Origin of the sequence: Leptospira neocaledonica, from assembly GCF_002812205.1 — a bacterium.
GTDB lineage: Bacteria > Spirochaetota > Leptospiria > Leptospirales > Leptospiraceae > Leptospira_B > Leptospira_B neocaledonica.
This window is the reverse complement of the sequence record NZ_NPEA01000003.1, coordinates 173,015-403,700: the sequence shown is the minus strand read 5'-3', so window position 1 is coordinate 403,700 and position 230,686 is coordinate 173,015. Positions and strand designations below refer to the sequence as shown.

At 39.5% G+C, this 230,686-nt stretch carries 223 protein-coding genes, 5 tRNA genes, 1 rRNA gene and 1 other RNA gene (2 of these 230 cut by a window edge); 129 read left to right on the top strand and 101 right to left on the bottom strand.

The window, feature by feature from the left end; all coding sequences use genetic code 11:
* Positions 1-40, top strand: partial view of an MGMT family protein gene (locus CH365_RS06805; protein ID WP_100767822.1) — the end only. 314 nt of this gene lie to the left of the window's left edge; 40 of the gene's 354 nt are visible here — the last part of the coding sequence; its start codon lies beyond the left edge, outside the window; its stop codon occupies positions 38-40.
* A 19-nt stretch (positions 41-59) separates the two neighbouring features.
* Positions 60-863: a bifunctional hydroxymethylpyrimidine kinase/phosphomethylpyrimidine kinase gene (thiD, locus tag CH365_RS06800; protein WP_100767821.1), complete on the top strand. Its 804-nt coding sequence runs from the start codon at positions 60-62 to the stop codon at positions 861-863.
* Here the strand turns inward: thiD and CH365_RS06795 are convergent.
* The 6 genes from CH365_RS06795 to hisB all read right to left on the bottom strand — a co-directional run bounded on the left by CH365_RS06795 (position 860) and on the right by hisB (position 6,503).
* Positions 860-2,695 (bottom strand): DUF885 domain-containing protein, encoded by a 1,836-nt coding sequence (locus tag CH365_RS06795; RefSeq protein ID WP_425268543.1) that lies wholly within the window; start codon positions 2,693-2,695, stop codon positions 860-862. The two genes, thiD and CH365_RS06795, sit on opposite strands and share 4 nt — an antisense overlap.
* Positions 2,696-2,697: 2 nt before the next feature.
* Positions 2,698-3,240: a hypothetical protein gene (locus CH365_RS06790; RefSeq protein WP_100767819.1), complete on the bottom strand. Its 543-nt coding sequence runs from the start codon at positions 3,238-3,240 to the stop codon at positions 2,698-2,700.
* An 8-nt stretch (positions 3,241-3,248) separates the two neighbouring features.
* Complete coding sequence (locus CH365_RS06785; protein WP_100767818.1) at positions 3,249-4,466, bottom strand: vitamin K epoxide reductase/DsbA family protein; 1,218 nt, start codon at positions 4,464-4,466, stop codon at positions 3,249-3,251.
* A gap of 95 nt (positions 4,467-4,561) precedes the next feature.
* Positions 4,562-5,296, bottom strand: a complete 735-nt coding sequence (gene hisA, locus CH365_RS06780) for a 1-(5-phosphoribosyl)-5-[(5-phosphoribosylamino)methylideneamino]imidazole-4-carboxamide isomerase (protein ID WP_100767817.1) — start codon at positions 5,294-5,296, stop codon at positions 4,562-4,564.
* Positions 5,293-5,925, bottom strand: coding sequence for an imidazole glycerol phosphate synthase subunit HisH (gene hisH, locus CH365_RS06775; protein ID WP_100767816.1), 633 nt, complete (start codon positions 5,923-5,925; stop codon positions 5,293-5,295). The genes hisA and hisH overlap by 4 nt, the downstream gene beginning before the upstream one ends.
* The gene (gene hisB, locus CH365_RS06770; RefSeq protein WP_100767815.1) at positions 5,922-6,503 is read right to left on the bottom strand and encodes an imidazoleglycerol-phosphate dehydratase HisB; all 582 of its coding nucleotides are present in this window, start codon (positions 6,501-6,503) and stop codon (positions 5,922-5,924) included. Before hisB ends, hisH begins: the two co-directional genes overlap by 4 nt.
* Positions 6,504-6,619: 116 nt before the next feature.
* Between hisB and CH365_RS06765 the strand changes: the two genes are divergently transcribed.
* From CH365_RS06765 to CH365_RS06740, 6 genes are all read left to right on the top strand, one after another.
* Positions 6,620-6,701, top strand: a tRNA-Leu gene (locus CH365_RS06765).
* Between the two features lie 346 nt (positions 6,702-7,047).
* Positions 7,048-7,755: a DUF433 domain-containing protein gene (locus CH365_RS06760; protein ID WP_100767814.1), complete on the top strand. Its 708-nt coding sequence runs from the start codon at positions 7,048-7,050 to the stop codon at positions 7,753-7,755.
* A 2-nt stretch (positions 7,756-7,757) separates the two neighbouring features.
* Positions 7,758-8,150 carry a PIN-like domain-containing protein gene (locus tag CH365_RS06755; RefSeq protein WP_100767813.1) on the top strand — a complete coding sequence of 131 codons (393 nt, stop codon included), beginning with the start codon at positions 7,758-7,760 and terminating at the stop codon, positions 8,148-8,150.
* 6 nt (positions 8,151-8,156) lie between these two features.
* On the top strand, positions 8,157-8,885 hold the full coding sequence (locus tag CH365_RS06750) for a hypothetical protein (RefSeq protein ID WP_244283015.1): 729 nt from the start codon (positions 8,157-8,159) through the stop codon (positions 8,883-8,885).
* Between the two features lie 129 nt (positions 8,886-9,014).
* Positions 9,015-10,628 (top strand): long-chain fatty acid--CoA ligase, encoded by a 1,614-nt coding sequence (locus tag CH365_RS06745; RefSeq protein ID WP_100767812.1) that lies wholly within the window; start codon positions 9,015-9,017, stop codon positions 10,626-10,628.
* Positions 10,629-10,659: 31 nt separating this feature from the next.
* Entirely contained in the window at positions 10,660-11,853 is a 1,194-nt protein-coding gene (locus CH365_RS06740; protein ID WP_279627748.1) for a multidrug effflux MFS transporter, read from the top strand.
* 416 nt (positions 11,854-12,269) lie between these two features.
* Here CH365_RS06740 and lpxD read toward each other — a convergent pair whose 3' ends face one another.
* Positions 12,270-13,322, bottom strand: a complete 1,053-nt coding sequence (gene lpxD / locus CH365_RS06735; RefSeq protein WP_100767884.1) for a UDP-3-O-(3-hydroxymyristoyl)glucosamine N-acyltransferase — start codon at positions 13,320-13,322, stop codon at positions 12,270-12,272.
* 255 nt (positions 13,323-13,577) lie between these two features.
* Between lpxD and CH365_RS06730 the strand changes: the two genes are divergently transcribed.
* Both CH365_RS06730 and CH365_RS06725 read left to right on the top strand, forming a co-directional pair.
* Positions 13,578-14,510 carry a ferredoxin reductase domain-containing protein gene (locus tag CH365_RS06730; protein ID WP_100767811.1) on the top strand — a complete coding sequence of 311 codons (933 nt, stop codon included), beginning with the start codon at positions 13,578-13,580 and terminating at the stop codon, positions 14,508-14,510.
* Between the two features lie 116 nt (positions 14,511-14,626).
* A complete protein-coding gene (locus CH365_RS06725) occupies positions 14,627-14,839 on the top strand; it encodes a transcriptional coactivator p15/PC4 family protein (protein ID WP_165782577.1) in 213 nt (70 codons plus the stop codon).
* Here CH365_RS06725 and CH365_RS06720 read toward each other — a convergent pair.
* Positions 14,836-16,440: an anti-sigma factor antagonist gene (locus tag CH365_RS06720; protein WP_100767809.1), complete on the bottom strand. Its 1,605-nt coding sequence runs from the start codon at positions 16,438-16,440 to the stop codon at positions 14,836-14,838. The genes CH365_RS06725 and CH365_RS06720 overlap by 4 nt on opposite strands.
* Positions 16,441-16,513: 73 nt before the next feature.
* Here CH365_RS06720 and CH365_RS06715 point away from each other — a divergent pair, with 73 nt between their 5' ends.
* Genes CH365_RS06715 through recR form a run of 4 tightly spaced genes read left to right on the top strand, consistent with a single transcriptional unit; the run spans position 16,514 to position 19,425 of the window.
* On the top strand, positions 16,514-16,972 hold the full coding sequence (locus tag CH365_RS06715) for a nucleoside deaminase (RefSeq protein ID WP_100767808.1): 459 nt from the start codon (positions 16,514-16,516) through the stop codon (positions 16,970-16,972).
* A gap of 60 nt (positions 16,973-17,032) precedes the next feature.
* Positions 17,033-18,481, top strand: coding sequence for a DNA polymerase III subunit gamma/tau (gene dnaX / locus CH365_RS06710; RefSeq protein WP_100767807.1), 1,449 nt, complete (start codon positions 17,033-17,035; stop codon positions 18,479-18,481).
* Positions 18,482-18,491: 10 nt separating this feature from the next.
* Complete coding sequence (locus CH365_RS06705) at positions 18,492-18,839, top strand: YbaB/EbfC family nucleoid-associated protein (RefSeq protein ID WP_100767806.1); 348 nt, start codon at positions 18,492-18,494, stop codon at positions 18,837-18,839.
* Positions 18,832-19,425 (top strand): recombination mediator RecR, encoded by a 594-nt coding sequence (recR, locus tag CH365_RS06700; RefSeq protein ID WP_100767805.1) that lies wholly within the window; start codon positions 18,832-18,834, stop codon positions 19,423-19,425. Before CH365_RS06705 ends, recR begins: the two co-directional genes overlap by 8 nt.
* On the opposite strand, the gene CH365_RS06695 is transcribed toward recR, so the two are convergent.
* From CH365_RS06695 to CH365_RS06675, 5 genes are all read right to left on the bottom strand, one after another.
* Positions 19,422-20,993, bottom strand: a complete 1,572-nt coding sequence (locus CH365_RS06695; RefSeq protein ID WP_100767804.1) for a hypothetical protein — start codon at positions 20,991-20,993, stop codon at positions 19,422-19,424. The genes recR and CH365_RS06695 overlap by 4 nt on opposite strands.
* A 3-nt stretch (positions 20,994-20,996) precedes the next feature.
* The gene (locus tag CH365_RS06690) at positions 20,997-21,767 is read right to left on the bottom strand and encodes a substrate-binding periplasmic protein (RefSeq protein ID WP_100767883.1); all 771 of its coding nucleotides are present in this window, start codon (positions 21,765-21,767) and stop codon (positions 20,997-20,999) included.
* A gap of 134 nt (positions 21,768-21,901) precedes the next feature.
* Complete coding sequence (locus CH365_RS06685; RefSeq protein WP_100767803.1) at positions 21,902-23,179, bottom strand: OmpA family protein; 1,278 nt, start codon at positions 23,177-23,179, stop codon at positions 21,902-21,904.
* 53 nt (positions 23,180-23,232) lie between these two features.
* Complete coding sequence (serS, locus tag CH365_RS06680) at positions 23,233-24,486, bottom strand: serine--tRNA ligase (RefSeq protein WP_100767802.1); 1,254 nt, start codon at positions 24,484-24,486, stop codon at positions 23,233-23,235.
* Positions 24,479-25,285 (bottom strand): TatD family hydrolase, encoded by an 807-nt coding sequence (locus CH365_RS06675; RefSeq protein ID WP_100767801.1) that lies wholly within the window; start codon positions 25,283-25,285, stop codon positions 24,479-24,481. Before CH365_RS06675 ends, serS begins: the two co-directional genes overlap by 8 nt.
* 119 nt (positions 25,286-25,404) lie before the next feature.
* On the opposite strand from CH365_RS06675, the gene CH365_RS06670 reads away from it, so the two are divergent.
* The 3 genes from CH365_RS06670 to CH365_RS06660 are packed head-to-tail and all read left to right on the top strand — an operon-like array spanning position 25,405 to position 27,235.
* The gene (locus tag CH365_RS06670; protein ID WP_100767800.1) at positions 25,405-26,388 is read left to right on the top strand and encodes a M23 family metallopeptidase; all 984 of its coding nucleotides are present in this window, start codon (positions 25,405-25,407) and stop codon (positions 26,386-26,388) included.
* Positions 26,388-26,735 (top strand): bactofilin family protein, encoded by a 348-nt coding sequence (locus tag CH365_RS06665; RefSeq protein WP_008589609.1) that lies wholly within the window; start codon positions 26,388-26,390, stop codon positions 26,733-26,735. The genes CH365_RS06670 and CH365_RS06665 overlap by 1 nt, the downstream gene beginning before the upstream one ends.
* Positions 26,732-27,235, top strand: coding sequence for a YaaR family protein (locus CH365_RS06660; protein WP_100767799.1), 504 nt, complete (start codon positions 26,732-26,734; stop codon positions 27,233-27,235). The genes CH365_RS06665 and CH365_RS06660 overlap by 4 nt, the downstream gene beginning before the upstream one ends.
* Here CH365_RS06660 and CH365_RS06655 read toward each other — a convergent pair.
* Genes CH365_RS06655 through CH365_RS06635 form a run of 5 tightly spaced genes read right to left on the bottom strand, consistent with a single transcriptional unit; the run spans position 27,232 to position 31,563 of the window.
* Positions 27,232-27,657 (bottom strand): acyl-CoA thioesterase, encoded by a 426-nt coding sequence (locus tag CH365_RS06655; protein WP_100767798.1) that lies wholly within the window; start codon positions 27,655-27,657, stop codon positions 27,232-27,234. The genes CH365_RS06660 and CH365_RS06655 overlap by 4 nt on opposite strands.
* 35 nt (positions 27,658-27,692) lie before the next feature.
* Positions 27,693-28,574, bottom strand: a complete 882-nt coding sequence (locus tag CH365_RS06650; RefSeq protein WP_100767797.1) for a ParB/RepB/Spo0J family partition protein — start codon at positions 28,572-28,574, stop codon at positions 27,693-27,695.
* Entirely contained in the window at positions 28,574-29,335 is a 762-nt protein-coding gene (locus CH365_RS06645; protein WP_100767796.1) for a ParA family protein, read from the bottom strand. The genes CH365_RS06650 and CH365_RS06645 overlap by 1 nt, the downstream gene beginning before the upstream one ends.
* On the bottom strand, positions 29,310-30,101 hold the full coding sequence (locus CH365_RS06640; protein WP_100767795.1) for an RsmG family class I SAM-dependent methyltransferase: 792 nt from the start codon (positions 30,099-30,101) through the stop codon (positions 29,310-29,312). Before CH365_RS06640 ends, CH365_RS06645 begins: the two co-directional genes overlap by 26 nt.
* Position 30,102: 1 nt before the next feature.
* Positions 30,103-31,563 (bottom strand): M20/M25/M40 family metallo-hydrolase, encoded by a 1,461-nt coding sequence (locus CH365_RS06635; protein ID WP_100767794.1) that lies wholly within the window; start codon positions 31,561-31,563, stop codon positions 30,103-30,105.
* A 310-nt stretch (positions 31,564-31,873) separates the two neighbouring features.
* Between CH365_RS06635 and CH365_RS06630 the strand changes: the two genes are divergently transcribed.
* The gene (locus tag CH365_RS06630) at positions 31,874-32,614 is read left to right on the top strand and encodes a hypothetical protein (protein WP_100767793.1); all 741 of its coding nucleotides are present in this window, start codon (positions 31,874-31,876) and stop codon (positions 32,612-32,614) included.
* Positions 32,615-32,748: 134 nt separating this feature from the next.
* Here the strand turns inward: CH365_RS06630 and CH365_RS06625 are convergent, their stop codons facing one another.
* Complete coding sequence (locus CH365_RS06625) at positions 32,749-33,054, bottom strand: hypothetical protein (protein ID WP_125226294.1); 306 nt, start codon at positions 33,052-33,054, stop codon at positions 32,749-32,751.
* A gap of 266 nt (positions 33,055-33,320) precedes the next feature.
* Positions 33,321-35,207 carry a tRNA uridine-5-carboxymethylaminomethyl(34) synthesis enzyme MnmG gene (gene mnmG / locus CH365_RS06620; protein ID WP_100767791.1) on the bottom strand — a complete coding sequence of 629 codons (1,887 nt, stop codon included), beginning with the start codon at positions 35,205-35,207 and terminating at the stop codon, positions 33,321-33,323.
* 110 nt (positions 35,208-35,317) lie between these two features.
* Between mnmG and CH365_RS06615 the strand changes: the two genes are divergently transcribed.
* From CH365_RS06615 to CH365_RS06570, 10 genes are all read left to right on the top strand, one after another.
* Complete coding sequence (locus CH365_RS06615) at positions 35,318-36,241, top strand: branched-chain amino acid transaminase (protein WP_100767790.1); 924 nt, start codon at positions 35,318-35,320, stop codon at positions 36,239-36,241.
* A 17-nt stretch (positions 36,242-36,258) separates the two neighbouring features.
* Positions 36,259-37,206, top strand: a complete 948-nt coding sequence (locus CH365_RS06610; protein WP_100767789.1) for a hypothetical protein — start codon at positions 36,259-36,261, stop codon at positions 37,204-37,206.
* A 314-nt stretch (positions 37,207-37,520) separates the two neighbouring features.
* Positions 37,521-38,828: a chromosomal replication initiator protein DnaA gene (gene dnaA / locus CH365_RS06605; protein ID WP_100767788.1), complete on the top strand. Its 1,308-nt coding sequence runs from the start codon at positions 37,521-37,523 to the stop codon at positions 38,826-38,828.
* A gap of 324 nt (positions 38,829-39,152) precedes the next feature.
* Positions 39,153-40,274, top strand: a complete 1,122-nt coding sequence (gene dnaN / locus CH365_RS06600; protein ID WP_100767787.1) for a DNA polymerase III subunit beta — start codon at positions 39,153-39,155, stop codon at positions 40,272-40,274.
* A gap of 12 nt (positions 40,275-40,286) precedes the next feature.
* Positions 40,287-41,384 carry a DNA replication/repair protein RecF gene (gene recF, locus CH365_RS06595; RefSeq protein WP_100767786.1) on the top strand — a complete coding sequence of 366 codons (1,098 nt, stop codon included), beginning with the start codon at positions 40,287-40,289 and terminating at the stop codon, positions 41,382-41,384.
* Entirely contained in the window at positions 41,381-41,842 is a 462-nt protein-coding gene (locus CH365_RS06590) for a DciA family protein (protein ID WP_100767785.1), read from the top strand. Before recF ends, CH365_RS06590 begins: the two co-directional genes overlap by 4 nt.
* 86 nt (positions 41,843-41,928) lie before the next feature.
* Complete coding sequence (gyrB, locus tag CH365_RS06585) at positions 41,929-43,842, top strand: DNA topoisomerase (ATP-hydrolyzing) subunit B (protein WP_100767784.1); 1,914 nt, start codon at positions 41,929-41,931, stop codon at positions 43,840-43,842.
* Positions 43,843-43,872: 30 nt separating this feature from the next.
* A complete protein-coding gene (gene gyrA / locus CH365_RS06580; RefSeq protein WP_100767783.1) occupies positions 43,873-46,386 on the top strand; it encodes a DNA gyrase subunit A in 2,514 nt (837 codons plus the stop codon).
* A complete protein-coding gene (gene dusB, locus CH365_RS06575) occupies positions 46,383-47,336 on the top strand; it encodes a tRNA dihydrouridine synthase DusB (protein ID WP_100767782.1) in 954 nt (317 codons plus the stop codon). The genes gyrA and dusB overlap by 4 nt, the downstream gene beginning before the upstream one ends.
* The gene (locus tag CH365_RS06570; protein ID WP_100767781.1) at positions 47,336-48,523 is read left to right on the top strand and encodes a multiheme c-type cytochrome; all 1,188 of its coding nucleotides are present in this window, start codon (positions 47,336-47,338) and stop codon (positions 48,521-48,523) included. Before dusB ends, CH365_RS06570 begins: the two co-directional genes overlap by 1 nt.
* A gap of 38 nt (positions 48,524-48,561) precedes the next feature.
* On the opposite strand, the gene CH365_RS06565 is transcribed toward CH365_RS06570, so the two are convergent.
* On the bottom strand, positions 48,562-49,890 hold the full coding sequence (locus tag CH365_RS06565) for an SH3 domain-containing protein (RefSeq protein WP_100767780.1): 1,329 nt from the start codon (positions 49,888-49,890) through the stop codon (positions 48,562-48,564).
* A gap of 112 nt (positions 49,891-50,002) precedes the next feature.
* On the opposite strand from CH365_RS06565, the gene lenA reads away from it, so the two are divergent.
* Positions 50,003-50,755: a lipoprotein LenA gene (gene lenA / locus CH365_RS06560; RefSeq protein ID WP_100767779.1), complete on the top strand. Its 753-nt coding sequence runs from the start codon at positions 50,003-50,005 to the stop codon at positions 50,753-50,755.
* 80 nt (positions 50,756-50,835) lie between these two features.
* On the opposite strand, the gene CH365_RS06555 is transcribed toward lenA, so the two are convergent.
* Complete coding sequence (locus CH365_RS06555) at positions 50,836-51,390, bottom strand: lipoprotein LipL21 (protein ID WP_086447600.1); 555 nt, start codon at positions 51,388-51,390, stop codon at positions 50,836-50,838.
* Positions 51,391-51,524: 134 nt separating this feature from the next.
* On the opposite strand from CH365_RS06555, the gene CH365_RS06550 reads away from it, so the two are divergent.
* On the top strand, positions 51,525-53,099 hold the full coding sequence (locus CH365_RS06550; RefSeq protein ID WP_100767882.1) for an LIC10012 family protein: 1,575 nt from the start codon (positions 51,525-51,527) through the stop codon (positions 53,097-53,099).
* Between the two features lie 7 nt (positions 53,100-53,106).
* Positions 53,107-54,003: an AAA-type ATPase lid domain-containing protein gene (locus CH365_RS06545; protein WP_100767778.1), complete on the top strand. Its 897-nt coding sequence runs from the start codon at positions 53,107-53,109 to the stop codon at positions 54,001-54,003.
* Here CH365_RS06545 and holA read toward each other — a convergent pair.
* Complete coding sequence (gene holA / locus CH365_RS06540) at positions 53,948-55,051, bottom strand: DNA polymerase III subunit delta (RefSeq protein ID WP_100767777.1); 1,104 nt, start codon at positions 55,049-55,051, stop codon at positions 53,948-53,950. The two genes, CH365_RS06545 and holA, sit on opposite strands and share 56 nt — an antisense overlap.
* A gap of 96 nt (positions 55,052-55,147) precedes the next feature.
* Here holA and CH365_RS06535 point away from each other — a divergent pair, with 96 nt between their 5' ends.
* Positions 55,148-55,369 carry a hypothetical protein gene (locus CH365_RS06535; protein WP_100767776.1) on the top strand — a complete coding sequence of 74 codons (222 nt, stop codon included), beginning with the start codon at positions 55,148-55,150 and terminating at the stop codon, positions 55,367-55,369.
* Positions 55,370-55,393: 24 nt separating this feature from the next.
* Here the strand turns inward: CH365_RS06535 and CH365_RS06530 are convergent, their stop codons facing one another.
* Positions 55,394-55,948, bottom strand: a complete 555-nt coding sequence (locus tag CH365_RS06530; protein WP_100767775.1) for a Maf family protein — start codon at positions 55,946-55,948, stop codon at positions 55,394-55,396.
* A gap of 72 nt (positions 55,949-56,020) precedes the next feature.
* Here CH365_RS06530 and CH365_RS06525 point away from each other — a divergent pair, with 72 nt between their 5' ends.
* From CH365_RS06525 to CH365_RS06505, 5 genes are read left to right on the top strand one after another with little or no spacing between them, the layout of a single operon-like run.
* Complete coding sequence (locus tag CH365_RS06525) at positions 56,021-56,899, top strand: hypothetical protein (RefSeq protein ID WP_100767774.1); 879 nt, start codon at positions 56,021-56,023, stop codon at positions 56,897-56,899.
* Positions 56,900-56,938: 39 nt separating this feature from the next.
* Positions 56,939-57,442, top strand: coding sequence for a hypothetical protein (locus CH365_RS06520; RefSeq protein WP_100767773.1), 504 nt, complete (start codon positions 56,939-56,941; stop codon positions 57,440-57,442).
* Positions 57,439-58,182 (top strand): SDR family NAD(P)-dependent oxidoreductase, encoded by a 744-nt coding sequence (locus CH365_RS06515; protein ID WP_100767772.1) that lies wholly within the window; start codon positions 57,439-57,441, stop codon positions 58,180-58,182. The genes CH365_RS06520 and CH365_RS06515 overlap by 4 nt, the downstream gene beginning before the upstream one ends.
* Entirely contained in the window at positions 58,179-58,796 is a 618-nt protein-coding gene (locus tag CH365_RS06510) for an L-threonylcarbamoyladenylate synthase (RefSeq protein ID WP_100767771.1), read from the top strand. Before CH365_RS06515 ends, CH365_RS06510 begins: the two co-directional genes overlap by 4 nt.
* Before the next feature lie 15 nt (positions 58,797-58,811).
* On the top strand, positions 58,812-59,801 hold the full coding sequence (locus CH365_RS06505) for an aldo/keto reductase (RefSeq protein ID WP_100767770.1): 990 nt from the start codon (positions 58,812-58,814) through the stop codon (positions 59,799-59,801).
* A 14-nt stretch (positions 59,802-59,815) separates the two neighbouring features.
* Here the strand turns inward: CH365_RS06505 and CH365_RS06500 are convergent, their stop codons facing one another.
* Complete coding sequence (locus CH365_RS06500; RefSeq protein ID WP_100767881.1) at positions 59,816-60,178, bottom strand: arsenate reductase family protein; 363 nt, start codon at positions 60,176-60,178, stop codon at positions 59,816-59,818.
* A 133-nt stretch (positions 60,179-60,311) separates the two neighbouring features.
* On the opposite strand from CH365_RS06500, the gene fliG reads away from it, so the two are divergent.
* The 6 genes from fliG to CH365_RS06465 all read left to right on the top strand — a co-directional run bounded on the left by fliG (position 60,312) and on the right by CH365_RS06465 (position 66,597).
* The gene (fliG, locus tag CH365_RS06495; RefSeq protein ID WP_008589915.1) at positions 60,312-61,325 is read left to right on the top strand and encodes a flagellar motor switch protein FliG; all 1,014 of its coding nucleotides are present in this window, start codon (positions 60,312-60,314) and stop codon (positions 61,323-61,325) included.
* A gap of 267 nt (positions 61,326-61,592) precedes the next feature.
* Positions 61,593-63,527 carry an adenylate/guanylate cyclase domain-containing protein gene (locus CH365_RS06485; protein ID WP_100767768.1) on the top strand — a complete coding sequence of 645 codons (1,935 nt, stop codon included), beginning with the start codon at positions 61,593-61,595 and terminating at the stop codon, positions 63,525-63,527.
* A 119-nt stretch (positions 63,528-63,646) separates the two neighbouring features.
* A complete protein-coding gene (locus CH365_RS06480) occupies positions 63,647-64,150 on the top strand; it encodes a hypothetical protein (RefSeq protein ID WP_100767767.1) in 504 nt (167 codons plus the stop codon).
* Between the two features lies 1 nt (position 64,151).
* The gene (locus CH365_RS06475) at positions 64,152-65,357 is read left to right on the top strand and encodes an LIC10025 family lipoprotein (protein WP_100767880.1); all 1,206 of its coding nucleotides are present in this window, start codon (positions 64,152-64,154) and stop codon (positions 65,355-65,357) included.
* A gap of 146 nt (positions 65,358-65,503) precedes the next feature.
* On the top strand, positions 65,504-66,220 hold the full coding sequence (locus tag CH365_RS06470) for a urate hydroxylase PuuD (RefSeq protein WP_165782575.1): 717 nt from the start codon (positions 65,504-65,506) through the stop codon (positions 66,218-66,220).
* A gap of 2 nt (positions 66,221-66,222) precedes the next feature.
* Positions 66,223-66,597 carry a c-type cytochrome gene (locus CH365_RS06465; RefSeq protein ID WP_100767765.1) on the top strand — a complete coding sequence of 125 codons (375 nt, stop codon included), beginning with the start codon at positions 66,223-66,225 and terminating at the stop codon, positions 66,595-66,597.
* 34 nt (positions 66,598-66,631) lie between these two features.
* Here the strand turns inward: CH365_RS06465 and CH365_RS06460 are convergent, their stop codons facing one another.
* From CH365_RS06460 to CH365_RS06450, 3 genes are read right to left on the bottom strand one after another with little or no spacing between them, the layout of a single operon-like run.
* Complete coding sequence (locus CH365_RS06460; RefSeq protein ID WP_008589950.1) at positions 66,632-67,477, bottom strand: inositol monophosphatase family protein; 846 nt, start codon at positions 67,475-67,477, stop codon at positions 66,632-66,634.
* A gap of 9 nt (positions 67,478-67,486) precedes the next feature.
* A complete protein-coding gene (locus CH365_RS06455; protein ID WP_100767764.1) occupies positions 67,487-68,437 on the bottom strand; it encodes an LIC_10030 family protein in 951 nt (316 codons plus the stop codon).
* On the bottom strand, positions 68,434-70,413 hold the full coding sequence (locus CH365_RS06450; RefSeq protein ID WP_100767763.1) for a beta-galactosidase: 1,980 nt from the start codon (positions 70,411-70,413) through the stop codon (positions 68,434-68,436). Before CH365_RS06450 ends, CH365_RS06455 begins: the two co-directional genes overlap by 4 nt.
* Positions 70,414-70,585: 172 nt before the next feature.
* Between CH365_RS06450 and CH365_RS06445 the strand changes: the two genes are divergently transcribed.
* The 7 genes from CH365_RS06445 to CH365_RS06415 all read left to right on the top strand — a co-directional run bounded on the left by CH365_RS06445 (position 70,586) and on the right by CH365_RS06415 (position 79,138).
* Positions 70,586-71,446, top strand: coding sequence for an Hsp33 family molecular chaperone HslO (locus CH365_RS06445; protein ID WP_100767762.1), 861 nt, complete (start codon positions 70,586-70,588; stop codon positions 71,444-71,446).
* Between the two features lie 8 nt (positions 71,447-71,454).
* A complete protein-coding gene (gene tsaE, locus CH365_RS06440) occupies positions 71,455-72,015 on the top strand; it encodes a tRNA (adenosine(37)-N6)-threonylcarbamoyltransferase complex ATPase subunit type 1 TsaE (RefSeq protein WP_100767761.1) in 561 nt (186 codons plus the stop codon).
* Positions 72,012-72,701: a tRNA (adenosine(37)-N6)-threonylcarbamoyltransferase complex dimerization subunit type 1 TsaB gene (gene tsaB / locus CH365_RS06435; RefSeq protein ID WP_100767760.1), complete on the top strand. Its 690-nt coding sequence runs from the start codon at positions 72,012-72,014 to the stop codon at positions 72,699-72,701. Before tsaE ends, tsaB begins: the two co-directional genes overlap by 4 nt.
* A 413-nt stretch (positions 72,702-73,114) precedes the next feature.
* Positions 73,115-75,316 carry a ribonuclease R family protein gene (locus CH365_RS06430; protein ID WP_425268542.1) on the top strand — a complete coding sequence of 734 codons (2,202 nt, stop codon included), beginning with the start codon at positions 73,115-73,117 and terminating at the stop codon, positions 75,314-75,316.
* Positions 75,317-75,389: 73 nt separating this feature from the next.
* Positions 75,390-75,893, top strand: a complete 504-nt coding sequence (locus CH365_RS06425; protein WP_100767758.1) for a hypothetical protein — start codon at positions 75,390-75,392, stop codon at positions 75,891-75,893.
* A gap of 5 nt (positions 75,894-75,898) precedes the next feature.
* A complete protein-coding gene (locus CH365_RS06420) occupies positions 75,899-77,512 on the top strand; it encodes a GMC family oxidoreductase (RefSeq protein WP_100767757.1) in 1,614 nt (537 codons plus the stop codon).
* Positions 77,513-77,623: 111 nt separating this feature from the next.
* Positions 77,624-79,138: a tetratricopeptide repeat protein gene (locus tag CH365_RS06415; RefSeq protein WP_100767756.1), complete on the top strand. Its 1,515-nt coding sequence runs from the start codon at positions 77,624-77,626 to the stop codon at positions 79,136-79,138.
* Positions 79,139-79,142: 4 nt separating this feature from the next.
* On the opposite strand, the gene CH365_RS06410 is transcribed toward CH365_RS06415, so the two are convergent.
* The 4 genes from CH365_RS06410 to CH365_RS06395 are packed head-to-tail and all read right to left on the bottom strand — an operon-like array spanning position 79,143 to position 81,833.
* On the bottom strand, positions 79,143-79,868 hold the full coding sequence (locus CH365_RS06410) for a type I 3-dehydroquinate dehydratase (protein WP_100767755.1): 726 nt from the start codon (positions 79,866-79,868) through the stop codon (positions 79,143-79,145).
* Positions 79,869-79,874: 6 nt separating this feature from the next.
* A complete protein-coding gene (locus tag CH365_RS06405; protein ID WP_100767754.1) occupies positions 79,875-80,843 on the bottom strand; it encodes a KpsF/GutQ family sugar-phosphate isomerase in 969 nt (322 codons plus the stop codon).
* Between the two features lie 2 nt (positions 80,844-80,845).
* A complete protein-coding gene (locus tag CH365_RS06400) occupies positions 80,846-81,367 on the bottom strand; it encodes a UpxY family transcription antiterminator (protein ID WP_208861163.1) in 522 nt (173 codons plus the stop codon).
* Positions 81,360-81,833 (bottom strand): LIC_10042 family TonB-like protein, encoded by a 474-nt coding sequence (locus CH365_RS06395; RefSeq protein WP_100767752.1) that lies wholly within the window; start codon positions 81,831-81,833, stop codon positions 81,360-81,362. The genes CH365_RS06400 and CH365_RS06395 overlap by 8 nt, the downstream gene beginning before the upstream one ends.
* Before the next feature lie 80 nt (positions 81,834-81,913).
* Here CH365_RS06395 and CH365_RS06390 point away from each other — a divergent pair, with 80 nt between their 5' ends.
* The 5 genes from CH365_RS06390 (at position 81,914) to CH365_RS06370 (ending at position 88,137) form a co-directional block, all read left to right on the top strand.
* The gene (locus CH365_RS06390) at positions 81,914-83,137 is read left to right on the top strand and encodes a DUF445 domain-containing protein (protein WP_100767751.1); all 1,224 of its coding nucleotides are present in this window, start codon (positions 81,914-81,916) and stop codon (positions 83,135-83,137) included.
* A gap of 171 nt (positions 83,138-83,308) precedes the next feature.
* Entirely contained in the window at positions 83,309-85,003 is a 1,695-nt protein-coding gene (locus tag CH365_RS06385; RefSeq protein ID WP_100767750.1) for a methyl-accepting chemotaxis protein, read from the top strand.
* Positions 85,004-85,088: 85 nt separating this feature from the next.
* On the top strand, positions 85,089-85,961 hold the full coding sequence (locus CH365_RS06380) for a M50 family metallopeptidase (RefSeq protein ID WP_100767749.1): 873 nt from the start codon (positions 85,089-85,091) through the stop codon (positions 85,959-85,961).
* A complete protein-coding gene (locus CH365_RS06375; protein WP_425268539.1) occupies positions 85,954-86,889 on the top strand; it encodes a UDP-glucuronic acid decarboxylase family protein in 936 nt (311 codons plus the stop codon). The genes CH365_RS06380 and CH365_RS06375 overlap by 8 nt, the downstream gene beginning before the upstream one ends.
* Before the next feature lie 78 nt (positions 86,890-86,967).
* Entirely contained in the window at positions 86,968-88,137 is a 1,170-nt protein-coding gene (locus tag CH365_RS06370; protein WP_100767747.1) for a Re/Si-specific NAD(P)(+) transhydrogenase subunit alpha, read from the top strand.
* Here the strand turns inward: CH365_RS06370 and CH365_RS06365 are convergent.
* The 4 genes from CH365_RS06365 to CH365_RS06350 are packed head-to-tail and all read right to left on the bottom strand — an operon-like array spanning position 88,084 to position 93,221.
* Positions 88,084-88,596, bottom strand: a complete 513-nt coding sequence (locus CH365_RS06365; protein ID WP_100767879.1) for a phosphatase PAP2 family protein — start codon at positions 88,594-88,596, stop codon at positions 88,084-88,086. The genes CH365_RS06370 and CH365_RS06365 overlap by 54 nt on opposite strands.
* Positions 88,597-88,648: 52 nt before the next feature.
* Positions 88,649-89,971, bottom strand: coding sequence for a histidine--tRNA ligase (hisS, locus tag CH365_RS06360; protein ID WP_100767746.1), 1,323 nt, complete (start codon positions 89,969-89,971; stop codon positions 88,649-88,651).
* A 5-nt stretch (positions 89,972-89,976) separates the two neighbouring features.
* Complete coding sequence (locus CH365_RS06355) at positions 89,977-91,131, bottom strand: DUF1577 domain-containing protein (protein ID WP_100767745.1); 1,155 nt, start codon at positions 91,129-91,131, stop codon at positions 89,977-89,979.
* Between the two features lie 11 nt (positions 91,132-91,142).
* Entirely contained in the window at positions 91,143-93,221 is a 2,079-nt protein-coding gene (locus tag CH365_RS06350; protein WP_100767744.1) for an OmpA family protein, read from the bottom strand.
* A gap of 51 nt (positions 93,222-93,272) precedes the next feature.
* On the opposite strand from CH365_RS06350, the gene folP reads away from it, so the two are divergent.
* A complete protein-coding gene (gene folP, locus CH365_RS06345; protein ID WP_425268538.1) occupies positions 93,273-94,187 on the top strand; it encodes a dihydropteroate synthase in 915 nt (304 codons plus the stop codon).
* On the opposite strand, the gene CH365_RS06340 is transcribed toward folP, so the two are convergent.
* Both CH365_RS06340 and CH365_RS06335 read right to left on the bottom strand, forming a co-directional pair.
* Entirely contained in the window at positions 94,175-95,065 is an 891-nt protein-coding gene (locus CH365_RS06340; RefSeq protein WP_244283014.1) for a tetratricopeptide repeat protein, read from the bottom strand. The genes folP and CH365_RS06340 overlap by 13 nt on opposite strands.
* Positions 95,066-95,150: 85 nt before the next feature.
* Positions 95,151-96,059: a tetratricopeptide repeat protein gene (locus CH365_RS06335; RefSeq protein WP_100767742.1), complete on the bottom strand. Its 909-nt coding sequence runs from the start codon at positions 96,057-96,059 to the stop codon at positions 95,151-95,153.
* A gap of 103 nt (positions 96,060-96,162) precedes the next feature.
* Between CH365_RS06335 and mpl36 the strand changes: the two genes are divergently transcribed.
* On the top strand, positions 96,163-97,065 hold the full coding sequence (gene mpl36 / locus CH365_RS06330; protein WP_100767741.1) for an RlpA family plasminogen-binding lipoprotein MPL36: 903 nt from the start codon (positions 96,163-96,165) through the stop codon (positions 97,063-97,065).
* A 54-nt stretch (positions 97,066-97,119) separates the two neighbouring features.
* Here the strand turns inward: mpl36 and CH365_RS06325 are convergent, their stop codons facing one another.
* Together CH365_RS06325 and cysE are read right to left on the bottom strand one after the other, a co-directional pair.
* Complete coding sequence (locus tag CH365_RS06325; protein WP_100767740.1) at positions 97,120-97,386, bottom strand: hypothetical protein; 267 nt, start codon at positions 97,384-97,386, stop codon at positions 97,120-97,122.
* A gap of 87 nt (positions 97,387-97,473) precedes the next feature.
* Complete coding sequence (gene cysE / locus CH365_RS06320; protein ID WP_100767739.1) at positions 97,474-98,187, bottom strand: serine O-acetyltransferase; 714 nt, start codon at positions 98,185-98,187, stop codon at positions 97,474-97,476.
* 152 nt (positions 98,188-98,339) lie between these two features.
* On the opposite strand from cysE, the gene CH365_RS06315 reads away from it, so the two are divergent.
* Positions 98,340-99,284 carry a site-2 protease family protein gene (locus CH365_RS06315; protein WP_100767738.1) on the top strand — a complete coding sequence of 315 codons (945 nt, stop codon included), beginning with the start codon at positions 98,340-98,342 and terminating at the stop codon, positions 99,282-99,284.
* Positions 99,281-100,726: a Vgb family protein gene (locus tag CH365_RS06310; RefSeq protein WP_100767737.1), complete on the top strand. Its 1,446-nt coding sequence runs from the start codon at positions 99,281-99,283 to the stop codon at positions 100,724-100,726. Before CH365_RS06315 ends, CH365_RS06310 begins: the two co-directional genes overlap by 4 nt.
* Here the strand turns inward: CH365_RS06310 and CH365_RS06305 are convergent.
* Positions 100,719-102,044: an MATE family efflux transporter gene (locus tag CH365_RS06305; protein WP_100767736.1), complete on the bottom strand. Its 1,326-nt coding sequence runs from the start codon at positions 102,042-102,044 to the stop codon at positions 100,719-100,721. The two genes, CH365_RS06310 and CH365_RS06305, sit on opposite strands and share 8 nt — an antisense overlap.
* A complete protein-coding gene (locus tag CH365_RS06300) occupies positions 102,041-103,351 on the bottom strand; it encodes a dicarboxylate/amino acid:cation symporter (RefSeq protein WP_100767735.1) in 1,311 nt (436 codons plus the stop codon). The genes CH365_RS06305 and CH365_RS06300 overlap by 4 nt, the downstream gene beginning before the upstream one ends.
* A gap of 186 nt (positions 103,352-103,537) precedes the next feature.
* On the opposite strand from CH365_RS06300, the gene CH365_RS06295 reads away from it, so the two are divergent.
* The 3 genes from CH365_RS06295 (at position 103,538) to CH365_RS06285 (ending at position 111,062) form a co-directional block, all read left to right on the top strand.
* Positions 103,538-106,723 carry a SpoIIE family protein phosphatase gene (locus CH365_RS06295; protein WP_100767734.1) on the top strand — a complete coding sequence of 1,062 codons (3,186 nt, stop codon included), beginning with the start codon at positions 103,538-103,540 and terminating at the stop codon, positions 106,721-106,723.
* A 32-nt stretch (positions 106,724-106,755) separates the two neighbouring features.
* Positions 106,756-107,646, top strand: coding sequence for a hypothetical protein (locus CH365_RS06290; protein ID WP_100767877.1), 891 nt, complete (start codon positions 106,756-106,758; stop codon positions 107,644-107,646).
* A gap of 221 nt (positions 107,647-107,867) precedes the next feature.
* Entirely contained in the window at positions 107,868-111,062 is a 3,195-nt protein-coding gene (locus CH365_RS06285) for a SpoIIE family protein phosphatase (protein WP_100767733.1), read from the top strand.
* Positions 111,063-111,069: 7 nt separating this feature from the next.
* On the opposite strand, the gene dcd is transcribed toward CH365_RS06285, so the two are convergent.
* Both dcd and CH365_RS06275 read right to left on the bottom strand, forming a co-directional pair.
* Positions 111,070-111,600, bottom strand: coding sequence for a dCTP deaminase (gene dcd, locus CH365_RS06280; protein WP_100767876.1), 531 nt, complete (start codon positions 111,598-111,600; stop codon positions 111,070-111,072).
* Between the two features lie 70 nt (positions 111,601-111,670).
* On the bottom strand, positions 111,671-112,444 hold the full coding sequence (locus CH365_RS06275) for an enoyl-CoA hydratase/isomerase family protein (protein ID WP_100767732.1): 774 nt from the start codon (positions 112,442-112,444) through the stop codon (positions 111,671-111,673).
* A 124-nt stretch (positions 112,445-112,568) separates the two neighbouring features.
* Here CH365_RS06275 and CH365_RS06270 point away from each other — a divergent pair, with 124 nt between their 5' ends.
* Both CH365_RS06270 and CH365_RS06265 read left to right on the top strand, forming a co-directional pair.
* Complete coding sequence (locus CH365_RS06270) at positions 112,569-113,297, top strand: LIC10067 family putative lipoprotein (protein WP_100767731.1); 729 nt, start codon at positions 112,569-112,571, stop codon at positions 113,295-113,297.
* A 69-nt stretch (positions 113,298-113,366) separates the two neighbouring features.
* The gene (locus CH365_RS06265) at positions 113,367-113,567 is read left to right on the top strand and encodes a hypothetical protein (protein WP_100704842.1); all 201 of its coding nucleotides are present in this window, start codon (positions 113,367-113,369) and stop codon (positions 113,565-113,567) included.
* 82 nt (positions 113,568-113,649) lie between these two features.
* Here CH365_RS06265 and CH365_RS06260 read toward each other — a convergent pair whose 3' ends face one another.
* From CH365_RS06260 to CH365_RS06250, 3 genes are all read right to left on the bottom strand, one after another.
* Complete coding sequence (locus CH365_RS06260) at positions 113,650-114,021, bottom strand: VOC family protein (RefSeq protein WP_008589759.1); 372 nt, start codon at positions 114,019-114,021, stop codon at positions 113,650-113,652.
* A gap of 120 nt (positions 114,022-114,141) precedes the next feature.
* A complete protein-coding gene (locus CH365_RS06255; protein WP_100767730.1) occupies positions 114,142-115,266 on the bottom strand; it encodes a hypothetical protein in 1,125 nt (374 codons plus the stop codon).
* Positions 115,266-116,870 carry an FAD-dependent oxidoreductase gene (locus CH365_RS06250; protein ID WP_100767729.1) on the bottom strand — a complete coding sequence of 535 codons (1,605 nt, stop codon included), beginning with the start codon at positions 116,868-116,870 and terminating at the stop codon, positions 115,266-115,268. The genes CH365_RS06255 and CH365_RS06250 overlap by 1 nt, the downstream gene beginning before the upstream one ends.
* Positions 116,871-116,985: 115 nt before the next feature.
* Here CH365_RS06250 and CH365_RS06245 point away from each other — a divergent pair, with 115 nt between their 5' ends.
* Entirely contained in the window at positions 116,986-117,738 is a 753-nt protein-coding gene (locus tag CH365_RS06245) for an HAD family hydrolase (protein WP_100767728.1), read from the top strand.
* A gap of 11 nt (positions 117,739-117,749) precedes the next feature.
* Here the strand turns inward: CH365_RS06245 and CH365_RS06240 are convergent, their stop codons facing one another.
* A complete protein-coding gene (locus tag CH365_RS06240) occupies positions 117,750-118,280 on the bottom strand; it encodes a TetR/AcrR family transcriptional regulator (protein WP_279627749.1) in 531 nt (176 codons plus the stop codon).
* Between the two features lie 153 nt (positions 118,281-118,433).
* On the opposite strand from CH365_RS06240, the gene CH365_RS06235 reads away from it, so the two are divergent.
* Positions 118,434-119,591: an FAD-dependent oxidoreductase gene (locus CH365_RS06235; protein WP_100767726.1), complete on the top strand. Its 1,158-nt coding sequence runs from the start codon at positions 118,434-118,436 to the stop codon at positions 119,589-119,591.
* A gap of 16 nt (positions 119,592-119,607) precedes the next feature.
* Here the strand turns inward: CH365_RS06235 and CH365_RS06230 are convergent, their stop codons facing one another.
* Positions 119,608-120,468: a class I SAM-dependent methyltransferase gene (locus CH365_RS06230; RefSeq protein ID WP_100767725.1), complete on the bottom strand. Its 861-nt coding sequence runs from the start codon at positions 120,466-120,468 to the stop codon at positions 119,608-119,610.
* Between the two features lie 152 nt (positions 120,469-120,620).
* Here CH365_RS06230 and dapF point away from each other — a divergent pair, with 152 nt between their 5' ends.
* Positions 120,621-121,490, top strand: coding sequence for a diaminopimelate epimerase (gene dapF, locus CH365_RS06225; RefSeq protein ID WP_100767724.1), 870 nt, complete (start codon positions 120,621-120,623; stop codon positions 121,488-121,490).
* Here the strand turns inward: dapF and CH365_RS06220 are convergent.
* A complete protein-coding gene (locus CH365_RS06220) occupies positions 121,487-122,197 on the bottom strand; it encodes a lysophospholipid acyltransferase family protein (protein WP_100767723.1) in 711 nt (236 codons plus the stop codon). The genes dapF and CH365_RS06220 overlap by 4 nt on opposite strands.
* Positions 122,198-122,215: 18 nt before the next feature.
* A complete protein-coding gene (locus CH365_RS06215; protein ID WP_100767722.1) occupies positions 122,216-122,494 on the bottom strand; it encodes a hypothetical protein in 279 nt (92 codons plus the stop codon).
* A 209-nt stretch (positions 122,495-122,703) separates the two neighbouring features.
* Here CH365_RS06215 and CH365_RS19965 point away from each other — a divergent pair, with 209 nt between their 5' ends.
* Complete coding sequence (locus CH365_RS19965) at positions 122,704-122,880, top strand: hypothetical protein (RefSeq protein ID WP_165782574.1); 177 nt, start codon at positions 122,704-122,706, stop codon at positions 122,878-122,880.
* Positions 122,881-122,935: 55 nt separating this feature from the next.
* On the opposite strand, the gene CH365_RS06210 is transcribed toward CH365_RS19965, so the two are convergent.
* From CH365_RS06210 to CH365_RS06180, 7 genes are all read right to left on the bottom strand, one after another.
* Complete coding sequence (locus CH365_RS06210) at positions 122,936-123,433, bottom strand: WbuC family cupin fold metalloprotein (RefSeq protein WP_341865137.1); 498 nt, start codon at positions 123,431-123,433, stop codon at positions 122,936-122,938.
* Positions 123,396-123,575, bottom strand: a complete 180-nt coding sequence (locus CH365_RS06205) for a hypothetical protein (RefSeq protein WP_100767720.1) — start codon at positions 123,573-123,575, stop codon at positions 123,396-123,398. The genes CH365_RS06210 and CH365_RS06205 overlap by 38 nt, the downstream gene beginning before the upstream one ends.
* A 138-nt stretch (positions 123,576-123,713) precedes the next feature.
* Positions 123,714-123,790: transfer RNA gene (locus CH365_RS06200), tRNA-Arg, on the bottom strand.
* A 6-nt stretch (positions 123,791-123,796) separates the two neighbouring features.
* Complete coding sequence (locus tag CH365_RS06195) at positions 123,797-124,228, bottom strand: hypothetical protein (protein WP_100767719.1); 432 nt, start codon at positions 124,226-124,228, stop codon at positions 123,797-123,799.
* Positions 124,182-124,628 (bottom strand): magnetosome magnetite crystal formation protein family, encoded by a 447-nt coding sequence (locus CH365_RS06190; protein WP_100704831.1) that lies wholly within the window; start codon positions 124,626-124,628, stop codon positions 124,182-124,184. Before CH365_RS06190 ends, CH365_RS06195 begins: the two co-directional genes overlap by 47 nt.
* Before the next feature lie 40 nt (positions 124,629-124,668).
* Positions 124,669-124,757, bottom strand: a tRNA-Ser gene (locus CH365_RS06185).
* A 13-nt stretch (positions 124,758-124,770) separates the two neighbouring features.
* A tRNA-Ser gene (locus CH365_RS06180) sits at positions 124,771-124,856 on the bottom strand.
* Positions 124,857-124,910: 54 nt separating this feature from the next.
* On the opposite strand from CH365_RS06180, the gene CH365_RS06175 reads away from it, so the two are divergent.
* From CH365_RS06175 to CH365_RS06155, 5 genes are all read left to right on the top strand, one after another.
* Positions 124,911-126,098: a class I SAM-dependent RNA methyltransferase gene (locus tag CH365_RS06175; RefSeq protein WP_100767718.1), complete on the top strand. Its 1,188-nt coding sequence runs from the start codon at positions 124,911-124,913 to the stop codon at positions 126,096-126,098.
* 70 nt (positions 126,099-126,168) lie between these two features.
* Positions 126,169-127,170, top strand: coding sequence for a patatin-like phospholipase family protein (locus tag CH365_RS06170; RefSeq protein WP_100767717.1), 1,002 nt, complete (start codon positions 126,169-126,171; stop codon positions 127,168-127,170).
* A gap of 9 nt (positions 127,171-127,179) precedes the next feature.
* Entirely contained in the window at positions 127,180-128,118 is a 939-nt protein-coding gene (locus tag CH365_RS06165; RefSeq protein ID WP_100767716.1) for an ABC transporter ATP-binding protein, read from the top strand.
* Positions 128,115-129,182 (top strand): ABC transporter permease, encoded by a 1,068-nt coding sequence (locus tag CH365_RS06160; RefSeq protein ID WP_100767715.1) that lies wholly within the window; start codon positions 128,115-128,117, stop codon positions 129,180-129,182. The genes CH365_RS06165 and CH365_RS06160 overlap by 4 nt, the downstream gene beginning before the upstream one ends.
* A gap of 25 nt (positions 129,183-129,207) precedes the next feature.
* On the top strand, positions 129,208-130,305 hold the full coding sequence (locus CH365_RS06155; protein ID WP_100767714.1) for a quinone-dependent dihydroorotate dehydrogenase: 1,098 nt from the start codon (positions 129,208-129,210) through the stop codon (positions 130,303-130,305).
* 2 nt (positions 130,306-130,307) lie between these two features.
* Here the strand turns inward: CH365_RS06155 and CH365_RS06150 are convergent, their stop codons facing one another.
* Positions 130,308-130,970, bottom strand: a complete 663-nt coding sequence (locus CH365_RS06150) for a hypothetical protein (protein WP_100767713.1) — start codon at positions 130,968-130,970, stop codon at positions 130,308-130,310.
* 88 nt (positions 130,971-131,058) lie between these two features.
* On the opposite strand from CH365_RS06150, the gene CH365_RS06145 reads away from it, so the two are divergent.
* Together CH365_RS06145 and hpt are read left to right on the top strand one after the other, a co-directional pair.
* Positions 131,059-131,553, top strand: a complete 495-nt coding sequence (locus CH365_RS06145) for a SixA phosphatase family protein (protein ID WP_100767712.1) — start codon at positions 131,059-131,061, stop codon at positions 131,551-131,553.
* Complete coding sequence (gene hpt, locus CH365_RS06140) at positions 131,550-132,095, top strand: hypoxanthine phosphoribosyltransferase (RefSeq protein WP_100767711.1); 546 nt, start codon at positions 131,550-131,552, stop codon at positions 132,093-132,095. The genes CH365_RS06145 and hpt overlap by 4 nt, the downstream gene beginning before the upstream one ends.
* Here the strand turns inward: hpt and CH365_RS06135 are convergent.
* The gene (locus tag CH365_RS06135; RefSeq protein ID WP_100767710.1) at positions 132,080-132,694 is read right to left on the bottom strand and encodes a hypothetical protein; all 615 of its coding nucleotides are present in this window, start codon (positions 132,692-132,694) and stop codon (positions 132,080-132,082) included. The two genes, hpt and CH365_RS06135, sit on opposite strands and share 16 nt — an antisense overlap.
* On the opposite strand from CH365_RS06135, the gene CH365_RS06130 reads away from it, so the two are divergent.
* On the top strand, positions 132,693-133,781 hold the full coding sequence (locus CH365_RS06130) for a hypothetical protein (protein WP_208861168.1): 1,089 nt from the start codon (positions 132,693-132,695) through the stop codon (positions 133,779-133,781). The genes CH365_RS06135 and CH365_RS06130 overlap by 2 nt on opposite strands.
* A 5-nt stretch (positions 133,782-133,786) precedes the next feature.
* On the opposite strand, the gene CH365_RS06125 is transcribed toward CH365_RS06130, so the two are convergent.
* A complete protein-coding gene (locus CH365_RS06125; protein ID WP_100767708.1) occupies positions 133,787-134,356 on the bottom strand; it encodes a DUF1569 domain-containing protein in 570 nt (189 codons plus the stop codon).
* Between the two features lie 73 nt (positions 134,357-134,429).
* Positions 134,430-135,677, bottom strand: coding sequence for a citrate synthase family protein (locus tag CH365_RS06120; protein ID WP_100767707.1), 1,248 nt, complete (start codon positions 135,675-135,677; stop codon positions 134,430-134,432).
* Between the two features lie 75 nt (positions 135,678-135,752).
* Between CH365_RS06120 and CH365_RS06115 the strand changes: the two genes are divergently transcribed.
* A complete protein-coding gene (locus CH365_RS06115) occupies positions 135,753-136,886 on the top strand; it encodes a citrate synthase/methylcitrate synthase (protein ID WP_100767706.1) in 1,134 nt (377 codons plus the stop codon).
* Between the two features lie 50 nt (positions 136,887-136,936).
* Here the strand turns inward: CH365_RS06115 and CH365_RS06110 are convergent, their stop codons facing one another.
* From CH365_RS06110 to CH365_RS06095, 4 genes are all read right to left on the bottom strand, one after another.
* Positions 136,937-138,043 (bottom strand): M23 family metallopeptidase, encoded by a 1,107-nt coding sequence (locus CH365_RS06110; protein ID WP_100767705.1) that lies wholly within the window; start codon positions 138,041-138,043, stop codon positions 136,937-136,939.
* 89 nt (positions 138,044-138,132) lie between these two features.
* The gene (locus CH365_RS06105) at positions 138,133-139,086 is read right to left on the bottom strand and encodes an alpha/beta fold hydrolase (protein ID WP_244283005.1); all 954 of its coding nucleotides are present in this window, start codon (positions 139,084-139,086) and stop codon (positions 138,133-138,135) included.
* Positions 139,087-139,201: 115 nt separating this feature from the next.
* A complete protein-coding gene (locus CH365_RS06100) occupies positions 139,202-139,657 on the bottom strand; it encodes a hypothetical protein (RefSeq protein WP_100767703.1) in 456 nt (151 codons plus the stop codon).
* A 52-nt stretch (positions 139,658-139,709) separates the two neighbouring features.
* Positions 139,710-140,426, bottom strand: a complete 717-nt coding sequence (locus tag CH365_RS06095; RefSeq protein WP_100767875.1) for a glycoside hydrolase family 25 protein — start codon at positions 140,424-140,426, stop codon at positions 139,710-139,712.
* 254 nt (positions 140,427-140,680) lie between these two features.
* Between CH365_RS06095 and CH365_RS06090 the strand changes: the two genes are divergently transcribed.
* The 6 genes from CH365_RS06090 (at position 140,681) to CH365_RS06065 (ending at position 146,091) form a co-directional block, all read left to right on the top strand.
* Positions 140,681-141,217, top strand: a complete 537-nt coding sequence (locus tag CH365_RS06090; protein WP_100767702.1) for a flagellar protein FlgN — start codon at positions 140,681-140,683, stop codon at positions 141,215-141,217.
* 23 nt (positions 141,218-141,240) lie between these two features.
* Complete coding sequence (flgK, locus tag CH365_RS06085) at positions 141,241-143,151, top strand: flagellar hook-associated protein FlgK (protein WP_100767701.1); 1,911 nt, start codon at positions 141,241-141,243, stop codon at positions 143,149-143,151.
* 32 nt (positions 143,152-143,183) lie between these two features.
* Positions 143,184-144,449, top strand: coding sequence for a flagellar hook-associated protein 3 (locus tag CH365_RS06080; protein ID WP_100767700.1), 1,266 nt, complete (start codon positions 143,184-143,186; stop codon positions 144,447-144,449).
* A 96-nt stretch (positions 144,450-144,545) separates the two neighbouring features.
* Entirely contained in the window at positions 144,546-144,995 is a 450-nt protein-coding gene (fliW, locus tag CH365_RS06075) for a flagellar assembly protein FliW (protein WP_100767699.1), read from the top strand.
* Positions 144,996-145,256: a carbon storage regulator CsrA gene (csrA, locus tag CH365_RS06070; RefSeq protein WP_020769544.1), complete on the top strand. Its 261-nt coding sequence runs from the start codon at positions 144,996-144,998 to the stop codon at positions 145,254-145,256. It abuts the gene before it with no gap.
* The gene (locus CH365_RS06065; RefSeq protein ID WP_425268537.1) at positions 145,174-146,091 is read left to right on the top strand and encodes an SHOCT domain-containing protein; all 918 of its coding nucleotides are present in this window, start codon (positions 145,174-145,176) and stop codon (positions 146,089-146,091) included. Before csrA ends, CH365_RS06065 begins: the two co-directional genes overlap by 83 nt.
* A gap of 102 nt (positions 146,092-146,193) precedes the next feature.
* Here the strand turns inward: CH365_RS06065 and CH365_RS06060 are convergent, their stop codons facing one another.
* The 4 genes from CH365_RS06060 to CH365_RS06045 all read right to left on the bottom strand — a co-directional run bounded on the left by CH365_RS06060 (position 146,194) and on the right by CH365_RS06045 (position 152,295).
* Positions 146,194-147,342, bottom strand: a complete 1,149-nt coding sequence (locus CH365_RS06060) for a hypothetical protein (protein WP_165782573.1) — start codon at positions 147,340-147,342, stop codon at positions 146,194-146,196.
* A 238-nt stretch (positions 147,343-147,580) separates the two neighbouring features.
* Entirely contained in the window at positions 147,581-148,264 is a 684-nt protein-coding gene (locus CH365_RS06055) for an SIMPL domain-containing protein (RefSeq protein WP_100767696.1), read from the bottom strand.
* A gap of 163 nt (positions 148,265-148,427) precedes the next feature.
* Complete coding sequence (locus CH365_RS06050; RefSeq protein WP_100767695.1) at positions 148,428-149,312, bottom strand: M48 family metallopeptidase; 885 nt, start codon at positions 149,310-149,312, stop codon at positions 148,428-148,430.
* Positions 149,302-152,295, bottom strand: coding sequence for a DUF2339 domain-containing protein (locus tag CH365_RS06045; RefSeq protein WP_100767694.1), 2,994 nt, complete (start codon positions 152,293-152,295; stop codon positions 149,302-149,304). Before CH365_RS06045 ends, CH365_RS06050 begins: the two co-directional genes overlap by 11 nt.
* Positions 152,296-152,440: 145 nt before the next feature.
* On the opposite strand from CH365_RS06045, the gene CH365_RS06040 reads away from it, so the two are divergent.
* The gene (locus tag CH365_RS06040) at positions 152,441-156,370 is read left to right on the top strand and encodes a PAS domain S-box protein (RefSeq protein WP_100767874.1); all 3,930 of its coding nucleotides are present in this window, start codon (positions 152,441-152,443) and stop codon (positions 156,368-156,370) included.
* A gap of 1 nt (position 156,371) precedes the next feature.
* Here CH365_RS06040 and CH365_RS06035 read toward each other — a convergent pair whose 3' ends face one another.
* Positions 156,372-158,174 (bottom strand): methyl-accepting chemotaxis protein, encoded by a 1,803-nt coding sequence (locus CH365_RS06035; RefSeq protein ID WP_100767693.1) that lies wholly within the window; start codon positions 158,172-158,174, stop codon positions 156,372-156,374.
* 60 nt (positions 158,175-158,234) lie between these two features.
* Here CH365_RS06035 and CH365_RS06030 point away from each other — a divergent pair, with 60 nt between their 5' ends.
* Both CH365_RS06030 and CH365_RS06025 read left to right on the top strand, forming a co-directional pair.
* Entirely contained in the window at positions 158,235-159,596 is a 1,362-nt protein-coding gene (locus tag CH365_RS06030; protein ID WP_425268536.1) for an alkaline phosphatase D family protein, read from the top strand.
* The gene (locus CH365_RS06025) at positions 159,593-160,450 is read left to right on the top strand and encodes an alpha/beta hydrolase (protein ID WP_100767691.1); all 858 of its coding nucleotides are present in this window, start codon (positions 159,593-159,595) and stop codon (positions 160,448-160,450) included. The genes CH365_RS06030 and CH365_RS06025 overlap by 4 nt, the downstream gene beginning before the upstream one ends.
* Here the strand turns inward: CH365_RS06025 and mtnP are convergent.
* From mtnP to acs, 5 genes are all read right to left on the bottom strand, one after another.
* A complete protein-coding gene (gene mtnP, locus CH365_RS06020) occupies positions 160,441-161,304 on the bottom strand; it encodes an S-methyl-5'-thioadenosine phosphorylase (RefSeq protein WP_100767690.1) in 864 nt (287 codons plus the stop codon). The genes CH365_RS06025 and mtnP overlap by 10 nt on opposite strands.
* An 80-nt stretch (positions 161,305-161,384) precedes the next feature.
* Positions 161,385-162,974 carry a methyl-accepting chemotaxis protein gene (locus tag CH365_RS06015; protein ID WP_100767873.1) on the bottom strand — a complete coding sequence of 530 codons (1,590 nt, stop codon included), beginning with the start codon at positions 162,972-162,974 and terminating at the stop codon, positions 161,385-161,387.
* 127 nt (positions 162,975-163,101) lie between these two features.
* On the bottom strand, positions 163,102-164,697 hold the full coding sequence (locus CH365_RS06010) for a methyl-accepting chemotaxis protein (protein ID WP_208861167.1): 1,596 nt from the start codon (positions 164,695-164,697) through the stop codon (positions 163,102-163,104).
* Positions 164,698-164,768: 71 nt separating this feature from the next.
* On the bottom strand, positions 164,769-165,566 hold the full coding sequence (locus tag CH365_RS06005) for a cobalamin-binding protein (RefSeq protein ID WP_100767688.1): 798 nt from the start codon (positions 165,564-165,566) through the stop codon (positions 164,769-164,771).
* Positions 165,563-167,530, bottom strand: coding sequence for an acetate--CoA ligase (acs, locus tag CH365_RS06000; RefSeq protein WP_100767687.1), 1,968 nt, complete (start codon positions 167,528-167,530; stop codon positions 165,563-165,565). The genes CH365_RS06005 and acs overlap by 4 nt, the downstream gene beginning before the upstream one ends.
* Before the next feature lie 240 nt (positions 167,531-167,770).
* Here acs and CH365_RS05995 point away from each other — a divergent pair, with 240 nt between their 5' ends.
* Positions 167,771-168,514: a lysophospholipid acyltransferase family protein gene (locus CH365_RS05995; RefSeq protein WP_100767686.1), complete on the top strand. Its 744-nt coding sequence runs from the start codon at positions 167,771-167,773 to the stop codon at positions 168,512-168,514.
* Here CH365_RS05995 and folE read toward each other — a convergent pair.
* Positions 168,471-169,022 (bottom strand): GTP cyclohydrolase I FolE, encoded by a 552-nt coding sequence (gene folE, locus CH365_RS05990; protein WP_008591026.1) that lies wholly within the window; start codon positions 169,020-169,022, stop codon positions 168,471-168,473. The genes CH365_RS05995 and folE overlap by 44 nt on opposite strands.
* A gap of 144 nt (positions 169,023-169,166) precedes the next feature.
* Here folE and CH365_RS05985 point away from each other — a divergent pair, with 144 nt between their 5' ends.
* On the top strand, positions 169,167-170,291 hold the full coding sequence (locus CH365_RS05985; protein ID WP_100767684.1) for a glycosyltransferase family 4 protein: 1,125 nt from the start codon (positions 169,167-169,169) through the stop codon (positions 170,289-170,291).
* Position 170,292: 1 nt separating this feature from the next.
* On the opposite strand, the gene CH365_RS05980 is transcribed toward CH365_RS05985, so the two are convergent.
* The 4 genes from CH365_RS05980 to rocD form a co-directional block, all read right to left on the bottom strand.
* Positions 170,293-170,484 (bottom strand): DUF1289 domain-containing protein, encoded by a 192-nt coding sequence (locus tag CH365_RS05980; RefSeq protein WP_100767683.1) that lies wholly within the window; start codon positions 170,482-170,484, stop codon positions 170,293-170,295.
* Positions 170,485-170,492: 8 nt separating this feature from the next.
* Complete coding sequence (locus tag CH365_RS05975; protein ID WP_100767682.1) at positions 170,493-172,271, bottom strand: cation:proton antiporter; 1,779 nt, start codon at positions 172,269-172,271, stop codon at positions 170,493-170,495.
* Positions 172,272-172,412: 141 nt separating this feature from the next.
* Positions 172,413-172,742, bottom strand: coding sequence for a hypothetical protein (locus CH365_RS05970; protein WP_008591045.1), 330 nt, complete (start codon positions 172,740-172,742; stop codon positions 172,413-172,415).
* A gap of 26 nt (positions 172,743-172,768) precedes the next feature.
* Positions 172,769-174,004, bottom strand: coding sequence for an ornithine--oxo-acid transaminase (gene rocD, locus CH365_RS05965; RefSeq protein WP_100767681.1), 1,236 nt, complete (start codon positions 174,002-174,004; stop codon positions 172,769-172,771).
* A 145-nt stretch (positions 174,005-174,149) separates the two neighbouring features.
* Between rocD and CH365_RS05960 the strand changes: the two genes are divergently transcribed.
* Genes CH365_RS05960 through CH365_RS05950 form a run of 3 tightly spaced genes read left to right on the top strand, consistent with a single transcriptional unit; the run spans position 174,150 to position 175,433 of the window.
* Positions 174,150-174,476 (top strand): TRL-like family protein, encoded by a 327-nt coding sequence (locus CH365_RS05960; RefSeq protein WP_175284896.1) that lies wholly within the window; start codon positions 174,150-174,152, stop codon positions 174,474-174,476.
* Positions 174,473-175,063: a hypothetical protein gene (locus CH365_RS05955; protein ID WP_100767680.1), complete on the top strand. Its 591-nt coding sequence runs from the start codon at positions 174,473-174,475 to the stop codon at positions 175,061-175,063. The genes CH365_RS05960 and CH365_RS05955 overlap by 4 nt, the downstream gene beginning before the upstream one ends.
* Positions 175,044-175,433, top strand: coding sequence for a DUF423 domain-containing protein (locus tag CH365_RS05950; RefSeq protein ID WP_100767679.1), 390 nt, complete (start codon positions 175,044-175,046; stop codon positions 175,431-175,433). The genes CH365_RS05955 and CH365_RS05950 overlap by 20 nt, the downstream gene beginning before the upstream one ends.
* Positions 175,434-175,437: 4 nt before the next feature.
* On the opposite strand, the gene CH365_RS05945 is transcribed toward CH365_RS05950, so the two are convergent.
* Positions 175,438-176,085, bottom strand: a complete 648-nt coding sequence (locus tag CH365_RS05945) for an NADPH-dependent F420 reductase (protein ID WP_100767678.1) — start codon at positions 176,083-176,085, stop codon at positions 175,438-175,440.
* 163 nt (positions 176,086-176,248) lie between these two features.
* Between CH365_RS05945 and CH365_RS05940 the strand changes: the two genes are divergently transcribed.
* Positions 176,249-177,064 carry a PhzF family phenazine biosynthesis protein gene (locus CH365_RS05940; protein ID WP_100767677.1) on the top strand — a complete coding sequence of 272 codons (816 nt, stop codon included), beginning with the start codon at positions 176,249-176,251 and terminating at the stop codon, positions 177,062-177,064.
* 5 nt (positions 177,065-177,069) lie between these two features.
* Here CH365_RS05940 and CH365_RS05935 read toward each other — a convergent pair whose 3' ends face one another.
* Complete coding sequence (locus CH365_RS05935; protein WP_100767676.1) at positions 177,070-177,720, bottom strand: TetR/AcrR family transcriptional regulator; 651 nt, start codon at positions 177,718-177,720, stop codon at positions 177,070-177,072.
* A 123-nt stretch (positions 177,721-177,843) separates the two neighbouring features.
* On the opposite strand from CH365_RS05935, the gene CH365_RS05930 reads away from it, so the two are divergent.
* The 4 genes from CH365_RS05930 (at position 177,844) to CH365_RS05915 (ending at position 179,977) form a co-directional block, all read left to right on the top strand.
* Positions 177,844-178,269, top strand: coding sequence for an ABA4-like family protein (locus CH365_RS05930; protein WP_100767675.1), 426 nt, complete (start codon positions 177,844-177,846; stop codon positions 178,267-178,269).
* Positions 178,256-179,065: a hypothetical protein gene (locus CH365_RS05925; protein WP_100767674.1), complete on the top strand. Its 810-nt coding sequence runs from the start codon at positions 178,256-178,258 to the stop codon at positions 179,063-179,065. Before CH365_RS05930 ends, CH365_RS05925 begins: the two co-directional genes overlap by 14 nt.
* A 124-nt stretch (positions 179,066-179,189) precedes the next feature.
* A complete protein-coding gene (locus CH365_RS05920; protein WP_100767673.1) occupies positions 179,190-179,651 on the top strand; it encodes a DUF1801 domain-containing protein in 462 nt (153 codons plus the stop codon).
* Entirely contained in the window at positions 179,651-179,977 is a 327-nt protein-coding gene (locus tag CH365_RS05915; protein ID WP_100767672.1) for a YnfA family protein, read from the top strand. The genes CH365_RS05920 and CH365_RS05915 overlap by 1 nt, the downstream gene beginning before the upstream one ends.
* Positions 179,978-179,998: 21 nt before the next feature.
* On the opposite strand, the gene CH365_RS05910 is transcribed toward CH365_RS05915, so the two are convergent.
* Positions 179,999-180,337 carry a hypothetical protein gene (locus CH365_RS05910; RefSeq protein WP_100767671.1) on the bottom strand — a complete coding sequence of 113 codons (339 nt, stop codon included), beginning with the start codon at positions 180,335-180,337 and terminating at the stop codon, positions 179,999-180,001.
* Positions 180,334-181,866 carry a carboxypeptidase M32 gene (locus CH365_RS05905; protein ID WP_100767670.1) on the bottom strand — a complete coding sequence of 511 codons (1,533 nt, stop codon included), beginning with the start codon at positions 181,864-181,866 and terminating at the stop codon, positions 180,334-180,336. The genes CH365_RS05910 and CH365_RS05905 overlap by 4 nt, the downstream gene beginning before the upstream one ends.
* Positions 181,867-181,928: 62 nt before the next feature.
* On the opposite strand from CH365_RS05905, the gene CH365_RS05900 reads away from it, so the two are divergent.
* From CH365_RS05900 to CH365_RS05885, 4 genes are all read left to right on the top strand, one after another.
* Positions 181,929-182,000, top strand: a tRNA-Gly gene (locus CH365_RS05900).
* A 25-nt stretch (positions 182,001-182,025) separates the two neighbouring features.
* Positions 182,026-182,943 carry an SH3 domain-containing protein gene (locus CH365_RS20195; RefSeq protein WP_125226293.1) on the top strand — a complete coding sequence of 306 codons (918 nt, stop codon included), beginning with the start codon at positions 182,026-182,028 and terminating at the stop codon, positions 182,941-182,943.
* A 147-nt stretch (positions 182,944-183,090) separates the two neighbouring features.
* On the top strand, positions 183,091-183,711 hold the full coding sequence (locus CH365_RS05890; RefSeq protein WP_100767668.1) for a DUF6935 domain-containing protein: 621 nt from the start codon (positions 183,091-183,093) through the stop codon (positions 183,709-183,711).
* A gap of 87 nt (positions 183,712-183,798) precedes the next feature.
* Complete coding sequence (locus CH365_RS05885; RefSeq protein WP_100767667.1) at positions 183,799-184,635, top strand: endo alpha-1,4 polygalactosaminidase; 837 nt, start codon at positions 183,799-183,801, stop codon at positions 184,633-184,635.
* Here the strand turns inward: CH365_RS05885 and CH365_RS05880 are convergent.
* A complete protein-coding gene (locus CH365_RS05880) occupies positions 184,632-186,425 on the bottom strand; it encodes a monovalent cation:proton antiporter-2 (CPA2) family protein (protein WP_100767666.1) in 1,794 nt (597 codons plus the stop codon). The two genes, CH365_RS05885 and CH365_RS05880, sit on opposite strands and share 4 nt — an antisense overlap.
* A 224-nt stretch (positions 186,426-186,649) precedes the next feature.
* Here CH365_RS05880 and CH365_RS05875 point away from each other — a divergent pair, with 224 nt between their 5' ends.
* A complete protein-coding gene (locus CH365_RS05875) occupies positions 186,650-187,954 on the top strand; it encodes a porin (protein WP_100767665.1) in 1,305 nt (434 codons plus the stop codon).
* Here CH365_RS05875 and CH365_RS05870 read toward each other — a convergent pair.
* A complete protein-coding gene (locus tag CH365_RS05870) occupies positions 187,944-188,303 on the bottom strand; it encodes a hypothetical protein (RefSeq protein WP_100767664.1) in 360 nt (119 codons plus the stop codon). The two genes, CH365_RS05875 and CH365_RS05870, sit on opposite strands and share 11 nt — an antisense overlap.
* A gap of 207 nt (positions 188,304-188,510) precedes the next feature.
* On the opposite strand from CH365_RS05870, the gene CH365_RS05865 reads away from it, so the two are divergent.
* From CH365_RS05865 to CH365_RS05855, 3 genes are all read left to right on the top strand, one after another.
* Complete coding sequence (locus CH365_RS05865; RefSeq protein ID WP_100767663.1) at positions 188,511-188,996, top strand: glutathione peroxidase; 486 nt, start codon at positions 188,511-188,513, stop codon at positions 188,994-188,996.
* Positions 188,993-189,442, top strand: coding sequence for a MarR family winged helix-turn-helix transcriptional regulator (locus tag CH365_RS05860; protein ID WP_100767662.1), 450 nt, complete (start codon positions 188,993-188,995; stop codon positions 189,440-189,442). The genes CH365_RS05865 and CH365_RS05860 overlap by 4 nt, the downstream gene beginning before the upstream one ends.
* 68 nt (positions 189,443-189,510) lie before the next feature.
* On the top strand, positions 189,511-189,873 hold the full coding sequence (locus tag CH365_RS05855) for an LIC13410 family lipoprotein (protein ID WP_100767661.1): 363 nt from the start codon (positions 189,511-189,513) through the stop codon (positions 189,871-189,873).
* A 57-nt stretch (positions 189,874-189,930) separates the two neighbouring features.
* Here the strand turns inward: CH365_RS05855 and CH365_RS05850 are convergent, their stop codons facing one another.
* A complete protein-coding gene (locus tag CH365_RS05850; RefSeq protein ID WP_244283004.1) occupies positions 189,931-190,704 on the bottom strand; it encodes an LIC13411 family adhesin in 774 nt (257 codons plus the stop codon).
* Positions 190,705-190,866: 162 nt separating this feature from the next.
* Between CH365_RS05850 and CH365_RS05845 the strand changes: the two genes are divergently transcribed.
* Positions 190,867-193,287: a 1-acyl-sn-glycerol-3-phosphate acyltransferase gene (locus CH365_RS05845; RefSeq protein ID WP_100767659.1), complete on the top strand. Its 2,421-nt coding sequence runs from the start codon at positions 190,867-190,869 to the stop codon at positions 193,285-193,287.
* 16 nt (positions 193,288-193,303) lie between these two features.
* On the opposite strand, the gene purT is transcribed toward CH365_RS05845, so the two are convergent.
* On the bottom strand, positions 193,304-194,467 hold the full coding sequence (gene purT, locus CH365_RS05840; RefSeq protein WP_100767658.1) for a formate-dependent phosphoribosylglycinamide formyltransferase: 1,164 nt from the start codon (positions 194,465-194,467) through the stop codon (positions 193,304-193,306).
* Between the two features lie 107 nt (positions 194,468-194,574).
* Positions 194,575-195,684: a FecR family protein gene (locus CH365_RS05835; RefSeq protein ID WP_100767657.1), complete on the bottom strand. Its 1,110-nt coding sequence runs from the start codon at positions 195,682-195,684 to the stop codon at positions 194,575-194,577.
* A 161-nt stretch (positions 195,685-195,845) separates the two neighbouring features.
* On the opposite strand from CH365_RS05835, the gene CH365_RS05830 reads away from it, so the two are divergent.
* Positions 195,846-196,562, top strand: a complete 717-nt coding sequence (locus CH365_RS05830) for a hypothetical protein (protein ID WP_100767656.1) — start codon at positions 195,846-195,848, stop codon at positions 196,560-196,562.
* A 4-nt stretch (positions 196,563-196,566) separates the two neighbouring features.
* On the opposite strand, the gene CH365_RS05825 is transcribed toward CH365_RS05830, so the two are convergent.
* The gene (locus tag CH365_RS05825) at positions 196,567-197,499 is read right to left on the bottom strand and encodes a glycosyl hydrolase family 18 protein (protein WP_100767655.1); all 933 of its coding nucleotides are present in this window, start codon (positions 197,497-197,499) and stop codon (positions 196,567-196,569) included.
* 115 nt (positions 197,500-197,614) lie between these two features.
* On the opposite strand from CH365_RS05825, the gene CH365_RS05820 reads away from it, so the two are divergent.
* From CH365_RS05820 to CH365_RS05795, 6 genes are all read left to right on the top strand, one after another.
* A complete protein-coding gene (locus tag CH365_RS05820; RefSeq protein ID WP_100767654.1) occupies positions 197,615-198,511 on the top strand; it encodes a fructosamine kinase family protein in 897 nt (298 codons plus the stop codon).
* Positions 198,512-198,577: 66 nt separating this feature from the next.
* Positions 198,578-199,267, top strand: coding sequence for a TetR/AcrR family transcriptional regulator (locus tag CH365_RS05815; RefSeq protein ID WP_100767871.1), 690 nt, complete (start codon positions 198,578-198,580; stop codon positions 199,265-199,267).
* Entirely contained in the window at positions 199,264-199,926 is a 663-nt protein-coding gene (locus tag CH365_RS05810; RefSeq protein ID WP_100767653.1) for a rhomboid family intramembrane serine protease, read from the top strand. Before CH365_RS05815 ends, CH365_RS05810 begins: the two co-directional genes overlap by 4 nt.
* The gene (locus CH365_RS05805) at positions 199,927-201,450 is read left to right on the top strand and encodes an alcohol dehydrogenase catalytic domain-containing protein (RefSeq protein WP_100767652.1); all 1,524 of its coding nucleotides are present in this window, start codon (positions 199,927-199,929) and stop codon (positions 201,448-201,450) included. It abuts the gene before it with no gap.
* Positions 201,451-201,503: 53 nt separating this feature from the next.
* The gene (locus tag CH365_RS05800) at positions 201,504-201,971 is read left to right on the top strand and encodes an NUDIX hydrolase (protein WP_100767651.1); all 468 of its coding nucleotides are present in this window, start codon (positions 201,504-201,506) and stop codon (positions 201,969-201,971) included.
* A complete protein-coding gene (locus CH365_RS05795) occupies positions 201,968-203,008 on the top strand; it encodes a hypothetical protein (protein ID WP_100767650.1) in 1,041 nt (346 codons plus the stop codon). The genes CH365_RS05800 and CH365_RS05795 overlap by 4 nt, the downstream gene beginning before the upstream one ends.
* Before the next feature lie 2 nt (positions 203,009-203,010).
* Here CH365_RS05795 and CH365_RS05790 read toward each other — a convergent pair whose 3' ends face one another.
* Positions 203,011-204,111, bottom strand: coding sequence for a hypothetical protein (locus CH365_RS05790; RefSeq protein WP_100767649.1), 1,101 nt, complete (start codon positions 204,109-204,111; stop codon positions 203,011-203,013).
* 23 nt (positions 204,112-204,134) lie between these two features.
* Positions 204,135-204,758 (bottom strand): hypothetical protein, encoded by a 624-nt coding sequence (locus tag CH365_RS05785; RefSeq protein ID WP_100767648.1) that lies wholly within the window; start codon positions 204,756-204,758, stop codon positions 204,135-204,137.
* A gap of 40 nt (positions 204,759-204,798) precedes the next feature.
* Here CH365_RS05785 and prfA point away from each other — a divergent pair, with 40 nt between their 5' ends.
* Both prfA and CH365_RS05775 read left to right on the top strand, forming a co-directional pair.
* Positions 204,799-205,863 (top strand): peptide chain release factor 1, encoded by a 1,065-nt coding sequence (gene prfA, locus CH365_RS05780; RefSeq protein ID WP_100704773.1) that lies wholly within the window; start codon positions 204,799-204,801, stop codon positions 205,861-205,863.
* Between the two features lie 77 nt (positions 205,864-205,940).
* A complete protein-coding gene (locus CH365_RS05775) occupies positions 205,941-207,443 on the top strand; it encodes an aminotransferase class I/II-fold pyridoxal phosphate-dependent enzyme (RefSeq protein WP_100767647.1) in 1,503 nt (500 codons plus the stop codon).
* Between the two features lie 51 nt (positions 207,444-207,494).
* Here CH365_RS05775 and CH365_RS05770 read toward each other — a convergent pair whose 3' ends face one another.
* The gene (locus tag CH365_RS05770; protein WP_100767646.1) at positions 207,495-208,394 is read right to left on the bottom strand and encodes a hypothetical protein; all 900 of its coding nucleotides are present in this window, start codon (positions 208,392-208,394) and stop codon (positions 207,495-207,497) included.
* 167 nt (positions 208,395-208,561) lie between these two features.
* Between CH365_RS05770 and CH365_RS05765 the strand changes: the two genes are divergently transcribed.
* On the top strand, positions 208,562-209,491 hold the full coding sequence (locus CH365_RS05765) for an alpha/beta fold hydrolase (protein WP_244283003.1): 930 nt from the start codon (positions 208,562-208,564) through the stop codon (positions 209,489-209,491).
* 9 nt (positions 209,492-209,500) lie between these two features.
* Here the strand turns inward: CH365_RS05765 and CH365_RS05760 are convergent, their stop codons facing one another.
* A complete protein-coding gene (locus CH365_RS05760; RefSeq protein ID WP_100767644.1) occupies positions 209,501-210,127 on the bottom strand; it encodes a TetR/AcrR family transcriptional regulator in 627 nt (208 codons plus the stop codon).
* A 45-nt stretch (positions 210,128-210,172) separates the two neighbouring features.
* On the bottom strand, positions 210,173-212,299 hold the full coding sequence (locus CH365_RS05755) for a histidine kinase dimerization/phosphoacceptor domain -containing protein (RefSeq protein WP_244283002.1): 2,127 nt from the start codon (positions 212,297-212,299) through the stop codon (positions 210,173-210,175).
* A gap of 74 nt (positions 212,300-212,373) precedes the next feature.
* Between CH365_RS05755 and pabB the strand changes: the two genes are divergently transcribed.
* The 5 genes from pabB to CH365_RS05730 all read left to right on the top strand — a co-directional run bounded on the left by pabB (position 212,374) and on the right by CH365_RS05730 (position 218,035).
* The gene (gene pabB, locus CH365_RS05750) at positions 212,374-214,185 is read left to right on the top strand and encodes an aminodeoxychorismate synthase component I (protein ID WP_100767642.1); all 1,812 of its coding nucleotides are present in this window, start codon (positions 212,374-212,376) and stop codon (positions 214,183-214,185) included.
* Positions 214,182-214,718, top strand: a complete 537-nt coding sequence (thpR, locus tag CH365_RS05745; RefSeq protein ID WP_100767641.1) for an RNA 2',3'-cyclic phosphodiesterase — start codon at positions 214,182-214,184, stop codon at positions 214,716-214,718. Before pabB ends, thpR begins: the two co-directional genes overlap by 4 nt.
* Before the next feature lie 33 nt (positions 214,719-214,751).
* The gene (gene aat, locus CH365_RS05740; RefSeq protein WP_165782579.1) at positions 214,752-215,411 is read left to right on the top strand and encodes a leucyl/phenylalanyl-tRNA--protein transferase; all 660 of its coding nucleotides are present in this window, start codon (positions 214,752-214,754) and stop codon (positions 215,409-215,411) included.
* Positions 215,412-215,492: 81 nt separating this feature from the next.
* Positions 215,493-215,780 (top strand): hypothetical protein, encoded by a 288-nt coding sequence (locus CH365_RS05735; RefSeq protein WP_100722490.1) that lies wholly within the window; start codon positions 215,493-215,495, stop codon positions 215,778-215,780.
* Positions 215,781-215,977: 197 nt separating this feature from the next.
* Positions 215,978-218,035, top strand: a complete 2,058-nt coding sequence (locus tag CH365_RS05730; protein ID WP_100767639.1) for an AMP-dependent synthetase/ligase — start codon at positions 215,978-215,980, stop codon at positions 218,033-218,035.
* A gap of 61 nt (positions 218,036-218,096) precedes the next feature.
* On the opposite strand, the gene CH365_RS05725 is transcribed toward CH365_RS05730, so the two are convergent.
* The gene (locus CH365_RS05725; protein ID WP_244282999.1) at positions 218,097-218,927 is read right to left on the bottom strand and encodes an MBL fold metallo-hydrolase; all 831 of its coding nucleotides are present in this window, start codon (positions 218,925-218,927) and stop codon (positions 218,097-218,099) included.
* Between the two features lie 97 nt (positions 218,928-219,024).
* Between CH365_RS05725 and ssrA the strand changes: the two genes are divergently transcribed.
* Positions 219,025-219,371, top strand: a transfer-messenger RNA (tmRNA) gene (gene ssrA / locus CH365_RS05720).
* A gap of 3 nt (positions 219,372-219,374) precedes the next feature.
* Here the strand turns inward: ssrA and CH365_RS05715 are convergent.
* From CH365_RS05715 to CH365_RS05700, 4 genes are all read right to left on the bottom strand, one after another.
* Complete coding sequence (locus tag CH365_RS05715) at positions 219,375-220,316, bottom strand: alpha/beta hydrolase (protein ID WP_100767637.1); 942 nt, start codon at positions 220,314-220,316, stop codon at positions 219,375-219,377.
* 63 nt (positions 220,317-220,379) lie between these two features.
* The gene (locus tag CH365_RS05710) at positions 220,380-221,264 is read right to left on the bottom strand and encodes a patatin-like phospholipase family protein (protein WP_100767636.1); all 885 of its coding nucleotides are present in this window, start codon (positions 221,262-221,264) and stop codon (positions 220,380-220,382) included.
* A 10-nt stretch (positions 221,265-221,274) separates the two neighbouring features.
* The gene (locus CH365_RS05705; RefSeq protein WP_100767635.1) at positions 221,275-221,649 is read right to left on the bottom strand and encodes a transmembrane 220 family protein; all 375 of its coding nucleotides are present in this window, start codon (positions 221,647-221,649) and stop codon (positions 221,275-221,277) included.
* A 56-nt stretch (positions 221,650-221,705) separates the two neighbouring features.
* Positions 221,706-223,649, bottom strand: coding sequence for an adenylate/guanylate cyclase domain-containing protein (locus tag CH365_RS05700; protein ID WP_100767634.1), 1,944 nt, complete (start codon positions 223,647-223,649; stop codon positions 221,706-221,708).
* A gap of 100 nt (positions 223,650-223,749) precedes the next feature.
* Between CH365_RS05700 and CH365_RS05695 the strand changes: the two genes are divergently transcribed.
* The 8 genes from CH365_RS05695 to yidC all read left to right on the top strand — a co-directional run.
* Positions 223,750-225,006: a pyridoxal phosphate-dependent aminotransferase gene (locus CH365_RS05695; RefSeq protein WP_100767633.1), complete on the top strand. Its 1,257-nt coding sequence runs from the start codon at positions 223,750-223,752 to the stop codon at positions 225,004-225,006.
* 131 nt (positions 225,007-225,137) lie between these two features.
* Positions 225,138-227,480: a hypothetical protein gene (locus tag CH365_RS05690; RefSeq protein ID WP_100767632.1), complete on the top strand. Its 2,343-nt coding sequence runs from the start codon at positions 225,138-225,140 to the stop codon at positions 227,478-227,480.
* Positions 227,481-227,489: 9 nt separating this feature from the next.
* The gene (locus CH365_RS05685) at positions 227,490-228,323 is read left to right on the top strand and encodes a DNA-formamidopyrimidine glycosylase family protein (protein WP_100767631.1); all 834 of its coding nucleotides are present in this window, start codon (positions 227,490-227,492) and stop codon (positions 228,321-228,323) included.
* Positions 228,324-228,380: 57 nt separating this feature from the next.
* Positions 228,381-228,497, top strand: a 5S ribosomal RNA gene (gene rrf / locus CH365_RS05680).
* Positions 228,498-228,636: 139 nt separating this feature from the next.
* The gene (gene rpmH / locus CH365_RS05675) at positions 228,637-228,798 is read left to right on the top strand and encodes a 50S ribosomal protein L34 (protein WP_020769764.1); all 162 of its coding nucleotides are present in this window, start codon (positions 228,637-228,639) and stop codon (positions 228,796-228,798) included.
* Positions 228,799-228,807: 9 nt separating this feature from the next.
* Complete coding sequence (gene rnpA, locus CH365_RS05670) at positions 228,808-229,128, top strand: ribonuclease P protein component (protein WP_100767630.1); 321 nt, start codon at positions 228,808-228,810, stop codon at positions 229,126-229,128.
* The gene (gene yidD / locus CH365_RS05665; RefSeq protein WP_020769645.1) at positions 229,125-229,352 is read left to right on the top strand and encodes a membrane protein insertion efficiency factor YidD; all 228 of its coding nucleotides are present in this window, start codon (positions 229,125-229,127) and stop codon (positions 229,350-229,352) included. Before rnpA ends, yidD begins: the two co-directional genes overlap by 4 nt.
* 2 nt (positions 229,353-229,354) lie before the next feature.
* A protein-coding gene (gene yidC, locus CH365_RS05660) for a membrane protein insertase YidC (RefSeq protein ID WP_100767629.1) crosses the window boundary here: on the top strand, positions 229,355-230,686 show its 5' portion. It continues 525 nt past the right edge of the window; only the first 1,332 of its 1,857 coding nucleotides appear in the window; the start codon lies at positions 229,355-229,357; the stop codon falls past the right edge of the window.

The window sequence follows — 230,686 nt, the reverse complement described above, 5'->3', positions numbered from 1 at the left end:
AGAGGTCGTAGATTGGAAACGATTTGGCTGGCCTGATTAATTTATTGTAAGGTTTCCAAATGCAAAAGCCGGTAGTATTAACAATTGCAGGTTCAGACTCCGGTGGCGGGGCAGGGATCCAGGCGGACTTGAAAACTTTCAACTCCACAGGATCTTTCGGGACATCCGTAATCACATGTTTGACAGCTCAGAATCCTGACGGCGTCACAGGTATTTTAGAAGTAGATCCAGACTTTTTAGAAAAGCAACTCCTTGCAGTACTTTCATATTTTCCGGTAAAGGCAATCAAGACAGGAATGTTATTTTCGGAAAGCTTGATCCGGAAAATATCCAAAATCTTAAAAGAATATAGAGCAAAAGGGCAAAACTTCGAATTAATTTTAGATCCTGTGATGGTGGCAACCAGCGGAGCCAAACTTTTGCAAGATGAAGCGATCCAATCTTTAATCTCCGAATTGGTTCCTATGGCGAGCCTCATTACTCCAAATCTAGATGAGGCAAAAATTTTAGGCTCGGGAGAAATTTCCAAAATCGAATCCATGGAACCGGAAGCAATTTCCCTTTCTAAAAAACTAGGTGTACCTGTTTTATTGAAAGGTGGTCATATAAAAAATTCGGAAGAGGCATTGGACATATTAGGACTTCCGAATGGAGAGATCTTTAAATACGCAAAACCTTTTGTACAAGATTTCAACCCTCACGGAACAGGATGCACTTACTCTTCTGCGATCGCTTCGTATCTGGCCCAAGGATTTTCTCTTTCCGAATCTGTTTCAAAGGCGAGGGAATTCCTGCATGCAGCTATCCTACAGTCATTTCCCGCAGGAAAGACAAAGACCTTAAATCATAACCCTAAGATTTAGTTTTTAGGAAGAAGTCCTAATTCTTCCTTGGAAGCTTTTTCTAAAATTTCCAGAGGAAGAGAACCTTTACCCAAAACGAAGCCATGATATTCTTTGATATCGAAAGTTTCTCCTTTAACTGACTTCCAATCTTCTCTCATTTTTAAGAAAGAGATCATTCCAATCTTGTAAGAGCAGGCCTGTCCCGGATAAACTATATATCTTTCAATCTCTGCAGACACTTCTTTAGGAGCCATACCGGTATTGTCGGACATATAACGAATCGCATCTTCTCTGCTCCAACGTTTATAATGAATACCAGTATCAACGACCAAACGAACTGCTCTGAATAATTCTGCCTGCAGTCTCCCTAAATCCACATAAGGGTCAGAGTAAAAATTATAATCTTTTGCAAGTCGTTCCGAATACAATGCCCAGCCCTCTACAAATGCAGTAAAATGTGTGGTTCGTAATTTTCTAGGTGCGGAGGTCAATTCTTGAGACCAAGCAATTTGTAAATGATGTCCCGGAATCGTTTCATGATAAGTTAATGTATTCATGCCAAACTTAGGAATTTCTTTTAAATCACGTAGGTTTGCGTAGAATACACCTGGACGTTTTCCATCCAAACTAGGTTCTTCGTAATAGGCTCCAGGAGCTCCAGCTTCTTTGAATTCAGGAATTCTTTCTACCTGAACTTTTGCTCTTGGCCAAGAAGGAAAAATAGGTTTTGATCTTTCGATCGACTCTTTTAGAATTTCCTTATAGACCTCTATAACTTTCTCTTTCCCTTCCGGAGTGTTAGGAAATTGGAACTCAGGCTTTTCTCTCAACTGCTTCATAGTAGTTTGCAGATTTGAAACTTTGATACCCGAATTTTCCAAAATGGACTTCATCTCTGTTTGGATTCTTGCCACTTCTGAAAGTCCGATAGAATGAACTTCCTCAGGAGAAAGATTAGTAGTAGTATGATATTTTAAAGTATGTTCATAAAACTTTTCACCATTTGGAAGTTTCCAAACTCCAGCTTTATTATCCGCAGATTTAAGTTGCTGTTCTAAAAAATTCTGCAGTTTGGAATAAGCGGGATAAACGGAAGTTTCTATGATCCTTTTTACTTCAGCCAAAGAGGAAGTTTTTTGATCGGAAAGGATCTCATCATTTTTCTCTAATTTTTTGCGAAGACTTACATAAAGAATATTCTCTTCAGGGTTTTTGACTCGGAAATTTTTTAATTCATCCAAAACTCTTCTTAAAATATAATCCGGTGGGATCACTCCGTTGGATTGTCTAATCTCCAAACCTCGGATTACTTGGTCCAATTTGTCGGAAATACCTTTCAGTCTGGAGATATAAGATTCAACATCTTCGTAATCTTCTATCATATGAGAAGTCGCCAAAAAAGAAGGAATATGATTCTGAACCCCGAAGAGTTGATTTACCGGGTAAGAATTATAAATATATTTTTCATAATCGGCTGCAAGTTCCAGATCCCATTCCAGAGCCTTATAATAAATCTTATCTTCTCCGCTTAGCTTGGAAGAATCATAAGTTTTAAGAATTTCCAGATCTCTTTTTGCTTTGTCCGCTCTTTCCATTTCCTTTTCCGGTGAAGAATCGGACCATTTGTAATTATGAGAAGTGATTCCCCAGGAATCCAGAATTCTAAGAGAAGTTAAAGTTTCCGGATCATCCAGAACATTCTCCCAAAAGATTTTTTCATAATATAAACCTAATGTGATCGGCCTGAAATTGATCGTATGCCAAACTAAAATTCCAAGAAAAAGTAAAAGTACACAAATGGCAGATAGAGAAATGATTAGAATCTTCTTCAGCATGGATAATGCTCCGATGTTTAGAAAAGTGGAATGAGAATTTTAGATAAAAATACGAGTATTAGTGTCCAAATCGCGGAAGAAGACGCCGCAAAAGAAAAATGATTTTCCCAATTAAGTAAAGGCACACATACGAATAAGAACATTCCGAAATAGGAAAGATAAGGATTGCGAAGATAGAGAATCTTTTGCCATTCAAAAAAACCTTCTCTAAAATCCTTTGCATCTCCTTTGAATTTATTTAAAAAGATCCATTCCGAAACAAATCCAAATATTGAGAATGCAAAAAAGAAAAAGGAAATTAGAAGCACCCAAGACCAATCCAAGAATGGAATGGGGTAAAGTGCAAATGTGATCGGAAGTGCAAATGAAATCAGAGCGGAAAAAGGAAAAAAGAAGGTTGTACGAAATAATCTACTTTCGGATAAAAATTTAAAAAATGGAATTCTTCCTGGTAGCTGGTAGGAACCGCAAAACAAACATTTTTCCGAATCGGAAAGAATGGAAGAGCCGCAGTTCCTACAATAAAAATTCTTTTTGGAGACCTCGGCTGCTTCCGACACTGAAAACCTCAAACCTTCTTAATTAAACTTTCGATCAAAGCTCTTAAGAACGCCTCTTTAGGAGTTCCACTTTGGATCGGTTTATTATTAATAAATAAACTAGGTGTACTGTGGATCTCTACCTTAGCAGCATCATCCACCTCTTTATTGATCTGATTACGAACTGCAGGAGAAGACAAACAAGCGCGGAACTGATTCATATCCAATCCTTCTTGTTGAGCTAAACTTAATACGGAAGCAGGAGAATGAGCAATACGATTTTCAGTATTTCTATAAAGCCCTTCGTAAACCGCAGGGAATTTATTCTGCTTATCAGCACAAATCGCAGCAGAAGCAGCTACACAGGAACTCGCATCCGGACGAGGAGATTGTACCAATCGGTTACAATTCGCATCGAGTGGGAAATTTTTGTAAACGATCTTTACTAGTCCTGGATAATCTCTCAAAACTCTTTTTAAGATATGAGAAGTATCCATACAATGACCACAATTGAAATCAGCAAACTTTACGATTGTGATAGGAGCATTAGGATCTCCTTGTATAGAAGAGCCTTGTAGATCAATGGAAACCGGTTGCGCTTTTTCGTAATCCGACAATTGTTTTTGGATTTGAGCGACACCTGTATGATCTCCATCTACTAAAGAATCATGGAAGGATTTTCCTCCGATCTGACCGGCCGCTAAAAATAATAAGACAACTATATAAGAATTTAAACCTTCTACTTGTAAGATCCCAAATGCTTTTTTCAAGGACTTGTCCTGATAGTCTTTAATTTGGAAGAAGGTCCCTGCAACCAAGATCAAAGTTGAGATCCAAGTGGCTGCACAGAGTCCACAAATCGCATCTATATAGAAGACGGAAGCGGAAAATAATCCGAGGTCTATCACCAATCCAACTAGCAAAATATAGAAGGAAAGAAGAAGGTATCCTTCTTTGTTTTCAGGACTTTTCTCAGATCGGACAAAAAGATATGTAACAAATCCGTAAAATGCAAATCCGAAAAGTGCAATCGGAAGATCTCCTAACCAAGGAACGTCTCTAAGCGCAGAAATGCTACTTTCGGAAACTTTCGAACAAGAACCTGATTCACTAACTGCATCACAAAGAGATTGTGCAAGTCCGTCTGCAGTTTCTCCGCCGAAATATTTTCGAATCAATAAGAACGAGATAAAAGCCGCGATACCGGAAATTACGGCAAGGATAGAGCTAGGGGACAGTTTTTTCATTCGGGACTCCGATTACAAAATACCTTTATACGTACCTGGAAGGCTAAAGGAAAGAAAAAATATGCGAATCTGTGCTTATTAAAGGGAATTAAAAATTAATCGGAGCCCAGGCTAGTGATAGCTTCGGCCAGATCTATTTTACCTTCGTATAAAGCTTTTCCAGTAATCACACCATACATCGGAACAGAAGTCCCCAATGCGGATAATGCCATGATATCTTTCAAAGAAGAAATACCGCCGGAGGCGATTACTTGAAAATTATATCTGCTTAAAATTTCCTTATATGCGTTAAGGTTTGGACCCGCCAAAGTTCCATCTTGGGCGATATCCGTGAAAATAATATTACGGATCCCTGCTTGTTGCATTTTTTCCAGAAGGTCCATATACTTCACACCCGAGTCTACTTCCCAACCTGCAATTTTGACGATACCGTCTCTGGCATCTACTGCTACAACGATTCTATCTTCTCCGTACTTTTTCAAAGCAAAGTCCAGAAGTTCCGGATTATTAACCGCAGCAGTTCCTAGAATAAAACGATCAATACCTATAGAATCGTAATATTCCAACTTCTCCTTATCTCGGATTCCTCCGCCTAGTTGGATCTTCAGTTTAGAAGATTTACGAATTTTTGAAATAGATTCAGTATTGATTCCGATCTGGTTTCTTGCACCGTTTAAATCCACAAGATGTAAAAGGGTGGCACCGTTTCTTTCGAAACCTTCGGCAAGTTTCCAAGGTTCGGTGGAGTAGATTGTTTTTTCTTCGTATTTACCTTTGAATAATCTGACAGCACAATTATCCAACAAATCGATGGCAGGAATTAAAATCATAAGGACCGAATAAAATTCTCCAGAATCTTTAGACCGAAGGAATAGGATTTTTCAGGATGGAATTGTGTTCCGAAAACGTTTCCTTTTTCGACCACTGCGGGGAACTTCTCCCCATAATAATCGCAAAAGCCAGTGATCGCGGAACTCTCCACTCCAACGGGACGGTAGGAGTGTATAAAATATGCGAAGGATTCGTCTTCCAAATTTTTCAATAAATTGCTTTTAGAAGGATTTCTTTTATATAATTTATTCCAACCAATATGAGGGACCTTATAGTTTTTCCCCTTAAACTTTCGGATCTTACCTTTGACATAAGCCAATCCGGGAACGGTTTGGTTCTTATTTCCCGAAACAACCTCGTCAGAATCTTCGAATAAAATTTGGAAACCGATACAAATCCCGAATAAAGGTTTTTCTGCCTTCACGTGATCATCCACGAAGGTCCTTAAACCGGATTCGTTCAGATTTCTCATTGCCTTATCAAAGTGACCGTCGCCAGGAAGAATGATCGCATCCGCCTCTTTCAAAACAGAAGGTTCCTTCGTATAAGAAAAATCTTTAGTAAAGAGGGAGATCGCTTTTAAGCAGGAGTGAATATTCCCCATTCCATAATCAAGAACGGCTATCATTCCAAAACACCCTTGGTGGAAGGAATTGCGCCGCCAGCAGCTGGATCAATCTCGATCGCCATTCTTAAAGCCTTACCGAAGGCTTTAAAAATAGATTCATGGATATGATGACGATTTTCTCCGTAATGAACATGAACGTGAAGGTTCATCTTTGCATTCAAAGCAAACTTCTGTAGGAATTCCAACGAAAGCTCTGCATCGTAAATTCCAAACTTACCCACGAGTTCCGGGCCGGTGTACTTATAATAATACCTACCACCCAAATCCACGGCAACAGTGGTAAGAACTTCGTCCATAGGAAGAGTATAATGACCGTATCTTCTGATCCCTGCTTTGTCTCCCAATTGTTTGTGAAGAGTCCCACCGAGAAGAATGGCGGTGTCCTCAACGCTATGATGACAATCGATTTCTATGTCGCCTCGCAACCAAAGGTCTATATCCAGAAGACCATGTTTAGAAACATGGGAGAGCATATGCTCGAAGAACGGAATTTGAGTATCGAATTTATAATTTCCCGTGCCCCGAATATTCAGGGAGAGCTTTATGTCGGTCTCCGATGTTTTGCGTTCTTCTTTCATTATATCCTGACCCTACTTTCCTCTTAATTATCGTGTCAATGAATTCCAAAAATAAGCTGACGGAAAGTCCCAAAGACCAAAATTATCCCAAGGGATGGAAATCCCTCCAACCACTAGCCGAAGTGGCGGAATTGGTAGACGCACTGGTTTCAGGTACCAGCGGGTAACACCGTGGGGGTTCGAGTCCCTTCTTCGGCAAAAAATTTTATTCATATCAAATTAAGATTTAAGGGACTCGAAGCGAAAACTTGAAAGCATTCGTAGTGACCCATAGGGAACGTAACGAATGCGTCCGAGACACAGGACGTGTAGAGGCAAGTTTGAGACGCCGTGGAGCCCAATCAAACAGGATGTGAGATTGCGAAACGGCGAGTCCCTTTTGACTAATAAAAAACCTTTTCCTAATCCCCGGAATCAATATTCTTAAGGTTATGATTGTTCTTATCTATTAAAGAATAGCCAGATTAGGTAGCTAACGTTATTCTAATACGATCGAAAAAATGCTCGTACGGGCTAAAACTCTAGTCGATAATGGGCTTGAACCATGGCAACTACTGCTAATCAATCTGAGTTCTCATACTTAGGAAAAGGGATATATTCCGTTTCCGAGGCCTCCCGCTTATCTAATGTTAGCCCACAAAGGATTTTTAGATGGGTTCGAGGATATAATTATGGAAGCGCCCTCTTAAAAATTAGAATGGAACCTATTTGGAATCGTGATTATACTGTAATTGAAAAACATTATTCTCTCAGTTTCCAAGATCTGATTGAGATTAGATTTATTAATGCATTTCGTACCTATGGGATTAGTTGGAGAACGATTAGAGCTGCCGCAATTAGAGCCGCACAAATTTTAGAAATCAGTCACCCTTTCTCGACAAAGCGATTTTACACTGATAGAAAAACAATTCTTCTAAGAGTCGCTAAAGAATCGGAAAATATTGAATTAATTGATCTTGCTGAAAATCAATACGCAATAGATGAGATTTTGACTCCTCACTTGTATGAAGGGTTAGATTTTTCGGAACTTGATGTTGCACAAAGATGGTGGCCGATTGGAAGGCAAAAACATGTAGTAATCGATCCAAATAGAAATTTCGGTAAACCGATAGTAGAGAATTATAATATTCCAACTGAAACTATTTTTTCTTTATATAAAAATAATCCTTCTTCAAAATCTATCGCCGATTGGTTCGAGATCGAAGAAGAATACATTAAACATGCAATAGAATTTGAGAAGAGTATCGCTTAAATTTGAAATTCTTTCTCGATAACAATCTTTCTCCAAAGATCGCTAAAGTTTTAGATATTTTGGATTCAAGCAATTCTGTTATTCATCTCCAAGAAAAGTTTAATAGAGATATTTCAGATATTGATTGGATTAGATCATTAGGACAAGATAAAGATTGGATTGTTCTAACAGCCGATAATAAAATTCTAACAAATCCTCATGAAAAAGCTGCTTGGAAAGAAAGTGGTCTTATAATCTTTGCTTTAAAAAAATCTTGGCTGTCATTAAAACTTTGGGATTTTGCTTCTTCGATCGTCCGAAGATGGCCAGATATAATTAAATCCTCGCAAAAAGCTAGTCCCGCGCAATGTTTTATAGTACCAATTAAAGGTGAGAAAATTCAGCTTTTAAAGTAACTAAGAATGAAAATTTCAAGCACTAATTACCTTTCTATTTCTTTCTTGATCATCTTACTCCACTGTGCAACTCCTCCCAAACGACTCCAGGAATCATATCTACATTATTCGAATTTGACCGAAGCTTGTTTGCTGTTTCTATCATCCGAGAACTCGGTACCGGAAAAAGACAAGGTGCTTGTAGATAGCCTGAAAAAAATCACAGAGCAAGTCGGTAAAGACACCTATCTTACCGGCCAGATCGTGTATGTTCCGGAAGCAGGAGAAGGAAAACATTTCCATTTAAACAAAGAAGGAAATCCTGAATATTATCGGATCAAATACGAGACTTTAGGAGCTAAAGATGGGACGGAGTTCTTTTGTGCGGAAAAAATTCGCATTGATTTGGAGAAGAAGTTTCAGGTAACTTCTGCAAAACTAAAAACGAATCCTTTGGACCTGAAAGCAAGGCAAGAACTGGAAACAAATTTAGAATCTTATTTAAAATTTGCAAATGTATTGCAGGGCAAATCTCAGATTGTGAGAAACTTTTTATTCTTCTCTCTTGGTAAATATATGAAAGGGGACCAAGGCATTCCAGTCTCTCCTTGTGAATTCACTCAAAAAATATTAAATCCACTTACGATCGCTACTTCCGGTTTAACTGATTCCGATTCTAAGCTTGCTTGGGCTGCTAATATCCAAATTTTTACGGCCTATGAGTTGGGATTTACGATGGCTGGGTATTGTAAATAAGCTCTCGACTAACTCTGTTTAGCTCAACTGCAGTTTTGAGATAAAACAATTTCAAATTCTTCTGATTCTTCTTGACCTCACGTAATTCAATGAAATAATCTTGGCCCGACATTTTATGCGGAGAAGTTTATGCGTTCTACGATGATGGATTATCCATTGGTTTTACCTTCCATTTTAAAAAGAGCAAAAGAGGTTCATCCTCATAAAGAAATCGTAACTAAATGGCATGATAATTCCATTCAAAGACTGACTTACGGGGAGTTTTACAAAAGGACGATTCGTTTGATGAGCGCATTACGAAAAGCTGGTGTAAAACCTGGAGACGCGATCGCCACTTTCTGCTTAAACCATTCCGTTCACTTGGAATTGTATTTTGCGATCCCGAGTATTCGCGCGGTTCTTCATACGATCAATATTCGATTATTTCCAGAGCAGCTTACATACATCATCAATGAAGCTAAGGACAAATTTATCTTTGTAGATAAATCCTTAGCCCTCGCGATCGAAAAAAATTTAAGCCAAATCCATGGTGTGCAAAAGTTTATCATCATAGATGATAAAGAAAATGTTCCATTTCCGAATCTTCCCAATGCGATCTCCTATGAGGACTTTTTGAAAACAGGAGACGAGATAGAAAATTTCGAGCCTATAGATGAGTTCGAAGCTGCGGGGATTTGTTATACTTCCGGAACAACTGGAAATCCGAAAGGGGTGGTTTATTCTCATAGATCCACTTACTTACACTCCATGTCTATCTGTATGGGAGATGCATTATGTATACGAGAAGCTGAAACTGTTCTTCCTGTCGTTCCTATGTTCCATGTAAATTCTTGGGGGATACCTTTCGCGTCTGTAATGACCGGATGTAAATTAGTATTTCCCGGAAAACATCTCCTAGGGGCCGGACTAGCAGAGTTATTGGAGTCAGAAGAAGTTACACTGACTGCAGGAGTTCCCACCGTTTGGAATGTTCTCTACCAACACTTAAAGAAAACGAAATATAATCTAAAACTTCATACGATGGTAGTAGGAGGTTCCGCGGCACCCCGCGGTCTGATCGAAGGTTTTGAAAAAGATTTTGGGATCTCCATTCTCCATGCATGGGGAATGACGGAAACTTCTCCCGTTGGTACTGTATCTCATCTTCGCGGTTTTATGAAAGATTGGAATGGCAATAAAAGATATTCTTATAGAGCCAAACAAGGTGTACCCGTTCCGGGAGTGGAGATCCGAGCAATCGATGATAACGGTAAAGATGTTCCTAAAGACGGAAAAACTCCCGGAGAACTTCTAGTAAGAGGACCTTGGATTGCCGCTTCTTATAAGAGCGGAGAATCTTCTGAATCTTTTACTTCCGATGGTTGGTTCCGCACTGGAGATGTAGTCGTTCTAGATGAATTCGGTTACATGCAAATCACAGATCGCAAAAAGGATTTGATCAAGACTAGAGGAGAATGGATCTCTTCCGTCGATATGGAAAATTTAGTCATGGCTGATCCTAACGTATTAGAAGCTGCAGTCGTTGGAAGGAAGGATCCTGTCAGAGACGAGGCTCCGGTTATTTTTGTAGTTCCTGTCGAAGGTAAAGAAGTGGATCCAAAAGGAATTCATGATCGACTTAAGGAAAATTTTGCTCACTGGCAATTACCGAAGCTAGATGATATTCGGTCGGTTTCTGCGATCCCAAAAACCAGTGTAGGTAAGTTTGATAAGAAAATTCTAAGAAAAGAATTAGAAGAATAGACCTCTACTATTCGCATCCAATTTTAGGAGAGTGAGCAAATCTAATGGCACTTTAATCCTAATACTCGGGGCATTAACAGCAATTGCACCTTTTTCGATCGATATGTACCTTCCGGGTATGAATGAGATCGCAAAAGATCTTGGGGCTCCCATCTCAGATGTGCAACTAACGTTAACCAGTTTCTTTTTTGGAATTTCTTTCGGGCAATTATTTTACGGGCCGATCATAGATCGTTTCGGTCGCAAGATTCCTCTTTTAGTAGGTCTGGTTCTATACATTACTAGCTCTTTGGCATGCGGATTTTCGAATTCAGTGAATGTATTAATATTCTTCCGCTTTCTTCAATCCTTAGGAGCTTGCGCAGGAATGGTCATCCCAAGAGCAGTTGTAAGAGACGTGTTCTCTCCTCATGAAGGGGCCAAAGTTTTTTCTCAGATCATTTTAGTGATGGGGATCGCACCGATATTAGCGCCAACTGTAGGAGGACTTCTTCTTCAATTCGCTAGTTGGAATTGGATCTTTTTTACTTTGACCGGAATTTCTTCCTTAATGCTTTTTGGATCGATACTGACTTTTCAAGACAGTAAAGGAGGAGATTCATCGATTTCTCTAAAGATAGCTCCGGTGATCAAAGAATATATTGAAGTATTTTCCAATCCGATCTTCAAAACATATGTGCTTAGTTCGGGATTTTCTGCGGCCGTCATGTTTGCTTATATAGCCGGTTCTCCATTTGTATTTATGGTTTTGAACGGGTTATCCCAAACAGATTACAGTTATCTTTTCGGATTTAATGCTTTCGGCTTGATCCTCTCTAGTCAGATCAATCGAATCCTTCTCAAAAAATTGGAAGCAGCAACTATTGTAAAATACGTTGGCTTTTCTTATCTAATACTTTGCTCCTTACTCGTGATCTTCGAAGTTCTAGGTTTAGGATTTATTCCAATGCTCGTCTTGATTTTCTTCCTTGTGAGCGCGTTCGGGCTAATCGTTCCAAATGCTTCTGCACTTGCGATGGCTCCTTTTTCTAAAAACGCAGGAAGTGCATCCGCTTTGATGGGTGCATTACAGATGGTATTCGGAGCGGTTTCCACAGCAGCAGTTAGCATTCTTCATGACGGAACTGCTTATCCAATGATCACAGTGATGTCCATGTCCGGAGTTATGTCTTTGGCTTGTTTGTTCTTCTTGGGAAAAACCCATAAAAGAATTAAGGAATCTTAATATTTTTATGAGTCAATAGAGAGGGTAAGAATGAAGGACCCGAGAATTCGGGTCTTATCCAAAGATCTGTTTTTTTGTTTAATTGCGGGTATATCGTAACTCGCTGATCAACACTACTTTTGGAGAATGTGGCTCCAGCAAATTATCCGCATAAGAATCCAACAACTTTCCTAATCTATTTATTTGAGGAAAGTCCCGCCCGGAAATCAGGGAGTTTGGAATATGGTCCAAGACCTCAGGATTGGGTCGGGTATTCAAGGCTAGCCTCCGAGTTGGGATAAGGCGAAGAATTGAACCTTCTCCGAACTATGTCAAGCTTATTGGACATAATTCGGGAAGATTCTGAAACCTGCGTAAATTCCTTAGCTTAGGCGATCTAAGCGAAGAATGATGGCTGGCTTCTATTGATTAACAGCTCACTCGTCGGAGCTAATACCTAATTTGGATTCCAGAGCCTTTATTCTTCTGGCCCATTTTTGGAAGTTCACAACGTTTTTGATATTCACTCTGAGTTTTTGGAATTCAGGGAAAGTCAGCCCGTAATCCCAGCCCACATAAATATCAGGCTTAGCAAGAGTGTTTCGGACAGAAGTCCCTCCACCCACGATGGTTCCACTTGGAATGCCGATATGATCCGCAACCCCGCAACCTCCACCGATGGTAACGTTATCTCCTATTGTTGTGGAGCCCGCAATACCTGTGTAACCCGCAATAACTACATTTTTTCCTAATACACAATTATGCCCGATATGAACTAGGTTATCAAATTTACATCCATCTCCAATGATGGTATTTTCCAAACCGCCTCTATCGATTGCACTATTCGAACCCATTTCTACATCGTCTCCAACGATCACTGTCCCGACTTGAGGAATCTTATTGTGTTTTCCGTTTGCAAACACGAATCTGAATCCATCTCCACCTACAGTACAATTTCCGAAAGACCTGAATCTTTTTCCAATGATGACTCCGTGGTGGATCACGTTATTCGGTCCTATATGAGAACCTTCTCCGATTCTTGCTCCTCTTCCAATGCGAACTCCGTCTTCTAAGATAGAGTTATCTCCAATCTCAGCAGCTTCGCCTACGGATACAAAATTCCCTATATAACAATTTTTACCGATTTTCGCTTTAGGATGAACAAATGCATTCGGTTCTACTTTGTTTTCAAAGGTATGTGGAGGATAAATCAGATCCAAAACCTGGGCGAGAATCAGATCCGGTTTATCTACAACCAAACAAGGCACTTCTAATTCTTTTGCGAACTCAGAAGTAGTTAGTACAATACTAGAGGCTGTTTTCTTTGCCTCGTTTAACATCTTCTTATTTGCGAGAAAACTAATACTGTTCGTAACTCCCGGATTCACCGGAGAAACAGATTCCACCTGAACTTTTTTGGGGTCCGCGCAATTTTCTATTTTTGCTCCGGAAATTTTGGAAGCCAGTTCTTCCAAGGTATATCTAGCCATTAAGACCCTCTTTTCTAGTCTTTTAGTATCTGCCAACGTATCCGCAGATCGAATTCGGATCTATCCCAAATTTCGGAATGACACTTGAATAAGCCAACAAATATACAAGAGAGGAAGTTATCCGCAGAATAAAGATAAAGAAGACATAATACGGAAGAATAACCCTACTCCCCTTGGAAATATCCCGTTTGACGAATTAGCTTCCGAAAAAAATCTGTAATACATTAGAAATCGACATCAGGATCCAGCCCGCCTATGAAGCCCGTTAGAGAGCCGCAAATCAATATATTCAAAAAATCAAGCCCGCTGAAAGCTAAGGTTATCAGCAATGTACTTCTTACTCCAGAAGCTGGAAAAGGTAAAAGACCTAAAAAAGAAGGCGAGTCCTTAATTCATAGAATCACTCTAGCTATTGATCATAGCCAGTATCCTTATTTAATCGGACAATCCGGTGGTATCATTCCTCCGGGCGAAGATCCCGAGAAAAAAGCAAAAGGTTTAGCGGACGCTGCTTATACAGTGCGCTTATATTCCATCGCTTCTCCTAGTTACTCTTTCGGAATGAAAGAAGATACAATCGAATTCATTATCAAAAGAGATAATGTTTACGATGCAGATGGAAACGTTCAGTTTAAAGGAGTTTGCTCCAACTACGTTTGCGATCTTAAAGAAGGTGACGAAGTCGTAATGACTGGACCTTCCGGAAAAAAATTCCTTCTTCCAAACACTGATTTCTCCGGAGACATCATGTTCCTTGCAACCGGAACAGGTATCGCTCCATTTGTTGGAATGAGCGAAGAACTTCTTGAACACAAACTCATTAACTTCACAGGTAATGTAACTCTTGTATACGGAGCACCTTACTCTGATGAATTAGTAATGATGGATTACCTAAGAGGATTAGAGAAGAAGTTCCCTAATTTCAAATTAGTAACCGCTATCTCCAGAGAGGAAAACAATCCTTTCGACGGAGGAAGAATGTATATCTCTCACAGAGTTAAAATGTTAGAAGCAGAGGTGAAAAAAGTTCTCTCTTCCGGCGGACGTTTCTATATCTGCGGCGGTCCGAAAGGAATGGAAAAAGGAGTGATCGAAGAAATCCAAAAGATCGATGGAAACTCCGGAACTTATGAAGAATTCAAACATCATCTGGAAGGCGCTCACCAACTATTCGTGGAAACCTACTGATCGATTTTCTAATATTTCAAAGTAAAAAGGCTCCCAATCGGGGGCCTTTTTTTATGGAAAACGACTGGAAATCCAAAACCGGGAATTTAGTCTTTTGCCGTCAGGAAGGGAAAACAATGAGCGTAGTTCGAGATATCGATAAAGGTAAAGGCGAGATCATCCGAGTTGAAATTTCAGAATTTAAAGGAAATAAATATCTAAACCTAAGAGTTTGGTACACAGACAGCGAAGGTGAATACAAACCTACCCAAAAAGGGATCGCGATCCCGGTTGGACTGTATTCAGAAGTAAAAGACGCAGTACTTGCGGCGGAAAGCTTATTAAGCTAAACCGCCTTACTTTCTATCCATGCCTTCAATAAACTTTGGGCCTCTTCTTCCGTTTCGGAAGCACGGATATGAGATTCCAATCGAGTAATCGAGAATACTTTTTTAACGGAAGATCTTAGATTACTTACGATCAATTCTCCGCCTCTTTTTCTAAGCCAGCCTGCGACCTGTATTAACATACCGATCGCGGAAGAATCTATGTAAGAGGATTTAGCCAGATTGAATACAATGTATCTGTAACCTTCTTTCATCTTTTCTTGGATAGCGGTTTTGATCTCTGGGCATCTATAAAGATCTATATCTTCATTTGTACGATAGGCAAAAATCTGATCGTGGTATTCCACCCCATCGTCCGGAAAATTTTCCATCGCTCCGTACTGAAGTTCGGAAGCTGAAGCGACCAAATGTTTTGCAGCAGTAGGAGAATTTTCCAAGATCCGATTTTTCAAAGAACTTACTCTAAAACCAAGAGTTTGTAGAACTTCAGGAGCGAGTTCTTCCTTTTCGTTGATTTCTTTGATCAGATCATTTAAGAGAGCGATAGATTCGTCCGTATAACCTTCTTTCAAAAGTGTTCCGGCCTTTCTCAATCCTTTTCCAGTTTTAGCGATTGTAGCTTCTACCACTACGTCTGCATCTTCCTTAGCAGAGTCGTCGTTCCAATCCAAAGGAATATCTATCGTTTTCTGTTCAAGTTTAGCGCCGTCGGTTAATTCGTAGTAACTTGCAGAAATATTAATATTTGGAGGAGTTTCTTTTTTAGTTGGGCGAAGTTGGACTACAAGACTTTTTACGTCGTCGGCTCTCATATCTCCGACTTCTAACACTAATGTTTTGGTGCGTCCTGTCTCTTCCGGGTCAGGTTCTTGGTAAGAAGAAACTTCTGATACTAGATCCAAATAATCTATTCCTTTCGGGAAATTCACCTTCAGTTCTATGGATTGAGCGTATAAGGTCCCGATATCTCCAAACTCTTTGAAGAAGATATCTCCGGTTTCTTCAGGAGTTTCCACATAGTAGAAATTTCCTCCTCCGGATTCTGCGATCTCTTTTAAAAGTATTTCGTTAAAATCATTACCGAAACCGATTACGGTTGTGCTGATCCCTTTTTTATATGCATCAGCTGCGATCTGGATCAACTGCACCGGATCCTTGATCCCCAATGTTGGATTTCCATCGGTAAGAAGAATGACCCTTTTATAACCGTCAGCGATCGGATGTAATTCCAAGGTTCTTAGAACATGAAGCCATCCACCACTTAGGTTGGTAGAAGTACCTACTTGGATAGAATTCAATCTATGAATAACTGAATTTTTTTCGGCCAGAGGAACAAGAGGTTGGATGACCTGTACGTCTTCTGCGTAAGCAACTGCAGTTAAAAAATCACGACGGGTCAACCAATTGACTAACGAAGAAGAAGCCTGGATCACAGAATCCATCTTGCTTCCCTTCATGGACCAACTTCTGTCCAAAGCTAGGCCTAAAACTAAAGGTTGCCTTTGAGCGGAGACGGGTCCCGTAGGAGAATTTAAACGTATAAGTAGAGTGTTGGACTTTGCGGAAGAACCGGCCGGTCTCATCAATTTGGCCGAAAGAATCATGCGCTTGAAAAAACCATTTACATACGCTAAGAGCAAGAAGAATTTAAAAGAGAAACGGAAATAGAAACCGAAAATGAGCCAAGAAATTATAGAGCCATTCCTTAAGGTTTTTTTAGACCGATTTGCGGAAATTCGGACTCAAAATTCGGAAGAGATCCCTAGTTTCACACAAATTTACAAAAACGGAAATCTTATCTGTGAAGCTTTCAACTCAGTGGAAATTTCCGAAGATTCTTCCTTACATAGCGAAGTTCTCGCGATCTCCGAAGCAAAGCGGATCTGCAAGGAAAGATATCTCACCGATTGTATCCTCATTACCACGCTAGAGCCTTGTTTGATGTGTGGAGGTTCCATTCTTCTTTCTAGAATCCCTAAAGTAGCATATCTGGTTCCCGCAAAATTGGGAGAAGGTATTTCATCTCTTCCTTTAGAAACAATCTATAGCAGAAATTTTTTTCCAGAACTTGTACTAATTAAGTCAGAAACGACCAAAGAGTTATTCAAAACTTTCTTCAAAGATAAGAGAAATTAGGCGGACTTTTAGGCTTTTCCTCCTTTCTTGTCTCAGGCTATCTGGTAAAATTACAAGCCTATGGCCGGAAATCACGAAGTTCTCTCCCGCAAATATCGCCCCCAAAGATTCCAAGATGTGATCCATCAAAATCTTGCGATCGGTGCATTACAAAACGCGGTTAAATCCGGAAAGATAGGCCATGCGTATATTTTTTTCGGCCCTCGAGGTGTTGGAAAAACTACAATCGCCAGAATTTTTGCCAAAAGACTCAACTGTCAAAATCCTATCGATAACGAACCTTGTAATCAATGTGATTCTTGCCAAGAAATCACAAAAGGTATTTCGGGAGATGTTCTGGAGATAGATGCTGCGAGTAACCGCGGTATCGAGAATATCAGAGAACTTAGAGATAACGTAAAGTTCACCCCGATGGGTGGTAAATATAAAGTGTACATCATTGATGAGGTGCACATGCTTACGGATCAATCCTTCAACGCACTTTTAAAAACTTTGGAGGAACCTCCGGCCCATGTGGTTTTCGTTCTGGCTACCACTGAGTATCATAAAATTCCGGAAACCATTCTATCTCGTTGCCAAGACTTTATCTTTAAAAAAGTTCCTTTATCCGTTCTACAAGACTATGCGGAGAATTTATGTAAGGAAGAAAAGACCAAATACGATTCGGAAGGATTGTTTTGGGTAGCAAAGAAGGGCGACGGTTCTGTGAGAGATATGCTTTCCTTTATGGAGCAGGCTCTTGTATTCACAGATAATCGACTCTTGGGATCCGAGATCCGAAAAATGATCGGTTATCATGGGATCGATTTCTTATCCGATTTTATCAAAAGTCTGGTAGATGCCGAAAATTCTTCTAAGTCATTGCAGATCATCGAGAACCTATACCAAGAAGGTCAGGACATATTCAAATTCCTCTGGGATTCGATTGAGTTCACTCACACATTATGTTTATTGAAAGACTCCGCGGCGGACTCCGAATCGGTAAACTATCCGAGAGAAGATCTGATCAAGATGAGAAAGGATTTCGAATCCATAGATCCGATCGCGTTAAATAAACTTTCTTTCCGTCTTTTTGAATTATTCGAAAAAGTTAAAACTCTTCGTTTGAGAAACTCTTTTGAGATCAAAATTTTCATAGAAATACAGATCAAAAAACTCACAGAAGATCTGGCAAAACCTAGTCTCGCAGGACTTGTAGATAGGATCAATCATCTCATATTGATGATCCAAGACCAGGATGGGAATACTCCGGCCGCTACATTTGACATTCCTAAAAAACAAGTTCCTACACCGTCTAAAGAAATGCAAACTTCCCCCCCGACTCAGACTCCAGTTGTGTCTAATGAGAAGAAAGAAATTCCCCAAGGACAAAAACCAAGTCCGCTTTCTTCCCTAGAGGATATGGCAAAAGATGTTTCTTCCGAAGACGCAGAATGGGAAAAATCTTTCAAAAACGAATTTTTAGGAACGGATGTAGATCCTTCCAAAGTACCTAAGCTGGGACTCTAGGGTAAAAGCCATGTTTGAAAATCTAAAGAATGCATCCGAAATTTTTTCCAAAATGGGAGAAATGCGCGGCAAAATGGAAGAGATCAAAAAAAGGATCTCCAACCTAAGAGTTATGGGTGATGCGGGTGCCGGAATGGTACAAGTCACATCTACCGGAGATGGATCGATCGTAGATGTAAAGATTAATCGTGCATTATTTGATTCAGAAGATAATAAAATGTTAGAAGATCTAGTCATGGCAGCAACAAACGATGCCATCCAAAAAGCCAAACAAGCCGCAGAATACGAATTAAAATCGATTACGGGCGGACTGGATCTTTCTGAAATTTCTAAATTATTCGGCGGCAACCTTGGCTGAACATTTAATTGAGGGAATGGTAAATGCACTTTCTTCTCTTCCCGGTATCGGAAGAAAGAGTGCATATCGTATCAGTTTTCATTTATTAAGACAGGACCCCGCGGTTTTTAACGGGTTTATCCAAAGTTTGTCGGAAGTAAAAGGAAGGATCCGCTTCTGCTCTCGCTGTGGATCTTATTCAGAAGAAGAGATTTGTGATCTATGCCTCTCCGAAAAAAGGGACAGTCATACAGTTTGTGTGGTAGAACAACCCGAAGATGTATTCTTTATAGAAAACACTGGAGAATTCAAAGGCAGATATCACGTTCTCGACGGTGTCATTTCTCCCTTAGAAGGTGTAGGACCTCAAGATCTACGAATCAGAGAACTTTTAAATAGAATAGAACCCGAAGATCTGAAGGAAGTTTTAGTAGCGACCAATCCCACATTAGAAGGGGACGCAACCGCAGACTATTTAAACCATCAATTAAAAAATTTTAATATATCAGTGACTAGGATCGCTTACGGGATTACGGTGGGTGGTTCCATAGAACTTGCGGACCAATATACTTTGGGAAGAGCTATCCGCTCCAGACTTAAACTTTAGAATCTGTGTTCTGCAGTTACAAATAATTCTCTCAGAATTGTTCCTTGGGTTGTATCCAAATAAGCTTTTAATCCGTTGCCAGCAATAAAGTAACCGGAACGTAAGAGAATCTGCATATCTCTAAATGCGCTCCATCTGAGGTTCAAGTTATATTCCTGACCGAAGTACGCTGAAGTATGATAGAAATTCTCTTCATTATAAAATCTATTATTATCAATGAGTGGAGACTTAGTTCCGTATAATCTATAATAGCCCAAAGTTAAAACCAGAGGACCTGATAGAACTATATCTGTAAAAATTCCATATTCATACAAACCGCTCATATCTCTACCGGAGAATAAAGCGTAACCTCCCGTAAAGTCGTTTGCGATGTTAGAAAGTGAATATCCAGGGAACAAAGTTCGATAACCATTTCCATGCAAATTAGATCTGGTTCCGTCTTTCTCATAGCCTGGTCTTCCAGTAGAACCGGAAATCATTGAGGTAACGCTTACAGATTCATTGTATCTATAAGATAATTGTGTATCAAAGAATCCACCTTTGATATTATACTTATCATACTTTTGTTGGATCTCATTCCCGTTTGCATCCCTGTACGGATTCAAAGACTTAACAGTTCCATGATTATAAATCCCATGGATTGTCCATGTGAAATCTGAAAAATTGAATTCATTGAATAGACCGTGCCAGAACAATTGATTCGCATCACTGGTTCTAGAAACCAAACCATAGACTCCGTTCACATCCTGAACATCTCTTAGATTATCATCCAAGTAAAAACTATACAATTCATGTTTGGCATTATTGAAGAAGCTAGTTTTGATCTTATAAAAATAAACGTTGGAACCTTGGTAATTTTTATCGGCAAATGTATTCTTATCTAAGTCAGTAAGATTATTCTGTTTAGCTACGAACCAACCGCCTTCAATCGTTGTATTCCAATCTCTAATATCTTTAGTTAAATTTACCCCGGTTCCCGGAACAAACACAACTCTACCTTGCGCAGAAGTGAAAAGTTGTAGACCTACTCTCGCAACAAAACTTTTCTCAGGTAACTTGAAGTTTAGATAAAGAAAGTTTGTCTGCATATTCACCGCAGAACTGAAGGTAGCTTCTCCGCCTTGTCCAGGACCCACGTTAGAACTCTGATTAACTCCTCTTCCCCCAAAGATAATATCTCCTATCTGAACACCCACTAATGCTTCGAAATATTTCGAAGTGGAGAAGTTCATATTCAAAGTCATCCTAGTATCATAGTAAGTTGTGTCTTCCTTTTGAGGAGTGAGAGTACTCGGGCTACCTTTTTCTCTAGCAGCTAACTCATTTTGGTACTTAGTAAGAGTGTCCTGATTGTATTGTTGTAAAAATTCAGAGCGGTTATAAGGAGTTACTGGAGTTTGTCTGGAAGTATAAATATCTCTTCCTAAATTAAAACCGCGCACCCTGTAGTTTCCTTGAAAATCTATCTTTGTTTTTTCCTCCACTTCCTGAGCGGAAAGAGAAATTCCTACAAGAACAAAGATAACTAGGGCAAAAATTCTGATCTTTTGAATCGGAGAGTCCAACACGAATTATTTTACCCAACCGTTTCCTAGAAAATATTTAGAACGTAAACCTTCTATCACTCCTGTTCTTTTTAACTCTTTTACGAAGAAATTAAAATTATCCGCAAACACTAGATCGTTCAAAGGTAATGCAGCACTGATATACTCATCCATAACAGGATTTACCAGAGCTACATAGTTAGCCTTCAAACTCGGTTGTTTTTGAAGTAAAGATAGAATGTACAAACTATCCGCAACATAACAAATCACATTACCATTTATTAATGCATCTATTGCAATAGAATCCGAAAGATAACTGTAAATTTGGTTTTTACCAAACCTTCTCAAAAGATAATTATGATTTGTAGTATTGGATCGAACAGAAAATGAAAGTGCATTAAGAACGGCCAAATCTTCCAAAGATTTAAAAGTTCTGGTAGTCACTATACTACCTTCCGGCTCGGGAGGAAGAGAACGTTTTTTAATAAGACCTGCAGGAGTTGTAAGAAGGTACGGATCCGAAAAGGTAACCGTTTTTCCCCGGCTGAGATCGGTCGACATTCCCGCCATCGCGATATCTATTGTGCCTGCAGAGATCTCATCCGAAAATTGGCGGAAAGTTTTGAGAGGTTTTACTTTAAGAGCAACTCCCAAATAGTCAGCATACAGCTTCGCAAGTTCCATATCAAAACCTGGAAAACCCTCTTTCGGATCTTGGATGTAAAAAGGTTCATAAACACGATTGACCCCTACCACCAATTCCTTTTTAGAAAGGATTAGATCCAGTCTAGAAGACATAGCTTTGGTTTGAGAGTATAAGTCTAGGGAGGTAAAAAGGACAATGGCCGAAAGAATTGCCGACTGAAACTGCTTCCGCATTTTCATGATACCTAGGTTATCGGCATCTTCCGGTTGTTAAAGGAGTTTTTAGTCTATTCTACAATTTGAAATTCGGTCCTTCGATTTTTGCGGTCCGTTTCCGGGTTTTTTTCCGCATAAATCGGCTCCTTACTTCCCTTACCGTCCGTCGTAAATCTACCGACAGAAATTCCTTTTTTAACCAGATAATCCTTCACAGCTGCCGCCCGATTGCGACTTAATTCCAGATTATCGTTCGCATCACCGTGTAAATCCGTATGCCCAGTAATTTTCAGCTTTATGGAAGGATTTTCATTTAAGAAAGAAACCAATCTGTCCAAAATTTCAAAGGACTCTTCTTCGATCTCGAAAGAACCGGTTCTGAAATGAATAGATTCCAAAGAAATCTTTTTATTCCTCTTCAACTCCTCCCATTCATTCACGGAAAATTCGTAGATATCGTAATTTCCACCTTCTTTCACAAGCCTACAAAAGTACGCATTTTTGCCGTCAGGAGTCTCAGTGTAGAATGCTTCATCTCCGGGAGAATTAATAACCGGCCCCAGATTGACTGCAGGGGAGAAGGTCCCATCCTCCTTGATCTCTACTTTATAAATATCTAATCCACCATAACCGCCGGGACGATTGGAAGAAAAATATAGATATTTGCTATCTCTACTCAAAGTAGCAGCGATTTCCGCATGTTCCGTATTTACAGGACTTTCCATTCGGATTGCCTTTCTCCAAGAACCATCCTTATATTCAGAAATATAAATATCTGATTCGGCCACTTTTCCGAAAGGATAACGTGTGAAAAATAAGTAACTACCTGCTAGGAAAGGATTTTCTTCTATCGCAGGAGTATTCACTTCTTGAGGAAGTCTTGTTGCTTTATCCCAAGATCCATCTTTCATAGTGGCAAAGTAAAGATCTCTAGAAACCCCGATCTTACCATTTCCCAATTTAAATTCAATACTACCGTCTCGGTTAGAGGAGAAGATGATGGCCTTCTCATTTTCTATAATGAAAGGACTTTGGTCGTCAAACTGAGAATTTAATTCGGAAATTTCTGCACCAGAGCTCCAACCATCTTTCGTTTTTACTGATTTTAAAAGATCGGAGTAGTTAGAATTTTTACGTTTGGAATAATAATATAAAGTATTTCCGTCTTCAGAAAGACTGATCCCAAATTCATTTAAAGAAGTATTAATTTCTCCCTTTAACGGAGCTACCTTTCCTTTTGCAGAATCTTCGGCGCCGGAAACGGAAAATCCTGCAAAGATAAAATAACAAAGTAAGGTGATTATAGTTTTGAAAGATAAAGAAGACTGAGTATGGATTTCGGAAGCCATACTCTAACTATCTGTCTTTTAAGAAAAAACCTGATACTTTTTCGAAGAAAAAATCAGAGATATTTTTTCAAAACTTCAGGAAAGTCTATTGTGCCATCTTCTTTTTGATAAGTTTCAATAACTGCGGCCAAAGTTCGACCGATCGCCAAACCAGAACCGTTTAAAGTATGGACCAATTGATTTTTGCCTTCTTTGGATTTGTAGCGAATCTTACCACGTCTTGCTTGAAAATCTTTAAAATTAGAAACAGATGAAATCTCCATCCAACGATTTAAACCAGGCATCCAAACTTCCAGATCATATGTCTTAGAAGAAGCAGCTGAAATATCTCCACTGCACAATAACATAACTCTATATCGAATCCCTAATTTTTTCAGGATATTCTCCGCATGAGAAAGCATCTTCTTATGTTCTTCTTCGGAATCTTCGGGACGCGCAAATTTCACAAGTTCCACTTTTTGGAATTGGTGAACTCTAACTAGACCTCTAGTATCTTTTCCGTACGAACCGGCTTCTCTTCTGAAACAGGAAGTATGAGCAGTAATAGAGATAGGTAAGGAATTTTCCGAAATGATTTCATCTCTGTACAAATTTGTTAAAGGAACTTCTGCAGTTGGGATTAAATTGAGTTCATCTCTTTCTAATCTATAGTATTCGTCCTTAAACTTTGGATATTGTCCGGTAGTAGTCATACATTCGTCGTTTACCATAATAGGCACCCAAACTTCCGTATAACCATGTTCAGTAGTATGAGTCTCTAACATGAAATTCGCAAGGGCTCTTTCCAATTTAGCGCCTATTCCGAAATAAGTGTAGGCCCTTGCACCCGCTAGTTTTGTTCCCTTTTCAAAATTGAACCAGCCTAATGTTTCTCCCAATTCGAAATGAGGTTTAGGAGTAAATTTATAGTCTCGAACTTCTCCTACTTCGTACAAAACTTTATTATCGTGTTCGTTTTTACCTACAGGAACGTCTTTATCCAGAATATTAGGAAGACCTAAATTGATTTCCAAAAGTTTAGACTCTAGAGATTCAAGATCATCTTCTATCTTTTTGATCTTATCTCCTATCTCTTTTACTGCGGCAGAAGCAGCTGCGATATCTCCGCCTGCCTGTTTCACTTTTCCGATCTCTTTACTTGCTTTATTCCTTTCTTCACGGAATACATCAGCTTCTTTTTGAAGAACTTTTTTCTTTTGGATGATATCCGCAAGTTGGTCTAAAACCGCTAAGTCTTTGAAACCTCTCAGTTCCAGATTGGATTTTAATTCTTCTGTGTTATCGGTAATGTATTTCAGATCAATCATGATGGTACGCCTTCCTTTGCGTGAATTTTAAGGAATTATTATACAAAGTTTTTTCTACCTGAGCATTGGATTCTTTTCTAAGAGAAAACATTTTTTCTAAAACGAATTTAGTATAAGATGGCTCATTTCTTTTTCCACGAAAAGGTGGAGGTGCAAGAAACGGTGCATCCGTCTCAATCAGCATACTTTCCAAAGGAAGTTTTTCGGCGGCCTCTTGGATATCTCTTGCATTCTTAAAGGCAAGGATCCCGGAGAAAGAAATATAATATCCTAGATCCACCAACTTCTTCGCTGTCGGATAATCATAGGTAAAACAATGGATCACTCCAAATGCCTTGTCTCTATGTTCTTTCAAAATAGAAACGGTATCTTCCGCCGCATCTCTAGAATGGATAACAACAGGAAGAGAATACTGAGAAGAAGCTTCTAAGAAAGAATGCAACACGTCCGCCTGATAAGCCTTAGTTGAAGCATCGTGGTAATAATCTAATCCGATCTCTCCAATCGCGGATAACTTTTGGTCCGTCACGTTTTCTTTGACTAGTGTCAAAATTTCCTCTTTTTTAGGAAATTCATGAGTCTCAGTTGGATGGCATCCGATCGAATAAAATATTTCTATCTCTTCATCTGAAAATTTTTCAGATAAACCTTTCGCTCTAATTGAACTCTCAAGGTCGATGCCGATCTGGACGATCTTTTTTATACCAGATTCTTTTGCTTTTTTTACTGATTCTGCAATATCCTGCCCTTGCTCTTGTATTATATCTAAGTGGCAGTGAGTGTCGATGATGGAGTACATATGAAAACGGCTTTTAAAAGGCAGTTTTCATGATTTGTATTGACTGAAAAGAGAATTTTTTAGAATCCTTACAGCATAACAACGGAACGGGGAAACTCGTTGGTTTGGGACATAATAGCTTGAATCTTAAATCCTATCTTGCACTACTTTATTATAGGCTCAGATACAAATACCAAGATCTGAAGCTAAAGCTAGATATCAAAATAGCAAATTGGAATAAGAAGGGGAAAGAACGTCTCACCGTCATGGTGATTCCTCATTCTGAACAAAAGACGATCAACTTTCATATTTCTTACAGAGCGATCACCATCTTCATCGGAACTATTTTAGTTCTTCTTCTTATCAGCTCTATCAACGTTCTTAGCCACTCTGGATCTATTCACCAGCTCACAGAGTTGAACTTATCCAACCAAGACTTCATTCGTCAGTCGGCGAAAATGAAAGAAGAGATTAACGGTCTTCATGAACACGTTGAGTACTACCACAATCACGTGGGTGCCCTATACGGAAGATTAACTGGAGATAATTCCAAGGTTGCGAAAGGGATCGGCGGAGCTGAAAAACTTTCCCTTGGTTCCGACAGAAACTTAGCACCGGGTGCAGAAGTATTCCGACTGAAAGAAGACGTTCATAATCTTAAAGTAGCGAACGAACTTACCCAAGAAATCATAAGTATATTAAAAAAACGTAAAAATCTTATCCGTCAGACTCCGTCGATTTGGCCGGTAAAAGGATATGTTCTCTATCCGTATGGAGAATATCTAAATCCGGTTACTGCTCGTAGGGATTTCAATAACGGATTGGATATCGGTGCTTTTGCCGGATCCGAAGTTGTGGCGACTGCACCTGGTACTGTTTACGAGATTGGATACACTCGTAACACAGGATATTTTGTGAAAGTCGGTCACAAGTTCGGTTGGAAAACGATTTACTCTAATCTGGATCGTGTAAAAGTGAAAGCGAACCAGCAAATTTCCAAAAACGAAGTATTAGGCTTCGTTGGAAAATCGGAAAACAGTCCTCAGTACAGTCTTCATTATGAAATTCATGTGGGTACCAGAGCGATCGATCCTTTTGCATTCTTGAACCAGATCCAAGACTGATGGCCCATACAGAAGAGCAATTAGCAGTAAATAGCATCATCGGCGAAGGCGCCGAATTCAGCGGAGACTTCAAACTTTCCGGACTTCTACGTATTGACGGTATTTTTAGGGGAACTATAAAAACCGACGGAAAAGTCCTAATCGGAAAGACCGGAATCGTCGATACGGATATTAAAGCTCGTATTGTCGTTGCCGGCGGTGAAATTAATGGGAATATATTCGCGTCGGAACGAGTGACTCTACTCGCTAGCTGCCGTATGAAAGGTGATATTATCACTCCAAAGGTAGTTATGGAAGAGGGAGTACAATTCGAGGGAAATTGTAAGATTAACCCGACCACTCATTGAAGATCCAATCCCAAAAAGACCCTCGCACAGAATCACGTAGAAAAAAAGAGTTCGGACTTTCTCTAAGTTCTTCCTTATACCAACCTGTACCAAGTTCCGTATCCGATTCCCAGATCCCGGATTCTAAGAGTGAATTTTTTGATTTGGTAGAACATCTTCTTCCTTATAATCAGGAAAGAACAAGAGATCTAAATTCTTTACTTAGAGATCTTCCTGATGCTGAAAGAAATTTTTTAAAATCTCCTACATATGCAAATCTGGAAGTTTACAAAAGAATCGTTCAAGGTATCTTGAAGGAAGTTCTAGATAGAAATACAAGTTTAGAAACTTTACGCACCAGAGCCAGAGGTGGTTCAGAGAAAGTTTACCAAGTAGTCCAGATTGTAGACGATAAAATCCAAACTCTAGCGGACTTTATCATTCATCCTGAAAATTCTACTTTTGATTTAATGAAAAGAATGGAAGATATTCGCGGTCTATTGGTAGACCTAATGAATTAAGATAGGCTTTTAGAGCCTAAATTCTTAAATACTTCCGGAAGTTTTGCCGGTTTTCTGGATTCTAATAATAAAAACGCCCAGGTTAATTCTCCGTTACAGACCAAACTATCGTCCGATAATTTTCGGACCTGTATATTCCAAAGGATACTAGCAGGTTTGATCTCTCCTGCTTTTACATAAACTTTTAATTCTTCGTCGAATCTTGCAGGCGATTTGTATTCTATCAGTGAGCGAGTAACTACGAAGTCTAGACCATTCTTCTCTAATTCGCCCTTATAGTCATATTTTAGAAATCTCATGTACTCATTCAGAGCAGTATCAAAGTACGTAAGATAATGTGCGTTAAAAACGACAGCTTGTGCATCTATCTCGGAATAACGAACTCTTAGAGTATAATAGAATTCCGGATCATTTGAGCTCATGGATTATTTTTGATAACCAATATTCTTAAACGGCCTTATAAACCTAAGGCGTCTAAAACCTTTTGTAAAGCATCCAAACTTGGATAAGCAATGCTGAGTTTTCCTTTCCCGGAAGAAGAATTATGAGTGATATCCACTTTCATAGAATACTTTTTGCGGAATTTGTTTTCGAGTTCTACAATATCCACTTCTTTACGTTTGGATTTTTTCTTCTCTCGGACTGGAGCTTCTTCCGTTAAATTTGCGACTATATCTTCGACCTGACGGACTGTAAGACCTTTCTCCGCAATTTGATAAGCAAGCTGTTCTGATTTTTTACGATCCGCGATGGAGAGAAGTGGTCTTGCATGACCTTCGGATATTCTTCCATTTTTTACCAGATCCATTACCGAATCAGGCAATTGTAAAAGACGAATTAAGTTCGAAACAGTGGCTCGGTTCTTGCCAACGCGTGATGCAATATCAGTAATCTTTAATCCAGATTTTTCGGAAAGGGTCTTATAAGCTAAAGCCTCTTCGATCGGATTTAGATTTTCTCTTTGGATATTTTCGATAAGAGCCATTTCCAAAGTTTGTTGGACATTTGCTTTTTTAACTACAACCGGGATCTTGATGAAGCCTGCAATTTTACACGCACGGTATCTTCTTTCCCCTGAAATGATTTCATATCCTGAACCGACATCTTTCACTACGATCGGTTGGATCACTCCATGAGCCTTGATAGTCTCAGCAAGTTCACGCAAAGATTCTTCGTTAAAAGTTCTTCTTGGTTGGTCAGGATTTGGACGGATCTCGGAAAGTTTTACTTCTTTGAGCGAACCTTCTCCGCCTGCTTCTTTAAAAGACCTTTCTTCCGAAACAGGAATTAAATTCCCCAGTCCTCTTCCTAATGCTTTCGGTTTTGCGCTAGCACTCATTAATTTTTACCGGCTACTTCTAATGCAAGACTTCTGTAACTTTGAGCGCCAATCCCTTCCGGATCATAGGAAAGAATGGACTTACCAAAAGAAGGGGCTTCGGATAGTTTGATGTTTCTTGGAATAACAGTAGTATATACTTTTTCTTTAAAATAAGACTTAACGTCCTCTGCCACTTGTTGAGCAAGATTAGTTCTCTTGTCGAACATAGTCAGCAGCACGCCCTCGAGCTCCAGAGAAGGATTCAATTTTTCCTGAACCAGAGAGATGATCTTCATAAGCTGAGTCAGTCCTTCCAAAGCGAAATATTCCGTTTGAAGAGTGATCATCACGCTGTCGGCCGCGGACAGAGCATTGATAGTTAGAACACCAAGAGAAGGTGGACAGTCGATCAGGATATAATCGTACTCGGTTCTCAAATGACCGATCGCATCTTTTAAACGAAACTCACGATTCTCTTCTCCTAATAGATCCGCTTCCGCACCAGATAAATTGATATTAGAAGGAATGATATGAAGGTTTTCGATATCAGTTCTTTTGATACATTCTGCAGCCGAAGATTCTCCGATCAAAAGTTCGTAAGAAGTATTTTGGAGAGTGTTGATTTCGAATCCTAAACCGGATCCCGAGTTACCTTGTGGATCAAAATCTACGATCAATACTTTCTTACCGATCGCAGCTAGATTTGCCGCAAGATTGATGGAGGTAGTAGTCTTTCCTACGCCGCCTTTTTGATTACTTATGGATACTATCTTTCCCATAGAATTCTTTGCTCTCCTTCTCGAGGAGCTTCCAAGCTCTAGGGATACCTTGCCTTGCCGATCCGACCTTTTTCAAGAATTTAATATGTCGCATGCCTAAAAAGTCGAGTTCAGGCAAAAAGACAGTTTTCTCAACTTCAAAACCACTATCAGTTAAGATCTTCTTTTCAATTTTTGCATCAAACTCGTCTTTGCCTATGAATGGGACATAATATCCTTCTTTTATAATACATCTACATAAGACTTCTGCACTCCAAGGATAAGGCACAAAGCCTCTAGAAACACCTAAATTCCAGTCGGTTTTCCAGTCCTCTGCCCTTGCAAAAAGGAAATCAACACCAGCAATCTTGTTTTCTTTTACAAAGTTTTCTGTGTGAGAAAGTTTTCTTCTTTGTGAATCTAATAGAACTAACTTAGGCCTTTCCTTCTCCACTAAACAACGAAAGAAGAAGCCCGGTATGCCTGGACCCGTGCCTGCATCTCCCACCTTCATTTTGTTAAACGATCCTATCATGCAATGGATCTTATAAATATGAAAGATAGATTCTAAAACGTGACGATCTAATATTTCGTTTGTATCTCTTTTAGAGAAAAACCCGCCTGCTTGGTTCTTCTCTTTTAGGAAGGATAAGAATAAAGAGACAAGCTCCCAATCGAATAAGGGAAGAATCTGTTCTGCGTTTTTTGGAAATCTATATCTTAACGCTGCTTGGATCCCATCCGAATCATGGCTGAAGTCCGGATGTCTTGTCTCTGTTTCTGTCATTCTACTTTGCGACTTGGTGATTGTATTCGATGATGGACTTGAATAAAATTTCAATTCCCATCTTGAGCTGAGGAACACTCATGCTCTCGTTCTTACCATGAATTCCATCTATCTCCTCTGAGGAAAGTAATGCAGGAATGAGTCCGTAACATTTTAATCCGATCTGTCTAAGATAAGAACTGTCTGTTGTTCCTGGTGATAAGAATGGAGTGGCAATCGATCCTGGTTCCACTGCAGTCACAGTTCCCGCAAGAACTCTAAACAATAATCCATCCATTGGAGAAATACTTCCTGACTCTAAGTGACGAGCGCTAACTTCTACTCCGTATTTTTCCCCGAGTGCTTTTACTTCTTCGAAGATCTTTTTCTCATCTTGTCCTGGAAGAATTCGAATATCTAAAGATCCTGTTGTCTCAGAAGTAATTACATTCATACCGATTGGATGACTATCGATACCTGTTAAACTCACGGTGTTTCTAGTCATCGCTCTAAGATGTCGATTAGAGTTGATCACACCTTTTAAGATCAGAAAGAGTACAGGATTTCTAGATCTCTTTAATACAAATGAGTCGGGAAAATTACTGATGCCGCCTAATGAATAGAAGAATGCAGCAGTCTCATCCTTAATCATAGTTTTGTTTCCGATGTTTTGCACTTCTTGTAAGAAATCTACCATGGACTTTGCAGCATAAGTTACAGGAGGAGTACTTCCGTGCCCCGGAATGGATTTAGCTTTTAAGTCCAACCACACTGCACCTTTTTCTGCAAGCTGTATATTGAATACTTTAGATCCTTTGATTGCTATATCTTTGGATCCAGTTCCGCCCTCGTTCCAAACGTATTCGTATCCGTTGAATATTTCTTTATGTTTATCAACTAAGAATCTAGCTCCGTGTTCCGAGCGACTTTCCTCATCTGCAATCGCGAGAAACATTAAGTTTCTTTCTAACGGGATCTTCTTCTCATGAATAAGTAAGAATGCATATAGTTGCATGATACCAAGGCCCTTAACATCCACTGCACCTCTTCCATGAATTCTATCTCCTTTCCTTACTCCGGAGAATGGTGGAACATCCCAGTCTTTTGCGTCCGCTTCTACAACATCAATATGACTTGTGAGTATTAAACCTTCTTTAGTTGTATCTTTACCTTTCAACTCAGCGAGTAGAGATGCTCTGTCCGGCTTACCAGGATATTCAATGATGCGAGAAGGAATTCCTCTCTTGTCTAGGATAGATTTTAAAAAGACCGCACCTTCTTTCTCTCTACCTCTAATCGTTGCGATCTTGATATAAGCTTGTAGATCTTTTGCGGCCTCTTCACTCAGAGCAGAGTAATCTAAGTTAGGAATAGTTGCTTCCGGTTGGATGGGTTTGATCCCTTTTTCTGTGAATGCGATCGTATAAATTAAAAAGATCGCAATAAGAGCAAGGACCGTGATCCCGAATTTTTTGAGGGACATATTTCCTCTCCACTAATCTTTCTTTATTGGCTTCTAATGTTTTCGGTGTAGAAGCCCGTAAAAAATTATTCCGTCATTGAACCTCTGCAAGGAGTTTTCCTTTGATTCCGAGATGGGAATGTTATAATTTATGTAGGTTTTCCGACTGAAATAAAATGAGATTCCAAGAGTCTTACAGATACCACAAAAAGAAAAGACCTCAATATCTGATCTTGATCCGGTATCATTACAGAAGAAACCCATTCAAATTTCCTAAAAAGACTCTTAACATTTTTCCTAAATAGTCGATGTCTAGAAGGAGGTAATCTCCATGTTAAAAAGAGTATTCTTCTTCGTTCTTATCTTCTGCATCAGCCCGATCCATTCTTTCACTCCGGGAAAATGGTCCCACACTGATAGGATCATTTTAGGTTTCGAAAAGGGCGGACCTACCCAAGAACTAGTAAAAGATTCCAAAGGAAATTTAATCTATACTGCAAAGTACGAGTATGATCCTTCCGGAAAATTGATTAAGGAAAACTATATCGGACAAGATGGAAAGCCAGATGGGTTTACCAAGTTCATATACAAAGATGGAAAAATCTTAAAAGAAGAACTCTATAATAAAGATGGAGTGAATCTTGAATCTAAAAACTTCGGATACAATAAAGCTGGAGTTCTCTCTTCTATCGAGTTATTAGATAAGAATGGAAAAAATATACTTACCTGCACGATCATCTCTTGGGGTGAAAATGGATTGGTGAAAGAAGCTCAAACTGAATGGACAGATGCAAAACTTACTGAAAGATTTGCGATCATTAAGGACCCGAACAAGCCGGGACTATTCCAACAGAATATTTATAATGAAGATAAACAACAAGCTGCATCCACTGTTCTGACTTTCGATTCAAACGGAAAACTTCTGAGTCGAATGAATGTTCAAGGAACGATTGAGAGAATGAACCGATTAATCTGGGACAAAGAGAATCGTTTGCAACAATTCACTTTTTTGATCAAGCAGGGAGATAAATGGGCAGTTGAAAAAACTCACGAGCTTGTTTACGGAAAATAATCACCCGCGTTTCACGTGAAACGGATAGAAGGGAGGGCATCTGCTCTCCCTTTTTTATAGTCCGCTCAAAAATTTAGGTCATCGACAAGTAGTAAAGTCGGGCTTCAAGAACTCGGACTTTTTTCGAGAAGCTCTTATATCTTCCGAAAGACTAGCCTAGTCCAAGTAACATCTTCTTTGTTCTTCATTAAGCTAGGTTGGTTTTCTATAATTAGTAAATTCTTAAGACCTAATTTTGAAGCCTGATCAATACTTCTCTTTCCATCTGTCGGAAACACATAAGTTCCTCTACCGGCTGGACCATTAAGAAATGAAAAAGCAAAGATGCCGATTAGTTTTGAAAGTTTAGCAAGACTTGGTAGCGAATCATCTACCCATTTTATCTTATCAGAAGAATATAAATGAGCTCCAGCTTGTCTGAATTCTTGAAGTGGTTCCACTGCGGCAACTGAATGTCCCATTTTAGAAAAGATAAAAGCATCCCTTCTGCACCTTTTACTTGATCTGGATTCATGTGAATTGATGGAAAGTTAGAAGGGATCATATAGAACGACAGTGTTTTTTAAGAAAAACGTTTCACGTGAAACGTTGGAATTCCAACACGCGGTTTCATATTAATTTACCAAATATAACAATCAGCAAAAGAAAATAAAAAACCCCGAGGCAACCCGGGGTTTTTCGTTTCATCAGTAGACTTCAGAGAAGTTTAAACCGGACTCGGCTTTCTTCCTTTGATATAGAAAAGAAGCATATCAATATCACTCGGATCAACCCCAGAGATCTGAGCAGCTTTTTCTAAATTTAAAGGACGATGTTTTGTAAGTTTCTGGATGGCTTCTTTCTTAATACCAGGCACTAAAGAGTAATCGATCGTCTCAGGTATTAGAGTAGTAAGATATTTATTCTTCCAATCGATAGTATCTTGTTCTCTTTTGATATAACCTTCGTATTTGATTTCCATCTCGATTACCTTTCTGTCTTGAACACTTAACTCTTCAGACTCAGGCACTAGGAACTTAACATCTTCGAAAGCAATCTCTGGTCTTTTTAGAAACGAATCCAACTTCGAACCGTACTTTAAACTTTGAATTCCCTTTCTTTCTAATAAGGCTTCGAATTCAGGTAGAGGTTTGAGTGGAGTAGATTGAATCTTCTCCTTAACTTCAGAGATCTTTTTATATCTGCCAGTCATTTCATTGAAAGTTTCTTCGGATACAAGACCCATCTTGTATCCGTACTTCATAAGTCTTTGATCCGCATTGTCTTGTCTCAGAAGAAGTCTATGCTCCGCGCGAGATGTGAACATTCTATATGGATCTTCTACACCTTTATGAACTAGATCATCCACAAGAACTCCGATATAAGATTCTCCTCTAGAGAATAACATCGGCTCCTCCCCTCTTAAAGAAGAAAGTACACTATAAGCGGCAACCAAACCTTGGGCTGCAGCTTCTTCATAGCCGGTGGTGCCGTTGATCTGTCCTGCATGATAAAGACCCTTGATCTTTTTAGTTTCTAAAGTTGGTTTTAATTCAGTTGGATCTACATAGTCATATTCGATTGCATATCCGGGTCTTAAGATTTCTGCTTCTTCTAGGCCCGCAATGGAACGTACTAGTCTCCATTGCACTTCTTCCGGAAGACTAGTCGAGACTCCATTTAGATAGATCTCTTGTGTATCGTAACCTTCCGGTTCTAAAAAGATTTGATGTCTTTCTCTATCTGCAAAACGAACAACCTTATCTTCTATGGAAGGACAATATCTAGGCCCAGTCGATTTGATCTGACCCGAATACATTGGAGAAAGATGAATGTTCTCGTTGATCAATTGATGAGTTTTTTCATTCGTATAAGTAATATAACAAGGGACCTGTTTACGAGTGATCTTAGTTGTAGAAAAAGAAAAAGGAGAAGGTTCCGGATCACCTTCTTGCACGCTCATCACAGAAAGATCCACGGAATTTTTATGAATCCGCGGAGGAGTTCCAGTCTTTAATCTTCCTAATTTCAAATTGTACTTAGCAAGCGAATGAGAGAGACCTTTGACTGTAGGTTCTCCGAATCTTCCATTTTCTTTTTGGTAAGTTCCTATATGAACGATAGAAGATAAGAATGTTCCGGTAGTTAAGATCACATGATTCGTGAAAATTTCGAAACCTCTTCCCGTCCGAACTCCAACAATACGATCTTCTTCTATCAAAAGATCTTCTACCGTATCTTGTCTGATGGATAAGTTTTGAATAGATTCAAGTGTATGTTTTACCTTGAGTTGGTATTCTTTCTTCTCCGCTTGAGCTCTTGGTGCCCAGACGCTCGGACCTTTTGATGTATTCAACATTTTGAATTGGATACCTGTAGCATCGATGACCTTTCCCATCAAACCACCAAGTGCATCTACTTCTCGAACCATATGTCCTTTTGCAATCCCACCGATGGCAGGGTTACAAGACATTTGTCCGATCGTATCTAAGTTCATTGTGATGAGTAAAGTTCTAGCACCACCAAGAGATGAGACATAGGCAGCCTCGGAGCCTGCGTGACCTGCGCCGACCACAACACAATCAAATTGATTGGGAAAAAAAGAAGAATTCATTCAGACCTAGCACTCCTGCATAAGCTCTTCGCAAGATCGATCATTAGTCGACAGTAGAGCCTATGCTTAGAATCATGTAATCAATAGTATCACTTTCAGGTTCCCTGTACATGCCCGAATCCATCAAGAAACTCTCTTACTTCGAAGGAAAAATAGTCCCGGAGTCAGAAGCAAATATAAACATCAAAACTCACGCCTTACAATATGGAACCACAGTCTTCGGAGGTATCCGAGGATATTATGATTCTAGTTCCGATAACTTATATGTTTTTAGGATCTTAGATCATTATAAACGTCTTGTGAATTCTACAAAGATCATGCAGTTGCAGTTCACAAAAACTCCGGAAGAACTCCGTGACATAACCTTAGATCTGCTGAAACAATCCGGATACAGAAGGAACGTATATCTTAGACCTTTCATCTACACTTCTGCTCTGCAACTTTCTCCTAGGTTCCACGATGTTCCTACTGAACTTGCAATTTATGTTTTGGAGTTAGATGATTACTTAGATACCAAACGTGGACTGACTACTATGGTTTCTAGTTGGAGAAGGTTCGATGATACTGTCATCCCTACTCTCTCCAAAGTTTCCGGTGGATATGTAAACTCTGCTCTTGCAAAATCGGAAGCAGTTCAGAACGGATATGACGAAGCGATCTTCTTAGACGGAAGAGGATTCGTAAGTGAAGGTTCTGCAGAAAATATCTTCTTAGTGAGAGACGGAAAGATCATCACTCCTTCTATCTCTTCTTCTTTGTTAGAAGGAATCACAAGACGTTCCGTTTTACAACTCGCAAAAGATTCAGGATATGAAATCATCGAAAGAGATATCACAAGAAGTGAACTTTATATCGCTGATGAAATATTCTTCTCCGGAACCGGAGTGCAGATCGCTTGGGTCAGCGAAGTAGATAAGAGAAAGATCGGTAACGGTGAAATGGGACCCATTACTAAAAAGTTGCAGTCCACATTTTTCGATCTTGTAGTTGGAAAAAACCAAAACTACAAACACTGGTTGACTCCTGTTTATTAATCCTTAATAAAAGGAACATGTCTTCTGCATTCGGCATCGAGGAAATCCAAGGTCAGGAAAGAGCTTTAGTATTTTTAAAAAAATACTCCTCACAACCTGATCTTCTTCCTCCCTTACTTATCTTTCATGGGCCGGAAGGAACCGGAAAAGAATCCGCAGTCGAAAGATTTATCAGACATATCCTTTGTTTAGAAGGAACATCTTGTGGAAACTGCGTTTCTTGCAGAGCGTTCATGCATCATTCTCATCCGGATATAGTTTGGTTCCCATTAGAGAAAAATAAACAAATCGCTATCGGCAAAGAAGATAATCCTGAAGAGTTCACTATCCGCTGGTTGATCCGCACAAGACTTTACTATAGACCTCACCTCTCCAAGACAAGATTTATCATTATACCTGATGCATCTTTGATAGGTAACGAAGCAGAGACCGCCCTTTTAAAGTCATTGGAAGAAGCCCCCTTCTTCACTCGTTTTATATTTATTGTAAACGACTTGGAACAATTGAAAGAGACAATCGTGAGTAGAGCAGTTTGTATTCCTTTCGGTTACCTTCCTCAACAAGTGATCAAAGAGCTACATAATAAAAATTCTATACCATACTTTCCAGCAAAGGGGGGAAGTATGGTATCCTTTGATTGTCCGCCTAACGTTTTAGAACAAATTTCGCAAAGAATAAGCGGAAATCTAAGACAACCATTGGATTATCTTAGATTAGAAGAGTGGATACTGGAATACAAAGAAGAACATCCTGATTGGAAGGAAGATTTTTCTTTTAAGGACTTCTTAGATCTAATCGGATTATTATTATTACAGGAATTTTCTAAATCAGATTTCGATTCCAATCTTCCAAAGATGGAAGCAGTCTTTCGTTTTAAGGAAAAATTACACGAAAGAGTACATGGGCAGGAAAATATTTCCCTATCATTGCTTATCCACGAACTCACACTGCTTGAACAAAAATAAAGAGTTCTTTATATTTTCTTTAAATTCTCCACTAGTCACTTCGCTTAACAACGGTTAAATGAGCAAAATACTAGTAAATATACTAAGTGACATAATGATTTATTTATCACTAATCCACTGTGTTTTTCCTAATGTTTCTTTTTCGATTTCCGAATTTTCATTTGTATGCGACTGACAGAAGAAAAATAGTGTAATCTCGTCGGATGGTCCTTCGGACCGTTTCCTAATTCAGTTTTTTCTTTTCCGAGACAAATACGAGTTTCGTATACATAAAGTCGTCGGTGCGTTTTGGATTTTTATCTTTGGAGTTTCGTTTGGATCCTAGTTGGAAGCGTGTATTAGAGGAAGTTTCCAAGGAAATTCCCCCCACATACTTTGATAAGTTCATATATACCTTACAATTAGAGAGTTTAACAGACGATCGTTGCATTCTCATAGCTCCATCTTCTAATATAAAAACTCACGTTGAGAAAAAATACCAGAATCATATAGAAGAAGCGATCTTTAGAGCTAGTGGAAATCGAGTCCCTGTCGAGATCGTTCTAGAAGCAGCTTCTAACTTAAACGAAGTTCTTCAGGAAAAATTCAAAGATAAGTCTTATTCTTTTAATCCGGATTACTCTTTTGATAATTTTATCGTAGGAAACACAAACCGTCTCGCTTTCAGCGCTGCCATGGAATGTGTAAAAAATCCTGCAGAGATCAATCCGCTCTATTTATTTGGAAAAGTAGGGGTAGGTAAAACCCATCTTTTACACTCAATAGGTTCTGAAATTCTCAAAAAAGAACCTTGGAAAACAGTACATTATATAGATATAAAATCGTTTATGAGCGAGTTTTTATTCGCTCTGCAATCCAGAGATTCGATCGAATCTTTTAAAATTAAGTACCAATCTTATAACTGTTTATTGATCGATGATATCCAACTTCTAAATACGGGAGCGGAGAAGACCCAAGAAGAGTTCTTCTCTATCTTCAATTTTCTTTTTGAAAGAAAAAGACAGATAGTGATCGCATCGGATCGTCCTAGTTCCGAACTTCCTTTGCATGAAAGATTAAAATCCAGATTTGTAACAGGGGTTCAGGCGGATATCCAACCTCCTGATAGAGATATCAGAGTTGGTATTTTGGAAAAGAACTGTCAAATTTTGAATTTGGGACTTTCCCAAGAACATATACAGTTCATTGCAGATCTGATCGAAGATGATACTCGTGCACTTTTAGGAGCTTTAAACGATTTAGCCCTTCATAAGAGAGCATTCTCTCATCTATTCTTCACCACATCAATGATAGAAGAGATACTGAAAAATCGTATCTTCCGTAAAAAGAATTTCCAACTTAGCCAAGATAAGGTTATCGAACATATTTCTTCTCTTTATAACCTAGATCCGAATGAAGTGATGGGAAAGAGCAGAAAGCCGGAGTATGTGATCCCTCGACATCTCTGTATGTATGTATTGCACAAAGGTTTCCGACTGAATAAAAGTCAGGTTGGAAGAATGTTTTCTGCAGAACATACCACTGTGATTCATGCAGTTCGTAACATCGAAAATAAGATAAAAGATGATAAAGAATTTTCCACTAAAGTGGAAGAAGTCCTAAATCGATTCCGTTTCCAATAAAAAAATAAGTTTCAACTCTTATCTGTAAGCGACATAGACCTATAGATAACATGTAAATAAATAGTTAATATTCTATGTGTAACAAGTAAATAAGACATAACACAAAATTATTGTCCCTTAAGACTTTGGTTTTGAAGGTTATTATAACAGATATGAAGGAGTTTTTTCCGGCTCTTGGAAATTGTACTTTTCAATATATATGCGACATATTTCCCTTATCTAAAGAGTTATGACTCTTATCTACATATGCACAGGTACAAGTACTACAACAGTACATATATAAGAATCTATATATAGATCACCTATATAAATGGAGAATGCAAATTGAAGATCAAAGTGAACACATCCGAATTCCTAAAAGCGATTCACGCTGTAGAGGGAGTAATCTCTGCTAGAGAGATACGTTCTGTTCTCTCCAACTTAAAATTAGAAGCTGAAACTTCTTCCGTATCTATTTCTGCGACTGACTTAGAAATATCTATTAAAACATCATTAAATGCTCAAGTAGACAAATCCGGAGATATTTCATTACCTGCAAAACAGTTATCCAGTATTTTTAAAACCATTCACTTTGAAGAGGCTTTACTCTCAACTGAAGATGGCGATGCTGATTCAAGTATTACTTATATCACCGACGCTACTAAGAAAAATGATTATAAAAACAAACTGAATGGAATGGATGCAGAAGAGATTAAGACCATTCCTAAAGTGGATGCATCTAATATCTCTGATTTTCCAACTGCAATGTTTGCAGAGATGATCCGTAAAACTTCTTATGCAATTGCTCATGAAGACCAAAGATATATCTTCAATGGATTATTTATGGTCCCTAAAGGAGATAAGCTTGTTTTTGCAGTTACTGATGGCAGAAGGTTATGTAAAATAGAAAGGCCTCTTTCTACTACATTGAAATTTAAAGATTCAGTGATCATTCCTTCTAAGGCAATCAGAGAGATCTCTAAAATGATCGCGACTGCAGAAACAGGAAAGATCGGAATTATAGACAATCAAATCTATGTGAATGCAAATCAGATTGAATTACTTTGTAAATTGATCGAAGGTAATTTCCCGAATTATGAGCAAGTAATTCCTAAGTCTTCTAAGTTCAGTGCTGTAATTCCAAAGGAAGGATTCCAAATCTATCTTAGACAAGCATTGATCGCTGCAGAAGAACCTACGCGTCAGATACGTTTAACATTCACTAAAAATAATATTAACTTTTACGCTCAAACACAAGGAGTGAACGAGGTTAGTATTAATATGCCAATCGAATATTCTGGAGATGAGGTTACCGTTGCATTTAAAGGTGAATATCTATCTGACGTATTCAAGTCGATTGATGATAATGAGTTCAGAATAGAATTCAGTGATTCAAGTTCCCCTGTTGTATTTAAGGATCCTTCCGATCCTGATTTTATATCGGTAATCATGCCGATGAAAATTTAAAAGAGAAGATCCGTGTTTTTACGAAGCCTAAGGCTTCTCAATTTCAGAAATCACGAGCAGATAAGCCTGGAGTTCAATTCCAGGCTTATTTTCTTTGTGGGAGAGAACGGAGAAGGAAAAACAAACTTACTCGAAGCGATCTCCATGATATCTTGGCTGAAAAGTTTTAGAGAATCTGAAGAAGGAAATTTAATTCGTTGGAACTCTGACGGATATTATATCAAAGGTGAAGCAGATCGAGATCATAAAAGAGAAATTTATGAATTAGGTTTTTCTAAAAAACCTGTTAGTCGTCGCAAACTTAAATTTAATCAAGAAGAAGTCAAAAAAAGATCCGACTTAGTTGGTAAATTCCTGAGTGTTTTAATGACTCCCTTGGACTTGATCATCGTTGAAGGTGGACCATCCGAAAGAAGAAGGTTTTTGGACAGTCTACTTTCTTCTTTAGATCCTTCTTACTTAAATGATCTGATAGAATATAATCGTATCTTAAAACAGAGAAATGCACTTTTAAAAAGTGGATCTTCTGACCCTGCCCTTTATGAGATTTGGAACCAAAGGCTCATCGAAAAAGGGATCGGTATTTTTAATAAAAGGAAAGAATTCATTTTAGAGTTTGATCCTATTTATAGAGACAATCTGAAAAAGCTCAGCGGTGGAAGAGATAATCTAACTTTGGAATACAAACCCAGCTTTTCTGATCTGGAAGATTTTAAAGAAACCCTACAAAGGAATATCAACAGAGATAGGAAATTAGGTTATACTTCCGTCGGAATTCATAGGGATGACCTGTATATAGGAGAAGATAATCGTGATATCATGGATTTTGCTTCTCAAGGCCAGAAGAGAAGTACAGTAATTTCTCTGAAAGCGGCTGCGTTCGAGTATTATCGTAGGAAATTGGGAAGAACTCCAATTCTTCTGATCGATGATGTGATTCGAGAATTGGATGTAAAAAGAAGAGAATATTTCGTAGATTTAGTTTTGAATTCAGGGCAGGCATTTTTTACCACGACTGACCTAGAAGGTATCTCCGACTATGTGGGAAGATTGGAAGATGAAAAACAGATCTTCCTAGTGAAAAACGGACTAGTCACTCCTTACCAATGAAAGAAGAACCTAAAATACAAAAAATTGATCCTCAAGAGTTCAAAAATATTCTTCAGGATTTAGGCTTAACAGAAGATAGTTTAGCCGAGAAGATTGCGGTTCAAACTTTGGCAAAACGTTGGGTCGACATAATAGGACCGGTGTATGCAAATCATTCGGAACCATTTTCATTAAAGGGCGATGTGTTGGTGATCATAACAGTTCACTCTGCATACAAACAGGAAATCCTTTTTATGAGAAAAAGGATTTTAAGTTATTCTGCTCGCTACTTAGGAAGAGATGTAGTAAAAAAAATTGAAATTAGGATTGGTAATCTCACTCCTAAAAGACAAAAATCCCCCTCATATACCGCGGATAAAACCGGATTGGAGGGCAAACAAGAGCTAGTTTCTTTAGCTGAAAAAGAAACAGATCCTATCGCAAAAAAAAGACTTTTAGAGCTGATTGAATTCCTCTGAGAAGGACATTCTTTCTAAATAATAAGCCGAATTTCCTTGCCTCCTTAGCGAATTCAGGAAAACTATTCCTAGATCCCGGAGGACCGATGAGCCAACCAGAAAGCAGTTATAGCGCAGGCCAGATCAAAATCCTAGAAGGATTAGAGGCCGTACGCAAACGCCCCGGGATGTATATCGGGACCCAAGATGAGACCGGTCTTCATAAGATGGTCTATGAGGTCGTTGATAACTCTGTAGACGAAGCCATGGCAGGCCATTGTACAGAAATTACTATCTCCATTCTTCCTGAAAACATGATAGAAGTAAAAGACAATGGGCGTGGAATTCCTGTAGCCATTCACCCTGAAAAAAATATCTCCACTATCGAAGTCGTTATGACCATTTTGCACGCCGGTGGTAAATTCGAGAACGACGCTTACAAGGTTTCCGGTGGACTTCATGGAGTTGGGGTATCAGTCGTTAATGCACTTTCAGAATCATTGGAAGTGGAAGTTTACCAAAATGGAAAGATTCATCAGCAAAAATATTCAAGAGGCATTCCTCAAGGTCCTGTGAATATAATCGGAGATACTACCGAAAGAGGTACTGTTGTTCGATTCAAACCAGATGCGAGCATCTTCACTACTACTGAATTCCATTTTGATGTGTTAACTTCTCGTTTTAGAGAGCTGGCATTTTTGAATAAGGGTCTAAAACTAATTGTCCAGGACAAAAGAAAACCTGACTCTGAAAAGCATGAATTCATATTTGATGGAGGGATTGTTTCTTTCGTTGAATATTTGAATGAGAACAAACATCCTCTTCACAAAACAATTCACTTCGAAAGAAATAAAGATGATGTGGTCGCAGAAATCGCGATCCAATACTCTGATACATATTCTGAAAATATTTTTTGTTTCACCAATAATATAAACAATAACTTAGGTGGAACTCACTTAGAAGGTTTTCGTGCTGCGTTAACTAGAACTCTTAATGATTTCTTAAAAAAAGATCAGCAGCTCGTAAAAAAACAACCTACTGCACTATCCGGAGAGGATTTAAAAGAAGGGATCACTGCCGTAATTTCGGTAAAAATTCCTCAACCTCAGTTTAACTCTCAGACAAAAGAAAAATTAGTAAACGCAGAGATCAAAGGGATCATGCAAACTCTAACTGGAGAAGGTCTCTCTCTTTTCTTCGAAGAGAATCCTGCTATTACTAAAAAAATATTAGAAAAATGTATATTATCAGCTAAGGCTCGAGAGGCCGCCCGTAAGGCTCGTGATTTAACTCGTCGTAAATCTGTATTAGAAGGTGGTGGTCTTCCGGGAAAATTGGCGGACTGTTCCGAAAAGGATCCTGCTGCTTCTGAACTTTATATAGTAGAGGGAGATTCTGCAGGCGGTTCCGCTAAGCAGGGAAGAGATCGACATTACCAGGCAATTCTTCCTCTAAAAGGAAAAATTCTGAACGTAGAAAAAGCACGTTTAGATAAAATTCTTGGTAACGAAGAAATTCGTACATTGGTTTCTGCTTTAGGAACCGGGATCGGCGAAGATGAATTTAATGTAGATAAAGCCCGTTATCATAAGATTTTTATTATGACGGATGCGGATATTGACGGTTCTCATATTCGCACATTACTTCTTACATTCTTCTTCCGTTATATGAAACCTATTATTGAAAAGGGGTTTCTATATGTCGCACAACCTCCATTGTATTTGATTAAACACGGCAAGACATCCGTTTATCTATTCTCTGATAAAGAGAAGGATGAGTATTTAAAATCTCTAGGAACGGAAAAGGCAGTCATCCAACGATATAAAGGTTTAGGTGAAATGAATCCTGAACAACTTTGGGAGACAACCATGGATCCTGAAAAACGAGTCGTTCTAAAAGTAAAACTCGATGATTATGTAGAAGCAGAAGATACATTTAATATACTTATGGGTGACGAAGTAAATCCGAGACGTCGCTTTATCGAGGTCAACGCGGCAAAAGTTGCGAATCTTGATCTTTAATATATTGGTAATAGGAATTTCTAAATACAAATGAGCGAAGAGCTAGAGAACGAAACAAAAACTTTAGGATTCAGTCTTTCTTCCCGTCCTGATATTGGTGATGCATTGAAGAATGGCGTCAGGGTAATTCCTGTCGAAATCGAAGACCAAATGAAGGAAGCCTATCTTGGTTATGCGATGAGCGTAATTGTAGGTAGGGCTTTACCTGACGTCAGAGACGGTTTAAAACCGGTTCACAGACGTATTCTACATGCAATGAACGAAAGGGCTTGGAGAAGCGACCGCCCTTATGTTAAATGTGCAAAAATTGTCGGGGAAGTATTAGGTAATTATCACCCACACGGAGATAGCTCCGTATACGATGCATTAGTGCGTATGGTCCAAGATTTTTCCCTTAGAGTTCCTCTCATTGATGGGCAAGGAAACTACGGATCTATAGATGGTGACAATCCTGCAGCATACCGATACACGGAAGCAAGACTTGCAAAAGTTGCAGAAGAACTTTTAAGGGACATCGAAAAGGAAACGGTAAACTTTTCTCCTAACTTCGATGATACAAAACAGCAACCCGATGTACTTCCCGCAAATTTTCCTAATCTACTCGTAAACGGTTCTTCTGGAATCGCGGTAGGAATGGCTACGAACATTCCTCCTCATAACTTGAGAGAAACGATTGAAGCCGTTATCACTGTAATTAAAAATCCTGATATAAGTATATCAGAACTTCTTAAAATAATGCCAGGTCCGGATTTCCCTACTGGCGGTACGATCATCGGTGGAGAAGGTTTATTATCTGCCTACCATTCCGGTAAAGGTTCCATTCGGATTCGATCCAAAGTAGAAATCGAAGAGAACAAAAAAGGCAGAGAAGTAATCGTAGTTACTGAGATTCCTTACCAAGTAAATAAAAAGACCCTTCTAGAAAGAATCGGTGAGCTTGTTAATGAAAAACAAGTCGAAGGAATTTCCGAAATCTTAGATCTATCTGATAGAAAAGGTATCAGGGTAGAGATCCATATTAAGAAAGATGCAAATGCTCAGGTAATCCTAAATCAACTTCTGAAACTTACTCAACTTCAAGTAAGTTACGGGATTACAATGCTTGCGATCTTGGATAATAAACCGAAGATCTTTAACATAAAAGAGATCCTGGTTGCTTATTCTATTCATAGAAAAGAAGTAATCGTTCGTAGAACACAATTCGATCTGGATAAGGCTGAAAAGCGTGCTCATATTTTAGAGGGATTGAAGATTGCTCTCGAAAATATCGAAGAAGTGATCAAAGTAATTCGTGCATCTAAAAATGCAGCCGAAGCAAAAGAACAATTGATGGCTCGATTCGTTCTTTCAGATGTCCAAGCTGACGCGATCCTGGAGATGAGACTACAAAGATTAACTTCTTTGGAAGTCCAAAAGGTAATCGATGAATTGGCAGAAGTTCGAGCTTTGATCGTAGATCTGAAAGACATTCTCGCGAAACCGGAAAGGGTTGCGGACATTGTTTGCACAGAGTTAGCCGAAGTTTCCGAAAAATTCGGGAACAAAAGAAAGACAGATATAAGTTTGGAAAGTGTTGAGTCTTCTACCTTTAACGCAGAAGATCTGATTGCAGACGAAGAAGTTGTATTACAAATTACTTATGATCAATTCGTAAAAAGACTTCCTCTGGACACTTTTAAAAGACAGAGACGTGGTGGAAAAGGAATCCAAGGGCTTTCTCAAAAAAGAGAAGACGTGATCAAGATCATGAAAACTGCCATGACCCACGATAATGTAATGTTCTTCTCAAATACCGGTAAAGTTTATATGATGAAGGCCTATGAACTCCCTCAAGCTTCCAAAGAAGCCAGAGGAAAATCCTTAAAAGCGATTATAGGTCTTGGTGAAAATGAAACTATTTCCGCCATCTTCACATTTAAGGAAGAAGATAAAGGAAAAGACCTATTGCTCGTAACTAAAAACGGATTTATCAAACGAGTTGAATTATCCGAATTCGGTAACGTCAAAAAATCAGGCATCATCGCGATCGGCTTAAGAGATGGAGACCAACTCATAGAAGTGATTTCCGTTATTAAAGGCGATAACGTAATGATCTTCTCCGCTAACGGACTTGCACTTAGAATTGAAATGGATACAATCCGAGCCCAAGGGAGAACCGCACAAGGTGTAACTGGGATGAGACTTTCCAAAGAAGATGCGATCGTAGGACTTTCTAAAGTGGTAGAAGGCGATGATCTATTCGTGATATCTGAAAACGGTTACGGAAAACGTTTAGGCTTCGAAGAGTTCGGAACAAAAGGAAGAGGAGGCAAAGGAATGGCCTTCTTGAAAGTGGGAGAGAAAAACGGTGCAGCTGTAGCGGTAAGTTCCGTTGGAGAGGAAGATGAGATCATCTTAGTCACTCAGCAAGGAATGGTTATCCGAACCGAAGCAAACCAAATCTCCAAAATGGGAAGAACTGCAGTAGGAGTCAGAGTCGTTGACATCAAAGACAATGATAGAGTCCAAGATTGTACCGTGATTCGAGAAAATAAAGAAAAATGATCCGCATCGGTTCTGTCGAAATTCCCGGTTGGTTGGCCATGTCGCCGATGGCCGGGATCAGTGATAGCCCGACTAGAACCATGGCTCGCAGATACGGATCTGCATTCTCTTACACCGAATTTGTTTCTACCGATAGCCTCGCAGTCGGATCTAAAAAAGCATTATCTCTATTACGTTTTCGTGAAGAAGAAAGACCAATCACCTTTCAGATCTTCGGTAATAAACTGGAGATCATAGTAGAAGCGGCAAAAAGAATTCGTGAATTAAATCCTGATATCATTGATCTGAATATGGGCTGCCCTGCCCGGAATGTTTCCATGAGAGGGTCTGGAGTTGGCCTCCTACGCAAACCTGTATATGCAGGAAAAATAATAGAGGAAATGAGGAGAGCACTGGATATTCCGGTGACCGCAAAGATTCGCTTAGGTTGGGATGATTCATCCAGGAATTATATGGAAGTATCCAGGATTTTAGAAGAATCCGGTGTGATGGCAATCTCCGTGCACGGTCGAACTCGAGAGATGGGATATTCAGGCAAAGCAGATTGGGATGCGATCGCAGATATCAAATCCGAAAGAAAAGTCCCTATTTTCGGAAACGGAGATGTAAGCAGTTACGAAGAAGCTGTCCGCAGAAAAGAAGAATCTAAGGTGGACGGAGTCCTTATTGGTAGGAATTCAATCGGAAATCCATGGATATTTTCTAATATCAAAAAAGAAGATCTAAGTTTCGAAGAAATCGTATCAACTACTCTGAATCACTTGCAACTGATGAGAGAAACATTTGGAGACAAGTACGGACTGATCCTCCTCAGAAAACATTTGGTGCGTTATATACAATCCAGAAAAGAAACGGAATCGATGAGAATCGAACTTCTCAAAATGGAAGACCCTGAAAAATTAATCTCCACACTACGTGAGGCTCAAAACAGTTTGAGCGTAAGTGTTTAATGAATTTTCAGTTTCGTGTTATTCGTATTAGCAAGATTGTGGCGTTTGTTTTCATTTTAATCTCTTTAGCAAATTTAAAATCCGATAATCTTACGAACGATATTAAAAACGTTTTAGGTTTTGATAAAGGAATCCATCCAGTCGGATTTGATTTAAAAACTGATTCGATTCGAGATAAAAATACCGGTAAACTTTTAGAATCTGCAGCTGACTGCAAATCCTGTCATAAAGAGATTTATGAAAATTGGTTCTCATCAAGGCATCGAGTCGCCCATACAAATAAGCTTTACAGACATAGTTTTTCAGTGGAACCAATGGAATGGTGTGAAAATTGTCATTCACCTCTGAAAACGATTTCCTCGAATTCTTTATATAAACCGGAAGAAGGCATTTCTTGTAATGTTTGTCATGTAAGAAGTGGACACATTATCACGGAAAAACTTCCGAGCGATGCTGCTAAGTTATATCATCAATACAAAGTTGTACCAGATTTCGCTTCTGATAAACTTTGCGGTTCTTGTCATCAATTCAACTTCCCGACCTGGCAAACTTTATCAAACTCTTCTAAAACTATTCAGTATTCCAGTCTAACTATGCAAGGGACTGTAGAAGAATGGGAGAATTCCGGTTTTGCGAAAGACTCGGATTGTTTGGATTGTCATTTATCTCCCGGAACAAAGAAGAGTCATAACTTTCGAGGAGGTCATTCACTTGAAGACCTGAAAAAAAGTTTGATGGTCGAGGCAAAATACGTTTCATCAAAAACAATTATGCTTAAGGTAAAATCCATTGGTATAGGACATGCTTATCCTACTGGAGATTTATTTCGGGCATTGAGATTGAAGGTTTTTTCTAAAGATGGAGTTTCTGTCGGAGAATATATACTTAGAAAACTTTATAAAGTGACCTCTAGAGAAGAAAGAGCCGATTCTTCTAATCCGAAAAAACTTTTATACGATACTAGAATCCCTGCGCCTGACGAGGGCCAGAACTGGGCAGAAAAAGAATTTTATTTAGATCGGTCGGATAGACCTCGTAGTCTTAAGATAGAGTTATGGATAGACTATTTGAATGATGTAGAAAAGATCCTTTCTCCAATCGATAAGAAAGAAAGTATGAAGAATATTATTAGAGAAACGATTATAATTGAAGATAGAAACGAATATACTGAAAAAGAATCCGGATAAGATAAAACCTATCCGAACTCTTTTAGATATTAAGTAAATTAATTTTGTACTAATTTACCTTTCACTAATTTGTAAGTGATTTCTCTGTTCGTCTGCCCTTCGCATAATCCTGTATTTTCGGTTATCGTACCAGAGCCGGAAGAATAAGTTATATAAGAACATTCGTCATTATTCTGAATCAACAGCTCGAATTTAGAACCGTTAAATCTATAAATTTTAGTATATGAATAACCGCTTCTACCTTCCGAATAAGAGGAAACGATTTCCGGGGTTCCATCGTTATCGATGTCCGTAATATCTACGTCTCTGAAATCCCCTTCTAACATGGTGTAATTACCCCCATCTTTTAGAAAGAAATACAGAATATTATATTCTTCATAACTAGACTTTTTCTTTTCTAAATGACTTACTTGATAAATTGATCTTTTACCGAAGGAAGTTTCTTCATAAGTTGTTTTTTCAAAATCCGTATCCTTCGAAATGTTCTTGATGATAGCCTCTGCAAGTTTTTTATCAAAATCAGGTGACAGATGTCTTAAACTTAAAGTAGAATAATCAGGATAAGTTTTTACAAACTCCGAACCAACATATATATTAGATTTTCCGAAACTATAGAAAACTTTACTTTTAGGAGTAATTACTTTGTTTTCGAACGGGAATGCCTGTCCGATTCCTGGGAAATCTGAAGGTTTTTTGGAAAATAGGAATTTACCGTTTTCGAATCTGTAAACTAAGTTCGGAGTCCCGATAACGTCTGCCCAGCCAGAGTCACTTACCACTAAATTTTCGATCGCTTTCAGTTCTTCTGCGGTTGCTGCTCTCATTAAGTAAGCGGAGTATGCGTAACCTGATTTTCCATCTGTAGTTTTGATTTGGAGCCAGCTACCTGACTTTCCATCTAACTTTGACTCCTGTTTTGATTCATTTTGAATCTCTACTAGTGTTTTTGCAGGTAACTTCGCGAGAACTTTTGATTTTAAAGTCGGCTGCTCTCGAAGTTGTAACGGGTTTGCTGTTACCAATGCAAATCGATCATTCTTAGGCGGTAAAAATGTGGCTATATTTGCTTTTACTAATTCTTCGTCGTAAGAAAGATATCCGGAACCTTTAGGGCTACTAATTTTGTACCAAAGTACTTTAGAGCCGTTTTCTTTATCAGGAATCCCTGCTTCTATTACTTCGTAATTTGAAGAAGAACCGATTTGAACTAGCTTCTTGCTCTTCGCAGAGGGTTTTTCATAAAGGGAAACTGCATTTCCAGTTACGTATCCGAACCCTTTACCTCCAGAGGAGGCACAAGACCAGAAAAAAGAAACGACTAGGATTAGAAAAAAAAAGGCTGAATTAAAGGGGTTTAGGTATTTCATAAAGTAGGAAATTCGAACACGTTAGTCACCAGATTCTTGTATTGAGATTGAGATTGACAAGAATTTTTCATAATAGACTGATTATGAATTTCCTTTAGGAGGATACATTTAGATGAAAATAGGCAAAAAGCTTTCGAGTGTAATATTAATGCTCGCAATCTTGTTTTTAGCTGCTTGCAAGAAACAGGAAGAAGCCCCGACTGCTCAAATTATCGGAACCAAATATTCCGGTTGGGATCAGTGGATTTACAAAAAACCTGGAACAACTGAAAAGTCGGAACAGCTAACTATTGTATACGGAAATGAAGAAGTTACCGGTTTGGAAATCGTAAATCACGAATCCACCGATTCCAAAGGTGTAAAGACTACTGCGGAATATATTAAGGTAAGGACCGTAGATGGTAAAGAAGGATACGCCGCGTTGAAAAACTTCTTTGATGCAGTATTATTTGTAATTGCCGACGGTGCACAAGCATTTGCTAAAAACTCACTAACCTCCCCTTCAAAAGGAAAATTGGAGAGAGGAATGTCTTGCTTCGAATTAGAAGCGAGTGGTGACTTTTCAAAAGTTCGTTGCTATGCTGCGATCATAAAAGGCGGTAAATTGAATAATCTTTATGATGTTTGGATCCAACCTGACTCACCAAGTATTTCAAAAGACCCTCTACTTGGAGACAGTATTCGTAACCTAAAAACTGCTAGTAATAAGCTTATTGAAGCAGAAAAGGCGACAGATCCTGCTAAACAAGAAGAGCTAAAGACTGCCGCTGCAAAAGCTTTAAAAGCTGTAGCAGAGAAAGGTGATGCTTATTTGGAAGATGCAAATACTCTTGCTAGTGAGTATGGACTAACAATTACAGAGTAACCTGGAACTAAATAAAAAACCCCACCATAAGGCGGGGTTTTCCATTTCAATTAGAGTAAAAAACTCAAACTGAATTAATATTATTTACCAACTTCTTGAGCTTTAGCTACGAGAGCGTCGCGTCCACCAGGAAATTTAGCGTAAATAACACACTGGCATTCTTCCCAGTTGTCTTTAGAAACATCATTAGGATCGGAACCTGGACCGGTAGCTTTACATTCGTAAACTCCCACTCCTTTTACGATACCTGCAGAAGTACCAACGATAACGGAAGCAGTTGCTTCACCGTCGGAAACTCCGGATGCAGATTCTACAGTCTCACCGACCATTTTCTTAACAACGTCGGAAGCACCTTGTAAGCGAGAAGCTTCGCGGCAAGTAGACTGCATCATCGCGAGACTTTTTTTAGCTACAGCTTTCGCAGAAGCACGAGAAGCGAACTTCATGTAATAATAGTCTTTAGGATTAGTGTCTCTTGGAGTTTTACCGTCGTTTCTTTGCTCAGGTGGTCCACCCCAACCTTCGAAAGACCATCCTCCGTCTCCAACGGAAGTAGCGTCTTTTTGTGCAGTATTAGCTCCGCAATAGGTAAGTAATGCAGCAGACAGTGCAATAACGATTACTTTCTTGATCATCATTTTCTCCTTGATCAGATGGAATTGAGGAATATATCCATTAAACGGATTCCGCAAGCCATTTTTTAATGAATACGTTTAAATTTAAAAGCAGCCAACTTTTTGGTAAAAAAATATTTATTCGCAGCGCACAATTGTCAAAAAATTTCCGAAATTATCTTTTTGTTCTGCTAACTCTGGCGACTAGCGACGCAATAGCGACGACAGTTGTATTTCTTCCCGGAAATTGGGAAGGACAAGCTCCACAATCGTTAGAAGGAACGGGAGAAAAGCCTTACGAGTTAGCTAAATTAGGCCAGTTCTACGCGACCAGAATCTATTCTGTTCAGATAAAGGAGCAACTCTCTCCGAACTCAGATCCGGAAATAAAAGATTTTCTAATTCCTCAGGTCTCAAGAGAAAAATTTAAACAAACTTGTTCCCGACTCAAACCGGATTATGTAGTTCGAGACCAGTTATCAATTGAGGAGAAGATCCGAATCGATCGCTCCGTGTATGATTGTAATCTTTCTAAAATGGAAGAATACTCAATCATAGGTAGAAAAGATTTGTTCGAGATCTTAGAGAAGTTGACCAAGGATTCCTTTCCTTTGGTTCCCAAAAAGAAAGTAAAAGAATATTCGAGAGAACCTGTCCGAGCGGCAAAATCTCAAATCATAGTGCTTGATTCTTCTTATTCTTACGCGCCCGAAAGAAAAGAATTTATGTCGCAATTAGAAGCGATCTCTTGGCAACCCGAAACAAAATTTCGTCTGGTTGTTTTCAGTGAGAACGGGTCCAAAGTTTTTCCTGAATCCACCCGTTCTGAGCTTATCAAACAATGGAAGGATTTTAAATCTGAAGGAAAATCTAATACTCAAGATCTCACGAACGCACTTCTTCGATTAAGAAGGATTCTAAGTTCGGAAGATTCTCCAGGAAAGAAGAAGGAAAGAATGATTAGCATTCTTACAAACGCTAAAGCCTCTAATTCGATTGCCGGCTACGGCGCTGCTATCGAAGGATTAAGCTTGATCGGAGCAAAAGTTTCCATTCTATATTCTTCTTACGCTGGGCCGGAAGCTCGTAGGGAACATAAAGAAGCAGCAAAAAGAGGAGCAGAATTTCGAGAAGTTTCCTATTTTCAGAAAATAGTCACTCCGAGAGATTCTAAAACTCTAGTATTCAAAGAAGGAAAATTATACAGCACTGGTGCTTCTCCCGATTCAAAAATGAAAATTGAGGACTCAGCGCTCGAAAAAGTAGAATTTTCAGGTAAGTATTCCTTGGGAGAATTCTTAAATCCTTGGAGTTTAGGAAGTATTTATGAAGAAGTGAAGAAGGAGAAAATCCTCACTTCTGAGCCGGTCCGCAGTAATTTTGCATTTTTATTTTCTAACTCCGTAAGCGAAGCGTCCAACTCGGAATATTTTGGAAATTTTCCGAAGGTTCTAGTAAAATCGGGGTCTAAGGCATTCTGGATCCGAGTCCCGAACGCTTTGGGATTCTCGGAAGGAAAAAAAGGAGTGTGGGCAGTGACGTTTCTTTCATCCTCTTTTTCTTCGGAGGGGGTCGAAGTAATACCGGATTCGTTAGAACGATATACTTTCTCTACTGCTAAAATTTTGGAATGTGATCCATCCGTTGCTCGAAATTATTTGAGAAACACGGAAAAATTCAAATTCGATTGTTTAGTAAAGGGAGAGATCCTGGAAGTTTCTCAGCCGTAGCAGAGCCATGGAAGAATCTAATTTTATCGCATTATCCCCATCTACTCGTAAAATTCTGGATCGAATGAAACAAGCGGTTTCTTCCGATCTCCCCATCCTATTCTTAGGAGAAGCTGGGACCGGAAAAAGTTATTTAGGTTACTTGTTTCATTCCTTTTGTAAAGATCGGTTTCCTCAATACCAGGTTTTCGATTTTTCCGTTTCCGAATCGGAAGAAGAGACTTCTGACATCTTTTCAAAGTTAGACGGCAAAGCCGGAGTAACGATCTTTTTAGAAGCAATCTCAAATTTGAATCCAAGTTTGCAGGTGCAACTTTTACAAAAGATTCGGACTGAAAAAGGGAAGAATAGATACTTACTTTCAGATGAGCCTGATCTTACGGAAAAAGTGAAATCTGGAAAATTACAAGAATCCTTGATGACGGAAATCCAAACTCTTCAGGTTAAAATTCCTACATTAAGGGATAGAAAGGAAGATATTCCTCCTTTAACTAGATTCTTTTTGGATCTGATTGGTAAAAGGTATAATCGGAAGAATATTAAAATTTCCGAAAAGTTAGGAAAGTTCTTATTAGAGTACGATTATCCAGGTAACCTTCATCAGTTAAAGAACCTGCTAGAAGCAATGGTATCCATGCATAATGTGAAGACCTTGGATACAAAACATCTTCCTCCTGAATTATTCGAAACAGGATACAAACAAAACGATAATCTGTCCGTTCGTACTGGAATTCCTCTCAGAGATTATGAAAGGGAAATTATCAGACGTAATTTGATCCTTGTAAATGGTAATAGAGAAAAGGCTGCGAGAATATTAGGAATATCTGAAAGAACAATTTATAGGAAGATCACCGAGTTCGAACTGTTCGATTCCGAGGATGGAAAAAATCCTCCATCTTCCTGAAGAAATAATACACAGTTTCTTCTTTTTCGGAGCCGGTTTTGATCTTTTGATTCATTTCCAATAAAAACTCATATAGTTCTTTGATTTCCATATCGTTAAATGCAGAACTTTCTCTTCTGAGTCTTTTGAAAGTATGATTTTTCCGAGCTGGAGAATAAGCTCCTATCCCAAGCAAATCTGATTGTTCTTTTTCGCTCAAAACCTTATCGTACATCCTCAGGATAATTTTATAAATTCTTAATTTATCCAAATGATCTTTTAATAAAGATAGAAAGATTAGAAGTGAGTCCTTTCCTATTTTGAATTTGGTAAATTCTCGGGAAAATCTACCGTAATCCTTTTCGAAAAAATAATCCACTATTTCCGAAGAACTGAATTCGGAGCTTTGGAATAATACTTCTTTTAGATCTGCTAGATTAAAACTCTTCTTACCTAAGTATAATTTTAGTTTTTCTAAATTTTTTAAGTACGCGCCTGCACTCGGACTAACTTTGAGTAAAAATTCCTCTTCTGCCTCGTCGTCTAATTTGACTTCCACCTCTTTGGATGCTCTTAGAAAGGCATCTTTTCTTTTATCAGGAAATATTTTAGAAGATTTAAAATGAGAAACTTTGTCACCGAATATAGAGACCAATTCTTTAGGAAGATCCCAATGATCATAATGAATCAGGATTTTTACTGTATCCGGCACTGAAAAAGATTTAGGAGAAATTTTAGATTTTGTTTTTCCTAGCCAAGGTTTAAAGAATGTAACACCTGACTTGATGATGAATAATTTTTGGGCTGCAAACATATCTAAGTTCCCGGCTTCATTCTGAAAATTCTCCAGATCTCCAGGCTCTGCAACAAATACTACGATCTCATAGGGATCGGCGCTTTTTTTGTAAGCTGCTTTGTACAGATCACTGACGACTCCAAATTCGTATGAATCCTGAGAAACCACAAATAGGACCTGCGGCAAAGATTCCAGGCTAGGTTTAGTCTTGTGGAGAAAATCGATCAGATTCTCATAAGAATTTGAAACTTTGGTATCAGCCACGGAAATCATTTTGGAAGGATTTCCAGGGGAGTCAAGCGGATGATCCGATTCTTTTCCTAAAGTAGATCGCGGATTTTTCCGATCTTTTAGATAAGTTCAGGCTCTATGAGAATCAGCGACGGCGTACAGAGAATTTCTTCCCAGGAAGATTATCTTACTTATATCAAACCGATCCTAAATCAGTCTCGGGTTCCTGCAATTGAGCCTATTCGCCAAAGGGATTTTTCTGATATTGGAAAGTCTCTGAAACTTTACGGTCCAGAAGGAAGTACTGCACCTCAAGAATCTTCTGCATCTAAGGGTCGATTCCTCGACCTTTACGTTTAATTCCCTTTCTTCCTAATTCAAAAATTAGAGAAACCTGCTCCAAAGAGTATGGTATAAGAAAAATTTGCGGATCGGAAATCCTAGAATATTAGAATAAGATCCTTGGAAATTTTTGGCAGGTGAGTTTGGATCTTGGATTCCGTAAGATCCAGCTTTATCGTAAGGTTTACAAATTTTAATATATTCTAAAATTTCAGATTTTTCCCAAGCATGGAATTCCACTTCTGAAATATCATACTCGAAAATTTTTTCACGGTCGGTCATGATTCCAAGTCCGGAGTAGACTTGATGAGTTTTTCCGGAAAGTTCAGAGATCATGGAGAATGCTTCCGATACATCTGCAGGTTTTTGTAGGATTTTATTTTGAAAAACTACGATCGTATCGGAGGCTAAGATTACCTCTTCCGGAGTATCTGACTTGGGTCCAAGTTTTGCTAGGGTAACTCTTTCCAAATAACGAACAGGTGTTTCTTCGTGAAGACTAGTTTCATCCGTGGGCAAAGGTTGGATTTGGAAATGTAATCCCAAGGACTGTAAGATCTCTTTTCTTCTAGGAGATTGGGATCTCAGAATAAGCATATATCCATTCTGAAAGAAAAGCCTTGCCAGACACTCCTTTTCCCAGTATCAATGTTCGCACGGATCGAACCAATGAGTTTATTTTTTAGATCATTCTTCTCTATACGTACCCTAGTTTTGGCAATTCTTGTTTCACTTATCACCTTTGCTTCTTCATATTCCCAAGAAGCTAAGAAAACAGCTCCGAGCGATAGTCCGGAGACCAAACCGACTAACTCGAATGTGGATCAAAAATCCAAAGCATATTCTTTGCGTAAAAAATCCTGGGTTGCTTTAAGATATTTAAGAACTAGTCTTTTGAATTTCGGGAAGAAGGCAGACTGGGACTCGAGCCTTGCCGATTACGCGAAGGCAGAATCTTCTTTTCAAAGAGGAGAATGGGAGCTGGCAGGAAATCAATTCCAAACTTTAAAAACTAAATTGGATCAACTTGCAGAGGCTCAGGCAAAAGAAGTATTCAATCGTTCCGACGCATTAGAGAAGGATATCCAACCTAAGATTGTAGATCTAAAGCTGAACACCGAAGCACTCGGCAAACAGTACATTCCTGTAATGGAAAAACATCTTCAGATCTATAGAGATACTTGGCAGGCGGCTAAGTTAGAAAGAGAGATCGGGAACCAAGGGCAAAATTTATATTTTGCTAAACAAGGTCTGTTACAACTTTATAAAGCTAAGATCCTTCTGGAAAAATCGAAGGAAGGAAAACTGGAATCAGAAGAGAAACTCAGTAAGAATAAAGTTTTAGAAACGGATTATCTAACTCCTGAAGAAGTAAAATACTGGGACGATTGTCTGGAAGTATTGAACGAATCAGAAGAGAAGAATCGCCAAAAAGAAAAACAGGCAATTATAAGTGTATATCAATCTAGAACCGGTAAAAAGCCGGGCGAGGCTAAGAATAATTCCGGTTCTGCAAATTCACCTGCAAGCGGCGAAGGTAAAAAGTAAGGTCCTTTCCGGTTTTCTTTCCGAATATAAGAATAGAATATGAAATTATCTAAAGTCATTCTGCTTCTATTTTTTCTTTCGTCCGTATCTTGCCGAGGTTTCAATTTACAAAATTTTAAGAATCATACTTTTGAAAATACCTGCGATTGGTTCGATTTATTCTGCGATAAGATCGTAGTGAATCCGGATCTTTCCGACTGCGATCCATTTCATGAAGAATACGAAGGATATTCTCATTACATAGATCGCGGAGTTTTAAAAAACGATTATAAGATAGAAGAAGAAGCAAAGCTGGAAAAAGAACCACACGATCCGACGGAACCTTTACCTAAGAAGAAAGAAAAGATAAAAGCAACCAACACAGATTACGGAAATAATATGAGAATAGATTCTAAAAAACTATTCGAAAGATATGATATTTCCGCAGGAAGAAGATCAGATAAAGACAGATCCAAACATCCTTGCGGTGTTTTGCAAAATGGCAGCAAGCCTAAAGTGTATTATTCGGAACCTAAAACTACCGACAAGGGAGGAGAATTTTGAAAAACGTATTCGATTTAACTGGCAAATCAGTATTGGTAACAGGAGCAACAAGAGGGATCGGAAGACAGATCGCTCAAGGATTTTTGGACGCAGGTGCAACAGTTTATGGCACTGGATCTTCCGCGGAGTCCATTAAACGTTTAGAAGGATCCGGTATCGAAGCATTCGCAGCCGATATTCGTGAACCTGGAGCAATGGATTCTGTCATTGAAACCCTAAGTAAAAAACACGGGAAGTTGGATGTACTCGTAAATAACGCGGGAGTTGCCACCAATTTACCTGCAGGGTTTTTTAAAGAAGAAGACATACAAAACGTGACACAAACTAATTTTGTGGGAGTGTTTCGCGCGAGTCAGGCATACTATAAAATACATAAGAAAAAAGGCGGGAACATTATCAATATTGCCTCAGTCCTAGGTATGGTCGGCACTAAATTTGCGGCAGTTTACTGCGGAACAAAGGGTGCAGTTATAAATATGACCAGGGCCCTCGCGGTAGAATGGGCAGGTTCCGGATACAGAGTGAACGCGATCTGTCCGGGATTTATTGATACGGACATGACGGACATGATCAAAGAAAGACCAGAAGTATTGGAGCAAATGAAAGCAAGGATTCCATTGTCTAGATTAGGCAAGCCGGAAGATCTTGCGGGGGCAGCAGTTTTCTTAGCTTCCGATGCGGCGGCTTACGTTACTGGTCAGGCAATCGTCGTGGACGGAGGTGTTACTTCCGGTATATGATATTAGAATTACATCCCCAGAATCCTGAGAAGAGGATCCTCGGACAAATTTCCAAAAAATTATCCGAGGGAGGGGTGTATGTATTTCCTACCGATACCGTTTACGGATTGGTTGCAGACTCCCAATCCCATGCGGGAGTCGAAAAATTATACAAATTAAAAAACATCTCTAAGAACCAGCCTCTATCACTTCTTTGTGCAGATATCTCTACAGCATCCAACTATATGGAACAACTTTCCAACGAGGCGTTTCGTTTGATGAAAAGAATTACTCCCGGTCCATATACATTCGTAGTTAAAGCAAATAAACATCTTCCAAGAGTTTCTTTTTCGAATCAGAAAGATAAAAATATTGGAATAAGGATCCCTGCATCTACATATCTACAGGCTTTGATGGAACTTCATCCAAATCCTCTTACTTCTACTTCCGTGTTTTTCAAAGATGAGTTCGTTACCGACGTTGACATGATCGAAAAAGAATACGGTAGCAAGGTAGATGGGATTATAGACGGAGGAATCTTAGAACTAGAATTATCTACCATTCTTGATTGCACAGGAGATGGGATCTCCATCTTAAGAGAGGGCAAGGGAATGGATCGAATTAACTCATTATAATCTCTGGAGGCAATCATGCAAAAAAGACAATTGGGAAAGATAGGTCCACTCGTATCCGAACAAGGATTGGGTTGTATGGGAATGTCTGATTTTTACGGAAAAACAGACGATGTTGAATCTATTGCAACTATACATCGTGCAATTGAGTTGGGCGTCACATTATTCGACACAGCGGATATGTACGGCCCCCATATAAATGAAGAATTATTAGGAAAAGCAATTAAGGGTAAGAGAGACCAACTTGTGATTGCAACTAAGTTTGGTATCATGAGAGATCCAAACGATCCTTATAAAAGAGGATATAATGGAAAACCTGAATATGTAAAAGCTGCCTGCGAAGGAAGTTTGAAACGTTTAGGTGTAGATACGATCGATCTATATTACCAGCACAGAGTAGATCCGGATACTCCCATCGAAGAAACTGTGGGTGCGATGGCGGATCTAGTAAAACAAGGAAAAGTAAAGTATATAGGACTCTCTGAAGCTGGAATTGATACAATCAAAAGAGCTGCCAAGGTTCATCCTATCTCTGCTTTGCAAACCGAATATTCTCTTTGGACCAGAGATCCTGAAGATGGTATTTTACAAACTTGTAGAGAGCTTGGAATTGGATTTGTAGCTTACAGTCCTCTCGGCCGAGGATTTTTAACAGGACAGATCCAAAAATTCGAAGATCTAGACCCTACAGATTTTAGAAGGAATTCTCCTCGTTTTCAAGGAGAGAATTTCCAAAAGAATTTAGAGTTGGTCGCTAAGATCAAAGAGATCGCTAACGAAAAGTCGGTCACTGCGGGACAACTTGCATTAGCTTGGGTTCTTGCTCAGGGACAAGATATTGTTCCAATTGCGGGCACCAAAAGACGTAAATATTTGGAAGAAAATATAGGTGGAAGTTCGGTAAAACTATCTAAAGAAGATTTAGAAAGGATCAATTCAGTAGCTCCTAAAGATGCGGCAGCCGGGCTACGTTACCCGGCTACTAGCATGGGTTCTGTAGGAAGATAGTCGTTCAGGGAGGCCTATTTAGTTTTTAAAGTGGCCTTCCATTCTTCTTCTTTAAAACCAACTAGTCCGAAATTTTCCCCCAAGACAAAAGGTCTTTTGACCAAGTTTCCATTTCCGGAAAGTAATTCGAACTGCTCATCCAGGCTCATCTTTGCAAGTTTGTCCTTGAGTCCGAGTTCCTTATAATCACCGCCAGAAGTATTGAATAATCTTTTGGAATCTCCACCCACATATCCGAGCATTTTTTTGAGTTCTGCCTTGGTCGGTGGGGTTTCCCGGATTGCTTTCTTGTCAAAGTCGATCTTTTTACCTTCCAGGAATTTTAGGGCGTTTCTACACGTACTGCAGTTTTTGTATTCGTAAACTTTTAACTTCACGGTTGGATCTCCCACAAGGCTTTCCCTTCCCAATTTTGGAATTTATGTCGTCTTTGCAAGCCGGAACCTACAAAAAAACTTTACCTTGAAAATGGAGAGTTTTGCCGATAGTATTCCTTAGGACGCGCTCAAAGTGCTGAATAAAAAGACCTCTCTAACCGGAAGACAAAAAGCGGCCATTTTTCTAATCGCCGTAGGGTCCGACGTATCTTCGGAAATTTTCAAACATCTGCGTGAAGACGAGATCGAACAGATCACGTTCGAGATTGCACGTTTAGATAAGATCACTCCGGAAGACAAAGAGAAGGTTTTGGTAGAATTCAACGAGCTTATGATGGCTCAAGAATTCATCTCGAACGGAGGTATCGACTTCGCAAGGGGACTATTAGAGAAAGCTCTTGGTAACCAAAAAGCGATCGATATTATCAACCGACTTACTTCAAGTTTGCAAGTACGTCCTTTCGACTTTATTCGTAGAACTGACCCTCAGCACTTATTAAACTTTATCCAGAACGAGCACCCTCAGACAATCGCATTAATTTTATCTTATTTAGATCCTCAGAAAGCATCCAGCATTCTATCAGGATTACCGCACACGATCCAAGCAGAAGTTGCAAAAAGGATCGCAACCATGGACCGGGTTTCTCCTGACGTTCTTCGAGAAGTGGAAAGGGTTTTGGAAAGAAAACTTTCCACATTGGCGAGTGAGGATTATACCTCTGCCGGTGGTATCGACTCGGTGGTCGAAATTTTGAACCTTGTGGATAGGGGAACTGAGAAAACAATCATCGAAGCCTTGGAAGAAGAAGATCCGGAACTCGCAGAAGAGATCAAAAAAAGAATGTTTGTATTCGAGGATATTGTACTACTCGATGACCGCGCTATCCAAAAGGTATTGAGAGAAGTAGATAACTCGGATCTTGCAAAAGCTCTCAAGTCGGTGGATACTGAGGTGCAAGAAAAGATCTTCAAGAACATGTCCAAACGTGCCGCGAACCTACTCCGAGAGGATATGGACTTCATGGGACCTATTCGTATTAAAGACGTTGAAGACGCTCAGCAAAAGATCGTTAATATCATACGTAAGCTGGAAGAATCCGGAGACATCGTCGTCGCACGTGCTGGCGAAGACGAACTCGTTATGTGAGGTCCGACCCTGGACCATACATTTCACAAACGCTTCTTATTCGGTATCTGTGTAACTTTACTGGTTTCACAGTTTGGTTGTATTACTGATACAAAACCAGTTCGAAAAATAGATTTTTCCGAATTGGAATGGATCGGAAGGCTAATAACCGAAGCTCCAAATGAAAAGAAAACGGAATTAAAAAATAAAAAACAAGAGCCTTCTTCCGAAGATTGGACCCCCCTTCCGGATTTACCTTGGACATTCAATAGTCTTTTCCAGATCCCAATGGATTCAGGTATCCACCAAGTTGAGATAAAAACCGAATTCAATCTAGATAAATCGGACGACTTACTTAAAATTCCTGCAGGACTTTATATTTCGGATATTGGTGAGAATTGGAAAATTTTCCTAAACGGAATTTTAATAAGAGAAGAATGGTACGAGCCTACTGAAGGACAACTTACTAAAAATCGCTCTTTAAAAGGTCTAATTATTCCACTCCATCATGGAACCTTAAAGCCCGGCAAAAACGATCTGAAGATACGTTTTATGGGGATGGCGGATAGCAATCCTATAAAATCGAACGATCATTTCGGTTTCTATCATCCTAAAAATTTCAGAATATCATCTCTCGAAGAAATTTATAATTCAACCTCGGAATATTTTGATATATTTCTCTTCGGAATCTATTTTATATTCGGTTTCTATCATGTATTATTCTTCGTAACAAGAAAGCAGGATATTTATTACCTATATTTCGGGCTGTTCTCCCTATTCTCTTCCGTATATTTCTATTTCACCACATTTCATATATATAATAAATTTATAAATTACCCAGGTGGTCCGGACACTGAATTGTTCTTTAGGGGAGAAATCGGTGCTCTCATTCCGATGGTCCCAGTCTTTATGCTTTTTGCAAAAGACTTCTTTTATCAAAAAGAAGGAAAGTTTTGGATCATTCGAATCTTCTGTGTTTTCAGCGGAATTTTACTCTTAACGAATTGGTTTCTTCCTTTTAAATATGTTCTTCCGAATCTGACGGTTTTCCAAGGGCTTCTATTTTTGATGCTTTTGTATGTGATTTTCTTTTCTGCAAATGCAATCCGTTTGAAAAAACCTGACTCTATTAAACTTGCAGTTGGTATCGGCGTCTGCGGGCTTTTCGGGCTTTGGGATACGATTGATGCGATGACTAAGATCGCAGGATTCCATTATCCTTTCTTTAAGATTTCATTCTCAGTTTTCATTCTTGTCATCATCAGTCTTTTGGTTTCCAGATATGTGAGTTTGTACAAACAATCTCAGGCTTTAAACTTAGAGATCTCAAAACAGAGAGATGCATTTTACAGATTCGTTCCTTCTGAATTTATTTCTATTTTAGATAGAGAAAGTCCCGTTGAGATTAAAATTGGTGACTCTAAAGAAAAGACGATGTCCGTATTTTTCGCAGATTTACGGGGTTATACTTCCGTCTCTGAAAAGTTGAGTCCGGATGAAAATATCAAATATCTGAACAGATACTTCTCCGCATTTGAGGATATCATATTTAAGAATGCAGGTTTCGTAGATAAATACATTGGAGATGCGATCATGGCGCTCTTCTCCGATCATAGCGATAGAGCGGAGAAGGAGAACTTTAACTCTGCCGATAACGCTCTTCAGTCCGCGATAGATATGGTTCGATATGTAGAATCTTTGAACGACGGAATCGGCATTGGCGCGGATCTAGGAATCGGCGTAAACACTGGACCTTTGATCTTAGGCACTGTAGGAAGTGAAAGAAGGATTGATACTACCGTAGTAGGAGATACAGTAAACTTATCTTCGCGAGTCCAAAGTCTTTCCGGTTTTTATAAGAGCAAAATTTTAGTGACTCATCATACGTTCTTACGTTTGAATCTGCTTTCCGATGTAATGGCTCGAGAGATAGATACAGTAATCGTAAAGGGAAAAACGCAACCTGTCATCTTATACGAAGTTTTCCAAGCCGATGAACCCGAATCGGTGGATTGGAAAGAAGGCTCCAAAACAAAACTGAATGAAGGAATTGCTCTCTACAAAGCTGGTCAGTTTAAGAATGCTTTCTCTATCTTTAAGGAATTATACAAAGCAAAACCGACAGACAATATCGTAAAATTGTACGCTAAAAGAACCAAAATGATCCTTGGCCAGGCTCCTCCGGGAGATTGGGACGGGATTTTCAGGCTCCACAGAAAATAATTTCCAATTTCAGCCCATTCTTCTAAAATTTGGGGAACGGATCAATCCTTCTCCTGTCTGATTGTTTGCTCGGTTTTGTAATCCGAATTTAACCTTATTCAAATAGGAAATTCTAAAACATGAAGTATAAGATCCGGGTTATCTCATTTATTTTGCTTCTTTCCGTTTCAGGGTTGAGAGCTGATGAAAAAGAAAAACTCCCGGATTTCAAATTGTCAGATCAAAAAGGAAAAGTTTTTAGCTCAGCCACTGCAAAAGGTAATACATACTTTTTACTAGGTTGCGGTTTTAAAGATGTAATCCTTTGCAGAAAGCATGGACGTAAAATCTATTGGAAAATGCAGACATTATTGAAGGATGAAGATCGTGTGATTTTCTCCGCTTATCTGAATTTGAAAGATGCACCTTCGGCTGTTTTCGATCATATTTTTCGGGAAAGAGAGAAAGATTACGAAAGTATTTTGCTGGATAAGAAAGGGATTTTGTCCAAGGGCCTGGCCGAAGGAAAATCTTTCTTAAGAGTGTATTCTCCAAAAGGTACTCTTATTCACAAAGAATATTTCGAATCAGTAGATGATACAAAAGTTTCGGAGCTATATAGACTGATCCGTAATGGAAAATAAAATGAGCCGAAATTCTTTTTCTTCTTATATTTCACTTTTGCTCCTTCTTCCTTTTATCGGGAATTGTGTAAAAAAGAATCTAGCTGCCGCGGATTATTTCGAAAGATACTTTAAATACCAAGATTTTATCCAAACAGAATTCAAAGATGATCCCGTTCGAGGGATCTTATACGGAAATCCTGAAGCGGATTCAGAGGAGAAGTTTTACAAGAAGGATGGATATCTCGCTCTTTCTTTCCGTTTAAATGAGAATGGCGGCCGTTTCAGAAAGGAATTATCCGATTCTCCTCTCTCCGTTTTTCCGGAAAGTCCATATTCTATTTTTGTAAAGGTGGAACCAACTGAGTTTCATACGAAGCCAACTTACAAGATCACTCGAACAGTCGAGATGCTTTCTCCTGAAGTGAGTGTGTTTGACGTTTTCCCGATGATAGAAGAGACTGTGGAACATCTGCGTAAGTCGGAACAGAATCAAGTATTGGAACATTCTTCTCTTCAAAAATTCTTATGCCATCAATTCGATTGCGAGATCAAAAAAGAAAATGGTGAGATCTTTCTGATGTATACACTTTCGGAAAGAATGAAAGAGCGGTTTCCGATTGCATATAAAAAATGGAATAAACGTTTGGATCAGGTTTCTTTTAGGTTCCAGTTATTCCAGCCCGGAGGTTTTACAAAAGGTTGGGAATTTTATAATGAAGGAAAAAAACTAATTTTAGGAATTCCTAATTCTCCTAAGGGATACTGGTCTTCCCCTAAAACTTTATATCTTCGAACTTATTTGTTCATCAACGTTTTCGGATTAAAAATTGATATTAGAGGATTAGGATATACTCTTAAGTTCAATCGTTCGGGGAACACGGACACAGTTACTGGATACTATAGTAAGATTCCTGAAACTACGATAGGTGGTAGATTTCTTTCCATCTTTCCACCGGGAGCTGTAAACTTCTTCATTCCTGGCAATATGGAAGAATATTTCGAAGGAAGTTTCAAACTTTTGGTAGAAGGTTCGGATGGCAAAGGTGGTACTCGGGTCGAAACTAAAACAAAACGTAACGGAAACAAAACAAAAGTCCTTCTTACTGCGGAGTCTGAGATTTTCAGAGATCGTTTTCTTCCTTTCAAGTCGAGTGACGAAGATGATGAGCCTGCTTTTTTTCCCGAGCTTGGAAAAAATATCGTATTAGATTTAAGAGGTAAATGATTCTCAAAACTTCAAGTAAACTTGAAGTTCGGAAAAGCAATTTAGAAACTTTCCAAAACTGCTTGACTTGGCCTCTTTCGCAAATAATCCTAATCGGATTCGGTTAACGACCGAATAATATTTTTAGAACTGTGTTCGGAGGAATCATGGAATTAACCCTGTTTACCACCACGAACGGGCTTTATTACTTAGTTAAGTACATTCACTTTTTATCCGGGGTAACCTGGATCGGAATGTTGTACTATTTCAACTTTGTACAAGGTCCTTTCTTCAACGAAACTGATGCGGATACAAAGAAGAACGCAACTCAGAAATTAGTTCCACGCGCATTATGGTGGTTCCGTTGGGGCGCAATGTTTACCTTCCTATCCGGTATTGCGATGATCGCTATCGCACTCGGAGCTCAAGGTATTCCGCATAATTCCCAATGGGTAGTTGTAATTCTGGTAGGTGCACTTTTCGGAACGGTTATGTGGGCGAACGTTTGGTTCGTAATCTGGCCGAATCAAAAAGTTGTGATCGCAAAAGCTAAAGGAGAGACCACTGTGGATCCTGCTCCTAACGCAAACCGCGCTTTTGTAGCTTCTAGAACTAACACTTTCTTCTCTATTCCAATGTTATTTGCGATGGGAGCGGCTCGTAACCTTCCATTAAATTATAGCCCTGAGAGATTGAGAATTTTCCTCGGAATTATCGTACTTTTGATTGTGATATTCGAAGTGAATGCTTTAAGAGCGGACCAAAACGGACCTACTGTTAAGCCGATCAAAACCGTAAAAGCTGTAATTACTAGCGGAGTGATCTTTGCTTTAGTTACTTATGTTCTGATGGAACTCCTTTTGGTTAAAACACAAGGGGCTTAAGAATGAACCCATTCCAAATTAATGGGAGTGGAAGCGAGAGGGGCGGTATTCACCGCCTTTCTTTTTTTGGCTTTCTACTCTTACTATTTTTTACGTTAGTATTCTCTTTCTGTAAGGAATCCAAACCACTTTCTCCGGAAGCGGAGGCAGGTAGAGGATTGTATATGGCGAACTGTTTGGCCTGTCATAATGCAAATCCAAAATTGGACGGGGCCGTCGGGCCTTCTGTGGCAAATTCTTCTTATGAATTATTGGAAGCTAGAATGAGAGGAGAATATCCTCCGGGATATGTTCCTAAACGTCAGAGTACCGCAATGACGCGTTTTAACTTTACGGAAGCTCAGATAAAATCTTTAGAAGAGTTTTTAAAACAATAATTCTTTCTAAGCTTTACTGAAAGGAAGTCGAGTTTTAGTTTCTTCCAATGGAGATCCGAACATTTCGGAGAATGTCGATGATCTGCTTATGGATTCTTCCATTGGAAGCTACCACTTCCGCCTGTCCGGATAAGAAATGTTTTCCTTGAAAGTCTGTGAGTTTTCCGCCTGCTTCCGTTAAGATCACGGAACTTGCGACTGTGTCCCAGAGTTTTACACCCTTCTCCCAGATCCCGTCGAGCACACCTTCTGCCACCCAACAAGTATCTAAAACGAAAGATCCAGTCCTTCTCATGGATCTACCGCAGCTAATAAACGCGGTGATATCGGAGATGACTTCGTTCAGAATTTCTTTTCTGTTGGTAGGAAAACTGGATACCAAAAGTGATCTTGCAAGTGCATCAGTATTAGAGACATCGATTCTAAGACCATTCTTGAATGCGCCTTGGCTTAAAATTGCAGAGTAACGTGTGTCCAATTCAGGAGCAAATACAACTCCTGCGACCGGAGTTTCCCTATGCTCGAGTCCTACGGAAACACAATAAAGAGGAATACCTCTTACGAAATTCATGGATCCGTCTATTGGATCCAAAACCCAACGGAAAGAATTGCTTCCGTCGTGTTTAAAATAATCTTCTGAAATGATGGAGTCGTTCGGAAAGTTTTGTCGGATAAAATCGATCAGGAATTTTCCCATCAATTCGTCCGCTTTATGAATACGTTCTTTCTCTTCGGAATCGCTTACGATCCCAAAAACTCGGATCTCTTTTTGGAGCTTGCGAGCGGATTCCAGTATAAGCCCGGATACGGATTGGACTGATTTCACTCTCTTCTTCACTTCTTCAAGAGGGAAATCTATGGGAGGTGCTAAGGATTCCATGTTCGGGTCTTATGTCCTTTCTACCCGCAAAATTTTCCAGGCCATATTTCCGGACGGGGAAATGATCCTCTCTGACTTATGAGATTGGAGCCAAGCGAAGAATGAATTTCGGGCAGATTCTTCTAAGGTCATGCTGCCTGGTCTTAACAAAAGATCAACTACTTGGTGAAAGGAATTAAAATCCTTTGCGATCTTATCTAGGGAAGGGTCCAGAAATCTGGCAGTCAAGGTAAGGTATTCCACAGCTAAAGGAGCGAAAATTTTTCCAAGGGACCAATCCGCAGAGGTGATCCCCAAGGACTCATGGATAAGGTTTACTTGTTTAGAATAATCTATCTCTTCGAAAATTCCGAAATAGGTATGCCGAACTCCTTCACCTGGCTCCCTTGAAATTTGAACCATAAAGTCAGACTCTTGGTATTTTTTAGCTGTGAAGTCAATGACTGCACCTTCTAACACTGTGAGGGAATCCAAAGGGATCACTCGAGTAGAAAAATAAGCCCTTTTGGTATAAACCGACATAGTTTTTCCCTGAGAAGCTTGTGCATAAATATCTTCCTTGGGTGCTCCACCAAGATGCATTACATGAAAACTAGTAACAATCGCGAATGGGGGAAGTTTTTCTCTCCATACTTCGGGAGAATTCTCTCTGAACATTTCTCCTTCCGTATAAAACGGTTTGATTAGGTACAAACGATCAACGTCTCTTTTTGGTCTGGGTTCAGGAAGAACAAGAGAATCTGCAACTAGCTCAGGAGCAAGTTGCAGAACCGATTTTAAAAAGCTTTCGGCTGCGCTAAACTCTACTTCAAAAATAGAAGTGGGAGGTAGAATAAATTTCTCTTCAAATTCGACAAAGGAAGTATGAAGGTTATCCACATAAACGGAATGTTCCTTATTTCTTCCATTCGAATGATTCTGTAAGAGCCTGTTTAATTCTTTAACTTCATTCAGCTTCATTTTTTCGTTTTAGGCAGAATCCTCACCTCATATGGTTTGAGTAGCTTGAAACCGGCTAGAGCCTTCTTACCGGAATGATTGATAAAAATTTCGTAGTCTTTGGACTTTCCCTTTCTAAAACTATGTTCCACTGTTGGGCCGTAAAAAGTAAAGGGGATGCCTGCCATTCTTAAGGTTCTTCTATATAATAGCATAAACGAGATCGGACTCAGACTCGCTCCAACGTATACGACAGATCCTTTTCCAAATCGATTACAAGTTATGACAGGTTTTCCGTTATAAAATTTCTTATTATCAGAATATCTTGCCCAAACCTTGGCCGTTGTAGGTTCAAGGATCTCGCAAATTTTGGAGCAGGTGCCTGGTAAAACCCTGAATCGGAACTTAACGTTTCGATTTCCCACTGCTTCGAACTTTCTCACTTTTACTCCTGCCATTTCGGAGAATGGACCAGGTATCTGAGAATCTAACATCCAGGAATTTTTGTCCTTCAACCCTGCTCTATATCCTAAGACTAAAACACCTCCCTCAATGACGAATTGCTCCAATTTTTTTACAATCCGATCATTAACCATTGCATACAGGGGGAGAACCAAAACTTTATACTTAGAAAAGTCTGTTTTGGAGATCGGCAAAAAGTGAGTATTTACATTCAAAATGTTCAGACCGGCAAACCAAGTCGCCATCTCAATATCGTATCCAACTTGTGCAAATGGAACGGGACTATGTTTTAAACCGGAGGAAATAGGCTGATGTTTGAAGTTCCTGGCATTCTCTATATCATGAAGAACAGCAACATCGGCCGGAAAATGTTCAGAAGCAAAGTCTTTCGCTTCCGGTAAAATTTCAGCGATCCCTTTTCGTAATTCTAAGTATCTGTCTGTAAGAGATTTGTCGTGATCTAAAATTCCGTAACAAAGTTGTTCTTGTCCGTACCTAGCTGTTCTATATCTGAAAAATACAATTTGCTCCGCGCCTTGTACGATAGCTTGTTTCATCCAAAGTTGTACTTGCCCAGGTGCAGGAAGATAGCCCAAGGTATCATGCCCTTGGAAACCTGAAATTTGTTCCATCACGGTAAACGGAAGATCTTTCAAACCTCGATTGTACTGATGCATGGCCGATATAAATGGATGAGGGAAAGGTTCTTCTTGGTCTCCCCAAGTAGGATAATTGTCCCAAGAAACGTAATCTAAATGAGTGAATAATTCGCTCATATCGATCACGGGAAGAAAAGGACTAGGATATAAATTCGTAGTTAGTTTTCGATTTGGAGAAAACTTTCTCACAATATCCGATTGTAATTTTACAAAGTCTACGATCGTATCCGAATGGAATCTATAAAAGTCTTGGATCATAGAAGGATTAAAACCTGCACTAACGTGGGGACCCGGAACTGGGATCTCATTCCAATCATTAAAGATCACTCCCCAAAAAATATTTCCCCAAGTATCATTCAGGTTTTGGAGCGTTTTATATTTAGATTTTAACCAAAGACGAAATGCCTTGAGAGAAGTTTCAGAATGATCTATATCCGATCCCTCATGGCCGATCTCATTATCTATTTGCCAACCGATGACAGCAGGGTGATTTCCTAATGCCTGGGCCATCTTAGTCACGACCTTAATCACTGCTTTTCTATAATTGGGAGAAGAAAAACAAGCCTGTCTTCTTGTGCCTATATTTCTTAAAACTCCATCTCTTACTTGAAGGACGTCAGGATATTTTTTAGAAAGCCAAGGAGGGAATGTGGCCGTTGGAGTTCCTAAGATCACATCCATTTTATGTTTATGAAAGAGATCCAACATCTTCTTCCAAAAAGAAAAATTGAACGACCCTTCTTTAGGTTCGACTAAGGCCCAAGAAAATTCTGCGAGACGGACCCTGGTCAATCCCATGTCCTTCATGATCCGAATATCTTCTTCCCAATCTTTGGGAGTCCATTGTTCAGGATAATAATCCGCTCCGAAAATCATTCGGTCCTCGCATGTTAAAAAGGTAGAGACGATGATTCTCTTGAGGGAAGATCTTTCCAGAAAGAAAACCGGGAAAACCTATCGAAATTCGGAAAAAATACTGTCTTTTCGATACGATTCAGGGAGAATAGATTAGAATCTCGCCTTGAAAGGTCGGGATCCAAAACATTGCATGGAAAATAACGATATATACCATTATGGGATTCTTCCCGACGTTCATTTTCGTTTTTCCTCAGCCGAAATTTCCTACGCAGTAAATGCAGCATCTAACTTGCACGGTTTTGATGATGCGGGGACTGAGCTTCTGGCAAGGACAATGCTTTCCGCATTCTTCTTAGCGGACCTAGTAAAAGAAGATACTAAGGTTAGCGTTCAAATTCGTTTTTACGACGACTCAGAGATCCATTCCGTCTTAGCTTATAGCACTCGTAATGGAAGACTAAAAGCAACCTTAAGACATCGTCCGGAAGAAGATATAGAATCAGGGCAGATCTCAGAGGAAAATTTAGGAATTCTGAAAGTATTCCGTTGGAAAGACGGAGAATGTATTTACCAATCCATCGTTCCTTTTAGAAACCAAAGTTTAGAAACGAATATCGAAAACTATCTGAGAGATTCGGAGCAGGTCCCTTCCTTTTTAGTGGCTTATGTAAAACTAGACGGTCTTCATTGGAGAATCAAGGGCCTATTCTTACAAGCATTACCGGAAGCAAAGTCGGAACATATAGATGCAGTTAGAGAATTAGCCGGAAAACTCGAAGAAGAAAAATCTAAAGTCTACGAAGGAACAACTGTTTCTCAAGCATTAGAGATTTTACAATCTTCTTGGAATACAAAATTCGAAATCCTGGAAACCGGAAGACCGGAATACAGATGCGATTGTTCCGAAGAAAAGATTAAAGAGCTCATTCAAAATTTAGGAAAAGAAGAAGCAATGGATATTGCAGAGGAGCAAGGACAGATCGAAGTCACCTGTGAATTCTGTAATTCCATCTATAGATTTCCAAAGGCACAGGTCTTAGAGTTATTTTAGAAAATCGGATGTTAGGACGATTTGAAAATCTTACCTTAGATTCAATCGATGCCCCTGTCACAAAACTTGCGGGGATTGTAGCAGCGATTTGGACAGAGGGAAAATTTCCCCTACTTCTTCTTTCCGGAAAAATGGGTTCTGGAAAAACCACATTTGTTTCTAAACTTGTAAAAGCTTTGTTAGACCATTTAAAACCTGGATTGGATAAATCCAAACTATTTGTAAATTCCCCCACTTATACTTTGATGAATGAGTATCCATTTCCCGAGATCCGGAACCAATTGGAAGATCCATTAGAGATCTTTCATTTTGATCTGTATCGGATCGGATCTTCCGAAGAGATTCCTGATTTGGGCTTTGAAGAATATTGGAATGGCAAAGGGATTTCTCTGATAGAATGGTGGGAAAAGGCAGAACCGGAATTTAAAGATAGAAAGTTCCGCATCCAGATCGAATTAGAAGAAGCGGATGAGGACACTCGAAATCTTCAGATCGAATTTTTGGGAGAAGAATGGAGAAGGTCCGATCTCAAGATTGAATCCTTTTTGAAGTCGGAGAAAATTTTATGACGAAAATATTATTCTTCGATGCAACCAATTCTTGGATCTTAGTGGGATGTTATCTTAAAACAGAAGATGGCAAACTAGAAAAAGTTTCCGAATACAGGGAATTACATAATAGGGAATCTTCTCTTTTGCTCATTAAGGAAATTTCCAACTGTTTGAAGGTATCTAATTGGGAAAAACCTGATATAATAGTAACAGCAACCGGTCCTGGATCTTTTACCGGAATCAGGATCTCAGTGGCGACTGCACGAAACTTTTCACAGATCTGGAATATTCCGGTTTTGGGAATTGATAGTTTAGAATTATATACCTGCCAATATTATGCGGAATCAGAATCTTCCGTTTGTGTAGGAATCGAAGCGAAACAAGGAAAAATTTATTTCGGTCTGAGGGACTCCCGAGGTTATTGGGGCACCGTGGACATTGCTCCGGATCTGATACCGGAAACCATCCCGGAAGATAGGATAGGCTCTTATCTTACCGGAATTAAGTTCAGCGACTCTCCCGAATTTTTTGCGGGAACAAATATGAAAGAGAATCTTCCTTCGCCGGAAGCGAGTATATTGGAAAAGTCCAGCGAGATCAAAAAGGCATTATCTAAGCCGGAAGATCATTCTTATTTGCAATTGGTTCCGAATTATCTGAGAGGAACTTACGCTGATGATAAGCCTAAGGTATATTATACATGACACAAAAAAAGAAAATGGTTAAACCAATACAAACAAAGAAAACAAAAACCAAAGAGAATAGTGAGAAAAACAAAGAACCAAAAAAAATCAGATCCAAAGAATCCGATGAAAATGATCTAAGAAAGAAGATCAGAGAAGCAAAGGAGAAGGTTTCTAAAAAGAAAAAAGACCATAAGTCTTCTCGGTCTAAAAAGCTCGAAATATTTCCGGTTGAACAAAAAAAATCGGCACCTTCTTTTAAAAAGGAAAGAAAAGATAAAAACAAATCCTTTAAACAAGAAGTAGTAAAAGAAATCAGAGAAGAGATTCCTCCTCCAAAAAAAGAAACGAACTACAAGAAATCTTCTTACGAAAATCAAAATAAGAATTCAGGATATTCACCTAAACCTTCTTACCAAAAAAACGAATCTCATGTGCCCGGATCGAAACCTAAGTTTTATGATAGAAGAAGTGGGAGTCATGATTGGGAAAGAGAGAATGAACCTGGCAGAAAACTTCTAAAATTTTTCCGTTCTAAAGCGGGAAAGGTCCTCCCAATGCAGGAGGTGTATTCTAAGTTTATTGCTCATGCAGGCCAAAAAAAAGGATATAGAAGAGAAAAATGGGAAGCCCAAGAACAAAAACGTTCAGCGGAAGAAGTTTTGATCTTCTTTGAAAAAGAAGGCCTCATAGAGATCCAAAAAAAGAATATCATCGTTCGTCCAAGCCAAACCTTACAAGGAACTATCTCTCTAAGTAAAAAAGGGGACGGTTTTGTAAAACTGACTACAGGAACCGAAGTATTCGTTCCAGGCCAGTATACTTCTTCCGCGATCCAAGGTGATCTTGTGGAAATCCTTCCCACAGGAATTGGTCGTAAAGGAAAATTAGAAGGAGAAGTTGTCTCTGTTCTCAGAAGAGGTCGTGAACTTTATAGAATGAAGATCACGGAGAAAGATTATAAATTTATAGTCGGTACCTTCTTGGATATGGAAGGAGATTTGAAAGAAGGTTTCCTTCCCCGCAAAACATTACTCCAGGATCTGCAAGATGAGATAAACGTCGGGGATGTTTTGGTCGTTACCTTAAAACAAGATTCCGATCACGAAAAGAATCTATACGAAGCTCACTTTGTTCGTTTCGAGTCGGATACCAAAGAAGATACGGATCTGATGAGAATGTTAATGAAGTACAATTATACTATCCTATATCCGGAAGAAGTAAAATTGGAAGAACTTCCTGACGAAGTGGATGAATCTACGGTAGATAATTGGAATTCCAGAGTGGATTTGAGAGAACTCAAATCGATCACAATAGATGGAGAATATTCCAAGGACTTTGATGATGCAATCTCCTTTATAGAAGAAGGTAAGAAGATCCGTTTTTACGTTCATATTGCAGATGTTTCTCATTATGTAAGACCGGGCTCCGATCTGGATGTAGAGGCTTATTCTAGAGCAACTTCCGTTTATTTGGGAAGTAGAGTGGTTCCAATGTTACCTCCTGAACTTTCCGAAAATCTTTGTAGCCTTGTCGCTAAGAAGAATCGACTCGCATTTACAGTGGAGATGGAAGCGGATTGGAGCGGAACCATCTTCCATGCCAAATTTTATAAATCCATAATCCGCGTAGAGGAAAGATACACTTACAATCGAGCGGAAGAAGAGATTAAAGCCGGAGATCCGAATAATTGGATCTTCAAAATGATGAAATTTGCAGACATTCTCAGAAAAAGAAGGCTGAACTCCGGAAGAGTGGATCTGAATTTAAAAGAGACCAAGGTGGTAACTGATTCGGAACACAATGTAGTAGAAATAAAATCGGTCGAAAGATTACAGGCTCATATCCTGATCGAAGAATTCATGCTATCTGCGAATATCAAGGTAGCAGAATATATTCGTAAAAAAGAAAGACCGACTCTGTATCGTGTTCACGAGCCTATGGATGTTGAAAAACTGGAGATGTTGAATTCATTTCTAAGATTGAACGGGGTCAACGCCCAACTCCAAGACACAAATTACGAATCTATTCGACATGTTCTACAGGTGATCGAAGGAAGTCCTTCAGAGCGCCTGTTCAATATTTCTCTTTTAAGAAGTTTTATGCAGGCCTACTATTCAGGAGAATATCTGGGACATTGGGGTTTGGGTTTCAAAGATTATTGTCATTTTACTTCTCCTATTCGTCGTTATCCCGATTTGGTTTGTCATAGAGTTTTAGAAAGTATCCTGCTCTTTGATGAAGAACCTTATTCGGAAGAAGATATAAAAGTCATGGGACTCCATACTTCTCACGAAGAAAGAAAGGCAACCGATTCAGAAAGGGATTATTATAAACTTAAGGCTTGCAGGTTCTTGGAAAAAACGGGGATCAAAGAATTTACTGCGACCCTTGTTGGATTCAAGGCTGCAGTTGCATTTGTAGAATTGAATAATCCACCAGTGGAAGCAATAATCCCTGCAATAGAATTCACAGATGAAGGCGAGTTACAGGCAGAGACAGACTTTACATTCTATTCAAAAAAATATACCAAACAATATTCATTAGGTGAAACCTTTCCTGTTGAATTGGATAGAATTGATTTTGAAGAAATTAAAATTTACGTGAAGCTCAAAAAATTCCAAAAGAAAGGATAGACAAAGTCGAACATATTCCAGAACATTCGTTACGGCAAACTTTGTTTTTTCGAACAAAGTTTAGGAGTTAGAATTGGAATCGTTTCTGGATGAGAAAGTTTCTCGTAGTCGCTTTCTAAAGTTTTTGTTCAAAACGGCCGCCATCTCGGCTATCCTTGTTCCTCAAGCTTCTTGCAAACCCGGATCCATTCCGAAATTGCATGGATTGAGTGATTCTGAATATCTCGCTTTCAAATCCTTGGAAGAAGTTTTCCTAGTTGGAAATCCAATCCAAGGATTCGACTTGGGAGTTGCTGCGGATAAGTACATCTACGGTCATCCTTATCCGATCGATACAGAATCCGTTTTGAAATTATTGGCATTCTTGCCGGGATCTTCTCTCGTTTCTCTTGCTTTAGATTTTTCTTTTACCTCTATGGTTGGGCTTTCTAAAGAAGATAGAGAGAAACGACTTCTTTCCTGGAAAAACTCTTCCTTATCTTTGAAAAGAGGCGCTTACAATATTATGCGCCAGTTGTCCTTCTTCTTAGTTTCTATGGAAAGGGATTTTAACGAACTAGTGGGATATAAAGGTTAAGAACTATGGGAGCGATTCCTGAAGCAAATTATAAGATCATCACTCCGGAAAAACATGAATCTTTGATCAAAGAAAACGGGATCAAAGACGGAGTTTGGAAATTACAAGCAGAAGCAGTTATTATTGGTTCCGGAGCGGGAGGAGCGGTAGTCGCTGCCACTCTTGCAAAAGCAGGATGGAAAGTAGTCCTGATCGAAGAAGGTGGATATTTCACTCCTGCAAAATTCACAGGAGATGAGTTTCTTTCCCAAGCTCGACTCTATAGAGATGCAGGATTTATTATAGCGGAAGAACAAACACTATCCATTCTACAAGGTAGAACTGTAGGTGGTTCTACCACTGTAAACTGGCAAACTTCTCTTTATCCTCCTGATTACGTGACGAATGAATGGGATTCCCGTTTCGGCTGGAAAGGTTACGGAAGACAGGAAATGGACGCTTATATTTCCGAAGTCCACGAAAGAATCGGTGTCCACGAAGTTCCTCCGAATTTGATCAATGCAAACAACAATACTTTGATGAAAGGTGGAAAAGCTCTAGGTCTACATCCAGAAGTATTAAAAAATAATAATAGAGGCTGTATTGGTCTCGGCCGCTGCGGTTTAGGTTGCCCCATTAACGCAAAACAATCTGCATTCTTAACTTGGATCCCTGATGCGATCGAAGCAGGTGCAACTGTAATCTCAAATATGAGAGCACAATACGTCCAAGACGGAGATATTAAAACTGTAGTTGCAGAATTCACTCCTGATCCTTACGAAAAGGCTCCAAGCAATGTTTTGGAAAAAGTAGTGATCGAAGCTCCTGTAGTGATCGTAAGTGCCGGGGCAATCGAAGGCCCTGCGTTATTACAAAGATCCGGACTAGGAAATGATTGGGTGGGAAGAAATCTAAAAGTTCATCCTACAAGTACGAACTTTGCGATCTTTGATGAGACGATCAATATGTTCTCCGGGCCTCCTCAATCTGCAGTGATCAAAGACGGTCATAACCAAGACAATACTGGTTACGGATATTGGTTAGAAGTAGCACCTTTCCGTCCTACATTAGCAAGTTCATTGATTCCTTTTTATGGACAGAGACAATTCGATGCCATGAAGAAGTATCCAAACATGAGCGCAGGGATTGTGCTTGTTCGTGACGGAGCAGATGGCGAAGCAAACGCTTCTGTGAAATGGTCTTTAGGAAGAAGAAAAGTATATTTCGAGATCACTCCAACTGACGGTAAAAATTTACTTAAAGGTCTAAAAGCATTGGCAGAAGTACAAGTTGCCGCAGGTGCAAAGGCGATTATATTCCCATTCCCTGACGTGGAAGACCCAATCCCAGTAGATAAAAATTCCAAGTTCGATTGGATTTTAGATAAGAGTATAGAACCTGGAAAGATCGCGATCGGTTCTGCTCACCCTCATGGTTCTATCCAAGCAGCTAAGTCACCCGACCTAGGTGCGGTGGATCTGGATTTCCAACTCTTCGGTCATAAGAATATTTTCGTAATGGATGCTTCTGTGTATCCTACAGGATTATCCGTAAATCCTCAAATTACGACAATGAGTGTGAATCTGAGAGCTGCAAGAGCCTTAGCACAAAGAAAGGCAGAGGTTTTAGGAAATAAATAATTCCTCTGGGAAGGCGAGAATTCCACTTTATTCATGGCGTTCTCTTCCAAAATTGGATAAATGCCTTCCTTCTTTTGTAGTATTCGGAGGGAAAATATCGGTCTCACTAGTATGGCTAGGCCGTTCTTTTCCTTCTTGATTTGCTTTAGCATACTCTTCTTTTCCAATTCTGTCTTCGCAGATTTGAAAGAAGGTAAAAAAGCCTATTCTAGAAAAGATTATACGGAAGCTCTCAAACAATTCCAAAAGTATAACGATGGAAACCCTTCTTCCGGCGAGGCCTGGATGTACATAGGTTATATCTATGAGAGCAGAAAAGATTATACTAAATCCATCCAAGCATTCAAGAAAGCTGTCGGTTTAAATCTTCCTAAAAAGGATCTGGTTAATTCTCTTACCAAGATTATTCTTTATCATAATTACCAAAGAGATTACGGAGAAGTGATCTCTTACTCCAATCGATTATTGAAAATAGATCCGGACCTTTCTCATATCCAAAAGATCCGAGCTGCCGCAGAAGAAAGATATTCTTCGGGAGGAAGTTATCGCAAACCTGTTTATCATGAAGAAGAACCCGAACAGGAAAGTGTTTCGAGTCTGGAAAAAAAGTTAAAACAGGATCCGAACAATAAAGAGATCCTTTGGAGTCTTGCATTAGCTTACTATAATGAAAAAGAATTTGCTAAGTCAGAATCTATTCTTTCCGGATTAGTAAAGAATGAACCGGAGAATGTAGAGTATGGCTATAAGTACGGCGCCCTGCTCGTGCGAGTGGGAAATTACGATGATGCACTTTCCGTTCTAAATCGTATAGAACCTAAGATCCCTTCCGAAAGGGAAAAATTACTTTATTACACACATCTGACCCAAGCAGCCGCTTATCATAAAAAGAAAAATTTCGAAGAAGCTTCCAAGTATTATCGAAAAGCGCATGCAAATAAACATACAGTTCTTCCTTTGATCGGCTTAACTAAAATTAAGTGGCAGCAAAAGGATTGTGATAACGCGATTAAAACCGCCGAAAAAGCACTCGAATACGGAGAAAAAACCAGAGAGATCCGGATGTATATCGGCCTCTGCAAGATACAGATCGGCAAAAAGGAAGAAGGTTATGATCTTCTGAAAGAGATCGGTGCCGCCATCGAAAAAGAAAATCCGGAACTGAAAGACCTACCGGATGTATATTACGACGGTATCTTAAAACTCGCCAGATATTATACAAATAACGGAAATTACGATAAGGCTCTCAAATATTTTCACGCAGTTCAACCGGACGAAGAAGAAATCAGAGAATATAATTTCTACTTAGGCAAAACTTATCTTTATACTGGCTCCGTAGAAAAAGCGATTAATCATTTGGAAAAGGTAGAGGATTCTGCTGGAGCCTATTATCTTTTAGCAAAATGTTACGCAGAGAAGAATGACCAAGAAAGAACAATGACTTACATTAAGAAATCCGGAAGCATAAAATCTTCTTACTGGGTATCTGCGGAAAAAGATAAGGCATTCAAAAAATTCAGAGCCGATGAAGGTTTCAAAACATTCTTAGAAACTAGAGCTGGAACCAGAGATCATAAAAAATCGGAAGATGATAAAGAAGACGATGATTCCCAAGACAGGGATTAGTCGTTTATTTTCTTTTAGAAAGGACCGTTTCCAAATCCACTTGGCCTGGGGCCTTCGGTTCTCCCAAACAACAATAAGTAAATTGAGATCCTATTTTTTCAGGAAAGATCCTGAATTCTTTTCCGGATTCTCCCATTAAAATCCCGCAGAAGCCGATTGGAATATTCTGTTTAGCACAAAGTTTTGAAAGTTTTAAAGCAGAATGTTGGAATTCCTCAGATTCGTCCTTGTTCTTAGGAAGTGCTGCTATCTTAAAAATCCTTTGGAAAGGAAGATCAGACTTAACAGTCGCTAAAACTTCTTCTGCAACGGGTCGTAAGAAAAATAATAATTCTTCGAAATCGGGAATTCCTGAAAAACTATGTACGGAACGAATGATCCCGAAACGATCTTCGTCAATTCCGTTAAACACAGGATTATCCTTGTCCAGTTCCAGATCTATATAATGTTTTCCTGATTCTAATCCGGAAAGCAAAGGTGCAATGTTTTCCCGATTCCAAACCCCTAGACTTTGCAGACTAGAATCTTCCGGTTGCCTATAAGTGAATACGCAAGATGCGTTTAGTTCTTTTATTTTAACTAGGATTTTTTCCGGGGTATCCTTGCCGGAATGGAATTGGTCCAAACGGATCTCTAAAAAATCGGCCTCCGGAAGAATTTTTAGTCCAAAAAACTCTTCTTCATTCAAGGTAAGAATGATCCGTATTTTTTGAGAGTCGTTTTGGCTCATCTAGAATCAAAGTCCTTTTTGTAAAAGGTCGTGGATAGAAACGATACCAAGCAAGGTTCCATTATTGGAAACAATTGGCGCTACTGAAATAGGCTTTTCTCTTCTTTCCATGGATTGTAAAACATCATAAGCCATGATTCCGCTTTCGAATACGGTCGGTTTTGGGTTCATCAATTCCTTTGCTTTGATGGATTTGTCGAGCTTCCCTGCGTTTAATAATCTTCTAATATCGTAATCTGTTACGAATCCGATCAATTTACCGTTTGGATCTACAACTCCTGTTGCGCCCACGAGTTTAGTTGTGATCTCGGAAAGAACTTCTTCTAAACTTGCATCGGAGTTTACCTTTGCAAGTTTGTCTCCCTTTCTCATTACATCGTCGACTTTCAGGGATAATCTTTTTCCAAGTCTTCCAGCAGGATGATATAATGCAAAATCCTCTTTCTGGAAATTTCTAAGTTCCATCAATGCCATTGCGATCGCATCTCCCAACATCAATGCGATTGTTGTACTGGAAGTTGGTGCAAGTTCAAGAGGACATGCTTCTTTTAATACAGGAGTTAAGATTACAATATCACAGTCCAAGGCCAATCTGGATTGAGGGTTCGCAGTTAATCCTACCAATTTGGCACCTATACTTTTTATGGTAGGAAGAAGGTTGAGTAATTCTTCGCTTTCTCCGCTCTTACCGATTGCGATGACAACGTCGCCTTGTGCTAAAATTCCTGCATCACCATGCGCTGCATCGGATGGATGAAGAAAATAAGAAGGAGTCCCTGTAGAAGATAACGTAGATGCGATCTTTTTACCTACGTCTCCCGACTTTCCAACACCGGTTACGATTACCTTACCTTTGGATTGGAAGATCAGCTCTACCGCTTTTTCAACATTTGGATCTAGGTTCTCTCTAAAATGAAGGATTGCTTCGATCTCGGTGTCCAAAGCTTTTTTAACTTTATCTAATGTATTTCCCACTTCTAATTCTCCTCGTCCGTTTCCAATAGTTCCGAATCCAATTCCAAGGATACCGTAGTATCCATTCCGGAAATAGAAACAAAAATAGACGATTTACTTCCTTTTCGAACTACTCTGGCCTTTCTATCTTTAAAAGGTCCACTTCTGATCAGTACCTTTTTACCCGGAGCCAGCATCTTTTCCCTTTCGATTTTGATCCTATCCGGATACTCGGTTACAAGCTGGCGGATTGTCTCGATATCGTTCTCTTCGATTACAAGAGGAGTTTCCCCAATCGAAACGAATCTTACTACTCCTGAGGTCTCCAGGACTTTTAGCTTTTCTGTTCTTATATCAATTTTTACGAATACATAAGAAGGAAAAACAGGTACCAGAACAGTTTTAATCCGATCAGACCATTGTTTTTTGGTCGAGATAATCGGCAAGTATTGGGTTATTCCCTTTTTCGAAAGTTCTAACGCTACCTTCTTCTCTGTTCTGGAGTTGGTATAAATTGCATACCATGATTTAAAAGATTCACTCATCTGATTCAATACGAAAGGATACCGGAATAATTATGATGTTTCCTTCCGGTAGTTGAAATTTCCAGCTAGAAACCGATCTTTTAAAATGTGTCTCGAAAACCTTATATTTGCATGGTTTGATAGTGGTGATTCGTTTAGCGACTCCGTTGGCTCCGATCATAACTTCCCATGAACAATCGGATTCCAATCTTTGTTCCAAGGCTTCCGGAGGAAAATGGATCTCGTTTTTAAATCTTTCAATCTCTGCCTCCGGTGTTCCTGCAAGGCCGGAGTTAGAAGAAATATCTGGGCCTTCTCCTGGATTTTTAGGGAGTGAAAAATGTAAGCTTGGAATCTGTCCCTTGCTAAGACTGAGTTTAATCTGTTCCGAAAAATTTTCAGGGTTCAGATTTCGGATCAAATAGTAAGATAAAAATAGAACCGCATGAAAAGAGAGAGAAATGAAAAAAGAAACCCTGGACCCCATAGGATTAATACAATTTTACTAGTATAATAAGTATTGAATTTTTCTTGAATCGAATTTTCAAATTCGTAAAACTCTGCCCGATGCAATCTTTCGATTCAGTTCACGGTACAACGATCGAGATCATTTCGATTTTGGTCACCTGCTCATTTGTGGGTTGGATCACAAACTATATCGCTGTTCAAATGATTTTTTACCCGATTAGGTTCAGAGGTTACGGAATATTAGGCTGGCAAGGAATCATTCCAAGGCATTCTCAGAAAATGGCAGGGCTTATTTCGGATGTGATGATGGAAAGATTGATCCGACCTTATGATCTGTATAAAAAGATAGACCCGGTACAAATTTCAGATCTGATCCGAGATAGGATCGGAGAGAAATCATCTTCTATAGTCAAAGAACTATTTTTTGCAGACAATCCAGTGATCTGGTCCATGGTTCCGGAAGAAGCAAAACAAATTTTAGAAAAAGAGATTCGCGAAGATATTCCGAAAAAGATAGAAGAAATTTATACTTCTTTCGGCAAGAACCTGGAAAGTATATTAGGTATTGGTGATTTAATAAAAGAGTCCCTTTCGGGAGAGAATGCAAATGTCCTTTCGGAAATTTTCAGAAGATGTGGAGGTCCTGAATTTAGATTTATCGTTCGTTCCGGAATCTATTTCGGGTTTTTGATTGGATGTATCCAAGTCTTGTTCATCGCATATTTAAACCAATGGTGGACCATGCCCATCATGGGAGTTTTTGTAGGTTATATTACTAACTGGCTGGCGATCCTTATGATCTTCTCTCCATTGCAGCCTAAAAACTTTTTATTTTTCAAATACCAAGGACTTTTCTTAAAAAGACAGATAGATGTTTCCAGAGAATTTGCATCTGTGGTAGCTTCCAAAATTTTAGATCCCGAAAGTTTGATAGGAGTGATCTTCAAAGGGAAAGGAGGAGACTTGATCATTACGGAACTTCTTTCCAAATCCAAAGAATTGATGGATGAGAAATTAAAGAAAAAAATCCCATATGCTTCTTTGATTTTAGGCTCTAAAAAGTTAGAAGAATTGAAGGAGAAGATCGCAAATTCTATTCTAGAACTGGTGCCTGAAACTGCAGACAAAATGAAAGATTATATCGAAGAGAGATTAGAGATCGAAAAATTGGTCTTCGAAAATTTAAGTATACTACCTCCGGAAGAATTCGAACATCTTTTGCATTCAGTCTTTAAAGAAGATGAGCCTACCCTGATTAGTTTAGGCGCATTTCTTGGTGGTATCGCTGGTTGTATCCAAGCATATCTTGTTTTTATAAAGTAGGATTGCGGTCGGTTTTTAAGATAGATTCTTCTATAAAATAAACCGAAAGTATTATATTTTCAGCAAATCTTTTCAGAATTATTTCTCTTTAAAATTCGGATTTATTTAAATCAACGAACGACTTTCCTAAATTCACTATACCAAACTTGACTTCAAAAAATTACTGAAAATATGAGAAAGAACCTACCTATTACAGGCCGGGAAATTCAGTTCGCTGAATCGGCCGTAATTATTTCCAGAACCGATTCAAAAGGTAAGATCACTTATGTTTCCAAAGACTTTGCGGATGTAAGCGGTTTTTCGGAAGAAGAGATGTTGGGCCAACCTCATAATATTGTCCGTCATCCTGATATACCACCTGCAGTTTACGAGGACCTTTGGGACACTGTTCAATCCGGTCGTCCTTGGAATGCGATTGTAAAAAATCGTGCAAAGAATGGAGACCATTATTGGGTGGATGCTACAGTTACTCCTGTTCTAGAAAACGGAGTGATCACTGGGTATATGTCTGTTCGTAAGAAGACATCCAGACAACAAATTGAGAAGGCAGAAAAACTTTTTGCGAGAATGAACGGAGAATCAAAACTCCTTAGAACAATTTTCTCATTTGTAAATTCGATCCGAGTAAAATTCGGATATCTTGGGCTTGTGACATTCACATTCGCATGTATATTTATACCTTCTTCTTATTTAGGTTTGAAATTATTCTTAACGGACCCAGTCGCTTCTACCTTAACCTTTCTTGCCGTGGTGTTGGGATTTTCGCTTTGTTTGAGAACTATCTATAAACTGAAAAAGAAAATGTCCGAAACCTTAGAGATCGTTGGTAAGGTAGTGAATGGAAATCTTGCTTCTGAATTTCCGAGAAAAGAAGGGGTCGAAGACGCTGATAGAATTTATTCGAACTTTAGATGTATGACCATCAGTCTCTGGGGACTTCTGGTACAAATGAAAGAGAACTATCAGAGAAACTTGAGATTGTACGAGGAACTTTTTCAATCGGTAGGTTCTTTCGAAAGGGTTTCCCAAAAGCAGGCGCATGCGGTTCAAGAAACTGCAGCGGCTTCGCATGAACTTTCCAAAACGATCGATGAGATCGTATTAACCATCAGCGAGCAAACTAGAAGTTTATCCAATGTAAACGATAGTATCGGTTCTATTGACGTGTCTTTGGGAGAAACTTCCAAATCGATGCAAAACTTGGAGTCTCAAGCGGGGAATGTAGCGGATAAGGCTGAACAAGCAAAACAGATCTTTAATGAAGCAATCCAATCCATGGACCAGATACGTTCTTATTCCAATGAGATCAACAAGATAGTAGGTATTATCACAAGTATTTCAGAAAGAACAAACATGCTTGCATTAAATGCATCTATAGAATCTGCAAGAGCAGGAGAAGCAGGAAAAGGATTTTCCGTAGTCGCGGATGAGATTTCCAAATTGGCAGAACAAACTAAGTCGAGTATCAAAGATATCACTTACCTTGTAAAAAGTACATCCAACTCAGTGGAAGTCGGTGCTTTGAAAGTGGGACAGTCTGTAGATGTATTCGAGAATCTTCAGAACTATATTGAAGAAGTTCATAATTCTTCATCTAAGGTAAAAAGTCTTTTGCAGGAACAGTCCAAAAGATTAGGAGAAATACGAAGTAGTTCCGATCAGGTCCTGGTTTTGGGAAAGATGATGGCGGGAACTTCCGAACAACAAAAACTTTCTGCTGGAGAAATTTCGGATTCTATGAGTGCTATTTCCAAATCAGCAGAAGATATAGCTGCTACTTCCGAGAATATTAGGCATTCTGTAAAAGATACCTTGGAACATTCCCAAAAATTTGGCGGAATTTTGAGTCATTTTAAAACGGAATAGGTCCTAAAAACCGGCTGATTTTTCATGCGGTTCTTCTTCATTTCACCGTAGGAATTCCTACAAAAAAGCCGATATCTATTTTAGAATGGAGAATCGTTTCCTACGTCTTGCGCTCTTACTTGCAATCATAGTGACTCTTCTTTCCTATTGGAATCATGGATGGGTTTCTTATTTAAAAGACTTCGTGGTTTTTATACATGAAGCTGGACATGCGATCGCAACTCTTATCTCCGGCGGTTCTGTTCAGATGATTGAACTGAACGGTGACGAGGCAGGACAAACTGTTGCATCTCCTACATCCGGAAAAAGTCCTTTTATATTCGTAGTCTCTGCAGGTTATTTGGGTTCTTGTTTGGTCGGAGGATTTTTGATCAATAGGGGATTCAAAGGAAATTTAGTTCGTCCCACATTGTTACTTTTGGGGGGCGCAGTTTTATTACTCACGTTAAACTATACATCTTCCGGAGGGCTTGCTCAAAGGACTGGTTTACTTTGGGGAATTTTTCTTTTGATCTCTTCCTTTCTTCCATTCGGTTGGGATCGATTGATCACGGTGTTTTTAGGAACAAGTGTGAGCTTATATAGTCTGTATGATCTTTTAGATTTTACTGAGAATGTTCAGAATACTGATGCAGGTATTTTAGCGTACTGGGCAACTGGAACATCTCCGGGAGGAGCTGTTCCGAAATCGGTTTTGTTCCTGGGATATTTGATTGCTCTACTCTGGTCTTTTTTTAGCGTATCCATCATATTCTTTTCATTGAAGAGAGCAGTAGCTCCTCGTCCGGTTCCGGATGAGACTCCTGGATTTGATGAAGGGCCGGTAGTTGGTTTAGACAATCCCTTTCCTGGAGAAGTTACTCCTGAAGTATTGGAATGGTTTTTAAGTAGAGGTTTGGATCTGAACGGTAAACCTCTCCCTCCGGAATTTACGAATATAGAGAGAATTGATGGGTAATAGAGTACTAGTGACCGGCGGAGCCGGATTTATCGGATCTCATTTATGTGAAAGGCTGATACAAGAAGGTAACGAAGTTATCTGCGTAGATAATTTTCATACAGGAAGAAAGAAGAATGTTGAAAAACTTCTTTCTAACCCTCGCTTCGAATTAATACGTCATGATATCACTGAGCCGATCCGACTCGAAGTAGATCAGATCTATAACTTTGCTTGTCCTGCGAGCCCTATTCATTATCAATCCAACGCGATCAAAACTATTAAAACCAATGTGCTCGGGACTACGAACATGTTGGGACTTGCTAAAAGAGTAAAGGCAAGAATCTTACAAGCTTCTACTAGCGAAGTTTATGGAAATCCGATCGAACATCCTCAAAAAGAAACTTATTGGGGAAATGTAAACCCGATCGGAATCAGAAGTTGTTATGACGAAGGAAAGAGGGTAGCAGAAACTCTTTGTTTCGATTATCACAGAAATCATAAAGTGGACATAAGAGTTATCCGTATCTTCAACACGTACGGGCCTCGTATGCTTCCGGACGACGGAAGAGTGGTAAGTAATTTTGTGGTCCAAGCACTTGCCGGAAAAGACATCACGGTTTATGGAGATGGATCTCAAACTAGATCCTTCTGTTATGTGGATGATCTTGTAGACGGTATCATTAGAATGATGAACACCCAGGACTTCAATGGTCCTGTGAACTTGGGAAATGACGGAGAGTTTACGGTTAAGGAACTAGCGGAGTTAGTTTTAAAAGAGACTGGCTCTTCTTCCAAGATCATTTATAAAACTCTTCCCCAAGACGATCCTGCCCGTAGAAAGCCGGATCTGACTTTAGCTAGACAAAAACTGGGTTACGAACCTAAGGTTCCTTTATTAGAAGGAATCAGGAAAACAGTCGATTATTTCAAAAATCACTTGGATTAATCGTTCGCCGAGAAAATCTGGACCTACTTTTCCCCTATCAGGGAATTTAACCGAAAAATTGAGTTTCGAGTAGGCTGTATGAATATCGGAGTTTTAAAAGAAGCTAAGGAAGAAACTAGGGTAGCCGTTACCCCGGACGTAGTCGACGCCTTAAAAAAAATCGGTGCTTCTGTTATCATCGAAAAGGGCGCTGGAGAAGGTTCTTATTTCTCTGACGAAGATTATAAAAAAGCCGGCGCGTCCATTCAATCTCGCGCTGATATCCTGAAAAAATCCGACCTAGTTGTGAGCATTCACTTAGCGGATGGAGCAAGTTTATCCAAGATTAAAAAAGGGGCCTTCTATTTAGGAATGTTCCAACCTGCGGTTAATCCTCAGGTAATCAAAAAGCTTGCTTCTGGGAAAGTTACAGTATTGAGTTTGGATGCGATCGCTCGTATCACTCGTGCTCAGTCTATGGACGTTCTTTCGTCCCAAGCAACTGTTGCTGGATATAAAGCTGTTCTCATAGCTTCTACTTATTTGACTAGATTCTTCCCAATGTTAACTACCGCTGCTGGAACAATCACTCCTGCTTCCGTGCTTATCATTGGTGCTGGTGTTGCAGGTTTACAAGCAATTGCAAGCTCCAGAAGATTGGGTGCGGTAGTAGACGTATTCGATACTCGTCCTGAAGTAAAAGAACAAGTTCAATCTCTTGGCGCTAAATTCGTAGAAGTCGAAGGTGCAAGCCACTCTGCAGCTGCAGGCGGTTACGCTGTAGAACAAACCGAAGAATACAAAAAACGCCAGCAAGAAGCGATCGAAAAATTCGCGGCTAAAGCGGATGTGATCATCACTACAGCTTTGATTCCAGGAAGAAAAGCTCCGATCATTATCACTAAAAAGATCGTAGATAGAATGAAAGCCGGCTCTGTAGTAATCGACCTTGCTTCTCCAAACGGAGGAAACTGCGAGTATACTCAACACGGCAAAGTTGTCTTAACTAAAAACGGAGTTTCCGTAGTTGGTCATCAAAACCTTGCAGGTTCTCTTCCTTCAGATGCTTCTAGAATGTTTGCTAAAAACATATTAAATTATCTGAAATTATTGGTTAAAGAGAAGAAGATTAACTTTGATTTAAACGACGAAGTTATCGCTTCTACGACGATCACTCATGAAGGAGAGATCCGTCACAAACTGACTTTGGACGCCTTAGGTGGTTCCAAACAAGACGGGAAGAAGCCAGCGGCCAAGAAAAAGGCCTAAACTTCCGAAACAAGTTCCTATCAACCACCCTCCGAGCACATCGGAGGGAAAATGGTGGAGAGATAATAATCTACCAATCCCCGCCAAAAGACTAAGCACTAAAAACCATTCCGGAAAACCGAACAAGAACACTAAGATTAACGCTGCAGTCATCGAATTAGATGCATGAGCGGAAGGAAAAGAATGTTTCATATCCGGATTTTGATCCACTTTTCCGGCTACAGTGACTAGCGGTCTTTTACGAGCTATTAGCTTCTTTAATACTAAAACAAAACGATCATTTGCATAGGCGACAAGCCCTGCATAAGGAATTACAATCCACCAAGGATAAGGTAGACTTCCTTTCCATGCAGCGTAAGCGAGATACGGTAGAATAAGAACTAACATGATCTCTCCACGATTGATCCTGGAGAGAGTTCTGTTCAGAATTGGAGAATGGATTTTTTCGCGAATAAACATCGCGATTGCATAATCTATTCTTTCGAAAGCGGATAATTTTTCCAATATGTTCTTATCCAAGTAAGGATTTCCGTAAAATGGAGATTAGATCGGATCTGGAAACAGAAGATTGTTCTCCCGAAACGATATCTTTTAACTGAACCTTGTTTTCTGAGAGTTCGGATTCTCCTAAGAAGATCAAGAAACGATATCCTTTTTTTTCCGCCGTCTGGATTTGTTTGCCGAGTTTTGCAGGCTCTAGCATTGTTTCCACTCCGATTCCTTCTTTCCTAAGTTCTTCTGCAAGTTTCAAAACTTCAGGAAAAATTTTATCGTCCATCAAGGGAATTAAAACAGCAGTTTTGGAATTCAGATCCTTCGGAACCAGGCCATGTCCTTCTAAAAAGTTTTTGAAGGTTACATCTCCTAATCCGAAACCGATCCCCGAAAGTTGTTCATTGGAGAATAATCCGATCAGGTTGTCGTATCTTCCTCCGCCGTACAAGGATCTTCTGTTTTCAGGATTGGTATCAAATACTTCGAAAATACAACCTGTATAATAATCAAAACCACGGATGATAGAAGGATCGAATTCGAGTTGGTCTTTGATCCCCAATGATGCCAGATCCGAAAATAGGTTCCGAATAAATTCAACGGAAGAAGGATCTATCCCTTCTAAATCTCCGATTGTTTGGAGATTAGTATCTAGATACTTGTAGATGAGAGTTAATTGTTTTTCTGGATTGGAAAGCAGAGGTTTGATCTCTTCTTCAAAAGCCTCTTTGCTGATCTTGGATTTTTTATCCAAAAGTTTGGAAACTGCGTGTGCCTTTTCGGGAGCTAAAGCCAGAGTTTGGTTCAAGAAGGAATCTAATATCCCTCTATGAGATACCTTGATCTGATAACTTCCTTTTGGAGCTTTAAAATTTTCTAAAATTGCATTTGCGATCAGTATGATCTCTACTTCTGCTCTATAGGAATTTACTCCGAACAGATCCACATTTAGTTGCCAATGTTCTCGTAAACGTCCTTTACCAGGTTGTTCGTATCTCCATAAGTTCGGGATGGAAAACCATCGGATCGGCTTGGCAAGATTTCTAACTTCTCCAGCTACCATTCTTGCCAGAGTAGGAGTCATTTCAGGACGGATCGCAACATGACGATCTCCTTTGTCCGTAAAATCATACAATTGTCTTTGTACGATCTCTTCTCCGCTTTTTGCTAGATATAGTTCGAAAGATTCTAGGATGGGGCCGTCGTATTCTTCGTAGCCGAAAGATTGGACTGTCTTCCTCATTACGGAAAACATCCAATTTCGGAATCTCATTTCATCCGGATAAAAATCTCTCGTCCCCTTGTATGGGGCTGTAGGTAAAAAGGCTTTCTGTTTTTCCAAGTCTCTTAGACGCTCTTAATGAAGCTTAAATTCTTCTTTAATAGAGTCATATTCGTCTTGGCATCATTGGAGCCAACTATTTCTGCACCGACTAGGTAAATTTCCCCGATTTGAGAAATATGTCGGATTTTAAACGCGAATCTCAGTGGAGCTTGCATCTTAAAAGTTATATCCGCAGTAAAGAAAGGTTTATGCAGAAAGGATTCGACTAGCTGGGATTCGGTTACTTCCAAAAGAATTCCACCTTCCGAAGCGTTGATCACGTTTTGGCGGATATCAACGTCAAGAGTGTTGGAGTCTTCTATCCTATCGTTAAACACGTCTTCTAATTCGGCGTATTTTTTCAAGATAGCAGGATCTAAAATTCTATCCTTAGTCTCCGCATAACCTAAAGCAACAAGTTTAGGTCCGGAAGGATCTTTGTAATAGATCGGATAGATTGCAAAAGATTGTATCTTCCCGGAACGATACACTTTGGTCCTATCTTCCAGGATCATCTCCTCTTCTAATTCTTGTTTTAGATCCAGGATATTGAAACCGTTGGATTCTTCTTTAGAAAGAGGATCCATACTAATCGCATCTTTTACAAAGATGGTTTTACCGGTACGTTTGGATAATTCCTGTTCAAAGCTGAGTTCTTTTCCCGAAGGAAATACCAATCTGGAATAAGGGTATTCGGATAAGATATTCTTGTGTAAGTCGGTCAGAAGGATTTGGCCCGAAGTTCCCAGAACTTTCGTAGAATCCTGCTCTTTCTTGAGCATATGAAATCTATGAGCGACCACTTTACCTTGTAGGCCTTCAATTCTTGGAAGAATGCGGCCATCTTTGGCGATCCTTACATATTCAGGAGAACAGATCACTACTCCATCTTCATGATTGATCGAATCTACTCTAAATCCGATTTCCATATGTTTACTTAAGGTCTTGTAAACAGTGATCTCCCCTTCTTCATTCAGAGATTCCGGATCGATCCTAAGGAAAATTTTTCCTTCTGGAGTAGTTTGTAGGATTTGCAATTCTTGTTTTAGGGGATTCTCTTTCAGAAAGAGTCCGTTGTTATGTACGTACTCTTTCAGAATATAACCGACTTTCTGAGGATCCCGGATCGTATCCCATATTCTTGGTGATTGTAGGTAAGATCGGTACTCGACTTCCATCTGCTCTCCTGTTATAGCTTGCGGAAGTCGACCCTCCTGTTTTTAGCTCTTCCGTCTTCGGTAGAGTTATCTTCGTCAGGTCTGGAATACCAATAAGCTCTGGTTTTTAACCTAGAAGCTTGGATTCCTTTGCTACGAACGTAGTCAAAAACTTTCCGCGCTCTGTTCCCGCTTAAGCGAGTATTATATTCTTTGGAAGCTATATTATCAGTATGGCCCCCAATCTCTATTTTATCCGACGGATTCTTCTTGAGATAGTCTACAATCAGATCAAGTTGCTTGCGATGTGCGTCAGTTACTTCGGTCTTATTGAATTCAAAATAGAGTTTAGTACTTAAAACAGCTGGGACTTCCGAATCTTTCCTTAAAGCGATAGAAATTGTGGAACCGGATTTAATATCTTTCTTCAAGATATTAACACTTTCGGAAATATATTTCTCAGCCTTTGCAAAGATCTCAAAATCAGTGTCGGGAATCAACTCGATATGGAAATTTTTTGACAAACTGTTGTATTTTAAGATTTCTCCCTGTCTATTCTTAGGAGTAAAAACTGTAGCGCTCGCTCCAGCGATTGGCTCTTTAGTAGTAGCATCCACAACTACCACATTAAGTCCCTTTCCTTTATCTCCGTCACCTGTGCTAACGATCTTACCTTTTTCTTCATCCTTGATAGGAAGAAGAACATAGGTCTTATAAACTTTTTTATTTCTCTCTACGTTTCCACGTAAGTCGAGCTTGTCCTCAGTGGGATAAAAACCGGGGGAAGAAATTTCTACTTTATACAATCTTCCTGTTTTTAAAACGGTTTTAAAATTAGTAGGATTTCCTTTAGAAAGATCTCCGCCTATTCTTCTGGAGGTAATGGTTCTAGAAGGACCTACACTATCGGAAATTTTGATAGTAGCATCCAAACCTATCATTGTGGCCTCGGAGCCATCCAGAACCAATCCTTGGAAGGATACATCATAGGAATTCCTGAGATTTTCAGGGACCTGGAATCTATAAATATCGTATTGGCCCTGTCCCCCATTTCTATTGGAAGAAATATAGGCCCATAGGCCTTCGTGATCGAAAGAAATTCCTTCCGAGTCTATTCCTTCTGAACCATCTAAATTGAAAGGATGAGGTAGTTTTTCTAAACTTCCTGTTTCAGGAACTGGATGAGGAAGATTCGTTTTAGAAATTGTAAGTTTATCTTCGGCATCTTCCGTATCTGAATTTCCTGGAAGATTTAAGAAGCTGCGATATAAAGAAAACTTTTTGCGATCATTCTCTCTATTAGAAGAGAAGAATAACTGTTCTCCATCCGGATGAATATAAGGAAGAATTTCACTGGCCTTTGAATTGATTTCCGATCCTAAGTTGATTGGACTAGACCAAGCACCAGTAGAGAGATTTCTGTAACTCACCCAAAGATCATATTCTCCATAACCACCAGGACGATCGGAAGAGAAGATAAGATATTTTCCATCCGGAGAAACAGCAGGCATCTTTTCAGTCCAATTGGAATTGATCTCGGAAATCCCGATCAGATCGCTCCAACGTCTTGTTTTTTCATCTCGTTTAGTATAATAAATATCTAATGCGTCAAAACCTTCTCTATCCGCTTTTACATTCCGGATAGAAGTGAGGAAAATTTCCTCGGGATTTCCGAATTCGTCGAAACGAATAGAGATCCCACCTTCGTACTTATCTGTGTTGAATAATTTGGATTTTTTTTCTCCGGAAGGGAGTTCCTTTTTATTCTGCTCCCAGATGTCCTGGTTCAGGTTAACCGGCTTTTTCCAATCAGCTTCTCCGTCCCTTTTTTTGTAATTTGCGTTTTCGGAAAGCCAGATGTCCATCTCTCCTTCTCCGCCAGGACGATTGGATTGGAAGATCAGATATCTTCCGTCAGGACTAATGATCGGATTGTATTCTACGTTCTGTGTATTTAAAGGAGACCCGAAATTTCTTTCCAAGAGTGTGGGAACAGGTTGTGCGGATCCATCCCAGGAAAATAAAAAAAACAGAAGAGCCCCGGCAAGGAGGGAGCTTAGAAAATGATTTCGTTTTATAACGAGTCCTTTTCCTTGATTGTAAAAAAACATCTTGTATTTAGTATCGGAACAAAGTCCCCAAGTATCAAGATGGAAACTAAGATGGAATCCGACCTTCCGAACAGAACCCAGGAAGAAATTTTTCCCCCAAAACCGACGCTATTCGGGGTTTTGAACATAACCAACGACTCTTTTTCGGATGGGGGAAAATACCTACAAGAGGACCTGGCTTTAGCCAAGGCAAAATCTCTAATGGAAGAAGGAGCAGATGTGATCGATATCGGGGCACAGTCTTCCAACGTAAAAGCGGAACCTATTTCCGAAGAATTAGAATGGGATAGAATGAAAGAGATCATTTCCGAGCTAAAAAAAGAGAATGTTGCAATCTCAGTAGATACATTCCGGCCTTACGTCATCCGAAAGGCATTGGAAATAGGTGTAGATTATATCAATAATATCCGAGGTTTCATGGATCCTGAAAGTTTGGATTTGCTAAAAGGCGTAAACAGACAATCCACAAAGTACGTGGCCATGTTCTCTCAAGACCATTCCATCAAGGCATCCGAATTTTCAGATTTGAAACCGGAGACAGTTGTACCTTTAGCTCTGGAATTTTTTAGAGAAAGGACAAAAACTTTCGAAAGATTAGGACTGGCTGATCGGTTAATTTTAGATCCCGGCATGGGATTTTTTTTAAGTCCGGATTATAAGGTAAGTTTTGCTATTCTATCCAAAATCAAGGATATACTTTCGGAATTTCCGAACCTAATGGTTTCGGTTACTAAAAAATCTTTTTTAGGAAATGCTTTAGGCGGTTTGCCGGTTGAAGACAGAGTAGTCCCGACTGCGATCTCAGAGACCTATCTTTGGTCTAAAGGAGTTCCTATGATCAGAACGCATTCTCCAAGATCTTTTTTATTAGCTATGAAAACCTGGGAGATGTCTCACGGAGTTTATAGTCCGCAACGCGGGCTTCAAGAGCCTGGACCTTTTGGGACAAGCTCTTATCGTCCGTAACGAATTCTATCCATCGCTTCTTTTCCTTCCGGAGTGAGAGTAGGAAAAAATTCTTCTTCAGTGAATTGAAGTCCTTTGGATTTTAATTTTCTAAAATAAGGTAGTAAAGGAGAAACATCCGCTTTAGGATTTTTGGAAAGTAGAGAAAGTTTCCATAATTCTAAAAACACCAAAGATTCTTTTTCGGATTCAGGTGCCTTTTGAAGCCAATCTAAAGCTTCCGAATATCTTCTCTTCTCGAAATACGCGTGAGCGATATAATATTCTAATTCGGGTATCCTTTCACCGGTTCCACTCAAACTAAGTCCGAAGACTAGAACATCGTCCCATTTTTCTAAGATATGGGCCATCTTCAACATAAGGCCCCTTGCAGTTTTATGGAATGGACTTTGTTGTAGTACCTTCTCCAAATAATAATAACTTTTGGACCATTCTTGTTTGGAGAAAAAATACTCCGCTAATCCTTCCCATGCGTAAATCTCTTGGCCAGGAATAGTAGAAAGTGCGTCTCTAAAAATGACTAACTCCTCGTCTCTCTGGGCTTCAATTAGAAGGTTTTCGAATTTTTTACGTTCGATCGGAGCTGATTGTTTTAGGAATCTTTCCAGGAATTTTTTGGCTTCTGAAATATCATCTACTAGATAATATAAACGTAATAGATTGAGTGCGGGAGTTGGATTATTCGAAAGAAGTTTTTGTGCATTTAGAAATTCTTCCTCGGCATCATCAATGAGGGAGAATCTTACGAATAAAATTCCCAGATTGTTTTTATCGGGGGCAAGGATTGCTTTTCCTCTATGGGATTTTGCTTCCCAGGGACTTTTTACGGAGTCAACTTTCTCCCTTGTATAATCGGTTGCAGGGAGATACAAAAACATCGGATCGTTTTCGATCTGTTCATTGTTTCGGATTGGATATAAACAAGAAAAGGATAATAGGGAAAGTAAAATGAGAAGAAAGAGATTAACCTGTCTCAGAAGCGGGATTTTCCTGTAAGTTTTTCTGTGCATACAATAAATACTTTAATGCTCGCTCTGTATCTCCATGAAATAGATACATAAGTGAAAGATCAAGCGCGTCCTGTGCCTCTGGTGCCTCGAAATCCTGAGGATTTTCTTTTGAAAGAGTGAGTTTGTCCTTAAATTCGTCCAATTTCTTTCTTGTTAGAACTTCCAGATTATCAAAGAAAACTTTCTCTTCCGGTTTAGGCTTTTGTTTTGCAGCCTTAATTGAGTCGTTAAACTGAACAAATCCTTGTGCGGTTGTAGTTACCTTCTTCAGAGTTTCAAAGGATTGTTTATAATTTCCTAGTTTAACATGGATTTCCGTCATCAGGATTTCCATTCTAGGATCATTCGGGTTTATCTGGATTGCTACGTTTGCAGCTGCTAATGCTTGTTCCCATTTTTCTGTATCGAAATAGATAGTAGCAAGAGCAGCATAAGCGGTTTTATTTTTGGGATCTAATTTGATCGCATTCTTGAGATACAACTCGGACTTGTCCGGGCGATCTAATTGTTTATAACAATAAGCAAGAAGTAGATGAGAGTTTAGATATTTTTTATTCAACTCCAAAGAACTTTTGAGAGCCTTAACTGCGGCATCCAAACTTCCGAGCCTGTAAAGTTCTACTCCAAGGTTATAATAAAGTTCTGTAGTTTTTCCAAGTTCTAAAGCTTTTTGGTAGGTCTTGATCGCCTTCTCTGAGTCGCCGGTCCGAGAGTAGAGGGCCCCTAGATTCAGATAGGCCTTTTGGAACTTAGGGTTCATTCCCAAAATTTCAGAATATACCTTGGCAGCCTGGGAGATTTTCCCTTCTTTTTCGAGTTTTAAAGCCTCGTTGAACTTTCGTTTGATATCGGCCTCGGTCATGTCCGAAATATCGACTAAAATTCACCAGAAAACAACCTGAAAAAAACTTCAGGTAAAAGTCAAAAACCTCCGAAAATAAAACATAGAAAGACAGAGGTCCGAAATGAAACAGATAGCCGCTATCTTCGCATTGATAACTGTTACCGCTTGCGCTTCTTCCGAAACCAGAAGGAGCATCAGCGCGTCCGGAGATCCTTCCGAAATATTTTTTGAAAAAGAAATCGTTCCTATGGACCAAGAGTCCAAAAGAGATTTGGTATTGGCTAAGAATTCTTCCGCTTCCAGAGGATTGGATGATCTTCTCGCGGATAACAAACCAGTAAAAGCCACTACACCTTCCAGACAACAATCGGGTTCTACAGGAGAATTCGACGAGGTCGGATATTCTTCCTGGTACGGTCCTAAATTTCACGGCAAGCCAACTGCGAGCGGAGAAATTTTCGATAAAACAAAACTGACTGCTGCTCACCCTAGCCTTCCTTTAGGTTCAGTGGTTCGAGTCAAAAACCTGGAAAACGATAAAGAAGTTTTAGTAAAAGTAAACGATCGTGGACCTTTCGTTAAAGATAGGATCATAGATCTTTCTGAAAAAGCAGCAGAGAACTTAGAATTCAAAGATGTAGGAATTGCAAGAGTTGGTCTTATTGTAGTTAGTAAAGGTGGAGCAGCAGAGTCCGAAGACATGGAAGGTCTGGAAGATGAAGAAGCTCTTCTGAAAGAGAACAAACCGGAAAGACTTACTCCTAAAAAAGCTGTGACTCCGGCCACTTTAGTAAAGGGAGCCCCGAAAGGGCAAACAGTCCAAGTGGGAGTTTTCAGAAACAGCAGACTCGCTGAGGACTACAGAAAAAATCTTTCTGCCGAATACGGTGAGAAAGTATATCTTTTCGAAAGAGACGGTATGTTCGTTCTTCAAATGGGCGATTTTATGGACCGTGCAAAAGCGGACCTTCTAAAATCCAAATTGAAAGAAGACGGAGTGGATTGTTTTATCCCTAAAAAATAAAACTCTCATTCGGTCTCTGAAAGAGAAAGCCTCCGATATTGGAGGCTTTTTTATTTAATCCCTATGCGCTCTACAACCTTTAGTTTTCATTCTGCTTCCGCAAATTGTTTTAGCCAGCTGAACATAAGCAGGAAGACAAGTGCCTGTTCCTTGCCCGCAGGCAGGATCTGCAACTAATAGGATAGTAAAACAATCATCATAGTTTTTCAAATCATTCGCGCAAACATCTTCATGATCCACTAAAATTCCACAATCGGAAAATGAGTAGAGTAAGATTGTAGAAAAACAAACGAGAAAAAATGTACTTATCTTCGACTTCATAAACCCTCGGCCGCAAAGGCGGCTAACGAATAATAGCCCAAAGGATTTGAAAGAAGGTCAGTTTGTCAAAAAAAATCTTTCCGGAATTTAGATCCCGCCGCCATGGATGAACTCGTTTAGCTCATCGTCTTCATTTTTTGTAGCGGATTTTTTCTCTTCGAGATTGGATTTTGCGTATAGTTCATTCACTTCTTTTTGCAAGGTATCTATCTTTTCTACCAGAATGGAGAAAACTCGGGCAACCGGGTCCGGAAGTTCTCCGTGATCCAGCATTCTTTCTCCTTCTTTTCCGAAATCTACCTTGGAACGAACTACTTTTCCGGGAACGCCTACAACCGTACAATCTGCAGGAACGTCTCTCAGAACTACGGAACCTGCACCGATTCGGACATTATGCTCTATCACTATATTTCCTAAAATTTTTGCTCCGGCTCCGACCACCACATTTTCTTTTAAAGTGGGATGTCGTTTACCGCTTTCTTTACCGGTTCCGCCCAAGGTCACACCTTGTAATATCAAGCAACCTTTTGCTATTTCAGCGGTTTCTCCTATGACGACTCCTTGGCCATGATCTATGAAGATCCCTGGTTCAATTTTTGCGCCCGGGTGAATGTCTATCCCAGTCAAAAATCGAGCGAAAGTATTGATCATTCTGGGAAATAGGGGAACTTTGATCTTATATAAAGAATGAGCCAGAGAATGGAACCAAAGCGCGTGTAAACCCGGATAACAAAGAATGACTTCCAAATAGGACTTGGCTGCAGGGTCGTTTTTTTTAATCGCTTTGATATTCTCGAACAAATGTTTATCCCGGTTCTTCATATAGACGGTCGATAGAAGAATAATGTTATATATAGTTAGGAATAAACCTGAAATCGTACGCCGGTATGTAAAGGAGGAATCATTTTGAGAGATTACTTAAGTCGGAATCCAAAGGAAAACAGTCTAAAAAATTGAACAGACCGACTTACGGATGGAACGTACTTCTTTTCGTTCTAACTTTTTTTACCTTAACCTTTCAGGATGATATATTCAGGATTCCGTATTTAAACTCTGCGACAATTTCAGAGATCTTTCGGATCAGAACTCCTTACTCTTTTTCTCTTCTTGGAATTCTTTTTTGCCATGAGATGGGGCATTACTTCGCTGCCAGATATTATGGAATCAAGGCAACTCTTCCGTATTTTTTGCCGGTTCCATTTTCTCCTGTAGGAACAATGGGTGCTGTGATCCGTATCAAGGAGCCGATTCGAAATAAGATCCAATTATTCGATATCGGGATTTGGGGACCCGCAATGAGTTTGGTACTTTCTATTCCCTGCCTTGTGATCGGATTATATAATTCACAATTAGTTTCTCTCGCAGAAAGAGCCGCAACATTACAAGCTCATCCTGGATTGGTGGATATTCATTTTGGGGATAGCATTCTCACTTATATATTGTCTCAGAAAATTTTAGGTCCCTTTGACTCTTCACTATTTACTGTGGAATACAATCCTTTGGCTTTTGCAGGCTGGGTAGGACTTCTGATCACTGCATTAAATCTTTTACCTTTCGGTCAATTGGATGGAGGACATATTGTATATTCATTGGCAGGAGAAGGTTATAGAAAGTGGATTTACTATTTGTTTTCCGCATTTCTTTTGCTCTCCATTTGGAATTATTCGTGGATCTTATGGGGATTGCTCATCTATTACTTTATCAGAGTAGAACATCCTTTTGTGCCGGATGCTTCTTATCCAATTGGCAAATTTAGAAAGATATTTGGCTGGGGTATGTTATTATCCTTCCTACTGATTTTTCCGATCTCTCCGATCACTGTGGTTTCCTCTTCCGGAGCAAAGAACAGTTTAGGAGAGGACCTCTGGAATATTCTACTCGAAGTATTTTCAAAATGAGAAAACTGATCATAAAAATTTTCATCCTACTTTTTCTGATAATCTCCCTTTCTATCCATTCTCAAGAAGAAGGTGACGTAGATATTCAATTGACCGAGAATCCTTACGGTCTTTCTTACGACGGAACAAATTTCTGGTTCGCTGACAGCAAAAGAAGAGCAATCATTCGTGTGGATCCAAGCGGCAGACAAGAAGCTTTCAATTTAGGGATCCCATTCATTGCGGGATTAAATTTTGATCCGAGAGAAGGAAAACTTTTCGTAGCTAGTAAAAGGATCGTTCTGAAGGTAGAGCCGAATACCGGCGGAGTTACGGAAAGAATACAGGTTCCAATCGACAAAATAGGTGGGATCGCGAATTTTCAAAATTACCTATATATCCTGGATTCGGATACAGGAAAGGTTTCCGTTTATGATAAAGGGACACAAAGTTTTTTCGGCGGTTTCCTAACGGATAGATCGGAACCGAAAGATATTTGTTTTGCAAGAGACAGTCTTTGGATCACGGATTCTTCCGATGGAAACGTATATAGATATGATCCTACCAGCGGAAAGATCACTGGATCTATTCGTTCTCCTTCCAAGGACATTCGGGGAATCGCAATACTTGGCAGTAGAATTTATGTTGTAGATAGAACTACCCGAGAAGTCAAAAAGATCTCCTTTGTAGAAACGGATCGCTTTCTCGCTTCCGGAGAGGCTACTTATCTCATCAACGTAAAGATCAAATATTCTTTGGATGAAGCTACATTAGTAGGTGGGGCTCTTGGATTACTTCCTCCTCCTACGACAGAACACCAAAGGATACGAAATCTAAAAACCAAAGATCCTAAATTTAAAGGGGATATGGTGATGGGAGTTCGGGCTCTGTCTAAAAAATTAGGAATAGACGACCCAAAAGGCCCCCAAACTTTAGAATATCATTTCGAAGCAAGAACTACTAACGTCAGATATTACGTTTTAGACGATTTTTTAAAGAAGAAGGAAGAGATCCCTACTGACCTGGGCGCATTTACCAAAAATCGTGTTTCAGTAAAGGAGAAGGCGGGGAATTTTTTCTTGGATAAAATTTTCGACGCGAGATTATTCCGTTCCGATTGGGATAGTCTGAAAAAATCTCTGCTGGATTCAGGTTTGCCCGTTCGTCCTGTGAGGAGTTTAGTATTTTCCGGATCTTCGAATCCTTCTTTCAAAGATACTTTGGACATTTATATTCCAAGTTTTGGTTGGGTTCCTTTGGCCAGTGTAAAACCTGAGAAGATAGAATCTTCTCGTGCTTACCAAAAGTCAGAAGATATGGTGGACCTATTTCGTAGCGAGGCTTGGGCCGCTTTACCTTCTCCTATTTTATTCAAGGCAAAGGACTCTGAAATTTGGAAACCACTTCCTGCAGAGATAGAAGTTACACTTCTTCCTAAAGGAACTGATCTATCTTCTAACTGAAAGATTCTTGTCGGACCAAAAAATATCTTTTGTAAGCAACAATTCCGAGAGTGATCGCTCTTCCTAACATATAGGAAGAGAGTGAGAACCAGAGAATATGATTGTTGTTTTGGATTTTTCCCCAATAAGCGATCGGAAAGAAAAATACGATAGAACTAACAATCATCGAATTCCTTAGAATTCTTCCTTCAGAGATTCCTAAGAAAAAACCATCGAATATGAATGCAAAAGATCCGAAGAGCAAAACCGGCGCGATCCAATAGCCGTATTCTTTCGCAAGAACTACAACCGGTTTAGATTTACTGAATAGTTCGAATAAAATTTCGGAAGGAAGAAGGATCAAAATGCAAAAGAATAGAGAGATCACAAATCCTGATAGAAGAGCCATCTTTAAGATCTTTTTTAAACCTTCCGAGTTATTATTTCCTTTAAGAGTTCCAGCAACAGTTTCCATTGCAATTGCAGCACCATCTATCCAAAAGGCTCCGACCAAGATCAATTGGTGAAGAATTGCATTTGCAGCTAAAGTTTCAGAACCTAAACCGGAGCTGTAATTTCGGAACAAACTGAACGTGGTGATCAAAAGTAAGGTTCGGATCATTATATCCGAATTCAAAGATAGAAGAGATGTATATCCTTTCAGAGAGAAGATTTGGATCTTATGATAAACTTGAAGAAATCGGTCCTTCTCTTTGAATAATAGAACAAGAAAGAATGCACACATTAAGTATTGGCTGATAGAAGTCGCAATTCCTGCACCATATGCTTTCCAATCCAAAAATAGAATGAACCAAATATTCAGTCCTATATTGACAACGTTTGCGATGACAGTTGCTACTAAAACGGTAGCACTTTTGGATCTTCCTAAAAACCAACCTGTGAGTACAAAGTTACAAAGTGTTGCGGGTGCGCTGATGATCCTGGATTTGAAATATTCTTCGCCTGCGGATTTTACTTCCTTCTCGCCTTCTAAAACGGAAAACCCGAATTTTTCTAAATAGCTGTTAGCAAATAAAATTAGCACACCGATTCCCACGCCGAGAATCAGAGATCTTAAAAGTATTTGAAAGGATTCTTTACTATCTTCGTTTCCTTCTGCCTGGGCAGTAAGACCTGTGGTGCTCATTCTTAAGAAAGAAAATCCCCAGAACAAATAATCGAATAGTACGTTGGCGAGTGCGACTCCAGCTACGAATGTATGAGATTCCAACTGACCGAGGACTGCGACATCCGCAAAGCTCGTCAATGGAACAGTCAGATTTGCGATTATATTAAAGAAAGTAAGTGTGAGAAATTTTTTTTCCAAGAGAAGACTCAATTACTCGGTCGTTTCTTATCTTCTATACTTTGGAAAACATTGCAGGCAACTAAGTCTCCTGTGACATTTACGGTGGTTCTACACATATCCAAAATGCGATCCACTCCCAAAATAATACCGATTCCTTCTGTAGGAATTCCTACGCCGGCTAAAATAGATGCAAGGATCACAATACCAAGTCCTGGAGTACTCGGAGTTCCGATCGAAGCAACTACAGTTGCGATGAGTACGAATGCAAGATTGGTCGCCGTTAATTCTATCCCATACACTTGAGCTAAGAATACTGTGGCGACCGCTTGGTAAAGTGCCGTCCCGTCCATATTCACTGTGGCTCCCAAAGGTAGAATGAATTCTGCGATCTTTCGAGAGACACCCATCTTCTCGATCCCTGTCTTTAATGAAAAAGGGAGAACTGCAGCCGAGCTAGAAGTAGAGAATGCAAGTAGTTGTACTTCGCCCGCTTGTTTAAAAAACCATACTGGGCTTTTCCTTGCGACAAGCACCAGTATGATTGAATACATAATCAGTACTAAAACTAAACCACCGAGTACCGTGAGAAAATAAACTCCCAGGCTGAGTAAAACTTTGAGTCCTATCTTTGCAGTGATTTGTGCGATGAGTCCGAAAACTGCAAAGGGTGCGATCTTCATTGCCCATTGTACGAATATCATACTGGTTTTAAATACAGCTTGGAATACAGGTAGAACATACGCAGCGCTTTGTTGTTCTATAGAAAGAATTGCAATCCCGACTAACAGCGCGAGTAAAACTACTCCTAACATATCTCCATTTGCGAATGTTTGAAACGGGTTTCTAGGAAGAACGGAAAGAATTAATTCAGGGACTTTTTCTATGGAAACATTGCCCGAAGTTTCAGATACTTTGTTAGGGACCTGCACTCTTGGAATTCCCGCAGGATCTACGAAACTTCCTGGCTTGATTGTACTTGCTAATATTATTCCGATCGATACGGCTAATATTGTGGTAAATACGAAGTATAAAAATGCTTTTAATCCGAAACTTTTCAGATTTTCCAGAGTTTCCCCAGCATGAATCCCTAGAACGATGGAACAAAAGACCAAAGGAATCATAATGATCTGCAGTAAGATCAGGAAAAAATGACCTGGAAGCCCTAACCAAGAAACAATAGGCTTGGAATATTCTTGGGCTACCAACGAATTTTCAGGACTCAGATACAGACCTGCTAAAAGTCCGGATACCAAACCTAACAAAACTCTAAACCAGAGTTTTTCTAAAGGAAGAAAACGAATAACATTCGGAAGGTTTCGGTTCGACTCGACGGACATACTCGACAGAATAGGAGTCGTATTCTTATTTTTCTATTGATTTTTCCCTTTTCAAAATGATAGTGAAGGCTTTAGCCGATTTTTTACCGATCCTAAAGATGTATTCTGGAAGCGGTAAACTAAAAATAAAAATTTCGGTTTGAAGGCAGTTTCGATCATCCGGCATCCGAGTGCCTACAGGAGTTTATGGGGTTAAATCCGATTTCTTGGGACCTTGTCCTTTTTAATTATTATTCATTTGGAAGTTTATTGGTCACTTTGACCACCATATTCCTCGGGATTTTCTTTCTTACCCTAAAGAATAGGACAATAGCTACCACTCATCTTGGGATTGGCTTTATGCTATTAGGTGTATTCGAGACTGGATACTTCTTAGCAGCGTTTTTATATCATCCAATCGCAGCATATCACCGTTGGATGACTGGTGGATTCATTCTATTTGCTCTTGCTCACTTTACCCAATTCCTACTTAGGTTTCCTGGGAACAGCAACCAACGTATAGCAAAATGGGTTTTGATGGCTGAACATTCTGTTTCAGTGATCACCGTAAGTTTGTTTGTATACTTCACTTATATTTCAGAGAAGATCTATCACTTCACTGCTCACCATTGGGACTTTAATGCGTTTGATGCAAGCCGCTATCTTGCATTGGTGATTGGAATATTCTCCATCGTAGGTTTTATTATTATACCTACTTGGAGAGTCGTTATCACAAAGGACAAGAGAAGGATCGCTCTTCTCATGTTCACTATTGGATTTTTGATCGCAGCAATTTATCCGAATATCTCGAATATTCTCAGCCGAGACGGAGTGATGGAACGTTCTACGTACATGACTTCGAACGTAATTCTATTCTTGACTGCGTTCTCGTTCTTAGTAATCGCATTCATCAATAATAGTGCCGAACGAACTACCTTCATGGTTAAGATCGTGGGGATTACACTCTTCACGATTTGTTTGATCATGCAGGCTCTGGTTTATATCTCTAGCCAGGAAAAAGACGCAGAATATGATAGTTTGCGTATGGTGAATATTGAAAGGGCTTTGGAGAATGGTGTAAAATCCGGAGATATAGAGTATGCTTTCCATTGGGATGACTCCAAGGAAAGTTTGAATTCTTCCGAATACGATCCTAACAAAGAATTAGACCTCAAACAGATAGAGGCAGACTTACAGAACGTTACAACTTACGAAGAGATCCGCAATTTAAAGGAAGAAGGATTTAGAAAATCCTTAAATTCCATTCTGGACCGAACCCATACATATTTTGGCGGTTATAAACGTTTCATCCAAAAATTATTGGAAGATAAACAAGATCTCTCCGATGCAGAACTCAAAAAACTTATCTTAGCAAGTGCAGAGCAATGGAACAAACGGGCTTTCGTTTCTACGAATAGACTCGAGGCAATTGTAGGAGGATCTTTCTGTAAAAAGGGAAGAGACTTCGTAAATGCTTTAGGAGATTCAGAGTTCGGCTTTAAGGAAGAAATTTTCTCCCATTGGTCCGAAGATTGTCTTTGGGATGGAAAGGATTTAGACCAAGCGCAGATCCGTTCCGAAGTCCTAAAATATTTCAGATATTTTAAACCGAGCGAAACCCGTCACTACAGAAGAAGCAAGGATGGAACAGGGCACTACGTTGCCTTCATGAAATTCCAACCTGAGAAACAACAGATGAGTGAGGTCGGATTCTCTTATAGATTATATAGAGACTTCATGCACCCGACTGCGGTAAAACAAACCGGCATCTTACTCGCGGTAATCTTTATCGTTCTAGCGTTGTTTCCACTCTTCTTCAAAAACAGTTTAGTGGATCCTTTGAATAGCCTACTTTCAGGTGTGGAGAAGGTAAACAAGGGGGATCTGGATGTAGTGGTTCCAGTCAAGGTCCGAGACGAGATCGGATTCTTGGCAGACTCATTTAATGCGATGGTGGCTTCTATCAAGCAAGCCAGACGAGAACTCCAAGATTACGCCGAAAACCTGGAAGAAAAAGTTCGTGAAAGAACTAGAGAAGTTCAGGAAAAAATGGAAGAAGTCCAACGCCTCAAAGTGCAACAAGATGGAGATTATTTCTTAACTTCCTTATTGGCAAAACCTCTCTTCTACAACGCGAACAAATCTAAATTGGTTTCTACAGATTTTATCATTCGCCAAAAGAAACAATTCGAGTTCAGGGGAAAACATTCAGACCTGGGCGGGGACATCTGCGTTACCGGAAATCTTAGATTAGGACGTCCAGATTCATTCAAACGTTATACTCTTTCCATGAACGGGGATGCAATGGGTAAATCCATGCAAGGGGCCGGCGGTGCATTGGTAATGGGGGTTGTGATGAACTCTATTCTTGCTCGCTCTGCAGCTAACAACAGAATTCTGGATGCGACTCCTGAGCAATGGTTAACTGAAATTTATAATGAGATCCATTCCGTATTCAAATCATTCAACGGATCGATGGTCATCTCTGCTTCTCTTTATCTGATAGAAGATGAAACTGGAAAGTGTTGGTACTTTAATGCGGAACACCCTTATTCGGTATTGTATAGAGATGGAAAGGCAAGTTTTATCGAAGATGGACTGACTCTCAGAAAATTAGGTCTGGATTCGGAGTTCGAGTTTAAAGTAAGAAGTTTTCAACTCAAAAAAGGTGATATTATTATCCTTGGCTCGGACGGTAGGGATGATGTGGACCTAACTCCAGAGGAAACTATCCGTACCATCAACGAAGATGAGATGTTATTCCTTCGTCATGTGGAAACAGCAAAAGCGAATCTGGAAGATATAGAGACGGAGATCCGCAAAATAGGAGAGCTTACAGACGACCTTTCTCTTCTAAAAATAGAGTTCCAAGGAGAACCTAAAAGCGACGAGATCGAAGAAATTTTCGAATCCTCGGACCATATCGACAAGGCATTAAATACAGATTCGGTCTACGAGGATGCTAAGAAGATGTACAAAACTGGACGTTTGGACGAAGCGTTAGACCTTCTGAAAACGGGATATATGCACGATAGTGCCAACCTAAGATTGAACAAACTTTTGGGACTTCTAAGCTTTAAAGGCAAAGACTATAACACTGCTGTGGAAGTTTTGAATAACTATCTAGGAACGGATCCGGATCTTCATGAGTATTGGTTCTATCTTTCTATAGCAAACAAGAAGATGGGTAAGTATGATCAGGCCTTAACCGCGAGCTTGAAACTTCTGGAAATCGATCCAAACAATATTTCCAATATGATCAATTTATCAGATATCTATCGGCTCATGGAAATGTATGATAGAGCGGAAGAATATGCTCGAAAAGTATTACAAAAAGAGCCGGGGAACGAAAACGCTCATAAGCTGATCCGTTTGATAGAGAGAGATCGTTGATCAGGGCTTTTCTCCCTAAGTTAACTTTATGGATGCGGATCGGAATAATTTCCGCATTTTTCATTTCCGTCCTTCCGCTTCTTTCTCAAAGTAAGAAGTCCTCTAAAACGAATGAGTCAAACTTCTCCTTTAGATTAAAAGGAGGAGAAATTAAATTAGCAGTCCGAAATGAGACCGAACTGAAAGAATGGGATAAATACGCTTTCGAAAAAACAAAAAAGATCTTGGACGCGTATGAGTCTTATCTCGGAATCCCATTCCATCAGGCTTCTTCTCCTATATTCAAAACTCTTCCTTCCGCTGAAAAAGATAAGATACGATTGGTCTTAAAAGACACAGTGTTTCTGAACGGAACCAGAGTAGGAGGATATAATAATGTGTCCGGGGAGTTGGGAAAAGAACTCGGGATATTTATGGAATTGGGTCTCGTTCCTCCTGGTTACCCTGCTTTACTTTTGCATGAGTTGGGACATTATTATTTTACAGAACCTTCTTGGTTAAGCGAAGGGATCGTTTCATATTTGCCTTACCTTTTGTCCAAAAGAGGTTATTTGAAATTGGATTCGGACGAATTACAATCCATAGTAGAAGAATGGAATCTGACCGAAGCGATTCCTAAAAATGATCTTCCTCTTTCAAAGGATTTTCATCTATCCAATCCTAATTTGGGGCTTTGGTTCTATTCTAAGTCGGTCCGCACTCAGTTTATAATTCACAAAGAATTGGGCTACGAAGGTTATAAATCTTTTCTGAAGCTTGTGGCTTCTTCAGAAATGCTGAATACAGAACTAGTTTTTAAGATTTTAAATAAGATTCAGAGAAAAGATTGGAATAAAATCCTACAGGGTTGGGTGGAACCTGGGCCATACACCGTTTATCCTCCGACTTCCTTTATGAAAATCCAAGACATAGAAAAACTTTAAGCTTGATTTTTATATTGCATTCGTTATACAAAATGGTGAATTCTAAACGGATTTCTTTTTTGATTTGATCTGATCGGTTCCGGCTTTTATATAATCCATTTATAAGAGCATGGCCATTGGCCAAGCTCTTGAAACCCGGCCAAAGGCCGGATTATAAGTATTCTGGACCGGCCGAATTCGATCCACCAAATCGAAGTTAGGATCGATTCTCTTTTGCTCGCATGGAAATTTTTTCAATCTTACAAAACGACGTTCTACTGAACTATTATTCTTTCGGAAGTTTATTATCAATCCTAGCCTTCTTATGTACTTCCTTGTTCTTCCTTTTTTTGAAAGAAAAATCTTCAAGTACAATGCATCTCGCGCTTGGAGCTCTATTTTTCTCCTTCTTCTGCTCCGGATATTTTTTCGCTGCTTTCTTATACAACCCAATCGCTGCCTATCATAGATGGTTGACCGTTGGATTTATTCTGCCTGCTCTAATTCACTTAGGCCAATTTTTAGCACGTTATCCGGGGCATGCAAATCCCAAAGTGAACAGAAATCTTACGATCGGGATGTATGTAGTCGCTGCTATTGGGATCTCATACTTTTATTACGTTACTCTGAGTTCTCCTCGAAAATATCACTTCACCGCTCACCACTGGGACTTTAATGCGGAAAAAGCTTCTTCCATTATCGCAGTTTTGATTGGTCTATTTGTTCTGATCTCCTTTTTGATTATTCCGATCTATAGGATGACCAAAACAAAAGGAAGGATTCGGTTTGCGATCGGCGGTTTTATGGGGGCGCTTCTAGCAGGCGGTGTGGTCCCTGCACTTACGAATATTCTGAGTCGAGACGGGTGGATTGAGCGTTCCACCTATCTAACTTCCATCGTTCTTTTGATGACCTTAGGAATCTTTTTGATCCTAGTAATCTTCTTAAACTTCAGTGAAGAAAAAACCACCTTCATGGTAAAGATCGTAGGGATTACTTTTGTGACCTTGATGTTGATCATGCAGGCATTGGTATTCATTTCCAACCAGGATAAGGAAGCCGAATATGATACCAAAAGTATCGTGAACATGGCAAGGGCTTTAGAAGGTGGAAAACAAATCCCTGAAATGCAATATATCGTTCAGTGGGAAGGTGGATCCAAAAATGTGGATTATTCTCGCTATGATAATCAATACGATCTGAGACTTCCTCAACTAGAGATAGACTTTAAAAATACGATTATCTTCGAACACATGAAACTTTTAGCGGAAGAAGGTTTTAGAAATTCCGCTAAAAAGACCCTGAAAGATACTCATGAATATTTCAGCGGATATAAGGCAGCTATCCTGAAGTTTTTGGATGATAATCCGAATCTGGAAGGAAAAGAATTAAAAACAAAATTATTCGATCACCTAAATACTTTAAACACCGCAGTCTTTGTAACTTCTAACAAACTGGATTATATCTTCCCCAAAGATTTTTGCGTTGATGGAAGAAATTATCTGAAAGGTGTCGGGAATAAAGGGGTCATTCCGTTTAAAGAACATCTTCTTCAAAAATGGAAAGAAAAAGACGGAACTTGCACTTTTGATGAGAAAGATCTGCTGATCGGTCATTTAAAGGCAGAAATACTTTTATATTTCCGTCCATTCCAGCCTGCATTGTACCGCCATTACAGGAAAAGTTTGGATGAACACCAACATTTTGTAACATATATCCATTATGATGTGAAGAAGGATGTGGTTAGTGAGGTAGGTTATTCTTACCGCAAATATAGAGAATTTATGCACCCAACTGCAGCTAAACAGACCCTGATTTTAGGTTTGGTTTTGGTAGTTGTATTTTTCATATTCCCTCTATTCTTCCGACAAAGTTTGATCACTCCGTTAAACAGGCTTTTGTCAGGGGTAGAAAAAGTAAACTTGGGCGCCTTAGACGTTGAGGTAAAAGTGGACTTAAAAGATGAGATCGGGTTTTTATCCGACTCATTCAATAACATGGTGACTTCTATCCGAAAAGCGAGGGGAGAACTCCAAGATTACGCTGAGCACTTGGCTACAAAGGTACGAGAAAGAACGAGAGAACTTTCCGAAAAAATGGAGGAACTCCAACGTCTGAAAGTTCAGCAAGACGGGGACTATTTCTTAACTTCTTTATTAGCAAAACCACTTTTTTATAATGCTAACAAATCTCCAAAGGTAAGCACAGAGTTTATTCTTCGCCAAAAGAAAAAATTCGAGTTCAAAGGCAAACATGCGGACTTGGGTGGGGACCTTTGTGTTACTGGAAATCTTCGTTTGGGAAAGGAGAACGATTATAAACGTTATACTTTCGCGATGAATGGAGATGCAATGGGTAAATCTATGCAGGGAGCAGGAGGCTCTCTTGTTATGGGGGTTGTGGTTAACTCGATCCTTGCAAGGTCCGCTGCGAACGACAGAGTAATGGATACCACTCCTACGGAATGGTTAACCGAAATTTATAAAGAGATGCAATCCGTTTTCAAATCATTCAATGGATCCATGGTAATCTCTGGAACTTTTATCGTGATAGAAGATGAGACAGGTAAGTTCTGGTATTTCAATGCGGAGCACCCATTCTCTGTAATGTATAGAGATGGAAGAGCCGGGTTCTTAGAAACTGGGCTTACTCTTAGAAAAATAGGATTGGATTCAGAATACGAGTTTAAGGTCCATTCCGGAAGATTAGAACCTGGCGATGTATTGATAGTCGGTTCGGACGGTAAGGACGACTTAGATCTCACTCCTGAAAAAGAGGTCCGCACCATCAATGAAGATGAAATGCTCTTCTTACAAATGGTAGAAAAAGGCCAAGGTGATCTGGAAAGAATAGAGGAAGAGCTACTAAAAGTAGGTGAGCTAACGGACGACTTATCTCTTCTCAAGTTGGAATATTCTCCTGTTGTTTCTCCGGAAAAAAACGGAAAAGAAGATGAAATCTCAGATCCTTTCGATTGGAAGTTCATCTACAAAAAAGCAAAAGAAGATTATATGGGCGGCCGTTTGAGCGAGGCTCTCGGTGCCCTTGAAGGCTTGTACAAATCAGATCCTCAAAACACAAAAGTGACCAAATTACTTGGACTTCTTAGCTTTAAAGGTAAGAATTACGGAAAGGCAGTAGAAGTCCTGAATAAGTATTTAGGATCGGACCCTGATTTGGTTGAATACTGGTATTATCTTTCTTTGGCGAATCGCAGGATCGGAAGAATGGACGAAGCTATCTTGGCTGCGAAGAGAATGGAAGAGCTCCAACCGGACAATTCCATGAATCTTATCAATCTTTCCGACTTATACCGTCAGACGGAACAATTCGAATTAGCTTTGGAATATGCTCATTTAGCTCTGGAGAAGGATCCAGAAGACGAGAATGCACAGAAATTAGTTAGATTGATCGAAAGAGATAGAAAAGCTTCTTAATAGAAGTTTAATATTTTCCGTTCTCGAAATCCTTATAAAGCATAGAGGTTTGGATACCTTTATTGCCTTGGTATTTGCCTGATTTGTATTCTGTGATCTCGCCTTCTACAGTATGATAGAAGATCTGGCAAATTTCTACATTCGGATAAATCACTAAAGGCTGGATGACTGAAATTTCAAGGGTCCAGAACCCTTTAAATCCAACGTCTCCGAACCCTGCAGTGACATGCACATACATCCCTAGTCTACCAATAGAAGAACGCCCTTCTAACATCGGGACCAGGTTATGTGTTTCAGTGTATTCTAAGGTCCTGCCTAGATAAAGAACTCCAGGTTGTAAGAGTAGTCCGCTCTCAGGAATGATCAGGTTTTCGGAAGGGTTGGATTTTTTCATATCCAACGGGGTTTCGGTATAACGAACCAATTCGTTATGAAGCCTTAGATTATAAGAGTTTGGATTTAATCTATTGTCGGAGTAAGGATCTATGATGATATCCTTCTCTAATCTTTTTTTAATTTCCTTACCCGTTAGAATCATTCGTATTCCAGCTTCCTTGTTTTGCCTATTTTCGGGTCGGGCTTGTGTCTCGCCTCCCTTTTTCGGAGTTCTATCTTCCTTTAAATTCCGGTTTTCTTTTCTCACGGAAAGCCTTTAGGGCTTCTATCCTGTCTTCCGTTTTTAGGGTTTTATTATAATGTTTCCTTTCTATCTTTAAAGCTGTTCGAATATCTTTTCCTTCTCCTTCCCTTATGGATTCTTTAGCAAGCCTTAAGGAGATGGGAGCCTTTTCGGAAAGTAAGGAAGCTAATTTTTTTCCGGCCATAAATGCAGAATCATGCCAGACTGAATTTGCTAGTTGGATATCCAATGCTGTTTGAGAATCTATCACGGAAGCTGTTAAAATAAGTTCTAATGCTTTTGTTTTCCCAACTCTTCTTGGAAGTCTTTGGGTTCCACCTGCACCTGGGATAATACCAAGTCCGGTTTCGGTAAGGCCTACTTTTGCTTCTGCACTCATCAAGATAAAGTCACAACAGAGAGCCATTTCTAATCCGCCGCCGTAAGCATCTCCATCTAGAGCAGCGATAGTTGGGAAGGGAAGATTTTCCATGGCCAGAAAACATTCTCCTACTTGATCCAGAAATTTATGTACTTCCTTTTCTGACATATCCGCTCTTTCTTTCAGGTCTGCTCCTGCGCAGAATACGGAACCTTCTCCCCTGAGTACTAGAGCCCTGATTTTTGGATCTTTGCTTACTCTTTCTATATGGGACATAAGTTGATGGAGCAATTCTCTAGAAATTGCGTTTCGTTTTTCGGGTCGATTTAAACTGATTATACACGTATAATCTTCGATGGAATAAAGAACAGTTTCGCTCATGTTCACCTTCTAAAAAATCTTTCCCGGATGGGCCGGATCTTTCCGATAATTGGGTAGATTCTGCGGTTTTTTAAAAACGGCAAGCAAAAGCGTTACGTACGAACGGTTCTAGGTTAAAGAAAAAATGCGATTTCAGACTCAGATCTTAGCTTTTATTTTATCCCTATCTATTTTCGGTTTTAGCTGTTCTTCGAGCAAAGACTCGGACCTTGCTACCCAGTTAGGCTTGGGAAATCCTGTGATTACTGAAATAGATCCTCCAAGCGGATCTCCTCCCATTGGAAGTAATCCAGGGACAACGATTACGATCAAGGGACGTTTATTTTCTGCAGATACAAGTTTAACGACAGTTAAATTTAATGGAGTCTCGGCAAGCGTTCTGAGTGCAACAAGCACCGAGATTGTTACAGTAGTTCCGGCTGGGGCTTCTACAGGAACATTATTTGTGACCAAAGATGGTCCTGTTCTTTGCGATGAAAATAATGGAGACGGGGCTACGAACTGTTACGGTCGGACATTCTATGTAGATTGTTATAAGTCCTTTGACAGTCTTTATGGCGAAGAATTAGGAGTATCATATCCTAATTCCAAAACTTTTGAAATTACAGGCCAGACAGGGACTAAAGCACTCAGAATTGATTTAAACCCAGATGGACCTACCAATGTTAAGATCTCATGTGATACGTATCTTATCTATTCTAAGTTTTCTAAGACCTGTGGCCGGACAAACGTTGGGACTTTTTCGGATACAAGCACTTGGATATTTGAGCCTACTTTGACATTCTCCAGTTATTATACAGTTCAGATGTTCGTTACTGCCGGGAAGGGAGATTGTACCGTATCTTTTCCCTGATTTTTAAGACAAAAAAATACTTGGTTTATTATTAGATTTGGATTAGGATCGGAATGGAGGGAATACTGAATGTCAACAATAACCTCTATATATCTCGGACTTGCCGAAAAGGCCTCTTCAGATCCGCGCAAAATGCCTAAGGTGGAAGGAATTCCAAATAAACCTTACGAAAACAAGCAGGCGGATGTTTTTGATCAAAAAGCAATGAATCCTAGTTATGCGGGCGATATTTATAAAACTAAGGGAGCATTTGTAGACAAGATCTCCTAACTTCTTTTGGCCCGATTGTCTAAACACAATAAAAAAGCCCTCAATATGAGGGCTTTTCTTTATTAAGACTGAAGTTTTAGCCTTAATCTTCTTTGTAATTGATCTCTAAAATATTACCGGACGGATCCAAGAAATGAAGGAACTCTCCTCCGTCTCTGGCTTCTGGTCCTCTTACGATTTGAACGGACTTAGACTCGAGTTCTACGATTGCTTCGGTAAAATCATCCACATCCAATACAAAGCTTAGGACAGGGGATTTAACTTCGGTTAAAGAACTTTTAACTCCGTTGGTATTGAGGAGTTTAATGTTCACAGAATCCAAACCGATGATTGCGAATTCGTTTCCTTTTTCCTCGATCGTCTCGAAATCAAATAGTTCGGAATAGAATTTTACAGAGGCTTCTATATCCCCGGTAGGTATTACAATATAATCGATTCCTTCTACGATGATCATTGAGGTAGATCCTGTTTTCCTTTTTCGTCATTATGAGAAGAAAACCGGGCTTGTCTATCGGAAAACCGCAAGGTACTCGATTTTCAAGTCGAATGGCCTTTATGAGCCTAAATTTGGAGGCTAAAGAAAGCCTTCCAGTTCTGAGTTTTTTTTCCCTCCCTTCCAAAGGAACCCATCTAAGATATAATGACTGAATTGGGGAAGGAAGAAGATAGGCACTAAGATTCCTTCGAGGCCGAGTCCTAGCTCTGCCTTTATTACGGAAGAGTTTCCGAATAGATAAGGATGTTCCCTCCATACAAAACTATCCCATAGCCATTCTTCGGAAAAGGCAAAGGCCAATAATACCATTGAGAAGCTGAGGATCGCCAAACCTCCGTTACGAAAACTATTATAAAAGAAGGAAGGAAGCTGTTTCTTTCTAAAATTAGAATATGCGAATACTAAGGCCATATAAGGAATTCCGTGGTTGATCACATTCGTGAGAGTGAAAGCGAAATCATCGTTTAATAATACGATTCCCACATACCAAACCGAGGCCGTGTTGAATAAGAGTAGAAGTTTTCCTACACTAATCCTTTGTCCTTTAAGAAGATGGTAGACTTGGCTCAAGGAGTATACTATCACCCAAGCCCAAAATAGAATATGAATGAAGTCTGAAATAGTACGGTTTGGATACTGATAAAAATCACCTTCCATAAACCATTCGAAATGTCTTCCTCCCGGAACCAAATGCCAATATAGAACCGGCAAACCAGTTATCATATACAAGGTAATCTTATCTAAGAGAAAGGGGATCTTACTTTCAGTCTTGGGTTCCGTTCTCGCATACAAACTTAAAAAACCGTATTGCTGTCTGATAAAATGAAATACCGCAAGATAGGCCATCGCTCCCCAGAAAAATAATTTTCCAAAAGAGTATAGTATCAACGCTGCTATAAAGCATAGAAATGGAATAAGTGTGAGTAGAACTTTTTTTCGATTCCAAACTTCATTATCCCAATAGGCTCTAAATAAAGTAGAATAGACATGTGAAACATCAACGCCCGGAATAAGAAGTAACCAAAGCCAAGGAGGCAGAGCATTGCCACTTGTCCTAGAAGAACCAAGAGAAGAATTTTCCGGAAATCCAAGATAACTCGCAAGAAGCACAATCATCACGGAAATTAATCCAGGTGCAATGAACCAGGTAAGATCGAATCTTTTAGAAATGATCCAAGGACTGAGTGCTTTCTTCTCTTCCATCAACTTCTCTTGGCAACGGTTTGGACTTTTTTAGAAGCTTCAAATCCTCTATACAGTGCTTCTTCAAAAATAGAAATCCCGCTTAGGTCGCAATGAGCAAAATGAATTCCCGATTCTGATTTTGCTAATTTCTCTCTTTCTCCTCCCCAAAGAAATCCAGGAACAGGGCGGACCATTGCGTGGGCATGGGTCATGATATCGATTCGAGAAACCAAACTTTCTATATTGGGATGAGGCCTTTTTAGATCAGAGAGTATCTCTTCTTTCCATAAGTTCCAGGTTTTAGGAAGAATGGACCTTCTTGCTGCGAGAGTATCTTTTTCTCCGAAAGCAAGATAGTAAGTAAGAACGGACCCCGGCCTGAGGGCTCTTAAATCTTGGTGGGTGGAAACTACGTAACCTAGAGATTTACTCTTATAAATTACATTCTCCCAAGCGGGAGGGTGGCCTTTTCCTTGGGGAAGTTCGTCCACAAATAGATTTGCAACCAGCCATGGAGAATATTCCAGTTTTTGCAGAAGTGCTTCCTTCTCCCCTAAGATATATTTTCTGGTGAAAGAAGGTAGAGCATAGATGACTTGTTCTGCTTTGATGAGCAGATCTTTTTTTGTTTTTACATCGTAGGCATTGATTTCCCAACTTCCAGATACCTTGCGAATTCTTTCTACAAGTGTAGAAGTTTTGATCTTATCTTTAGAAGGCTTTTGTAGGAGTTCCAACAGGAATCCGTTTCCTTCCGGCCAGGTTAGAACTGGAGGAGAATCCTCGTCTTCTCTCAGACGGGAACAGAAATAGTGAAGTCCTGCCCAGGCCGAAATATTGTCAAAGTTACCACCATAATCATCTCGAGTGCAATAGTCCGCATACCATAAGATTTCAGGTGATTGGATGCCCGAAAATTTTAGATATTCGGAAAAAGTGATCCGATCTAATTTTAAAATTTCCGGATCTCTGGAAGAACGATCGATCGGAATACAAAATGCTTTTTGTCCATCTCTTCCTCTTTTGTTTTGCCAAGAGTTTATAATTTTACGAAATAATAATTCTTGAGCATCCGGTTCGCCTGTTCTTCTCGGAACTAAACCTGCTTGCCATCTTCCTTGGTAAAAAAGTCTTTCTTCCGGATCGAAGCATAAATACTTTTCGGGATAGATTGGATTTCCATTCGAGTCTTTCCCTTGGACCAGTCCGTTCTCTTCTAAAAATTTACGAACTAATACTGATTCCGGTCCCGGTTGAGGAAGATAATGTGCGCCCCAAGGATATTTTAAGGAATTCGTTTCGGAGTATCTGGAATTGCCTCCCACTTCATTCTCCAGATCCAAGATCAAATAATCTGAGATCCCGAATTGGGATAGGTAATATCCTGAAGAAAGTCCTGAGATCCCTCCTCCGGCGATTAGCACCTTTGTTTTGATCGTACTTGCTGGAGAAAAATCCGTCCTGACTTGTCTGAGTCTATGACCTGTTTCTCTGTCTGGGCCTAAGATACTTCCTTGGATGTTTCTTTTTCTGAATCTGAAATAAGAGCCAATCCCCAAAAGGGCCGTACAGAATGCTAAAGCGTAAAGGAATACTTTTCTGGAAAAACGATCTTCGGACATAAACGAACGGATTGCAGATTAGTTTTGAGGGAAGAAGAAGCAAGGAAAAAGAAATTTCCTAGGCATTTTCCAAAACTCTCCTTGGCTTTCCCATCGGTTCAAGAATTTTAGAGTTATGGCAGTTCTTTTGGATTTGGATAATACGGTTTTCGATTCTTTAGGGATCTATGAGTTTACAATCCGTGAAATGGAGAAAAAAGCAAAGATGCTCGGCTTCTCCTCTTCCAAAGAATTTAAAAAAGCTTATGAGACGGTTCGGGCAGAAGTTAAAAAGGAACTTCCGAACAATCCGGTCAATCGACTCCGCATTCTATATTTTAAGAAGATATCAGAACTTCTTTTCGGAAAATTAGATCCTTCTTTCGTTTTAAAATTGGATTCTGCCTACTTTGGTTTTTTTCTACAAGGGATCAAGGATTGGAAAAAGAAAAATTCTAAAGAGTTCAAAAAGATTTTATCTTTGCTCAGGGTTTTGCAAGAAGCCCAAGATCTGGTCATTATCACGAACGAATCTCTCAGAACTCAATTACTGAAATTATCTGTTTTATTTCCGAAAGACATTCAGTACAAATTAGTAACCTCAGAAGAAAGCGGAGCGGAAAAACCATCCGCCTTGATCTTTAATAAGGCTTTATCTGGTGCGGATCCTAAAAAATCATATATCATCGGAGATTCATTAAAAGACGATATTGGGGGAGGACTTGCTTTCGGGTTAGAAGCATTTTATCTAAAAAGCCCCATCTCTTCTGCTAAAACTAAATCGGTGCTGGAGAAAAAAATATTAGAAGGAAAAGAATATTGGGAATCTCCCGATCTATCTTCTGTATTAAATTATATTTTAAGTTTGGAAAAAGGAATCGTACTGTAACTTTGCGAGCCCTAACCGTTCCAGCCATTCTTCAGCAAAGAAAATAGTGAATCTATACTCGACTTTGGATTCGCGAATTTTAAAGACCTATGAAGAGAATCCAAACAGAAATGTGCGATTGCCTCTGCTTCGATCTTACTGATCTTTTTTTTGGCTTCTTTTTGGATCGTAAGAGCCAATGCCTGCTCGTGACGCATCCACATGGACTTTGCATAATTGCTTAATTCCGGGGTCGAGTCGATCAGATGATTAAAGGTTTTAAAGTTTTTCAATTCTTCAGGCTCAAGAGCCGCATGTTGGATCGTGAATTCGCGAAGTGCGTCCAGGATTGACGTTCCTGGCTTTCTAGAAATCACAGCATCGATCAGTTCTTTTTCTTGTTCTTTGTCTTCATCGAATACTAAAGCTTCTTTCGATGAGAAGTAATTGAACAGAGTTGGCACAGAGACTTGGGCCTTCTCTGCAATTTCGGCCATAGTGACGTTGTGGTAGCCCTTTTCGATGAAAAGTCGGGTCGCAAGGTTTGAGATCGATTTGCGCATTCTATCTTTTTTAAGCTCTCTTAGGCCCATTCTGGCATTATCCCTCTATCCATAGAATAGGTAAATCGGATTAAATTTTTAATTAGAATAAATATTTAAATTAATAAAATATTTGATTAAATTAAATAATTTTATCGTCCAAAAATACTACGTATGAAAGGAAATTTAGAAAACAAACGGGTGGCTATTGTCGGCGGTGGCCCAGGCGGTTTAACTCTTGCAAGGCTTTTGCAGCTAAAAGGTATAGATGTAAAAGTGTATGAAAGGGATATTAATAGAGATGTTCGTGTACAAGGCGCTACCCTTGACCTACATTTTGAATCGGGTTTGAAAGTTATGAATGCAGCCGACTTGATGGACGCTTTTAAAGCCAATTACAGACCGGGAGCAGATAAAGGGCGTATTGTAGATACGCAGGCAAAGATAATCCACGATGATCATGAGAAAGAATCCAACGAAGATTTCGGCGATGAAAGATTCAGACCTGAAATTGACAGAGGACCTTTAAGGAATCTTTTATTAAATTCTCTTCAACCTGATACTGTTGTTTGGGACAGTCAGTTTAAATCTATGTTGCAGGCTGGGGATAAGTGGAAGCTGGAATTTAAAAACGGCACAATAGCTACTGCTGATATTGTGATTGGAGCCGACGGTGCAAATTCTAAAATTCGACCTTATATTACTCCTACCAAACCTTTCTATTCAGGTGTTACAATCATACAAGGAAATGTGCCAGATTCCGAAACGTCAGCTCCCGGAATTCATCAATTATTGAAAGGTGGTAAAATTTATGCGTATGATGGTGAGAAATTTTTGCATGTATCATCTAAAGGTGATGGCAGTTTAGATTTTTATGTTAGTTGTAAAAAGGATGAACACTGGATACAAACTAGCGGAATAAATTTTTCAGATAAAACACAAGTAATTGCTTGGTTCAAAGAAGAATTCTCGAAGTGGGATAGCCTCTGGCTTGAATTACCTGAAAATGTAAGCTTACCTCTTTTACTTCGTCCTCAATATTGTATGCCTTTGGATCAGAGTTGGAACACTTTACCGAATCTTACTATCTTGGGTGATGCAGCACATCCTATGCCTCCTTCCGGCGAAGGTGTAAATTTAGCCATGCTGGACGCTTTGGAATTAAGCGAATGTCTTACAAATGAGAATTTTAAAGACATGCAAACTGCAATTGCTACCTATGAAAAACAAATGCTGGTTAGAGCCGCTAATGAAGCACGAGACTCATTAGAAATGACAGAATGGATGCATTCCGAAGGTGCAGTAGCTAAGCTAGTGCAGATGTTTAATTAAACTCTGTACTAGGGCTCTACTTCTTTTTAAGTAGAGCGAATAAGGTCAGATTTAAATTCACTTGTTTGAACGTTAGATACCAAAGCATTAAGGTTCCGTAATAGAAAGCCTTCTTTAGGAAGATTCCTAATTTTGCTTTTGGGCCGGAAACTCCAGATACGGAAGCAATTGGTTTTAGGATCGAAAATTCCACTGAAGAGAATCCACATTGTTCAGCCAAAAGTCCCAAGGTTTTTTCGGTATAATCGTTTATATGATCTTTTGCTTCTAGGTAATGTCCACCTTCTTGCATACCTTTGACAGCTACTTTCAATTTTGCTTTGAATAGCTGGACCGGGAAATTCGGAGTTTGCACGAATAAGAATCCGCCAGGCTTCAAGAGCCCGAATAGATATTGGATAAGGCTATGTGGTTTAGGGATATGTTCTATCACATCCCAAAGAGTGATGATATCGAAACTTTCTTTTGGAAGTCCGCTGTCCTGAACGATGCCTGGGAATACTTGTTTGAGTCCGTTCTTTTCTCTCGCAAACTTGACTGCTTTTTCGGAGATCTCGTAACCTACAGCTTCCCAACCAGGTCTTGTGGTTCCGATCGTTTTTACGAAGAAGCCAAGTCCACAACCGACATCCAAAATTTTTCCCTTGGGAGCCGAAAGAAATTTGCCTATGAAGTCTTTATAGATATCTCTATGAGCCACATCCCACCAGTCTAAATCATAACCGGTTTCGTCGTCCCAGTATCCTTCGTAATGTTCGTCTTGTTCGTACGTGGAGAATGCGTGGCTGCAATTTAAACAACGCACGATAGGGATTCCGTTTTCGACGAATAAGGTTTTGTTTTTCTGGCTTCCGCAAAGATAACAGGTTTGGTTCAAAGGGAGTTCCGTTTAGGTGATAGTTTTATCCTTTGGGGCGAGTCTGTAAATTCCAGTAAAAAACCAAACTTCTTTGGGGCTTTTTGGATTTTCCGGAGAAGGTCCCATTGGAAGCATGGAAACAACCGCTCAGGTTTGATTAGGAGATTCGTTTGGCTAAAGTACATTTTACGAAGATGGAAGGAATCGGAAACGATTACGTATATGTGGATGCAACCAAAGACGATTTACGTCTGAGCCCGGAGCAGATCCAAAAACTTTCCGACCGTAATTTCGGGATCGGAGGCGATGGAGTGATTTTCATTCGTGCATCCAATAAAGGCGATTTCCAAATGGATATGTACAATGCGGACGGTTCTTCTTCCGAGATGTGTGGGAACGGAATTCGTTGTGTAGGTAAATATGTTTTCGATCACGGTCTTACGAATAAAAAACAACCTAAGATAGAAACCGGTGCTGGAGTTTTAGAGCTCGACCTGAAAGTTAACGGAAGCGGCAAAGTGGAACAGGTTTCCGTAGATATGGGAAAACCGATCTTAGTTCCTTCTTTAATCCCTGTTAAATGGGAAAATGAAAATCCAATCTTAGAACAGCCTCTTTCTTTTTTAAGTGAATTACCAGGTTATTCTTCCTATAACTTGAAATTCAGCGCTGTAAGTATGGGAAATCCTCATTGTATTATCTATGTGGAAGACCCGGATAAATTTCCGGTCCGAGAGATCGGTCCATTGATCGAAAATCATACGGAACTATTTCCACGCAGAGTGAATGTGGAATTTGTTTCCTTAAGAGGAAAAGATCATCTCTACCAAAGAACCTGGGAAAGAGGCGCTGGAGAAACATTGGCATGTGGAACAGGCGCCTGTGCTGTGATGACAGCTTCTCACTTGAATGGTAAAACAGGCAAAGATGTTCGAATCGACCTAAGAGGTGGAACCTTAAGAGTGCAATTATTGGAATCAGGTCATGTCTTGATGACTGGACCTGCTACAGAAGTATTCAGCGGAGTCGTGGAAGTTTAAGCTTCCGCGTACTGACCTTCTTGTAATGCGATCATTCTGGTTCTAACCACATCGGAGAGTTGTTTCATATTTTCCTCCAATGAACCTGAAAGAAATTCTCTATGATCTACTTTTTCTCCGTAGACCACTTTTACTTTTTTATAGATTGCTCTCTTTTTAATATCACAGACTTCTTTAGGCATTCCCATAAAGCTGCGAACGATAGGTGGAATTGGAATATCAGAATAAGATTCTTCAACAGGTATGATTACAGAAGGAAGAATGTCCACTTTGTTGCGGATAGAGAATGCTGCGAATCCTGAATGAAAGTCCACCATTCCGGATTTAAAATCATTTTTGACCATATAGTCATGGCCTTCGGGAAAAATTCCTAAGGTCTCTCCCTTTTTAAAAACCTGTTGGATCATCTTAATTGAACCGATAGAAATATTTCCGTCGATAGACATTGGAATTCCACCGGCAATCTTTGCTAGATCTCTAAAGATAGGGATTCTGAAAGTGTATTCTGCAGCGATCCAGGAAATGAATCTAGGAAAAGTGTAAGAGAGAATAAAAGGATCCATATCGGATCTATGATTGCAGGTAAGAATTACTTTACCGTTAGTTACTATATTTTCGGTTCCGTACGCGCTGATATTCACGGCTAAACCTATAAAAGGTGCCACGAAATTTTTGATCCGAAGATATGTCTTTGCTTCTTTCTCCACGGTCAACCTTCCTAGCGACTATTCTCCTAAGAAAACGCTCCACCATTTTTTATCCTGCCCAGCAGGATTACTAGAGTTCGGATCTCCATCAGAGGATTTTACCTCTTGTCGGGATCTTCCGAAATCCTTTTGTTTTCGTTTCGGTTGAACATTTGAGAGATTTTTTTTGATCTCCTCATATTCCTTCGAAGCGTTGGCATTAGAGCGAATATAATTACGTATATCGTCCCATTGAGGATCGTCTTCATTGCCATAAGCGGCATAGTTGAACAGATCGATTTGATCGAATTCAGGCATACTTTTCCTTTCCGTTAAGGGGAAGTTCGAATAGGATCTGATCGGAATCGTCTTAAAACGAAATCCTTTCAAACCATTCGCATGTTTGCCTGGGAAAATACTATGGCAACAGTTTTCGTAAATTTCAAACCGGATTTTCCGATTTCGTTTTTAAAAAATCTAGCGAATGTCACTGAATTTAGGACTTCGATTTTCCGAAGGGATAAGTTATGGAGAGAGAAAATCTCCCCCCTTTAAACAGACATAATCATAAAGAATCGGAAGATACAGAAGAAACCGGTACGGCGAAAAATCTAGGCAGGATCATTCCATTTCCTTCCCCGCCGGGAAGAAATTTGAAAAAGATCCGTGAATTGTACGAGGATATTTTCGATCAGAAACCTTGATCCGTAGTCCGTTGATAAGGGCTTTCGGAGCCATACAATTATATCGTTTCTGATCTTAGAAAAGCGATCTGAGAAAATCCAGATATTGAGTTTTCCCTTCACTGTTCTCCGGTGGAGCGAAAGTGGCGAACTCTTTGTCGGTCCTCGGGTCGTATGGCCCTGATTTTCCTTCGAAGCAGATGCAGGTTTCCGAAAGGCAGACCAATGTATGGTACACTCCCGGAAGAATATCTATCCCATAGATAGGCCCGTCCGAACTAAGTACATGTTTCTCTCGGACTTTTCCATCTTCTTCGAATAAGATGAAGCCCAGTTTTCCTTTTAACACTAAAAAGGTCTCGGGCTTCGGAGGATTTTTGTGACGATGAGCTTGGACGTAAGTGTCCTTGGTGAGTACGTTCAGAAATCTCTGATACGGTTCTAGTAGTTCGTGAAAATTGTGATTAGTTCTTCCTCTCGCAGAAGAGGAAGCAAGCGGAAGGAGTTTATCGAATAACTCCTGATCAATGAGTAATTTATCCGGCCGAGACAAGTTGTAGATGCTGCTCGCAATACGCGATTAAGTAATCCTTGCAGGCTGTGCAAGTATCCGCAGCTCCGCAAGCTTTTACCACATCACGATAGTCTTGTCCTTGTTGTTTAGCAGTCTCTACGATTTTTTCAAACGTGATTTGAGCACAATGGCACTTTTCCATTCTTGTTCCCGATCTCTCTCTATAACTATCGTTTTTGAGACTCAGTATTAAAGTCAAGTTTTCTGAGCAAAAGTTTAGAATATTTTCTAAACTATATGGGACATAATGTCAGAGTTTATGGGGAAAAGAAGAAGAAGTTGGTGCGCCCAGAAGGATTCAAACCTCCGACCTTCTGATCCGTAGTCAGACGCTCTATTCAGCTGAGCTATGGGCGCGGGTGATTAAAAGAATTTCTTTTCCAAAAGCTCTAAGTGCTCTTGGGGAAGTTTCGGGACCAGTTTTTTTCCCTTGGTGTAATTGTATAGCAGTAAACCGGATAAGCCAAGATAGATAATAACTCCTGCAAAGTGTGCAAGATTAGCTAACCAAGGTCCTGCTATAGGAACAAAGGAGAAGAACCAAGACAATACTAAGAATGCGATAAAGTACAGAACGTTTAAAAAGGAAAGTTTGGAATGTCTATAGACTTCCGCTTCGTTGGAATAGAAAGAAAATCCAATTAGCCAATTTCCGAATAAAGGAAGAGTTACCAAGTAGATACGAAATCTTTCGGTATTAATAAAACTTTTTGTTTGTTTCCAGTACGGAGAGAGAAATTCTAAGGCCTTAGCCTTGAGTTCCTCTAATTTTGCTGAGTATTTTTCGAACTTCATTCTCTATTTCCGGGAATAATGGTAATACGAACAGTTTGCCTTGGTAAGCTTGCAAGGCTCCTAAAATTCCGTAACCTAATAATGCAAGCCATGCGACATAGCTGATAAAATCAGTGACCACTGGATTTGCATGTATCCATTTTAAAATGGTGCTTAGGATTGGAAACTCTCTTAAGAACCAAACTACCAAGTATAAAAATACGAATCCCAGATTCAACTTGATGGCTTGGAGTGCATGGAACTTGCAAATTTCCTGTTTTTTTCTAAAAAACCAAGGAATGACCCATCCTAAAAAAGGAATATAAGAAATGGCAGCAAATAGATTGGGATATTCTTCCCCTTCTAATAATCGCTTTGTCTCTTCCAGGAATTCCCGGGTGTTGAATCTCTGGTCAGACATCTTCTTATTTCTCGGGGTCAGTGTGAGAGTTTGGAACTTTCGGAGACGCAGGGATTCGAACCCTGGGTACAGGTTACCCCATACGACAGTTTAGCAAACTGCTCCTTTCAGCCACTCAGGCACATCTCCAGCAGTGTTCCAACGGAGAAGGTAGGATTCGAACCCACGGTGGGAGTTACCCACGACGGTTTTCAAGACCGCTGCCTTAAACCACTCGGCCACTTCTCCGGTTAAGGATTACTTTACTGACAAGATGGGGGACCCTGTCAAGGTGATTTACCTATGAGTACGGAAAAGAACCGTAGAGAAATTTCAGGGTTGGTCGCGGAGAAATGGGCGAATCTAGGAACTTGTATTTCTCATGCGGAGAATAAAACCGTCTTTGTAAAAGGTGCTGTTCCTGGAGAAACAGTTCGGATCAGAACTGATAAAGAAAATTCTAAACTGATTTGGGGAACTGTTGTATCTATAAACACTTCTTCTCCACTTAGAATCGCTTCCGATTGTTCCGCTTTTCCAGAATGTGGAGGTTGTTCTTATCGCCATATTTCTTATGAGGAAGAACTTCAGATCAAAAAATCTCTTTTACAGGATTCGTTTTTATACGTTTCCAGATTAGATCCTTCTCAAATTCCTGAAATTGAAACTTTGAGCGGGCCTTCTAACGGTTATAGAAATACCGCTCAGATCAAAATTGAATTCAAAAAAGGAAAAACAAACGCCGGATTTTATAAGGAGAATTCCAACTCCTTGGTTTTATTTCCTGAAGAAGGTTGTAAACATCTTCCTTTCGAAATGAACGAGTACATTCGAAAACATAAGGAGAGTCTAAAATCTTTTTCCAAAAATTCGGATTGGAAACTTAGATACTCTTCTGGTGAAATTTTAGAATATGCCAAAAAAGAAGTTAAACTTGGTCCTTATCTTCCTGAAAAAATAGAATGGTCCATTCCTGCTGACGGATTTACCCAAGTGAATCGTTTCCTTTTAGAAGAATGGATGCTCAAGATCCGATCTTGGATTCCTAAAAATTGTGGATCTGTATTAGAATTTTATTCAGGGGCCGGACTCATCAGCCTTGCGATCGGTCATTTAGTGGGCCGTCTTTCCGGTTATGAGTTGTCCAACTCTTCGGTAAAAGCGGCGGAGGAGAATGCTAAGAATATTGGATATTCTCACTTAGAGTTCCATACATTAGATTTGAATTCTTCATTGCCTAAAAAATTGGATTCTTTCGGCACAGAATTAGGTATTTTAAATCCGCCTAGGGCCGGGGCTTCTTCTTCCGTATTAGATTTTTTAGATAGAGCAAGACCTTCTCGCGTTATTTATTCCAGCTGTAATCCGAGCACCTTAGCAAGAGATCTTGGGATCTTAAAAAATTCAGGTTATACGCCAAAGGAAATCGTTCTCACTGATTTTTTTCCAAGAACTAAACATTTCGAGGTTTTGGTTCTTTTAGATCTTTGATTTTTTACTTTTAGAATTCCGATTCGAAATCGGAAAATGGTCATTGGGGCCAGGACTCCGGAGAAAATAAATGCCGATCATAGATGAATATGAACTTCCTTCCAGAAAGTCCGATCCTGGATCCAAATTCGGCGAAGTCCTTCAAGGGATTTGGTTAGAAGACGAAATTTGTTTTGCGATCGCAGGCGGTGGTTGTAAGGCATTCTACGGTTTGGGCTTTGGCCATGAATTGAAAAGTTGGGGATTAAAACTCAGACAAGTGTCCGGAGTTTCGGCTGGAGCAGCAATGGTCCTCTCTCTTGTGTGTGAAACGGAAGAAGAGTCTGTTTCTTTTTTTGAAAGAATAGTCCGGAAGAATCCTCGTAATTTTTATTTTACCAATTTGTTTCGCGGAGAGAAGGCATTTCCTCACGAGGATATGTATCGCAGGACGATCCGATTCGGTATGGATTTCGAAAAAATTATCCGATCCGGAGTGAAAGTTTTTATACACACCATCAAAGCCTTTCCTAAAGATGATGCAAATAAGAACACATTCAGACTTGCAAGATTGATTGCAGAAACAGGAAAAGCATTCTTAGAGGATGAAAGAGATCGTAACAAAGGACTTTATACAGAAAGAACATTTCGTGTTTTAAGAAATTGGAATATGAAAGAAGTTCTTTTTACTGAAGCGGATTTCAGGAACCCGAGTGTGATCGAACAGATTATCATGAATTCTTCTTCTATTCCTCCTATCGTTTCCTTCCAGAATCATGGAAAGGAATATTATTTGGATGGTGGACTTACTAATAATTTACTTTTAGAAACATTTCCTCCCAATGCAAAAATTATCGGGATACATTACGAACCGACCACTATCGTAGGTAAAGATCCTCGTTTGTTAGACCGTTGTTTTTTGGTGACTCCTTCTAAACAACTGCCGATCACTTCTTTCGATTATACAAATGCGAAGGGTGTGAGAGAAACTTACGAAATGGGAAAATCGGACGCATTAAAAAATAAAGAAAAGATCATGGAGTATCTCAAAAAAGATTGGGTGAAAAAAGCAGAAAAGCTACGTAAGAATTAAGGTTGTACTGTGAATAAAATTCAAAACCCGATCATATCGGTATCTAATGTAACTAAAAAATTCAAAGATGTAACCGCTGTTAGCGATCTTTCTCTCGAAATTAAAAAGGGAGAGTTCGTGGGTTTGCTTGGACCGAACGGAGCAGGTAAAACTACTTTGATCGAAATGTTGGAAGGAATCCAATTTCCTGATTCAGGAAAGATCCAAATTTTAGGCACAAGCTGGAAAGAGAGCGAAACATTTTTAAGAAGTAATATAGGTCTCGCTTTGCAAGAGACCAGATTTATGGATAGAGCCACTGTTTGGGAAACTCTGAAATTATTCGGAAGTTTTTACAAGGCCCCGGAATCTAGGCTTCATGAAATATTAGAACTCACAAGACTAACTGAAAAAAATAAATCCTTCGTGAACAGTTTATCCGGGGGCCAGAGGCAAAGGTTGGCTTTGGGCGTTTCTATCATGAACAAACCCGAAATTCTTTTTTTGGATGAGCCAACTACAGGTTTAGATCCGGGAGCTAGAAGAGATATCTGGAAAATCCTAGAGGATCTAAGAGCATATGGAACCACAATGATCCTCACCACTCATTATATGGAAGAAGCAGAAGTTCTCTGCGAGAGGATCATAGTAATGGATAAAGGTAGGATTTTGGACCAAGGATCTTTACCGGATCTTTTGGGAAAACTAGGGGGAGGAGAGATTGTTCGTTTTTCATTGGAGAATGGAACGGATCCAAGCGGGTATCTTCCTGAAAAAGGAAAATTCAAATTCAATTGGAATTCCGACACCAAAGAAGGCAGGATCTATGTGGAAAGAATTACTGATTATCTTCCTTCCATGTTGGATTCATTTTCTAGATCAGGGATCATTTTAAAAGAACTGGAATGTCATAAAAAGACCTTGGACGACTTATTCCTTTCCATGACCGGAAGAGGGTTGGAAGAATGAAACAAATCTATCATTTAGTCACGATTCAATTAAAAGAATTTTATAGAGAGCCTGGAATTCTTTTCTGGGCGTTCGTGTTTCCGATCGCGATCGCAGGTGTGTTAGGACTTGCATTCACTTCTAAAGGAGTTCTTCAAACTAGGGTTGCAATTATTTCTTCTTCTCATGATGCGAGCGGACTTTCTGCAAAAATCGAAAAAGCATTTTTGAATTCTTCCGGTGGAAATTCCAACGGATTAGGAGTGATCATTCCTCAGGTACTTGCAGAAGAAGATGCGATCAAGGCACTCAAAAGAGGAGAAATCAATCTTCTAGTCAAAGAAGATGAAAAAGGAAATTTAGAATTTTCCTTCGATCCAAATAATGCAAATGCTCAAAGAGATTATCTTCTACTTTCTAATGCTCTTTTGACCATGGAAGGAAAACAACAAGGTAGTTCTAGTATTCGAAAACTAGATTCAAAAGGTACAAGGTACATAGATTATCTGGTTCCTGGAATGCTCGCCATGGGAGTGATGAACTCTTGTCTTTGGGGAGTCGGCTGGAATCTCATCGAGATGAGGATGAAAAAACTTTTGAGAAGAATGTCTGCGACTCCGATGAACAAGTTGGCATTCGTAATGTCTTTTTTCTTCACCCGAATTTTTGTCACAACAGTAGAATCGATCATCTTTTTAACGTTTACATTTACTGTTTTTGAAAATGCGTTTTTCGGATCGATTCTCGCAGCACTTCTGATCTTTCTGACTGGAAACTTTGTATTTGCATGTATCGGGATCTTTGTGGGATCCAGGGCACAAAGTGCTCAGGTAGGGAACGGACTCGTGAATGCGTTCACATTTCCGATGATGGTTCTTTCCGGGATCTTCTTCAGTTATAAAAACTTTCCGGATATTGTACTTCCTTTTATAAAACATTTACCTTTAACCTTGATAGCGGATTCTTTAAGAGCCGTATTTATAGAAGGAGCCGGACTTGCGGAAATAGTCTATCCTTGCGTGTTTATGGTCGGGATCGGATTTTTTTTCTTGGGTGTTGGGCTTCGTATATTTCGCTGGTCTTAATAAGTTCTAACTGTAAGGAAACCGGATGAATTCTGAATGGAAACAATGGGTTTATGAAAAAACCGCAAAACCTTTCTTCTTAAGCATTCATCCAGAATCAGCTCACTACTTGGCCCAAAACTTACTTGGGCTTTCTAAAAAACTTCCGTTTGTGTTTCCTGTTTTGGAATCGCTTATGACGTATTCCAGTGATCGTTTGAAAACAAAGGTCGCAGGGATCGAATTTGTAAATCCGGTCGGATTAGGAGCGGGTTTCGATAAGACTGGCGAATTATATCCATTTTTATCTCGATTAGGTTTCGGTTCGATCGAAGTCGGGACGATTACCGGCCAAGCCCAACCTGGAAATCCAAAGCCAAGAATTTTCAGATATTCCGAAGACGAAGCCTTGATCAATCGAATGGGATTTAATAATCCCGGAGCAGACGTCGCGGAAGAAACAATTCGAAAACAGAAAAAAAACTGCATAAGAGGAATCAACGTTGGTAAAACAAAAATTATCTCCGAAGAGAATGCAGTAGATGATTATGTGTACTCGCTAAAAAAACTTATACCGTATGCAGACTATGCAGTCATCAATATCTCTTCTCCGAATACTCCTGGGCTTCGTAATTTTCAGAAGAAGGAAAACTTTACCAAATTGATGGAAGGTATCCGAAGCGGCTTAGGTGGAAAATTTCCAATCCCTACTTTTGTAAAATTTGCTCCAGACATGGAAAAAGAAGAATTGAAGAGTTTATTGGAACTCCTACCGGATTCTAAATTATCAGGCGTAATTCTTACTAACACTACTATAGATAAATCAGTCTTATCCAGATATCCAAACGTAGAAAAAGAAGGTGGAGTTTCCGGAAAACCGCTTCGCCAACGATCCACAGAATTTGTAAGATATGCATACTCTATCTTAAAAGGAAGTCTTCCTATCATTGGAGTTGGTGGGATCAACTCGGGAGAAGCCGCTTTAGAAAAAATTTTAGCGGGTGCGGACCTTGTCCAATTATACACGGGTTACGTATACAACGGGCCATTCTTGCCAGTGAGAATATTAGAATATTTAGATGGAGTTCTGAAAAGAACAGGAGCGAAATCGATTTCAGAATTAGTAGGAAAAAATAAGATTTAATCTTATTCTTCCGATACTTTACATTTTCCTCGTTCGTCCCATTCTGCTTTCCAGGCAGCAGAGTTTTGTTCCTTCACCAATCGAATTACTATATCGGAACAAACCGTTTTGGAACCGTTTTCGGATACTTCAAAATCGCCCTCGTATCTGAACCAAAATTGTTCTTTATTAGGAGTTAGATTTTGTCCGAATTCAGGCTCTGTTAAACGAATGGATTCTACCGATTTGGATTTCCCCTTCTCTTCTAAGATTGCCTCTTCTACAATTTGATAGACTTCGTCTTTTGTAGGAGGTTCTTTTCCTGGTTCAGTGACAACTACCGATCTTGCCATTCCGATATCGGAGAAGATCCAACCTTTCTCTCTTACGAATTGGTAGATCACTCCAACTGGAGTTTTGGTTGTCTGACCTTCTTTTTTTCGACTAGTAACGAAGAAGGAAAATTTGTATCTTAGATCCGGTGGTGCATTCTCTTCAGGAGGTTCTTTCTCGATTAACTTAGGCTTACCTGTAGCTTGTACGGAAAGTATTCTGTCTCCTGGGAATTTTTTGGACCATTGATTTTGTAATTCTTTTTTAGCCTTTTCCTCATCAGGAGTTCCTGCAATTTGTGAAGAAAGGTTTGTAGCAAAGGATATTAATAGGATTATCCCGATAATATACATCCTTGACATAGCTCATGAGTTTTATCGTCAGGAAAGATCCTTGTCAATGAAATTCCAGATTTGAAGCTTTATCGCGGAGGAAAGGGTTTTGAAAGAGATCCATCTCATAAGACATTCTAAATCCGATTGGAGTGATACTCATTTAAAGGATAAAGAACGTCCTTTGTCTAAGAGAGGTCGTAAAAATGCGCGATTTTTAGGAAAATATGTGGAGAAGGTTTCCTTTGTTGCGGATACCGCCCTTGTTTCGCCATCGATCAGAACTTCAGAAACTTGGAAGATATTACAAAGCTTTCAGAATATTACAAAGGACACTAAGATTATAAGTGAAATATATGAAGCGGAATATTCCGATCTACTTAGGATCTTAAGAGGCTTATCTTTTAAAATTAATAATGTTGTTTTGATCGGTCATAATCCAGGAATGGAAGACTTGGCAAATTATTTATTAGTAGGAAATAATCCGGACTCTCTTTTCGAAAAATTTCCGACTTCTTCTTTTATCAGTTTGGTAACAGACCAAAAAGATTGGGCAGATCTGGGAAGACAAAGTTGTAGACTCAAAAGGTTTTGGATCCCATGAGAAATAATACTTCAAATTTTAGTAATATACCTTTCCAGGCCTTGTTTAATGAAGAAACGATCTTATCTCGGGTCAAAGAATTAGGTTTGCAGATCGCAAATGACTACCAAGGCAAGAATCCTGTTTTTGTATGTGTTCTAAGAGGAGGAGTTTACTTCTTCTCTGATTTGACCAAAGCAGTTCCCATCCCTATAGAATTGGATTTTATCCAAGCTAAATCATATACTGGAACTGAATCCTCCGGAAACGTAGAACTGATCAAAGACTTAGATTCAGAGATCACAGGCAGAGATGTTTTAATTGTAGAAGATATTGTAGATACCGGCCGCACCCTGAAATTTTTAATCTCTCATATTCTTTCTAAAAAGCCGAACTCTCTGGAAGTAGCTTCTTTATTATTTAAAGAAGGTGGAGAGGCTGTTGGATATCCAATCAAATATATCGGTTGGAATATAGGAAAAGAATTCGTGATCGGATATGGTTTGGACTATGATGGCAAATTCAGAAATCTACCGGGAGTATTCCTCTATTCGGAAGATTGAGTGCTATTCTCCGGTTTTTTGATCAAAGTTTTTAATCCAGAAATAGAGGTTTCTAAGTCCTGGATCTTAGGTAAAAACTTTTCCCCATCTACAAAACCTTTACCTTCCTTCTTACCAAGCTCTGAATAGATCTCCGCACTCAGATCATGGTAGGCCTTTTGCAAACTGATATAAGAAGATTCCAAATGTCCGGGAGAGAGAGCCTTCTTCTTTATACTATACTTACGGAATAAAGAAAATCCGAACTTAAGCGTTACTAAAAAGTAAGCAGGAAGAAGAAGGGTGAGTGCCGTTTTTGTGACCGCAAAAATTTCCCAAGACTCGGAAATCGTATGACTTAAAAAGGATCTAAGTCCCGAGATAAAAACCACTGAGATCGTATAGTTTACTCTAGGCGTGGAGGGAGATAAGGTATTGATAACGTATAATAAAGGCAGAGAAAGTATTAAAACCAAAACTAAATCGATAGGAAAGAGATTTGAAATCAAATCCAGAAAATGAACGATGGCCTTATAGGTTCTCACCAGGTCGTCCACGGATTGGTTTAACCTGTCAAAGTCCGCCTTTAGATTGGAGAAAAACTGGGTGATCTGGTTCATTAATTCGCTCCGTAAAATTCCAGGATGGGAAAAGAGAACAGCCCTGTCTCGAAAGCTGCAAGAACTTTCCTTAACTAAAAAGTTATTCCTGGTATATTCCGTTTTTGCGTTATATTTTTTATTTTATCACGAGATACATCTTCCATTGCTTTGGATGATCGGTTTGGCTTTGATCGGTTATCTCGTATCCGGAATTCTTTTTTGGGGGATCGTATTCGCATTCCGAAAATTAGAAACTAAGATCGTTTTGCCTGCGATTTTTGCCGAAGTAGGGATTGAAAGACCGACTATTAAATTGGTTCCTTGGGTAGAAGCTTTCTTCTTCGCTTTTTCAGTCTTAGCATGTTTGCTCACCGGATTTTTTGAGAATCGATCGGGCATACTATTCTTTATTGTGTATGCACTCGGAGTTTTATCTGCAAGGCTTATAGACAATAAAACATATTATAAAATCGGATTATTGGGACTATCAATCCTAGCTGCCGGTCTGGTCAGTTTTAAAAGTTTACAGAGGGCCGAAATATTTGTGGCCTATTCCATGTTCAAACCTGATTTTGAACAAAAGGATTTAACTCGTTGGAATTACAATGAAGAGAATCGAACCTTACATAACGAGGATCTGAAACTCAGTGTCCTTCTTCCGGAAGAGTTTTATTTTCATAATCCTCAAAATCTGAATCTAGAAGATAAGACTGGAATTGGACAGATTGCAGGAATTATATCTACCAGTGATTCAGATCCGAATCGTTATCCTGTAATAAGGATCTTTTTTATTCCATTCAGATTCGACGACGAATCCGAATTACTTACCCAATTCAAAAAGTTTTTGGATCTCCAATTACAGAGAGGAGATATCCAAGAATTGAACGAATTAGAAAGGGAAGTTTTCGAAGAAAGATACTACGGAACTTTTTGGACATTCTACGATGTTCTCAGACCGAGATATGCAAAGACTGGAATGTTTTTCTTAGCAAAACATAAACAACCTTATAGTTTGGTCTTTATCATTGACGAAAGCCTGATCAAAGGAAGAAGGCACGAAGAGTCTGTCGAAAAGATCCTGACTAGCGTAAAAATAGAAGATTAGAATTCCTAACCTATCATTACGTAATCTAAATGATTCGCTATATGCATTGCATGAGCGAGCTCGTATTCTTGTTTAGTAAGTTTTCCGTAAGCAAAGTGAGGAGCAAATTCTCCGTTATAATTCGAGAATGTTGAGATCGCTTTCTTTAGTTCGAGAACGCTATCCGAAATTGAAACACTTGATTGTAAAACATCTGCGCCAGGGATCGGAGCATTTAAGTCGTGAGACATTTTTCCTTTTCTGGAAAAATTCCAGAAAGCGATTTTGCCCAAAGTGTTTTGGAAGACTTCTGATTTATTTTCCGGATAACCTTTAATAGAATAATAAATACTTTGAGCGCAGTGGAGAAGTATCTGGCTCGGATTCCATTCTCCGTAAGGAATGATCGTTTTAGAGAGAAGTATCTTTTCTAACTCTGTTTCCACTTCTGAAAAATTAGAAAATTTAAGTCCTCTTTCTTTTATACCTGCCGGAGCATTTGAACAGGATTCTAATACAGTTGCAGAGCTTGTTAGAATTCCAACAGCCACAGTTTTTTGTATAAATTCTTTTCTGGAAAAATTTGGATCCGACATTGGACTCTCCGCAGTTCTTTTATTTCTGTTTTCCTATACCTAACGTAAAAGACCAGAAGAGTCAAGAATTTGATCATTCTTGGGGAAGGTTTCCGATATACTTTGCCCTAGGCCTAATCAAGTTTCCTGAATGATATTGTTCCATCGCGTGAGCTAGCCAGCCTGCAGTTCTACCGATTGCAAAAATTCCAATTCCTGCACCTTTCGGTAATTTTAACGCCTTAGAAACAAGTGCAAGTCCAGCATCAATTGTAGGATAATCTTCTAAAAGTTCTTCTGTCTGTTTTAAGAATTGCAGATAGAGTTGCACATCTCCATCGTCCGGAAAAAATCTTTCGACCATTTGGATTAGTTTTCTGCCTCTGGGATCTCCTTTTTTATAAAGAGGATGACCAAAGCCTGGGATATTTTCTCCACCTCTTAATTTTTCTTCTAAGAGTTGTTTGTCTTTCTTTTTGTTTCCGCTTGTTTGGGAAAGAAGAAGGATCGCTTTCTCTGTGAGTAATCCATGCTTGGGTCCTGACAAAGCGGCAAGTCCTGCTAGCACCACTTGATAAAGAGAAGCTTCACTAGATGCCACACATCTTGCAGTAAAGGATGAAACATTCAATTCATGGTCTGCAGAAAGGATTAAAGCTGCCTCTAAAAGTTTGAGTTTGGATAAATAATTTGGGTCTTCTTTTTTCCGAAAAGGATTCCAACTGCTCAAAAGTGTTTCTGAAATTTTCCCTTCCGATTCTGTTTTGCCGGCAGAAAATAAGGTTAAATATCTTATAATAGAAGAAGAAGTTTTTCTGAATGTTTTAGGATCTTTACGAAATGCCTTTGCATCTTCATATTCTAAAAAAGGAAGTAAGATTCTGGAAACATCTAATATGGGTCTGCCTTCTAATAATTTTAGAATTTTATTACATTCTTCGGATAATATAGGCCAATCCGATTCGAACGGATTTATTTCTTCTGCTTCCCAAAGTAAACAGGCAATATCTTCGAAACTTTCATTCTCCGAAAGTTCTAAAACGTCTTTACCTCTATAAAAGAGGGAATTCTCACCAAGCAATGTGATTGAAGATTCTAATACAGGTTGCCCTAGAGATAAAGCGGCCTTTGCAGTCTTTCCGGGTTGGCTTCTTTCTTCCCTTCGAAGTAATAATTGTTCTATATCTTCTCTTCTATATCGTTTGCTTCTATCCTTATTGCCTCCGGATTCCGAATGTAATAAACCGCGACTAACGTATGCATATATAGTTTGAACTTCTACCCCTAAGGCGGAGGCGGCTTCATCTGCACTCAAGAACGGTTTTTTGAAAGAAAAAGCCATATATTGACAATATAATCAACATTGACTATACTTTGTCAACACGCTAAACTCGAATAGAATCAAAGGAGAAACACTATGCTAGTCTCTGAACAGGAAAAAGAGAAAATTTATAGCCCGGGTTTAGAAGGAATCCCAGCTGCAAGAACCAAACTTTCCCAGGTGGATGGAAAGGGAGGAAGGCTTATCATCGCAGGTTACCCTGTCGAAGAATTTGCAGGTAAAGCTGTCTTCGAAGAAACTATCTTTACACTTTGGAATGATAAGAGGCCAAAGCCTACCGAAACAAGTCTGTTCTCCGAAGAACTTAGATCTTCCAGAAGATTTTCTAAAGTGATACGAACCATCATTGAAGAAGCAGTATATGCAAATCTTCCTCTGATCGACATTTTACGGATTGGATCTGCTGCTCTTTCTTTAGGCTCTCAAAAAGAAGATCCTAAAAAGGATGCGATGGCAGTTCTTTCTACATTTCCTTTAATAGTCGCTTGGGCATTTCGTTTGTTGAAAGGGCAAGCCCCTGTTCTTCCAAGACAGGATCTAGACATTGCAGCTAACTTCTTGTATATGTTGAATGGTAACGATCCGGATCCAAGAAGTGTTCGTGCATTGAATACGTATCTAAATACGGTTTGTGATCATGGATTGAATGCTTCTACATTTGCTGCAAGAGTGATTATCTCTACTCAATCCGATATGATCTCTGCTGTCACCGGAGGACTCGGCGCATTAAAGGGGCCTCTCCATGGAGGAGCTCCTGGACCTGCATTAGACACCGTCTTTGAGATAGGAGCTAAGGAAAATGCGGAGAAGGTACTGAGAGAAAAATTGAAACATAACGAAAGACTAATGGGCTTTGGTCATAGGATTTATAAAGTTAGAGATCCACGCGCAGATGTTCTCGCAAAGGCAGCTAAAATCCTATATGATACGGACGAAAAAAGAGAATTTTATGATCTTGCCATGTTCGTGGAAAAAACTGCTTTAGAATTGCTCAAAGAGTATAAACCGGATAGAGTTCTGCAAACCAATGTGGAATTTTATACTGCATTACTTTTGCATGGACTAGGATTTCCGACCGAGATCTTTACTCCGGTATTTGCGATGGGAAGAGCGGCAGGCTGGACGGCACATTGTTTTGAACAAATGCAAGAAAGGATCCTCCGACCGGATGCGATATATACAGGAGAGGACGGAAAACTTTGGAATTGAAAAAGACATATTATAGGGAGAGAATTTATTCTTCTCTCTCTATAATATGATTATTTTTTAGAAGTTTTCTTTCTAGCTTCTATTAGATCCGTTTGGACAACGGAAAGAGGATCGATCATCGTTCCTAAAACTCTAAGTCCCAAATGTAAATGGGGGCCGGTAGACATTCCTGTGGATCCGATCTTTCCGATCAAATCTCCCTTCTTCACTTTGTCTCCAGGCTTTACTAAAATTTCGGACTGGTGCATGTATAAGGAATACAATTCCAAACCATGATCTATCACTGTAAAATTTCCCTCGTAGTACATAGATCTTGCTAAGATTACGGTGCCGTCATTGATCGCATAAATAGGATCTCCTACACCACCTTTAAAATCGGAACCGCCATGTGGGCGACCTTTCTCTTTATTATAGATCCTACGTTTATAAAAAGGGCTGTTTAATATAGGATTGTGAACAGGATATTCGAAATCTGTTTCAACTTGAAGATCCGACCTGGATTGGAACGCCTTTGCTTTTGCTTCGGAACATTCTTTAATGAATGCCTTTGTTTCTTCCGAAAGTTCATCTGTTGTATATTGTTTATCCATCGTGAGATGGGACACTTTAGAAGTGGCAAAGTATGTCTTTTGGATCGGGATCTCGTATTTCTTAGAATCATTTTTTGTAAAAAGATGTTTCTCAGTTAATTCCAAAACTCCGTACGGTTTTGAAAATTCGGGGGAGATAGGAAGAAATGTGAGGATATAACCTTCTCTTTGAGTGAATGGGATCTCTTGGCCTTCCCAGCTGATCGTAAAATTTCCAAGCTTATCTAAAATTTTAGGCAGAGGTTTTATTTTTAAAAAAAGAAGGTCTCCTTGCGCAAACTTTCTACCGGAAAGAGAGAATGAAAACAGTTCTTCCTGTTTTTCTACGATCTCACCTTTCAGCCTTTTGGATGATTTCTTTTCGGAAACAACCGTCTTAGGTTTTTTCTCTTCCTTTTTCTTTTCCGGTTTAGAGTTTAAGGCGACCTGATTTATCTTAGGAAGTACAGAAGCCTTTTTAGGTTCTTCTTTTTTATTTTTAGGATTTGTGTCTTTTGGATAAGCTCCTGTAAAAGAGACACCGATTACAAAACAAAAAACTGCGGTTTTTTTAAGAGAAATAGACATAAAGGAAAATGGTCCTGAACTAAGGACCTTCTCATCTTAGAATAAGACGTTTATTGGTACAGAAATATTTTTCCTAATTTGTAAAGAATCTATTCTTCAGACAAAAACGAAAGAAGTTCAGGGTTCAATATTTCAGGAATCTCGTGATGGATCCAATGAGTACCTTTAGAAAAGAAATGTACTGAAGCATCCGAAAATAGTTCCAGAGTTTCTTCTGCCATTTCTTTGGCTAAAAATCTATCCTTTTCTCCCCAGAAAATCCGTGTAGGAACCTTGATCTTTCTTGTCCGAATCAATTTAGGGGGATTTTTAACTGCTGCACGATACCAATGAAGCATTGATTTTACGCATCCAGGCATTGCCCAGGCTTCCTTATAAATGGAAATTTCTTCTTCAGAAAAGGCCCCCTTCATTGATGTTTTTGTCAGGGATCTTTCTAATTTTCTGAAATTCAATCTGGAGAGCAAAAATTCAGGTAACCAAGGGATTCGGAAAAAAAGGATATACATGCTCTTCTTCCTTTGGACTTTATCCGAAAGAATTTTTCTTTTCATGATCGTTGGATGAGGAACATTTAAGATACATGCTTTTCTAAAGCGTTCCGGAAACTTAGAAAGGGCCCAGTACGTTACCGCTCCTCCCCAATCGTGAGCAATAATATCCGTTTTGGAAATTTCATACGCATCTAAAATTGAAATAATGTCTTCGGATAAAATATCTAGTCCGTAATCTGAAATGGATTTAGGCTTGGAACTTCTTGCATAACCTCTTTGATCTGGAGCGATCACTAAATATCCGAGTTTTGCAAAGTAGCCGATTTGATTTTTCCAAGCGTAAGAAAATTCGGGAAATCCGTGTAATAGTAATAATGGTTTTCCGTCTTTCGGACCTGACTCTAATAAGAAAAATTTTTGTCCATTTGTATCCAAATATTCGGAACGTACTTCCGGAAAATCGGAAGGAAATGGAAAAGTTTGCGGTTTCTCTTTTAAATCGGAAGGCATGATAGAAGCGAATAATATTCGGATTCGTTTTGGATTCAAGAAAGAATAACATATGGTTATGTAAACGATTGTTTATTTTTTAATTGAGAGAATACCTCAGTTCTTCATATTTTTGGAATGTTATTTACTATTATAAATATTCTCCCAACGTTCCTTAAAGAAACAAAGGTATAGCCATTTTGGAGCGAAAGGCACCTGCGCAAATTCCAAATGTAGCAAATCTATAGTTCTGAGCAGCCTCTGTTTCTCTAGGAGGGCTATCACTGGTCACATCGCATGGATCCAAAAATATTAGTGCAGTACATTGATATACTTCTTTCTCATTTAAATAATGGTATTCAGTACATCCTTTTACTAGCTGAGGTTCCGTGCATGATTCTCCCGTTAAAGCCAAATAACTTACTCCGTAATTAAATCCGGATTGTGCAAAAGTCTCACATCTAAGAGCTAATCCATTCACCGCTGCGATAAGTAGGACTTGAGCATCTTTATAATATATTTTGGATGGATCTGATTTATCTTTCTCTTCGTAGTATTCTTGTTGAACTAAACAATAAGAAGAGACGCTAATTACGAATAATATTGTGAGCTTATGGAGATGTTCTTTCATATAACCCCCAAACAAAATAGCGTTTATTAGTATGCCTAACCTAAGAGAATATCTATAACTTTTTCAGAAAAAGATCGTCTCCCCTCAATACATTCAGATCCACCGGACCTTCTATACCTTCTAATCGCGCCCTGCTATGGTATTGCCAGATAATCCAATTCCTTTTAAAAGAAGAAGATGGGTGTCCGAATATGTCACGGATCCAAACAGGATATTCTAAAAAATCGTCTTTCAAATATAGATCTATAAATTCGTAAGTTAGATATAATATGGGCTTCTTTCCATAATGATTTTCTAATGCGGTTAGAAAGTTTTGTATTTCTTTTTTTACATCCTGTATGGGAGGTCGTTCTTTGCAGTTTCCTACGAATTCTAAATCTGCAACAGGAGGCAAAGATTCAGGATCTTTGGGAACTAATGAAATAAAATTAAAAGCTTGTTCCTTTCCGGAGCGGCAAAGGGTGAAAAAATGATAAGCTCCCACTCGGAATCCGATACGATTTGCAGATTCCCAATTAGCGGAGAATGCTTTGTCTTTCCAATCTCCTCCTTCGGTTGCTTTGATGTAGACGAATTGAATTTTATTTTTAGGGACCTTCTTCCAGTTGATCTCTCCTTGGTGATTAGAGACGTCAATCCCGCGTATTGGATATTCAGTTTGAGAAGGATATACGAACCAAAGAATTCCTTTGTCGAATGCAAAATACAAACCGACAGAACTCAGTAAGAGTAGGAGTAAAACTGGGAGAATTTTTCGTAAGATTTTCATTTGAGTTTTCTGGATAAGAAATCCTTTTGAATACAAGTTTCAGACAATTCTTTATAAAATGTAGTATATCCGACATTCATCCGGAGCGTTGAAAATTATGTCTCTTTTTTGAGTCTTCTTGTTCGGCAAATCCCCGTTCTCTCTTTAGAAAATTCTTCTTACTTCTACTTCTCTGCTTCCTTAGCCGTTGAATTTTCAAAAAAACCCCTCATAAAATTCCGGATTCCGCCGAAACAAAGAACAGGGACCGGACAATGATATTAAATAAAGAGGAATGGTTGGATCGGGTGTCTTCTCTTTTCGAGGAAGAAATCCGACTGTACTCCGAAATCCTGGAGTTAGAGAAAGAAAAGACGGAATCGATCACGAAAGCGGACGGAAGATCTTTGGAAACGATTTCTAAAAAGACTTATGAATTGATCGTTCACGCAAGCGAACTGGAAAGAGTTCGTATGTCCGCTATTCATGATGTTTATACATCAGGTAATTTAGGAATTCCTAAAGAAGGCGAACTGACTCTTACTGATTTTTTAAATAAGATAGACCGTGAATCCGAGCACAAGTTGAAACAACTCGGAACAAGATTGAAGGATACGGTTCATAGGCTTAAAGATAAGATCAAAGCCAATGATAAATTGATCCGAACCAGACAGGAATTTTTGAAGGCCACCATCGACGCGATGCGAACGAACGCAAACAGCGGGGAAGTCGAAGTTTACGAGGATGAAAATCCAAGCACAGTCAGGAACAAGAAGAAACGTTCCTCGGTATTAGTAAACGCTTCCGCGTAAGGATTGGATAGGAGGGAAGAAGTATGGGATCCACATTCTCCGGATTAGAAATAGGTAAAAGAGGTCTCGCTGCTCACCAGCAAGCTCTACAAACTACCGGCCATAATATTTCAAACGCGGATAATAAACATTATTCCCGCCAAAGAGTTGTTTTACAAGCGACAGATCCTCTGTACGAACCTTCTTTGAATCGTGCTCACGTTCCCGGTCAGATTGGACAAGGTGTTGAAATCGGTTCCATCGAACGTGTTAGAGATAATTTTATCGATGATAGAATTATAGAAACTTCTGGTGTAAAAGATTATTGGGCCGCTAAGAACGAATATCTCTACCAAGCTGAGAATATTTTCAACGAGCCTAACGGTACTACTCTTAGAACTTTAATGGATAAATTCTGGTCTTCTTGGGAAGAACTTGCGAATTATCCTGAAGATAACGCACATCGTTCCGTAGTTTTGGAAAAAGCACAGGGCCTCGGAAGTAGAATGGAAGATGTATATCGCAAACTTTCTCAATTGAGAGACCAAGCGAACCGCGAGATCGAAGCTCATGCACTTCATTTGAATACGATCGGAGAGAATATCCGCACCTTAAACGAAAGGATTGCTAAGTCGGAAGCGTTAGGCGATAGACCGAATGACCTTTATGACAAGAGAGATGCTCTTTTACAGGAACTTTCTGGCTTAACAGATATTACCATCGGTAGAAGTGACGAAGACGAGCTGATGGTGTTTATTGGCCAGCAGATCCTGGTCCAAGGTGGAAAGCTTAACCGTGTAGATATATTAGGAAATCCTTCTAAAGATGGTCTTTTAGATCTTTATTGGAAAGTTACGGGAGACCCGGTCCTTCTCCGCAAAGGAAGACTGCAAGGTTTGATCGAAGTTAGAGATAAAATTTTGGGCGAGAAGATCGACCAAGTGGACGCTCTTGCGATCAATGTTATGGATGTGATCAATGAGATCCATAAAGACGGTTTTGGTCTGAACGGAAATACAAATCAGAACTTCTTTGATATTCGTTCTTTGGCTTTGAATACTTTCGGTGAATATGATTCAGACGGCGATGGCCAGAATGATATCAGCGCTATCTTTAGAGTTACCGGTAAGAATACTTTGGATCCGGATCGTCCTGTAGGGATCAGCGGAACCATGACATTCTTAAAACCTGATGAAAAAGAAACTCAGGTTTTAATTCCTTATTCTGCAAATGATACTCTGAACGGTATTATCAAACGTATCAATGCTTCTAAAGTTGGTGTTGTGGCTTACATGAATCATGATAACCAATTGGCATTCAAAGCGACTGTTGCGGAAGATACTCCTAAGAAAAACTTCATTCTTAGACACATCGAAGATTCCGGAGAATTATTAGTAGGTTTAACTGGAATGCTGATGGCTTCCGGGCCTTCCGGTGCTTATGATTACAAACGTTTGGGAGAGATCACTAAACTTCAATCTAAGCCGGAAGACATTACTTTATCACCGCATTTTCATCCTTCTTCTCATTTTAAAGTGAATGAACATATTGCGAATAACGTAGCAAATATCGCGGCAGCAAGAGGAAAGGATGTTGGTGGAACTGGAGATTATAATTCTCCTGGAGGTCATAAGGACGGTAGGAATGCTCTTTTAGTAGCTTCTTCCCTTAGAAATAATCCTGTGATGGTGGATTATTCCAAAACCACAGATGATTTTTATAATAGTCTGATCTCTAAACTTGCCACAGAAGCAAGAGAATCAAAACAAGAATTTGGGATCCAATCAGATCTTATGACCGAACTCGAAAATATGAGACAGTCGGTGATGGGTGTAAGTTTGGACGAGGAAATGGCCAATATGGTCCAGTTCCAGCACTCGTACAATGCGTCTGCGAAGATGATCAATACTATGAATGAAATTCTAGATACGATCATCAATCGTTTGGGCGCGTAATTCCGCCGGAATAGCAAGGAGGCGAAGCCATGATGCGGATCACTAACATGATGCAAAATAACACTCTGGTGAGGACTTTGAATCGTCACCAGTTGTCTTTGGACGAAACCCAAAACCAATTGGGGACAGGACAAAGAATTAGGACTCCTTCCGACGATCCTGGAAGGGCGACCAACCAAATGTTCTTCCGATCTAGGATGAACGAGTTGGATACTTTTCAGGCTAATATCGACGACGGTTTCGGAAGATTGCAGCAGATCGACGGCGAATTGGACAGGATAGGAAACTTATTTCAAAGAGCGAGAGTTCTTGCAGTCCAAGCTTCCAACGGTATCTACCAAGGTGACAAAGGTTTCGAATTAGAAGTTGCCGTTGGTAAAGAGATTGATGAATTACTAAGAGCGTTAGTCGATATTGCGAACACAAGAGATGCCACAGGAAGACCTCTTTTCGGCGGACATGTGATCGAAAGACCTCCTTTTGAACCGATTGAATCCAAGATCAAAGGACTCCAAGGATTGGAACTAAAAAACCAATACATTGGAGTAGAATACAGAGGAGACATCGGAGAGCAGATCAGAGAGATCGAAAAGGGAGAATATATCCCTGTTACCATTCCTGGAAACAAAGTGTTCTGGGGAACGAACATGAGTGTTACCAGCCGTGTGGATAACTCAGGTTATGTTGCTGTATCCGATCAAAAATTCAAGATCGATGGAGCGGAGATCCAAGTTTCCGCAGGTGATACTATCGACGATATCATAGACAAGATCAATAACTCTCCGATCGAAGCTAAGGCGAATAAACTTGCTCAAGATAATATCAGTCTTAGTTCCACTGCACCCCACCAGATTTGGTTAGAGGATGTGGATGGAGGAACTGTTCTAAGAGATATCGGTCTGATCGACGCGGGCAATTCCGAACCTCCTAATAATTACAGTAAGTCTGCAACTGTTACAGGACTTTCGGTGTTTGATGTGCTTATTCAGTTCAGAAATGACCTGATCCAGAAAGACCAAGAGAGAATTTCAGGTCGTGATATCCAGGATTTGGATCTTGCATTGGAGAATATTCTTCGTTATAGATCCATAGTAGGTGCTAGGATGAATCGTATGGAGGAACATTCTCAAAGAGTTTCCTTTGATAAATCCTATATGACCGAACTACTCGCTAAAAATGAAGGAATCGATTTCCCGGAAACTATCATGAACTTGAAGTGGCTGGAAACGATTCATCAATACGCACTTAACGTTGGTTCCAAGGTGATCAAACCCACTTTGATGGACTTCCTAAGATAAGAATAAGATTCTCCGATATTAAGTCGGGGAATTCTTCTTGTAGAGATTTGAAAAAAGTATAAACTTAGAGCCATGCTCTGAAAAACAGGTCGGTCGATGATTGAGATCCAAAGCAAACCTTTCGGAAAAATAAAAGTTTCGGAACGACAACTTATCAAATTTCCGGAAGGACTTCTAGGTTTCGGGGGATATAAAAGTTTCGCCCTAATCGAAGAAGACGAAGAGTCCGTATTCAAATGGCTGCAGTCCGTCGACGAAGTGGACCTTGCTTTTGTAGTGATTCCACCTTCTCTATTTAAAAAAGAATATAAACCACTTCTGAGCCAAGAAGAACTTTCTCAAATCGGGTTGCAGGATGTTTCGGAAGCTTTGACCTTAGTCATTGTGACGATTCCGAATGACGATCCGGCATCCATGACCGCAAATCTACAAGGTCCTATTTTGATTAATAAGACTGATTTGACAGGTCGCCAATTTGTATCACGTAATGAGATTCATTCTGTTCGTGAAAGAATTTTGGAAAGCGCCACTGTGGAGATGTCCTAAGTGCTCGTACTAGCTAGGCGTACAAATGAATCCATTATTATAGGTGACGATATCGAGATCGTTATCGTGGATATCAAAGGGGATCAGGTAAAAATCGGAGTCAAGGCTCCTAAAGAAGTTTCTGTTCATAGAGCGGAAGTGTATCGTGAGATCCAGGCTGAGAACAAGAAGGCCGCCGGTGCGAAAATTAAGCCGGAGGAATTGGGAAAAATTGGCAGCATGCTTAAAAAAACCGATTCGGGCAAAAAAGAAAAATCTTAATCTTCTAAGTTTCTTTCTTACCCTTTTATTTACGATATCCTGCATGTCTTCCCAAAGAAAGGGAATGGCTTCCTCTTCGGATTCAATCGTATTATATTATCTTAAAAAGAGTTCTGAAACTCCTATCTTCTTACAATCGGAAACTTGGCTGCCTATCGCTTCCGGAATTTTGACTGGTGCGGGACCGGACCAGTTGGATAAGTCGGAGTTCCTTTCCAGATGGGAAAAACTTTTTAAATTCACAGGGGTTTCGGACACAGGAGTTCTAAACGCGGAACCTGTTCGATTATTTACGGAAGATGAATCTTCTCGCTTGGGCGAATTATTATATAAAGCGGAGACAGAAATTCCGGACGGACTTCCACAAGCATATCAAGTGATCATCAAGAGAGAAGATCCGATCCGTCCAGGACTCAGGATCAGAAGGATCGTTTTTTACATTAGGAACACCACGGAAGGAATCGTATTAGAGTTTTCTGAAATAGGACAAGTGCTCGATTTTCAGACCACTTATTCTTTTAGGGATTGGACATTGGTGCCTATTGTAAAGCCGGAATCTTCTTCTCGTAATTCTATTTATCTTCCTGAAATTCGCCCGGAAGGTTTGGATTATCTTACTTTAGCATCCGAGGGAGAAGAAGTAAAAAATCGTATCCTCGTGAAAAACAGCTTTTGGACCGCAAATCCTTCTAAGAAGAATGTTGGAACTCCCACTAAAAAAATCCCTAAGACGATAGAGGATCGCTTAAGAACCTTGCAGGAACTCTTAGATAAGGGATTGATCTCTAAGCCGGAATACGAAAAGAAGAAGGCTGAAATTTTAAAAGAATTATAGTCGCTTCGCTCCTGAAGCCGGCGTTGCGGACTATAGTCGCTTCGCTCCTGAAGCCCGCGTTGCGGACTATAGTCGCGTTGCTCCTGAAGCCCGCGTTGTGGACTATAGATTTTTAACTAATCCTACGGTTCCTCCGTAGTTTCCGAATTGTTCGTTGTCCGTAGTGGAACTTAAGTTAGGTACTGCACCTGCCTCAACAATTTGGCCTCCGGAAATGGATGGTCCCTTTACTTCTCCTACGCTGAAATAAGTAAGTTGGTAGAATCCACCGAATCGGATACCGAATGTTTCGAAAGGTTTAATTATGAAACCTGATTCGAAAGTCATTGTAAATCCTGATGCTCCTGCAAAAAATCCGTCTTTGGATTTGAATGCATTAAAGTCTAAGCCGTTATATGCTCCTGCAGTAGCTCCTGTATCAACGCCGAGCTGGGCGGAACTCAAAGATAATGTTCCCCAGAAGAAGCTTGTATCCCCTCGGAAGTACCAGTTCATCCAGCTCCACATAGGAACAGCAACGCCATAGTCCAAGGAAAGTGTGGTGATATTATATCTAAGATCTCCGAATCCGAGCGCGTATCCAGACATTCCATCTGAACTTCCTGAACTAAAGCCTGGGAGCTTGATTCCAAAGTTTGAATAATCTCCACTCGTCTTCGATTGTCCATAACCGATAGAGAACTCGTAGCTTATATCATTCGAAGTGTTTAAGTTTAAGGGTCCCCAACCATACTTCACTTTCCACTCGTTGGTAGTTGTGGTAATCTTATCAGTGGTATATCTGTTAGATGTGCTGGTGGTAGTAGTCTCTGTTGTAGACTTTTCACCCAAAGAAGCCACGATCCCTATGAATGTATTATCAGATAGTTGGTGAGAATATCTGATCTTAGGAAATCCACCGCTTGGAGTTGTCTTACTATCTTCTTTGAAGAATTCAGGTGTTCCGCCCAACGCACTTCCGGCAATCCTTACGCTATTTAAGATTCCGTTAATGGATTGAGGTCCGCCTTGGTTCAGACTTCCCGCGACTCCATCTAATTCCAAAATATGTAATAAACCACTTTGAAATGCACTTCCATTACTTGAGGAAGTAGAACCGCTACCTCCGATAGGAGCCTGGTCTTGCGGTGGCTGTTGGTTGTTTGTGGGTTGGTTTTTAGGCTGCCTTTGATTATTCGGATTTGTTGGTTGTCCGAATAAAGAAAAGCAAACTAGATAGGTTGCCAATAAAGCTAGAATCTTTTTTTTCATGAGGTGCCAGAGTAATAATTTTTTTCCCAAAACACCAATTATTTAGGAAGAGAGCAAGGAAAAAAACAAAAGACCGGAGCGGCCCCCTAAAGGGCCGCTCACGTAGTGAGAATAGTGAAGAGAATTGGATATATGTTAACTATTTACCGGGTTATTGGTACTTAGGTAACAATCCATAAATACCATACCCATATAACCGATTGAAAAGACAGATTTTTTTCACTTATTTGCGGTTTTTTTAATAAGAAACTTTCAATATGATTTTCGCTTCGCGAAATAAATTTCCAGCCTCGATTGGAGTCGCAGATTTTGCACTCATAGTTTGAAAACCATCCATGACAGGGAGTGGTTCGGAAATTTCTTGGAAGTCGGCTCTTATCTCTACAAAATCCTTAAATTTCAAGCCTAATGCCGAGAGAATAATATCCGCTTTTTTGCGAGCATCCTTTGCTGCTAACTGCAATGCTTCTTGGGAAGCCTTCTCTAAATTTGCATCCGTTGCTTGCAATCGGATACCTATAATTTGATTCGCTCCATTTTGTATGGATTCATCGATGAGCTTGCCTGCAGATTCTACTTTAGCTCTTACTAAAACTATATTGGAAGCTACATAACCTTTGATCTGTCTCGCCCCAGACTTAGGATATTCATATATTGTTTGAAGACGGATCGCTTCAGTTTGTAACGAGAGTAAGGATTGCTTTTTGAGATATTTTACAAGAGAATCGGTCTTTGCTGAAGTTTTTTCATGAGCTTCTTCCGCAGTTTTTGATTCTGTTTCTACTCCGATACGTATCTCTACAAGCTCAGCTGGGACTGCAACTTTGGAGAAGCCACTAACGATCAGGACTTTTTCTTGCTCGGCGAACGCGGAAACGAAACTAGAGAATAATAATATGCACCCGAATAATATTTTTTTCATATAAACTCCGAAGGATAAGACCTTTCTCCGTCCGGGAAAATTCCCGAACGGTACCGGATTTTTAGATTTTATTATAAGAGCTTGGGCCTTTCGGGACAAGGCCTTGAAGCCTGCTTTAAACAGACTATAAGTTATAAAAATTGAAATTTGTAATAAGAAGTTTTCAGTAATTTACGAATTCTTTATCCAATTCGTCTTGGTAGCGGCTGACCCTTTTTTTTAGGTTCTTCTTTCCCACATAATATTTGCCTTCGTCTTCTCGCTTTGCCTTCTCCGTAAATTTTTCGGAGCGATGAGAAAGATAAGGATGTGTCATAAAATATTCTTGGATGGGAGAAGCAGCATTTTCCTTTCCACCACTTTCTTCCTGTAATTTTAAGAAGGTTCTTCCCATTGCGAATGGGTCGTAATATTCCCTGAGCAATAGGTCGTAACCGTAAGAATCCGCTTCATCTTCTTGGTTTTTCCCGAAAGAAGGTCTTAAAAGTAATGCTGCAGTTAAGTCTGCCAACTCGCCTAAAGTAGAGGCACCGATTTTTTTCGCTAATAGTTCTCCCCTCACCATATCCATACAGTGAGAAAGTTCTACGTGGCCGATCTCGTGCCCAATCACTGCGACTAATTCTGCCTCTGATCCCACCATAGAAAGAAGCCCTTTGGTAACGAATAAAATTCCGCCAGGCATCGCATAGGCGTTCGGAACAGACGAATCCATTATAAAAATCCTATATTCGAATCTTTTGTTTTTTCCGATGGTAAGGTTGGATACCAAACTTCTCAAATAGATCAGATCCGGATCTTTTTCATCCGCATAGGATTCGTAACGTAACGCAACGGAATCTCCCAGCTTCTTCTCATCCAGATCGCTGATAGGCATAAGTTTTGTAAGAGAACGATCGAATATTTTGATCGGTTTTCCCAAAAGCTGAAATGCCGGAGAAAGAGTGGCAGGCATTTCTACATTTGCTTTACTCTTTACCGCCAAAAATGAAATAGCAGCACCCGAAGCTAAAAGTATAACAAAAAATAATAATCTATTACGGAGCATCTGTTTTTCCCTTATTTCCGAATTTGCCGTAAAGAGCGTTCATGAGGATGAGTATTCCCCCCACTCCTAAGAATACCAAAGCACGAGTGATTGTAGAAGACTGGGAAAGATCCCAGAAGATCAATCTTAATAGACAAACGATCATTGCTACTAAGGACACATAACGGAAATGTTCCTTTTTCAGAATGAGTCCCATTGAGAAAACGATGAAAACTTCTACCATCCATAATAGAGTTAATAGAGAAGAATCAAAACTCCAAAAAAGGAAGAATGCTCCCGCTGCGAACAAAGGATAGAATATGATACTGTCGGATCTCTGGTCCAGTTTTTCGGAAAGTTTACTAATTCTACCAGGGTAACCTTCTACTTCTATCCCTTGGTAAGCAGGAAGAAGTTGGATCCTTACTAAGTACGCGATCTGTAATACGATCCCGATGAGTCCTCCCAACCATTCTTGGTTGGCCCAATATTCCGAAGGAGTTAAAGCCGAACTAGAAATGAAAGCCACATGGATGCAGGAATACCAATAAAAGCAGAGAGAATAAAATCTAAATCTGGAAATTCTCCAAGAAGTTTTTAAACTGATCTTATTTAGGAAGAATGCCCAAAGTATCCAGGCAACAGGCAGCCATGTATTCGGAATTTCTAATGCGATGATTGCAGTAATAAAGATCCCGGTTAGTTCCCAGAATAACGGTAAAAGAGAATTCCAGTAACTCGGAGTTTCTTTTTTCGGAGTCGGACTGTTTGCCCAATATAAAAATACCCCGATCGCCAATACCTGGATCAGGAATCTGATTTTGAAGATTCCTATGCATATTTCTGATTGTAGATGGACCAGAATATGATCGCCTAAAAACAATCCCACAAATGTTAATGCAAAAACTTGCCAAACAGGCCCTGCAGAATTGATGGAAGATTTCCAAGTATTCTCCCATTTTGTCGCTCTTTCTGAGAAAAAGTTTTTGGTCTCGAGATATACCAAAGAAAGAAGAAGCCAAAGAATTCCCGGTAAAAAAGGAGAAAGACTTTGAGTCGTCCAGTAGGCTAAAAATACGATATGTAAAGATAGAAGCACTGCTCCCGGCGAAGAAAAATATCTGATCTTGTCAGGTCCAACCTTTAGTTTAGAAAGAGGAATCATCAAGAAACAGAATAAGATCGTAGGTAGATCTCTAAGTAGCACTTCCCATCTTTCTAAAGAATAAATTCTATTGATCACTTCGAAGTGTAATGCAGTAACGAAGAAGAATATCCCTACCCCTAAGCCATTCCAGTTTCGGTTCTGCCGGATCGCCAATAAAAAAATTCCGAATGCAGGAAGATATAACTCTGAATGTTTCCAGTCGAATAATTGGAAACAAATAGCAGAAGCTAGAAGTCCTGAAAAAATCCCGGAAGGAGAAATTCTATCATCTCCTCCTATTCCGTAAATATCGTCGCTAGCAGTAGAACTTTCTTTATTCCTTATCTCATCATAGAATTGGATCAAGAATGTAAGAAGGATCATCACAATCGTAGTGATGACTATAGGTCCAGTTCCAAGGTTTAATCCACCGAAGTATTTAATAATCAGAAGAAGAATATACTGAATCCAAGAAAGGTGAAGAAGCACTGCTCCTATATTCTTGAGTAGGTTCTCTTTTTCTTCAGCACTCACCACAAAGAAGATGGAGAATAATAATGAAACGTATACATTGATCAGGAAAATATCTACTTCCCATCGACTGAGTAATATGATCCCGATAGAAGCAAGAGCTAAAGACACTAAAGTATCAGTTAGATAAAGCCAACGTATGTTTAATTTTTCACGAGCGGTTCTTGCCCAGAAAAATAATCCTATAGAAACAGTGATCAAAACAGGAGGGTTCCATTTTGATCCGGTGGAATATACGGATAAACCTAAGCCTATCCCCGCCCAAATAATAAGATGAGTAATAAACGGAAGACGTTGTATATTTGCGGAAGAATATACTTTTCTATAGTGAGCTAAGATGGATGGAATTCCAACAGCAAGAGTTCCAAAAATTCCCCAGGCTCTGGAATTAGGAGAATTTAATACATGCAGTTGTTCCGAAAAATGTCCTTTATAAAGATAATTTAAAATTAAAAAAGAGATCGCGGTTTGTATTAAATGAAATTCCCATTTAGTTCTGTAAGATAAGATTATGCTAAAAACGGAAACCCCTACTGCGAGAAAGAAGATCAAAGTGCTTAAAGGAAGAATCGCCAGCGAGATTAAACTTAATACTATATGTAGGCTTGCAAACTTTTGCTGGGAAGTTTGCCAAGCAAGTCCTAGGTTCACTAAAATCCCAACGATTACTAAGATGAGTGAGTAAAATTCGGACTCTACCCATTTCATTCCGGGAACGGAAACTGCAGCGATACAAGAGAATAATATCACTGCACCGGAACCGCTTCGGATCCAATATCCGATTTGTTCCCAGAATTCTTTTTTAACTAGAAGAGTGGAGACTATGAATAAGCCTACACCAATCCCTAATACCATTAAGAATCTAAAGAATGGAGACATGTTGAGGGCCGCATAAATTCCCAAGAACCCTACGCCCATCACGAGTATGATTGTTCCTAAGATCCCGGTCCAATTATTGGCGATCTGCTTCTCGAATTTCTCCCAAGCCTCCGATTTTTTAGCGAGAGGTTGAGCTTCTTGTTTTATAATAATTGGAGGTACAACTGCCGCTGGTTTTGGGGCGCTTGTAACCGGCTTGGAAGAAGGCACTTCTTTCTTGGTTTCGGGAATGGTTTCTTTTACCAAGATTGGCTTTTCTTCTTTTGGAGAAGGTTTTTTCTTTTCTTCCTTAGTTTCTGGAAGAGTAGAAGGTCCTCTTTCTTTTAATTGATTCTCCAGATCTTGGATCCTTTCTAAAAGTCCGTTGATCTTGGATAGTAAAACGAACGGAATGATAAGGTAAAATATGCCAGCGAAGAATGCGAACAAACCGATCAAAAATTCCATAATAGGTAGGCCTTTTCGTGTAACGTGTCCCTTAGGATCACAACTTTCTTGAATTTTGGAAAAAAAATGAAAGTTTTAGAAAAGTAGTTTCTAGCGTTATTTAGTCCATTAGTATTTGAGGGTTTATTCCCTTGGTGATAAAAGTTTGGAATCATCCCTTTCACAGCTTAATATCCTCAAACAGTTTTTCGAAAGGATCGGGGACGGAGTTCTTGTATTTTCCTCTTCCGGAAATCTAATCGAAGCGAATCCTGCAGCATTACAGATCTTGGGTTATTCTTCCAAAGAGTTGAAAGAGATAGATTTTAGTCTGATCTCCGATATCCGAAACGGAATCTTTGAAAGTCTTAAAAAAGAAGAAAAGACCAATTGGTATTTAGGTTATTTTTTACTGAAGAGCAAAGAGATCAGGACATTCTATTGCCAAGGTTTTAAGATCCAAGGTGAAACGGATTCAGAAACTTCAACTTGGATCCATATTCGTTCTCCCAAACAACAAAGCGAACTTTCTAAAGAAGATATAACTCATCCAGAAATCGGATGGAGGGCTCTTGAAAAATTTTTCGATATGAACCCTTTGCCTATGGCGATCACAGAGATTGAAACAGGCAAATACCTAAAAGTAAACAGACAATTTTGTATTCAGGTAAAATATTCGGAAGATGAGATTGTTGGTAAAAGTGCATTAGATCTTGGCTTTTGGAGTTCCGTAAAAACAAGAGCGGATATAGTAGAAGCTATTAAAAAAGAAGGTTTTGTTCGAGATATAGAATTACGTTTTTCTAATAAATTAGGTGAGGAATTTTGGGGACTCTTCTCCGCTCATCCGATCGAGTATGCAGGTTCTTTAAAACTTCTCACGATCACAGTGCCCATTACGGATCGAGTAAAAGAAGAAGTAGAAAAACAAAAACTTCTGGATGAGTTAAAGGAGAACCAAGAGATCCTAAAACAGATCATCAAATTAAATCCTACCGCAATCACATTATCCAAATCGGACGGGACCTACTTAGATGCGAACGATCTATTCTTAAGTTTGATCGGAAAAACCAAAGAGGAAATCGTAGGCAAGTCTCCAGCTGACTTGGGCGTATATTACGATCTGAGTGATAGAGAAATTATCCGAGGACTTTTGCTCCAAAAAGGCGCAGTGGATAATTTAGAAGTAAAGATGGGAACTTCTGACGGAAAAGTCAGATCCATTCTATTCTCCGCTAGAGTAATTGAGGCCGGTGGTGAAAAAAAGATCTTAGCGGTGGGACATGATATCACGCATATTAAAGAAGCTCAGGTAGATTTAGAAGGTCTCGCATCCGAACTTGAAAAGAGTAAGGAACTTTTCCAAAGATTATTCCAATTGATCCCTTCTTCTGTGGTTCTTACTGATTTGATTTCCAGAAAGATCATAGATGTGAATGAAAGATTTTTGGAATTCGTAAAACTCAAAAGATCAGAAGTAATCGGAAAACTCACCACTGACATTAAAGTTTGGGATTATGATCCTGATAAAAGGACTGAAATTTACAACCAGTTAAACGAGAAAGGTGAGGTCAGTAATATCGAAACAGTTTTTCGAGCATCAGATGGAACTGCGATCCCGGTTCTGTATTCAGGAAGGATCGTTAAATTAAATGGGCGGCCTCACGTTATTTCTCTTGCAACTGATATTAGAGAACGTTTGGAAGCGGAAGAACAAACCAGGAAATTGAACGCTGAAGTCCGGCATAATAAAGAACTCTTTGAAAAAATTTTCCAAATGAATCCAGCTGCGGTTTCTCTTTCCGATCTGGAAACTGGTACTTATAAAGAAATCAACCAAGAATATTGTAACCTGATTGGATACACTAGAGAAGAAATTATAGGAAAAACTTCTTTCGAATTGGGCATCTGGAAAGGTCCTTTGGATAGAGCCAAGATCCTTAAAGAATTAGAAGAATTCGGTTGGTCTAAAAATATAGAAGCAACTATCAATCGATCAGACAATACCGAAAGACATGTGATTTCTGGTAATAGGATATTTAAAATCGGGGATAGAATGATGCTTTTGGCTTTGCTGATCGATGTAACTGACAATAAAAAAATAGAACAAGAAAGAGATCAGTATCTTCTCCAGTTAGAGGAAAGCAAAGACCTTTTCGAAAAAGTATTCGATCTAAATCCGGATACGATATGTATTTCCGATCTAGAAACTGGCAAGTATATAAGTGTAAACTCAATGTTCTATGATCTGTTCGGATACACAAAAGAAGAAGCGATCGGAAAGAACTCAATAGATCTCGGGATTTGGCCTGATCCTAATCTCAAACATAAATTAGTAAATCAAATGAAAGAAGAAGGAATATTGAGGGATCTTGATATACCTTTTATCAGAAAGGATGGGACTAGGGTAGATTCGATTTTTTCAGGTCGTATTGTAAATTTAGTAGGAAGACCCGCAATCGTAGCTATTACAAAAGATAATACCGCAGGAAAAGCCGCAGCGAGAGAAAAAGAAGAAGAGAATTTAAAACTTTCCGAACAGGCAAGAGTTCTATTGAATATGGCGACGGACCCTGATTTTGCTTCGGGTAATATTTCTGCAGGTTTGAATAATATAGTCAAGATGTGCACGGATACTTTGGGATGTGATCGTGCCTCTATATGGCTTTTTTCTGATAAAGAAAAAACTGTTTGGTCTTTGGTTTCAGGTTGGGATCAAAAATTTCATACGTATATGGATCCAGTCGCAATGGATCTAAAACTATATCCTAGTTATTTTGCATCGATAAAGACGGAAAGATTTGTAGATGCATATGATGTGGTTAACGATCCAAGGACTTCTGAATTTGCGGAAACTTATAGTATTCCTCTCGGCATTCAATCCTTGTTAGATGCCCCTATCTTTTTAAGAGGTGAAATTTATGGAGTCATCTGCTTGGAACATAGAGGCGCTCTGCGCAGATGGAAAGGTTTTGAGCAACAGTTTATAGTCACAGTTGCAGAACAAGTCACTCAGTTATTATTAAATTCAGAAAGAAGAGAAGCAAAGGAAGAATTAGAAAATGCAGTTCGTATCCGAACTTCCGAATTGGCTTCTGCTTTGGATAATTTGAAAAAGACCCAGGACCAACTTATCCTTTCCGAAAAGATGGCAGCCCTCGGACAGTTGGTTGCAGGTATCGCCCATGAGATCAATAACCCATTAGGAGCAATTTCTGCTTTGAGCGGTGAATTGAGAGCTTATTTAGATTCTTCTCCTGAACGTTTGAAAAAGTTGGGTCCATTCTTTGCGGAAGCGGAACCGAGTTATATTAAACGACTATCGGAATTTATTCGCGCTGGAATTTCCAATAAAGAAATTCAGGTATCAAGAGAAGAAAGAAGGAATGTTCTCAAAAAATTAAAGAATAAACTGAGCGAACTTGGTTTCGAAAATCCTTATGATCTAGCCGACAGATTGATGGATGTAGGATTATATCATTCCACAGAAGAATTCCCTGAAATTTTCGAATCCAAGACGAATCTTGCACTATTGGATTTTGCGATCGAAGAGATCCAAACATATAAGAACGCTGCGTCCATTCGTTTGGCGGTGGATAGAACTTCTAAAATTGTTTATGCTCTTAAAAGTTTTGCCCATATCGATTCGGGAGAAGGAAAGATTGAAACGGATCTTGCAGAAAATATAGAAACCGTTCTTACAATCTATCATAACCAGATCAAGAATGGAGTTGAGGTAGAATTGGACTTCCAAGCAAGGCCGATCATCTACGCGTATCCGGATGATTTGATTCAGGTTTGGACAAACTTAATTTACAATTCCTTACAAGCCATGCAGTTTAAAGGAAAGATCAAAATTTCCATTTTGGATTCAGACACGGATGTTTCCGTTTTGGTTTCGGATAACGGTCCCGGTATTCCCGCGGACATTAAATCGAAAATATTCGATCCTTTTTATACCACTAAGGCTCCTGGAGAAGGTAGTGGGCTAGGCCTGGATATTTCCAGAAGGATTGTCTTAAAACACGGCGGGCGAATAGAGTTTAACTCTAAACCTGGAAAGACCGTGTTTAAGGTGCTTCTTCCTAAAAACTGAATTAAACTTTAAAAAACTCTACTTCTTTTTTCAAAGAACTTGCTTGTTGAGCCAGCTTTTCCGCAAGAGAGTCTATATCGTTCACTATCCCGTTCAAAAATTCGGTGGCTTCCGAAATACTTCCAATCGTTTTAGAAAATTCTAAAGAAGTTTGGGATTGTTCCTTTGTATGATTTCGGATCTCTTCCGCGGAACGGATTAGATCCGAGAAAGCATTTTTTACCTGAGCACTTGCGACCAATTGAGATTCTGATAAAGAAGAAACCTGTAGGATCCTTTCTGAAGTGTTTTGTGCTGTATCTCCAATCCTTCTGAAAGCAACTTCGGTATTTCCTAAAACTTCTCTTCCTGAGTTGGTCGCCTTTACCGCTTCCGCTAATGTTGCTCGGATCCTTTTTGCATTCTCTTGAGTTTGTTCTCCCAGTTTGGAAATTTCCTGAGCTACTACTGCAAATCCTTTTCCTGCTTCTCCTGCACGTGCAGCTTCTATGGCAGCGTTTAAGGAAAGAAGTCCGATTCGATCGGTAATCTCATGGATTACATTTACACTCGCTTCCATTTTAGCAGTATTAGATTCTATTTCCGCCATTGCATCTCGGGTTGATTGTAAAGCTGATTCTCCATTAGAAGTTTCTAATCTCATTCTTTCCGCGTCGTTTTTTGTATCCATAAGAGAAATATGAACATTACGAATTCTATCTTCTAATTCTGCAAGAGAAGCTGTTGCCTGTTCTACAGTGTTAGACTGGCTTTCTGCCCTGGAGGAAGTAGAATGAATGGATGCTGCAATTTCTTCTACCCCTGAACTCATTTGTTCGGTAGAAGCGGCTTGCTCTTGCATCTTTATGGAAAGGTCTTTTGTTTTTCCTTCTAATACTTTGGAACTTTGAGAAAGTTTTTCGGATTCCTTGATTACCGTTTTAACAACGATTCTAAGTCGTTTCACAAAATCGTTCAGCATCTTGCTACTTCTACCCAACTCGTCCGTAGAAACCATAGGAAGCAGGATTTCCAACTCACCTTGGGACATTTCAGTAAATGCGTTCATCATATTTTTGGAGTTCCTACGAATACTAGACGCTAATAGATAGGAAGCAATAGTAAGAGTGATGACCATAAACAGTATGGTGAGAGAAAGCGCTAATGTAACATCGCCCAGTTTCAACCAACCGGATGTCTCTTCTAATAAAAGATAACCAAAAATCACAACAGGTAATAACGCGATAGATGCGATCGTAGAAATGATCCTAGTAAAGATAGAAACTTTACGAATTTCCTTTTCTTCCAAGGAAAGTCCGTTCAATTTATCAGATTCTAATACTTCTGAAAGTACCGATTCGGTCAAAAAGAAATGAGAAATTCCTAATGTAGGATAAATGATCAGAGGTAAGAGCAAAAATGGAGCCGACTCAAAGAATTCCGGAATAAAGAAAAGATGCATGATTTTCCAAGCGGTAGGAATTCCATAACTCCACTGCACTATATAAAATCCGGTGTTGAGCAACGGGAAGTTCAGAAGTTTTTTCTTTACTTCTACCTTTCCTTTTGTGTTCAACTTTTCCCAATTATTGGGTTCCAGGTTGGATAATAGTCTTCCTAAATACAAAAATCGGAGCGTAGGGAAAAAATAGGATGTGGTCAATGAGACTGTGGAGGATCCGATCAAGGCGATCGCCTTATTGAAGTCATACGCTCCAGCAGCGATAATAAATAGAACGGCCAAAGGAACAGCAAGAACGGAAGTTAATAGCTCCAGGCCTAAGGTCAGTCTCCATCTGAGTTTTCTAGAATCTCCCCTCGTCATTTCCGTTTTTCCCTTTTTTTGATTTGAAAGAAGCCTAAGGCTTCAAGATATTTCATGACAATGAGACGCAGATTGCTTTTATCATCCACCTCTTTGTTGATTTTACTGTTTGGATTCTTTTACATCGATTTTGCAATTTATGGAAAAAGTCAGTCAACCGACACAGCTTCGCCTTCTAGTATCCAATCGGGGCCGATGTTAGGTTACTCGACTCATAAGGAAGTGAAAATTTGGGTCCAGACTAAGAATCCTTCTAAAGTATATGCGAAATATTTTATTTCCGGAAGTCCCGAACAAAGCCACATAACTAGAGAAGTGAATACTGAACATCATAAGGGAAATGTCGCCCATCTGATCGCCGACGTATTGGAACCAGGAAAGACATATGAATATATAATTTATATAAATGGAAAATACCAAGAACCTAAGTCTGAACAGAAATTTAGAACACAACCTATTTGGATAGGAAAATCAACTGGTCCTCCAGATATTAAATTTGCTTTAGGAAGTTGCGCATTCGTAAACGATCCTAAGTATGATACCCAAGCGAAACCGTACGGAGGAGAGTATTTTATCTACCGATCCATCTCCGCTCAAAATCCGGACTTTATGCTCTGGATGGGAGATAATATTTATCTAAGAGAACCGGATTGGGAATCTCGGACGGGATTCATTTATCGTTATACGGAACAGAGATCTTTAGCCGAACTCCAACCTTTACTTGCGAATGTTCATCACTATGCGGTTTGGGACGATCATGATTGGGGACCGAACGATGGGGATGCTTCCTTTTGGATGGGAGCTACTGCAGAAGAAATTTTCAAACTATTTTGGGCAAACTCAAACTATTCAAAAAAAGGAATATACGGTTCTTTCACTTGGGGAGATGCCCAATTCTTTTTGATGGATGATCGTAGTTTTAGGACAGCAAACGATAATAAAACAGGATCCAGATCGTTCTTTGGAGAGGAACAATTAGATTGGTTGGTGAATGGTTTAGCGTTTTCCAAAGCGACTTTTAAATTTGTCGTAGTGGGAGGTCAGGTATTAAATCCCTTATCCGTGTTTGAAAATTACTCCACTTATACCGAAGAAAGGGAAAAACTTCTTTCCAAAATTTCCAAATTGAAGATAAAAAACCTGGTATTTTTGACCGGAGATAGACACTTTACGGAATTATCATATATCCAGGACGGATTCGAATATCCTCTATATGATTTTACCGTTTCACCTTTGACTTCTTCCACTCATGCGCCGATTACCGAAAAAAATCCATTAAGGATCGAAGGTACTATGGTGGATGATAAAAGGAATTTTGGAACGATAGAGATCACAGGTCCTTTAAAACAAAGGAGCTTAGTGTTTAGAGTTTTTGATTCTGCAGGAAAGGAACTTTGGTCCAGGGATATTAAGGCCAAATGAAAATCCAAAAGTTTATGTTATATCTTCTCTCGGTCATACTTATCATTTTTCTGGGACTCTTCGGCTTATTGTATTCGAATCAAGATAAGCTGATCTTCTTCCCTGAAAATTTGCCCGAGGACTTTCATTTCTCTTTTCCATATACGTTTCAGGAAGTTTCTTTGGAGTTGGAAAACGGAGAGAAGATATACGCATTATTCTTCCCCGCCCAAGGTCCTTCTAAAGGAACGGTTCTGTATTTTCATGGGAATGCAGGAAGTTTAAGAAGTTGGGGAGGTATCGCCGAGGACTTTGTTCCTAGAGGCTGGGATCTTCTCATGACCGATTATAGAGGTTATGGTAAAAGTAGAGCGAAACTAAGCGAGAAGGGAATGTACCAGGATGCGGAGCGTTGGTACGAATATCTGAAAACGGATAAGTTAAAAAAAGAAAACGAGATCATCCTTTACGGAAGATCTATCGGGACCGGCGTTGTTGTGGATTTGGGGACCAAAACAAATCCTGGCTATATTATATTAGAAACTCCTTATACTTCTCTGGCAGATCTGGCAAAAGAATATTATCCATTCGTGCCAGAATGGTTCTTGGCTTATTCTCTCAAGTCCGAGAATAAGATCGGAAAATTACATTCTCCTGTGACAATCATACATGGAAATGAAGATGAGATTGTTCCTTTTAGACAAGGAAAGAAATTATTCAAAACTGCTTTGGAATCAGGAGTAAAGATAGAATTTTTGGAAATAGAAGGAGGAAATCATAATAATCTCTCCTTCTTTCCCGAGTACCAAAAAGGACTAGCGAAAATTTTAGAATCGGTTCATAGAAACCGGAGAAAATCTAATTCTCAGAGATAATCTGGGAACAATACTTTCAGTTTCGCAACAGTGTCCGGGTTTCTGCGCTCCGGAGCAGTGATAATCGAATACTTAGTACTATTCTTTAAACTTAGATCGTCTCCGTTCCCGAGAGCAGGAATCAAAGCGCTTAAAAGTTTTTTGGCATTCTCCGCATTCTTTCCTAGGTTTGCCATCACCATTTCCGCGGTCACAGCTTCTTCATTCTCTCTCCAACAATCGTAATCTGTGGACATACAGATCATTTGGTAAGCAATCTCTGCTTCTCTTGCAAGTTTCGCTTCCGGAAGAACGCTCATATTGATAATGTCTCCTCCCCAAGAACGATACATATGAGATTCCGCTCTTGTGGAGAATAGAGGACCTTCCATACAAACCAGAGTTTTGTTTTGATGGATCTGAAGATTTATTTTTGCAGCTGCTTGATTAATTCGATCGCTTAGATTTTTGGAAAAAGGATCTGCGAAAGGAGCATGGGCCACTACACCTTTTCCAAAGAATGTGGACTCTCTTCCTCTGGTTCTGTCGATGATCTGGCTTGGGAGAACAAAATCCAAAGGTTTGATCTCTTCTCTCAAACTTCCGACCGAGCTGAATGCCACAATCTCTTCTACGCCTAAAATTTTAAGCGCACAGATATTTGCCTTCATCGGGACTTCGTGTGGCATGATAAAATGTCCCACTCCGTGGCGAGGTAAGAATGCGATTAGTTTGTCGTGAATTTTTCCGATCTTGATCGTGTCGGAAGGTTTGCCCCAAGGGGTCTCCGGAAGAACTTCTTCGACTAGTTCCATTCCGTCCAGACTATAGAGACCTGTGCCTCCGATAACTGCAGCTTTTACTTTAGTCCCCATATCCTTCTCCTTTGAATCGGAATAAATTCCATATATCGAAATATGGGTCCGATTGTAAAGAAGAAGGAAACGAAAAGGACTTAGGAATTATTGCTCAATACTTTTAGCTCGGAAGCTTTTGTTTTGATCCGGTCAATCTCTGAGTTTAAGCTGGATGAATCCTCGTTAATTTCATTAATATCTTTTTCTAATTGGGACATGGTCCGGATCATTTCCTTTTGACCTAAAGACTGTTCTTTTTCAGATTCATGGATCTCATTGGAAACAGATTTGATACTTTCCAATTCACTTAAGAACTTACGGATAATTTTTGTCTGCTCCAGATACAGTTTGTTCATCTGAACGATCCTATCAGAAGTTTCGAGGATTTTAAATTTTTGTTTTTCGGTCAGATCTCCCGTTTCCGCAGAAGCGCTTTTTGCTTCATGGATAAAATTTTGGGACTGTCTCACAATTGCAGAGATGGATTTTGCATTTTCCGAAGTGAAGTCTGCCAGTTTGCTGACCTCGTTTGCCACTACGGCAAATCCTCTTCCCGCTTCCCCCGCCCTTGCAGCTTCTATGGATGCATTTAATGCGAGAAGGTTTGTTTTATCCGCAATCTCTCCCATGATCTGATTGATTTGATCCACTTTGTCAAAGGAGCCTGCGATATCTGCCAGATAGGATTTCGTTTTTTCAGCGGCGATCGTGACGTTCTCCATATCAGCTTTATTATCATTTGCGAATGAAGAGAGTGCCTCGCTATAACCTGTGATATTCGAAACTATCTCTCCTAATTTTTTAGAATCATCCGCAAGCTCGCTCAAACTTGCATTCTGTGATTCTATAGATCTAGAAGTATTTGTAGAAGCGGCAGAAAGTTCTTCCAATACTGCGTTTACCTCTTCCAAGGCGGCAGCTTGGGATTCCATCTTTTCTCCGGTACGATTGATAAATTCTGCAAATTTAACGATAGAATCTTCTAAGCTGATCGCGGAATCTTTGATGATCGCCTGGTTTTCACTTAATTTTTCCAGCAGGTCTTTAGAATCACTATAGAGGCGGTTCCCTTCCACCGTTAGTCTTAAAAACAATCTCATCAATTGAGCGAGTATCACACTCGCTACGAATATGAATGCGAGTTTTATAATCTCTGTAGAAGCGCTTAAATTATAAGGAAGTTTGGCTGCTTCCGGATCCATTACGAATCCAGCACCGTTTTTGAGAGCACATACAAGAGCGACTATCGCGCCGGCAGTGGAGAATGCTCCAACGATTAAAACGAAGATCCTTTCTCCCAAAAGACAGGAATAGATCATGATATAAAAATAAATGAAGAATAATACTACGTTCTTTAAAGTTCCTGCAGCTACGTCCGGAGAAACGAAAGTGTCTAAGATCAAAGTAGCGCTTAGGACATTCACATCGAATAACACAAAAAGTTTATGAAACCCGATAGACATATTCCTTTTACGATTTGCTACAAAATTGAAAATGCAGTAGAGACCCATGAAAGCTGTACCGCCAGCGTGGACCATAAATTGTAATGGTTGAAAACTTTTATAAGCTCCCGCCAAGGAAAGAATAAAAAGTAAGACTAGACCCAGTCGGATCCTGTTGATTACGATAGCCCCGTTCTTCCAGATTTGTAGGATCGTGGACTCCGTTTTTAGATGAGAAGTTTCCATTCTTACCTCGATTAAGATCATTATCGGAGGCAGATGTTTTCGTCTGAATACGAAGGGCCTCGAAAGATCGGTAAAGATCTTTCAGAATAGACGGAATTTCCCTAGTCAGACTAACGTTAGAGTTCTTTTATTCGGAAGAATGTCCGCTTAATACCCTTAACTCTGAAGCCTGTCTATTGATCTTATCGATTTCGGTGTTTAGTTTGGTGGATTCTTCGCTGATCTCGTTTATGTCTTTTTCCAACTGGCTCATTGTCTTCATTAGTTCGTTCTGTCCCAGGGTTTGCTCCTTGGTAGATTCCAGAATATCCGTAGAAGCAGACTTGATCGTGTCCAATTCATTTAGGAAACTTTTCAGAATGAATTTTTGCTCCTTATAAAGATCGTTCATTTTCACGATCTTATCGGTTGTTTGAATTAGTTTGGATTTTTGTTTTTCTGTCAGGTCTCCCGTTTCTGCGGAAGCTACCTTTGCCTCGTTGATAAAACTCTGGGATTGTTTGACGATGGAAGAAATCGATTTTGCATTTTCCGAAGTGAAGTCTGCGAGTTTGCTGACTTCATTGGCCACAACTGCAAACCCTCTTCCTGCCACTCCCGCTCTTGCAGCTTCTATCGATGCATTTAATGCGAGAAGGTTTGTTTTATCCGCAATCTCTCCCATGATCTGATTGATCTCATCTACTTTGTTGAATGAGCTTGCAATATCTGCAAGATAGGAATTTGTTCTTTCGGCAGCAATTGTCACATTCTCCATATCCGCTTTATTTTCTTCAGCAAACACGGAAAGTGTTTCGCTGTATTCGGTAATGTCTCCTATGATACCTCCTAACTTTTGGGATTTAGAAGCGAGCCCCGAAATACCTTCATTTTGAGTTTCAATCGATTGAGTATTATTGATAGAAGAAGCAGAAAGTTCTTCTAATACTGCGTTAACTTCTTCCAAGGCTGCCGCTTGGGATTCCATTTTTTCTCCGGTCCTTGCGATATAACCTGCAAATTCGTTGATAGATGTTTCTAAATTTTCCGCAGAGTTACGAATGATGATCTGGTTCTCTTGTATCTGAGTTAAGAATACTTGCGATTCTCCGAATAGTCTAGAGCCTTCCGTAGTTAGGTTTTCGAATAAGCGCATCAATTGGTACAAGATCACACTTGCAGTGATCATAAAACCGATCTTCACGATCTGAACGGAGAAGATCAGAGTATCCGGATCTTTCGATTTGCTTGCATTCTCAGTCAATACGAGTCCATTCTTCCAGCCTACATAAAGTGCGATTGCAACTCCGATTGCAGTCAATAGTCCGATAAGTAGAACGAACTTTTTTTCTCCCAATAAGGAAGAATAGATCATGATATAAAAATATATGAAGAATAGGATCATGTTTGCAAGAGTATCTCTTGCTACGATCGCATCGATACTACAGTCGGCAGCCATGATCGCAGAAAGGATGATTACATCCAGAATAACCAATGTCTTTTGGAATATGATTCCTACTCTTCCTCCTCGCGCTAAGAAAAATTCGAAGATACAATATACTGCCATCAAACCTGTTCCGACGGAATGAGCGATCACTTGCGTTGGATGATTTGTTTTAGAAACTCCGATCAGGGTAAGAATAAAAAGAAGCACCAGTCCTAAGCGGATCCTGTTGATTACGATAGCACCATTCGTCCAGATTTTCGCGATAGACGATTCTTTAGAGATCGCGGAATTTACCATGGAATTCATCATTCACCTTCCGGCTGATTTGATTTTGATTTATTAAATTCGCCTAATATTACTTTTGGATTTTAAGAAATAGAAGATCTTACTTCTTCCAAGATTCGATCCATTTCCAGGATACCTTCTTCGAATAATGCTGGTCCCGGTTGCAAAATGATTGCTGGGTCCATTTCGAAAATTTTATCGTTTTTGATCGCAGGAATGTCTTTCCATTCTTCTCTGGTACGGACCCATTCAAAATCCATAGGTTTTCCACACCAACTTCCGATGATTAGATCCGGCTTTGCGTCTGCCACTTCATGGAGGCTTACAATCCTATCCTTGGCCAAGGATTTTTCTTTCAAATTTGCGAAACAATCTACTGCTCCTACAATCTCCAATAATTCCGAAACCCATCTGATCCCGGTGATGATTGGATGATCCCATTCTTGGAAAAAGACTTTGAGTTTAGGTTTAGAAGAAGAACGTTCTTTGATCTCGTTTAATTTTTTCTTATATGATTCGACAAGCTTAGAAACCTGTTCCGATTTTCCGATCAGCGATCCTACCATCAAAATAGTTTGGAAAATTTCTTCTAAACTTCTTTGGTTGGTGATGAGAACGTTCAGACCTTCTTTTACCAGATCATGAGATAGTTGTGCTTGGATATCCGAAAAACCGATGACCAGATCCGGATCTAAATCCTTGATCCTCTTTATGTTTCCGTTAATAAAAGCGGAGACCCTAGGTTTTTCTTCTTTGGCTTGGGGAGGTCTTTCGGTGTATGCAGAGATTCCCACAATCCGATCTTCTTCCCCTAATAAATAGAGAAGTTCCGTAGTCTCTTCAGTTAAACATACGATTCTTTGCGGACCGATTCTACTCAACTGTGATACTTCTTCTTATCATCTATTAATTTTTCTACTACACTTGGATCGGCTAGGGTGGAGATATCTCCCAAACCTTCGAACTCACCGGATGCAATTTTTCGAAGGATCCTTCTCATAATTTTTCCGGATCTGGTTTTAGGAAGTCCGGGGGCCCAATGAATCACGTCAGGTCTTGCGATCTTTCCGATCATTTTTTCCACGGTGGCGATCAGTTCTTTTTTAAGAGAATCGTTCGTGGTCACACCTTCTTTCACTGTGACATAGGCATAAATTCCCTGGCCCTTGATATCATGTGGAAATCCTACAACTGCGGCTTCCGCTACGGAAAGATTTTCTACAAGTGCACTTTCGACTTCTGCGGAGCCTATCCTGTGGCCTGATACGTTAATCACATCGTCCACTCGGCCTGTGATCCAATAATATCCGTCTTTGTCCCTTCTTGCTCCGTCTCCTGTAAAATAGTAACCTTTATAAATGGAGAAGTAGGTATCGAAAAATCTTTTTGGATCCTTAAATACTCCTCTCATCATAGAAGGCCAAGGAGATTTAATCGCTAGGTTTCCTGAAACTTCTCCCTTAGAGTTGATCTCTTTTCCTTCATCATCCAATAAGACAGGTTGTACTCCGAAGAATGGAAGAGTGGCAGAACCTGGTTTTTGAGCGATCGCTCCAGGCAAAGGAGAGATCATGATCGCTCCAGTTTCTGTCTGCCACCAAGTGTCTACGATGGGGCATTTGGATTTTCCAACATGTTTAAAATACCATTCCCAAGCTTCCGGGTTAATCGGTTCTCCAACAGATCCGATCAATCTAAGACTGCTTAAGTTTCTTTTTTCGATAGGATCTGTTCCTTCTCTCATCAAAGAACGAATAGCAGTAGGTGCCGTGTAGAACACTGAGACTCCATGTTTATCGATCACATCCCAGAATCTTCCCACATCAGGATATGTAGGAACTCCTTCAAACATGATAGAAGTAGCTCCGTTAGAAAGTGGGCCATACACTAAATAACTATGACCAGTTACCCAACCAATATCAGCAGTACACCAATAAGTGTCCGTAGGTTTGATATCGAAAACATAATGAAAGGTCATATTGACCCCGAGAAGATACCCTCCAGTTGTATGAAGAACTCCTTTAGGTTTTCCTGTAGAACCTGAAGTGTATAGAATGAACAAAGGATCTTCCGAATCCATTTGTTCCGGCTTACAATAAGCAGGGAGATTTGGATCATTCATCAGATAATGCCACCAACGATCTCTTTCTTCTTTCCAATTTAGTTCTGTTTCTTGTCCGGTTCTCCTGACAACGATCACATTATTTACTTTTTCAGAAGATTGATCCAAGGCAGTATCCACAGCTTTTTTGAGGTCTAGACTTTTTCCACCTCTATAACCGCCGTCGGAAGTTACGATCAGTCTTGGTTTACAATCTTCGATTCTACTTTGTAGAGCCTCCGGAGAAAAACCCCCGAATACTACCGAGTGAATCGCTCCTATCCGAGTACATGCAAGAATTGAAATGGCGAGTTCCGGGATCATAGGCAGATAGACCATGACCACATCGCCTTTTCTGATTCCTGAATTTTTTAGAACGTTTGCAAACTTATTCACTTCACGATACAGATCGTAGTACGTATAAGTTTTGGATTCCTGCGGATTATCACCTTCCCAGATGATCGCGGCTTTATTCTTTAAAGGAGTGTCTATATAACGGTCGAGGCAATTATAAGAGACATTGATCTTGCCTCCTTCGAACCATTTTACTTTTGCATTCTTAAAATCGTGATCTAAAACTTTAGTCCATTTTTTGAACCAGGTAAGTCTGGTAGAAGCTTCTCTGGCCCAGAATTTTTTAGGGTTCTCTATTGATTCTTTGTATAATGCCTTATAATCTTTGAGGTTGATATTTGCCGTTTTCTTGAAATGAGCGAACGGCTGGACGATTCTTTCTTTCGACATGGCTTATTCCTTCGCAATCGAATACGAAACTTTTTAATTTCCGTACTGTCCACTCATTCTCCAACGAAATTCGAATATCTAGTCATGAAGGGACCGGCGCTTATGTTGCAAAAAAGTTGAACATTCGTTTTAAATTTCTAACTTAATCTTACTCTCTTACGAGATAGTTTTTATATAAAATCTCGCCTGTTACGTAAAAAAAAGAATGCCCCCCGACCGCATCTAACCAGGCTCGGCTCAATGTCAGAAAAATTGGATGTTCGGGAAAGTTTTAAGCGTAGGTTCCTTGTTTGGTTAGTGCCTACTCTAGTCGTATTTTTACAGAGGATCATCGGACTCACCTCAAAAAAGGTGGAATTAGGAAAGGAGCATTTTAATTCTCTGTATCCTTTAAAGAAGCCGTTTATCCTTTGTGTATGGCATACAAATGTTCTTTATTCACCCTACTTGAATAAGAATCGTAAGTTAGCGGTTTTGATTTCTGAATCTAAAGACGGGGATTTTATTACCGGAGTGGTGCATAGATTCGGAAATGGAAGTATTCGCGGAAGTTCCTCCAAAGGTGGTTCGAAAGCTCTTAAGGCAATGATCGTTCACTTGAGAAAAAATCTTCCTGCAGCGTTTACACCGGATGGGCCTAGAGGTCCTGCTTGGATTGTTCAGCCTGGGGTTATTGCCGCCGCCCAGGTTTCTCAGGTCCCTATCTTACCTTTTCATTATGAATGTACGAAACAATGGATTGCGGAGAAGTCCTGGGACAAACACAGGATCCCTAAACCTTTCACAACCTTTGTGATTTCTTACGGAGAACCCATCCTGATCCCTAGAGATCTGGATGAGGCCGGTTTCGAAAGAGAAAGATTGAGAGTAGAGAAAGCAATGCTCGAAAATAAAAGTCGAGCAGAGCAAAAAGCGGAAGAGCTTAGAGGCAACAAATCTTCTAGGTCGAACCGGTCCGAATTAAATCCAGAAACTCGCTCCTAGTCACCATATTCGTCTTAAATTCTCCGAGCATACAAGATGTGAAAAGTTCGGAGTTTTGTTTTTCTACTCCTCTCATCATCATACAAAGATGTTTTGCCTTGATGACCACTGCAACGCCTAAAGGATCCAAAACTTCCATGAGGGCGTATGCAATTTGTTCGGTCATTCTTTCCTGAACCTGTAATCTTCTCGCGAATACGTCTACGATGCGTGGGATCTTAGAAATCCCTATGATCTTTTTATTCGGAATATAACCTACGTGAGCCTTTCCAAAAAAAGGAAGAAGATGATGTTCGCAGAGGGAATACATTTCGATGTCCCGGACTAAAACCATACCTTGGCTGTCCTCTTCGAAAATTGCTCCGTTTACAATCGTATCTATATCTGCTTTATAACCGGACGTCAGGAATTCGTAAGCTTTTCGGACTCTTTTAGGAGTGTTTAAAAGTCCTTCTCGATTCGGATCTTCTCCGATTGCTTTTAATATACTCGTTACTTCGTTTTCCAAGGTGTATCTCTCCGTTCTTCGCTTTGAAAAATGTATGTAGTTAGACTCGTCTGGACAAGTCTTGGCGCTTTCCTTCTCTTTTCAAGGGGAAAAGCGATTGGCTTGCCATTCCGACTTCATCCTATACGATGGTTTAAATTTTACATGAAGCCCAGAAGGATCAAAATCGGATTTGATGCAAGGATGATTGCCCATTCGGGGATCGGTTCCAGGATCAAAGGGCTTTTACATTGGCTCGGAGATATCGCCTCTAAAAAAGGAATCCAAATAGTTCTTTTGGGAAATTCTGATCTTATAAAAAAGAATCTCTCACCTAAAGTTTTATCTACTTACGAAATCTTAGAATATAATGCAGGGATCTATTCTTTCAAAGAATGGTTCGGTATCCCTGAGATGAAAAAATTCGATCTGTTGGATATCCCTCATTTTAATGCTCCTTTAAAATTTCTAGATCGTTCTGTCGTGACCATTCACGATATCATTCCGTTTAGAATGAAGCAGTTCCATTCTTCTTTTTTGAAACAAGTCTATATGAAACTTGTATTTTTATTCCTTAGGAAGAAGGCCAAAAGGATCATCACTGTTTCCGATTTTACTGCGAAAGATATTACCGAAGTTTTTTCATTTTCTCCATCTCAAATGCGAACCATCTATAATGGCCTGGACTCAAAAACTTTTTCTCCCAAGAGCGATCCAGAAAAGAAGAAGTTCCTAAAACAGTATGGACTGAAATCCGGATACTTGCTCAGCGTTGGGATAGGAAAAGAGCATAAAAATTTAGGATTTGTGCTTCGTTCTCTTAAAAAACTTTGGTCCGAAAAAAAGATCAAAACAGATTGGGTGATCGCTGGCTCCGGTGGAAAACTTCCTAATTATTTAACAGAAGAAGCAAAAGGTTGGGAAGATAGAATTAAGCTAGTTCCTTATTTGTCGGAACAAGAACTCGCCACTCTCTATTCAGCGGCAGGATTGCTTGTTTATCCTTCACTATACGAAGGATTTGGATTTCCCCCTGTGGAAGCTCAATCTTGTGGCTGCCCTGTATATTCTTCTAACGCAAGTGTTCTTCCTGAAATTTTAGAAGATACTGCGTTCTTTTTCGACCCAAAAGATTCCTTATCCTTCGAGACAGGCTTAGTTCGGCTATTGGACTCTCCTAAACTTTTAAATTCCAAGACCAAAGTGGGTTTAAAAAATTCTAAGAGATTCGATTGGAAAAAATCAGCAACCGAAATCGTAGAAGAATATTTGGAACTGGTGAAGAACTAATTTAAGGATTTTTAAAAGAAGGTTTTCCGAGAGAAATTTTTCTTTCTTCTATTTTAAGCCGGATCGATTTCCTTTCGTCCTCAGAATACATGGTCCATCTGCCGATCTCTTCTAGGGTGCGATAACAACCTTCGCAGAGACCGGTGTCATAGTCCATATTGCAAATTTTGATACATGGAGAACGAACAATCATCCTAAGAACTACTTGGTCTTTTTGACCTTCTTCTTATTCGACGTTGTTTTTTTAGGTTTCACCTTTGCAGATTTTGCAATTGTGCTGCTTCCATTCTGGTCTACCATTCCTGATAATTCAGTGAATAGAGAAAGTCCTGAAATTTTGCCAGGAACGATTACGTGGGCCGCTCCGTTATTTCTAAGAACTTCCGCTTCTTTTGGATCATCCGTAGTCAGAATGATCTTCGGTTGGTGATGCCTACAGATACTTTTTAAGGACTCCAGTAATCTGCGATTGGTCGTTCCTTTTAAGATCATATCGGAAACCGTACATACAATGTATCTTGCTTCTTCTATTCCCAAATGATGAAGGCTTTCCGGATTTGCTAAATCTCCATACGCCCAACGGATTCCCTTAGATTCCAGAGTTTGTCTATAGATTGGATTAAAATCCACGACCAACATTCTTTTTAACCAAGAAGGTTTATCATCTTCTATTCCATCGATCAAACCTTGGGCAATTCTGAAATATCCTAACACTACGATATCTCTTTTGGTTTCTCCAGTCACTTGGGATTCTAAAGGTTCTTTGTTTTCCTTCACCCCAAAGATGGATAAGAAGGAGATAATCCCTCTTGCGATCTTATCGTTAAATAAAATTACATAAGTGGAGATGATAGAAGCGATGATCATAGAAGTAAGAACGATCGCTTGCAGATCTTTTCCAATATGTTCCTTTTGCACTCCGAGCGCCAAGATCACCAAGGAAAATTCCGAAATTTGCGCTAAGTTTAGACCTGCAACAATTCCAGCTCTTAAACCTTTGCCGGAGAAGAACACAGTCGGAGCAATGATCAAAACTCGGCTCACTAAAACGAATCCGACAGCTAAGAATGCGAGACCTAAGTCGCTTGCACTCGGAGCTTGGATTTTCATCCCTAGAGCTACGAAGAATAATGTAATGAAGAAGTCCCTGATGCCGGAAAGTTTGCTGATTACATCTGCGCCGTAAGGGAAGGCTGCGATACTCACTCCGGCAATCAATGCTCCCATCTCTTTGGAGAGTTGGAGTTTTTCCGCAACACCGCATAAGAAGAAACACCAAGCGATAGAAGTGATTAAAACCAATTCTGGTTTAGAAGCTGCGAATAGGAAAAGTCTGGATAGAATATAACGGCTGATCACGAAGGAGATAGCAACAAGAGCAATACCTTTGACTAAAGAGCCGAGCACGTTCAGGATTTGAGGATCTTGCAAATCCGGTTGGATTCCCATAAAGAGAATAGCCCAAATATCCTGTAAGACCAAGACTCCTATCGTAAGTCGCCCTGCTACCGTACTGATCTCGAACTTATCATGTAGAAGTTTGACCACGATCATTGTTGAGCTGAGAGAGAGTGCGATCGCAAAGTAGAGAAGGTCAAAATTGCCGGGAGCAGGAGGGAAGAATGTGCGGAATGCGAACCAAGCCGCCGCGACGCCTAAGAAGAATTGTATAACTCCCAGGGCAAACATGGATTTTCCCATTCTAGCCAATTCTTTTAGATCGATCTCTAGACCGATGATGAACAATAAAAGAATCAAACCGATCTCAGAGATCAGTTCTATACTCTCTTCACTTTTAACATAACCGATGGTCAGCTTTCCACCCACAAAAGGTCCGAATAATGGGCCGATGATCAAACCGGCGATTACATAACCTAAGACCAGAGGTTGTTTGAATGCTTTTGCTATGATTGCGAAAAGAGTCGCGAAAATAATACTAAGGGCGATATCAACTAATAGAGTGAGTGAATGATGTTCCATCTTTTCGGTATGAATTCCCCTTAGATTAGTTTTGTTGGAAGGATATTACAAAAAGAAATTATTAAATGAATATAGTCCATTCACTTTTTAATATGGATTTTGTATCCAGAGAATGAGGGAGGCAAGCTCCATGAAGAAACTTTAGTCGTTGGACTTGAATAAATCCTTAACTGCGTCTTTTGCTTTGGACAAAGTATAATCTTCTCTATCGATCAGCACGAAATCTAAATTTTCTTTTTCTATTCTAGCCAAAACTTTGGCGATGTCGGCGGGAGATTTTAAGTTGGTCGCCAGATATTTGAATTTAGTACCACATTCTGGACAGGACTTGTCTTTCGTATAATTCAGTCCTAGATGTTTACATTTTCCGCAAGTTCCGTACAGATCGTCTATGATCATCAATTGAGAAGAAACTTCGCTCACGCTCAGTTTTTTCCAGACCCGGATATACTTTTTGTCTTCGGCCGACATTCTTTTAAAAAAACGAATTCGAAGGATTAGTCAAGGGTTTTACGGATCGTTTGGAGAATGATAGAAGTCGCCTCTTCTAATTCGCTTTTGGAAATACAAAGAGGAGGAGCGAAACGGATGGTATGATCATGAGTTTGTTTCGCGAGAATTCCGGACTCTAATAGTTTATAGCAAATTTTTTTGGCTCTTGGTCCTGTCTTGTCGGGGAATAATTCTACTGCGTTTAATAATCCTTTTCCTCGGATCTCTTTTACTTTCTCAGGATATTCCGACTTTAGAGCCTGCAAAGAAGAACGGAATTCTATTCCTCTTATTTCAGAGTTCTCGGATAAATTTTCCTCCAATAATACTTGAATGGCGGTTTTGGCAACTGCCGCGGCTAATGGGTTTCCGCCGAATGTGGATCCATGAGTTCCAGGTTTTAAAGTTAGAATGATTTCGTCGGAACCCAAAACTGCAGAGACAGGAAGAGTTCCTCCAGACAAAGCTTTGCCTAATACGAGTAGATCCGGCTTTACATTCTCATGATCTGCGGCTAAAAGTTTGCCTGTTCTTCCAAGTCCAGTTTGCACTTCGTCCAGGATCAGAAGAACATTATTCTCGGAACAAAGTTTACGAACTTCTTTTAGGTAACCTTTTCTCGGAACAATTACGCCTGCTTCTCCTTGGATGGGCTCCACCATGAACGCGGCTACATTAGGATCTTTTAATTCTTTCTTTAATGTTTCGATATCATTAAATGGAATAATAGAAAATCCCGGGACAAAAGGGCCAAAGTCCCCCCTGCTGGTAGGATCGGTAGAAGCGGAAATTGCCCCGATACTTCTTCCCCAAAAGTTACCGGAAGCAAAAACGATCTTAGCTTTGTCTGCTGGAATTTTTTTGACTTGGTATCCCCATCTTCTTGCAAGTTTGACGGAGGTTTCGGCCGCTTCTACTCCTGTGTTCATCGGGACCATTCTATTGAATCCGAATATATCGCATAAAAATTTTTCCATAGGACCGAGCTGGTCATTATAGAATGCTCTAGAAGTAAGAGTTAGTTTTTCGGATTGGGCCTTTAAGGTTTCTATAATTTTAGGATGGCAATGGCCTTGGTTTACCGCGCTGTATGCAGATAAAAAATCAAAATATCTTTTTCCATCCGTATCCCAAAGAAATATACCTTTCCCTCTTTCCAGCACCACCGGAAGAGGTTCGTAATTAAATGCTCCGTACTCTTTTTCGGTATCGAAGTAAAATTGGGAAGTTTGCGTGTGCATCGTACTCGATTCTAACCGGTTCAAGAGTCGCACAAGGAGATTTCGGTATTTTACCTTGACTTTTATGTTTCAACTTGTTGAAATTTATTACATGCAATTCTCTTTTCCGAAAATATTCACTTCTGTACCGATTGTTTTTGCGATTATGTTCCTTACGAACTGTCTTTATACAAATATCAAATCTCCCGGCTGGTACTATTCTCAAAGTTATTCAGACGTGAGAGGAATGGAACCGGTAGGAAAATTAGAAGGGACTTCCTGCGGAACTAGCTGGCTTTGGATGGTTTACACTGGGGACGAGAGTTACGAAGCTGCAGTCCAAAATGCGATCAAAGACAAAGCGGATCTTCTTTTCGATGTGCAAACGGATTATAGTTACAAATCCTTTATATTCGCTCTTTATTTTGAAAAATGCACCAGAGTTACCGGGATCGGAGTGAAACTTCCTCAAAGACTTTTGAAAAAAGAATGAAATTCATTCCTTACATACGGACCTTTTTTCTCATTCTGATCTTTGCAGAATTGATCGGTTGTATCCAGATGGGCGGGGCAAACAAGGCCTTGGTCAGAAGAAATCCTGAGCCTTATCCGACTGGGATTGGAATTCCACCGGACAATGATGTTCATTTGAATGGTGCAAATTTCAGAGATCCTTCTATCCATTATGGAGAATCTTCGACAAGACTGAGGACTGGTGGTTTTGACGGTTATATCCGCACTACTACTTCTCTTCCTCATAAAGATATGTTCCATGCATCTTTAGATGGCTGGGATTGGTCCGAACATAGGATCGTAAGATTCGAGGGAGAAAGTAAGGGATGCCAATTCGGTGTACGTTTGTTTCTTCCTATTAAACGAGGGTCTAACGACGCATTCATTCCGATTCATTTTACCTTCGGAAACAAAAGTTTTTACGAAGAATTGGGTGAGCAGATGAAGTTGAATTCTATTGAAGCCTTATTCGATAGTAGGCTGGACGTGGAGTACACCGCCTATATCTTCGGATTATTCAGAAGAAAATGTCTGAGGTTTCAAAGTTATGGCATCCAAAAATTCTAACTCTATTCCATTATTCTTATCAGCTATTTTAGGTTTTTTAGCAGTGGCCCTTGGTGCATTCGGCGCTCATGGATTAAAATCAATACTGACTCCGGACTTGCTTACCATTTTCGAAACCGGAGCAAGATACCATCTTATCCATGCGGTAGTTTTACTCGTATTAACATTGGGTGGAAAACTTTCGGAGTCCAAGTTTAGAAGGATCGGATTTTGGCTGATCTTTAGCGGGATCTTGATCTTCTCCGGTTCGTTATACACACTTTCTTTAACAGGGATCAGAGTTTTAGGTGCAATCACCCCTCTTGGCGGATTGGCGTTTTTAGCCGGCTGGGCATCTATCGCTTATTCCGCTTTTTTCGATAAAGAATAAGTTCTTATCTGGAAATATGAAAATTAAAATCCGTATTTCCAAAAGTTCCATATAATCTTAGCCAGATGGGCAATAACATTTCACTTGCTCTTGCCCCAGTAATATCACCTAGATCGATAATATTCTTCCAACCGAAATCATTCGCTAAAAGGTCCGAAACTTTTTTCTTAGCTTCCGGATCGTTTCCACAAATAAATACATCATGCTCTCCCGGAACTCTGTTTGCGTTTACCATGATGGTACAATTCATTGTGTTGAGTGTTTTGACAACTTTCAGATCCGGAAAAGATCTTTGGATGGTTTCTCCTAAAGAGTCATTGGTTCCAAAAATTAAACCGGGAGGTCTTCCTTTGGAAAAATCTAAAGCATTAGCAAGATCTACTAAAATTTTCCCTTTTAAGGTTTCTTCTCCCGTAGAACGTAAAACTTCTACGCTGATTTCTCCCTTTGTACAATTGAATAAAATATCACCGAAATAAGCTGCGTCTTTGAAAGTTCCTTGAGAAGCTTTGTTTCCGGATTTGGAAACCCATTGGGCAGCTTTTTCATTTGTAGCGGAACGGGATCCCATTTTTACTTCATGTCCTTTTTGGACCAGTTTGCTTCCGATGGTTTCGCCTACCATTCCTGTCCCTAAAATTCCGATTTTCATTTATTTCTCCGTATATGATTTCAAAATATTCGAATCGATTCGATTGACGGTTCTTAGACAAAGAATTCAATTTATTGTTCTTTCTATTCTTTTTCTGTATTGGAAAAAAGAAATAAAACTGTAACTGTATTCCTTTGTAAAATTAGGTAATGATATCCAAAGTATGAAGCAAGAATATACAATTTTCCAAATAGATGCTTTTACAGATTCCTTATTTAAAGGAAATCCTGCGGCAGTTATTCCCTGGGAAGGAGAATGGTTGCCCGATCCTAAATTGATTGATCTAGCCGCGGAAAATAATCTATCAGAGACTGCCTTCTTTCGTCCCAGAAAGGAAAAGGGGGAATATGATCTGAGATGGTTTACTCCAGGTGTCGAAGTAGACCTTTGTGGTCACGCCACTTTGGCGAGTGCATTTGCAATTTACGAAGTGTTGGAAAATAAGTCGGATGCTTCTTTTTTAAAATTTCATACTAAGAGCGGGCTCTTGGAAGTGTTTCGGGAGAATGGAAAATACTATTTAGATTTTCCCTCAAGGCCTCCAGTAAAGACCGAGTATTCACCGGAGGATCTATCTTCTTGCTTTAATATAAAAGCGAAAGAAGTTTTGAAGGCTAGAGATATCTTATTCGTTTTTGAAAAAGAATCCGAGGTTCGAAATCTAATTCCGGATCACGAGGCTTTGAAGAAGCTTCCATTCTTTGCGGCGATAGTAACCGCTCCAGCGGATAGTGGGAAGTCCTATGATTTTGTTTCCAGATTTTTCGCTCCTGCCAAAGGAGTTCCGGAAGATCCTGTTACTGGTTCTTCTCATTGCACATTGATCCCTTATTGGTCGGAAAAGTTTGATAAGAAGGATTTGAATGCGTACCAAGCTTCCGCAAGAGGGGGGCATTTAGTATGCGAGAATAGAGGAGAGAGAGTTCGTATCGGCGGAAACTGTAAGTTGTATCTGAAAGGTTTTTTTTATTTAGAGTAGAAGTGTTACTTGTAGGTTTTGTTCTTCAAACCTGAATCCAATATTTGCAATATCTTCTCTGCTTCTTGTAGTGCGTTATTCTTATCAATTTGTAAGACAGGATTATTTAGTTGGCATTCATTGAGAAGAACTGAATATCCATGTACTAGCGACCAGGCTGCAGTTGCCATTTCTCTTGCTTCAAACTTATTGATCTTAAGTGATTCACAGATCAGCACCGTTTCCCACAGTTTTAAGAAAGAATTTTTACCTGCTTCCGTTAGGTCTTTTAGATCACCGACGGGCCCAAGATCTATATGCCACATTGCTCTATAATAGCCTACATTCTCCAGACAAAAAGAAATATAAGCAAGGCCTAGTCTTTTCAATCGATCAAATGGATCGGAAGGAGAAGAGGCTTTCTCCGCTTTTGTAAATTCTTCCGTAATTTTTATAAATCCGTCCTTAGAAATTTGGGCCAGAAGATCCCTATGAGAAGGGAAATGTCTATACGCTGCCGCATGGCTGACTCCAGCTTCTCTTGCGATCTCTCTGATGGTAAACGCAGAATCTTTGCTGATTTCCAAACGTTTTAAGGCTAATGATTTTAGGGTTTCAGCCAAATTTCCATGATGATAAGAACCTTCCGGCTTTTTCATTTTTTTCTTTGCAGGCATAAAAAATTTCCTAAAAAATGTTGACGTTGGTAACATTTGGTGTTACCAATAGTAACATTCTGGGACCGAGTCCTAGATTTTTCAAGTAAATCCCGGGACAAAAAAGGGAAAGGACGAGGTTTTATGACTCCAGAACTAACATTTAAATTGGCCAGCAACTTTGCGATCGTGGGCTGGTTATTACTTGCGGGTCTACCAAATGCAAGAGTAACCAAACTACTGGTAAGGAATGGAGTTTGGCCCTTGCTCCTTTCCGTATTGTATTTGTTGATACTCGCATTTCATGCAAGAGGGGGTTTCGATTTCGGATCTCTGGAAGGTGTAACTAAACTTTTTGCTAATCCCTGGGTATTGCTTGCAGGTTGGGTGCACTATCTTGCTTTCGATCTATTCGTTGGGATTTGGGAAACAAAAGAAGCAGAGGTATTGGGAATTTCTAGATGGATCCTGATCCCTTGTTTATTTTTCACATTAATGTTCGGACCTATCGGTTATTTATTATTTCAAATCGTACGTTGGAGAAAAGGAGGAAGTCGTGCAAACATCTAATGTTTTATATCCGAATCATTCTCAATCGAAAGGTTTTTTCTATAATTTAAGAAAGAATAGAAGCTTAAGTTTTTACACAGGGTTGGTATCTTTACTTTTAATACCGGTGTATATTCTTCTTTCCCAAATTGATCCGAGATTTGTTGTAGGAGCGAATACTTGGATTAAACCATTAAAATTTGCAGTTTCGATTGGGATCTTTCTCTGGACCATGGCTTGGTTCTTGGAACTATTGGGAGATTTTCCGACCTTTAGAAATAGAGTAGAAAAGTATTTTGTAATCTCTACCGCAGTAGAATTAGTGCTTATCACTTTACAGTCGGCAAGAGGAGTGCAATCGCACTTCAACCAATCATCTGCACTTGATGGAGCGATTTATAGTATCATGGGGATGTTTATCTTTCCGATGATTCCTGTCTCGATCTGGATGGACAAAAAATTTAGGCTTATAGGTTCTAAGTTGGATCCTCGCGCCTTGACTGCTATTCGATTTTCTCTTTGGATATTCGCAATCGCTTCGGTGATCGGAGTTTTTATGTCTGCGAGACTCGCTCATTCAGTGGGAGTTCCTGACGGGGGTCCCGGATTACCTATTGTGAATTGGAGTAGAAATGGCGGCGATATTCGGATTGCACATTTTGCAGGAATTCATGCATTACAAATTCTTCCGTTGTTTGCTTTTTTAGCGATCAAACAAGGCTGGGATCTTTTAAGTGTTAAAATAGTTTCTATAAGTTATTCCATCTTAGTTGGAGCTGTATTCGTTCACGCGATGTTTGGACGCCCATTGATTTAAGATATTCCAAATCCGAACCTGTCATATTTTGATTTGGTTCGGATCGATTTTCTTTTTCTATTTTTTTCTCACTTTCTAAATTGGAATTTCAGTCCCTCGTTTCGGGATTACTTATGGAAATTCTATGGTTTCCAAAAAGCCTAAACAGACTAAAGATAACTATGAGATTATTTCAGAGATCTTAAAACCTCATACGAAAAGTATTTTGGAGATTGTAAATTCTCTTAGAAACAAGATCAAAACGAGCTTTCCTGACTTCGAAGAAAGAGGTTATCCTGTTTGGAAGGCGATCGGCTTTAGAGATAAAAACTCAGGCTATATATGTGGTATATTTCCTTTTGAAGAGACTGTTCGTTTGATCTTTGAGTGGGGAGTTTTGCTCAAAGACCCAGAAAAGATATTATTAGGAGATACAAAACAAATCCGTTACTTGGAATATTTTTCTTTAAAAGAGATCGATACAGAGCCGATCCAAGAATTTCTGGAACAAAGTTTGAAACTCCCGAAAAGTAAAAAAGAAAAAGAAATGATCATAGGAAGTATGAATTTTGTTAAAAAGCCGGCTCTTAAAAAAAGGAAATCATAATGGAATATTTTAAATCGGTAATGATCTTTCTATTTGCCGGTCTTTGTGAAATCGGCGGTGGATATCTTGTATGGCTTTGGTACAAAGAATCTAAATCAGTAATCTATCTGATTGTAGGTGGACTGATCTTGGCCTTGTATGGAATTGTTGCAGCTTTACAATCGTCTTCGTTTGGAAGAGTATATGCAACGTATGGGGGATTTTTTATCGTAATGTCGTTATTATGGGCTTGGAAGATGGATGGATTTCAACCGGACAGATACGATATTATTGGATCTTTGATTGCGTTGTTCGGAGTCGCAGTGATCTATTATGCGCCTAGATAATAGATCACTTAAATAGAAAGATTAACCTCTCTCTGTTCCGAAATAGAATTTTCCCTGTTTGCGGATCAGATTTCTGCTGATCAACCCATCTGCTATGATGAGTAATCCTTGTGCCGCAGCATGTTTCTTTTCGTCCGGAGCTTCGTTTTGTTTGGACATCAATTCATGAACAAAGGCCCTACGCTTTGCATCCATAACTCCCAACATGGAGCCGCAAACTTTTTTATCTCCCACCAAGAATGCAAGTGCTAAGGTTTGAGGAGGAGTTTCGTTGCATAAATAAAACAGTGCTAAATTATCAAAGTAGGACAATTCTTCGAAGGACTTTAGAGTTAATTCTTCCTGATCTTCTCCGCTCATACTGCTTCCTGTTCCTTGATCTTAGAGTCCAAATATTCTACCAAGTATTTGGAATTCGGTTCTTCTCCGGTTGCTTGACGGACCAGTTCCTTTGCTTCCAAACTTCTTCCCTTGCTGTGAACATGTTTTCTAAGCCATTCGAGGAGAGAAGAAGTTTCTCTGTTTTTCAATTCTTCCGGAAACTTAGGATTCTGTTTCAAAAAGGCGGAATAAAGTTGGGCCGCATAAATATTTCCCAAAGAGTAAGTAGGAAAATAACCGAAGGCTCCTCCGCTCCAATGAACATCTTGTAAAAAACCTTTGGAATCATCCGGAACATCCACGCCTAGTAAGGATTTCATTCCATCTTTCCAAGCACCAGAAAGATCTTTTAATGCGAGTTCCTTTTTGAAGATCGCTCTCTCTATTTGGAATCTTAGGATTACATGAAGATTGTAAGTAATTTGGTCCGCTTCTACTCGGATCAAAGAAGGTTTGGATTTGTTCACGAAAAAATAAAGTTTAGAAAAAGGTAGAGAAGCTTCCGAAATTCCTAAGTTTTTCAGAAATAAAGGATAGATACCTTCCCAAAATTCTTTGGACCTTCCCACTTGGTTTTCCCAAAGGCGACTTTGAGATTCATGAACACCCAAAGAAACGGAATCTTTTAAAGGAGAAGGACCTCCTGGCAGCAAAGAAATTCCCGCTTCATATAAGGCATGTCCGGTCTCATGTAAAACCGAATACACAGAAGAAAGAGGATCAGATTCTTCATAACGTGTCGTGATCCTTTTATCGAAAGAACCTAAAGAGGTGGAAAATGGATGCGCACTGGAATCTAAACGAAATCCGGACTCAGGCAGACCCAAAAGAACCGGAAGATTTGTATTAAAAGGAATTTGTGAATCGATCGGAAAATTTCCCTGAAATGGGAACGTAGCATCCTTTGCTTTTGCGATCAAGGGGACTAAGGATTTTCTAAGATCTGCAAATAGAACTTCTAGATCTGCAGCTTTCGCCTCCGGTTCATATTCATCTAAAAGAGCGTCATACGCTTCCGTTGAAAAACCGAAATAGTCGGCTTTTTGAAAAACAAGATCCACGATCTTTTGTAAGATAGGAAGAAAAGAAGAAATATCATTCTTCTTTCTTGCATCTACCCAAATAGAATGAGCCTGGCTTGTGACCTTGGAAAATTCTTCCACCCAAGAGATCGGTAAACAAGAAGAACGGTCCAAATCTTTGAATAATAAATATAGTTCTCTTTCTCTAAGAGATTTACCTGGAGCATCAGAACGAGAATTTTCTTCCCTGGCTTTTTCCGCTAAACTACGAAATGAATCTCCAATAAAAGATTTATGAGCGAGTCCGGAAAGAAAACTAAGTTGGTCTCCTCTTTCACTTAAGCCATCGCTTGGGATGCCGATTTCCATATCCCAATGCAAGACACTTCCAATATTTCTGAGATGATAGATATTACGGAATTCATCCCGATAGGCCTTAAACGCCGGAAGGATATTTTCCCAATTTTGAAGTTCAGATTCCCACATACTTAAAAAACATTCTTTTCGATTGACATCTCGTCCACCAACCAAAAACTGACTTTTATCTAGCGGGCATGGTGTAATGGCTAGCACCGTAGCCTTCCAAGCTTCTAGTGAGGGTTCGAGTCCCTCTGCCCGCAAATTTCCTCCTTAATCTAAAATATTTTGTCTGACGGTCGTAAAAATAATGACTATGGCAACAGCATATTTCATTTATTCGCTATGAGATACCGTTTATTATTGATTCTCAAAATTGTCTTTTTCGCTCTTTTACCCGCAATTCAATGCTCTCTATTAAAGGGGGATTGTAGAAAAAATGATTCTTGTCCGATTTTTTTTACTGAAAGGTCAACTGGGTATGTTAATGAGAACGGGGAATATCAATTAGATTCGATTCCAGAAGGGTCAAGAATAACAATTTTAACAGATCTTAATGGGGAATTCCAAAGTACAAAGAAATTTTCACTGGATGTAAAATGTTTATTTAATGATCGAGTAGTTTATTTGTTAGCTTTAAATCTTCCTTATAATCAAAATATTTATGTGCTGAATTACTCTGGAGTCAATCTATATGAAAAGCCTGATTCTAATTCTAAGATTTTAGCTAAGCTACGTTACAGTGACTTGGTCGTAGTTAAGAACGTTACTCGAAAATTTTCCGACCCTGAAGGTTTCATTCTAGTAAAGAATGTGAATGGATCCGAAACAGGATGGGCTCATCGCAAAAATTTTACTGATTCAGATTACAACCCCGCTCTTCATAATAAAACGATCCATGAACTAATGGAAAAATACTCGATAATCGCAGTAAATGAAGATGCTGGAATTACGCTTACTTGGAAAGGGAGTAAATTCGAGGATTTAGATTGTAGTCTCAAAAATCTTCCTTGTTCTCCCCAGATTTCCTTTGAAAGTCAAGGTGAGTCCCCTCGAAAAGAAAAAATTCTGATTCTGATCTCAACTGAATCCCAACGTAAGCCTTCTCATAAATGTGAAATCGATTGGAGTGGTTTAGTTGATTTTTATAAATATATAGAGAACAATAAGTTAGATGCTTACTTAAGTTGCGAAGAATTGGAATAAGAGGGATTGGTTGTAAAAATCAAAAAAACGAGTCTCTAACTTACTAACAAATCGGACTCAAATTCAACTTTTGTCAGAAAGTTTTTTCTGGACTTGTTTTTACTTCGGTTCTAAATCTGACCTCACTCTTTGGACCGGTGGAAAATTATGGATCGAATTCCAAAATACGTTTCTATTCTTTTGATTCTTTTGTTTGCGGCGACCTTATCCGCTCAAAACGAGACCTATACCGTAACTGCAAATTCTTGGCCTGCTGATTTTTCTTCTTTCGAATCGTTTCGAGATGCGAATGCAATCAATCCGCAAGGAGCTGTTATCGTTCTTTTGGCCGCTCTTTCTATTTATTCCAAAAATGCGGAAGAAGGTAAGAAGGCATTGATCATTTCTTTGGACGCTAACTCTCTGATCTCGGATACTTCTCCTAATGGATATAAAGGTTTTAATATCAACCGGAACACGATCGATTTAGTAAAAAGGCAGTTAGAACAACATCCTTACTTGATCGGTTCTTATCTTCCAGGTTCTTCTTTCCAAAATGGTTATAAACCTTCTAACCCTCCTTATAATTTTACACTAACCTCAAATCGTTTCAGTGGAACGGAAGAGTCCGGGCAGAAAAAATTATTTCTTCCTTCTTCGGGGGCTGACACTCCAAGGCCTGTTACCGTAAAGAGAAATGCAAAAGGTGTATGGAAGGCCTCCGAGTTTTCCAGCTTATTGGTAGGCATTAAAAAACCTGCGACTTCTAATCCTGCGGATGATCTTTGATCATTTTTTAAATTTGCGATATTAAATTCTTGGAGTAATTTCCGAGATCTTATCTTCTAATCATTATAGCCGGAATATCCGGTTGTAATGATGTTCTCTTTTCGGATCTTTTATAGCTTACTTCTTATCTTTTCCTTTTGTTTGAGTTCCTGCAAACATCATTCGAATGGAGATAAAAATTCTATCTTAGTATTTCTTTTAACAAGAGTTTGGATCCCTGCTCCTGGAACAACATTCCAGATCCAATTTACAGATACCTTGGATGAGTCTGTCGATGCACAAGTATTCGATATAGATTCAGATCTTACTGATTCGGACCCGACTGTAATCCAAAGATTGCATACGTCTGGAAAAAAAGTAATCTGCTATATTGATGTGGGTTCCTACGAAAATTACAGGTCGGATGCTTCTGATTTCCCACCCGAAGTATTAGGAAATGTTTATAGTGGTTATCCGGATGAGCAATGGTTGGATATCAGACGTATTGATCTTTTAAGTCCGATACTTTCTGCACGTTTCGATAAGGCAAAGGCAAAAGGTTGCGATGGGATAGATCCTGATAATCTAGATGGTTATCAAAACGATACGGGTTTTCCTTTGAGTGCCGATGATCAAATTAGATTCAATCGTTGGATCAGTGATCTAGCTCATTTTAGAGGAATGTCTGCCGGATTAAAAAATGATCCAGACCAAATTCCGGATCTGATCGGAAACTTCGATTGGGCTGTGACGGAAAGTTGTTATGATGATGGATGGTGTAATTTAGAAGAAGCATTTCCAAACAAAGGATCTGCGGTTTTTCAGATAGAATACGTGGAGAATGGAACGACCAAGAACGATTTCTGTTCTCAGTCGATCTCATATCATTTATCCGGTTTTTTGAAAAACCAAAGTTTGGACGCTTATCGCGATCCTTGTCCTTAAGAAGCTTCTTTTTGGAGCATATCCGCGGCAAAAGCTTCTTCCAATTGACGGACAGCATTTTTAGAATAAGCGATCAGTTCTTTTTCGTTATGTCTGAGTTTGAATTGATCTTTGACCATTCCTTCATCATAATCTCTGAACTTTTGGATAAAATATTTTACCTCTGAAGGTAAAAATCCCAGATCTTTTAAAGTTTCTTCCGCAAGCTCAAGGGAAGAAGAAAACGTATCTCTTCGTATCGTTTCAATTCCCAGTTCCATCAGATCGAAATAATGAGATCTGTTTCTTGCTCTCGCGATAATCCTTAAGTTTGGAAAATTCTCTTTAGCCATCTTGGCGATCTTTACAGATAACTCTGCGTCTTGGATCGCAAGCACAAGTATCTCAGCGTGAGCTGCACCTGCCGCAGTTAATAGATCCAGCCTACTTGCATCTCCATAGTAGATCTTATGTCCGAATTTTCTGGCAGCATTTACCTGGTCGGCATTATGTTCTAAAGCAGTGAATCTAATCTTATGCAGATATAACATCCTGGAGATGATCTGTCCCACCCTTCCGAAACCTGCAATGATCACTCGGTTCTTTTCATAAATAGGATCTGCAGGCCTCTCTTCTTCTTCGTGTAAATAAGGATCTATTACCTTCTCCTTAATGATCCCTATAAAAGGAGTGAGTATCATAGAAGCGGTAACGATCACGATAGAATAGTCGGTGGTTTCTTTTGATAGAACACTGAGCTGAGCGGCAACATTTAGGATCACAAACGCAAATTCTCCACCTTGGGAAATGCTAACCGCAAGATTGGAAGAAGAATCGGAAGTAAGTTTCGCAATCTTCCCTAAAACAAAAAGAACAATTCCTTTGACGGACATCAAACCGAATGCAAGTCCAAAAATTAGGAACGGATGATTGATTAGAATTTCCAGGTTCATAGACATTCCAACCGCAAGGAAAAATAGCCCTAATAGTAATCCTTTAAAAGGTTCCAAGTTTGCTTCTAATTCATGTCTGTATTCTGAATCTGCGAGTAGCACTCCTCCTAAAAAGGAACCGAGTGCCATGGACAAGCCTACCTTCTCCATTGCAAAAGAAACTCCTAGGACCAGCACCAAAGAAAGAGCCACGAAAATTTCGTGGTTCCCTGTAGCTGCGATCATTCTGAAAAGAGGTCGCATCAAAAAACGTCCGCTTAATACCACCAAAAGAATAGCCGCAATTGCGGTTCCTAATTTATAAAAATTGAATCCACTATGAGCTGTTTGTCCAGGTTCCAATGCCGCTAAAGGAAGAATTGCCATCACCGGGATCACTGCCAAATCTTGGAAAAGTAAGATTGCAAATGCTGATCTTCCGTAAGAAGTATTAAGTTGATTTTTTTCCGCTAAAGACTGAAGAGCAAAAGCAGTGGAAGAAAGTGATAAACTCACCCCTAAAATAATCGAAGGAATAAATCCCAACTGGAATAAATAACCGATCAATCCTCCTAACAAAAACGAGGAGACTGCTACTTGGAAAAATCCCATTCCAAAAACCGGTTTTCTAAGCACCCAAAGTGTTTGAGGTCGGAGCTCCAACCCGATCAAAAAAAGGAGAAGGACCACACCGAATTCCGCGAAATGCATGATTTCGGTTCCACCGGTCACTAGTCGGATCCCATGAGGTCCGATTAAAATTCCTCCTACGACATAACCTATGATGGAGCCTATTCCCAATTTTTTGAAAACGGGAACACATAGAACTGCCGTGCTGAGTAGAATAATAGCGGTAACGAGTAGACTTTTCTCTTCCATTAATGCGCTTCCTTTCGGTTTGGATTAATTTTCATTAGACATTTTACGGATAGGTAATAAAACCACTTTTCCTATGTATGATTCTTCTCCTCAAAGTGGAAAGCGCTATAATTATTTAGGATTAATATGAGGAAAAAGCGGTTTCTTCATATGATTTGCGTTAAGAAACATCTTTCAGGCAAAAATGAGTAGATAATAAACAATTCGAAAAAAATCAAAAATTTATGATTCGCAAATTACGATTTTCCAAATTCATTTTTATACTTTGCGTTTGCTCTGTTTCTGGATCGCTTTTTTCTGAAGATGGGTCCCAAGAGAAATCAAGTAAACCGAAAGAGAAGACGCTCCAAATCAAAGAAGAGAATCCTAAGGCCGATCTTAAAAAAGCTTCCGACACAAAAGACGAGGAGGAGGAAGAAGGTTTTAAAAAGGAAGAACTGAATCCTAAAAAGAAAGATGATCTGGTGATTCCGATTCAATTCGGTTTTTTTATAGACGGTTATTATAATGCAAGTTTGAACCGACCTGCCTCCAAAGAACTATTATATACAACCCAAGCCACTCGGACAAACGAATACAATATCAACCTGGCCTATCTGGATGCCAAAGTAGAGACTGATAAATATAGAGGAAGATTTGCGGTCCAATACGGTACATCAGTCGTCGCAAATTATTCTGGAGAGGGGACCACAGGCAAAACTTCTAACGAGACTTCTATCCGTAATATGCAAGAAGCGTATGGAGGTATTCGGTTAGGAAAATCCACCTGGCTAGATGCAGGAATTTATTTCGGACATTTGGGATATGAATCTTGGATCTCTCATGAGAATTTTGTTTATACTCGTGCATTCTCTCTAGATTACGTACCTTATTATGTTTCCGGAGCAAGACTGAGCGGAAAGATCAGCGACAAAGTTTCTTACCAACTTCATTTGAATAATGGATACCAAGTAGTTACGGATAATAATAAAGATATCTCCGGAGGTTTTCGATTAGAATGGAATCCTTTAGGCAATTTGATGTTTCGCTGGAATACTTTTATAGGGAATGAACAACCCACTACTACTCCGAAAGAAACCAGGTACTATAATAATTTTATCGCTGAATGGAAACCATTCCAACGTCTTACCTTAGCTTCTTCCTTTGATGTGGCTTACCAAGAAAGGGCAAGTAGAGAAGACTTAGTTTATACTCCGGAAGGTCCGATCTATATTCGTCGAGATGGCACTGCGTTTAGACAAACCTATGTGGGAAACTTATGGCTTGCCTATCGATTCTTGCCTGATTGGAGAATAGGTGTCCGGTTAGAAAGATATTTGGATCGAGAGCAGATGATCGTGGTCACGAATACCAAAGATGGTTTTCAAACAAGTGGAGCTACCGCCACTTTAGATTATCATCCAGATCCCGCAATTTTGGTGAGATTTACATACCAGTACAGAAGATCCATGGATTCTATTTATCCTCATGAGAATGATACATCGAAACTAGATCGTATGTTCATTTTCTCTCTTTCTCTCAAGATTTAAATCGATCTGGAAAAATTATGGGGAGAAGTTTTTTTCCAGAAATACCAGGAGGAGATAGAAGAATATTCTTACTCAATTTGGAATTTATACTGGAACCGATTGCGATTCGGTTTCTTTCGCAAACATCTAAGCAGGAAACTTCCAGAACTTTAACACCTAGGATTCCTTCCAACCGAAGAGCGTCTTTTAATTCAGATTTCAGGCGGGTCCTTCTACCATTTGTTTCTCCACTTATTTTCATCGCACATTTACTACATATGAAAATTGCTTCTTCCCAATCTGCGGAAACAGATTCCACATTCTGTATCTGGCCTTCTTTTCTTCTTTGAAATAAAGAAATTAAATTCATTTTGATTCCTCTTAAATCATGTTGGAAGAAGAGCCGGATCCTTGGATTTATTTTACAACTTTTTATTAAAATCCAATTTTTACAGCTATACCTCGGTCTTTAATTTTGTCGTTTTTTCAATGAATCTTTTAGAATTTTTCTAAAAAAGATTGAACAAAATTAAATTGTATGCAATCTATTTATTACGTAACTAGGAGGTGCCCACACGTGGCCCAGAATTTATACGAACTAACCGCTACTTTAAACAATGGAAGCGAAAAGAAATTACAAGATTATAAAGGAAAGGTTCTATTGATTGTCAATACCGCGAGCCAATGCGGATTTACTCCTCAATACAAAGGCCTTCAGGAAATGTACGACAAATACAAGGGAAAAGGTCTAGAAATTTTAGGATTCCCTTGTGACCAATTCGGTCACCAAGAGCCGGGAACCGACGCTGAGATCCAAAGTTTCTGCCAAGTGAACTTCGGGGTAAATTTCCCTCTTTTCAAAAAGATAGAAGTGAACGGAGACGGAACTCATCCTGTTTACCAATACCTTAAAAAACAAGCACCAGGACTTTTGGGAAAATCCATTAAATGGAATTTTACCAAGTTCTTGATCGATAAACAAGGAAACGTGATCAAAAGATTCGCTCCCCTGACCCCTCCAGAAAAACTGGACAAACAGATCGAGGAACTTCTTTCCAAGTGAATTACGAATCCTTAAAGTTAGAGAAACAGATCTGTTTCCCACTTTATGCTTCTTCCAGGGCGGTGACTGCTTTATACAGACCGCTTTTGGAGGAGTTCGATATTACCTATCCTCAATATCTTGTTCTTTTGGTCCTTTGGGAAACGGATAAAATCCCTTTAAAAGAAATAGGGGAAAAATTGTTTTTGGATTCCGGGACCCTAACTCCTCTTCTCAAAAAAATGGAATCCTCAGGTCTTTTGACTAGAGATCGATCCGATCAAGACGAGCGTTCTCTTGTGGTTAGCCTAACCACAAAAGGAAAAAAATTGCAAAAAAAAGCGGTTTGTATCCCGGAACGATTGTTGGAAGAATCAGGTCTCACTCCCGAAAAGGTGGAAGGCCTAAAACGGGATTTGGACGACCTTCTTATTATCCTAGAACAAAAATTAAGAAATTCGGCGTGACAAATCCGTTTTATCGAAAACTATAGAGCCGCTTTTTTAAATAGTGCGCTCGCGCTAAGGAGTTAAGAATGAAACGTTTATTATCCGCAATATCATTTGCTGCGGTACTTATTTTCGGAGCTTGTTCTTCCGAACAAAAAAAATCGGAACATGCTTACGTTCCGAATTCGGATATTCGTGTTGTAGAGGCGAATATGGTCAAGGAAGGAGATAAAAGAATTAAGGCAGAAGCTGTTTTAGGAACTCCTACTTTCGAAGAAAACACGCAAGACGGATCCGTTTTAGAATGGTATTTTGAATCTACTACTTACCAAAAAAATTCTTATAAAACTCTAGCTGAAAAACCTTCTAGAGTAGATGATACTACTAAGTATATCAAAGTGATTGTTGATAAAAAAGGCGTGATCAAAAAATACGAATATAAACTCTAATTCGAAACTTAGATTTATAGCTACAAAAAGGGCCGCGTTTAGCGGCCTTTTTTATTATCAGATATCGTCTTCCATCAGATCGATTCCGGCAAATCCTAATAGAAAATCCAAAAATTCTCCGATATTGAATCCTACTCTTATACCGTATCGAATAGAAATGTAAAACTCGACTTCGAACAAAAATGCAGAAGGATAATTGTCCTTGTTTTTTGGGTTTTGTGCCAAGAAGGTTTGAATTGCCTCGTTCCTTTTTTGGGGATCTAAACTTTCTAAATATTTTCGAAAGAACGCTTCCTTTTTCGCCTTTCTTCTTTCGGAAACTGGATTATTATAAAAACGTAAATATCGAATTTCGTAACTTTTGGAATTTAATCTTTCGTCCGAGAGTTCTGGAGTAGGATTCGGATCCTGTTCGGATTCAGGGTTTTCCGGAAGTAGTAAAATATTATCGCTTGTTTGAGAATTCGATGCAGGTGATTTTGTTTCTTCTTTTTGAGGAGAAGTTTCGGTCGGAGGCATGGAGTGGAACTTCTCCCCGCCTAAAAATCCAAAGATCAATTGTTGGGATCTATAAGGTCCGTAAGTTCCACCTCTCAATCCATATCCTGTCCCTAAATCTCTTTTCCCAGGTTCGGATTCTCCACCTTGAAAAACAAATCCGGTTGCAAGAGGTCCCAATCGGACTCCAATCCCGTAACCAGGGCTTTCTATTCCTGCAGTAAAGACATCACCTAAATCTTTTTTTCGATGAGACCAGTATGTTGAACAATCGATCACTATAAGGCCCAAAATAAAAATACAGAAAAAATGTATGATAAGTCTTTTTTTCATTTTGGGATATAGTCTGAGTTTAGTCGACAAGATCGGCTTTCCGCTAAGCTCTCTGTTTCGTCAGGAAACGCAATCGTAAAAGTGAAGAAATTTTATTGGTTTTCTTCCTCTAGTCTTATTGAAAAGTGATCCGGATATAAAAATTAAAATTGGAATGAATAGATGAACGAATTGGAAGAAACTCGAGTCCATCATAAAAATATCGCCGTCTTCGGAGGCGGGCCGATGGGAGTTCATCTTTCCGTATCATTAGCAGAAAGAGCGGATCGACTTTTTCTTTGGTACGCCGATAAGAAGAAGGCGGATCGTCTTCAAAAAGATAGATCTGCAGAATTGTTGGAAGAATTTGTTCCGCTTGCTGACAATATTATCGTTACAAACGATTTCGATTTTTTATCCCAAGGCTCCTGGGTTATCGTTATCGCAGTTCCTTCTAGACAAATGGAAAATGTGATCGATAAGATTTCTTCTTATCTTTCAGAACAAGAAGAGCATACGATCATTTCTTTTACGAAAGGTTTGGTTTCCACTTCTACTCGTAAAAAAACAAATGCCATCACTTTCTCCGACTATGTGATCAAGGTTAGAGAAATGAAAGAAAATCTGGACATGGAATATGTTGCCGTGGCAGGACCTAATCTTCTTTCCGAAATGGCCAAAGGGAAACATAGCTTTTTCTCTATCGCATCGACCGGTGAAAGGGCTGCCGAGATCATGGAAGATCTTTTTTCTGGCCCCAGAAATCATATTAAATCTTTTGAAGATATCAGAACTCTGGAATTATTCGGAGTGATGAAAAACCCGATCGCAATTGCCTGTGGCCTTGTGAATGGGATTCCTGAATGTGGGTCTAACTTTGAAGGTGAGTTGATCAGTTTAGGCTTTACAGAGATATTAACTTTATTAAATGCTTTAGAACTTCCTGTAAAACCGGCAATGGAATTCGGTCTTGCTGATCTGATTACTACGGCGACTTCCAGATCCAGTCGTAACAGAGCTTATGGCCAGAGATTTATCCGTAAGCTGATCTCCGGAGAGGATTCTCCGAATTTACTCGAAAGAATCGAACTCTTCTTAAACCCAAAAGAATTCATCCAAAAGGAAATGAGCCAAAGTGAAACGCATGTGGAAGGAGCCTATGCACTTTCTACTATTTTGGATCTAGCGGAAGAGAAGAAGGTAGAACTTCCACTTTTTACTACTCTCTTCGAAGTTCTTACCAGAAAAGTTTCTCCTACCGAAATGATTCGATTTGTTTCCAAATCGACCAGCGATGAAATACGAAACATTTCCAGAACTGCTCGCAAAAGATTCGGGCTTTCTCTCGCATCCGGGAAGGAATTCCAACAAGCATTGAGAAGAAGGGTACTGCGTCATGTTCATTCTCAACCTGGATTATCGGATCGGATCTTGAAACAGTCAGGATTACAGATCAAATCTTTGGAAAAAAGATATTCAGAGGCAGTCGAGACTGAGGCAGGAACAGATCTTATGCTTCTTCCAAGAGAGATTGATCTATGGAAAGAAACGGAGCTCGCATACGAAAACGGAAAAAGTAGAAACTTGGATCGTTTGGTGGAGTTTTATGTTTCTGAAATTGCGGACGGATATAATCCACTTTTTAGGGAATCTCTTATTCATTTAGTTGCTCCCGCACGTTTTGCGATCGGTGGTTTTAAACCCGGCGGAGGGCTTCCTAAGATAGGTGGAAATGTAAAAGAGATCAAAGCGTTAGCTTCCAGATACGATATCTTATACACTCCGACTCATAGATCTCATTTGGATTCTATCGAAGTTGCTTTTGGTCTGAGATGGCTCGGACTTCCTGTTCCAAGATACGCTGCTGATAAAAAAGTAATGGGGACTCCGGGGCTTGCCAGGGTTTTAAAATCCTTGGGTGCTTACATGGTGGACCGAAAAAGAAATCGTAACCTTCTCTACTTAGAATGTTTGACCCAATATTCTACCATGATGTTGGAAGCAGGAATTCCCACATTAGTCTATCCGGAGGGAACCAGGTCTAGAACCGGTGGCATTATTCCGATCAAAACAGGAATTCTTTCCACATCCGTGGATGCGTTTAAACATACTGGAAGCGAGGTGATCGTAGTTCCGATTGTTCTTTCGTATGAGAACGTTCCGGAAGATGTGGAGTTTGCGGGAAAAGACACTCGACTCTCTTTTAAGGATTTCTTATTCAAAAGAACGGAAGTGTATATGGACCTCTGCGAACCAATTCCGGTTTCCAGATATATCCAAGAGGACGATCCGACTCTTTCTATTTCTTTGGAGATTTCCAGGTCTTGGCAGGCGCATCATAAAATTCTTCCGAATCATATTGTCGCAAAACTTTTAACAGAAGCGGGGGGAGAGATCAGCTCGTCCGATTTAAGTAAAATGATAGAAGAAATGATCCTGACTAGAAAGGGAAATTATCTTACCAAGGATGTTCCGGAAATTTTGGAGCGAGGGATCAAGGTTCTAAATTCTAGAAAGTTTATCAAAAAAGAAAACGGTCAGATCAAAACATTAGAGCCTGAACTTTTACAATATTACGGAAACATGGTGCCGGACCCGACTTAATCGGGCCGGTTTTGTTTTAATCCACTTTGATTTTAGATGCGATCAATACTGCTCTTTTTCGAAGCATGGAGATGGATTCTTCCTTATCTGAATAAGTAAGAGCTACTCCCATTCTTCTATATTTTTTAGTGATCGGTTTTCCGAAAATTCTAAGATCCGATTCAGGCATTTCGCAGGCCTTGTCTAGTCCTTTGATATCCGGAACCTGACCTTCTGTTTGAGCAAGGATAACGGCACTTGCTCCTTTTCTTACCAAAAGAATTTCAGGAATTGGAAGACCTAAAACGGTTCTAGCATGTAATTCAAATTCGTTAAAACTTTGAGTTCCCGCCAAGGTAACCATTCCTGTATCATGAGGTCTGGGAGAAAGTTCCGAAAAATAAACATCTTCTTTCGTTAAGAAAAATTCTACTCCCCAGATACCTGCACCGCCTAGTTCTTTAGTGACCTTCTCCGCCATTTCCTGAGCGGATTTGAGTTGTGAGTCACTGATCTCTGCGGGCTGCCAACTTTCTTGGTAGTCTCCTCTTTCCTGTCTATGACCGATAGGAGGACAGAACAAAGTCCTTCCTGATTTTTGAGTTACCGTTAATAATGTGATTTCGGATTCGAAAGAAATAAATTCTTCGACTATAATTTCGGAGGCACCGGTTCTTCCTTTGGTTTGGGAAGAGATCCATGCGGGTTCGATATCCGCTTCCGTTTTGATCACTGACTGTCCTTTTCCGGAAGAAGACATCAAAGGTTTTACTACGCAAGGAATTCCTATGATCGAAATGGCTTCCTTTAATCCTTCCAACGTGGAAGCATATTTATACTTTGCTGTTTTTAAACTTAGGGTTAGGGAAGCAAGATCTCTGATTGCTTTACGATTCATCGTAAAGTTAGCTGCTTTGGCGCTTGGAACTACTTGATAACCTTGTTTTTCGTATTCATAAAATCTTTCTGTTCGGATCGCTTCAATTTCCGGAACGATCAGATCAGGCTTATGTTTGGCAACGACCCGATCTAAAGCATCTCCATCCAACATATCGATGACTTCTTTTTCATGGGCAACTTGCATTGCGGGAGCACCGTCATAACTATCGACAGCGATCACGTATTGGCCTAGTCTTTGGGCTGCGATTACGAATTCTTTTCCCAGCTCTCCGGAGCCGAGCAGAAGTATTTTCTTTCTCATAGGTTCTAGGAAGAATTTCCGAACAGTAAGAAGAATGGAAAGGAAAAAATGAAGATCAACCCGATTTGCATTCGATACAAACCGGGAAATAAACCCTAGCTTAGAGTTTACTTTTTCTTTTTAGTAATCACGTCGAAGTTTTTATACTGAATATACTCAACTTCAGTGATATCCAATCGGAAGATTCCTTTGGTAGAATGTACTAACATCGTATCTCCGACCTGAGCTACTACTGCTCCGTGTAGAACGGTCTTGTCAACTTTATGAACGGATTCCAATACACTGTAATACTTTTGGATTTCTTCTTCCGATGCGAGTTTTTGAGATCCTGCATCGGATTCTAGTTTATCAAAAGCGATATTCAGTTTGTCGGATTGGTCCTTTTCTATTTCTTTCGTTAAGTATTTATTATCGAGGCTGCCTGAGATCAAGTTTTCGTCTACTTTTACTAATGTTTCCAGATCTGCACTTTCTCTCGGATCTCTTTCGAATTTTCCTTTTTGAACAGTACGCACTAGATCATTTCGAAAACTTTCAATACTTTGGGTAACTGCAATATCATCCAATCGATTTAGAATAGTTTGGGCAAGCTGATCGAATTCAGGCTTGACTTCCGCCTCTTCTTCTTCCGAGATCACGATCTCATGTTCTTCCAATAGTTTTTGAAACTTTTGGTAGTTCGGATTTTCTGCGATTTTATCTGCAGAGATTTCCTGACTAACGGGAGCCTTTAAGGTCATAGCAACCATTCCCTCATACACCTTGATCTTAGGAAGTGTACCTTGTACTACTTCAAAAGAGAATGCAGTTCCGCGAACACCCGCGATCGCAGTAGGTGTGGAAATTTTGAACTGCTCTTTTTGACTTAACTTGTTTGTTTTTACAAGAAGAAGTCCCGTTTTAACTGCTAGAGAAGTTTCTTCGGAACCTTCCCCGTGCAGAGAATCAATATTTAGATTTGTATAAGATTTTAGTCGGATCACATGGCCAAGACTGGTTTGTAGATCCAAGGTCCCGCTATTTGTTCTGATGGTATCATTTTTTTGCAGGACACTTCCTGAAGAGACAGGGATAAGCTTTCCGTTTCTTTGTACTTCTACTTTGCCGGCCAGAAATATGATTACTAGACCGGGCTTGGATTTAGAAACTTTCGAACAGAAGTTTGAGGATCCGATGAATGTTACAATTAGGAACAAAAGGAAGAGTTTTCGATTCATTAGTTTATTCCGCCTAGAAATAAAATTGTTCCGATCATGAATTTAGAACGGAAGGAATATATTTCTGCTGATAAATAACAAACCGAGACTTATTTTTTTGCAAAGATTTTGAAATTTCGTTTTTATAGAATAGTTTACTCTGACTAAAAAGGCTTACCCATATGTATAATTCGATTTTCGTCCTAATCTTTTTGTTTTTAGTATGCCCTCTCGGATCTAACGATCTGGGAAAAATTAGATTTAGTGGAACCGCAACCGATTTGGAAACCGGCAATTTGCTGTATAAGGATTTTCATGAGGAAACTTGGGAAAATGGAAAGCACGTTAGTTCCATTATCATATATAAGGATCCAGAAGGGAAAATTTTTGCAAAGAAAAAGATCAATTTTCTAAAAAACAGAACTCTTCCAGAATTTCAATTGGAGGATTATAGGGACGGATATCTGGAAGGAGGTGTATTGCAGATTGGGAACTCGGTTAAATTATACACCCGCAGAAAGTTTGAAGAAATAATCCAAGAGAAGGTCATAGAAGCTGGGAACTTATCTGCCTTAGATGGAGGTTTCGATTATTTCGTGATTGATCATTGGGAAGAACTCATATCCGGCAAAAAAATTAATTTTCACTTTTTAGTTCCATCAGAAAGAGATAAGTTCCTCTTCTATGTAGAAAAATCAAAGGAAGGAGATTATAAAGGTAAACCTGCCTTGTTTTTAAAACTGAAGATATCGAGTGCTATTCTTTCCATGTTCGTAAAACCGATTGATTTAGTATATGATATGGAATCCAAAAGAATTATGGAGTACAGAGGTACCAGTAATATTAACAATGAAAACGGGAAAAGTTATAAAGTAAAAATAGTTTACGGCGTTAGATAAAATTTTAAAACCCGAGTCTCCAAAATGCGAGTCCCTTCAACTTTAAATTTTTTGCATATTCTTCCCATGGTTTCAGATCCAGGATCAGACTACCTTCTCCTGTTTCGGTGTGAATTAGATAAATTCCTTCTTTTTCTTTTCCATATTGAATCGCAAAATTTTTGTCCGAGGTTTGGGTTAGGAGCCTGGGCTGTTTTGCATTCTTCTTCCAATAATATCCATAAAGAGGGAGGCCTATCCAGATCTGTTCCGGTTTATATGTGTTGAGTAGAAATTCAGTATTTCGTTTGGCCCAGCTAAATTCAGTAACAGGCCCGGGAGAAGTTTTGGAAGAGTGCAGGTCATAAGCCATAAGTACGATCTCATCTGCTAGATTTTCTTTATAAATTGCAGAATGAAAACCGGAAAGTTTTGGATCGAATCCTTCTGCCGGAAAGACCGCCAATGTAAGAAGTTTTTCTTTCCTTTTTAGCATCGGTTGGAGTTCCAACAACAGCTCTTTATAATGAGTAGAATATTCCGGGCCTAAACCTTCGAAATCCAAATGAATCCCTGAATAGAAGGAATGATCCTCTAAATAAAGTTCTAAATTTCGGACGAGAGCCTTTCTGAGTTTGGGAGAAGAGAGTACCTTCTTCCCTGTAGCAACGGAGCGGAAGGTGATGAGTGGAAACCATCTGATCCCATTCTTCTTCCCGATTTTTTGAAGGGTAGAAGGTATCGAAGTCCCGGAAACTTCTCCATTACTTCCGATATAAGTCCCGGTAAAACATATGGTGGTTCCGGGTTTGGATACATTTTCCCAATAAACCGAGGATTTGGAGCTCAGATCCTGGCTTATAGTATACTTCCATACATCCTCTTGAGCGGATAAGGGACATATGGAAAAACAAATGACGCAGGTAAAAGTGAGTCTAAGCCTTGAAAAGATCTTCATTTATCCGTCCTGTAATATTAAGGAAACCGATCCTTGATTTTTCTTCAATCCTGAAGGTTTGATCTCCGATTTTATATACACAGCCAGGGTCGAAAAATTAGGTAGGATGCGAATGATGGCAATCACGAATACGGGAATGGGTGAATTGATCCGAGACGGATTAGACCGTCTTGGTATTTTATCCTCCTCCAAAAGGGCGGAGATAGCCCATCATTCTACCAGCTTGTTCGAGCTGTATAAAGCAAAGCTACCAGACGGTACTCAGCTTGCCATTAAAATCATTCCTAAAAAAGAAATGGCCGAAACGGAAGCAGAGGGGCTGGAGCAACTTTGCAAACTTGGGGTCCGAGTCCCGGAATATCTTGGAACTGTTCATTTAGGAAAAGTTTCTCTCCTTGCTATGGAATTTGTACAAACAGGTTCTTCCGCGGGATTCAGAGAAGATCTGATAGCTAGTTTAAAAAACTTATACAAAAACGAATTCGGATCCTGGGGTTGGAAGAGAGATAATTTTATAGGCTCTCTTAATCAGGCCAATGGTTGGTTTTCTAATTTCCGCGAATTTTATTGGGAAAGAAGATTAAAACCTCAGATCGAACTTGCACAAGCTCGAAAACTTCTGACCGAAAAAGACTCTTTGGCGATCCGAGGGATCTTCGATAAGTTTTCGGAAGATTGGGGATTGGATCATATAAAACCTAGATTGATCCACGGAGATCTTTGGTCCGGAAACGTTTTGCAAGGGAAGAACGGTTTTGCATATTTGATAGATCCGTCCGTGGCTTATTCTCATCCTGAACAAGACCTTGCCATGTTGCAATTATTCGGAAGTCCTTTAAATCTGGAAGAGATGCAGGATATTCTTGCGACAGCAGGTATCGATGATCCGGGGAATTTGAAGGATCGGATCCAATTCTGGCAGTTATATCCTGTATTAGTGCATATTAATCTTTTTGGGGCGTCCTACTTGACGAGCCTCCGTCATATACTTCGCTATTACGGAGTGAAATAGTTTTCTTGATAGAATCCAAGTTTTCTGTTCTTTAGTAAGAAACCGATTTAGAACCGGGGAATGTCTTTGCCCAAAATCGCAAAAAAGAAAACGCCAACATCCTCTAAACAAAAAGAGAAAAACTCTAAGCTAAATCTGAGAAAATCACCTTCTCAAAAAAGAGCTATAGAGAGGGTAGAGTATATCCTGGATATAGTCGCGGATCTTTTGGACGAGGTCGGGACAGAAGGACTTACTACAAATCTGATCGCCCAAAGAGCGGGAATACCTATTGGTTCTTTATACCAATATTTCCCGAACAAACATGCCATTCTAAAAGCAGTCGGCCAAAGGCATTTGGAAAGGGTGAACTCCATGATCCTAACTTTTCTGGATGCTCATCCGAATAAAACGGATTGGGAAAATCTGGTAGACAAGCTGATAGATGCTTTTGCTCAACTTTATAAATCTGAGCCCGGGTTTATACCTATGTGGTCGAATAAAAATTTAGATCCCGAGCTTGTGAGTATAGATAGAGAGAATAATAGGGCCATTGCCAATTTTATCGCGGAGTTATTTTTCGGGGTCATTCCTTGGATGAAGAAAAAAGAGGAAATGATGGTAATGTCCCGGATCATGGTAGAAGTATCGGATTCCGTTCTAAGTCGTTGGCTTCGAGAAAGACAAGATAGTGCACTCGCCGACGGGATCTTACAAGAGCTGAAAACCATGCTTAAAGCTTATATGAACTATTATATCCAGAGAGGATCTAAATGAAGGCCTTTCTATTCGAATTTCCTCTGACTGCTTTTTTTGTATTACTGATTAGCATTTCTCAGATCTTTCTTACTGTATTTGTTCCGGAAGAAATTCTAAGCGCATTCTTCATCAGCCGACCGGGAGAATTCTATCCTTGGAAATGGATAGGAATGGTCTTCTTACATGCAGACTTCGCTCACTTGTTTTGGAATATGATCTTCCTATTTTTTTTAGGAAGGATCGTAGAATACAAAGTAGGCCAAGGGAAATGGTTACTTTTCTTTTTTATGGGAGCTCTTGTTTCGGGCGGTTTGGATTCGTTCGTGAGAGGAATGATCTTAGGAGAAAACCAACCAGCGATTGGAGCTTCTGGAGCTGTGTCCGGTTTATCTGCTGTTGCTGCTTTACTTTCTCCTTTTACCATTCGGGTTAAAAAGAGAAGTTACCCTTTTCCTGTCTTTGCAGTGGCTTGGCTTATGGTATATTCTGATATTACCAATTTATTTTCCAAGGACCAAGTGGCTCATTGGGCTCACTTAGGTGGATTTATTTCAGTGGTATTTGCCGCATATTTTTTGAATAATAAGATCAAACGAGAATTGCATACAGGATTTGCGTTAAACTTGGTGTTCGTAATTTTACTTTTAATCTTGGGATTTTTTGTCGGAGCGAGATAGTTGATCGAAGTTCGTTTCACTGCTTACGAATACAATTCCAACGATTCTTTTACGAATTCAGTCTATGAGATGAAAGGTTCGGAAGAATCGGGCTGGCAAATATTACGAAATTCTTCTATTTATCTAGAACTCGGGAAAGGTTATAGACTTCTCAAAACCGAACTTTGCGGGATCTGTTCCACGGACTTAGATCGCAGATTTTTACCTTTTCCACTTCCTCAGATCATAGGTCACGAGGTAGTAGCATCCGATTATCTCACCGGAGAAAAATACGTATTAGAGATCAATGATACGGTAGTTTCCAGGGGAGAAGAAGCGGATCCATTTTGCAAAGTTGGAATTCCAACACATAGTCCTACAAGAATGGTATTGGGCATTGATCGCCTTCCCGGAGGATTCGGACCCTATATACTGGCACCCAAAGGAAACTTAGTAGAAACCAAACAATTAGAAGATATGGAAGCGGTTCTACTGGAACCATTTGCCGCTTCTTTGCATGGTGTCGAAGTTGCCGTCCAACGAGCCGGAACTCGACTCAGTAAAATTGCGGTTTTAGGTCCTAGGCGTTTAGGTTCCTTGGTAATTGCAGCCTTAGATCTGTACAGAAAGAGAAACAATCTAAACTACGAAATTGTTTCTTTCATTCGCCATCAGAACTTAGCGGATCTATCTTTAAAAATGGGCGCAGATCAGGTTTTATACTTTTCCGGCTTGGGAGAAGTTGATATAAGAGAAGGGTTTTCTTTTTATAAAAATGTTGGAGTTCCAACAACTGCCACCTGGTCCGATTATAAACATCAATTTGATCTAGTGTTCGATACCACGGGTTCCGTTTCCGGATTGGAAACTTGCATTCATCTTACCCAAAAAGAAATTCATAGAAAGACTACAAATGGTCAGGCATCTCTTGGAATTACGCACCTAACTGAACTAGTAGTAGATGAAATTTCTGTCACGAATCTTAGATCCGGCTTTTTAGATCTGGTATGGGGAATTGAAAAGATATCTCCTGCTTGGGTTTTTGTTTCTTCTTCTGTTTGCCTAAACGAAGAAGAAAAAGAATTATTGGATGGTCTCAAAAAGAAAGATCAAATTCGGATCTTTACAGGTTCCATTCAAGAAGGAACCGAGTTTATAAAGTCGCAAGAATTCTCAGGAGCCTTGTCTCGATTCGATTTTGCAATCGTAGATACTTCCTCCGAACTAGACTTAGTGATTCGTCCGGATAAGAAGGAAGAAAAATCCTTGGTTCGACCAAGAGGTTTTATCTTAATGCCTAGGTCAGCAGATCGCAAATCCAATTTATTTCTAGATTGGATTGTAAACGGTGGAATCTTGAGCACTAGTAGATGTGGGGACTTTGTTAGAACCAGAGAGCTTTTGGGATCAGAACCAGGATTTCTAAAATCCGTTTCTGAAAACTTGATCAATAAAGAATTCGATTCAGGATCGATCCCGGAAGCCTATATCGACGCAAGGAAACCGGAGAATATAAAAGTGGTTGTCAGGCATAAAGCTTCCTGAGCGAGTATTTAGTGACTTGCTTCCTACGGGTTGCTTCGAAAGGAATAGGCGCTTTGAGCAAACACGGTTTTTTTCAAATCACACAAAAGGTTTTTTTGAGAAAAGGAAAGGAACTTCTTATTCTAAGGGACCGCAAATCTGGATTCGGAGACCTTCCCGGCGGAAGGATGAATGAGGACGAATTTTACGGAGACTGGCTGGAAAGTTTATCCAGAGAGTTAAAGGAAGAAATGGGAGAAGCTTGTGAGATCAAGATTCATCCTAGACCCATCCTGATTCATAAACATAGAGTCAGTGATGGAAATCATCCCTGTGTGATCGTAGCGTATCATGGAGAATTTGTATCGGGCGAGATCGTACTTTCAGATGAGCACGATTATATTGCTTGGGTAGATGCAGCCACTTACGATCCCAAACCCTTATTTTTTGAATACATGTTAGACGCTCTGCAATTGTACCAAACAGAATATGTTCCTCTGATCCCGGACGGTAAATTAGGTCCTAAAGGTTGGCTGGCATGAGCCCATTTGTTAGGAATGCACTCGCTTCTTTAGTTTTAGTTCCGATCTTCGCATTTATCGGATGGCTTTTATCCGGAGTTTCCTTAAGTGAAGAAGAATTCCAAAAAAGGATCTCTAAAAAAGAAACCAAATCCGTTTCATTAGGTTGGGACAGAAGGTCAGGAAACCTACTCATCGTTCAGTTGGAATTTAAACCTGAATATTTTACTAGAGAAGATAGATTCAGAGCCTGGTTAGAAGAACCTCTTGCAACTGCCAAAGAAAAAGGCTGGCTCCAAAATTCCACGATCGTTGCCTTTCCTCCAGAGATAGGGAATTACTTTTTTCTAATGGATTCCAGAAAGGAACTTTTGGATTCGGAGAATATCGACTCGGCTTGGAACTGGGCCCTATTCTTCCAAAGGATCTCCGTTAAAAACTTCTTCCATATATTGAATGGAGACGCAGTATCCTTTGAGATTGCTCAAGATTCTAAAGAAAGATACGAAAGGATTTTCGGTGATCTTGCAAAGATGTATGGAGTTCAGATTTTAGCTGGATCTATTTGTTTACCTTCTCCTGAAGTAAAAGAAGGAAAACTTTCCATTAAAGCCGGCGAATGGCAAGAAAGAGCTTATATATTCGATTCTTCCGGAAAGTTTTTAGAAGGTTCCCTTCTTAGGACCTCTACTCAAAAATCGGAAAGCGGACAAACTGCAGGCCTTGAAAAAGAAGTTTTACCTGAAGTATGGGTAGCAAATTTACCTTCCGGTAGACTGGGAATCTTATTCACTGAAGATTTAAAATCTACTCAAATGGAAGAGATTGTTAAAAAAACTTATGTAAGCAAATTGATCGGGCTTGGTTCTCAAGAAGACGAAGGCAAATTTAGAGAATGGATCAAAAATTCTTCTTTTGAATCCAGCGGACAAGTTCAGTTTTCCGGAAAAGTCTGGAACCAAGAATTTCCGGCCAAAAGTTTTGCAAAGACACGTTATGGTTCACCTGAGCCGATAGAAGGCCAAAAGGGAAACCTGATCATTAATATCTTTTTCTGATATTATTTGTCTCTGGCTTCTTCGTACAATTTGAGAATTCTCCAGTCTTCTTCCGGAAAATCCAAATTGGTTAGATACAATCCGCCCTTTTCATTCTCGCAAAGCACTTTGTTTTGATCCACAAGCCAGATCCTTTCGCAAAGTAAAGGTAGAACCTGGCTTTTGCGAGAAGGACCCCAAAGATGTACTTTGCCTGAATAATTTGAAACGAATTCGTTCTTACCTGGAAGTTTCCAAGGATTGATCTCTTTTCGGCTAATTGTAAATAGTTTACTGCTAGAAGGTTTACCTTTTCCGAGTTGTAATCTTCTTAAATGAAGTCTACCGATGGAGCCGCCTAAATAATATGCGGAATCTCCTGTTCCATAATAGATCAATGGACTGATGACTTCTTGGTCTATTTTCTCTACTGATTTTTTTTCAGGTTGGAAATAGTATAAATAGTAAGAGCCAGCGTTTCCGGAGAAGAGTAAAAAATCTTTTCCGATCGGATATAAAAAGAATCTAGCTTTGAGTCCAGCAAAAGGTGGAGTGATTTTTTCTTTAGAGACGACCAACTTAGGAGTTCTAGGCTCTACTGTTTTTTCTTCATAGAGTTGGTTGTCTACGAAGTAGTAAATTTTAGAACCATCGTCTGAGATCCCACCTCTATTCCTACAAGAGATTTGTGCGCCTGATTCATATAGAAGATCATTATTTTTTAATGAAATAGCGAACAAACGACAACCGTTTGTCATCGGATATTCTGCCAGTGCAAAGTTTGCGTTTAATGAAACTGCAAGAGAAGCTGGAACTTCGTCCAAACTTTTGGAACCGTTGGATCCATCGCTTGCGTCTCTCCAATTTAGTTTACTATCTTCTAGATAGATTAATCTTTTTCTGTCATAAGAGAGTTCGACTATTCTAGGAGTTTCCGGTTTTTCAGAAGAAAGAACTTCGTCGTCGGATTTAGGTTTTACCAGATAATCCTTTAACATACCGGAAGCTTTTTCGTAACTCTGCTCTTCCAGTAATTCTTGGATTTCTTCTATTAAACTTTCCTGTTTACTTTTGCAATTCCAGGAAAGAAAAACTAGCAATATGAAAGATAAGACTCTGATCATTCGATAGGACTTAAATTTTGAGTTCAGGCAGTTTCCTCAGCCCAAGGCTCGTCCGACTGGACGCTAATAATATCTTTAGAAAATAATTTCTGAGCTCTGGAGGCTACATTCCTAGTTTCCAAAAAGGAATATCCTCCTGATAGTAAGGATCCGAAAATCGGCAGCCAAAATCCATTTTTAGGTCTTGAGAACTTCTTCCCTTTGATGAGACCTTTTGCGATTTGATAGGTCGCTTCTTGCAGAAGGTTCCAAGCCATTGGCCGGATCAAAACTCTGGCTCCGGCATCTTTTAGAACATTCCTAAAGAATGAGGTCTTGTCCTTGAATAAACAATAAGCCATAAGTTCCGAAGTCACCTGATGCTCTTTTCCATATAAAGCCGCGATGTCTTTTACTAATTTACCTTGGAGTCTTAAGACTAAAATAATTTCGGGAGCCAAGGTAACAAGCCCCAAACGTCCTTGAGGGAGGGCAAGAGCTGCACTCGCCGCACCTGTTTGGAGGGAAGATTTTTGGGTCAGCTCTTGGATGAGCTCATTTGGAGATCCTATGGTTTTAGCATAGGGGCTACGATAGGAATGAAGACCGGATAAAAGATTCAGTATCTGATCGGAAACTGCTGAAAGAATCGAATTGTAGTTTTCCATGTAGAGGAGTAAGGTACCAAGGCAATGGGATACGGTTTCTATGTTAGATAGACTAGAAAAAATACAACAAAAATACCTCAAAATATCGGACGAACTCACGACCGCGTCCAATCCGGATGATTTAAAACGACTTTATAAGGAACGTTCCCGACTCACGCCCTTATTCGATAAAATTACCGAATACCAAAAATTAATTCAGAATAAAAAAGACGCCGAAGAACTTTTAAAAACCGAAAAAGACGGGGATATGCGCTCCATGTATGAAGAAGAGCGCAAAGAAGCCGAAGAAAGGATAGAAAGTTTGGAGAAGGAGTTGGAAATCCTGCTTCTTCCTCCCGATCCGAATTCCGGTAAAAATATACTGCTTGAGATAAGAGCAGGGACCGGCGGAGAAGAAGCGGGGCTATTCGTATCCGACCTGTTCAGAATGTATACCAAGTATGCGGATAAACAAGGCATCCGTCATGAGATTATAGATTCTTCTCCTACTGGGATTGGTGGATTAAAAGAGATCATCTTCGCAATGGAAAATGATAAGGCTTACGATCTTTTTAAATTCGAAGCGGGAACTCATAGAGTACAGAGAATTCCGGCAACTGAGTCCGGAGGCAGGATCCACACAAGCGCAGTGACAGTTGCAGTTTTACCTGAAGCGGAAGAATCAGAAATCAATATCAACGAAAACGATCTGAGAGTAGATGTGTATCGTTCTTCCGGGTCTGGTGGACAGCACGTTAACACCACTGACTCTGCAGTTCGTATCACTCACATTCCAACTGGGATCGCAGTTGCATGTCAGGATGAAAAATCCCAGCACAAGAACAAAGCAAAGGCAATGAGGATCTTGAGTGCTAGGATATTAGAAAAACAGGCGGAAGAAAAAAAGGCCGCAGCTGATGCTCTAAAAAAACAGATGGTTGGTTCAGGAGACAGATCCGAAAGAATACGAACTTATAATTTTCCACAAGGAAGATGTACAGATCATAGGATCGGATTTACTAGTCATAATCTTTCTGCTATAATGGAAGGAGATCTGGACGACCTGATCAACGCCTTAACAGAAGAAGACAGAGTCAAGCGCCTCGCAAATTCACAGGCAAATTAGAACCATTTTAGACTTCTGTTCGTCCAACCGAATAAAGTTGATGTTTCTGCCTAAAATTTTGCGATGGTAATCAGAGTATGATACTAGAGATAGAAGAACCGCATCGAAGAATCTGCGGGGAAAGAATACCATTTGAAAACATACATGCGGTTTCTATGAGCCTTCCGGAAGTCGCTGATGTGATCGGATACGAAGAAAAAAGAACGGAAACTCTTTCCAGATTAAAAGCGGGATATCCCCGATTTGTAGCTCATGCTTATATAGAAAAAATTTTAGATTATAACCGAGAGACTAACGGGGTGGATGGTCCTCAGTTTATCGTAAACTCTCGCAAAGCAGCTGATCATATCGTTTCTTTTTTTAAGATAGAAGGAGCGAGAATCCTAGAAGACGAAGGTATCATCACTTTAACTGTTCCTTCTCAGAAAGAAAACGAATCCAAGATATTGTCCTTCATTCAACATACTGGATGTTTATTATCTTCTCGGAAAGCAGAAGATTACTTATTCAAAAAAGGACTTATAGATTCCATATACAAGGAAGAGTCCAGAAGAGAAAAACCTTATGAAAAGGTAGAAGGATCATTATCCTCTTTGTATCCGGGCAAAAACCTGCAAGTGTATCTGGCAACTTCCGGAATGAACGCAGTGTATGCTGCTTTTAGAGCATTAGATAAGGTTCGTGCAGAAGAAGGAAAAGACATCTGGCTCAGGCTCGGATGGTTATACGTAGATAATATTAGAATATTAGAAAAATATTCTAGAGGTTCTCATATATTTCACGACGTGGTCGATCTAAAAGAATTGGAAGAATTCCTTTCTAAAGAAGGTCATAGAGTAGCGGCAATTCTTACTGAATCTCCTACAAATCCTCTCATCCAAGTACCGGATTATCCTGAACTCAAAAAACTTTTGGAAAAATACGGAATTCCCTTGGTTGCGGATATTTCAGTCGCAGGTTCCGCGGTTGTGGATCTTTCTCCATATGCAGATGTAATTGTAGAGAGTTTGACCAAGTTTGCATCCGGACATGCGGATGTAATGATGGGCGCTTTATTTTTGAATCCTTCTTCTCCTTATTTTGAGATATTAAAAAAAGATTCTCCTGAGTTTTTGGAAACTCCTTATATTAGGGACTGTGAACGTATGTCCTTCGAATTAGAAGGTTATATTGAAAGAGTTAAGGAGATCGGAAGAAATGCTGCAATACTTGCAAACTTCTTCTCAAATCACCCTAAGATCAAAGCTGTTCATTGGAGTGGTTCCGAAGAAAACCACGGAAATTTTTCCAAGATCGCAAGAGATAAAAATCTGCATTGCGGAGTGATCACAATCGAGCCTGGAGTTCCTTTGGAACCGTTTTATAATTCTTTAAGATTGTTAAAAGGACCAAGTTTCGGAACAGAATTCACTCTGAACATGTTATACATGTATTTAGCACATTATGAACTAGTATCTACAGAAGCTGGAAGAGGTTTTTTACGAGAAGTCGGATTGGATCCAAGTCTGATCCGAATCTCCATCGGAAGAGAAAACCCGGATCTTCTAATTGCAGAATACAAAAAAGCTCTGGGGGATTAATCCAACAGAGCCAAAAATTTGAACGGTTCTAAAGAAGACGAATCTTAGAATTTAAGCTGCAGAACGAACACTTTGTAGTTTGCCGCTTGTTTCAGGTTCTGACTGTAGAACATTCTTATATAGAATCGGGAATAATCCAAATTTAGAAATTCCTAAAGTATAAATCACTAAAGTGGAAACAATTGCTCCAAGGATCCACCCTAGTTGGTGTAGTATTATACTAGAGATAATCGCAAATCCTAATGCACCTACGAACACAGTTGCTAAAAATGCAATTGTGGATGCAAAACCGGAAGGAGATTTTCTGACGGAGAATTCTCCGGAGCCTCCTAATTCCCAACCTTCTTTTTCGATTTTTAGAAGTGAAACGATCAGGACTGGAATTAAGATCACACCCATCGTATACAATGTGATCGCAACATCCGATGTTAGCCAGTTGATTGCAGTTCCCCAAGTCCAGTTTGTTTGGAATTGTTCCACAGATTCTGAAAAGAATCTTTTGTATCCGGTTCCATCCCATCCATGAACTAGAATGAAGAACATTCCGAAATATCCCGCAGGAACCTGTAAATAAGCTAAGAAATTTTTTCCCGCTTTTATTAATTCCCAAACTACCCAGAAACCTAAGATCCCTTGAGAAATATTCGTTAAACCGAATAAAGCTACCAACCAACCCGGCATGGTTTTGTCTCCCGCGTGCATTGTCTCCCAGCTAGTAAATTGCCAGACCAGATACAAGCCCGACGGAGCGAATAATAAACCTAAATAAAGAAGGTTAGAGATGAAGTAGGTATTCTTCCAAAATGGGACCTTACTCTTCTCTTCTTTTTTTATGGAAGGAAGAGAACCTGGTGTAGTCTCTCCTGACTGCAATTTTTTAATTTGGCGAGCTGCGGCCATTGCGTAACCGGCTCCCAGGCCGTAGGCCCAAAAAACATCCACTTGAACCATTGGATTGAACTCTCCTCACCTTTATTGAATATAAGAATGACATGTCATTCAGTTTTTGTCAATAGGGGAAACAGAAAAATTTCAAAGAAAAACATGTTTTACTTTAGGGCAGAAATGACATATCTGTCGTTTCGATTGGGTGGGAATTTTCATTAAACAGGGAAATTATGAAAAGAACAACAATAAGCTTAATGTTACTTCTCATCTTTCTACTTGATTGTAGATTTTTAGGGATCGGTTCCGAACCTTTAGAGGATTTGAAAGCGAAGTATGCGAACTCAGAGTCCAAGTTTGCTCCGATCGGGGATCTGAACATCCATTACAGAGACGAGGGCCAAGGTCCTGTAATTATACTATTGCATGGGGTCTGCTCTTCTTTGCATACATGGGATGCATGGGCGGAGTTATTAAAATCTCGTTATAGAGTTATCCGTATAGATCTTCCTGGTCATGGTCTCACCGGTCCTCCGGAAGATCTCGAAAAGTTGAATTTGGAAGAAGGTGTAGAAGTACTGAACAAATTTTTGGAATATCTAAAAGTGGATTCTTTCTATCTTGTGGGAAATTCAATGGGCGGTTATATTTCCTGGAATTACGTATTAAAATATCCTAATAAAGTCCAAAAATTGGTATTGATAGATGCGGCCGGGTATGCACAACCTATGCCTCCTATGATCGCCTTAGGAAGTAATCCAATCGTTAGTCCTTTTGCACGCCATATGCTCCCAAGTTTCATGGTGGAAAAAAGTGTGGATGAGGTGTATGGAGATTCTTCTAAAATTACGCCTGAGATCAAAACCAGATATGTGGATCTTTCCAGAAGAGAAGGAAACAGACAGGCTTATAATTATTTCTTCAGGACGGCAAGAGAGAAGTTTACTGATCCAAAAGTTTCAGATGGGATCAAATTTGTAAAAACTCCTACATTGGTCATGTGGGGAAAAGAAGATCATTGGTTGAAATTAGAATATGCCCAAAATTGGACTAAAGATCTTCAGAATTCTAAGTTCATTACTTATGAAGGTGCAGGTCATATTCCTATGGAAGAAATCCCGGATATAACAGCGAAAGATCTAGTGCAGTTCCTTACTTTGTAAAAGTAAAATTTAACGTTTGCCCATTCCTTCTAACATAAGGGTGGGCATTTCTTCCAGCCAACGTTTTGCAAATTTAGAATCCACTTTGGAAGATAAATTGATCCTTATTCCTTCGAACATCATTGCGTTGACCGCTTGCGAAGCGATACGAGTGTCTAATTCCTTTCTCAAAAATCCTTTTTTCACACCGTTCTTCAAATACAACTCGGTGAGCCTTGCGCTTTTATCTATTCCGAGTTGTACTTTCCTTTTTACGGTTTCATCCAAGGCCATTGCTTCGAAAAAAACGATCTTTGCCTGTCTGGGATCTTTACTGAAAAGTTGGAATAGCTCCCAGCCTATATTTTCGATCTGATTTCTGTATTCTTCAATCGTATTTGATTTTTCAGGACTTTCTTTACGCACTACTTCTAATAATCCGAGAAGAATGCGGTCCACTAAAGCATGTAGGATATCTAATTTATTCTTAAAATAACGATAACAAGTGCCATGACCTATATTTAATTTTCCCGCTATATCCGCGATCCCTGCCTCATGGTATCCCTTTTCGGAGAATACATCCAATGCTGCTTCCAGGATCTGTTCTCTTCTTGCTTCTGCCCTATTGGCGATCGGACTAGGAGGCTTTGTTCTCATGTTTTCCTTACTCCGATTTGGAGAACTAGTCCGCAAGGAATTTTCCTAATTTGGAAGTTCAAAACGGATTTGGAAACTGGCGCCCTGATCTTTGGTACTGGAGAAATCCAATTTTCCTTTCAACTGTTTGGTTAGAACCTGAACCAAGGTTAAACCGAAAGAATGGGCCGCAATAGGATTCAATTCATTCGGTAAGCCGACTCCGTTGTCCGAGACTTCTAATGTAATTAACTTCTCTTTTTTTTGCAGTTTAACTTGGATTCTAGGTCTTTCATCGGAAGGAGAAAAATTATGCGGAAATGCATATTTGAAAGAATTTGTGAGTAGTTCATTCAGCGCAAGCCCAAGGGGAATTGCGATGCTAATCTCCAAATGAATGGGATTGGATATCACCTCAACTCTTGTTTCCGCTCCTATTTTGTAAGCGCTTCTGATCTTCTCCGCAAGCCTTCTGGAATATCCTGAAAATTCTACATTTCCTAGATCGTTAGATTGGTACAACTCATCATGAATCAATGCCATGGTTTGGATCCTGTTTTGGCTTTCGGTAAATGCCTCGTGGATTTTAGGATCGTTCTCGTATTCGGATTGAAGATTGAATAAGCTGGAGATCACCTGTAGATTGTTTTTCACTCTATGATGGATCTCTTTTAGCATAACTTCCTTTTCCTTTAAGGAAGATTTTAGCTGTCTCTCTGCCTGTTTTTTATCGGTGATTTCTACAACAGTGATTATCGTAGAGGAAAATGTTTCTTCGAATTCCGGTGCCAAGGACCAGCGAATGGATGCTTCGAATTGTTTTCCATTGCAGGTGGACAATGTAACTTCCGTATGAAGAACTCTTGCTCCAAAATGAATTCGGGTCAGAAGTTTTTTGAAATAATGATCATTTCCTTTTCTAAAAAAGTTTCTAGCGAGGAATAAAACTTCTTCCTTTGAACTTGCTTCGAACAATCGAACTGATTCTTTATTAGCGTCCACTACTCTTACTGTTTCATAACATTCTGAAACGAATTTCGGATTTGATTTTAGGAATTTTGTGAAATCCTTTCTGGACATCTCTGGCAATTCGCCCAACATTCTTTTTACTTCAGAATAATCACATTCCAAGATTGCAATGGGAACATTCTCGAATAAACCTTTATAGATCGCTTCGCTTGCTCCTAAATAGCGATAAGAACGATCCAACTCTTGGGTCCTTTCTGCGATCAGTTTTTCCAAACGTTTATGTGAGATGAAGATCTCATCTTCTGCATCTACTCTTTCCTTCACAACTGATAAAGCGAGAAGAGAGGCGATTGAAATCGCAGACAGAAAACTTTGCAAAAGAAGAAGGGAAACTTCTTTTGAAGTTGGAAAATTGTAAGCATGACCTTGTGCGGTACCTAAGATTGATAGAATAGAAACGATTATAAGAATAAGGGAAGATTCTCTTCCTCCGAATCTAAGCGAAACAAGAGAAATGACTGCGATCAGTAGATAAGAAAGTGGAAAATATGCAGGGACTTGGTTAACGCTAAAGAAGTAAAAGATCCCTCCTCCTAATAAAATTAAGAAGGAGACTAGTCCCACACTTTCTTTCCATGAGTGTACCTGGAATCTTGCGACTCCTGGGCCTAACCAACTTAAGAAAAATGGGAAGTATACGAAAACTCCTAAAGAATCTCCCATCCACCAAATGATCCAACTTGGAAAAAGTGAATCTAAATCTAGGAAACCTAAAAGTAGAAGCCCCGAACATGCGATCGTTGCAGCGATAATACAAACTAATGTTTCTATCCAAAGAAATCTAAGAACGAAAGTTGTGCTCTTAGTAAGATCTAATCCGGGAATAAATTTTTTGTATAAGTAAGCCCCTGTGAATGATTGCAGAGTACTTCCACTAGCAATGAGCACTGCTACCAAAAAATAAACGCTCAGATCCTGTCCAGGTAGGTCTTCATGTCGAATCTGGCAGTTATATAAAAAGGAACCTGCAAAGATTCCGAAAAAGGAAACTCTTCCGAATAATAAAGGAGTGACCAACCCCCAGCCGGATGCGGGCCAGATCGGGGAGGCATAATCCGAAAATGTCCCGAAGGATTCTCCGAATTTTCCCAAAAGGAAATACACGGAAGTTACCAGAAAAAATTTGGCGGCGGTTTGGATGAATTTTAGGGATCGAGATAACATTAATCTTAGAATCTTCTTCATTTCGCTTTTAGGATTCGGAAGCAGCTGAGAATAAGGTTTTAAGACCTTTCCCGATGATTTCCGATCTATTTCAAAACTCCAGGAAACCCTTTATTTATTTAGGAGAAGGTTTCTCTACAGAGGGACGTCTAGTTCTAACAGAGCCGAAAGAGATTCTTACTACTAATCGACGAAGTGAAGCAAGGAAATTCTTCTTAGAAATTCAAAACAAAGTCTCTCAAGGGTACTATGCAGCAGGTTGGATCTCCTACGAGACAGGCGATTTGTTTTTAAATCCTGACAATATGGAAGAAGTTTCGGAAGATCCTCTTTTTTGGTTCGGGATTTTTTCTGAGCCAAAAATCTTGGCTTCCGCTGAAATTTCGGAATGGGAATCCAAATTTAAAGACAAAGGATATTCTGCTGAGATCAGATCCGGAATAGATCGTAAAGAATACGAAGAGATTTTTCGTAAAATTCGAAACTTTCTCTATGAAGGTGATATCTATCAGGTCAATTTTACATTTCCCTTGCATATAGAATTCCAAGGTTCTCTTGGAAGATTATTTTTCGAGCTCAGAAAAAAGCAGCCTGTTCCCTACGAAGCTTGGATCCATACCGGAGATTCTATTTCGGAACAAAGAGATATTCTCTCTTTTTCTCCGGAACTGTTTTGGGAAAAAATTTCCAATCAGATTAGAACTGTTCCAATGAAAGGAACCAGACCCAGAGGAAAAGATTTCGGAGAAGACCAAAAATTGAAATTGGAACTTTCCAATTCAGAAAAGGACAGAGCGGAAAATTTGATGATCACGGATCTTCTTCGCAACGATTTGGGAAGGATCTCTTTACCTGGCTCTGTAGAAGTTTCTAAACTTTTTTCCATCGAAGAATATCCCACTGTTTTCCAAATGACTAGCGAGATACGTTCTGAACTTTCTTCGGATATAAAATGGACTGATATTTTGGAGGCATTATTTCCGGGAGGTTCAATCACTGGGGCTCCTAAAAAACGATCTTCGGATATCATTCGAAGTTTGGAAAAAAAGAGAGGAGTTTATACGGGCGGAATATTTTATCTGTCTCCTCAAAAAGAAATCTCTTCCATTGCGATCCGCACTCTTGAGTTTTTACAAGACTCAAGGGGTCAAAAAAAAGGAAGAATGGGCGTAGGTTCCGGAATTACTATCGGCTCCGATGCGAATGCAGAATGGGAAGAATGTTGGTCCAAAGCAAAATTTCTGAACGATACAAAAGAGAATTTTCACATTTTCACAACTGCGATCTGTAAAAGAAAGAAGATCTATTTTTTAAAAGATCATAAAGATAGAATGAAATTATCTGCGAAAGAGTTCGGATTCGTTTGGCAAGAGGAAGGATGGGAATCCGCAATTAACGAAATTGCAGGTACTATTTCTTCCGACAAAAACTATAGAGTGAAGATTGTTCTTTTGCAGGATGGAAAATTTCAATCCGAAGTTTCCGAATATCATTCGGGCCCCAAAGAGGGGAAGGTTCTATTTAGCGGAACTTCTACAAATAAAAAAAATCGGTTCTTTTATCATAAAACAAATATCAGAGAAATTTTTTCGGAAGGTTATACATCCGCGACTTCTAAAGGTTATCTGGATCAGATTTATACAAACACAGAAGGTTATCTAACAGAAGGATCCATTCATTCTATCTTTCTTTTTTTAAATAGGGAATGGATTACTCCTTCTTTGGAAGAAGGAATTCTTCCCGGAGTGGCTCGGAAACAATGGATCCGAAAATTGAAAGCAAAGGAAAAGAAAATTTCTAAACAGGACCTAAGCCTTGCATCCAAGATCATTTTGGTAAATTCCCTCAGAGGAGTTAGAAGAGTTTCTGGGGTGGATTTCGAATGAGAAGTTTTTTAGGACTGGCTCTTCCTGATGCTGTAAAATCCGATCTGGAAAAAATCTGTTTTGGGTTAGAAGAGATTCGCTGGGTTTCAGCGGAAAATTTCCATACTACCTTGGTATTCCTGGGTGAGTTAAATCAGGAAGAGATTGAAAGAGTTTCGGAAATTTGCAGTCAGGTGTCTGAAAAAAGTTTTTCTTTAGAGATCAAAGGAGTAGGTTTCTTTGGGAATAAATTTCCAGAAATTTTATATGTGGGTGTGACACTCTCTGAAGAATTGAAAAGGTTACAAAAAGTTTTGGAATCCACTCTTAGGAGGGAAGGTTTCTCCATTGATAAAAGGGATTATCGACCTCATATAACGATCGGAAGATTCAAAAGGACCCCGGAAAAACGTTTGGATCTTTATTTGAATGAATTCTCCCAATTCCAAGCCGACATAGTTCCTGTGTCGGAATTCCATTTATTTTCTAGTCGCAGCGGAGCGAACGGTCAGATATACTCGGTCCAAGAATCATACCCTCTTCTGTTGGAATAAATGGAAAACCCCAGACAAAGTCAGTATTCTCCTATCCGGGATTTTTCCGATTTTTTTGCGGATCCTAGACGTTCTGTAGAAGAAGTTGTGGGCATCGGTGGAGATCTAAAATCGGATCGCCTTCTATATGCTTATACTCACGGGATCTTTCCTTGGGCGGATAAACCTTTACTTTGGTTTTCTTTGGATCCGAGGGCTATCTTTGACCTAAATGTTCTTCATATTAGTTCCAGGGTTCATCGAAGAATTCGCCAAAAAAAGTTTACTGTCACTTTTAATCGTGCATTTGAACAAGTTATGCGATGCTGTGCATTCAGAACGGAAGAGCAAACTTGGATAACGGAAAACTTTCTACGAGGTTTTACCAACTTTCATAAGGAAGGTTATGCTCACAGTATCGAGGTCTGGGACGAAAACGGACGGTTAGGTGGTGGAGTATATGGTGTAGCTATCGGTAAATTTTTTGCCGGAGAGTCTATGTTCTCCTTTTTACCTGACTTTGGGAAGATCGGGCTCTATTTTCTATTTGAAGCATTGAAGAAGGACGGCTTTACATTATTCGATACCCAGCAAATGAACCCGGTCACTTTGAATTTAGGAGCTTATGAGATCCCTAAGGATAAATTTTTGGACCGTTTGTCACTTGCTGTAGCAATCCCGAACAAATGGGTCCCTCCCGCGGATGAAATCTAATTTTTATGTAAAATGGATTTGATTTGCCTCGCAGAACAATAAAATTACGACACAAACCAAAGTTTCTATAGGAAGATCATAATGAACCTATTCAAAAAAATTCTTGTTACCCTTCTTGTGTCTGCAATCGCTCTTTTCGGTTTCACCGGAGTAAGCGCACAAGAGACCACCGGCGATGCTCCTGCAAAGACTGAAGATGCTGGTGCTTCGAAAGCTGAGAAAAAAGAAAAGAAAGCTAAGAAGAAAAAAGGTAAGAAAAAACACCACAAGAAGCATAAGAAAGATTCCAAAAAAGGAAAAGAAGAAGGAACCAAGTCTGATTCTACACCTGCTCCTGCTGAAGAAGGCGCTGGCGAGGAACAACAGTAATATTTTTCCTTTCTCACTCCGTTCGAGGTCCTCTCGAGCGGAGTTTTCTCTTTTTACTCTTCTCTTCTTCGATTTTGCACTGCACCTACGCTTTGAGTTATTCTAAAATTTAGTTGACGGGTCGTCTTCTCACATTAACGTAAACGCGCTTTATTGAGATAAGCGTAATATATCCCTTCTTCAAAGGAATAACTCCAATGTACAAGAATTTAGCAGACATGTACCTTAAGGCTTCTGAGTCTTATGGGGACAGACCGGCGTTTTGGTCGAAAGATGAAAATAAAGAATATCAATCGACTAGCTTTAAACAATTAGTAGATCTAGGTCTCTGTTTATCAGAGGCATTAATAGATTTAGGTGTGAAGGCCCGCGAACATATCGGAGTGTTAGCGGATAACCGTCTGGAATGGATCATCGTTGATGCGGGAGTTTTACTCTCCGGTTGTGCAAACGTTCCTAGAGGAACTGACGTAACCGATTCCGAGATGGAATATATCTTAACTCACTCGGAAGCTTCTGTAGTTTTCCTAGAAAACGATAAGATGTATGAGAAGTTTGTTAAAAACAAAGCCAAATTGAAAGGCGTTGAAACCGTCATCATTATGGATAAAGATAGCAAAACAAAAGCGAAAGGCGTTTTGCATCTTTATGATCTGATTGAAACTGGAAAAGAGTTAAGATCTAAAGGTGGACATAAAACTGAAAAAAGGATCGAAGGTATTAAACCGGATGATCTCTTCACTCTGATCTATACTTCTGGAACAACGGGAATGCCTAAAGGTGTAATGCTAATGCATTCCAATATGGCTCACCAGATGGAGTATGTAGTTCCTCTGATCCTAAAAAAATCAATTATTCGCGATGACGATAGTATGTTGTCAATTCTACCTGTATGGCATATCTTTGAAAGAGTGGTAGAATACTCTGCGATCTCTCTTGGAATTTCTACTTTCTATACTAAGGTTGCCGACCTAAGAAATGACCTGGCAAAAGCCAGACCTTCTTTTATGGCTTCCGCTCCAAGGGTTTGGGAAAGTATTTATACAGGGATCTATAATAAAATTAACGATCCTAAACAAACTCCTCCGGTTCGTAAGTTTTTGTTCAATACCGCTTATCTGTTCTCTAAGAACTATAACGCAGGGGTTCGTTTCTTAACCGGAAAAGAAGTGGATTACGAAAACCGTAATATCTTCCAATCTTTAGCACTTGCGGTTAAGGCAATTGCTCAGGTGATTCTGTTTGGGCCATTTACGATTTCTTTAATCAGTGCGGTTGGATATTCTTATATCAAGATGTACAAGCCTGAGTTGGCATTCTTAGCGCCAGTTCTGCTTACAATCGCGATTTTAGGGCTAATCTTTAACTTCAAAACTTTGGATACTATCGTTCTTTCCAAAATCCGGCAAGCAACTGGTGGACGTCTGAGAGGAACCTTATCCGGTGGTGGAGCTTTACAACGCCACGTAGATAATTTCTTCAACGATATCGGGCTTTTAGTGTTAGAAGGTTACGGAATGACAGAAAGTGCTCCTGTGATCTCTGTGCGCCATTACGATCATCCGATTATCGGTTCCGTAGGGTATATCGTTCCAAAAACTGAACTTCAATTGAGAGACGATCATGGAAACGTGCTGACTCATATCAACGATGAAAGACAGATTCTTGCCGGTAAGTTAGGAGTAAAAGGAATCGTTCATATCAAAGGACCTCAAGTGATGAAAGGATATTACAAAAATCCTGAAACCACTAAGAAGACTATTGTGGACGGATGGTTGAACACTGGAGATATCGGGTTCATTAACTATAAGCATACTCTGACTCTTACAGGAAGAGCAAAAGAAACTGTCGTATTGTTAGGTGGAGAAAACGTTGAGCCGGTTCCAATCGAAAACCGCATGGACGAATCTCCTTATATCAAACAATCCATGGTATTCGGTCAGGACCAAAAAGTTCTAGGAGCAATTATCGTTCCGGATCTAGAAGTTCTACAACCTTGGTTGGCTCAGAATGGTATCCAAGCTAAGGATATCAAGGATCTGATCGACAACTCTAAGGTTATCGATTTTTACAAAAAGGAAATCAGAGAATACAATAGCACTAAACACGGATTCAAATCTTTCGAATTGATCCAACATGTGGTGCTTGCTCAGAAACCTTTTGAGATAGGAGACGAATTGACTAACCTACTCAAAATGAAAAGACACGTGATCACTGAAAAATACCAAAAGAGAATCGATAAAGTTTATAAATAAAAACTTAGATTCTAATTTGTGCTGTAGAAAATCCCTCGGGTTCAACTCCGGGGGATTTTTTTTAATCCACCTTATAGATCCTCGGAAAAACTTCTTCTCCCAAAGATAAAATGTTAGGGTCATGCATAGTTAAAACTTTTGTTCCGCTCGAAGATAGAACGGATACATAATCTAAAAATTCTTTATTATTGGAAAGAGAGAAGGTTGCCTCCGAAGAAAGTCCCTGACCTTGTTTACAAAATTCTATCCAATAACATTCGTCACCCGTGATCAGAAATTTTTTACCTGAAGAAACCAACCATTCTACTGCAATCGAACCTTGGGTATGTCCTCCGGTTAATAAGATCCGAAAATTTTGAAAAACTTCTAAACTGGAGTTTACGAATTGGACCTTTTTCGACCTTTCTTTGGCGACAAGTTTCGAGTTTACGGATCGATTTGTTTTTTTTAACGCATCCCAATCCTCAGGAGTAACGTAAATTTTTGCATTTGGAAAAAGGCCGATTCCCCCTGAATGATCCGAATGAAAATGAGTGAGAATAATCTCTCCAATCATTCCAGGTTTAATCCCAGCAGATCCTAAAATTTTATCCGGAGAGATCCAATTATGGATCGTAATATCCGGATTAGATATAGAAGAAGTTCCTGTATCGATCAGAATATAACGTTTCTCTAATTTTATGAGATAGAACAAAAATACGATCTCAGACTCGCCATCCCGTATGTCCGAATTTGTGAGCCGGTTCGGGTAGAATGATTTTCCTAGTAGGATCGCATATAGCCCGTCCTGCAATTCACGGAGTGGTAATTTGGAGCCGGAAATCTCAAGACTTGGATTTTTGACTTTCGGGGAAGAAGAAGTTCCGCAATAGAATAATAAAATCGAAACCATAAGAATGAAAATTTTCAAAATAGGAACACCAACTGTTCTACTTTTTCTTGCTTTCCTACCCAGCTCAACGGATTTTTAGTCTAACCATTAAATCTACGGGGACGAATTAGGTTTCGACTGTTGTAGTTAAGATGTGGTGGCATGTAGGGGTGAGGGGCCTCTTAAAAACCTTCAAAACTTTAAACGCTAACAACGAATTAGCACTAGCAGCTTAATCGCTACTACGGAAGAAAGGCTTACTCTCCCGGTGGTTTTTCTTCTGCCTTAAACGGGAGACTTTTTAGATCGGTTTTCGGTTCACGATTTAAAGAGTATTTGGATCGAATAGGAAGGACACGCCTGCTTGTGGGCTAAGGCCTTTCGAGATTTAAAACATAAGACAAACATGTAGAGGCCCCATTAAGGCACAATAGGACCCGGGTTCGAACCCCGGCGTCTCCATTGTAATTATTTCAATTTATCCAAAAATCCGGCGACCCTTCTTTCATACTCGCTTGGATCTTTATCTCTCGCGGCTCCATGTTCTCCTTTTTCTAAGAGCCAAACTTCGCTCGGGCCATTATAAATATTCGCTAAGTCTTGGCTTTGTCGGAAAGGAACTACCTGATCTTCTTTGCCATGAATGAATAAGATAGGCACAAGCTTGGTATTAGATAGAGAACTTGCAGGACTTGGGATAGTTTCAAATTTTCCTCTAAGTATTGTAAGTCGAATCAAAAGATAAGAAAGCCAAGCAGGGATATCTTTGGGGGCAGCTGGAGATTCTAAGATTAATCTTTCGAAATTATACATTGGATTTTCTGCGATTACTCCCGAAAGTTTTGGCATCTCAGGCAAAGAGATCAGAATGGAAGAAGCTCCCACGGAACTTCCCAACGCGTAGATTCGATCGTATCTTTCTGAAAGATAATGGTACATGGACAATACATCTTTGGATTCTCTATAACCATAACTCAGTCCTGGGATTAAACATCTTGCTTCTCCATGGCAGCCGAAATCGAAACTGTAAACATCCAGTCCTCTTTTTAAAAAGAAACCGATATGTTTTGTCATTTCTCTTCTATCACTTCCTCCTCCGTGCACTAAAAAGATCGTACCTCTTGCTTTGCCATTTCCATTTTCGAGGGTGCCGATTTTCCATGTAGGAAGATCAAATCCATTTATGGATGGTATCTTAAGTTCTTCGAATCGGAACTTGCTGGAATTTCTTAAATTTCCGCAGGATACTCCCCAATGTTTTTGGGTTTCAGGACTACAAGTGGAGAAGTTCTGGTTATCTCGCCAGACAGGAAATAATAACTGATTGCTTGCGGACCAAATCCCAAAGCTCATAAATAATGGGATCAATAGGAGAATGGTCAGAATCGACCAGAATAAGATACGTTTCATAAAACCTCTTTTGCTATTTTTATATCAAACGAGGTCTTTGAAATTGGACCGCCTGGGAGAATTTTATTTAGGAAAAACCTTTCTTCCCAGTTCTATTCCTAAGCGAACGTTTTCGCTCAATAGATTTGCATTTGTAGTCATTCTTCCCGCAGGAAGAGTTTTTTCGGGAGCTATAATCTCAAAACGGATCCCTTTCGGTGGATCATTCAGGATTTCCATAGCTCGGTTATAACGGCGGTATCTTTGTTCTATAAATGCCTTTCCCATTTCAGGAAACTTAGGAAATGCCAAACTTCCCAACAAAGGATTTGTGGGAGTTAATCTAAAATCCATAGGTTTTGTAAGAATGACCGTAATATCTTTATAACCAGCAGACAATACAGCTTCAACTGGAATCGGATCTAAAACTCCACCATCTGTATATTTTGAGTTTTCCAAAAGGCCATACCCTTTGGTTGCAATTGGTAAAGAAGTCGCTGCTCTTAGAAGCGGAAAAAGATTTTGAGACGTAGCTCTTATATATTCGGGCTCTAAGGTCTTAAAATTACTGACTACAATATAAAAAGGCACCGTCTTTTTTTGTTTTAGCACTTCTGCTTTGATGGGCACCTTCTCTTGGAAAATACGATCTATTAAATAATCTTGATCTAATATTCTTTTACCTCGAAACAGATTCCAAAAAGAAATGAGATGATTTCCGGCTAATTCTTTTCTCCAAATATCCAATGCTCTTTCAATCTCTTCCGAAGAAGGATTGGATTCAGTAACATAATACGCGGAGGAACAAGAACCGGAAGAGACTGCAACGATTAGATCGAATTTGTTTGGGGGATAATTAGGCGCCATGGAGGATAGCACTCCACCTGCGAAGGAACCTCTCATTCCTCCACCCTCTATGATCAGAGCTTTGCCTTTTTTCTTTTTGGTAAATTTGGGAATGGATGACATGAGTAATGAATTATTTAGAATTTTTAGGACGCTTTCTATACCAAAGCCAAATAATGACGACAAGACTGATCAATGCTCCTAAAAACTCTCTTCCTAGTTCTATATAAGGTTTTTCGTCAGTCATCTTTGCGGTGATAAGATTTTCGTTTCCTGTTCTCAACCAGTCAAAGAATCCATCGATGGTGGCTGCAATCTCGATCCCGGCCATACCAATGATCGCATACAATAAAGGAAGTTTGTCTTTACCGAGTGCAGCAAGTATACATGCTAAAGAAGAAGTAAAATACAATAACATCCAGTGAAGTGGATCTGGATCATTATATTGAACTGCGCCCGCGAAAATGAAATAAGCAGCTAAAAGAAGAGAGACTATTTTAAAGATCATGTTTTCCCTATCGTTCGGGTATTATCTGATTTACTGACGTACTTGCAAATCTGTTTTTATTTGGATTCTTCTGCAGAAGGTAAACCACTAAAAACTAATTTATAAGCCTGAGTTTCTTCATCGATCCAGCTTTGGTGGAATTTTACTCTTTTTACTTTCCAACCTTTTTCTGTCATCAAGTGGCGGATTTGTTTATCTCTAAATACGGCTTCAGAGAATACTACATCTCCTCCATCGGCGATGGCTTGCAATTTTGCTGCAAAGTTTACAGTGTTTCCGAAATAATCTATATTGCTATTCAGGTTTACCGCTAGACAAGGCCCAGTATGTAAACTAATCCGTATACGAATTGGAGTTTCGGTATTTTCTTCGGAGAAAAATTCCTGGAGTCTTACGGAAGCTTCTACCGCTGCGCTGGGAGAAGGGAAGGCAGCCATTACTGCGTCTCCGATCGTTTTGACCACTGCGCCTTGGAATTCTCTTACCACTTTATAAACTTCTACGAAATGATATCTGACTTCGGAGAATGCACCGGAGTCACCTTTATTATAATAGAATTTTGTAGAGCCTACAATATCAGTGAATAAGATCGTCTGCATTCCAATATCTAATTGAAGATCAGTGGAAAGTGCTTCTTGCGAAAATAGATCTCTGAAGTCCTGAAAGTTGAATAAGTCTGTAGGCCTAAGACAGTCCTGATCTTCTTTTCTTTCTTCGATCACGAAACCCTTTCGGGAAGAAGAAAGATTTTCTAAAACTAATTTAGGATGGTCCGCGATCTCTAGCTGTTCCGGGATTTCATTCGTTTTCCAAACCAGGGTTTCATTAGGGACTTCTTCTTTGATCTCCAATAGAGAGTAATTTTTTTCTCCGTTTACTCTCAGTCTATAAACTCCGGGAGAAAGTAGAAGTTTGGAATTGTATGTTTCTCCCGAATCCAAATATTTTTGGAATCGGATATGACTTTTGGTGGCCGGTTCCGCGGCGCAGAACATTCTTTTTTGCACTTCTCGGATAGAAGGATGTACATGGAAAGTGATCTCGATAGAATTCAGCTGATTTGCTTCGAATTGTATCTCGCAAACTTCGCAAGTATCTTTTGTAGGAAGATCTCCTAAATGTTGTGCTTCCGTTCTAACTCCTCTACAATGAGGACATACAACGTCCCAACTCATTGTGAATAATCCCAATCTGCATCCGTGTAAAAATACGAGCAGTAGGTCTTTTTCAGGAATTTTCCAAGCCTTGGATAAGGATTTGATCCTGATCCTATACAGATCCGATTCGTCCGCATCCAAGATATAATTTAAAACTTTATCAACTAATTCTCTGGATTGTCCTTCTCTGATATATCCTACTCGGATCTGTTGCATTCTCGCAGGGAAGACAGGATTTTTTTCCGATTTGGATTCTTTGATTACGCTTAACGCACTTGGCCCTAACCAACTATAAGATCTTGTTTTGATTACATCCTCTACAACACCTTTTAAACCTTTTGTATAGGTCTTTCCGAGTTGGCTCATTCCTATCTTTAAAAGATTTTTTCCGAACCAACCTTTTGGAATCCAACCAAAGTACACGAATAATCTTGTAGAACTTTCTCCCAATGGATAGATAAGATATCTTGTTCTTACGTAATATGCGAACCCTTTGGAATAGATCCGTGCATTATTGAGTTGTTTGCAGTATTCCCATTCCCAAGGAACTTCTTCCCATTCCATCGGGATTCCAGCGTTTTTGGACTTTCCAAAGAGTCGTCCGTTAATCTCCTGAAATTTCATTTCAGGGATTTCTATTCTTTTATTAAAAGAAGAAGTATCTATCAGCCAAGGCCAAACTTCTTGGGGAGAAACTTCCAAGTCGAATTTCCAAAGTTTTTCAATGGGTTCTCCTAAAGAGGTCCATTTTTCCTCCCAAGGAAATTTTTCCAAGTAGGTCTGAAGATCCAAGGTATTCGGATCCAATATATCGGTATCATCGATGGAATCGAACGTTTGCATCGGTCTCTCCGGAGAGGTTGTTAGGAGAATAGAAAAAAATTCCTTCCTCTCTTAGATTATCTTTTCGGCAGTTTTGCAAAAAGAAAAGTGGAATAACCTTATGGGCCAAGATTTCATTTTTTCCAAATTCGGAGCCAAATTCCGTAACCAAACGGGGATTGGCCAATTGATGGAGGACCTAGGTAATCTTTCTCCCGGGGTCTCTATGTTGGGGGGAGGTAGCCCTGCCTTAATCCCGGAAGTGGAAGAAGTTTGGAGAAAGATCCTAAGCCAGTTTTCGGAGTCCGGTGCTTGGGATTCAATCCTTGGAAAGTATGAAACTCCTAGTGGTAAAGAGGAAACATTAGAAATACTTGCTTCCCTCTTAAGTTCGGAAACTGGAACATCTATCTCCAAGGATCAGATTGCTATCACAAGCGGTTCTCAAAACGCGTTTTATCTTTTACTTAATTTTTATTCGGGAAGATTCGAGGACGGAACTTTCAAAAAAATATTCTTACCGGTTTTACCCGAATATATAGGTTACTTGGACCAACCGATTGATCCTGATTCATTCTCTTATTCTTTAGGCAAAGAAATTGTTACGGGAGAGGATGGATTTCGCTACGAGTTGGATCCTTCTTCTTTTGATACTATAAACGAAAATCTTGGATGTGTGGTCATGTCCCGGCCTACAAATCCAACAGGAAGAGTTGCGAAGAAGGAAGAATTAGAACAAATACTTAAGTTCGCGAGAAGCAAGAACATTCCATTCTTGTTGGATAACGCTTACGGATTTCCTTTTCCAGGGATCGTTTTTTCGGATGAGAAATTATTTCATTCGGAAGGAATGATCCAAAGTTTCAGTTTTTCTAAAATAGGTCTACCTGGTGTAAGAACAGGTTTTGTTTTAGGAGATCCTGAAATTATAAAAGCATTAAATAAAGCGAATGCGGTTCTGAATTTGGCCGGAGGAAATCTGGGTCAATATATAGCTTTGGAATTTGTAAAATCCGGAGAGTGGCTCAAACTCTCTCGAGACATAGTAAAGCCGTATTACCTCAAAAAAAGGGAACTTGCACTTTCTTCTATTCGAAGAGAATGGAGGGGCAAATTAAAATTCAGAATCCATGAAAGCGAAGGTGCCTTCTTTCTTTGGGTCCAATTTGCAGGACTTCGCAAAAAAATTTCCGAAATTTATCCACTATTGAAAGAAAACGGGGTCATTATCGTACCAGGGAAATATTTCTATCCTGTTACTAATTCTGGAGATAGTTACGGTGAAGACTCTGTTCGTATTAGTTTTGCCAGAGAAGATTCGGAAATCCAAGAAGGGATACGAAAAATAGGCGAAATTCTAAGTACTTGTACGGATTGATCCGATCTAATTTCAGCGGATTTGGAGTGGAATAAAATTGTTTCATTCTCTCTTTCCGTTAGAGATCCTGGTCGGAAGGAAACGATAGAAAATTTCCTAACTCGGATTGTTGTTCCGGTACGGTGCAAAACATGGAAACGTTGGAGCAGGAAATATCCTTCGAGGAGCTAGCTTCCAATCAAAACAAGGCCCCCGATCTAGAGGCCCTGGCACCGGACTATATCTTCTTAAACGATGGAGCTGTTGGACTTTCTGCCACTGCTCGTTGTATTCTAGACGAACTTAGAGACTGGCATAAAAAGACCGAAAAGCACGGCTCTAAAAGTGTTCATCCATCTTATCTTCTAACCCTAGATAAACTAGGGGAACTTCTTAACAAATATAGGAACTTAAGCGAGCAAGCAAAGTCTCCTCCTTCTGTCGATATGGCCCTTCGCCAATTGATGGATTTAGAAAAGAGGGGAAGAAACAAATCAGCTCTAATCTATCCATTCTTAGTCCGCAACGGAAACAAAGTTTTGGCTAGGATCTCAATCGCTTCTCCTCAAAAAGAAGCAAAGACTGACGTAACTCCTTTCAGAAAGGCATGTTTTTCTTTTTCAGAAGAAACGATTGACCTCATCTTAAATAATAGAGCAAAAAAACCGAGAGCATTGGAAGAAGATCGTCCTGGAGCGATGCTTCTTCATAAAAACAAAAGTGGGCAGATTTGGTTATATCCTAAACTTGCTTCTTTACAATCCGAGATGGCAAGTCTTCTCAGAAGAGGATTCCAACCTTATAGTTATATTCCGATGAATGATTTCTTAGCGGACTTTGCAAATTATGCAAAGAACAAAGGAGCAGTAGTCGAAATTCTTCCGGACTATCATTTGATCTTGGATGATTTACAACTCAATCCTGATGGAACTTATGTAAATCAACCAGAAGTGATTGCACATTATAGAGCACAAAGCGACGCCTTAGAAGTCTTCGCTCTTACTTATCTAAAACAACTTGCTGAGAGAGCTGGTTATAATTTGTTCCGTGCACGTATCCAAGACTTTGAAACTCTACATGGAAATGCAGAACCTGGCAAAAAGCAAAACAGTGAAAAGGTAGAAGCACTCATTCAACTTGTCGAAGATTTTCCTTTCGATAAAGAAAAAGATGATCTCGGAAAAAGAGTCGCGGAGACATGCCAACAATCCGTTCGAGTCATCCGAAAATTAATCCAAGAAAAAGCTCTTTTAAGTGAGAGAAAGATAGAAGGTGCCTTCAAAAGTTTGAAGAACCGTTTGAATATCCAGGCCAAAGAACACTCTCAAAACAATCTGACCTTATATAGATTTATACCTGAAAAACGTTTGGATGCTGTGGGTATTACCGATTCTGAACTCGTTTCCAAATATACGAATGAGATCGTTGCAGATCTAAAAACTAAATTCGGTTTGAAAGAAATCAAAAGAGAAGACGGTACCACCGAGGTATACGTAGTCGATCCGGGTTATATGGCTGCTGTTTTACACAAGTTAACTGCTGATGCAAAAATAAGCCCAGCCGCAGAAAAGGAGCTCACGATTGCAAAAGAGATCCACGCTTCTTTACTCAGTTCCAAGAACCCTGCGCTCAATTCCATGCTCAAGGCGGATTACGTAGTAAAATTACAACAAGATGCAGCTCTCATGGAAAGAGAAGTAGAAGATCGCCAGAAAAGTGAGGCACTTGCTAAGAAGGTCAATCTTTCCATGGGTCTTCTGGGCTTCGTCGGAACCATGTTATTCTTCTTAATTGCAAGCGTTCATTTTAATGCTGCAGGTGTGATCCTGGTCGGACTTCCTGTGGGTCTTGTGATCGGTGGACTACTTGCCGTATTCTTTAGAGACAAAGAAAAATCCGATATTGGTCCAGGTGGAGTTCCTAGATCTTCCGGAGGTGGTGGAGGGTTTGCTGCGAGTTATTCCGGAATCTCGACCGTAAGCGATTATTATCCGAGCGGTGATGACGACGATGCAGATGAACATTTCGGAAAGGCAGAAAGCCCAAAAGAAAAGAAAGTAAGTCTGATCGCAAAAGGTGCAGAACGTTTTGTATTCCCAAACAGATTCACTAAGATCCAGGATAAGATCCATGATTCCAAGTCTATGCGCAAAAAAATCTGGGACAATATAGACAATATTCGCCAATCAGTAGCTCATCTTAGAACCGAATCCGACGATGATAAGGTAGCATCCACTGTCGAATACGCACTTCTACAAAACTCGGCTACAATTGCGATACCTGATGAGATCGTTCCGGTAGGAATGCCGAGCACTATCATTTTGAGTCATACCGATTTAAAGGCTCCATTGATTCGAGACCAAATCTCAGAGTTCTTAAGAAACGAAGCCCAAAAGAAAAAATACGATAAAAAACTCGTTAAATATTATACTTTCTTAATTAATACAATAGAAGTGGAATACTATAAATACCTTCCTAGTCGTAAAAAGAAATAGGGAAATATTATGCCCGAACTTCCGGATCTGGTAGTCATTCGAGAGCGTCTTTTAAAAGAACTTCCAGGTGAGATAATCCAAGAGATAGAGATCTTAGATCCTCTTGTGGTTCGCAATCTTAGCGGTGGAAAATCAGAAACCTCATTTATAGGTTCTATATTCGAAAGTTTGGAGAGAACCGGACCGTTTTTGAATTTTAAATTCGGCTCCAAAAATATAGTCATTCATCCGATGCTCGCGGGAAAATTTTCCTTAGATCCAAAATATAAGAAGAAGGACCTGGCGATTCGGATTAAATTCCAAAATAAGATTCTGAATTATGCAGACGATGTGCATATGGGAAAGGTGTATTTTACTGAGCCTGAATACTTCTCCCAGATCCCAAAGTTTACTGACCAAGGAGTGGATCTTCTTTCCGAAAACTTTACCCAAGAAGAATTTTTAAAAAGAATAGAGAAGAATCGTCAGCAAACCCGGGTTTTTCTCATGGACCAAACCAAACTGAGTGCGTTAGGAAATGCATACGCTGACGAGGTACTTTTTGATTCTAAGATCCATCCCAAAACTCCATGCAATAAACTTTCGGAAGAAGAAAAGATCCAACTCTATCAGAGTATCAAATCCGTCTTAAACGATTCTATAGATTATATCCGTAAAAAACAGGCACCTCTGGATTTTAAGGTCCGAGATCATGTAAAAGTTCGGAATCGAAAGAATGAACCCTGTCCTCGCTGCGGAACCACCATACGCAGGGCAAATGTTTTGGGTCATGATTCCTTCTTCTGTCCCAATTGCCAAAGGGTGCCGGGTGAACAGTTCATTGATTGGAATAAAACCCTCTGAACCTGAAATAAATCGCGCTTGACAGTACAAGCAAATTTTTCAGACTGTCCTTAGATTCTCGGTGATTATAGAGAGAGGGTCACACCCGTTCCCATCCCGAACACGGAAGTTAAGCCTCTCATCGCTGATGGTACTGCATGGTTCGCTGTGTGGGAGAGTAGGACGTTGCCGGGTTGCCATTATTTATTCCATTATATTTTAGAGTAAAAATCCGCCAAAGAAACGGATTGACCCTTGGTTCTCCGGAAAAAATGTAAACCGGTAAGACTTACCCAGGGTCTTAAAACGCAATCTTAGAGATACAGGGAACCATATGAGAAGAACATACCAACCCAGCCGGATTAAACGTGCCCGTACCCACGGATTCCGCGCCAGAATGGCGACTGCCGGCGGAAGAAAAGTACTTTCCCGCAGAAGAGCTAAAGGCCGTTACAAGCTAACCGTTTCTGACGAAAGAACTGGTAAAAAATTCTAACGAACCCATATAGAAGAGACACTTACATCCAAGAAGGATATCCGGGAACTTTTTGCTTCCGGAAAACGGGTAACCAATCCTCCTCTCACGGTGATTTATCGGGGAAACGGCCTGGAAGAAAACAGGTTCTTATACTGCCCCGAACGTTCGGTCGGCAAGGCCGTTCGCAGAAACCGGATACGGAGAAGATTAAGAGCCGCTGTGGCCGAAATAGCAGGCTTTTTTCCAAAGGGTTTCGATATCGCGATACTTGCGAAACCGAGCCTATTCGAAAAAGATCATACCGAACTTCTGGCTTGTTTGGGTCTACTCGCTCGTAGATTAAAATGAACCGACTCGCCATCTTTCTGATCCGATTTTATAAACGTTGGATCTCACCTATTCTTCCGCCTTCCTGCAGATTCCATCCTAGTTGTTCTGAATATGCAATGCAGGCCTTCCAAGAATATGATTTCTTGTCGGCGACTTATCTAAGTACAAAACGAATTTTAAAATGTAATCCCCTATTCGCTGCAGGCGACGACCCTTTACCACCCAACCCTAGAAGGAATTAGGAATGGAAGATAGACAAAACAGACTTTTTCTCGCGTTAATTTTATCCATGGGAGTTTGGTTCTTAGTAACCTATTACTTCAACCCCGAATCAGGAAAACCGAAACAGCAACAGAAGACCGAACAAACTCCTGTTTCTGAAAATAAGGAAAACGTAAAACAAGAAACCAAGGTAGAACCTAAACCTGCCGCCGCGGTTACGAATGCTAAAGACATTAAAACTTTTACCTTCAAAACGGAAGCGCACGTAGTCGTTCTTTCCAGTTTGGGGGGAAGGGTCGAAAAATTTTATATTCGAAATTACAAGAATGTAGAAGGAACCGAAATCAATATCACCAGAGCGGACTTCCAAGAAATTGAAGTAGAAGGTGAGAAGATCAAGGCAATCGAACTTTCCAGAGGAAAAGGTTTCGACTTTAACTTCTCTCATAGAAAAGAAGATGTGGCCACTTCAGAATGGAACCATCTGAATTTTAAAGCCGAAGAAAACAAAGAAGATCAAAGTATCACATTCACAGCTAGCGATAAAGGTGTTCTTCTTAAAAAAGTATATAAATTCTTCCCGCACGAAAATTACTTCAAAACAGAGATTTCCATTACCAATCTTGGAAAAGAAAAACTCTATTTCGGAGATCGTGATAAACCTGCTTACTTAAGAACTTTTGGAAGTTTGGGGCCACTTCCTTTAAACAGAGAGGCGAATGCTCAGGAACTTTCTAAATTTTTCCGTGTGTATAGAATGGACGGAAGTGAGAAAGACTTTGCTGACGGCGGGGACGCTTGGGGATTTTGGGAAGGAATCCGTAACTTCTTCTTAGGACATCCAAACGGAAACGAATTTTATAAGGAAGTATGGAGTAGTGGAGAAGGTGTGGATTATATCGGTTCCGGTAGCCGTTACTTCTTGGCCGCAGCAGACACTTTAAATCATCCTGCAGAAGGAATTCTTTTAGATAATAGAAAGAAAAACGAAACAGGAACTATCTTAGCGTATTCTAATATCACTATTGATCCAGGAAAAGAAGAAACCCTCGAATTCGCAAACTATGTCGGAATTAGAGAATGGGATGGGATGTTGTTTAGAGATCCTAAACTGGATCCGTTTAAAAATCCTAAGTCCACTTTTGCTGGTTTAAGTGCCGACCTGAACAAATCTTTCAACCAAGGTATCTTCACTCCGATCAGGAACGGTATCGTTTGGTTCTTACAACAATCTTATAAATACACGATCCCAAGCTACGGTTTTGGTATCTTACTTTTTGCATTGGTATTCAAGTTAGTCTTCTATCCTCTCAACCAGAAACAGGCAGAGGCGATGAAGAAGATGAGTGCTCTT

Excerpts from the sequence above, each read along its gene's own strand:
- CH365_RS06025 (WP_100767691.1), top strand. The coding sequence starts at position 159,593 with ATGAAAATCCAAAAGTTTATGTTATATCTTCTCTCGGTCATACTTATC.
- CH365_RS05950 (WP_100767679.1), top strand. The coding sequence starts at position 175,044 with ATGGCATCCAAAAATTCTAACTCTATTCCATTATTCTTATCAGCTATT.
- CH365_RS06450 (WP_100767763.1), bottom strand. The coding sequence starts at position 70,413 with ATGATTTTCGGAGCGGATTATTATCCTGAACAATGGACTCCCAAAGAT.
- CH365_RS05875 (WP_100767665.1), top strand. The coding sequence starts at position 186,650 with ATGATTCGCAAATTACGATTTTCCAAATTCATTTTTATACTTTGCGTT.
- CH365_RS05985 (WP_100767684.1), top strand. The coding sequence starts at position 169,167 with ATGAAGCCCAGAAGGATCAAAATCGGATTTGATGCAAGGATGATTGCC.
- CH365_RS06095 (WP_100767875.1), bottom strand. The coding sequence starts at position 140,426 with ATGAAAATCTTACGAAAAATTCTCCCAGTTTTACTCCTACTCTTACTG.
- CH365_RS05870 (WP_100767664.1), bottom strand. The coding sequence starts at position 188,303 with ATGAATTTAATTTCTTTATTTCAAAGAAGAAAAGAAGGCCAGATACAG.
- CH365_RS05760 (WP_100767644.1), bottom strand. The coding sequence starts at position 210,127 with ATGAGAACAAAGCCTCCTAGTCCGATCGCCAATAGGGCAGAAGCAAGA.
- CH365_RS05765 (WP_244283003.1), top strand. The coding sequence starts at position 208,562 with ATGAAAAGAACAACAATAAGCTTAATGTTACTTCTCATCTTTCTACTT.
- CH365_RS06125 (WP_100767708.1), bottom strand. The coding sequence starts at position 134,356 with ATGTCGGATCCAAATTTTTCCAGAAAAGAATTTATACAAAAAACTGTG.
- CH365_RS06530 (WP_100767775.1), bottom strand. The coding sequence starts at position 55,948 with ATGCTTATTCTGAGATCCCAATCTCCTAGAAGAAAAGAGATCTTACAG.
- dnaX (WP_100767807.1), top strand. The coding sequence starts at position 17,033 with ATGGCCGGAAATCACGAAGTTCTCTCCCGCAAATATCGCCCCCAAAGA.
- CH365_RS06785 (WP_100767818.1), bottom strand. The coding sequence starts at position 4,466 with ATGAAAAAACTGTCCCCTAGCTCTATCCTTGCCGTAATTTCCGGTATC.
- CH365_RS06265 (WP_100704842.1), top strand. The coding sequence starts at position 113,367 with ATGTCAACAATAACCTCTATATATCTCGGACTTGCCGAAAAGGCCTCT.
- CH365_RS06400 (WP_208861163.1), bottom strand. The coding sequence starts at position 81,367 with ATGAGTGAATCTTTTAAATCATGGTATGCAATTTATACCAACTCCAGA.
- CH365_RS05980 (WP_100767683.1), bottom strand. The coding sequence starts at position 170,484 with ATGATTGTTCGTTCTCCATGTATCAAAATTTGCAATATGGACTATGAC.
- CH365_RS06750 (WP_244283015.1), top strand. The coding sequence starts at position 8,157 with ATGAAAATTTCAAGCACTAATTACCTTTCTATTTCTTTCTTGATCATC.
- CH365_RS06155 (WP_100767714.1), top strand. The coding sequence starts at position 129,208 with ATGAATTCTGAATGGAAACAATGGGTTTATGAAAAAACCGCAAAACCT.
- CH365_RS06170 (WP_100767717.1), top strand. The coding sequence starts at position 126,169 with ATGCCGATCATAGATGAATATGAACTTCCTTCCAGAAAGTCCGATCCT.
- CH365_RS05975 (WP_100767682.1), bottom strand. The coding sequence starts at position 172,271 with ATGGAACATCATTCACTCACTCTATTAGTTGATATCGCCCTTAGTATT.
- CH365_RS06395 (WP_100767752.1), bottom strand. The coding sequence starts at position 81,833 with ATGGGGTCCAGGGTTTCTTTTTTCATTTCTCTCTCTTTTCATGCGGTT.
- CH365_RS05890 (WP_100767668.1), top strand. The coding sequence starts at position 183,091 with ATGGATCGAATTCCAAAATACGTTTCTATTCTTTTGATTCTTTTGTTT.
- pabB (WP_100767642.1), top strand. The coding sequence starts at position 212,374 with ATGATTTCCGATCTATTTCAAAACTCCAGGAAACCCTTTATTTATTTA.
- CH365_RS06050 (WP_100767695.1), bottom strand. The coding sequence starts at position 149,312 with ATGCTCCGTAATAGATTATTATTTTTTGTTATACTTTTAGCTTCGGGT.
- fliW (WP_100767699.1), top strand. The coding sequence starts at position 144,546 with ATGATTGAGATCCAAAGCAAACCTTTCGGAAAAATAAAAGTTTCGGAA.
- tsaE (WP_100767761.1), top strand. The coding sequence starts at position 71,455 with ATGTTAGGACGATTTGAAAATCTTACCTTAGATTCAATCGATGCCCCT.
- CH365_RS06295 (WP_100767734.1), top strand. The coding sequence starts at position 103,538 with ATGGGGTTAAATCCGATTTCTTGGGACCTTGTCCTTTTTAATTATTAT.
- CH365_RS05835 (WP_100767657.1), bottom strand. The coding sequence starts at position 195,684 with ATGAATCGAAAACTCTTCCTTTTGTTCCTAATTGTAACATTCATCGGA.
- thpR (WP_100767641.1), top strand. The coding sequence starts at position 214,182 with ATGAGAAGTTTTTTAGGACTGGCTCTTCCTGATGCTGTAAAATCCGAT.
- CH365_RS05810 (WP_100767653.1), top strand. The coding sequence starts at position 199,264 with ATGAAGGCCTTTCTATTCGAATTTCCTCTGACTGCTTTTTTTGTATTA.
- CH365_RS06475 (WP_100767880.1), top strand. The coding sequence starts at position 64,152 with ATGAGCCGAAATTCTTTTTCTTCTTATATTTCACTTTTGCTCCTTCTT.
- CH365_RS06385 (WP_100767750.1), top strand. The coding sequence starts at position 83,309 with ATGAGAAAGAACCTACCTATTACAGGCCGGGAAATTCAGTTCGCTGAA.
- CH365_RS06715 (WP_100767808.1), top strand. The coding sequence starts at position 16,514 with ATGAGCCAAGAAATTATAGAGCCATTCCTTAAGGTTTTTTTAGACCGA.
- CH365_RS06615 (WP_100767790.1), top strand. The coding sequence starts at position 35,318 with ATGCCCGAATCCATCAAGAAACTCTCTTACTTCGAAGGAAAAATAGTC.
- CH365_RS06215 (WP_100767722.1), bottom strand. The coding sequence starts at position 122,494 with ATGCCTGAATTCGATCAAATCGATCTGTTCAACTATGCCGCTTATGGC.
- dcd (WP_100767876.1), bottom strand. The coding sequence starts at position 111,600 with ATGATTCTAACGGGTAAGGAAATTAAAAAAAGATTAGAGAAGGATATC.
- CH365_RS06275 (WP_100767732.1), bottom strand. The coding sequence starts at position 112,444 with ATGAGCGAAACTGTTCTTTATTCCATCGAAGATTATACGTGTATAATC.
- CH365_RS06035 (WP_100767693.1), bottom strand. The coding sequence starts at position 158,174 with ATGACGAGGGGAGATTCTAGAAAACTCAGATGGAGACTGACCTTAGGC.
- CH365_RS06010 (WP_208861167.1), bottom strand. The coding sequence starts at position 164,697 with ATGGTAAATTCCGCGATCTCTAAAGAATCGTCTATCGCGAAAATCTGG.
- folP (WP_425268538.1), top strand. The coding sequence starts at position 93,273 with ATGGAATCCGACCTTCCGAACAGAACCCAGGAAGAAATTTTTCCCCCA.
- CH365_RS06570 (WP_100767781.1), top strand. The coding sequence starts at position 47,336 with ATGAATTTTCAGTTTCGTGTTATTCGTATTAGCAAGATTGTGGCGTTT.
- dusB (WP_100767782.1), top strand. The coding sequence starts at position 46,383 with ATGATCCGCATCGGTTCTGTCGAAATTCCCGGTTGGTTGGCCATGTCG.
- lpxD (WP_100767884.1), bottom strand. The coding sequence starts at position 13,322 with ATGGCTAGATATACCTTGGAAGAACTGGCTTCCAAAATTTCCGGAGCA.
- CH365_RS05690 (WP_100767632.1), top strand. The coding sequence starts at position 225,138 with ATGGAAACGTTGGAGCAGGAAATATCCTTCGAGGAGCTAGCTTCCAAT.
- CH365_RS06015 (WP_100767873.1), bottom strand. The coding sequence starts at position 162,974 with ATGGAAACTTCTCATCTAAAAACGGAGTCCACGATCCTACAAATCTGG.
- hisA (WP_100767817.1), bottom strand. The coding sequence starts at position 5,296 with ATGATTTTAATTCCTGCCATCGATTTGTTGGATAATTGTGCTGTCAGA.
- CH365_RS06115 (WP_100767706.1), top strand. The coding sequence starts at position 135,753 with ATGCTAGTCTCTGAACAGGAAAAAGAGAAAATTTATAGCCCGGGTTTA.
- CH365_RS05955 (WP_100767680.1), top strand. The coding sequence starts at position 174,473 with ATGAAATTCATTCCTTACATACGGACCTTTTTTCTCATTCTGATCTTT.
- CH365_RS06355 (WP_100767745.1), bottom strand. The coding sequence starts at position 91,131 with ATGGAAGTCGAGTACCGATCTTACCTACAATCACCAAGAATATGGGAT.
- CH365_RS06030 (WP_425268536.1), top strand. The coding sequence starts at position 158,235 with ATGAGACGCAGATTGCTTTTATCATCCACCTCTTTGTTGATTTTACTG.
- CH365_RS06205 (WP_100767720.1), bottom strand. The coding sequence starts at position 123,575 with ATGGAAAAGTGCCATTGTGCTCAAATCACGTTTGAAAAAATCGTAGAG.
- CH365_RS05845 (WP_100767659.1), top strand. The coding sequence starts at position 190,867 with ATGAACGAATTGGAAGAAACTCGAGTCCATCATAAAAATATCGCCGTC.
- CH365_RS06150 (WP_100767713.1), bottom strand. The coding sequence starts at position 130,970 with ATGTATATTATCGGGATAATCCTATTAATATCCTTTGCTACAAACCTT.
- CH365_RS05795 (WP_100767650.1), top strand. The coding sequence starts at position 201,968 with ATGAGCCCATTTGTTAGGAATGCACTCGCTTCTTTAGTTTTAGTTCCG.
- CH365_RS06645 (WP_100767796.1), bottom strand. The coding sequence starts at position 29,335 with ATGGGAAAGATAGTATCCATAAGTAATCAAAAAGGCGGCGTAGGAAAG.
- CH365_RS06685 (WP_100767803.1), bottom strand. The coding sequence starts at position 23,179 with ATGGCTTCCGAAATCCATACTCAGTCTTCTTTATCTTTCAAAACTATA.
- CH365_RS06255 (WP_100767730.1), bottom strand. The coding sequence starts at position 115,266 with ATGGAAGAGAAGAAAGCACTCAGTCCTTGGATCATTTCTAAAAGATTC.
- CH365_RS05920 (WP_100767673.1), top strand. The coding sequence starts at position 179,190 with ATGGTTTCCAAAAAGCCTAAACAGACTAAAGATAACTATGAGATTATT.
- CH365_RS05725 (WP_244282999.1), bottom strand. The coding sequence starts at position 218,927 with ATGGTTTCGATTTTATTATTCTATTGCGGAACTTCTTCTTCCCCGAAA.
- CH365_RS19965 (WP_165782574.1), top strand. The coding sequence starts at position 122,704 with ATGGAGAGAGAAAATCTCCCCCCTTTAAACAGACATAATCATAAAGAA.
- CH365_RS06535 (WP_100767776.1), top strand. The coding sequence starts at position 55,148 with ATGAGAATCAGCGACGGCGTACAGAGAATTTCTTCCCAGGAAGATTAT.
- CH365_RS06100 (WP_100767703.1), bottom strand. The coding sequence starts at position 139,657 with ATGAAAGAACATCTCCATAAGCTCACAATATTATTCGTAATTAGCGTC.
- CH365_RS06705 (WP_100767806.1), top strand. The coding sequence starts at position 18,492 with ATGTTTGAAAATCTAAAGAATGCATCCGAAATTTTTTCCAAAATGGGA.
- CH365_RS06555 (WP_086447600.1), bottom strand. The coding sequence starts at position 51,390 with ATGATCAAGAAAGTAATCGTTATTGCACTGTCTGCTGCATTACTTACC.
- CH365_RS06640 (WP_100767795.1), bottom strand. The coding sequence starts at position 30,101 with ATGACAGAAACAGAGACAAGACATCCGGACTTCAGCCATGATTCGGAT.
- acs (WP_100767687.1), bottom strand. The coding sequence starts at position 167,530 with ATGTCGAAAGAAAGAATCGTCCAGCCGTTCGCTCATTTCAAGAAAACG.
- CH365_RS06260 (WP_008589759.1), bottom strand. The coding sequence starts at position 114,021 with ATGATCATCGTAGAAGGAATCGATTATATTGTAATACCTACCGGGGAT.
- CH365_RS05880 (WP_100767666.1), bottom strand. The coding sequence starts at position 186,425 with ATGGAAGAGAAAAGTCTACTCGTTACCGCTATTATTCTACTCAGCACG.
- CH365_RS06380 (WP_100767749.1), top strand. The coding sequence starts at position 85,089 with ATGGAGAATCGTTTCCTACGTCTTGCGCTCTTACTTGCAATCATAGTG.
- CH365_RS06630 (WP_100767793.1), top strand. The coding sequence starts at position 31,874 with ATGTTAAAAAGAGTATTCTTCTTCGTTCTTATCTTCTGCATCAGCCCG.
- CH365_RS06060 (WP_165782573.1), bottom strand. The coding sequence starts at position 147,342 with ATGAAAAAAAAGATTCTAGCTTTATTGGCAACCTATCTAGTTTGCTTT.
- prfA (WP_100704773.1), top strand. The coding sequence starts at position 204,799 with ATGTTAGATAGACTAGAAAAAATACAACAAAAATACCTCAAAATATCG.
- CH365_RS05730 (WP_100767639.1), top strand. The coding sequence starts at position 215,978 with ATGTACAAGAATTTAGCAGACATGTACCTTAAGGCTTCTGAGTCTTAT.
- CH365_RS06525 (WP_100767774.1), top strand. The coding sequence starts at position 56,021 with ATGAGTTTATTTTTTAGATCATTCTTCTCTATACGTACCCTAGTTTTG.
- CH365_RS06565 (WP_100767780.1), bottom strand. The coding sequence starts at position 49,890 with ATGAAATACCTAAACCCCTTTAATTCAGCCTTTTTTTTTCTAATCCTA.
- CH365_RS06135 (WP_100767710.1), bottom strand. The coding sequence starts at position 132,694 with ATGAACCAGATCACCCAGTTTTTCTCCAATCTAAAGGCGGACTTTGAC.
- CH365_RS05960 (WP_175284896.1), top strand. The coding sequence starts at position 174,150 with ATGTTCCTTACGAACTGTCTTTATACAAATATCAAATCTCCCGGCTGG.
- CH365_RS06160 (WP_100767715.1), top strand. The coding sequence starts at position 128,115 with ATGAAACAAATCTATCATTTAGTCACGATTCAATTAAAAGAATTTTAT.
- CH365_RS05910 (WP_100767671.1), bottom strand. The coding sequence starts at position 180,337 with ATGAGCGGAGAAGATCAGGAAGAATTAACTCTAAAGTCCTTCGAAGAA.
- CH365_RS06730 (WP_100767811.1), top strand. The coding sequence starts at position 13,578 with ATGAAGCCCGTTAGAGAGCCGCAAATCAATATATTCAAAAAATCAAGC.
- CH365_RS05930 (WP_100767675.1), top strand. The coding sequence starts at position 177,844 with ATGACTCCAGAACTAACATTTAAATTGGCCAGCAACTTTGCGATCGTG.
- CH365_RS06375 (WP_425268539.1), top strand. The coding sequence starts at position 85,954 with ATGGGTAATAGAGTACTAGTGACCGGCGGAGCCGGATTTATCGGATCT.
- CH365_RS06420 (WP_100767757.1), top strand. The coding sequence starts at position 75,899 with ATGGGAGCGATTCCTGAAGCAAATTATAAGATCATCACTCCGGAAAAA.
- CH365_RS06250 (WP_100767729.1), bottom strand. The coding sequence starts at position 116,870 with ATGTCCGAAGATCGTTTTTCCAGAAAAGTATTCCTTTACGCTTTAGCA.
- CH365_RS06370 (WP_100767747.1), top strand. The coding sequence starts at position 86,968 with ATGAATATCGGAGTTTTAAAAGAAGCTAAGGAAGAAACTAGGGTAGCC.
- mpl36 (WP_100767741.1), top strand. The coding sequence starts at position 96,163 with ATGAAACAGATAGCCGCTATCTTCGCATTGATAACTGTTACCGCTTGC.
- hisB (WP_100767815.1), bottom strand. The coding sequence starts at position 6,503 with ATGAAAGAAGAACGCAAAACATCGGAGACCGACATAAAGCTCTCCCTG.
- thiD (WP_100767821.1), top strand. The coding sequence starts at position 60 with ATGCAAAAGCCGGTAGTATTAACAATTGCAGGTTCAGACTCCGGTGGC.
- CH365_RS06285 (WP_100767733.1), top strand. The coding sequence starts at position 107,868 with ATGGAAATTTTTTCAATCTTACAAAACGACGTTCTACTGAACTATTAT.
- CH365_RS05775 (WP_100767647.1), top strand. The coding sequence starts at position 205,941 with ATGATACTAGAGATAGAAGAACCGCATCGAAGAATCTGCGGGGAAAGA.
- CH365_RS05785 (WP_100767648.1), bottom strand. The coding sequence starts at position 204,758 with ATGGAAAACTACAATTCGATTCTTTCAGCAGTTTCCGATCAGATACTG.
- CH365_RS06690 (WP_100767883.1), bottom strand. The coding sequence starts at position 21,767 with ATGTCTTCTAGACTGGATCTAATCCTTTCTAAAAAGGAATTGGTGGTA.
- CH365_RS06090 (WP_100767702.1), top strand. The coding sequence starts at position 140,681 with ATGATATTAAATAAAGAGGAATGGTTGGATCGGGTGTCTTCTCTTTTC.
- hisH (WP_100767816.1), bottom strand. The coding sequence starts at position 5,925 with ATGATAGCCGTTCTTGATTATGGAATGGGGAATATTCACTCCTGCTTA.
- CH365_RS05735 (WP_100722490.1), top strand. The coding sequence starts at position 215,493 with ATGAACCTATTCAAAAAAATTCTTGTTACCCTTCTTGTGTCTGCAATC.
- CH365_RS06445 (WP_100767762.1), top strand. The coding sequence starts at position 70,586 with ATGGAAAATAACGATATATACCATTATGGGATTCTTCCCGACGTTCAT.
- CH365_RS05970 (WP_008591045.1), bottom strand. The coding sequence starts at position 172,742 with ATGTCGGCCGAAGACAAAAAGTATATCCGGGTCTGGAAAAAACTGAGC.
- tsaB (WP_100767760.1), top strand. The coding sequence starts at position 72,012 with ATGACGAAAATATTATTCTTCGATGCAACCAATTCTTGGATCTTAGTG.
- CH365_RS06390 (WP_100767751.1), top strand. The coding sequence starts at position 81,914 with ATGCAATCTTTCGATTCAGTTCACGGTACAACGATCGAGATCATTTCG.
- rocD (WP_100767681.1), bottom strand. The coding sequence starts at position 174,004 with ATGCACACGCAAACTTCCCAATTTTACTTCGATACCGAAAAAGAGTAC.
- CH365_RS06310 (WP_100767737.1), top strand. The coding sequence starts at position 99,281 with ATGAGAAAACTGATCATAAAAATTTTCATCCTACTTTTTCTGATAATC.
- CH365_RS05820 (WP_100767654.1), top strand. The coding sequence starts at position 197,615 with ATGGCAATCACGAATACGGGAATGGGTGAATTGATCCGAGACGGATTA.
- serS (WP_100767802.1), bottom strand. The coding sequence starts at position 24,486 with ATGATTGATCTGAAATACATTACCGATAACACAGAAGAATTAAAATCC.
- mnmG (WP_100767791.1), bottom strand. The coding sequence starts at position 35,207 with ATGAATTCTTCTTTTTTTCCCAATCAATTTGATTGTGTTGTGGTCGGC.
- gyrB (WP_100767784.1), top strand. The coding sequence starts at position 41,929 with ATGAGCCAACCAGAAAGCAGTTATAGCGCAGGCCAGATCAAAATCCTA.
- hpt (WP_100767711.1), top strand. The coding sequence starts at position 131,550 with ATGAGAAATAATACTTCAAATTTTAGTAATATACCTTTCCAGGCCTTG.
- CH365_RS05695 (WP_100767633.1), top strand. The coding sequence starts at position 223,750 with ATGGGCCAAGATTTCATTTTTTCCAAATTCGGAGCCAAATTCCGTAAC.
- yidD (WP_020769645.1), top strand. The coding sequence starts at position 229,125 with ATGAACCGACTCGCCATCTTTCTGATCCGATTTTATAAACGTTGGATC.
- CH365_RS06675 (WP_100767801.1), bottom strand. The coding sequence starts at position 25,285 with ATGTACTCCATCATCGACACTCACTGCCACTTAGATATAATACAAGAG.
- CH365_RS06120 (WP_100767707.1), bottom strand. The coding sequence starts at position 135,677 with ATGGCTTTTTCTTTCAAAAAACCGTTCTTGAGTGCAGATGAAGCCGCC.
- CH365_RS06240 (WP_279627749.1), bottom strand. The coding sequence starts at position 118,280 with ATGCGCAAATCGATCTCAAACCTTGCGACCCGACTTTTCATCGAAAAG.
- CH365_RS05685 (WP_100767631.1), top strand. The coding sequence starts at position 227,490 with ATGCCCGAACTTCCGGATCTGGTAGTCATTCGAGAGCGTCTTTTAAAA.
- CH365_RS06190 (WP_100704831.1), bottom strand. The coding sequence starts at position 124,628 with ATGTCTGACCAGAGATTCAACACCCGGGAATTCCTGGAAGAGACAAAG.
- CH365_RS05855 (WP_100767661.1), top strand. The coding sequence starts at position 189,511 with ATGAAACGTTTATTATCCGCAATATCATTTGCTGCGGTACTTATTTTC.
- CH365_RS06350 (WP_100767744.1), bottom strand. The coding sequence starts at position 93,221 with ATGTTTTTTTACAATCAAGGAAAAGGACTCGTTATAAAACGAAATCAT.
- CH365_RS06300 (WP_100767735.1), bottom strand. The coding sequence starts at position 103,351 with ATGTCCGTCGAGTCGAACCGAAACCTTCCGAATGTTATTCGTTTTCTT.
- CH365_RS06175 (WP_100767718.1), top strand. The coding sequence starts at position 124,911 with ATGAGTACGGAAAAGAACCGTAGAGAAATTTCAGGGTTGGTCGCGGAG.
- CH365_RS06470 (WP_165782575.1), top strand. The coding sequence starts at position 65,504 with ATGGAATTAACCCTGTTTACCACCACGAACGGGCTTTATTACTTAGTT.
- CH365_RS06195 (WP_100767719.1), bottom strand. The coding sequence starts at position 124,228 with ATGAAGTTCGAAAAATACTCAGCAAAATTAGAGGAACTCAAGGCTAAG.
- CH365_RS06415 (WP_100767756.1), top strand. The coding sequence starts at position 77,624 with ATGGCTAGGCCGTTCTTTTCCTTCTTGATTTGCTTTAGCATACTCTTC.
- purT (WP_100767658.1), bottom strand. The coding sequence starts at position 194,467 with ATGAGAAAGAAAATACTTCTGCTCGGCTCCGGAGAGCTGGGAAAAGAA.
- CH365_RS06245 (WP_100767728.1), top strand. The coding sequence starts at position 116,986 with ATGGCAGTTCTTTTGGATTTGGATAATACGGTTTTCGATTCTTTAGGG.
- CH365_RS06080 (WP_100767700.1), top strand. The coding sequence starts at position 143,184 with ATGCGGATCACTAACATGATGCAAAATAACACTCTGGTGAGGACTTTG.
- gyrA (WP_100767783.1), top strand. The coding sequence starts at position 43,873 with ATGAGCGAAGAGCTAGAGAACGAAACAAAAACTTTAGGATTCAGTCTT.
- CH365_RS06720 (WP_100767809.1), bottom strand. The coding sequence starts at position 16,440 with ATGATTCTTTCGGCCAAATTGATGAGACCGGCCGGTTCTTCCGCAAAG.
- CH365_RS05705 (WP_100767635.1), bottom strand. The coding sequence starts at position 221,649 with ATGATCTTTAAAATAGTCTCTCTTCTTTTAGCTGCTTATTTCATTTTC.
- CH365_RS06055 (WP_100767696.1), bottom strand. The coding sequence starts at position 148,264 with ATGAAAAAAATATTATTCGGGTGCATATTATTATTCTCTAGTTTCGTT.
- CH365_RS06610 (WP_100767789.1), top strand. The coding sequence starts at position 36,259 with ATGTCTTCTGCATTCGGCATCGAGGAAATCCAAGGTCAGGAAAGAGCT.
- CH365_RS06760 (WP_100767814.1), top strand. The coding sequence starts at position 7,048 with ATGGCAACTACTGCTAATCAATCTGAGTTCTCATACTTAGGAAAAGGG.
- CH365_RS06725 (WP_165782577.1), top strand. The coding sequence starts at position 14,627 with ATGAGCGTAGTTCGAGATATCGATAAAGGTAAAGGCGAGATCATCCGA.
- CH365_RS06325 (WP_100767740.1), bottom strand. The coding sequence starts at position 97,386 with ATGAAGTCGAAGATAAGTACATTTTTTCTCGTTTGTTTTTCTACAATC.
- CH365_RS06590 (WP_100767785.1), top strand. The coding sequence starts at position 41,381 with ATGAAAGAAGAACCTAAAATACAAAAAATTGATCCTCAAGAGTTCAAA.
- holA (WP_100767777.1), bottom strand. The coding sequence starts at position 55,051 with ATGATTTCCGTGGCTGATACCAAAGTTTCAAATTCTTATGAGAATCTG.
- CH365_RS05850 (WP_244283004.1), bottom strand. The coding sequence starts at position 190,704 with ATGAAAAAAAGACTTATCATACATTTTTTCTGTATTTTTATTTTGGGC.
- CH365_RS05710 (WP_100767636.1), bottom strand. The coding sequence starts at position 221,264 with ATGTCATCCATTCCCAAATTTACCAAAAAGAAAAAAGGCAAAGCTCTG.
- rpmH (WP_020769764.1), top strand. The coding sequence starts at position 228,637 with ATGAGAAGAACATACCAACCCAGCCGGATTAAACGTGCCCGTACCCAC.
- CH365_RS05790 (WP_100767649.1), bottom strand. The coding sequence starts at position 204,111 with ATGATCAGAGTCTTATCTTTCATATTGCTAGTTTTTCTTTCCTGGAAT.
- CH365_RS05940 (WP_100767677.1), top strand. The coding sequence starts at position 176,249 with ATGAAGCAAGAATATACAATTTTCCAAATAGATGCTTTTACAGATTCC.
- CH365_RS06485 (WP_100767768.1), top strand. The coding sequence starts at position 61,593 with ATGGATTCAGGTATCCACCAAGTTGAGATAAAAACCGAATTCAATCTA.
- CH365_RS05715 (WP_100767637.1), bottom strand. The coding sequence starts at position 220,316 with ATGAAACGTATCTTATTCTGGTCGATTCTGACCATTCTCCTATTGATC.
- CH365_RS06340 (WP_244283014.1), bottom strand. The coding sequence starts at position 95,065 with ATGTTTTTGTATCTCCCTGCAACCGATTATACAAGGGAGAAAGTTGAC.
- CH365_RS06290 (WP_100767877.1), top strand. The coding sequence starts at position 106,756 with ATGCGGATCGGAATAATTTCCGCATTTTTCATTTCCGTCCTTCCGCTT.
- CH365_RS06270 (WP_100767731.1), top strand. The coding sequence starts at position 112,569 with ATGCGATTTCAGACTCAGATCTTAGCTTTTATTTTATCCCTATCTATT.
- CH365_RS06235 (WP_100767726.1), top strand. The coding sequence starts at position 118,434 with ATGAAAGGAAATTTAGAAAACAAACGGGTGGCTATTGTCGGCGGTGGC.
- CH365_RS06365 (WP_100767879.1), bottom strand. The coding sequence starts at position 88,596 with ATGTTTATTCGCGAAAAAATCCATTCTCCAATTCTGAACAGAACTCTC.
- CH365_RS05755 (WP_244283002.1), bottom strand. The coding sequence starts at position 212,299 with ATGTTATCTCGATCCCTAAAATTCATCCAAACCGCCGCCAAATTTTTT.
- CH365_RS05905 (WP_100767670.1), bottom strand. The coding sequence starts at position 181,866 with ATGTGGGAATCTGAACTTCAAAATTGGGAAAATATCCTTCCGGCGTTT.
- CH365_RS05830 (WP_100767656.1), top strand. The coding sequence starts at position 195,846 with ATGTATAATTCGATTTTCGTCCTAATCTTTTTGTTTTTAGTATGCCCT.
- CH365_RS06410 (WP_100767755.1), bottom strand. The coding sequence starts at position 79,868 with ATGAGCCAAAACGACTCTCAAAAAATACGGATCATTCTTACCTTGAAT.
- CH365_RS06465 (WP_100767765.1), top strand. The coding sequence starts at position 66,223 with ATGAACCCATTCCAAATTAATGGGAGTGGAAGCGAGAGGGGCGGTATT.
- CH365_RS06520 (WP_100767773.1), top strand. The coding sequence starts at position 56,939 with ATGAAATTATCTAAAGTCATTCTGCTTCTATTTTTTCTTTCGTCCGTA.
- CH365_RS06745 (WP_100767812.1), top strand. The coding sequence starts at position 9,015 with ATGCGTTCTACGATGATGGATTATCCATTGGTTTTACCTTCCATTTTA.
- CH365_RS05770 (WP_100767646.1), bottom strand. The coding sequence starts at position 208,394 with ATGGTTCAAGTGGATGTTTTTTGGGCCTACGGCCTGGGAGCCGGTTAC.
- CH365_RS05995 (WP_100767686.1), top strand. The coding sequence starts at position 167,771 with ATGTCAGAAAAATTGGATGTTCGGGAAAGTTTTAAGCGTAGGTTCCTT.
- CH365_RS05945 (WP_100767678.1), bottom strand. The coding sequence starts at position 176,085 with ATGAAAATCGGAATTTTAGGGACAGGAATGGTAGGCGAAACCATCGGA.
- CH365_RS06480 (WP_100767767.1), top strand. The coding sequence starts at position 63,647 with ATGAAGTATAAGATCCGGGTTATCTCATTTATTTTGCTTCTTTCCGTT.
- CH365_RS06460 (WP_008589950.1), bottom strand. The coding sequence starts at position 67,477 with ATGGAATCCTTAGCACCTCCCATAGATTTCCCTCTTGAAGAAGTGAAG.
- CH365_RS06455 (WP_100767764.1), bottom strand. The coding sequence starts at position 68,437 with ATGAAGCTGAATGAAGTTAAAGAATTAAACAGGCTCTTACAGAATCAT.
- CH365_RS06510 (WP_100767771.1), top strand. The coding sequence starts at position 58,179 with ATGATATTAGAATTACATCCCCAGAATCCTGAGAAGAGGATCCTCGGA.
- CH365_RS06545 (WP_100767778.1), top strand. The coding sequence starts at position 53,107 with ATGGAAGAATCTAATTTTATCGCATTATCCCCATCTACTCGTAAAATT.
- CH365_RS06665 (WP_008589609.1), top strand. The coding sequence starts at position 26,388 with ATGGCCCATACAGAAGAGCAATTAGCAGTAAATAGCATCATCGGCGAA.
- CH365_RS06635 (WP_100767794.1), bottom strand. The coding sequence starts at position 31,563 with ATGTCCCTCAAAAAATTCGGGATCACGGTCCTTGCTCTTATTGCGATC.
- CH365_RS06505 (WP_100767770.1), top strand. The coding sequence starts at position 58,812 with ATGCAAAAAAGACAATTGGGAAAGATAGGTCCACTCGTATCCGAACAA.
- CH365_RS05700 (WP_100767634.1), bottom strand. The coding sequence starts at position 223,649 with ATGCAAACGTTCGATTCCATCGATGATACCGATATATTGGATCCGAAT.
- CH365_RS06335 (WP_100767742.1), bottom strand. The coding sequence starts at position 96,059 with ATGACCGAGGCCGATATCAAACGAAAGTTCAACGAGGCTTTAAAACTC.
- lenA (WP_100767779.1), top strand. The coding sequence starts at position 50,003 with ATGAAAATAGGCAAAAAGCTTTCGAGTGTAATATTAATGCTCGCAATC.
- CH365_RS06655 (WP_100767798.1), bottom strand. The coding sequence starts at position 27,657 with ATGAGCTCAAATGATCCGGAATTCTATTATACTCTAAGAGTTCGTTAT.
- CH365_RS06110 (WP_100767705.1), bottom strand. The coding sequence starts at position 138,043 with ATGTCTATTTCTCTTAAAAAAACCGCAGTTTTTTGTTTTGTAATCGGT.
- CH365_RS05915 (WP_100767672.1), top strand. The coding sequence starts at position 179,651 with ATGGAATATTTTAAATCGGTAATGATCTTTCTATTTGCCGGTCTTTGT.
- CH365_RS05825 (WP_100767655.1), bottom strand. The coding sequence starts at position 197,499 with ATGAAGATCTTTTCAAGGCTTAGACTCACTTTTACCTGCGTCATTTGT.
- mtnP (WP_100767690.1), bottom strand. The coding sequence starts at position 161,304 with ATGGGGACTAAAGTAAAAGCTGCAGTTATCGGAGGCACAGGTCTCTAT.
- flgK (WP_100767701.1), top strand. The coding sequence starts at position 141,241 with ATGGGATCCACATTCTCCGGATTAGAAATAGGTAAAAGAGGTCTCGCT.
- CH365_RS05935 (WP_100767676.1), bottom strand. The coding sequence starts at position 177,720 with ATGCCTGCAAAGAAAAAAATGAAAAAGCCGGAAGGTTCTTATCATCAT.
- CH365_RS06650 (WP_100767797.1), bottom strand. The coding sequence starts at position 28,574 with ATGAGTGCTAGCGCAAAACCGAAAGCATTAGGAAGAGGACTGGGGAAT.
- CH365_RS05885 (WP_100767667.1), top strand. The coding sequence starts at position 183,799 with ATGATGTTCTCTTTTCGGATCTTTTATAGCTTACTTCTTATCTTTTCC.
- CH365_RS06045 (WP_100767694.1), bottom strand. The coding sequence starts at position 152,295 with ATGGAATTTTTGATCGGTTTGTTCGCATTCTTCGCTGGCATATTTTAC.